This window comes from Streptomyces sp. NBC_00344, assembly GCF_036088315.1.
Lineage (GTDB): Bacteria > Actinomycetota > Actinomycetes > Streptomycetales > Streptomycetaceae > Streptomyces.
Genome location: NZ_CP107996.1, coordinates 3,393,133 through 3,623,818, shown reverse-complemented (window position 1 = coordinate 3,623,818; position 230,686 = coordinate 3,393,133). Strand labels below are relative to the sequence as shown.

The window sequence follows — 230,686 nt, the reverse complement described above, 5'->3', positions numbered from 1 at the left end:
GCCAGCGTCGGCCCGTCCGCTTCGCCGGCGCGGCGCACACCCAGCCGGTCGAGCACCCGGTGCAGCCGCGCCGCATCCGCTCGCCACTTACGGTCCACGACCTCTTCCGGGTACTGCTGCCAGTCCACCGGCGACCAGTCGGGACCGTTCTCCGCCGGGCCCCCGTGGAAGAGCCGGGCGGCCAGCAGCGAGGTGGCCTCGTCCACAGCTCCGGGCTCCTCCAGCAGATCGCAGGCGGGCCGCTCACCCAGCCGGGAGGTGAATCCCTCGGCCAGCCGGTCCCTGCGGGACAGCTCGGTAAGGGCGGAGACCACGCCCGCGTCGAGCCTCGCGGGCCAGCGGCCCATCCGCCAGGCGGGCAGCGCGACCCGGGTGAGCAGCCGGTCCCAGCCGGCATAGGCCAGGCCCACCTGCTCCTGGGCGACGATCCGCAGTCCGTAGTCCACAGTCTGTGCACGCTCCGACGCGGCAGCGGCGACCCCCCGCTCCATCTCCGCGGCATGACCGCGACAGCTGCGCAGCAGCAGCCGGGCGACCTGGCCGATGAAGCCGTACGCGACCCGCCCCAGCGGGCCGGTGCCCGGCCGGGACGCGACCGCGACCGCCGCGTCGAGGCCCCGGACGAACCGGCGGGATGCCGCGATGTCGGGATGCGCGGACGGCCCCGTACCCGCGACGACCGGCGCGAGCAGTGCCCGTAGCTCGGCGACCCTCATCCACCACAGAAAGGGGGCACCGATGACCAGCACCGGCGCGGTCGCCGTCCGGCGGGCGCCCAGGGAGCCCAGCCGGCCGCCGGATATGGACTGGGCCGGGTGCGAGCGGTCCTCGAGCCAGCTGTCACAGTCCGGGGTGAGCGCTATCGCCGAGGGTGCGGGCACTTCGAGCCGGCCGGCCAGATCACGCACCATCCGGTGCAGATCGGGCGCGGACGACTCGGTGAGTGCCACCGTCGGACTCACGGCCGGGCCGGCCCTGGCGATCACCGCGGCGACCGCACCCGCCAGCAGCAGCACCACCACCGCGAGGGCCGTCACCGCCCAGCGGGCCGAATCCCAGCCGCCTCCGGTGAGACGACCCATGGCTCCGCCCGCCAGCAGCACCACGGCGACCGCTGCGGGCAGCAGCGCGACGGCGAGTGCCCAGCCACGGATACGCAGAACCGCCAGCGCATGGGCCCGTGCGCCCTGCGCACCCCGCTTCTCACTCGTACCGCTGATGGACACGGCCGGACGTCACCCCCTCTGCCCCTGCGACGGCTTCGCTCACTCCCCCACTGTGGCACCCGTCACTGACATCGCAATGCCGGTGGGCCAAGTGCCGGAACGCTTGCGCCGCACACTAGTTGGGGCTCCGGCAGGCGTCATCCGGATGGGCCAGCCGTCACCCGATGGAATGGCTTTGGGCAAAGGTGCTGACGAAAGCTCTCCGATGACCGTCAGATACCGGCGGCCTTCGCCGCGATGTCCGTACGGTGCTGAGCCCCGTCGAGCCGCACCCTGGCCAGCGCGGTGTAGGCGCGCTCACGCGCCTCGGCCAGATCCGCGCCGGTCGCGGTCACCGACAGCACACGGCCTCCGGCACTCACCACCACGTCGCCGTCCTGCCTGGTCCCGGCATGCAGGACATACGCATGAGGCGCATCCTGTGCCGCGACATCGTCGAGACCCTCGATCGGATCGCCGGTGCGCGGGGCGTCCGGGTAGTTGTGCGAGGCGATGACGACCGTGACGGCGGCGGCGTCGAGCCAGTTCAGCGCCGGCTCACTGTCGAGGGTGCCGTTGGCCGCGTTGAGCAGGACACCGGACAGCGGGGTCTTCAGCCTGGCCAGCACCACCTGGGTCTCCGGGTCGCCGAACCTCGCGTTGAACTCGATGACCCGTACTCCGCGCGAGGTGATGGCGAGACCCGCGTAGAGCAGCCCGGAGAACGGCGTGCCGCGCCTGCGCAGCTCGTCAACGGTCGGCTGCAGCACGGTCTCGGTGACCTCGTCGACCAGCTTGGGATCGGCCCAGGGAAGCGGGGAGTAGGCACCCATTCCGCCGGTGTTGGGTCCCTCGTCGCCGTCGAGCGCCCGCTTGAAGTCCTGCGCGGGCTGGAGGGGGAGGACCGTCACACCGTCGGTGATCGCGAAGAGCGAGACCTCGGGCCCGTCCAGGAACTCCTCGATGACCACCCGTCCACAGGCCAGCGCATGCGCCCTGGCTGTCTCCACATCGTCGGTCACCACCACACCCTTGCCGGCGGCGAGACCATCGTCCTTGACCACATAGGGCGCGCCGAACGCGTCCAGTGCCGCGTCGATCTCGGCGGGGGTGGTGCAGACGTAGGCGCGGGCGGTGGGCACGTTGGCTGCCGCCATCACGTCCTTGGCGAAGGCCTTGGAACCTTCCAGCCTGGCCGCTTCACGGCTCGGCCCGAAGCAGGGAATGCCCGCTTCGCGCACCGCGTCGGCGACCCCGGCGACCAGCGGGGCCTCCGGACCGACGATCACGAGCCCGGCCTCCAGCTCGGTCGCGAGCCGGGCGACGGCAGCGCCGTCCAGCGCATCGACCTGATGCAGCTCGGCCACCTCGGCGATGCCCGCGTTGCCGGGGGCACAGTGCAGGGAGGTGACTGCGGAGTCGAGAGAAAGAGAGCGGCACAGGGCGTGTTCGCGGGCGCCGCCGCCGATGACAAGGACCTTCACGGTGCGAAGCCTAGCCCGCGCGGTGGGCCGGGGAGGGTGCGGGCTTGTCGGGACCGCCGGAACCGGTGCTGTTACTCGTTCGTATATTCCTCCACCACCGTCGCTCCCAGTTCGCGCACGATCAGATCGTGGCCGGAGAGCGCCGAGTCGACGAGGTCGGGGTCGTCGTCCTCGGGGGTGTCCTCCTCCAGCGAGACGCGTGGCGGCCCGTCCGCGGCAGGCGGCGGCTCGGCGTCCCGGTACGCCTGCGGCCGCTGCGGCGGCTCCGGAGCGGAGGGGGGCGACTGCGGTGCGGGACCCGGCGCGGGCGGTGCCGGGGTCTGGGGCGCCGGACGCTGCGGGGCCGGACTGGACCCGCCGGGACCACCGGGGCCGGGGCCGGGGCCGGGGCCGGGGCCGGGGCCCGGATGGTTGCTGCCACCGGGCGGTTGCGTACCACCCGAGGGGTCGACGATCGCGTCGACCTTCCACTGGACGTGGAACTGCTCGGCGAGCACCTGCTTGAGCACGTCCTCGCTGCCGCTGGAAGCGAAGTTGTCCCGGGCGCCCGCGTTCGGAAAGCCGAGCTGCAGGGTGGTCCCGTCGAATCCGGCGACCTGTGCGTTCTGGCTGAGCAGGATCCAGGTGAAGCGGCGACGGTTCTTGACCGCGTCCAGGATGCCGGGCCACATGCTCCGCACCTGGGCCGCGCCCTGGGCCATCCCCTGCGAGGGTGCGGCCGCGGCCGCACCGGCCGGCGCCGTGTCCGCCGGGGGAGCCGACGGCGCGGGCTGCCCCCGCCCGGGCGCGGCGGCCGACGGCCAGCTGCCGGCCGGGCGGGATGCCGGGGCGGACGCACCGGACGGTGCGGATCCGGCTGCCGGTCCGCCGGCACCCGGCCAGGCGCCGGGCTGCCGCACCGGGGGCCCACCGGGCTGCGGGGACTGCTCGGGGCCGCGCTGCGCGGCGGACGGGGGCTCCGTCACGGGTGGAGCCTGCGTCACGGGTGGAGCCTGCGATACGGGTGGGGCCTGAACGGCGGACGGGGGAGCCGGCGCCGCGGCGGCGCCTTCCGCCCCATCGGGAGCGTTGTACACACCACCCACGGCGGGCGCGTCCCCTCGCACCGCGGCACGCGCCGCCGCGGGCCCGCCGCCGGGCGGAACAGCCTGTGCGGCCCGGCCGGTCGGGGCAGGATGCGCCTCCGGTCCCGGCACGTAGCCCATCGCGGGCCCCTGCCCGCCGGACATCAGGCCGCCGCCCCGCTCCAGACGGTCCAGCCTCGCCTGCATCGAACGCTCGTCGTCGAAAGCGGCGGGGAGCAGCACCCGCGCACAGATCAGCTCGAGCTGGAGACGCGGCGATGTGGCGCCGCGCATCTCGGTGAGCCCGGTGTTGACCAGGTCAGCGGCGCGGCTGAGCTCGGCCGCGCCGAACACCGATGCCTGCGCCTGCATCCGCTCCACCACATCGGCCGGGGCGTCGATCAGCCCCTTCTCCCCCGCGTCGGGCACCGCGGCGAGGATCACCAGATCGCGCAGCCGCTCCAGCAGGTCGGCCACGAACCGGCGCGGGTCGTTGCCGCCTTCGATCACCCGGTCCACGACCTCGAAGGCGGCTGCGCCGTCCCCCGACGCGAAGGCGTCGATCACGGAGTCCAGCAGCGACCCGTCGGTGTATCCGAGGAGCGACGTCGCCATGGCATACGTCACACCTTCATCGCCCGCACCGGCCAGCAACTGGTCCATGACCGACATCGAGTCACGCACCGACCCCGCCCCGGCGCGCACCACCAGCGGCAGCACCCCGTCGGCGACCTGTGCGCCCTCCTGCCCGCACACCTCACCGAGGTAGTCGCGCAACGTCCCGGGCGGCACCAGACGGAAGGGGTAGTGATGGGTCCGCGACCTGATCGTCCCGATGACCTTCTCGGGTTCGGTGGTCGCGAAGATGAACTTGAGATGCTCCGGCGGCTCCTCGACCACCTTCAGCAGGGCGTTGAACCCCGCCGAAGTGACCATGTGCGCCTCGTCGATGATGTAGATCTTGTACCGGCTGCTCGCGGGCCCGAAGAAGGCCTTTTCGCGCAAGTCACGGGCGTCGTCCACGCCACCGTGCGAAGCCGCGTCGATCTCGATCACATCGATCGACCCCGGCCCGTTCCGCGCGAGGTCCTGGCAGGACTGGCACTCGCCGCACGGTGTGGGCGTGGGCCCCTGCGCGCAGTTCAGACACCGGGCGAGGATCCGCGCACTGGTGGTCTTGCCGCAGCCCCGCGGACCGCTGAACAGATACGCGTGATTGACCCGGTTGTTCCGCAGGGCCTGCTGCAACGGGGCAGTGACATGCTCCTGCCCGATGACCTCGGCGAACGACTCGGGACGGTAACGGCGGTACAGCGCAAGGGACGACACACCTACGAGGTTATCGGGGCCCACCGACAGCCGGCGCCGCCCGGCAACCACCGGGAGAACGCAAAGGGCCCCCCACGCACCCGCCAGAGCCAACCTACCCTTGCTGCCTTCCGGCCCTGGGGGAGTTCAGTCAGATAGCGCCACGTGAGGGGCTGGCCCCCACCCTAGCTGATCCACCGGGTAGGAATCGAGTTCGCTAGCACTGCTCAACGTCTTGTATTGTTTGCCCCGGAGGATTCGCCTAGTGGCCTAGGGCGCACGCTTGGAAAGCGTGTTGGGGGCAACCCCTCACGAGTTCGAATCTCGTATCCTCCGCAGCTAGAAGGCCCGGACCGGTCAAACGGTTCGGGCCTTCTGCTTTGGCCGTCTCATGCACAGTCTCAACGGGGCTCTTCGGAACCTCCCAGATGAGCCCCCTACCTGCTCGGCCCGTCCTTCAGGATGCCGCCGGTCTCGTGCTGGTACCGGGCTGCCATGGCCGTGGGACGACCAGCCCGTGATCTGCATCACCACTCGCTCCGGAACTGCGAGGATCAGCAGCACGTGGCGGCGGTGTGCCGGGCATCGCGCAGGCGCCCGTCACGAATCCTCGCGTCGCTGAGGAGCGTCTCCAAGCGTCGTAGTCGGTGCGGAGGCAAGACCCCGTGCCCCGCAGTGGCAGTCCTTGTATGGAGAGCCGCATGTGGCGGGTCCAGCGGTCGAAGGTGGCATCACGGCGGGCACGCCTGTCCGTGGCGAAGACTGCACGGCCGACTCGGTGCAGGTCGTCCGCCCGGGGAAGGGCAGAGGCCAGGATGCCTCCTTGTCTGCAGCGAGGGCTCTCGCCTACGGGTGGGGTGGAGGCGGGCGGCGGCACCCGACTGTGCCTGTCCGACGTACGGGGTTCTTCGCCACCGTGCCATCTGCGTCATTCATGCTTCTGACCTGTCCTGACAGCCTCTTCGCAGCAGCCATCCACACGTCTTGTAGCGTCGTGGTCTCTGTCCGTGATGCCATGGCCAAACGGGGGCTCGTGTGTCGATCATCATGGTTGCGGCAGCGATCTACGGAGTGCTTCAACTCGCCCTGATCGCATCGCCGGTGAGGTCGCTGCGGTTGTCGACCGTGATGCTGACGGTGGCCGTGGGCGTTTACGGCAGCGGAGTTGTGGCCGCACTCATCGAACTCGGCTACGCCCACGCCGTGGAATCAAGCGCCACGCAGCCACTGGTCGAAGCCATGGGGCGGGGCAGCTACACCGTCGTCCCTGTGGTGGAGGAGCTCGCCAAGCTCACGCCGCTGCTGCTCGCAGGTCTCAACATGAAGATCCGCTACCAACTCGGCCTTACCGACTACGTGGTCCTCGGCGCCGCCACGGGCGCGGGCCTCGGCCTCTACGAAGTACTCCTCAGCCACCTCCTCGACGCCCAGCGCGCCGCCCCGTACCCGCATGGCGGATGGATGCTGTCCGGGGGCCTGAGTTTCAGCTCCACGTACATACCCGACTTGCACACCGTGCTGACTACCTGGCTGCCGGCCTCGCTGGGCAGCCTGGACCTCAGCTTCACCCAACCCAGCCTGGACACCAACCTCCACCTCGCCTGGGGAGCCATCGGAGCACTCGGCGCCGGACTGCTCCTGCGCGGCCGCGGCTGGCGACGCCTGCTCGGACTGCTGCCCATCGCCTACGCGATGGGCCACCACACCCTGGTCAACTACACCGGCAGCCACGACGCCCACCCGCCCCGCTGGATAACCTCCCTGCTCGGCACAGCGGACGACCTCGTGACATACGCGCCGCTGATCTGCCTCGCCATCGCCATGGCCCTCGACTACGCCCAGCTGCAGCGCAGCAAGCAGGCCATGCCCGCCGTCCTCCTGAATACGGAACGCACCGGGAACGCCGCCATCGGCACCCTGACCACGTTCAGTTCACGGTGCCTGCCATGGACGGCGCTGATCGCGCTGCGCTTCGCCCGCATGCGCAGATCCCTCCTCTACGCCGCCGGACGCACCGACCCCGATCGGCTTGAACTGCTGCATGCCGCGGTCGCAGGCACGGTCGCACGGATCGACGCAGTCAACCAGGACAAGATGTGGGATTCGGGGCGAATACGGGCCTATCTCAAGGGGGCTCGCCCCAGCCGTCCGTGGCGACGGCGCTGGCCACTCCTGGCCGTGCCCGTCATCCTGATGCTGCCGTCTCTACTCTTCCTGGGCCTTGGCTCATTCACCTCCACCAAGGGCCTTCAGAAGCACTTCACCACCGGTGCCGGCCCAACGTTTCTGATGTGGTTCGGCATAGCGGGACTCGTGTGGGCCCTCATCCAGCTGGCTCTCTTGTTGTGGGCCTTGCGGACTACTTCGCGACAACCCCTTGCCGAGCCGCAAGCCGTCTTGCGACTGCGTGTGTTCACCGCCGTCGGTTCCATTCTCACCACGGGCCTGCTCCTCGCAGCTCGATATCGCGGCACCCCCCTGAACGGTGACGTCACCGATTCCCTCGCCATGCTGCTTGCGGCCCTGGAAAACCTCGAACTGTATGCGGGCATCGCCCTCACCATCCTCGCCCTCGCCGCCCTGATCATGCTCTTCCCACCCGGCGGCCTCGTGCTCGCGGGGGGCGGAATCCTCGCCGGTGCCGCATCAGTGGAAGCAGCGCAGGCCGCAGCCCTTGGTACAGCGGGGGTGCTAATGATGGCCCAAGGTGCCCACGGGGCCGATGATGGTGGCGAAGGCGGTCAGTCTTCGGGCTCGTCGGGCACAGCCGACGGTTCTGCGGGCTCCGGCCCCGGAAAGGGGCCCTGGCAGGCGACCGATGACATCAAAGGGCCGGCAGCCGGTAAGCAGCTGCGATTTCCGAATTCCCGGCACACCGTATCCGGCTCGAAAAGCGGTGAAGTCAAGGAGAGCAACAGCGTTATCCTGCGCGGGCAGGAGCGGGAGGTCGCACAAGATGTCAGCGATATAGCGCAAGGCAGAGCGAAGTACATCAAAGACACTGACCGCTACGAAGTCAACGGACGCACCTACGGCGTGGAGCCGAGTGGGACGGTCTACCCTGACAGCGGGCCAGGTATAGCCAAGCTGGACAGGAACGAATACGCGGCACTCCAACAGATAACCAAGGCAAAGGGAGACATTTCCGCCGCGCCTCAACTCACCCGGAATCCGCGTTTCACCAACAACCCAGAAGCCGTCCAAAAGGCGTTGAAGATCTACAACGGGATCTACCCATGACCTACAACTTGATTGCCACCGAAACGGCCACCCCTGATCGCCTGGCTCACGCCCTGTCCTCCGCCCTGGGCGTCACCGCCGGGGACGTCGATGTCGCGGAAGCCGACGGTGACGCGGACGTACGGAACTGGGAGGCGCTGGTCCTCTGCGACTACAAAGCCGTCCGGGGCGACCTCGCCTGGTCGCTGGACGTCTACGTTCGAGATCAGGTGGCGCAGCGGCCGTCCGAGGCGGAGATGGCGTTGCGGCTCGCCTCCGCAACGGGCGCCGCGGTGCTCTTCCCGGCCGAGTCGGATCCACCGAGCGCTTACTGGGCTGTCACTCCGGAGGGCCGCTTCACGCGGGCCCGTCTGCTCGTCTCGGATGAGGACCACAGCTACAGCGTCGACGCTGTCGAGGAATACGTCCCGCAACTGCCTTCGGCCGAGGTCTCACTCATCCCGGAAGTCGTCCCGGAGCTGCCCATCGCCACACCGCACACTGATGCCTTCGCGGCGCAACTGCGGGCTTCCGCAGTCACCGAAGCCCACTTGCAGGGTCAGGCATCGCCCGATGAGCCAGGCAGCGCTGCGTGGGAGGCATGGACAGGGCTGGGCGCCTGGGAGAAGCTCGTCAACCACATGGCAAGCGGATGGGCGGGCTCAGGATGGTGCCCTCCCGATCTGTACCGCCGACGCCTCGACGCCCGGGACGACCTCGAAAACCTCCCCCGGCAGCTACCACCGGCTACGGCAGCGAGCCTCCAGGCAACCTTGCAGCAAGTGGACGCCACCTTCGCCTCGCTCACCATCGAGGACAACCAGGGTTTGCTCATCCGGCAACTGCTCGGGGAGACGCGAACACACAACGGGAAGGGCTGGTGGTGGCACCGGCACCCCGAACCGCTGCCATGGCGTCGTCGGACGTAATCGCGCCCCGCCATCCAATCGCGTCAGCGCGGCGACACGGTCTACCTCTGGAACATGGAGGGATTCCCGGGCGTTGGTAGCACCACGGGGAGGGTCTTACACACCAACTGCCGTCGCCTCATGGAAGCCGCGCGCTCGGAGGCGGCATTCCCTGCCACCGCAAACATGCCGATACTCGCCGTCATGACCTCAACTTCGCAGGAAGAGATCGACACCGCGGCACAGGACATCACGGGCCTCCACATTGCGACGGTCCCTGATGAACATGCTCGCGCAGCCGGCCATGCTGCGGCCAACCTGTGCTCAGGCGCCGGCGCTGACCTCTTGTATGCCCCGTCCAGGCTGCAGCAGCTGATCACCGAGGCCATCGAGGTCGGATACGCGACGGCCCTACGTGATGTGCGCAACGGCAACTTCGACGAGAACATCCAGGAGTGGCGGCCCACCCTGTTCGAGGAGTGAGTCGAGGCGGGTAAGCAGACGCTGGATGAAGCTGCTCCGTGGTTGCAGTTCTGGTTGCGTTCATCGGTGTACAGCACCGTTCAGGAGGCCCACCCCGACGCGCTACACCGCAGGTCAGGACGCTGCCGTACGCCCCGGGACCCCCGGACGCCTGCCATGGACGGCGCTGATCGCGCTGCGCTTCGCCCGCATGCGCAGAGCCCTCTGCGGCAGAGTGGAGCGGGATCGTGAGGAATTATGCAGTACGAAACTCCCCGCAGGATTACAGCAGAAGAAGCAGCTCAGGCGTTTCAGGCTGGACAACCGTACGAAATTTCCAGGCCCTGGTCGCCGCAGCGTTGTACGTGCCCGACCGGGTGTGGGTCGAGCAGTGGCTCGTACACTTCGCCGTTCATCCGGATCCCGATGTCAGGAGGGCCGCAGCCCTCGCACTGGGACACCTTGCCAGACTCCACAAAGAGGTATCACCACAAGCAATCTCCGCTGTTCGGAAATTGCTTGAGGACAGGCAACTCGCCGGCGCTGCCACAGACGCCCTCGAAGACGTTGAGATTTTCACCAGGAGCCACTGACTCAACGGCGCCGATGTGAAAGATAGCTTGATGCCCCTGGATGGAAAATCAGTCCACGTCGGCGTCAGACATGCCCTTCCGTTCAGCCCATTCGCAAGGCTGCCCGCAGCCGCAGGCGATATCGGCCGCCGTGGTGTCGTGGCGTAGCCCGCGGGCGGTTCACTCGACCCGGAAGAACCCAAGGCGTCCGGGTCGAAAAGGCGGGGCTGGTGGTGGCACCGTCGCCACGAACCACTGCCATGGGGCCGGGCGTAATCGAGCTTCAAAGGGGCCTCACGAGCGGTGCGGCGAGCCGATCCCCGCGGAACGGCTTGAGGCCCGCCCGGCGGCGAGCACCTGCGTGCGCTGTGCGGCGGTCCGTCCCCGCTGACCTCGGCCCCCGGTGCCGGCCGAGATCCGCGCCCCGCGATGCGTTACGCCGGGAGGACAGCAGCGCCCGGACCCCCCAGCGCGTCGGGGGCGCGCGGTGCGTGGTGGCTCGTAGCGTTACGCCGTCATCGGCGATCGCCCGGGCTGCTGTCCCAGCGGCGTCCGGCACGCTTCCGCGGGACAGCAGGAAGTGACCAACCGTATGTCCGCTCGTACGCACTGGCTCTTCGGCGACCAGCTCGGTCCGCACTTCCTGGATCCGCGTCACCACGGCCCGGACGCACACGCTCCGGTTCTGATGATCGAGGCCAGGTCGGTTCTGAGCCGTCGCCGGTTCCACCGGGCCAAGGCGCATCTCGTCCTGTCCGCGATGCGGCACCGGGCCGCGGAACTCGGCGACCGGGTGCAGTACGTCAGGGCGCGTACATACCGCGAGGGTCTGGTGGAGGCTGCCGGGCAGGGCCCGCTGACCGTCTGCCATCCGACGTCCCGCAGCGCACTGGCTCTGGTCGAATCGCTGGACCGGGTCGAGGTGCTCCCCGCACGCGGATTCCTCGTACCGCACGCGGACTTCGGTGAATGGGCTTCGGCGCACACCGGACGCAGGGTCAGGCAGGAGGACTTCTACCGCTGGGCCCGGCGCGGGCACGACCTCCTCATGGACGGTGACGAGCCGGCCGGCGGCCGGTGGAACCTCGACCGGGAGAACCGCGAACCCCCGCCGCGCAGGGAGGAGAACCTCGGTCTCGCGGACCCCTGGTGTCCGGTCGAGGACGAGATCGACGAAGGGGTACGCCACGATCTGGACCGCTGGGAACGCGACGGAACGGTCTCCTTCGTGGGGCGCGACGGACCGCGCCGATTCCCCGCCACCCGGCGGGAGGCACTGGCCGCACTCCGGCACTTCCTCACCCACCGGCTGCCAGGCTTCGGACAGTACGAGGACGCGATGCTCGCAGGGGACCCCGTGATGAACCACAGTCGGCTCTCGGTCCCGCTCAACCTCGGGCTGCTGGATCCGGCCGAGTGCGCCGACCGCGCCGAGAAGGCGTGGCGGGACGGCGCGGCGCCGCTCAACAGCGTGGAGGGCTTCGTCCGCCAGATCGCCGGATGGCGGGAGTACGTCTGGCAGCTCTACTGGCACTTCGGCGAGGACTACCGGAGCCGTAACGCTCTGGGGCACAGGACCCCGTTGCCGGACTGGTTTCTCGAGCTGGACGCCGATGCGGTGACGGCCCGCTGTCTGTCCACGACGCTGGCCCAGGTCCGGGACACCGGCTGGACCCATCACATCCCGCGGCTGATGGTGCTCGGCAGCCGGGCCCTTCAGGACGGCTGGGACCCTGCGGCGGTCACCGACTGGTTCCACCGCTCCTTCGTCGACGGCTACGACTGGGTGATGCTTCCCAACGTCGTCGGGATGTCGCAGTACGCGGACGGCGGTCTGATGACGACCAAGCCGTACACGACGGCGGGCGCGTACATCAACAGGATGAGCGACTTCTGCGCTCCATGCGCCTACCGTCCGGCGCAGCGCGTCGGCGAACGGGCCTGCCCCTACACCGCCGGCTACTGGTCGTTCCTGCACCGGCACCGCGAGCGGCTCGCCGCCAACCACCGGATGGCCCAGGCGGTGCGGGGGCTCGACCGGCTGAAGGATCTGTCCGAACTTCTGGACGAGGCCGCCGAACGCCACGGCCCGCCGTGACACCCGGAGCCGGCCCGCCGCTCCGCAGCGGCATGGAGAGAATCCGCGGGCAGCGTCCTGGACTCTTCGCGGAAGAAGCGGAAGGAGGCCGCGGGCCCCCGTCCGCGGAGGAGGCAAGCGGTGTCGTAGCCGACGCACCCGCCGCCCACGGCTGCGGAGCACCGGGACACCGTCACACGGGCACGGCGGGCGCGATGTTCTGGTTGGCGTGGAAGAAGTTCTGCGGGTCGTACGTGCGCTTGATCTCGGCCAGCCGGTCGTAGTGCTCGCCGTAGGTGGCCCTGACCCGGTCCTGGCCCTCGCCCGCGCCGATGAAGTTCACGTAGGCACCGCCCATCGAGTGCGGGTGCAGCGCTTCCCAGTAGCCGGTGCTCCACTGCCTGATGGCCTCGGCGTTGGCCGGGTCGGGATCGATGCCGGCGACGATGCCCGACCAGACCGCGTCCCGGTGATTCCACGCGGTGCTGTCGCGGTCCATCCGGCCGGCGGCGGCGTCGACCGGGTACAGGTGCATGGTCGACAGGTCGGTGGGGAGCGCGTGGGCGTACTTCTCGTGGACTTCGATGGCCTCGTCCGGGATACGGTCGAAGAGATCCCCGCGCCAGTACCACTGCAGACCGGGTGGCAGCAGCTGATCGAACATCATCTGCATCATGGGGTAGGGCATCGGGGCGCTGAAGTGGAAGGCGGGCGGGGCCGGTTCGTTCACCGGGGAGAGGACCTGCTCCGCCCGGTCCGGGTCCCCCGTCCAGCACCAGATGACACCGCACATCTTCTGTCCGTGTATCTCCTCGGGGAACGGCGGCGCCGGCGGAACGGTGAGCTCCGCGAAGAAACCGTTCAGGTCGTCGGGCGCCTGCGGCAGGAACTCGCGGTACCACCGCAGCACTTCGCGGATGTGGTCGAGCGTCCAGAGGGAGATCCCGAGAGACACGGTGTGCACGGGATGCAACCGGAAGGTGAACGAGGTGACGATGCCGAAGTTGCCGCCACCGCCGCGCAGCGCCCAGAACAGGTCCTGGTGGTCGCTCTCGCTCGCCGTGACAAAGCTGCCGTCGGCCAGCACCACATCGGCGGAGAGCAGGTTGTCCGAGGTCAGACCGTACTTACGGGTGAGGTGGCCGTGCCCGCCACCGAGGGTGAGGCCGGCGACACCCGTCGTCGACATGATGCCCGAAGGGGTGGCCAGGCCAAAGGCGTGGGCGGCATGGTCGAGATCACCGAGCAGGCTGCCGCCGGCCACCTGAGCCGTCTCCGCGACCGGGTCCACCCGCACCCCGCGCATCGGGGACAGATCGATCGTGATGCCGTTGTCCACCAGGCACAGTCCCGGACCGCTGTGACCGCCACCGCGGACCGCCGGGTCCATACCTCGGTCCCTCATGAAGTCCACCGCGTCCATGACGTCCCCGGCGTCCGCGCACCGCACGAACGCGGCGGGGCGCCGGTCGATCATCGCGTTGTAGATGTTCCGGGACGAGTCGTACTCGCTTTCCCGCGGAGTGATGACGGGGCCACGCAGTGCGTCCCGCATCCCCTCCACCGTGGTGCCGTCCATGACGTGCCCCTCGTAGAGCCCGGTACGGCCGATAGCCGTCCGGACCATTCCCTGCCGGGCGCCGGTGGGCAGTTGCACGCCAGTGCTCAGACGACCGGTATCACGGCCGGGCGCCACAGGGCTGACATAACCAGCCTCTCTCCGCTGAGGACACGCCGCATCCCCGCACCCGCCGGACACCGCCGGACGGCTCCGGCTCAGACCGGGAAGGGCTCCTCGCACACCGGCTCGGCAGCGGCCCGGCAGCCGGCCGGCGCCTGCACCGTGGCGGCGGGCACCGTGGCGGCGGACACCGGAACCGTTGCATCCTCTTCGAGCGCCGGAACAGCGGCATGCGCCTCGGGCACCGGAGCCGCGGCACCCGCTTCGGGCGCCGGAACGGCGGCATGCGGTTTCCTCACCAGCAGCAGTGCCGCGTCGTCGTGGAGCCGCCCGCCCACATACGCCAGCAGCTCCTGGTGCAGGGGGTCGAGGGTGCCGTGCGGGTCGTCCGACAGATGCTCCGCCAGCCGCTCGGTGAGCGGATAGAACTCGCGCTTCTGGTCGCGGGCCTCGGTGACCCCGTCCGTGTAGAGGAGCAACTGGTCGCCGTCGGTGAACGGCAGCACCTGCACGCTCGGCGGCTCACCACCGATGGCGCCCAGCCCGAGAGGAGGAGCGGGGCGGGCCGTTTCCACTGCCGTGATGCCGCGAGCGCTCACCAGCAGCGGGGACACATGGCCGCAGTTGACCACTTCCATGGTCCCGTCGCCGGGGTACCCGACGACCACCGCGGTGACGAAGTCGTCCGCTCCGAGGTTGCGCGCGAGGCTCCGCTCGATCCTTGCCACGACATCCACCAGATCCGGCTCGTCATAGGCGGCCTCCCGGAAGACCCCCAGCACCAGGGCGGCCGTGCCCACGGCAGGCAGGCCCTTGCCGCGCACATCGCCGACGATCAGCCTGATCCCGTACTGGGTCGGCACCAGGGCGTACAGGTCACCGCCGATCCGGGCCTCGGCCGCCGCGGCGCTGTAGCGGACCGCGACCTGGAAGTCGCCGACGACCGATGGCACCGGCCTCAGCAGGGCGTGCTGGGCGGCCTCGGCCACCGACCTGACGTCCGCCAGAATCCGTTCACGACGGCACCGCAGCACGCTCTCCAGGCTGCTCGCCAGGATGACGGCGGCCAGAGCGGACAGCACGATCGCCTGTTCGGCACCCGGCGCACCGCTGCGGACACCCAGCACTGCGCCAAGCGCCACGGCCAGCAGCCCGATCGCGAGGACGACGTACGGCCGGTTGAGCGCGGCGGCCAGCGCCGGCCCGACCACGAGCAGCGGCAGGCAGATCATCCCGGCTCCGCCGACGAGCGCGAGGAGCGCCACCGCGGAGACGATCAGAGCGGGCAGGACGGTGAACAGGCGGCCGTCGATCCGGGGCCGGTTGCGTGCCGCCGCACGGTGCGCCCGCGCGGTGCCCATCCGGGCCGTCCGGTGATCGTGCTGGTGTGCCTGGGCCGCCCGACTCATGTCTCCCCTGCGGTTCGCTGCTTGGTTCACGCCTACCCGTTTCGTCCGTTTCGTATAGGAAACAGGGGTGGGCGGGGGTGCCACAAGAGCAAGGTTTTCAGATAGTGAACTAGGCCCCTTGACGCGGCGGATCGAGGACCCGGGTCACGCGGTGAACGAGAGCCCTCTGGTCACCCGTCCCGCTGTCGACAGCAGCCTCTCCCGCACCTCGTCGGCCCGGGAGAGCCGGTCGGCCCGGAAGGAGACACCGAGCGAACCGAGCTTGTCACCGCTGTACACGGGCACCGCGACACAGACCGTGCCGAGTGCGTACTCCTCCTGGTCCATCACGAGCGGAGCGGTCGGCGCCGTGTCGATCCGCCGGAGCAACTCGAAGGGGTGAGTGATGGTCCGGGGCGTGAGATCGCTGAGGGAGTGCCGGGAGAGGTAGTCGCTGCGCGCGTCGTCGTCCAGCTCACGCAGCACGGACTTGCCCAGCGCGGTGGCGTGTCCCGCGTCCTCGAAGCCCACCCAGAGATCGACCCGTGGAGCCAGCGGGCCGTCGACGATCTCGGCGACCCGGATCTCGCCGTCCTCGTAGAACGTCAGATAGGCCGCGGCCGACAGTTCGTCCCGCAGTGCGGTGAGCGTCGGACGGACCCGGGTGAGCAGTTCCTGTGCCCGGCTTCCGTCGTGCAGCAGACCCAGTTTGTCCCCGATGACGAACCCGCCGTCGTCGAGTTTGCGGACGTAGCCGTCGTGGGCCAGCGTCCTCAGCAGGTGGTAGGTGGTCGGCAGCGGCAGCCCCGCCTCGCGCGCCAGCTGTTTCGCCGGGGCGCCGCCCTCGTGTACCCCTACGGCCTCCATCAGACGGAAGGCCCGCTGCACGGACGTGATGAGCGTGGGGCCGTCCTGAGCACCCATATCTCCAGCTTGCCTCCGCGGTCTCCGGGCGGCAAGGGGCGCCGGGTGCCGGCCGGGCACGTCCGCCCACGGCAGCGGGGTTCAGCCGGTACGCAGCCGTGCGGTCAGCCCGCGGGCGCCGGCGGCCGCGAGCGCCATGACCACCAGAGCAATGGCCACGGCCTGCCCCGTCGCGCCGATGAGCAGGCCCCCCGGCGCCTGCGCGTCATTCAGCAGCGAGAGCACGCCGAGGCGCAGCGTCAGCACCACGAGGCCGAGGGCGGCCAGCGCGAGCGGCGTGGCGAAGTCCGCGGCATGGACGGCCGACCGGTGGCGCAGCACCAGCCATCCGACGGCGGCCACGGTGAACGCCGTCCCGGCCGCCCACTCCGAATCGGCGCCGGCGGGCCACAGCACGACCGACGCACCCATCAGCACACAGACAGTCATGAACGTGAGCCCGGGGGGAACGGCCGGCAGCCGGGCGGGCCGGGAATCGGCGTGGAATCCGCAGCACACCGCGAGAGCGGTCAGCCAGGCGAAAACCGCCGTCGGCATGGCGAGAGCGGCCGTCGCGGGACCCGGCTGCGTGAGGAGATCGGTGCCGAGGTGGAACGCGGCCGGCAGCGCGGCGAGTACGGCGCACAGCCGGGCGGCCCGCCGGTGGTCCCTGAACAGTGCCGCATACGCCGCGGTCCACAGCAGCGGCAGCAGCCACATCACCGCCGCGAGGGTCCCGCCGAACAGACCGTGGCCGGTGAAGGTACGGAAGAACATCGACCGGTCGGCGGCCGATCCACCGGCCCACGTCAGGTTCAGCACCGCCTCCGTCAGCACGTCGGTGGCCTGCAGCAGCACGCCGAAGAGGGCGAAGAGACGTACGGATTCACCGAGCGCGGCATAGCCCGGAGGTGCGCCGACGGCACCCAGCCGAGTGCGGACCGCGAGGGCGAGAACACTGGCCACCTCGCCCAGGTCGGGCCGCATCTCGTCCTGGTCGCCCTCGCCGATGCCGTGCAGATAGGTCTCCACCATCTCCTCCTCCCGTGCCTCGCGGTAGTAGGAGGGGAGCAGCCGCAGCACGCTGCGGTAGCGCTGTTCCAGAAGAGTGGTCACAGGGAGCCTCCAGCGATTCCGGGGCGAGGGGTCACGGGCGGTACGGGCTTTGGTCGGCGCCCCGCCGCTATCCGCTCGACAGCGGCGCGCGCGCCGGTGGCCATCCGCTCCGCCTCGGCACCCAGCGCCGTTTCCCCCGCATCGGTGAGGCGGTAGTAGCGCCGGAGCCGGCCGTTCTGCACCTCCTCGCGGTCCAGGACGATCAGCTCGTCGGCGGCCAGCCGGTCGAGAACGCCGTAGAGCGTGCCGACCCGCAGCTGCACCTCGCCCGCGGACAGCTCGTCGACCTCCTGAAGGATTCCGTACCCGTGCCGCGGCTCGTCGGCGAGCGCCGTGAGCACGAAGAACGCCGCCTGGGTCATGCCTCTGGAAGCCATGTCGCCAGTATATCCTGGAAGCCGATATATAGCGCGGGCCGAGCTACGGAATCGTCCGCCTCCCGCGCCGGGTCCGGCCGCCGGGGGAGAAACCTCAGGCGTTCTGCGGATACCAGCGGAGCTCGATGGTGTTGCCGTCCGGGTCCTGGACGTACACCGACTGGGCGGTGCCCTGGGCGCCGAAGCGCCTGCCGGGGCCGTCCACCACGGTCAGCTCGCCGGAATCGATGACCTGTTGCCAGTCGAGCGGTTCGACGACCAGGCACAGGTGGTCGACGTTCGCGCCCCGCGGCGTACCGGATCCCCGCGCGCCCCGCACGATGTCGATGATGGTGGCGGGACTCACCCGCACCGAGGGGAAGGGCGCCTTGCCGGACCGCCAGTCGTCGACACGGACCGGTTCGAGGCCGAGCGGCCCGCAATAGAAGGCAAGAGACCGTTCCACATCGGCGACATTGAGAACGAGGTGGTCGAATCCGATCACGCGCATGGCATTCCCCTTCACACAGCGACTTCACGCGACTGAACCAGCTTCTATATAGCGCTTTAACTATATAGTCAGATCTTGATACTCTGTCAACGTGATGACCCCCCGGACCGGAAAGCACCTCGAGGACACCGCCGAGACCCAGGCGCAGGTGGCGATGCTGAAGGCGCTCGCCCACCCCGTGCGCCTGGGCATGATGCGCGAACTGGCCGTCCGGCCGGACACCTGCGCATGCGATTTCACCGAGCTCTTCGCGGTGAGCCAGCCGACCATCAGCCAGCACCTCAAGGTGCTGCGCGAGGCCGACCTGGTCACCACGCTCCGCCGGGGCACCCAGATCTGCTACTCGGCCCGGCCCGAGGCCGTCGCCTCGCTCGGCCGGCTGTTCACCGGGCTCGCCCCGGTACGCCAGGACGGCGCGGGCTGAGGTCCGCGATTCCAGGAATGGACGGTAGCGACGGCTTCCGCCGGATCGCCTGCCACGAAGGGGAGTTGCCACTTCCCCACGACGGTCCCGCAGCGGTCGCGGAAAAGCGCCGGATTCAGCTCGTACTGCCGCCCTCGGTCCCCGAGGCCCACGCGGCCAGATTGATCCGCGCACTGTCCAGCACGTGTTCGCCGCTTCCCTGCCATCCGGTGACCTCGAGCATCGCGCGCCCCACATTCTCGGTCGTGGTCACGTGACCGGGAATCACCCGCCGCAGAACCGGATACAGCCAGGAACCCACCCGGTACAACCACCGGTAGAGCGGGGTCTTCGAGGTCGCTCCGTGCATCGCCTGGATATAACCGGGCCGGAACATGTAAGCGTGGAAGTCCATCGCCAGGAGTTCGTTCTCGGTACGGCCCTTCACCCGCGCCCACATCGAGCGGCCGCGCCCGGTGCTGTCGGTGCCTTCACCCGAGACATACACGAAGGTCAGCGCCGGGTCCGCGGGGAGCGCCCGGGCCGCGGCGAGGGTGTAGCCGCGGGTCACCCGCGTGTACTCCTCCTCCCCCCGGCCGACCGACGAGATGCCCAGGCAGAAGAAGCAGGCGTCGGCGCCCGCGAACTCCCGCGACAGCATGGAGAAATCAAGGAAGTCCCGGTGGATCACCTCGGCGAGTTTCGGGTGCCGCACACCGAGCGATTTCCGTACGACCACAAGGACACTCTCCACCCGCGGGTCGAGCAGACACTCGCGCAGCACACCCTGACCGACCATTCCGGATGCACCGAAGAGAATCACCTTCATGGCGGCAGAATAACAGAATGGTGTTGCGATAATAAGGAAATGCAGGCCTTCTGCTGCTCTCGTATGCTGACCGAGCCATGTCATCAGAGGGATTTGTCCGGGCCCGAAGGCCGGAACAGAAGCAGCAGCGGCGCGAGACGATTCTCGCGGCCGCCGGTGAGCTTGCCCTCGAGCACGGCGTGCGCGGGGTGACGCTGGGCAGCGTCGCCGAAGTGGTGGGACTCGCCAAGTCCAATGTCATCCGGTACTACGGCACCCGTGAAGAGATCTTCCTGGTGCTCACGGCCGAGGGCTGGCGGGAATGGCGGGAAGCGGTGAGCGCACGGCTCGGCGCGGGAGACGACGCGGTGACCGTGCTGGCCGGAACACTGGCCGAGCGACCGCTCTTCTGCGACCTGCTCAGCCACACCGCGACCACCCTGGAACACAACATCTCGCTGGATGCGGCACGCATCTTCAAGCACGCCGTGCTCGCAACCGTCCGCGCACTGGGCGCAGATGTCTCCCGGGCCCTCCCCGGCCTGACCGGGGGAGAGGCAACCGACCTCGTCACGGCGGCCGCCGCCCTCGCGGGCTCGCTCTACCCGGTGGCGACGCCGCCGCCGGTGCTGGCCGAGCTGTACGCCCTGGAGCCCGAACTCGCCGCGGCCTGCCCGCCGCTGCTTCCGACACTCCACCGAGCGCTGTCCGCGCTCGCCGCGGGCCTGCCCACTCTGCGCTGACGGACGGACGCCCTGACGACGGACGCCCGGCGCGGCGATCCCGTGCCCGGAGCAGCACTCCCCCTCCCCGGCCCGGGCCCGCCCGGGGGCGATCCCGGCCACCGCGTCACCGGAGGAGAAGTTCAGCCGGTGATTCGCCCCCGTAACGAGCGAAACACCGGCTTTGCACTGCTGCGGCGAGGCTGCGCCCGCCGCCGCATCCCCGGTAGGCTTTCCGTGTGATCTTCAAGCGCATCGGAAGCGGCCGGCCTTATCCCGACCACGGCCGGGAATCCACCCGGCAGTGGGCGGATGTCGCGCCGCGCCCGGTCCGGCTGGACCAGCTCGTGACCACCAAGGGCCAGCTGGACCTCGAGACCCTTCTCGCGGAGGACTCCACCTTCTACGGAGATCTCTTCGCGCACGTCGTGAAATGGCAGGGCGACCTCTATCTGGAGGACGGACTGCACCGGGCCGTGCGCGCCGCGCTGCAGCAACGACAGGTACTGCACGCCCGCGTGCTTGAAATGGGCTGATCACTGGGCCTTTCGGGGCCATTTTTGCCCATCCGGCGGTCATCGGATGATCAGATAGTTCGCATCGTCGCCAAGCCGCACTACGCTGCGCACATGAGCATGCTCACACCCCCCGGCATGGGCGGAAAGTACCGCATCACGGGCGACACCTACCCGAGAATGCAGCGCCCCCGGCGTCGCGGCCGGATCATCTTCGGCCTGCTGGCCACCGTGGTCGTCCTCGGCCTGATCGGCTGGGGATCGCTGCAGCTCATCGACGTCTTCACCGGCGGCTCCGACAAGGCGTCGGCCGCGGGCCAGAAGAAGTGCAAACACACGGTCTCCCGTGCCGCGGGCGCAACGGCACCGAAGGTGCTGCCCAAGCCGGCGAAGATCAAGGTCAACGTCTACAACGCGACCCCGCGCAGCGGTCTCGCCAAGACCACCGCCGACGAGCTGAAGAAGCGCGGCTTCGCCATCGGCAAGGTGGGGAACGCCCCGGCCGCCTACGACAAGAAGGTCAAGGGCGCCGGGCTGCTGCTCGGAGCGGGCAAGACGTCACCGGGCCCGTTCGCCGTACTCGGCACCCAGCTGAAGGGTGCCGAGCAGAAGACCGACACCCGCGCGACCCAGGACGTCGACCTGATCATCGGTACCGCGTTCAAGGACCTGGACACGCCGAAGGAGGCCGCCGAGGCGATGGCCGTACTGGCCCATCCCCGGCCGGCGCCCTCCGGAAAGTGCTGACGGTCCCCGAGGACAGGGCCCGGCTCCGCGCCCCGCACCGGCGTGCCGCGGAGCGGCGGCGCAACGGGCACACTGCCGGACGGGGGACTAGTCGACCGTGCCGTACATCCGGTCGCCCGCGTCGCCCAGCCCCGGCACGATGTAGCCCTGGTCGTTCAGCCGGTCGTCGACGGCGGCCGTGACCACCGTGACCGGGGTCCCCGCCAGATCACGTTCCATGACCTCGACACCCTCCGGCGCCGCGAGCAGCACCACGGCGGTGACGTCGTCGGCGCCACGCTTGATCAGCTCACGGATCGCGGCGACCAGCGTGCCACCCGTCGCCAGCATCGGGTCGAGCACGTACACCTGACGGCCCGAAAGGTCGTCGGGCATCCGCGTCGCGTAGGTGGAGGCCTCGAGGGTCTCCTCGTTGCGGACCATCCCGAGGAAGCCGACCTCGGCGGACGGCAGCAGCCGCACCATGCCTTCGAGCATGCCCAGGCCCGCCCGCAGGATCGGGACGACCAGAGGACGCGGGTAGGACAGCTTCACACCGGTGGTGGACGTCACCGGGGTCTCGATGTCGACCTGCTCGGTCCGCACATCGCGGGTGGCCTCGTAAGCGAGCAGAGTGACCAGCTCGTCGGCGAGCCGCCGGAAGGTGGCGGAATCGGTGCGCTTGTCGCGCAAGGTGGTGAGTTTGTGCGCCACCAGCGGGTGGTCGACGACATGGATACGCATAGGACAACGGTAACCGGGCCCAGGCCCGCCCTGCGCTGGCATCAACGTCCCGGCCGGGGGGAAGGTGGACACGTAAGAAGGTGGTGTCGCCCATGCCGGAGCCCGAGAACGAGAGCGCACGCGAACACGACCAGGGACACGACCTGGGACTCGCCCAGGAAAGTGCCGCCGACCGTCGGAGGCGCCGGGCACAGTTCCTCCGCGAACTGAACGAGGCCAAGGAGCTCCGCGACCGGGTACAGCCCAGGCGTGCCAAGGTCGCGCGGATGCGTCAGGCGATGCGCATGCGCACCTTCCGCTGGTAGCGGCAGCCCGAGAATTTTACCGAGTTCCGGAAGCAACACGGAAACCTGGGGCCGAAGACCTCTCGCGATGGCCTTGTTTCTGCCACGATTCCAAGTGGGCGAGGCACAGCGCGCCCATTCGGACATCACACCTATGACCAGTGGGAGAGTCACGGTGTACTTCGCCGCACTGCTCGCGCGCACCGAAGACGGGTGGGAAGCGAGCGACACGGAACTCGACGATGTGGAAACCCTCAGCGATCTGACCGACCTCGCCCGGGATGTTTCGCCGGACGAGGACACGGTCCTTGTCTTCATCGAGCAGGAAGGCGCCTGGTTCGGCGTCGTCCGGGTCGACGGTGAGGAGGATCCGCGGATCTACGTCTCGGACGCCGCAGCCGCAAGCCGTTCCTCGTACGGGGAGATCCTGCTCACCGACGAACTGCTCGGCCGGGACCCTCAGGACCCGGACGTCCTGGAAGAACTTGTCGACCTCGACGGTACGGAGGACGGTGAGCGCGAGGAGGACGAGGACGAGGCGGCCGACCCGGGCGACGCCGTACCTCCGGGCCCGCTCGGAGACATCACCATCCTCGCCGACCTCGGCGTGACGGAGAAGGAGCTGCTGACCCTGGGCACCGACGCTCTCTCGGACATCGCCGACGCACTCGGCGCCGCCGAAGTGCTGGAGACCGTGCGCTAGATGAATCCTCAGAAGTGATGCACGACCCTGTCCGAGACCCCTGGGCCGTGCCGATGCGGCGTGCCCTGGCGGAGGCCGGGCTCGCCGCACTCGGCGGCGATGTGCCGGTCGGTGCCGTCCTGCTGTCCGGGGACGGCACGCAGCTCGCCGCGGGCCACAACGAGCGCGAGATGACCGGCGATCCGACGGCGCACGCCGAGACCCTGGCGATCCGGCGTGCCGCCGATGCGCTCGGCTCCTGGCGGCTGACCGGATGCACTCTGGTGGTCACCCTGGAGCCCTGCACCATGTGCGCGGGCGCGATCGTGCAGTCCCGGGTGGACCGGGTGGTCTTCGGTGCCACCGACGCCAAGGCGGGCGCCGTGGGCTCGCTCTGGGACGTCGTACGGGACCGGCGGCTCAACCACCGGCCCGAAGTGATCGTCGGGGTGCTCGCGGACGAGTGCTCCGAGCAGCTGACTTCCTTCTTCAGAGACCGCTGAGCGGTCCTCGGAGAGCCGTCGCGCCGGGGTCCGGGGAGGCCGATTTCGGAGCACGGCCGACCTTGGGCTAAGCTCTCTCTCGGTAGCGTGTCCGAGCGGCCGAAGGAGCTCGCCTCGAAAGCGAGTGTGGGGAAACTCACCGAGGGTTCAAATCCCTCCGCTACCGCTCTTGACGAAGGGCCCCGGCAGTACGCCGGGGCCCTTCGAGCATCCATTCGGAGCCTCTTGATCCTTCGAAGCCCTGTGCGGTTAGACTCTCGCGACGCTCAGGACCACAGGGGAAGCAGGGCTGAATGGTGCAAGCGAAGAAGATCATTCTCTATATGGTCGTCGTCTTCGTGCTGTACACGATCATCACTTCCCCTGCCAGATCGGCCGACCTGGTCCAGGTCGGGTTCGAAGGGATCTCGAACGCCGCGAAGAGTGTCGGCCAGTTCATGACCGAACTGGTCAGCTGAGTCCGTTCGTCCCCGAGGAGTGTTCCTTGATCCGCCATCTGGTCCTCTTCAAGCTCAACGAGGGTGTCTCGCGCGACGAGCCCCGAGTCGTGGCCGGCGCGAAGGCGTTCGCGGAACTCGGGGACGTGATTCCCGAGGTGGAGTTCTGGGAGTGCGCCTGGAACATCACCGAGCGCCCGATCGCCTATGACTTCGCCATCAACTCGGCGGTCCGGGACACCGATGCGCTGAAGCGGTACATCGAGCACCCCGACCATCAGGCGGCCGCGGGGCAGTGGCGCGAGTTCGCCACCTGGGTGATCGCCGACTACCCCTTCTGAGACACCCTGCGCCCTCCGGGCGCGCGGCCCCACGCCTTCCCGGTGTGGGGTTTTTTTATGCATCCGAGACGGTTTGACAACCAACACGGCGTTATGCGGTGCTTGCGCAGGGTGCATCTTTCTTGTGATGCTATGACCGCTTTTGACGGAGGAATTGACTGAAAAAGGGGTGGCGTTGACCGTGCCGGCCAGTACTGCGCCTGGAGTGTCAGCGACCTCCTCATCCCCGTCACCTCACCTGCCACAGACACCTCAACCGCCCCAGACGTCCCCACTGCCGCAGATCGAGGAGACCCCGCCCGCCAAGAGCCGCGGCGCGGACACCCGGGCGCTGACCCAGGTGCTCTTCGCCCGGCTGAAGGACCTCGAGCGGGGCAGCCATGAACACACCAGGGTGCGGTCCGCGCTGATCGAGGCCAACCTGCCGCTGGTGCGCTACGCCGCCGCCAGGTTCCGCAGCCGCAACGAGCCGATGGAGGACGTCGTCCAGGTCGGCACCATCGGACTCATCAACGCGATCGACCGCTTCGACCCGGACCGCGGTGTGCAGTTCCCGACCTTCGCGATGCCCACCGTGGTCGGCGAGATCAAGCGGTACTTCCGCGACAACGTGCGGACCGTGCACGTGCCCCGCCGGCTGCACGAGCTGTGGGTCCAGGTCACCGGCGCCACCGAGGATCTGACCACCCTGCACGGCCGGTCCCCGACCACGGCCGAGATCGCCGAGCGGCTGCGCATCACCGAGGAGGAGGTCCTCTCCTGCATCGAGGCGGGCCGCTCGTACCACGCGCAGTCGCTCGAAGCGGCCCAGGAGGGCGACGGTCTTCCCGGGCTCCTCGACCGTCTCGGATACGAGGATCCGGCACTGGCCGGGGTCGAACACCGCGATCTGGTCCGCCATCTGCTGGTCCAGCTGCCCGAACGCGAGCAACGGATCCTGATGCTGCGCTACTACAGCAATCTGACCCAGTCACAGATCAGCCAGGAGCTGGGCGTTTCGCAGATGCATGTGTCACGGCTGCTAGCCAGAAGCTTCGCGCGGCTCCGATCCGCAAATCGGATCGAGGCGTAACCGGCAGGAGTGAACCCGCCCTTCCGGAACAAATGCGGCACACCCTCTCTTTCCGACGCAGATATGTCGACTTGGCGCTACAGCGTGTTGCCGACATGTGACATTCTGCTGGAAGCGCGTTTGCCGCAGTCCCCCCTCCGGTATTCAGGTGGAGGCTGCGTTCCTCCGACGGGAGCGTCCGCCGCGACCGTCCGCGACCTCAAGGGGGTGGCATGTCCGCAGAACAGGGCAGCTCGAAGGTGCTCACGAAAGACGCACCGGAGACACTCAGCTCCGAATTGCCGAGCTCTGGCGCCATCGACACCCGCACTCTGTCCCGCTCCCTTTTCCTGCGGCTCGCCGTGCTGGCCTCCCAGGAACCGGACAGCCCGGAGCGCACTTACGTACGGGACACGCTGATCGAGCTCAATCTTCCGCTGGTCCGGTACGCCGCGGCGCGGTTCCGCAGCCGGAACGAACCCATGGAGGACATCGTCCAGGTCGGCACGATCGGCCTGATCAAGGCGATCGACCGGTTCGACTGTGAACGCGGCGTCGAATTCCCGACGTTCGCGATGCCGACCGTGGTCGGCGAGATCAAGCGCTTCTTCCGCGACACCTCGTGGTCGGTGCGGGTCCCGCGCCGTCTCCAGGAGCTGCGGCTCGCGCTGACCAGGGCCAGTGACGAACTCGCCCAGAAGCTGGACCGCTCACCCACCGTCCCCGAACTCGCCGCTGTGCTCGGCGTATCGGAGGAGGACGTGGTCGACGGCCTCGCGGTGGGCAATGCGTACACGGCGTCCTCCCTGGACACCCCGTCCGCCGAGGACGACGGTGGCGAGGGATCCCTGGCGGACCGTCTGGGGTACGAGGACACGGCGCTGGAGGGCGTCGAGTACCGGGAGTCGCTCAAGCCACTGCTGGCCAAACTCCCGCCTCGGGAACGGCAGATCATCATGCTCCGCTTCTTCGCGAACATGACGCAGTCCCAGATCGGCGAAGAGGTCGGTATCTCGCAGATGCACGTCTCGCGGCTGCTCACGCGGACACTGGCCCAGCTGCGCGAGGGGCTGATCGCCGACTAGGGCGCGTCCGGGAAGTAGCGGCGTCCGCCCGGAGGGTGGCCGGCGGCTGCCCACGGGTGGCCACCGGCCCATAGGTGGCCACCCGGCCGCCCATGACGCCCGTGGCGCCCTGCGAGGCCGTCCCGCGTCCGCCGGGCCCCGAGGTACGCCATCCGCGCCCGGCCGTGAGTCCCGCTCGGGACCCGTCTTTGGCCGCGGCACGCAGCGCGACGGCGCGGACCGCCGCGGCACGCATCGGCCGAACCGGCCCGGCCGGACCGGTTCGGGCCCGGTGGACGAACCGGCCGCTGCCGGGGCGGATCGCCGCCGGCGCGGCCGGGTGCAGCACGTGCAGGGTGTGGGGATGACCGGCGGGTGCCGCTGGGAAGGCACGTAGAGACCGGGGTCTCCGCCGGCCGGTAGCCGGAGAGGGAGGACGGGGACGGGTTCTTTCCGGATCGCACCCGACATGCGGGGGCGATCCCGGACATGGTCCCTAGATCGCGAGTGCGGCCACGCCGATGAGAACCACGATCACCGCGACCACGGCGACGATCAGGCCGATTCTCGGACCCGCCTGCTGCTGGGGAGCCGCAGGCTGCGCACCCTGCGGTACACCGTCGTCGACAAAGGCGCGGAACATCTGGGTGCTGCCCGCCGGGTCGTAGTTGCCCTCGGGGCCTTGGGGCGCTTGGGGGTTGTGTGCCATGAGGCAGGACCCTAGCGAACCCGTGGGTTCCGCCCAACCCCCGGGCCGACCCGGTCCTGACCGCGCACACGAGACCCACCCTCATTGACCTCACATATGCAAATCCTTTCACCTTCCTTTACCCCGTGGTGCAGCATTTAATTTGCCTTCAGCAACCAACAGCTTCTATGGTTGCCTCAAGCAACAACATAGGATCCACACAGGGAGGGGCCGTGGCCGAGCAGAGCCAGTTCGAGGAACTGGCACGCCAGCTGAGTGCCATCGGCGCCGTCAAGCGCGGCCTGTCGCGCATCCTCCCGCCGGAGTGCCCCACCGGGTCGGCCGCCGTGCTGTCCCTGCTCGGGCAGCACGGCGAGATGAGGATGAGCCGGCTCGCCGAATTGCTCGCCGTGGACATGTCGGTGACCAGCCGGCATGTGACCCACGTCGCGGAGCGCGGCTGGATCGAGCGGTCTCCCGACCCCGTCGACAAGCGCTCCCGCATCCTGCGGCTCACCGCCGCCGGCTCGGACATGCTCGACGACCTCGCCGAGCGCCACATCGCAACCCTCGCTCGCACCCTCAGCGACTGGTCCGACGACGAGGTCGGGCAGCTCAACGTGCTGCTGGCCCGGCTGCGCAGCAGCTTCGGCGACTGCCGGGCCTGGGCCGGTCACCACGGGCACACCCGAACACCCGCTTAACACCCGAGTAAGTAGAGACAGAGGAATTTCATGGCTACGACCACACCGGCAGGTGTGCGGGGCGGCCACGCCAAGCACGGGGGGCATCCCACCCCCGACGACAGTGCGCCGATGACTCACCGGCAGATCATGGAGGCACTGTCCGGGCTGCTGCTCGGCATGTTCGTCGCGATCCTGTCGTCGACCATCGTCACCAACGCACTGCCCAAGATCGTCGCCGATCTGCACGGCAGCCAGTCCTCGTACACCTGGGTCGTCACCGCGTCCCTCCTGGCGATGACGGCGACCACCCCGCTGTGGGGCAAGCTGTCCGACCTGTTCAGCAAGAAGCTGCTGGTCCAGATAGCCCTGATCGTCTACGTCCTGGGCTCGGCAGCGGCCGGACTCTCGCAGAACGCCTCCACCCTGATCGTCTTCCGGGTCGTCCAGGGCATCGGCGTCGGCGGTCTCTCCGCCCTCGCCCAGATCGTGATGGCCGCGATGATCTCCCCGCGCGAGCGGGGTCGCTACAGCGGTTACCTCGGTGCCACATTCGCAGTCGCGACCGTCGGAGGCCCGCTGCTCGGCGGTGTCATCACCGACACCAGCTGGCTCGGCTGGCGCTGGTGCTTCTACGTCGGAGTGCCGTTCGCGATCATCGCGCTGATCGTGCTGCAGAAGACCCTGAAGCTCCCGGTCATCAAGCGGGACGTCAAGGTCGACTGGGGCGGCGCCTTCTTCGTGGCCGCGGCCGTCTCGCTGCTGATGATCTGGATCACCTTCGCCGGAAACAAGTACGACTGGATCTCCTGGCAGACCTACGCCATGGTCGGCGGTTCCATCGTCCTCGGCCTGCTCTTCGTGCTCGTCGAGTCCAAGGCGAGCGAGCCGATCATCCCGCTGAGGCTCTTCCGCAACCCCACGATCACTTTGGCGTCGATCGCCTCGCTGTTCGTCGGTGTCGCGATGTTCTCCGGCACCGTCTTCTTCAGCCAGTACTTCCAGCTGGCTCGCGGCAAGTCGCCGACGATGTCCGGTGTGATGACGATCCCGATGATCGGCGGTCTGTTCATCTCGTCGACCGTTTCGGGGCAGTTCATCACCAAGACGGGCCGCTGGAAGGCCTGGCTGGTCAGCGGCGGTGTGCTGGTGACCGCGGGGCTCGGCCTGCTCTCCACCATCCGGTACGACACCACGTACTGGCATGTGGCGATCTTCATGGCGCTGATGGGTCTCGGCATCGGCATGATGATGCAGAACCTGGTGCTCTGCACGCAGAACCAGGTGTCCCAGCAGGACCTCGGTTCGGCGTCCTCCACCGTCACCTTCTTCCGCTCCCTCGGCGGTGCGGTCGGCGTCTCGGCACTGGGTGCGGTGCTGGGCAACCGCGTCACCCACTTCGTCACCGAGGGCCTGACGGACCTCGGGCCCAAGGGGGCCGGGCTCGCCTCCAAGGCGATGGGTGACGGTTCGGTCCCCGACCTGGCCAGGCTGCCCGCCCCGCTCCGCACGATCATGGAGAGCGCCTACGGGCACGGTGTCGCCGACATCTTCCTGTTCGCGGCCCCGTGCGCGCTGGTCGCCCTCCTGGTGACGCTCTTCATCAAGGAGGTCCCGCTGCGGACCCGCGCCGCCGGCGCGCCCGAGCCGGAGCCCGCCGCTGCCCTGGCCGCTGAGGCGGCCCCCGCGGAGGTCGCCGCCCCGGCTCCCGACGCCGTGAGTGTCCCGAGTGTTCCGAGTCCCGAGGAGACGATGCCGATGCAGCCCGCCCCCACCTCCGGCATCGCCGTCCGCGGTGTGGTCCGAGGCGCCGAAGGCGCACCCGTCGGCCATGCGGCCGTCACGCTGATCTCGCTGGCCGGACGCCAGCTGGGCCGTGCGGTCTCCCAGCTGGACGGCGGTTACGCGGTGGACGCGCCGGGCTCCGGCTCGTACGTCCTGATCGCCTCGGCCGACGGCTTCCAGCCGCAGGCGTCCACCGTGGTGGTGTCCGACGAGGAACTCTCGTACGACATCCTGCTGTCCGGCACCAGCGGCCTGGCAGGTCTGGTGAAGGCCGTCGACGGCGGCGCCCCCATCGAGGGCGCCATGGTCGTCGTCACCGACGTCCGCGGCGATGTACTGGCCACCGGCAAGTCGGGTGCGCAGGGCGAGTTCACCTTCGCCGAGCTGATCCCCGGATCGGTGACCGTGGCGGTCAACGCGACCGGCTTCCGGCCGCTGGCCATGCCGGTGGAGGTCGGCGGCCAGGGTGTGACCCGTATCGAGGCCGCCCTGCAGTCCGGCGCCCTGGTCCAGGGCGTCGTACGCGGCGGGGCCGACCGGCGGCCACTGCCCGACGCCCGGGTGACCCTGGTCGACGCGGCAGGAAACGTGGTCGCCACCGCGACCACCGGGAACGACGGAGCGTATGGCTTCGCCGACCTCAACTCGGGCGAGTACACGGTCATCGCGACGGGTTACCCCCCGGTGGCGGGCTCGTTGACGGTCGCGGGAAGCGGCGTCGACGGACACGACATCGAGCTGGCCCACCCGGGCGAGTAGGACCGGCAGGTCCGCGTACAGGCTGCCCCAGCGGATGTGGGGCACGGGCCCCGGACACGGTGGTGTGGGCAGGGGACGGCCCGCACCACCGGCCGGGGCCCACTTCTTGGAGGAGAGAGAGAACGGGATGGGACTTCGCGCACAGGTACGGACGCGCGACGGCTGGGCCGTACAGCACGCCGTGGTGACCGTGACCGACATGACCGGCAGCCAGGTGCTGCGGGCGGCAGTCGACGAGAACGGAGCGGTGCACGCCGACGCCCCGCTGACCCCGGGCGCGCACACCGTCATCGTGACGGCCGTCGGCTACGCCCCCGCGGCTTCGACGGCGTTCGTCACCGCGAGCGGCCGGGCCGATGTGGGCACGGTGGTACTGGCCAGGCAGGGCGGAGTGGAACTCCCGCCGCCGGGGACCTGGACGCTCGACCCCGCGCACTCCTCGGTGGGCGCGGTCGCCCAGCACCTGGGTATCTCCAGCGTGCACGGCCGTTTCACCGATTTCGTGGGCCGCATCGAGATCGCCGACGACGTCGAGAAGTCGCGTGTCGAAGCGGTCATCTCGGCGGCCTCGATCGACACCGGCAACGCCATGCGGGACGGCCATCTGAAATCCGGGGACTTCCTGGATGTGGAGAACTTCCCGCAGATCACCTACAGCAGCACCGGGGTGGTACCGGCGGGACCTGACCGCTGGACGGTCCACGGCGAACTGGCCCTGCACGGTGTCGCACGGGACATCGATCTGGATCTGAGCTATCTGGGCACCGGGCCGGACCCGTGGGGCGGGGTCCGCGCGGCCTTCCACGCCACGGCGGAACTGCGTCGCGAGGACTTCGCGATGAACTACAACCAGGTGGTCCAGGCGGGGATCTCGGCGATCGGCACCACGCTGAAGGTCGAGCTGGACATCCAGGCGGTCCAGGGCGACTCCCTGCCCGCCGTCTGACAGCCGCCCGACCGGTCCTGGGCCGCCCCGCTCGGACCGCACGCACCCTCCTGCCGGTGCCACAGGTACGCAGCCGCGTGCCCGTGGTACCGGCAGCGGTGTCATGCGCCGGGCGTTCCGGCGGCCAGCGCGGGCCCGGGACGATGCCGATGGGCCCGCGCACGGCGGTACCCCTCGAAAAACGTGAACACACCGGGCTGGAATGTCCTCAGGCCGCTCACCTGAGCATCCTGAGGACAACAGGGACCAATGTGCTCACGTTTTTTCAGGGGGCCCCGGCCAGCAGCGGCTCTCCGGCGGCTTCCGCAGACTTCCCGGAGGGCGACGTATCGTGCGGTCATGGCACCCAACATCGCAAGCAACACCGCCGTCGAACTCGCGGAACTGCTGGAGTTCGTCCGCGAAAGGCACCGGGCCATCCTGCTGACCACCCGGTCCGACGGCCGGCCCCAGGGCTCACCGCTGACCTGTGGAGTGGACGACTCCGGCCGGCTCGTCATGTCCACCTATCCGGAGCGCGCGAAGACCCGTAACGCCAGGCGCGACACACGGGTGAGCGTGATCGTGCTGTCCGACGAGTGGAACGGACCGTGGGTCCAGGTCGACGGCAGCGCCGAGGTCATCGACTCGCCCGATTCCGTGGAGCCGCTGGTCGAGTACTTCCGGAACATCTCGGGAGAGCACCCGGACTGGGACGAGTACCGCGCCGCCATGGTCAAGCAGGGCAAGTCCATCATCCGGATCACCCCGGAGCGCTGGAGCCCCATCGCCACCGGCGGTTTCCCCGCGCGGCTCGCTGAGGGCGACTAGAACCTGTCCGGAGTTCCGCTCACCCTGCGTCAGCACCCCTACGAGAGCTCGCGCTTGGCCTCGATGCCGGCGATCAGCAGATCCAGGGCGAACCGGAAGTCCCGTTCACGCATCTCCTCGACCGTGTCGCCACCGCGTGCGTCCATCACATCCTGGGCCTCCTCGAACGTCTCGCGGAGGCCGGGCTGTTCGCTGATGGTGCCCATGGCCTGGCGGAAGTACTCGTCCTGGCTCATCCCGGCCCGCCGGCAGCGGTCCCTGAAGTGGCCCTCGACGGTGCCGAACCCGTACACGAACTGGAATACCGCCGAGAGGCCGCCCGTCTGTCCGCGCAGCGGCAGGCCGCTGCTGCGCATCACACGCTGGACCGCCGTCGAGAAGACCATCGAGTGCGGGCCGATATTGAGGAACTCGCCGATGAGCGGCGACACCCAGGGGTGCTGCACCAGCAGGCCGCGATAACCGGACGCGAGCTGACGGAGCTGCTCGCGCCACTGGCCGGTGTCCTCGAGCGCCGGGACGGACAGCTCGCCCATCACCGAGTCGAGGGCCAGTTCGAGGAGGTCGTCCTTGGTGTCCACGTACCAGTAGACCGACATGGCCGTCACCCCGAGACCGGCGGCGAGCCGGCGCATGGAGAACTTCGACAGGCCCTCCGAGTCGAGCAGCCGGACCGTCGCCGCGGTGATCTTCTCCAGATCCAGGCCGGCCGGCTGATCGGTTCTCCGGGGGCGAGCAGCCTTGCCCTCCAGCCAGACACTGGTCCGCGCGGGACCCTTCGCACGGTCGGCCGCAGTCGCCATGACGCGCCTCCTCCGGAATTCGTAGATCAGCCGGCTGCCACTGTCGATGGTATGGCGCTGCTGGTCATGCCGCTGTTGCCGCGGCCTCCGCCCGCTCGGCCCGCCGCAGCAGCACGGCGGCCAGCAGTCCGCCGACGAGCACGGCGAGCGCGCCGACCAGTTGACTGGTCTGCACCCCGGTGGCGAAGGCATCGGCGATACGGGCGCGTTCGCCGGGGCCGGTGGCGGCGGCCAGGGCGGCCGGCAGCGAGGCAGCGCCCACCGCCGTGGGAACGAGTGCGGAGAAGCGGGAGTTGAGCACCGCTCCCAGCACCGCGACGCCCAGGCCGTTGCCGAATTCGGCGAGGGTGCCGTTGACGCCCGCGCCGACACCCGCCTTCTCCGGGGGAATCGCGCTCATGATCGCGTTTGCCATCGCCGGCATGGCGAACGCGATACCCGCACCCATGATCACCAGCCCCAGCATCATGCCCGCGTAGCTGTCCCCGCCGAGCACGGCGATCGCTGCGAGCCCTGCGGCGAGCGCGGTCATCCCGGTGGCGATGGTCCCGGGGGTGCCGAGCCTGGGCAGCATCCTGGCCGATACACCGGTCAGATTCAGCGCCACGATGGTGAGAGCGAGCGGCGCGGTCCTCAGCCCGGCGTCCAACGGCCCGTAGCCGAGCACGAATTGCAGGTGCTGGGTGAGCAGGAAGAGCGAGCCGCCCATACCGAAGGCGACCAGGACCGCCCCGGCGACGGCTCCTACGAAGCGCCGGTTGCGGAAGAAGTGCATATCGAGCATCGGATGGGGGACGTGCAGTTCCCAGGCCACGAAGGCGGCCAGGAAGACGATGCCGGTCGCGGCCGACACGAGGACCCGTGCGGACGTCCAGCCGTCCCCCGGGCCGGAGATGATCGCGTAGACGACGGCGGTCATACCGACCGTGGAGAGCAGCGCACCCAGCAGATCGGGCCGGTCACCGGACGGATTCCTGGACTCCGGTACGAGGGCGATCACCGCGACCAGACCGACGGCCGCCACCGGGATGTTGACCAGGAAGATCGCACCCCACCAGAAGTGGTCGAGCAGCGTCCCTCCGATCAGCGGTCCGGCGGCGAAGCCGAGCGAGTTCACCGTGGACCAGAGGCCGATGGCCCTGACCCGCTCGGTGTCGTCGAAGATCTGCACCACCACGGCGAGCGTGGTGGTCATCAGCAGCGCGCCGCCGACTCCCATGCCGGCACGGGCCACGATCAGCTGGACGGTGGACTGGGCGAGCCCGGCGACCAGCGATCCGGCGCCGAAGAGCGCCAGGCCGGCGATCAGCATCTTCTTGCGGCCGTAGCGGTCGGCGGAACTGCCCGCGGTGAGCAGCAGACCCGACTGGACCAGCGAGTAGGCGTTGATCATCCACTGGATGTCTGCGGTCGACGCGTCGAGTTCACGGGTGAGCGAGGGGATCGCGACATTGAGGACCGTGTTGTCGAGGAGCACGGTGAGCTGGGCGAGGCAGATGACCCCGAGGATCAGCCAGCGCTGCGGGTGCCCGGTACGGGTGTTCTGCTGCTCGGCGGCGGTGGCCGTCATTCCGTCTCCTGCTGGTGTACGACTTCGGGCGGCTGGGTGCGGGCACAGGTGGGTGTGCCGTGGCGGTGCTGGGTGTACACCGTAAAGGCCGTCACTGTACGGTGTAAAGTCAATTACCGGCGGTACCGTCGCCAGATGAAGCTGACTCGTCGTGTCACTGAAGTGCTTCTGGCTGCCGCCGTCCTGGCGACGGCCGCGGCGGCCCCCGCGCGGGCTCGCGGTCACGATGTGCCACTGCGGGTCGCCTCGTACAACATCCACGCGGGGGCCGGCATGGACAACGTCTTCGATCTGGACCGGCAGGAGGCGGCTCTGCGCGGTCTGCACGCCGATGTCATCGGCCTGGAGGAGGTCGACGTCCACTGGGACGCCCGCAGCGAGTGGCGCGATCTGGCGGGTGAGCTCGCCGAGCGGCTCGGCATGCACGTCTCGTTCGCGCCGATCTACAGCATCGACGGCCGCGAGTACGGCGTCGCCGTACTGTCCAGGTACCGCATCATCGGCGCCACCAACCACGAGATCACCCGTCTCTCCACCCAGGACCCCGATCCGGTGCCCGCACCGGCTCCCGGATTCGGCGAGGTCGTCCTGCGGGTGAAGGGCGTACCGCTGCATGTGTACGTCACCCATCTGGACTACCGCGCCGACCCCTCGGTGCGGGTCGCGCAGGTCGCGGACACCCGCCGCATCATGGCCGAGGACCACGGCCGCAAGGTGCTGCTGGGGGACTTCAACGCGGAGCCGAACGCACCTGAGCTGGCGCCGTTGTGGCGCGAACTGCGGAATGCGGAGCCGGGACTGCCGACGTTTCCGGCCCTCGATCCGGTGAAACGGATCGACTACGTAGCGGTTTCTCCGGGGATCGCGGTGCGGGGGGCGACGGTGGCCGACACGCTCGCATCGGACCACCGGCCGATCGTGGCCGATCTTTCCCTGCGGTGACGGAGGCCGCGCGGCAGGGCCCCCGGCGGATGGCTCACGCCTTCCGCCGGGGGCCAGCCCCGGCTCAGCTCTTCGGCTGAGTGAGGTCGTACAGGGTCGTGCTTCCCACTGTCACCTTCGTGTAGTTCGCCTCCACCCAGGAGCTGATCTTCGAGGCGGATCCGCTGCCGGCCCCGCCTCCGCCCATGCCGCCGCCCGAGATGAAGTAGTGGATCCTGCCCTTCGAGACATCCGCCTTGAACTGGGCGAGCGTCGGCGAGGGATCACTGCCGTTGAAACCGCCGATCGCCATCACCGGCTTCTCGGTGGCGAGCTGGTAGCTCGCGGCGTTCTGGGAGCCGATCGCAGCCGCCATCCATGTATAGCTGTCCGCGTTCGCGCTGATCCTGGCCTTGACCGAGGCACTGACTGACGCCCCGTCGAGGAGACCGCCCATACCGCCTCCCCCGCCGCGCATCTCGCCCGCCACGCCACCCGGCATACCGCCACCCCGCATACCGCCGCCCTGCGGGGTGGCCCCACCCGGCTGTACCTGCCCGGCGGACGGCTGTCCCGGCTGACCGCCCTGTCCGGCCGGAGCCGTTCCGGGCCGCCCGCCCCCAGCCCGTCCGGCCTGTCCCGCTTGTCCGGCCTGTCCCGCCGGAGGCAGTCCCGTACCGCCGTCCCTGCCGCCGAAGCCACCGCGGGGGCCGCCGCCCCTGCCTCCCATCCGGCTCGCCCCCGCCGGGCCCGCCGTCACGATCGACCCGGTGTGCGCACTGTTCACCGTCGACATCGAGTAAGCGAACGGCCCCGCGAGCGACGCCACCAGTCCGATCCCGGCTGCCCCCAGCGCAGCACGCCGGTTCAGCCTCCGGGCCACGGCAAGGCCGACAGCAGCCGCGAGACCCGCGATCAGCACCGCCCAGCGCAGCCAGGGCAGATAGTCCGGTGTCCGGCCGAGCAGCACGTACGACCAGATCGCCGTCGCGGCGACCGCCGCACCGAGCACCGCGGACCACACCGGCTTGCCACGTTCCTCCCACAGCACGGTGACGCCCATGCCGACGAGCGCGGCGATGTACGGCGCGAGGGCCACCGTGTAGTACTGGTGGAAGATCCCCGCCATGAAGCTGAAGGTCCCCGCGGTCATCAGCAGCGCGCCGCCCCACACCAGGAAGCCGGCACGGACGGTGTCGGTGCGCCCGGCCCGCCGGGTGATCACCACACCCGCGACGAAGAGGATCAGCGCGGCCGGCAGCAGCCAGGAGATCTGGCTGCCGATCTCGGAGCTGAACATCCGGTCGATCCCGGTCTCCCCCCACTGCCCGCCCTGGCCCGCACCGCCGCCGCGACCGCCGCCGCCCACGCTGCCGGTCTCATCGCCGCTGATCCGGCCGAGCCCGTTGTAGCCGAAGGTCAGTTCAAGGAAGGAGTTGTTCTGCGAGCCTCCGACGTACGGGCGGGAGGAGGCGGGCCACAGCTCGACGATCGCGGTCCACCACCCGCCGGCGGCCACCAGAGCCAGCGCGGAGAGCCCCAGCTGGCCGAACCGCCTGCGCACGGTCGTGGGGGCGAACACCGCGTACACCACGGCGAGCGGCGGCAGGATCAGGAACGCCTGCAGTGTCTTCGCGAGGAAGGCCAGACCCACCGCGGCTCCGGCCCACACCAGCCACTTGGTCCGTGCGCCCTCCAGCGCGCGCAGCACGCAGTAGACCGTGACGGTCATCAGCAGCGCGAGCATGGCGTCGGGATTGTTGAAGCGGAACATCAGTGCGGCGACCGGGGTCAGCGCGAGGACCGTGCCCGCGATCAGTCCGGCGGCGGCGCTGAACCTGCGCCGTACCGCGGCGTACAGCACCGCGACCGTCCCGACGCCCATCAGCACTTCGGGGACGAGGATCGCCCAGGAACTCAGTCCGAAGAACTTCACCGAAAGGCCCATCGGCCAGAGCGCGGCCGGCGGTTTGTCGGCGGTGATCGCGTTCGCCGAGTCCAGCGAACCGAAGAACAGCGCCTTCCAGCTCGCGCCTCCGGCCTGCGCGGCCGCGGAGTAGAAGGAGTTGGCGTAGCCGGAAGCGCTGAGATTCCAGAGGTAGGTCACCAGGGTGAGCAGCAGCAGCGCCAGGAAGGCGGGCCGTACCCAGGGCCGGTCATCGTTTCTGCCGCGCCACAGACCACTGGCGCCGCGGTGCCGGGGCGGCTCCGCGGGGACCGGAACCGGCTGATGGTGAAGGGTGGTCATCGTGCAGTCCTTGCGTCGTCGGTGCGCCGCTCGGGAAAGACCCAGGCGCGGAAGAGCAGAAAGCGCAGCACCGTCGCTGCGAGGTTGGCGGCGATCAGCACGGCGAGTTCGGTGCCGTGCGAGGGGTTGCCGGATGCCACGCCGAGTGCGGCGAGGGAACCGCTGGTGAGCGCGAGTCCGATCGCGAAGACCCCCAGGCCCTGGGCCTGGTGACGGACGGCACTGTCCCGTCCGCGCACCCCGAAGGTGAGCCTGCGGTTGGCCGCGGTGTTCATCACCGCCGACACCAGCAGTGCCCCCGCGTTGGCGAGCTGCGGGTTCAGCCCCGTGCGGAAGAGGGAGTACAGCAGCAGATAGAGGAGCGTGGAGAGCGCGCCGACCACGCAGAAACCCACCAGCTGCCGGGCCAGACCTCCCGGTACACCCGGGAGTTCACGATCGCGCGGGTCGTCGCCGAAGGGACGGGCGAGCCGGTCGAGTGGAAGTGTTCCGCCTCCGAGCGCGCGGCCCACCCGCCAGACACCTCTGAGATCGTCCACAGCGGTCTGCACGATGTGCACGGTGGACTCGGGGTCGTCGACCCAGTCGACCGGCACCTCGTGGATCCTCAGTCCGGCGCGCTCGGCGACCACCAGCATCTCGGTGTCGAAGAACCATCCGGTGTCCTCGACCAGCGGCAGCAGCCGCTGGGCGACATCACCGCGAATGGCCTTGAAGCCGCACTGGGCATCGCTGAAGCCCGCGGAGAGCGAGGAGCGCAGGATCAGGTTGTACGCCCGCGAGATGAACTCCCGCTTGGGCCCGCGCACCACACGGGAGCTGCGGGACAGACGCGAACCGATGGCCAGGTCCGAATGACCCGATATGAGGGGTGCGACGAGCGGCAGCAGCGCGTTGAGATCGGTGGAGAGGTCGACATCCATATAGGCGAGGACCGGGGAGTCCGAAGCGGACCACACCCTCCGCAGCGCCCGGCCGCGCCCCTTCTGCTCCAGCCGGCAGACCCGAACCTCGTCGAGCATCGAGTCGAGTCCGGCCGCCACCACGGGCGTTCCGTCGGTGCTCGCGTTGTCGGCGATGGTGATGCGGAAGCTGTACGGGAAGGTGCGGGACAGATGGTCGTGCAGTCCGAGGACGCAGGATTCGAGGTCCTTCTCCTCGTTGTACACGGGGATCACCACATCTAGCACGGGGGCATCCGCAGTGGTCACGGGGAGATGCACCCGTGCCGGCAACGTGCCCGGAGAAGAGTCGGTTCGCATGAGGACGACATTCGCCGGACGCGCTGTCACCGCGGTGTGGTCAGCCTGTGCCGCGGCTGTGAGTACCCGGCATGCCCGCCGGGTACGGCCGGCCGGCCGGGGCAGGGGTGTCCCGCACGGCAGGCAGCCGTACCGCGAAAACGGTCCGTCCGGGAACGCTCTGCACGGTGACACCGCCGCCGTGCGCCGTGACCACGGCCTGCACGATGGCCAGCCCTAGCCCGGTGGAGCCGGCATGGCGGGACCTGGAGGCGTCCCCGCGCGCGAACCGCTCGAAGATGTGCGGCAGCAACCCGGCCTGGATACCGGGGCCGTCGTCCTCCACCTCCACGACCACCCAGTCACCTTCACGCCGCACCCCGGCTGTGACGGTGGTGCCCGGGCGGGTGTGCGTCCGGGCGTTGGCCAGCAGATTGACCAGGACCTGATGGATGCGTGCGCTGTCGGCCAGCACCAGGGCCGGCTCGTCGGGCAGCCGCAGACGCCACTTGTGGTCCTGCCCGGCGGCCCTGGCATCGCTCACGGCATCCACGGCCAGTGGGGACAGATCAGTGCTCCGGTACGAGAGCGGCCGTCCGGAGTCGAGTCTGGCCAGCAGGAGCAGATCCTCGACCAGACCGGTCATCCGGCTCGCCTCGGACTCGATTCGGGCCAGCGCATGCCGGGTGTCGGGCCCGGTCGTCTCCCGTCCGCGCCGGGTCAGTTCGGCGTACCCGCGGATCGAGGCCAGCGGGGTGCGCAGTTCGTGGCTGGCATCGGCGACGAACTGCCGCACACGGGTCTCGCTCTCCTGACGCACCGCGAGCGCCGAACCGACGTGCCCCAGCATCCGGTTGAGTGCCGCGCCGACCTGTCCGACCTCCGTCCGTGGATCCGCCTCGGCATCGGGAATCCGCTCCAGCGGGGCGACCTCACCACTGTGCAGGGGGAGTTCGGAGACCCGGGTGGCGGCCGCCGCGACCCGGCTGAGCGGCCGCAGCGCGATCCTGACCAGCGCGGTCCCGGCGATCCCGGCGGCGAGCAGACCCGATGCGGTGACCAGAACCTCCACCAGGACCAGGGTGTTGATGGCCTTCCGGACGTCGCCGGTAGGCAGCCCGACCAGGGTCGTACCGCCGTTCGGCTGGGGCACCGACCGCAGGTGATATCCGCCGAGGCCGGGCAGGTCCACCGTGTGGATCCGCCCGTCGAGCGCCACCGAGAGCAGCGCCTTGTCCTGCGCCGCGCTCAGCGGCTTGGCGTCGTCCTTGGGCGTGGGCGTGCTGTTCTGCTGGGTGTACAGCCCTTCGGTCACCCGGCCGTCGGTCACCACGGCGCCGACTGTGGCCCAGGGCTGACCACCGCCACCGAGGAACAGCAGCCGGTCGTCACCGTCGGCCCGGGCGCTGTCACCCCGTGGCCCCGCCGGCGCCTCGGCCATGGCTCGGGGGCCCGAGTGGCTGACGATGCGGGTGATGCCGGTCAGCTGGGCGTCCAGCTTGCCGTACATGTAGTCCTTGTAGGCGAGCGTGGTGACGGTGCCTATCACCGCTGCCACCACCGCGATCAGAGCAACCGCCGACACGACCAGACGCGTCCGCAGCGACCAGCGCCGACGCGCCGCCACCGCTACTCCCCTGGCTTGATCAGGTAGCCGGCCCCGCGCCGGGTGTGGATCATCGGCGGCCGTCCCGCGTCGATCTTGCGCCGCAGATACGAGATGTACAGCTCGACCACATTGGCCTGCCCGCCGAAGTCGTAGGACCACACACGGTCGAGGATCTGCGCCTTGGACAGCACCCGCCGGGGGTTGCGCATCAGAAAACGCAGCAGCTCGAACTCGGTGGCCGTGAGATGGATGTTCGTTCCGCCACGGGTGACGTCATGGCTGTCCTCGTCCAGGGTCAGATCGCCGACGGCGAGGACCGATTCGCTCCGGTGGGCAGCCGTCCCCGACCGGCGGATCAGCCCGCGAAGCCGGGCCACGACCTCCTCCAGGCTGAACGGCTTGGTGACGTAGTCGTCGCCGCCCGCCGTCAGACCCGCGATCCGGTCCTCCACCGCGTCCTTGGCGGTGAGGAAGAGCACCGGGACATCGGGCAGTTCGCGGCGCATCCGCCCGAGCACCGCGATGCCGTCCATGTCGGGCAGCATCACATCGAGCACCACCGCATCGGGCCTGAACTCCCGGGCGGTACGCACGGCTCCGGCGCCGTCACCGGCGCTGCGCACCTGCCACCCCTCGTAGCGCAGCGCCATGGAGAGCAGTTCGGCGAGCGAGGCCTCGTCGTCCACCACCAGTACCCGTACGGGACTGCCGTCGCGCCTGAGCAATTCGGTACGCCCCTGGGGCGAGGTCGTGGTCATGAAGACACCCTGTGAGCAAGCTCTGAGAGTCCCCTTGCTGCTACCTGTGAAATTCCTGAGAAAGGCCGTCCGTAGAGTCCTCGGATCCGAAAAGCCCCTCCTGCCGCACCTGAGGAGCTGTCACAACCGCCCGCACCGGAACGGTCACCCCCGTGTGCGGCTCCGCCCCCGTCACGTCCCATCCGGCCATCAGCCGGGTGTCGAAGACCGTCAGCTCACCGTCTTCTCCGGTCAGATGAAGATCGGGCCCGGCGGCAGCCACCAGCCGGCCGGCCACCGTCCCCCCGGCCACCAGCTCGGTCACCACGGCGGTGGCCTCCGGAAGCCCTTCGAGCCCGAACGCCCCGGTGTGATCGACCACATGGAGAGCCATCCGCTCCAGCGACCCCGGCCACCCCGGCAGCGCGAGAGCCCGCCCGTGCACCTCCCGCACCTCGGCCTCGCGCACCGCACGGGGCGGCAGCCCGGCCCGCACCGCACGCTTGCTCGCGTACGGAATGCGGTCGGGCACCCCCAGTGCCGTACGCAACAGCTCCTCGGTGCGGCGAGCCGCCATCAACGGCCCCCGCCCCAGCCAGCTGAAGGCCACCGCGCCCTGCTCCATCAACCGGGCGGGCCCCCGCGCCTCGGCGGTGATCCCCACCTTCACCATCCCGGCCCCGAACCAGGCCAGATACACCCGGTACACCTGTGGGTCGTCCGCCCGGGTGTCGGCGGCCACCGAATGCGCCCGGTCCAGTCGCGCACACTCCGCGCACCGTGCCTGCGCACTCCGCCCGGCCACCCGGGCCGTCACCGGACAGCGGTTTCCCCGCGCCCCCACGCAGGTCCGCTCCCCGCCGGCCGCCACCCGGAACCCGATCCCGCCCCCGTACACCAGCGCACTGGCCCGCCCGCGCCCTTCCCACAGCAGGCACGGTCCGCCGGTCCCCCACCGCAGCCCACCGGAACGCCACATCCGAGCCGCACTTCCTTCCCGGCCGGCAGAGCTGCCGGCTGTTCCCAGAGTGACAGCCACCACTGACAGCCGGCGGCGCGTGGTCACGCGGGCGCCACCGGCGCGCGGTCGGTGGCCAGCTTGACGGCCAGCGCCCCCAGGACCGTCCCCATCAGATAGCGCTGTACCCGCAGCCACACCGGACGCCTGGCCAGGAAGACCGCGATGCCCCCTGCCGCCAGCACGATCACCAGATTCACCACGAGACTGACGACTATCTGGACCCCGCCCAGCACGAACCCCTGGAACAGCACGCTTCCCGCGTGGACGTCGATGAACTGAGGGATGAGCGAGAGATACATGACGGCGATCTTCGGGTTCAGCAGATTGGTGAGCAGCCCCATCGAGAACAGCCTGCGGGGCGAGTCCGGGGACAGCTCCTGCGGGGCGAAGACCGACAGCCCACCCGGCTTGAGCGCCTTCCAGGCCAGCCAGCCGAGGTAGGCGGCGCCCGCGAGCTTCACGGTCAGGTACAGCTCGGGCACCGCCAGAAAGACAAGCGAAAGACCGAGGTTGGCGGCACTGAGGTAGACGAGAAACCCGACCGCGACCCCACCCAGCGACACCGCCCCGGCGCGCCGGCCCTGGGTGATGCTCCGGGAGACCAGATACATCATGTTGGGCCCGGGCGTGAGCACCATGCCGAGAGCCACCGCCGAGACACCGAGCACCGCGTGCGTTCCGATCATGTGACCACGATCGGAGAGAACCGGCCTGCGGCACAAGCGAGCAATTCTTCAGCCAACACTTCAGCGTTGCTACCCGGTCCGTGCGGGCCGCCCCCCGTGGAGTTCCGGACGGCGGCTTCGGGTGACCGGACCGAACCGTGGCAGGCGGCCGGCGAGGTCAGCCCTTCTGCAGAGCGGTCAAGCCCTTCTTCAGGTCTTCGCTGTTCATCACGGGCTGGATCTCGATCTCCGCGCCGAGCTCCCTGAAGAGCGGCTCCACGATGGTGGGCAGCAGTGAGCTGTCCTGCATGTCGAAGACGAAGGTGCAGGCTCGTCCGCCCCTGCTGGGGCCGAAGTAGGCCGCCTCCGGGTTGAGCCGTTCCGACGTCGCCTGCATGATCTTCTGCAGTGTGCCGTTCGTGATGGCTTCGTTCGAGATCTGTGTGTCCATGCGTGCTCTCAACATGACCCTCATGGCGCCGCTCCTTCCGCCCACCGTGACCGGCGCGGTCCGGCCCGCACTCCCTGAGACCCGGTGACATCCGGCTCAGCCTTTCTCCGGGTCATCAGGCCGGCAACATCTCGGCCTCCATCCGTGGATGCCTGTCATCAGGGCACCTTGCCGGCCTCGTCCGCGTCGGGCCTCCCCCCTCTCCCCGGCCCGCCACTCACCCGGGAACCCCACACAGCTCACGACGGCGCCCGTGCGGCCCCCTTACGGACAACGCAAGAGGCCCCCAGGATTTCTCCTGGGGGCCTCTTGCCTGCTGTGCACTCGGCAGGATTCGAACCTGCAACCTTCTGATCCGTAGTCAGATGCTCTATCCGTTAAGCTACGAGTGCTTGGCGTTTCGGGCTTTTCTGCCCCGTCGGCGTTGCGAGAACAACATTACATGACCTGCGGCGTCAGGTGAAATCCATTGTCCGCACCCCTGCTGAGCTGGGAAAACACCCCTCTGACACGACTGAAGCCCTGTCCGTCACGGACAGGGCTTCAGCGTTGCGACCGGCGGAGGCGGAGGGATTTGAACCCTCGATGGGCCGTAAAACCCAAACCGCATTAGCAGTGCGGCGCCATAGACCGGACTAGGCGACGCCTCCAGCACACCGGCACATCACGCAAGCGCGAAGTGGTGCGTGCAGATGATGACACAGCCTTGCGGGCTGTCACCAATCGCGGCCCACGGTACTAGGCAGGTGGGTGACAGAGCAAAGCCCTTCGTGTTGCGCAACGCCGTGGGCGCCCGAGCGTTAAGGATGGCAGGGGTCGTCCCGATCCGTCTCAGTCGAGGAGTTACGTCCATGCTTCGCCGCATCGCTCTCACCGCCCTCGTCTCCCTTGCCGCACTCGCCGCCCTGCCGGGCATCGCGTCCGCGGACGGGCCGCAGCCCGCCGGGCAGGCCACCGATCAGCTCACCGTCACCGTCCAGGACGCCGGCGATCGCGCGGCCGACGGAACGCGCCGGCTGGAGTGCGGCGCCTCCGGGGCGACCGGGACCCACCGCTCGCCCCAGGAGGCCTGCGACCGGCTGGCCGCACTCGCCGCCGACGGAAAGGAGCCCTTCGAGCCGGTGCCCTCGGGAATGATGTGCACCATGCAGTACGGCGGGTCGGCCACCGCGCACATCACCGGAACCTGGCAGGGCCGGCCCGTCGACGCGACGTTCCGCCGCACCAATGGGTGCGAGATCGCACGCTGGAACAATCTGGAGCCGCTGCTCCCGCACGCCGCCCTCTGAACGGCCACGGAGCCACCCGTCCACACAACCTTGGTGAGAGCTCCCCCTCATCCGCCGCCATGGGCGGTGAGCCCACCTTTAGACTCCATGCAGTGACACGCCATGGCCCGAGGGGCAAGATGGACCAGGTTGTCAGCAAGATGCAGTAGTTCAGGGAGGAAGCGTCATCGTGAGCAGCAGGCCATCCCGAGGCGCTGCTCGCCTCGCAGCCATACTTGATGCCCTCCCGGACGGGCTGTTGCTCGTCAATTGCAACGGCACGGTCGTCAATGCCAACACCATCGCCCTCGAATCCTTCGAAACGCCGGGTACGGCGCTCGTGGGCCGCGGGCTGCTCGATCTGCTGCCGGAGTTCGACTCCCGGCTGATCCCGGGCTCGATGCGGAGGCCGGAGGGCGCGGACGAGCAGGGCAGGACCAAACCGACGCGGATGCTCGCGCGGCGCACCGACGGGGCCGAGTTCCCCGTCGAGGTGACCAGCGCGAATCTGGAGGACGGCCGGGAGGCGTACGACTCGTACGCCGGCGGCTTCACCGGGGACGAGCTGCTGATGCTCGTCGTTCGCGATCTCTCGGGCACCGTCGACACCGAAGCCGAACTCGCCCGCTCGCAGCGGCAGACCGAGATGATTCTGCGGGCCGCGTCCGAAGGCGTGGTGGGGACCGACACCGAGGGGCGGGTCGTACTCGTCAATCCGTCGGTGGCGCAGATCCTCGGATTCCGGGCGAGCGATCTGGGCGGCAGGGAACTGCACCCGCTGGTGCAGCATTCGCGCGCAGACGGAGAGCCCTTCCCGTATGAGGAGAGTGCTCTCGCGGACACCCTGCGGTCCGGGCGCAAGCACCGGGTGCGCGGGCAGGTGCTCTGGGCGAAGGACGGCAGCGCGGTGCCGGTCGATCTGACGACCGCGCCGGTGAGGGACGGTGAGCAGCTGGTCGGCGCGGTGCTGACCTTCGCGGACCGCCGCCCCTACGAGAAGCAGGCCAAGCAGCACGCCGACGAGCTCCGGGCGAAGGACGAGCGCAATACCGCGGCCGAGGAGCGCCACACAGCGGAACTCCGCGCCCAGGAGGAGCGGCTCACCGCGGAACTGCGCGCCGCGGAGGAACAGCACGCGGCGGAGCTGCTGTCACTCCAGGAGCAGTACGACGCTGTCGCCGGACGTCATCAGCAGCTGACCGCGGTGCTGGGCGAAGCCCTGCGCGGGCCGCTGGAGGAACTGCGTACCGAGATCGGCACGCTGGCATCCGACCCGGCCGGTCAGCTGTGGCCCGAGGCCAACCAGATCCTGCACCACCTGGCCGCCGGATATGCGCGGATGACCACCCTCGTCGACAGTGTGCTCGGCTTCCAGCGGCTCGACGCGGGCACCGAGGAGCTGGCCAAGAGCACGGTGATGCTCGACGCCGTGGTGGCGGCCGGCGTGGAGGGCGCGGTCGAACTGATCGGTCCGGGCCGTGCCCAGTTCGCGGTGCACGCGCCGCCCATCGAGGCCGAGGTGGACGGGGTTCGGCTGGCGACTGCTCTCGCCCATCTGATCGCCGATGTGGCCGGGGTCGACGCCACGGGCAAGGCACGCGTGGTCCCGGGCGGTGCCTACCTGGACTCCACGATCGTGGTGGCCGCCGCGCAGCGCGGTGATGTCGTACGGATCGAGGTGCGGGGGCCGTTCAGCGGGGGAGACCCGGTGCACGAGCCGATCGTGCGCGGAATCGTCCGGGTGCACGGGGGAGTGCTGCAGACGCATGAGGTGCCGGGGATGGCCGGCAGTGCGTATGTCCTCGAAGTCCCGCTCGGCGCGGGCGCGGGGACGATCCCGCCGCCCGGCGAGACCGCGCCCGCGGTGCCGGCCCAGCAGAACGGTGCGGCAGGCGGCGGACGACGGCGCGGCAGACGCTCCTCCACCGACGCTTTCCTCGACGGCCCGGCAGCGGAAGGATCAGTTACGGAGCCCGGCACCGGGGATGGCATCGGCGATGGGCCGCCGACCGGCCGCCGCCGCGCGCGCCGCGAGGAGTCCGTCCCGGCCGGCCGGGGGACGGAAGGTACGGCGGCGCTGCCGCCCGGCGGCGCTCCGGCGCAGGATTCCGCAGCGGGCGGGACCGGGCGCCGGCGCGGACGTACCGAACCCTCCGAGGGGTCCGTGATGACCGCGGCCGAGAGCTCGCAGAACGCCGGGCGCCAACAGCGCGGGGCCACCGTGCCGCCGCAGGGCGTACCGGTGAACGAACCGGTGCCGACCGGTCGCCGCGCCCGGCGGCCGGACGGCGTGCGGGAGATCGAGAGCGCGCGGCCCGCGCTGCCCGCCGCGCCTGCGGGCGATGCGGTGCCGGCCGCACAGCACGATCCGCGGTCCCATCAGACGCAGGCCCAGCAGACGCAGCCGTCGGCGCAGCCTCCGCACACGCCGGCACAGCAGCCACGCCACCCGCAGCAGGCTCAGGGGCAGACGCCGCCCCCCGGTCGGCGCGCCCGGCGTGCGCTGGCGACGGCATCCGCTTCCGCGGCTGCCGAGGCCGAACGACCGCGTACCGCCTTCGCGCTCCCGCCCGCCGACGCGGACCGGGTGCAGCCGGCCCGGTCGCCGGTACCCCCGATGGCCGGTGCACCGGACGATTCGCTTCCGGGCCGCCACGACGCGCTTCGGACGGCCGGGCACCCCGACGTCGGTCCGGCGGTGCAGGCGGACCTGCCGCACAGTCAGCCCGCGCAGTCCGGCACGGGTGACCAACAGCCCAAGGACGGCACGCTGTACGCGTCGCCGGACGGCTGGCCTTCGGTCGAGCCTGCGGCCCGGCCGGAGCCGGCGGCCGCCCAGCCACTGCCCGCCGAGGAGCCACTGCCCGCGGAGGCATCGCAGGGGCGGGCCATAAGTGTGCGCACGCTCGGACAAGGTGTCCCCTTCGCCGAGCAGATCGCGGCGCAGCAGAACCAGTCGCAGTCGCTGGGCTCCGGTCGGCGCCGGAGGCTCGCCGCTCCGCAGGAGGCCGAGCGGCCCGAGGCTGCCCGACCACACCCGCAGGGCCTGGCCGGGCAGCCCGCCCAGGGTCCTCAGGTCACACGGAGCCCCGTGGAGGCGCAGGATCACGCGGCACCGCAGGGTTCCCCGGTGCAGCAGGAATCTCCGGCACAGGGCTCTCCCGGGCAGCAGGGGCAGCAGCCGGCGCAGGCTCAGTCGCAGTCGCCTCAGACGCAACAGCGCCTCTCCTCGCAGACCGCGGGCCGCTCGTATGCCATAGGGGCACCGGACGAGGGAGCGGAGGGACCTGAACCGCTGGACGGTCCGGGCGGCGCGGTGGAAGTGGCCCACCGGCCACAGCCCCAGCCGGTCGACGACGAGCTTCCCCCGGAGCCTCTCGACAACCCGCGCCGGCTGCTGGTCTGGCCCGCGCCCGACGTCTCCACCCAGCAGGCGCTCAGCGACCGCGGCTACCGGCCGGTGATCGTGCACTCCCGCGAAGAGGTCGACGCCCAGATCGCGGCGTTCCCCGCGGCGCTCTTCGTGGACCCGCTGACGGGTCCGATCACCCGCAAGGCGCTGCAGTCACTGCGCCAGGCAGCGGTGGCCGCCGAGGTGCCCGTGCTGGTGACGGCCGGACTCGGACAGGCGACGAGAGAGGCCGCATACGGTGCGGACCCCGCGGTGCTGCTGAAGGCGCTGGCCCCCCGGGACAGCGAGCAGCACCCGTCACGCGTGCTCCTGATCGAGGAGCAGGAGGAGATCGCTCTCGCGCTCACGGAGACGCTGGAGCGGCGCGGTATGCAGGTGGCGCGGGCATCGACGGACGCGGAGGCGGTCGCACTCGCCGCCCAGATGCGACCGAACCTGGTGGTGATGGATCTCCTGCAGGTGCGGCGCAGGCGCGCGGGGATCGTCGACTGGCTGCGCGCGAACGGGCAGCTGAACCGCACCCCGCTCGTCGTCTACACGTCTGCCGGTATGAACGAGGCCGAGCTGCCGCGGCTGGCCTCCGGCGAGACCGTGCTGTTCCTGGCGGAGCGCTCCACCAGCAGCGAGGTCCAGGGCCGGATCGTCGATCTCCTCGCGAAGATCGGCACCAACTGAGCGGTCCGGGGCAGGGCCCCGGCCGACATCCGAGAGGCCCGCGCGATGTCCGCGCGGGCCTCTCGGGCTGTCGCAGGGTCCGCAGTTCCGCTGGGCCTCAGAGCGTGGTGGTGTCCAGTTGCCCGTCCGCGTACTGCTTCCTGATGACCTTCTTGTCGAACTTGCCGACCGATGTCTTCGGCACGGACGGAACGATCGCCCACCGCTCCGGCAGCTGCCACTTGGCGACGGACCGGGCGAGGAAGTCCTTCAGCTCGTCGCACCCGACGCTCTGACCCTCCTTGAGTACCACGGTCGCCAGCGGCCGCTCCCCCCACTTCCGGTCCGGCACGGCCACCACGGCGGCCTCGGCCACTGCCGGGTGGGCCATGATCGCGTTCTCCAGATCGACGCTGGAAATCCATTCGCCGCCGGACTTGATGACGTCCTTGGCGCGATCGGTGAGGGTCAGATAGCCGTCGCGGCTGATGATGCCGACATCGCCGGTCTTCAGCCAGCCGTCATCACTGAACTTGTCGGAGGGCCTGAAGTCCTCACCGTTCGCACCGCCGAAGTAGGCGCCCGCGATCCAGGGACCTCGTACCTCCAGCTCACCGGCCGACTCGCCGTCCCAGGGGACGATCTCGCCCCCGGGGCCCGCCAGCCGGGCCTCGACGCCGACCGGGAAGCGGCCCTGGCTGACCCGGTAGGGCCACTCCTCCTCGGCGCTGAGACCGGCGGGCGGGTTGGAGTTCGTCCCCAGTGGGGAGGTCTCGGTCATCCCCCAGGCGTGGCAGAGCCGGACCCCCAGCTTGTCGTACGCCTCCATCAGAGCGGGCGGACAGGCCGCACCGCCGATGGTCACCCGCTTCATCGAACTCAGATCGCGTGGGTGGGCGGTCACTTCGGCGAGCAGGCCCTGCCAGATGGTGGGGACGGCCGCGGCGTGCGACGGCTTCTCCTGCTCGATCATCTCGGCCAGCGGAGCCGGCTGGAGGAAGCGGTCGGGCATCAGCATGTTGATGCCCGACATGAAGGTCGCGTGCGGGAGCCCCCAGGCGTTCACATGGAACTGGGGCACGACCACGAGCGAGGTGTCCGTATCCGTGAGCCCCATCGACTGGGCCGTGTTGACCTGCATGGAGTGCAGATAGATCGAGCGGTGGGAGTAGACCACGCCCTTGGGCTCGCCGGTGGTGCCCGAGGTGTAGCAGAGGGCGGCGGCCTGACGCTCGTCGATCTCCGGCCAGTCGTACGTGGTGGGGCGGCCGGCGATCAGGTCCTCGTACTCATGCACCCTGGGCGCGCAGCCGTCCAGCAGTGAACGGTCGCCCGGTCCACTCACCACCACGTGTTCGACGGTGGGCAGATCCGGCAGCAGCGGAGCGAGCAGCGGGAGCAGCGACCCGTTGACGATGATCGCCCGGTCCGCAGCGTGATTGACGATCCAGACCAGCTGCTCGGCGGGGAGACGGAGGTTGAGGGTGTGCAGGACCGCGCCCATGGAGGGCACCGCGAAGTACGCCTCGACGTGCTCGGCGTTGTTCCACATCAGGGTGGCGACCCGCTGGTCACCGTCGATCCCGATCTCGTCGCGCAGGGCATTGGCCAGCTGGACCGCGCGTGCGCCGGTCTCCGCGAATGAGCGGCGCTGCGGTTGCTGCGCATCTCCGGTCCAGGTGGTGATCTGAGAGGTCCCGTGCACCAGCGTTCCATGGACGAGGATGCGAGTGACTGTCAGTGGTACGTCCTGCATCGTGCTCAGCACGGCGTCCTCCCGGGGCAGCGTTGCCTACGCATGGGTAGTCTCGCAATTCTGCGCACATACCGCTCGGTATGTCACTACCCGCCGTCCGATTTCCACCCGTGCCCGTGCTGGTGGCCGTCGTGTCTCAGGAGTCGGCGAGCGCACCCGAGGACAGCGCCGGGTCCTCGCGGAGCTTGCCGAGCGCGCGGGACACCGCGCTCTTCACCGTGCCGACCGATACGCCGAGGACCTCTGCGGTCTGGGCCTCACTGAGATCCTCGTAGTAACGGAGAACCAGCATCGCGCGCTGGCGGTCCGGGAGTTTCATCACCGCACGCCACATCGCGTCACGCAGCGCCTGCTGCTCCGCCGCGTCGGGCGCGGGGGCGGCCACCGGTTCGGGGAGCTCCGCACAGACGTACTCGTCGACCTTGCGTTTGCGCCACTGCGAGGTACGGGTGTTCAGCAGGGCCCTGCGGACATAGCCGTCCAGCGCCCGGCGGTCCTCGATCCGCTCCCATGCGACATAGGTCTTGGTGAGTGCGGTCTGGAGCAGGTCCTCGGCGTCGCTCGGGTTGGCGGTGAGGGAACGGGCGGTGCGCAGCAGCACGGGCCCCCGGGCCCGCACATAGGTGGCGAACGACGTGTAGGGCACCGCCGCTTTCGCTGCGCTGGTACAGACTGGCGTGGTCATAGGTCCACGCTAGGAGCTGCACCCCGGTCAGCAGATCGGCCAGAGGTGCCGAAGCCGGGTCCACCTCAGGTTGTAGGGGTGGTGGTAACTCCACCTCCTGAGGGTGGAGGAGGGGCCCGCCACCGTCAGGGTTCCGCGAGGACCGGCCCCGCGGCCGGTCCCGCGTGAACAGTCAGGGCGGCGGCACACCGGCGCCGCCGCCCTGACTGTCATGCGCCCCGTGCTCCACGCGTGCGACCCCGGCACGCCCCCCGCCACCGGCCCGTCCGGCTCCGTCTCACCGCATGTTGGTGAAGTTCACCGTGTAGGTGACCTGGTCGACCCGGCCGCCCGAGCCGGTCACATTCGCGGTGGCGTTCTGGTTCGTTGCGCCGGCGCCCGTCGCCACCTGCTGCGTGGTCGTCGAGTTACCGCTGTTGTCGCGCCCGACGCCGCTGCCGGTCACCGTGGCCACACTCGCGTTGGATCCGTGGTGCGCGGCGGCTCCGTTGTCCGCGGTGGCCACACCCGAGAAGAGGGCGGCCGCCAGGGGCAGCGCGGCGACAGCGGCAAGGACGCGAGCGGTACGGATGTGTGCCATGTCATTTCCTCCAGGAACCAGAAGTACGGCGATGTACGGGGACGGTTGGCCGGCCGTCCCGGGGAAGCTTCACGACGTCGCAAGATCAGACTTGCCCAACGCGTCTCCGCCGAACAGCCCGTACGGCCTGGTTCCCCCGCAAGCGTGACGTCGGGCCGGTAAACCCCTGCGGTGATCCGACCTGCGGCTCAGCACCGCTCCCCGTCGCAGGATCCCGGGCGCCCCATGGGGTGAAGCGGTCCGCCACCCTTTCGGGAACGAGGCGATTCCGGCTGCTCGACCACTTCCCTCATTCGAACGTTCGTACGATACTGAAGGCATGGCTGCCATCGACAGGCACTCCGCCACCCTGGCCCTCGCCCATGCGCTGTCCGCCGCCGAGCGTGGGCTCCCCGTCATTCCGCTGTCCCGCGCCAAACTCCCCGCGCTTCCCTCACCCCACCGCGGGGAACCCGGTCCGGTCCGCTGCCGCGGCGAATGCGGCCGCGCCGGACACGGCGTGCATGACGCCGCCACCGATCCCGCCACTGTTCGCGCCCTGTTCGCAGCCGCCCCCTGGGCCACCGGCTACGGCATCGCCTGCGGCCGGGCGCCGCACCATCTGATCGGCATCGACCTGGACATCAAGGCGGAGAGCGACTCCACGGCCGCTCTGCAACGCCTCGCACTCAAGCATCTGTTCACGATCCCGGAGACCGTCGTCGTGCTCACTCCGAGCGGGGGGAGCCATCTCTGGCTGACCGGACCGCCCGACAGGGGGGTCCCCAACTCGGCGAGCCGGCTCGGACCCGGCATCGATGTTCGCGGCACCGGCGGTTACCTCGTGGGGCCCGGTTCACTCACGGCCCACGGTATCTACCGCCTCGCACCCGGCACGGCCCATCTCGCGCCCGCGCCCTGTCCTCGCGCTCTGCTCCGTCTGCTCACGCCTCCTGCGCGTTCCCGGCATTCCACCGGCCGGCCCTCACAAGGCCACGGCCTGGTCCAATTCGTCATCGCCGCCCATGAAGGACAGCGCAACACCCGTCTTTTCTGGGCTGCCTGCCGTGCCTACGAGAACGGTTTCGGCGAGGATCTCGCCGGCCCTCTCGTCGATGCGGCTGTGCACACCGGACTCACCGAGCGCGAAGCTCGTGCCACCATCGCCTCGGCAGCCCGCCTGGCGATTGCACCTGTGCGGTCTCCGCGGAGGGATCACCCGCCACCGGATCGAACCGATGACGCCGATCTCGCCGACCGCACGGATCAGGCGGGCTGAAGAACCGCCGTGCCGACAGCCGCTTCCGTGATCGCGTCGTCCGACGAGGCATCGAGGTCGAGCGGGAGGTGACGGGCACCGGGCGTCGAACCGTGCGCCTCGGCACGGATGCGCTGCTTGATCGTGGGCGGCAGCGACCGGTCCTTGGGCATTGCCCGCCAGGCCAGGGGCACCACCGGAGCCCGGCCCGCCGTTCCGGGAGCCGTTCGCGCCGCGGGGATCCGCGCCGCGGGCATCTGCGCCGCAGGGGCAGACGTGACGGGAAGGTCCGCGGGCTGCTCGGGCGACGCGGGGACAGCGGCAGCGGTCCTGGCCGGAGCGGCGAACCCGAGCATCGCGACAAGCGCGAAGAACGCGGTGGTGAAGGCGGCCCACACCTTCTTGGCCTGGCTGGTCATGGCGACTCCTCATTTCCGTGATGTACAGCGACTTTTCGAATGGAAGGTTCTGCGTACTTTTCACATGATGCGGATGAGGCAGGAAGGTATGTGGACCAACGCACACAAAGTGGCGCTCTTCGGATGAACACCACCCGGATGGCCCCTCCCGGATGTGGAAACCCGCTCCATGGGGTGCGATGGAGAGTCAGCTGATGGCTCGTCACCCCGAGGAGCGCCATGTCCCAGGCAACGGATCCCGAGCCCCGGAAGCGCCTGCGGCTCCCACGCCGCAAGGCCTCCAGGGCCGTTCTCGCAGTCGTCCTGGTCTGCGCCCTGGCCCTGAGCTGGTCCCTCAAGGACGCCCTGACCTACCCGGGCGACGACAGCACCGCGGCCCGGCTGGCGGGCTGGGCACGCGAGCACAGGCTGGGCACTGTGGTCGACAAGCTCGAGAACATCAGGTACGACCTGGATCCGCCCAAGGTGGGGGGTTCGCTTTCGGCCGCCGCCCTGGACCGTATGCGGAAGGCGGCCACGGCCCCCAGGACGGCTGCCGGCGCGTCGCTGCCCCTCCGCACACCGATGCGCCCCATGGTCTCGCCGGCCCTGGAAGGGGAGGGGGTCTACCGGGTGCTCGCGTCGGACAGGAAGGGCCTGCCGATCGTGCAGGGGACCTATGTGCGCCCTGACGCGGACCACACCTCCTACGAGGCCGCCGTCGCCTGGATCAGCACCCGGAACGCGCGATTCCAGTTGCATCCGGGGGTCCGTGAACCCGGCGGCAGCTTCTCCGTGCCACCGAACATCCCGAAGGGCAGCCGCACCGGGCTCGTCGCCACCTGGAACGGCGGGTTCAAGGTCAGCGACGGCGGCTCACGCGGCGGCTTCTACCTGGCCGGCCGTACCGTGGGCACGCTCAGGAACGGCGCCGCATCCGAGGTCTTCTACCGCGACGGTTCCATCAAGATCGGCGTCTGGGGGCGTGATGTGGGGATGACCCGCGATGTGGTCGGCGTGCGCCAGTGCCTCGAACTGATGGTGGACGGCGGACAGGTGGTCCCGGACATCGACAACGACTCCACCTGGGGCGCCACCGACCAGAGCCGGATGTTCGTGGAACGCTCCGGCGTGGGTGTCACCGCCAAGGGCGACATCATCATGGTGGTCGGCCAGGCCCTGACCGCCCGCACCCTCGCCGCCCTGATGCAGCGTGCGGGCGCCGTCCGGGCGATGTCGCTGGACATGAACCGCGCCTGGCCGTCGTTCATGAGCTACGACGGAAAGCTCGACCCGGCCGATCCGAAACCGTCCAACATCCTCGACTTCGAGAATCCCGCGGAGCGCTACTACAACACGGCGACCCGGGACTTCGTCGCGGTCTACGCCCGCTGAACGCGGGCAGCAGGAGAGGGGTGTCACCTGGCTGGACGACACCCCTCCCTCCGCTGCCGGTCTCCGCGCCTACGACGTGAAGACGAAGTACTTCCAGGAGCCGTCGGTGGTCGAGTTCACGGTGTCGCCGGACGAGCCGTTCACATAGGACGACCGCATCCGCATGCGGTAGCCGGTGTCATGGCTTCCGGTCAGCGTCACCGCGGACTTCCCGGTCGAGCCGAGCTTGAAGTACTGCGAGCCGCCGGAGCGCCACTTTCCCTGGTAGTAGACCTCCAGGGCGAACTTCTGGGAGCGGTTCTTGTACGCCGTCATGGTGGTGGTGAAGACCGGATTCGTCTTCTTGTGGAAGTAGGCGTACGACGTGGAGCCGATTTTGGCGGTCCGGTAGGGGTGCGAGACCGAGGTGGAGATCTTCACCTTGGCGTAGGCGGTGGCCTTGACCGACTTCGACGCGTAGCGGGCATCGCCGGGGAACACGGCGGTGACCGCGGTGTCGCGGGTCATGTCCACGGTGACCGACAGATCGCCCTTGGAGTTGACCTTGCCCGTCCTCACCAGCTTCTTCGGTTTGTCGGCGCCGAAGGGGTCGGACCAGAGTTCCACGGTGCGGTTCTTGTACGTGGTACCGAGGTGAGCGGTGAAGGAGACGTCCGCGCCGTAGGAGTAGAGGGTGCCGTTGTGGTTCAGGGTGAGCGTGGGAGTGGCCCGCGAGACATTCACCGAGGTGGACGAGGAGGCCGCGGTGTGGGTCGCATCGCCCGCGTAGGACACCTTGTAGGTGACCTTGCCACCCGCCGGAGGAGTGTCGGTGAAGGAGAACGCACCGTTCGCGCCCAGCGTCTTCGTACCCAGGGACTTGCCGGCGGGGGATTCCACGTCGGTGCGGGTCACGGTCAGCGCGGTGCCCGAGGGGAGCGGCACGGAAGCGGTGAGACTGCCCTTGACCGTGAGCGACTTGGCGCGGGCCGCCGAGGCCGGTGCGGAGACCGTGAGCTTCGGAGCGGACTTGGCGGGGCTGTCCAGTACACGAAGAGAGAACACCGAGGCGGAGTTGCTGGAGACCGCGAACAGCCGGCTCTCGTCCGGCGCCCACGCCAGGCCGGCGGCAGCCAGGGTGTCGGAGCCGGATGACGTACCGGTGTTGGGGAAGTCGTACTGCCGCAGCGGGTCCGTGGTCCCGGGTGTGAAGATGTGGACGTCCGGCTCGTACCAGGAGTCGGTGCCCGCCGCGACGGTGCCGTCGGGCGCGATGTCCACCGCGTTCGGATAGGTGTTGGTCTGGTAGCGGCCCACGGACGACAGGTCCTCGGTCGAGTACACCTGCTGGTAGTACGGCGAGCCGCTCGCCACCACGAGCTCCTTGCCGTCAGGGCTCACATCCAGATCCATCAGATTGCTCGCGCCCTCCCCCGGGTTCCACTTGCTCACCCTGAGCGAGGCGCTGCCCGAAGCGACGTCGTACACGGCCACGGTGGCGGGACTGCTGCCCACCTCACCTGCCGCCAGGACCCCCGGTGCGGCAGGGTCGGACGCCAGACGGGGAGCGGAGTACCAGGAGGCGTCGCCGTCCTGGCCGAGCGTCACCACCGGCTCGGTACCCGACAGGTCGAGCGAACCGATGCCCCCCTCGGCGGCATGCCCGTACCCGAACCAGATCTTGCCCCCGGCCCGCGCCACGAACGTGGGCGCGGTGCCGGCGCCGGTCCGGTAGGTCCCCGCCAATTGCAGCGCGGCCGTGTCGATGGCCACTACCTCATCGGCGCCCGGTACCGCGGCATAGAGCGAGGCGGAATCGGCGGACAGTTCAAGACCGACCACGCCGGGGAGCGAGGGAACCGTACCGAGCACCTTCCCGCTGTAATCGGTGGCGACGACCTTGTTGCCCAGCGGATCGCTGATGAACACTCGCTGATGGACGCCGTCCACGACGACATCGCCGCTCGACGCGATCGGAAGGACCGAACTGCTGTCGGCGGAAGCCGGAGACGCGCCGGCCAGGACGGCGGAGCTGAAAATGACCGCGAGCGCTGTCGCGGTCGAGAGTCTGCGTACACGCACAGTGAGTCGTACCCCCCACGGGTAAACACAAGCAATGACGATCGCTCAGCAGACGCCTCCGCGGCGGCGCGGCGACCAGTGAGCGCAGCGTATGGCATGCCACTGACAGCACGCCGAAAATATGAACGAAGACCACGTGGCTCGTTGTGAAAGTCCGGGTGTTCCGGACCACGGGAGGACGGCTTCCATGACGCCGGTTCTCACGACGCCCAACGGGTGATCAGTCGCGGCTCGGCCGGTCAACACCGCTCCTGCGGCGGGGCGTTGCGGCGTTCACGCACGGGCGGACCGGCCCGGAGAGCACCTCCGTGCCCCTGGCCCGGCCTCCGGCTGCGGGCACCCGGGCCGGTGGCGGGCTGCAGCGGGCGTGGAAAAGCTCCTGACCGTATTGCCAGGTCAGGAGCCATCCACGTGCGGTGGGTGGGATGGGGCGCCGTAGGCGTCCGCAGGCCCGCTGTGGCTTGGGTGAGGAGCTCCCATCCCGACCACCTTCGACCCAGGCAGAGCCGAGCAGTCGCGGCCCAGGGCGTCAAGGTCGTTCGTACAGTGGCGCGCTCCACCTTGACGCCCTGAACCACGCCCGCTCCACGGTGTGTGGGCCGAAGGCGGACGGGATGGGAGCTTGGGGAGGCTGATGCGGTGAATGAACGTGCAGGTAGGCAGTCCAAGTGGGGGAAACGATGATTGATGCGTGGCGACTCATGCAAGGAGAACTTCTGGTAGGAGTACTCGCCGTCGAGTCGGTAGATCAGCCGGTGTTCCTTTGCCGGTTCGAGCCCGGGCCCGGATGGGAGTCAGTCAGGCCATTGTTCGAGGCGTTCGCCGCGCTGCGGGGACCTGATCCAGATGGACTGAAGACGGTCCGGGTACTCAAACCGATCATGGGCCTCGGCTTGACTATTGTGCCCTCAGACGGGGGCAACGTTGTGGATCAGTTCTTTCTCCGGATCGAGGGAGACAGAGCGCGGCTGAGATATTGAGCGGCTAAGGATCAAATCGTGACCGTGCCCCTTCCGTGCCCGATCGGCCGGTAAATAGCGGGGAGTAACGGGGGGCAACGGACACCGAACGCACGAACGACCCCCGACCGATTTACCTGGTCAGGGGCCGTTCACCTGCGCGGTGGGTGTGGGATTTGAACCCACGGTGACTCTCGCCACGACGGTTTTCAAGACCGTTCCCTTAGGCCGCTCGGGCAACCCACCTTGCCCCGCCTACCTGCGGCGGAGCGGATACAGCCTAGCGGGTGCGGCGGCCGCCGCGCAGACCCGGCCATCGGACGGCCGGGCCCCGGTCGCGGCGGCGCACGCGTGGCGCCGGTGCCGGAGTCGTCAGCTGTCGCCCTTGCGCTGGCCCAGGGTGACCTCGACCGTGTGCTCCTTGCCGTCCCGCTTATAGGTGAGCTGGACCTTGTCACCCGGCTTGTGGGTCCAGATCGCGCCGATCAGAGTCGGGCCGCTGTCGACCACGGTGTCGTCGAGCTTGGTGATCACGTCGCCGGCCTTCAGACCCGCCTTGGCCGCCGGGCCGTTGGGGGTGACCGGGTCCGAGCCGCCGCCGGAGGCCTGGTCGGAGATCTTGGCGCCGGTGCCCTGCTCGTCCATGGAGACGGTGGCGCCGATCACCGGGTAGACCGGCTGGCCGGTCTTGATCAGCTGCTGGGCGACCGCCTTGGCCTGGTTGATCGGGATGGCGAAGCCCAGACCGATCGAGCCGGCCTGTCCCTCACCGCTGAGGCCGCCACTGCTCGCCGACTGGATGGCGGAGTTGATGCCGATGACCGCGCCGCGCTCGTCGAGCAGCGGGCCGCCGGAGTTGCCCGGGTTGATCGAGGCGTCGGTCTGCAGGGCGCTCATGTACGAGGCCTTGCTGCCGGATCCGTCGCCCGATGCGACCGGACGGTTCTTCGCGCTGATGATGCCGGTGGTCACCGTGTTGGAGAGGCCGAAGGGCGCACCGATCGCGATGGTCGAGTCGCCGACGGCCACCTGGTCGGAGTTGCCGAGGGAGAGCGGGTTCAGCCCGGACGGCGCGTTCTTCAGCTTCACCACGGCCACGTCGTAGCCCTGTGCCCGGCCGACCACCTCGGCGTCGTACTTCTTGCCGTTGGAGAAGGTCGCCGTGAGACTGCCGCCGCCGGCTGCCTCTGCCACCACATGGTTGTTCGTGAGGATGTGACCCTGGGTGTCGTAGATGAAGCCGGTGCCTGTGCCGCCTTCGCCGTTGCCGCTCTTCGCCTCGATGGTGACGACGCTGGGCAGCGCCTTGGCGGCCACCCCGGCGACCGTGTTCGGGGAGCGCTTGACGTCCTGGCCGTTGCCCGGCGCGGAAACCGTCGTCGATCCGGTCGCGTTGTCACTGTTCTTCTCGGCCACATATCCGATGCCGCCACCGATGCCGCCCGCGACCAGCGCGGCCACGATCACCGCGGCGACCAGGCCGCCGGTCCGCCTGCGCCCCGGACCGGGCGGCGGAGGCACGGGCGCGCCCCAGACAGGACCGCCGCCGCCCCCGTAGGCGGGAAGCGGCGGGGGCGGCGGGGGCCAGCCGGCCCCCGCCGCATGAGCCGCTGCGGGGTCACCTGCGGGCACATGCCCAGGGAGCTGTGCGGTGTCCCCTGAGGCGGAAGCAGACATGCCCTCCGGAGCGGCAACCGGCGCAGGAGGTGCGGACGGGGCGGGTGGTGCGGACTCCGCCGCGGTGCCCTCGGTGCCCTCGTTCTCGGTGCTCACAGCTCTTTCTCCTCGGTTCCACGTCGTCTTCGGTAAGAGTCCCGCAGTGCAAGTGTCTGCGGACAGCTTTTCTCACAGCACGTCGGGGCACGGTAAGCGGGAGCTGTGCGTCCGTTCCCATCCTTCAGTCAGGACGAAAAGTACGCACCTTCAGACACCCGCCTGCACGCGCCTACCCATTCCCGATGGCACCATGACGCGGTGACCCATGTACGGCAGCAGAGCATTCAGGTCGTAGCCCACCGAGGCGCATCCGAGGATGCCCCCGAGCACACTCTGGCCGCGTACATGCGAGCCATCGAGGACGGTGCGGACGGACTGGAGTGCGACGTCCGGCTCACCGCCGATGGCCATCTTGTCTGTGTACATGACCGCCGTGTCAACCGCACGTCGGACGGTCGCGGCGCGGTGTCCGCCCTGGAGCTGGCCGATCTCGCCGCGCTGGACTTCGGATCCTGGCGGGAATGGAAGGACAGCGAGGAGTCCCCGGACTGGGACCGGGAGAGCACATCCGTGCTCACCCTGGACCGCCTGCTCGAGCTGGTCGCCGATTCCGGCCGGCGCGTGGAGCTGGCGATCGAGACCAAGCATCCGACGCGCTGGGCGGGTCAGGTGGAGGAGAGGCTGCTCGCCGCACTGGCCCGTTTCGGTCTGGCCGCGCCGTCACCCGGGGATCCCTCACCCGTACGGATCATGAGCTTCTCGGCGCGGTCGCTGCACCGGATCGCGGCCGCCGCGCCCGGCCTTCCCACCGTCTATCTGATGCAGTTCCTCTCCCCACGGCTGCGCGACGGGCGGCTGCCGGCGGGGGCCGGGATCGCGGGGCCGGGGATGCGGATCGTCCGCAGCCATCCCGGCTATGTCGAGCGGCTGCACCGGGCAGGGCACCAGGTGCATGTGTGGACGGTCAACGAACCGGCGGACGTCGAGCTCTGCGCCGAGCTGGGCGTAGAGGCAATCATCACCAATCGCCCGAAACAGGTCCTGTCCCAGCTGGGCCGCCTGTAGAACGGCCACCCCTCACCCGGCGTCACAGGGAGTGCACCGGCGCATTCGGCCCGTGTTCGATCGTTACGAGTGCGTCACCGGTGCTCCTTTGGCCGGTTTCCGGCCCAGTCCAATGGGGCATCCACTCGATGGCGTGGGGCAAAGGAGGTCTCGGGGGTGGCGTTGGTGGTGGCACAGGAAGTGCCCACGTCGTCGAGCATGGCCGTACCCCATGGCCCTGCGGGCGTGGGTGAAGCGAGACACCGTATGCGTGATCAGTTGCGCAGGAACGGGGTGTCCGACGCGATGGTCGACGACGCTGTTCTGATCCTTTCCGAACTGCTCAGCAACGCCTGCCGGCACGGCAGGCCGCTGGGCCAGGCGGAGATCGGGGACGGCGATGTACGCGCCGCCTGGCGCGTGGACAGAGCAGGACAACTGACCGTGGAAGTGACAGATGGTGGCGGTCCCACCCGGCCGATTCCGGCCACCCCATCGGTCACCGCGAAAGGCGGCCGGGGGCTGAACATCATCAGCGCCCTGGCCCAGGAGTGGGGCGTACGGGACAACGCGTCGGGCGAGGTGACGGTCTGGGTGCTGGTGACCCGGGGCCGGCGTGAGGACTTCGCCGCCCACCTCGCGGGACACGGGCCGGAGTTCGGAGACTTCACGGATGTCTTCGACGAGCTCGACCAGGGGATGTGACGGACACCTTTCCCCGGCGCCCGGACGCGGCGCGCCATGAGCCCGCACGACCGGCGGACATCCCATAGGCTCGCGCCCGACACAGCACCAGCGCAGTCGGGAGAGAGCCGCACCATGGCGAAGAAGCGTCCCCAGACGAAGGCCCCTCAGGTCACCGGAGAGATCCCGGTGGTCGGGGCGCGTGAGCCCTGTCCCTGCGGCTCGGGCCGCCGCTACAAGGCCTGCCACGGACGAGCCGCGGCACATGCCGTGACGGAGCTGATCCAGCGGCCCTTCGAGGGCCTCACCGGCGAGGGGGACTGGGTCGCGCTGCGCGAGCTGGTACCCGCGGCGACCGTCGAACTGACCCTGAAGGGCGGGCTGCCCGACGGCGTGCCGGCCGTGACCCTCGCGACCGTGCTGCCCATGGCGTGGCCCGCGCTGCGCCGGGACGACGGCTCCGTACTGCTGGGACTGCAGAACGACACACCTTCGGGGGACCTGAGCCGCGACCTGGCCGACACCCTGCAGCGCGCGCTGACCGCCGATCCCGGCACCCCGGTCACCGCGCAGAAGGCAGCCGCCGACGGGCCCAGGCTGCAGGACCTGCTGGACCCGGGCGCCGCGTTCGAACCGGTCGTACACACCGGATTCGAGTTCTGGGTACCGGATTCGGAGAATGCCACCCCGGAGGTCTCCGCTTCGCTCGAGCGGGCGAACGAGGCGGCCATCCCGACCGTGAAGCTCACATCGGCGGACTCCGCCTACTGGTGCGAGACCCCGGAGAAGAATCATCTGCGCTGGGTGATGCCGCACCCGGAGGAGCGACTCCTCGACGCGCTCGCCCGGCTGCACGCGGCCGGCACCTCATCGCTCGGCGTCGGCACCCGCCTGGTCGGTTCCTTCCGGGCGCACGGACTGACCGTCCCGGTGTGGGATCTGCCGACCGCGATGGGGGCGGAGGAGTGCGAGAAGCCTGCGGCCGAGTTCGCCGAACGGCTGACCGCGGCGCTCGCCGTGGACAGCCCGCTGACCCCCGAGGAGCGCAGGGCGCGCGGTGGCCTCACCAATCGCCAGGTGACCCTGAGCTGAGAGTGACGGCCCTGGTGGGGCGGCGGGTGACTCCGGTCACAACTGGTCTGCACCACAGGTGAATAGCTGTCCGAATACATGAGATCGAATTTGCGAACCGCCGATCTCTTGTTACCGTTCTAGAAGCCCGGTCGTTGGTGCATCCCCCGTCGCCAACGGCCGGGCCCTTTCATTGCCGGACACCTCAATGCCCGGCGGACACCGGCGAGTTGCTGCCGGAGCGCAGCAGCATCCGGGTGTCGCCGCCATCCCCCGCTCGCGCGAACTCCGCCACCGCCGCGTACCCGGCGGGCCGCCCGCGCACCGGTTCACGGGGTGTCTCGCACAGTGCGGGCTCGTCCTCCGTACCCAGCCCGCAATGCATCTCCACCGTCCGGCCGCCGGGTGCGAGCATGACCACCACCGCGTCGAGTTGTACGCCGGTGGCATTGCGGTAGTAGGTGCGCGCCCAGGTGACACTCCGCGCGCCCCGGACTCCTCGCCGGGTCATGACGCAGGTCTGCGCCTCGACCCCGTCGGGGGACGACCCTTCCGGACCGCATCGGGCGGAGGCACGCGGGGGCGCCACCGCAGTCACAGTGGAGGCGCGAGTTCCGGACAGAACCGCCGCGCCGCCCGACGGTGCGCTCGGCGCCATGGGTGAGCCCGCCGCCTCACGGCCCGGGCCCGTCGCAGGTCCCGCGACCGCGGTCACCGGGAGCAGCACGGCGAGGAGCACTGCGGCTCCGAGGCCGGTGGTGCGGAAGTTCATGGCACGGGTCCCACCTGCCGGCTGCTGCGGCCATCGACTCGGGCCGGCAGCTCCGCCGGCCGCAATGAAGGTGGGGCGACGATATCCATGAAAAACGGGCGTACGGCCGGCCGTACGCCCGTTTCCCGCGGAAGACCCGCAAGGCTCAACCCGTACGAGTGAGCGGGCCGGGCCGCGGACCCTCAGTAGGCGAGTCTGCTGCCACCGCCGGGGGCACCACTGCTCGCCTCGACCAGCGCGTCCACCACCGCCTCGACGTCCGGCAGCCAGGGCGCGGCAGCGGCGGGGCCTGCCGCGCCGGTGCGGATCCGGGGCGCAGGGGAGGGAGCCCGCTCCCACCAGACGGGGCCGGCCCCCGTCTCGGACGGCGGCAGCACCAGATAGCCGCCTTCACCGTGGAAACGCAGCGAGCTCGGCACCCAGTCCTTGGCGTGCAGCAGCTCACCGAGCCGCTCCAGGGAATACGGAGCCACCAGCAGCGACCAGCGGGTGGGTGTCGCCACGACCGGGCCGAGCCGGACACCCATTCCATCGAGGGCCACCAGGGCGCGGGCGCCCGCGACGGCGGGAAGGCTGAGCGCGCAGGGCGCACGGCCACCGGTCGCCAGGATCAGAGGTGCCGCCGGACGGTTGCCCCACCACCAGCGCACCATGCGCTCATCCGTGGTCGCCGCCAGAAGTCCGGGTTCGAAGGGGTGTGCGCCGGGAACGGCGCAGTCGGGGTCGGGACAGGCACAGGCGCGGTCCCGGCCGCCGGGCGCTGCGCGCCCCACACCGGGGAGTACGGGCCATTGCCGGACCGTGGCGCAGGTGAGCGCCGCTTCGAGCTGTGCATGCCTCCCGCTGCGCCGGAACCGGAGCCCGCGACGCTTTCCGAGGATCTCGCGCATGAGCGCTCGTTCCTTTCCGTTGAGGCCCAGGTCCACGTCGCGCCATGCGTGCATCACGTCACTGTGCGTACGCGAACTCTGGGCCTGCGGTGTGGATTACCAGCAGGGCGGAGCCTGTTTCGAGTTCTTTTCTCAGGCATGGCGGGGGGTGACGCGTGCGTGGCGCGTAGTTCGTCCCGTGCTTCCGTGCTGTTCCGCTGTACGAACCCCGCCATCCGGGGATGTGACACGACCTGCAGCGGTAAGGACGCTCAGGTCGGCCGCCAGGTTCCGGGGCGGCACCAACTGCCCCTGACCATCATCGACTACGTACCCGCCGCACTCGATATGACGCTCTGCCGAACGACTTCAGTCGACAGCAAATCGCTGCACGGGGGGACATTTTCCAGCCAAGTTGGTTGTCTAATAGGGACAGCACCAACTATCGCACGGACACCAGGAATCCCGCGAGGACAATGCTGGACATGCCCTCACTTCTGCGTGTACATGTGGATCCCTGGTTAGCTGCGCAGAACGGCATAGGGGTTTGCCATGCTATGGAGCGAGACGTACCAGTCAGAAGGTCGGCTGCCATGAGCGCACCTCACCTGCCGAAAGTGGCTGGAATCGATTCCACCGTTCCGGCGCCCGCTCACAATGCCGCACCGTCTCCAGCCGAGCCCGGGCCGGTCACCCCACCGGGCGCGCTGATCCAGGACCGGCTCGCCGGGTGGGTCTTCGACCTCACGACGCTGCACGAACTCACAGAACGGCTGGCGGCCACCGGGACCCTGGACGACGCCCTCCAGGAACTCCTCCAGGCCGGCGCCGCGCTGGTCGGCGCCCGCCGCGGTCTTGTCGTACTGGAACCGGCCGACGCCGCCGGCTCCGGGGCCTCCGGTGACCACCGCGACCCCACGGCCACCGTCGGACTCGGGCTGGCGCACGCCGAACTCGGCCACCTCGACACCGTGCCGCGCAGCGCCACCGCACACGGACGGATCCTGGACGCCGGCCTCGGAGACGCCAGTGCCACGGAGGGCGCCACCGTGGGCATCGCCACGCCCGACCTGCTCGCCGACAAGAACACCGACCCCCGCTTCCGTGAGGTCGCTGTCCGCCTCGGCTTCGCGGCCAGTTACGCAGTCCCGCTGGCCACCAGGACAGCCGGTCTGCTCGGCGCCGCCGTCTGGCTCTACGACGAACCGGCGGAACCGGCGGACCGTCAGCGCCGTCTCGCCGGTCTCTACGCGCGTTACGCCAGTGAGCATCTGGCCCGGCTGGTCGAGCTGCACCGGGCCCGCGCCCGGATGGCGGCGATCGCCGAGGAAATGCTGCCCAGCAGACTGCCGCGGGTGCCCGGGGTCCGGCTCGCGGCCTCTCACCGCGCCGGTTCCTCCGGAGGCGGTGACTGGTACGACGCCCTGCCGCTCCCCGACGGAGCGCTGGGCCTGTCCGTCGGGTCGGTCTCCGGATCCGGCCCCGGTGCGGTGGCCGCGATGGGGCGGCTGCGGGCCGGTCTGCGTGCTTATGCCGTGATGGAGGGCGAGGACCCCGTCGCCGTACTCTCCGATCTCGAGCTGCTGCTGCGGCTGACCGAACCCGGCAGCTCGGCGACCGCTCTCTTCGCCTACTGCGAGCCCGCGGCACGCAGGATCGTGCTGGCCGGGGCAGGGCACATCCCCCCGCTGGTCGTCGGCGAGCGGCGCACCGAATTCATCGAGACCTCGCTCTCGGCGCCGCTGACCATGCTGGCCTGCTGGGAAGCACCGAGTGTGGAGTTCTGCGCCGCACCGGGAGAAACGGTGCTGCTGTGCACGGACGGCCTGCTGCGCCGCACGGGCGACTCCATGGACCGCGCGTTCGCCCGGCTGCACTCTGCGGCTGCGCACGTGCCCGGTCCGCTGCGCGGCAACCCGGCGGACATCGCGGACCATGTGCTGCGGGCCATGCTGCCCGACGGTCCGGACGGGCAGCAGAACACCGAGGACGTGGTGATCCTGGCGGCGCGCTTCGACTGACTCGGGCCGGACAGGTAACAGGCCTTTCGGCTCTGGGCCCCCTTCCGTACAGCCGTACGATGAAGGAGGCCCAGTGTCGTATCAAGGAGAAGACGTGTCAGAGGAGCTCACCCCGGAACACCCGGAGACCCCGGAAAGCCCGGAAGAGACAGAGCCCATCAAGCAGCGGAAGAACGGCCTGTACCCGGGCGTCTCCGACGAGCTCGCCGAGAACATGAAGTCGGGCTGGGCCGACACCGAGCTGCACAACCTGCAGCCGATCCCCCAGGCCGGCCGCACGGCAGAGCGCCGTGCCGCACTCTCCGCACGCTTTCCGGGCGAACGTCTGGTGATCCCGGCAGGCAATCTGAAGACCCGCTCCAACGACACGGAGTACGCGTTCCGCCCCTCCACCGAGTACGCCTATCTCACCGGCGACGGGACTCAGGACGGCGTACTCGTCCTGGAACCGGCGGATGAAGGACACCGGGCGACGATCTACCTGCTGCCGCGCTCCGACCGGGAGAACGGCGAGTTCTGGCTGGACGGGCAGGGCGAGCTGTGGGTCGGCCGCAGGCACTCCCTCACCGAGGCCGAACAGCTCCTGGGCATCCCCGCCGAGGACGTCCGTGAACTGCCCGCCACGCTCACCGGGGCCACCGGCCCGGTCCGTAACGTGCGGGGCCACGACGCCGGCATCGAAGCCGCGCTGGCCGACAAGGTCACCGCGGAGCGCGACGAGGAACTGCGGGTGTACCTCTCCGAGGCCCGCGCCGTGAAGGACGAATTCGAGATCGGCGAACTGCAGAAGGCCGTCGACTCGACCGTCCGCGGCTTCGAGGATGTCGTGAGGATCCTCGACAAGGCCGAGGCCACATCGGAGCGCTACATCGAGGGCACCTTCTTCCTGCGCGCCCGTGTCGAGGGCAACGACATCGGCTACGGCTCGATCTGCGCCGCCGGCCCGCACGCCACCACCCTGCACTGGGTGCGCAACGACGGCGACGTCCGGTCGGGCGAACTGCTGCTGCTCGACGCCGGCGTGGAGACCCACTCGCTCTACACCGCCGACGTCACCCGCACCCTGCCCATCGACGGACGCTTCAACGAGCTCCAGCGCAAGATCTACGATGCCGTCTACGAAGCCCAGGAAGCCGGCATCGCGGCGGTCAAGCCCGGCGCCGCCTACCGTGACTTCCACGATGCGTCGCAGCGCGTGCTCGCCGAGAAGCTCGTCGAGTGGGGACTGGTCGAAGGCTCCGTCGAGCGGGTGCTCGAACTCGGTCTGCAGCGCCGCTGGACCCTGCACGGCACCGGTCACATGCTCGGCCTCGATGTCCATGACTGCGCCGCGGCCCGCACCGAGGCATACGTCAACGGCACCCTCGAGCCCGGGATGTGCCTGACTGTCGAGCCCGGTCTCTACTTCCAGGCCGACGACCTCACCGTGCCCGCGGAGTACCGCGGCATCGGCGTCCGCATCGAGGACGACATCATCGTCACCGCGGACGGCAACCGGAACCTCTCCGCGGCGCTGCCGCGCAGTTCCGACGAGGTCGAGGCCTGGATGGCCTCGCTCAAGCAGGCCTGACCGCCCGTTCCACGCGCCACGGGGACGTGCTGCTCAGCCCAAGCTGAGCAGCGCGTCCTCGCGCCATTTCAGGACCTTGTCGAAGCGCACCATCGCGCCCCGGCCCGGCCGGTTGCAGAAATCCACGTGGTCGGCGAGCTCCTCGATCAGACAGAGCCCCCGGCCGCTCTCCGCCGAGGGCGAGGCCTGTCTGCGGACCTGATGCGCCGCCGCGCGGCGCCCCCGCCGGGAGGGAAAGCCCGGCCCCGAGTCGGTGACCTCGATACGGCACCGCTCGCCGTCGAGGAACGCGGTCACCCGGAACCCCATGGCAGCCGACTCCGATGCGGCGCCCGGCTCCCCGTATCCGCCGTGCTCCACCGCGTTCGCACAGGCCTCGCTCAGCGCGACCGACAGGTCGAAGGAGATGTCGGGGTCGACGCCCGCGGTCTCCATGGCACCGAGCAGAAGTCGACGGGCGAGCGGAACGCTCGCGGCTTCGCGCCGCAAATGGAGAGACCACCAGATGCTCATGCTCCAGCCTCCTGGCTGCGGCTCGACATACGGTTACCTATTGCCGCGAGACCGCCGTTGTAAGCACCCAGTTGATGTGATAACGCTCATTCGGCGGACGGGTGCGGCTCGTACGCCGGTACAGCGCAGGCACAAGTGCGTGCTATCCGGGCCACCTGGGCGGATGGTGATCTTCCGGACCTGCCGTATGGAGACCACCCGCCCAGTGCGATGATGGCCCGGCCATGTCTACCTCAGCCGTACGCGCCGCAGCCGGTCCACGGCTGTTGAGGACCGCGGTGTTCACCGCGGTCTGCGTCGTGCTGGCCGGGGTGGGGCACGCCCTCGCGTCCGGCGCACCGGTCCCGTGGCGGCCGCTCGTCCTGGGCTTCCTGGGCCTCTTCGCGCTGGCCACGCCGCTGGCCGGCCGGGCCAGGTCGCTGCCGTGCATCGCCACCGCGCTGACCGTCGGGCAGCTCGGGCTGCACACGCTGTTCGGTCTCGGCCAGCAGGGCTCCATGACGGCGGGCTCCCTGCGCGGCATGGGTGCCATGGCGTCCATGGGCCCGATGGACATGATGAACCCGATGGGCCGGTCCATGCCCATGGGTCGCCCGGCCACCGACCCGGCCGGCGTGGTGGCGCTCGCCGGGAAGCTCGTCTGCGGCGAGGGCGCCGCTGGGCTGAGCCTGTCGCGGGCGCACAGCATCGTCGCCGCGGCCGGGCTCGACCCGGCAGCGGGTGCCGTCCCGGCGCCGCGGCCGACGGCCGCCTCCACGATGATGCTGCCCTCGCTGCCGATGGCGCTCGGGCATCTGCTCGCCGCCCTCGTCACGGGCTGGCTGCTGCGCCGCGGAGAGATCGCACTGCTCCGGCTGACCCGGATGTCGCACGGAGTGGCCGAGGGGGCGCTGGTGCGGAACCTGCGCGCCGCGCTCGCCCTGGTACGCGCCCTGCGCTCGGGTCTTGTCGGCGCACCCGCACAGCCTCCGCGCGCCGGATGCGCACCACTCCCCACGCCCCACTGGAGAGCCGGGGAAGCACTTCAGCACATGGTGATCAGGCGCGGGCCACCGCTCGTATACGTACACACAGCCTGACGCGGCACCCCTCACGCGATCCCGGGAGCGGTGCCGTGCTGCCCGTGCGCACCCGTGTGCGGGCTGTCACTCTTCCTCATCGCACCGTGGAGTGTGTTCCGTATGAGCATCACCCGTCGTTTCGCTGTTGTCGGCGGCGTCGCAGCGACCACCGTCCTGCTGGTCTCCGGCACCGCGTTCGCGCATGTCGTCGTCCAGCCGGACGGCGCGGCCGCCAAGGGGGGCTACGCCACCATCGCCTTCAAGGTCCCCAATGAGCGCGACAACGCGTCGACCACGAAGCTCGAAGTCAGCATGCCGACCGACCACCCGCTCGCGTCGGTGTCGGCGGAGCCCGTGCCCGGCTGGCACATCAAGATCACAAAGACCAAGCTCGCCAAGCCGCTGACCGTCCACGGCAAGCAGATCGACGAGGCGGTCTCCAAGGTCACGTGGACCGGCGGCACGATCGAGCCCGGCCAGTTCCAGCGGTTCCCGCTCTCCGTCGGCCAACTGCCCACCGATGCCGACCAGCTGACCTTCAAGGCACTGCAGACCTACTCCAACAAGGAGGTAGTGCGCTGGATCGAGGAGCAGAAGCCGGGCGCCGACGAGCCGGAGAACCCGGCGCCGGTTCTCAAGCTCAGCGCCGCGCAGGACGAGGAGGGCGACGCGAGCGCCGCATCGGACACCGCCGCGTCGGGCAAGGACGCCGCCACCGCGAGCAGCGCGGACAAGAAGGACACCGCCTCCTCGTCCGACAGCGACAGCACCGCCCGGATCCTCGGCATCGCGGGCATCGTCATCGGCATCGCGGGCGTGGCCTTCGGCCTCCTCGCCGGACGGCGCCGCGCGGCCTGACGGCGCGCACCACCGACCCCATCACAGCAACCGGGACACTCCTCCATGCACAGCACGTACCAGAAGTCCCTGACGGCCGCCGCCCTCGCGGTGGCGGCCGCCTTCTCCCTCGCGGCCTGCGGCACCGACGGCGGCAGTTCGGACAAGAGCCCGGTCGCCGACGTCTCGGCCCCGGCCAAGACACGGGCCGCGACTGTACTCGACACCCCCTTCATCAAGCCTGACTTCGTCCTCACCGACACCCACGGGAAGAAGTTCGACTTCCGCGAGCGGACCAAGGGCAAGCCCACCCTGATCTATTTCGGGTACACCCACTGCCCCGATGTCTGCCCGCTGACCATGGGCAATATCGCCGTCGCCAAGAAGGCGCTGCCCAAGGCCGAACAGGACAAGCTGCAGGTCGTCTTCGTCACCACCGACCCCGCCCGTGACACCCCGTCCGAACTCGGCACATGGCTGAAGTCCCAGGACCCGTCCTTCATCGGTCTCACCGGCCGCTTCCCGGCGATCCAGGCCGGTGCCCGCTCGATCGGCATCGGCATCTCCCCGACCGAGAAGGAGAAGGACGGCTCGATCGTCTCGATGCACGGGGCGCAGGTCATCGCCTTCTCACCGAAGACCGACAAGGGCTATCTGCTCTACGGCGAGGACGCCACGGCACAGGACTACACCAAGGACCTCCCCAAGATCATCAAGGGGGAGAATCCGTGAGGCGCCGCATCGCCACGGTCACCTCCGCGATAGCCGCCGCCACGGCCCTGGCTCTGGCCGGGTGCTCGTCGGACGGCGGCTCCACATCCGCCGGCAACGGGTCCGAGCTGAAGGTCACCGAGTCCTTCATGCCCGAACCCGTCGGCGGCAGCGGCATGGCGGCCGGCTTCGTCACCGTGGCCAACACCGGCTCCACGGCGGACAGGCTCACCTCCGTCACCAGCGGGCTCTCCGACGACATCACCCTCCACACCACCCGGAACCAGCGGATGCGGGAGGTCACGTCCCTGCCGGTCCCCGCCCACGGCGAACTGGACCTGGAACGCGGTGGAAACCACCTCATGTTCATGAACCTCAAGAAGCAGCCCGAGCGCGGCGAGCAGGTAGCCGTGCAACTGCACTTCGAGAAGGGCGGCACGATCAAGGCGGAACTTCCCGTCAAGGAGCCCACCTACAACCCGAAGCAGCGATGAGGGACTGACACACCATGACGGCGACCACCGCTCCGCCCCGCTCCGGTCTTCCACTCGCGCGCCTGCTCCTCGTGGCGGCGGCGCTCCTCGGCGTGCTGTTCGCCGCGGCCGCCCCCGCTTCCGCGCACGCAGCGCTGCTCGGAAGCAACCCGAGTGACGGGGCGGTGGTCGCCCAGGCCCCCGACGACGTCTCCCTCACCTTCTCCGAACAGGTCGCCATGGACGACCAGTCCATCCGCGTACTGGACCCCAACGGAAAACGGGCGGACACCGCCCGGCTGCGCGATCTGTCCAAGGGAAAGACCGTCACCTACGGCGTCGATCTGCGCTCCGGCCTCGCCAACGGCACCTACACCGTCGCCTGGCAGGCCATCTCGGCCGACAGCCACCCGGTGTCCGGTGCCTTCACCTTCTCCATCGGCGCCCCCTCCAAGACCTCCGTCTCACCCACCGGGGAGAACGTCGGGGGCGGCCTCGTCGGGGTTCTCTACGGCACCGCGCGCTACGCCGCCTACGCCGGATTCATCGTGCTGGTCGGCGGTGCCGCGTTCATCCTGGCCTGCTGGCAGCGCGGTGCGAGCGCGCAGCCCCTGCAGAAACTCGTCGTACGCGGCTGGCTCACGCTGACCGCGGCCACCCTGGCGCTGCTTCTGCTCAGGGCCCCCTACACCGGAACGGGGCACGTCGCCGACGTCTTCGACCTCGGCGCGCTCCGAACGGTCCTGCAGACGAAACCCGGTGCCTCCCTCATCTCCCGGCTGCTGCTGCTCGGCGCGTCCGCGCTCTTCGTCGCCGTTCTCTTCGGGGCGTACGCCAAGCGGGAAGACCCCAAGGAGAAGAAGGACCTCACCTTCGGCCTGGCCGTGGGCGGCGCGGTGGTCGCCGCGGGCATCGCAGCCACCTGGGCACTCACCGAGCATGCTTCGGTCGGCGTCCAGCCCGGCATCGCCATGCCCGTCGACGTCGTTCATCTGCTCGCCGTCGCCGTCTGGCTCGGCGGACTCACCGCACTGCTGGTTGCCCTCTTCCGCGTACCGGCCATCGAAACCGCCGCTGTACAGCGCTTCTCGCGGATCGCCTTCGGAGCGGTCTGCACGCTCGTGGCCACCGGCGTCTATCAGTCCTGGCGGCAGGTTGGATCCTGGTCGGCACTCTTCGGTACCGGCTACGGACAGCTGCTCATGGTGAAGGTCGGGCTGGTCGCCGTGGTGATCTGCATCGCGTTCTTCTCCCGGCGCTGGACGGCTCGGCTGTCCCGGACCCCGGCGACGGAGAACACCGTGAGCGCCGTGGAGGATGCGGCGGAGCAGGCCGCACGCCACGAGCCGGTGACCGTGCCCGCGGACGCGGACCCCCGGCGCGCCGCACAGCTGGCCCGCCAGCAGGCCGCCAGGTCCGTGGTCCGCGAGAAGCGGATCCGCGACGCCGATCCGCAGCGCACCGGACTACGCAAGTCGGTGCTCGCAGAGGCCGGGGTGGCCGTGGTGCTGCTCGCCGTGACGACCGTCCTCACCACGACGGAACCGGGCAGAACGGAAGAGGAAGCAGGCCGGGCCACCTCGGCCGCGGCCACGGCGCAGTCCGGCCCGGTGAACATCTCTCTCCCCTTCAACACCGGCGGCCCCAAGGGCAAGGGAACCATCGGGCTCCAGCTCACCCCGGGCCGCAGCGGCAGCAACGACCTGCACCTCTTTGTGAACGACCCGGCAGGCAAGCCGTACGACGTCCCCGAGGTCAAGCTCGCCCTCACCCTCAAGGCCAGGAAGATCGGGCCGCTGCCCGTCGTCCCCGACCACCTCTTCACCGGACACTGGGGAGCGACCGGCGTCCAGATCCCGATGGCGGGCAGCTGGGACGTCGCAGTGACCGTCCGGACCTCCGACATCGACGAGACCACGGTGAACAAGACCGTGAAGATCGGCTGAGCAGCAATGAACGACATCTCCAGGAGGCGTCTGATCGCCACCGCCGGCGCCGTCGGAGCCGGCGGTCTCGTCGCGGGAGCCGCGGGCGGCGCCGCCGCGCACGCAGCCACCGAGGCGGACCCGGCCACCGCCCTCACGACCGTCGGCGCGACCGAAGTGCCCTTCCGCAGCGCCGGGGGCGCCACCGCCACCCCTCAGGCGGGCATCACCACACCGGCACAGTCCACCGGTCATCTCGTCGCCTTCGATCTGACGGCCGGCGCTGGCCGTACCGGAGCCGCCGCGCTCCTGCGGCGCTGGTCGGCGAGCGCACACCTGCTGATGGCAGGAGAGCCGGGCGTGGACGACACCGGCATCGCACTCGACGCGGGCCCCTCGTCCCTCACCATCACCATCGGCTTCGGACACTCCTTCTTCGGCCGGACAGGCCTGGCCGACCGGCGCCCGACCCAGCTCGATCCGCTGCCCGACTTCTCCTCCGATCATCTGGACCCCGGGCGCAGCAACGGCGACCTGTGGATCCAGATCGGGGCGAACGACCCGCTGGTCGCCTTTCACGCGCTGCGCACCCTTCAGAACGACGCGGGCCCGGCGGCGCGGATGCGCTGGCAGATGACCGGCTTCAACCGTTCACCGGGAGCGACCTCGTCCCCCAGGACCGTCCGCAATCTGATGGGACAGATCGACGGCACGGGCAACCCCAAGCCGTCCGATGACGACTTCGGACAGCGGATCTTCGTCCCGCCGGGCGCCGGCAGGGGCGCCGCAGCCCAGCCGCACTGGATGGCCGGCGGCTCCTACGCGGTCGTGCGCCGCATCCGGATGCTCCTCGACGACTGGGAGAAGATCCCGGTCGCCGAGCAGGAGAAGGTCATCGGGCGGCGCAAGAAGGACGGCGCGCCGCTCACCGGGGGCACCGAGACCACCCCGATGGACCTCGACAAGGCCGGCCCCGGCGGAAGGTTCGTGATCCCCGACAACGCCCATGCCCGGATCTCGGCCCCCGAACAGAACGGCGGCGCAGCGATGCTGCGGCGTGGATTCTCGTACCACGACGGCATGGATGCCGACGGCGCACCGAACGCCGGACTGCTCTTCGTCTGCTGGCAGGCGGACCCGCTCCGCGGCTTCGTACCGGTGCAGCGGAAGCTGGACCGGGGCGACGCGCTCTCCCCGTTCCTGCGCCACGAGGGCAGCGGCCTCTTCGCCGTACCCGGGGCGCCGGGACCCGGGGAGTACGTGGGACAGCACCTGCTGGAGGGCTCCTGAGCCGTGCGGGCCCACGCCGTCCCCCGCCGGCCCTTCCCGGGACGCCCGGGACCGGGGCATGCCGCGCATTAGGGTGACCGTATGTCAGCCACGCGCTTCACCTACCTGGGTCCCGAAGGCACATTCACCGAGGCCGCCCTGCGCACCCTGCCCGAGGCCGCCACCCGGGAGCTCGTCCCGATGGTGTCCGTACCGGCCGCGCTGGACGCGGTGAGGAACGGGGAGGCCGCCGCCGCGCTGGTGCCGATCGAGAACTCCGTGGAGGGCGGCGTCACCGCGACCCTCGACGAACTCGCGGGCGGCGAGCCCCTGACGATCTACCGCGAGGTGCTGCTGCCCATCACCTTCGCGCTTCTGGTGCGGCCCGGAACCCAGCTCTCCGATGTGAAGACGGTGACCGGCCATCCGGTGGCCCAGCCGCAGGTACGGAACTGGCTGCGGTCCCACCTCCCCGAAGCTCTCTGGGAGTCCGCTGCCTCCAATGCCGACGGGGCGCGGCTGGTCCAGGAGGGCCGGTTCGACGCGGCCTTCGCCGGCGAGTTCGCCGCCGCCACCTACGGCCTCGAACCGCTGATCACCGAGATCCACGACGCGCAGAACGCCGAGACCCGCTTCGTCCTGGTGGGAAGGCCCGCGCGGCCCGCGGCCCCGACCGGCGCGGACAAGACGTCCGTGGTGGTCTGGCAGCGCGACGACCATCCGGGCGCGCTGCTGGAGATCCTCCAGGAGTTCGCGGTGCGCGGGGTGAACCTGATGCTGCTGCAGTCCCGGCCGACGGGTCAGGGCATCGGCAACTACTGCTTCGCCATCGACGCCGAAGGTCATATCGCCGACCGACGGGTGGGCGAGGCGCTGATGGGACTGAAGCGGAGCTGCCCCCAGGTGCGGTTCCTGGGCTCCTACCCGCGGGCCGGGGGCACGGCGCAGGGTGGACGGGCCCAGCGGCCCGGGACATCGGACGGCGAGTTCGCGGATGCCGCGGACTGGCTGACCCGCAGCCAGGACGGCCGGGTCTGAGCGGTGCCGCCGACCGGCGTACCGATCGCCGCCGGTGCCAGGGGTTCAGTTATCCACAGGCCACTTCCCGGCCTGGGGACAAGTCGACAGCATAAGGCCGCATGGTCGACAAATCGCCCTAGCGGCGACACTTCCGTCCACAGACCATCAGGTAGCTCCGTGTCACCTCAATTCCATTGATCAATCCCTTAGAGCGAGTAATTCGCACCCGAACGAGTGCGTGAACGCGGTTTAAAAGGGGGACCCCGCGCCTCCGGTGAGGCTTTCGGAACGATCCCCCCACCCATCCACAGATCTCCCACACAGCCTGTGGATAACTAATCCCGCCTGTGGATTCCTGTGGATAACAAAACCCAAGTGCCCTGCGCCGCCCGGGATGTGAGTCAATCCGAACACTCGGAATGCCCCGTTCCGGCGGAGGTGGGTGCTTTATTGACTGTGGTCGGCAGAGAATTCACCATTCTGTATATAGCGGCTCAATACGGACAAAATGACACGCAGGCGTATATCGGGTCGAGGCGCCGAACCAGGCACCGGTAGCCTGGTGGGGTGATTGACCTTCGCCTGCTTCGTGAGGACCCCGACCGTGTTCGCGCCTCCCAGCGCGCCCGTGGAGAGGACGTCGCCCTCGTCGACGCCCTGCTCTCCGCCGACGAGCGGCGCAGGTCCTCCGGCCTCCGCTTCGACGAACTCCGCTCCGAGCAGAAGACGCTCGGAAAGCTGATCCCCAAGGCAACCGGCGACGAGAAGGCCGAGCTGCTGAAGAAGACCGGACAGCTCTCGGCAGCCGTCAAGGCCGCCGACGCCGAGCAGAACGAGGCCGATGAGGAGACCAAGCGCCTGCTGCTCCAGCTGGGCAATCTGGTCCACCCCGATGTCCCGGTCGGTGGCGAGGAGGACTTCACGGTCCTGGAGACGCACGGCACCATCCGCGACTTCGCGGCCGAGGGCTTCGAGCCCAAGGACCATCTGGAGCTCGGCGAGGCACTGCGCGCCATCGACATGGAGCGCGGCGCGAAGGTATCGGGCTCCCGCTTCTACTACCTGACGGGGATCGGCGCGCTGCTCGAGCTCGCGCTGGTCAACGCGGCGATCGCGCAGGCGACGGAGGCCGGGTTCATCCCGATGCTGACACCTGCGCTGGTCCGCCCGCGCGCCATGGAGGGCACCGGCTTCCTGGGCCAGGCGGCCGAGAACGTGTACCACCTGGAGAAGGACGACTACTACCTGGTCGGCACGTCCGAGGTCCCGCTCGCGGCGTACCACATGGACGAGATCATCGACGCCGAGCAGCTGCCGCTGCGGTACGCGGGCTTCTCGCCCTGCTTCCGCCGCGAGGCCGGTACGTACGGCAAGGACACCCGCGGGATCTTCCGGGTGCACCAGTTCGACAAGGTCGAGATGTTCTCGTACGTGCACCCCGACGAGGCGGCGGCCGAGCACCAGCGGCTCCTCGACTGGGAGAAGCAGTGGCTCACCTCCCTCGGACTCCCCTTCCAGGTGATCGATGTGGCCACCGGGGACCTGGGGGCTTCGGCCTCCCGGAAGTTCGACTGTGAGGCGTGGATTCCCACGCAGGGCAAGTACCGCGAGCTGACCTCCGCGTCGAACTGCGACGGGTTCCAGGCACGCCGTCTGTCGGTGCGGATGCGGGAGGGCAAGAAGGTGCAGCCGCTGTCGACGCTGAACGGCACGCTCTGCGCCGTACCGCGCACCATCGTGGCGATCCTGGAGAACCACCAGCTCGCCGACGGATCGGTCCGGGTGCCGCCGGTGCTGCGTCCGTACCTCGGGGGACGCGAAACCCTCGAACCGAAGTAAGCAGCACCACGCACGAACCGTCTGGAGTCTGTTTCCCAGTGCCCCGCCCCACCCTGCCCTATCGGCTCATCGCCACCGATCTCGACGGAACACTGCTGCGCGAGGACGATTCGGTATCCGGGCGCACCCGTGACGCGCTCGCCGCCGCCACCGCGGCGGGCGCCGCGCACATCGTCGTGACCGGGCGGGCCGTTCCGTGGACCCGGCACATCCTCGACGATCTCGGGTACGAGGGACTGGCGGTCTGCGGGCAGGGTGCGCAGCTCTACCACGCGGGTGAACACCGGCTGCTCACCTCGGTCACCCTGGACCGGCAGCTGGCCGGTATCGCGCTCGCCAAGATCGAGGCCGAGGCCGGTCCGCTGGCCCTTGCCGCGAGCCGGGACGGTCTGGACGGCGAGGTGCTGGTGGGCGCCGGCTACCAGGTGCAGGGGGGCCCGCTTCCGGTGGTGTCCCTCGACGATCCCGCCCAGATGTGGTCGGCGCCGCTGAACAAGGTGTACATACAGCACCCCGAACTCAGCGATGACGCACTCGCCCGGATCGCACGGCAGTCCGCGGGCAGTCTGGTGAACGTGGTGATGGCCGGCCCTGGCGTGGTCGAGATCCTGCCCCTGGGGCTGAGCAAGGCGACCGGTCTCTCGCTGGCCGCGCGCCGGCTGAAGCTCACCGCCGCGGACACCATCGCTTTCGGGGACATGCCGAACGACATACCGATGTTCGGCTGGGCGGCACACGGGGTGGCGATGGCCAACGCGCACACCGAGCTCAAGGCTGTCGCGGACGAGGTGACCGCGTCGAACGACGACGACGGCATCGCGGTGGTACTGGAGCGGCTGTTCGAGGTCTGAGCCCCACGGCCGGACCCATGGGCGGAAGAGGTGGGGGTCGAACCCACACGGGTGCTCACGCACCCCAACAGTTTTCGGGACTGCGGCCGGCGCCTGCTGTCGGCTGGCTCTTCCTGGGAGGGCGGCCCCCGCGCGACCCGCGCAGGAGAAAGCCGCCCGGGCGGTCTGCGCGGACGGCACATCGGCGTGCGAGGTGATCGCTACTCCGGTGCCTGCCCCGTGCCGCCCTGCTGGGAGCTCGACGGACTCGAACTCTCGGTCATCGTCTCGCCCCTCTCCCGGTCCCGTGGCTGTCGGTACGTCAGCCACAGTGCCCGGCGGGCACGGTTCGGCGCCACTCATTTTCCCGGCGCACGCAGGCCGCACCGGGGCCCCGGTGCGGCCTGCGTGCGGACAACGGCCGGGTGCCGGGAGACCGCGGTCTCCCGGCACCCGGGATCTCACTCCTCGCCGGCGAGGGTCAGCCGGCGCAGTTTCTGGCCCGCGTACCAGGTCGCCACCACCGTGACACCGGCGAGCAGTACCACGGCCAGTGGCAGTCCGACGTCGGAGCTGATCGCACCCGGGTTTCCGATCTTCTCGGCCAGGGAGAGCGACCACTGCTGGATGCTGAGCGTGCGCGCCCCCGGCACCAGACTGCCGAAGAGGGTCTCCCAGACCAGCGCGTAGACGAGTCCGGCGACGACCGCGTGCCGGGTGACCGTGCCGAGCAGCAGGAAGACCGCTGCGTACGCGATCGACGCGACCAGTGCGGCGACCGTGTAGGCCACCGCGATCTGCTGGCCGTTGCCGTTGAGGATCATGCCGGCGACGAACGTCGGGATCGCGGAGAACGCCATGGTCACAGCGATCGCCACGATGAGCTTGGTGACGATGATCGTGGGGCGTTTCACCGGCTTGGCAAGCAGATAGATGATCGAGCCGTCGTCGATCTCGGGGCCGATCGCGCCGGTGCCCGCGATGACACCGATCAGCGGCACCATCGTGGCCATGGCGAAGCCGCCGAGCACATTGGTGGCGACCTGGTCGTCCGCGCCGCTGAACGCGCGCACCGCTGCGGCGATCACGATCAGCAGGGCGGGCAGCACGAACAGGATCGCGGCCCGGCGCCGGCCGAGCAGGGCCCGGTAGGTGAGCCGGGCGACTGTGGGGTTGTACATGGACGTCACAGCTCCTTTCAGGCCGCTACGAGGTACGAGAAGACCGACTCGAGCGACTCGTCCGAGGGCGAGACGGTGAGGAGACGGATGCCGTGCTCACGGGCGACGCGCGGCAGCAGCGCCGTGAACCGGCCGAAGTCGACCGCCTGGATGCGCAGCGCGCCCTCGGTCACGTCGACCTCGATGCCCGCGGTCGACGGATCGGCGATCAGCGCCGCGGCGAGTGCGCGGTCGTCGCTGGACCGTACGAGATAACGGTGCGGGCGGTCCGTCATCAGCCGGCGGATCTTGCGGAAATCACCGGACGCGGCATGGCGCCCTGCCACGATCACCTCGATGTGCGAGGCGAGTTGCTCGACCTCCTCCAGGATGTGCGAGGAGAACAGCACGGTGCGGCCCTCGGCTCCCATCCGGCGCAACAGCTCCATCAGCTGCATCCGCTGCCGGGGGTCCATGCCGTTGAAAGGCTCGTCGAGCAGCAGCACGCTGGGGTTGTGGACCAGGGCGGACGCCATCTTCACGCGCTGGCGCATGCCCTTGCTGTACGTCGAGATCTTGCGGTCCTGCGCGTACTCCATCTCGACCGTGGCGAGGGCCTGCTGGGCCGCACGTGCGTCCAGCTCGTGCAGTTCGGCGTTGGCCACGACGAACTCGCGCCCGGTCAGGAAGTCGTACATCCCTTCCCGCTCGGGCACGATGCCGATCTCCCGGTAGACGGATTCATTGCGCCAGATCGGCTTTCCGTCGATGGTGACGGTGCCGGTGGAGGGGGCGAGGAAGCCGCCCATCATGTTGATGAGAGTCGACTTGCCCGCTCCGTTGGGGCCCAGGAGTCCGGTGACGCCGGGGCCGATGGTCATGGTGATGTCGTTGACGGCGACCACGTTCCCGAACCAGCGCGAGGTGTGGTCGATGTTGATCGTGGTCACAGCCCGACCTTCCGGTAGCGGCGCATCAGGACGGCGTACGCGCCGGCGATCAGCGCGAGGATGACGAGCAGATAGACCACACCGGTACCCGCGCCGGGTCCTTCTCCGCCGGGAAAGGAGGAGGTGGCGCCGAGGAACGCGGTCTGCAGACCGTCGATCAGGGTGATCGGGGAGAACAGTCCGAGCCAGGTGACGGCGCCGGACGAGCCCTGTTCGAAGGCGATGGCCTGGACCGTGGAGACCGCACCGTAGGTGATGGTCAGCACCGCGATGACGGCGGCGACCCCGAATCCGCGGCGCGGGGTGAGGGCGGCCACCACCAGAGCGATTCCGGAGAAGAGCACGGAGAGCAGCGCCACCGAGACCAGGCCCTGGCCGAACCCCTTGGTCTGATCGGCGAAGTCGAGTTTGGCGAGCAGGGCTCCGACGTAGAGGATCACCAGCGGGGCCGCGGTGAGGACGAAGAGCGCCGAGGCCAGCGCGGCGAACTTGGCGACCACGTAGTCGACCCGCTCGATGGGCCGTGAGAAGTACAGCGGGATGGACTTGAAGCGCAGGTCACGGGAGACGGACTGGGGCGCCTGCGCGGCGAGGAACAGACCGATGAGGGCCTGGGTGACGATGGCGTAGCGCGTGTAGTCGAGCGGCAGGTCCTTCGCCTTGGTCGCGACGGCGACCGCCACGAGGATCGCCGCGGGCACGCACATCACCGCGAAGAGGATCATCGGGAGCACTTTGGACTTGGCCGAGCGGCCGAGTCCGTACGCCCCCCGGAGGGACTGCGAGAACAGCGATCGGCGGGCGTACGCGCGGCCGAGGCGCGGGCCGTCGTACTTCCGGTATCCGATGTTGTGGATCTGAGTGGTCTCGGTACTCATCGCGCCTGCACCTCCTGCGGGTTCTGGGCTTCCTGCCGGGTCTGGCTGCCGGGACCGAAGACCTCGGCGATGTGGTGACGGCGCTGTTCCATCCGGACCAGGCCGAGGCCGAGGTCCGCGACGGTGTCGCGGACCAGGTCGTAGGTCTCCTCCCCCTTGGCCTCGACCAGCAGGATGTGGCCGGCGCCCGGCAGGCCGTCCTCCGAGCTCTCCTGCAGGGACACTCCAGCGGCCGTCAGCGTCTCGCGCAGCACGAGCGTGCCGTCCGGATGCGCGTCGGTGTCGGTGACCTCGACGGCCAGCGTGGTGGTGGTCTGGGTGAAGTCGCTGGTGGAGCTGGACCGCAGCAGTGCGCCGCCGTCGATGACGACGACGTGGTCGCAGGTGCGTTCCAGCTCACCGAGAAGGTGCGAGGTGACCAGGACCGAGATCCCGAAGTCGGTGTGGATGCGGCGGATCAGACCCAGCATGTCGTCACGGCCTGCCGGGTCGAGGCCGTTGGTCGGCTCGTCGAGGAGCACCAGCTGCGGGTCGTGAACCAGCGCCTGGGCCAGCTTCACCCGCTGTTTCATACCGGTCGAGTAGCCGCCGATGGGCCGGTAGCGCTCCTCGTACAGGCCGACATGGCGCAGCGTGTCCGCGGTACGCTCGCGCGCCGCGGTGGGCGGCAGCCCGGACATCCGCGCCATGTGGACGACGAACTCGGTGGCCGAGACGTCCGGCGGGAGGCAGTCGTGCTCGGGCATGTATCCGACGCGTTCACGGATTTCGCCGCCACTGGTGGCGACATCGAGCCCGAGCACTGCGGCCCGGCCCTCCGTTGCGGGGGACAGACCCAGCAGAATCTTGATCAACGTGGACTTGCCGGCTCCGTTGGCGCCCACCAGTCCGGTCACGCCGGGTCCGATGTCCAGGGAGAGCCGGTCAAGAGCGGTCACCCTCGGGAACCGCTTGCTCAGGCTTTCGGTCGCGATCACAGTCACATGCTCGAAGGTAGTGGCGCGCCCGCACCGGGGCGTCAGCCCAGGCGGCTGGATCCCTGTCCGACTCCAGGCGTACGGACCCGTAGGGGCCCGGTACGGCAGAGGGACTCCCCCTCGGGGGCCGCCGTGGGAGGCCGGTGGCCAAGAAGTTGTCCACAGGGTGCCGCAGGCCCCTTGACGTAGCCGCCGGACATTGTCACATTCATCAGTGTCAAGGTAACCGGCGTGATGTTACGAGCACGTACCGCACTCGGGACGGGACGGATGGCTGGCATGGCCTCAGCGGCGAAGAGCGGACACCCGGCAGAGCTGCGGGGGTTCAGAGAGGTGCAGAGTCTCGCCTACGCCTGCGCGGAGGCGGTCGCCGCGCAGCTCGCACCGGGTGTGACCGAGCGGGAAGCGGCCCGGATGCAGCGCGAATGGCTGTATAGGCGGGGCGTGCGGGACTGGTTCCATCTGCCTTTCGCCTGGTTCGGCGACCGTACGGCGTTCGAGGGCTTCAAGGTGCCGCTGCAGTTCTTCCCGACCGGTCGCCGGCTGGAGCCGGGGATGCCGTTCATCCTCGACATGGCCCCGGTCTTCAAGGGGTGCACGGCGGACATCGGGTACTCGGGCGTTCTGGGCCTCGATCCGGTGCACGACAGGCTGCTCGACGACCTCGAGGCGCACCGCGACCTGCTTCTGCGCGAGGTGCGCGAGCGGCGGCCGCTGCGCGAGATCTACCAGGACGTCGACGCGCTGATGACCAGACAGGGCTACGCCAACCGGCACCGCGCGTACCCCTTCGGCGTGATCGCCCACAAGGTCGACCGGGTCAGGGAACGCCGCTGGTCACCGCATCTGTTCGGCTTCGGCACCCAGGCGCTGAAAGGCCTGGCGAGCGACGCCCTGCACGGCCACAGGGACGGCTGGTCCCCGCTGTGGAGCCCGTACAGATTCTCCGACCATCCGCCCAGAGCCGGCCTCTGGGCGGTGGAGCCCCACATCGGATTCCGGGGCACCGGTGCGAAGTTCGAGGAGATCCTGGTGGTCACCGACTCCCGGGACCCCGAGCAGAGCGCCTTCTGGCTGGACGACGATCTGCCGCATGTGCGGCGCTGGGCAGAGGAGAGAGCAGCGTGAGCACCGTCATCGAGGGAGCACGCGAGCGCCGGGTTCTTACCGGCGGCATCGAGCTGTGCGTCGCCGAGCTGGGGGACCCCGGCCGTCCGACCGTACTGCTGGTGCACGGATACCCGGACAGCAAGGAGGTGTGGGCCGATGTGGCGACACGGCTGGCTGCCCGCTTCCATGTGGTGCTGTACGACGTCCGGGGTCACGGCAGGTCGACGGCACCGGCCCCGCTGCGCGGTGGGTTCACGCTGGAGAAGCTGACCGACGACTTTCTGGCCGTGGCGGATGCGGTCAGCCCCGGCAAACCGGTGCATCTGGTGGGCCACGACTGGGGATCCGTGCAGTCCTGGGAGTTCGTCACCGTCCCGCGTACCGAGGGCCGGATCGCTTCCTTCACTTCGATCTCGGGCCCCTCGCTCGACCACTTCGGACACTGGATCAAGAAGCGGATGTCGCGGCCCACTCCGCGCAGGGCAGCCCAGTTGCTCGGTCAGGGCGCCAAGTCCTGGTATGTGTACCTGCTGCACACTCCGGTACTGCCCGAGCTCGCCTGGCGCGGCCCCCTGGGCAGCCGGTGGCCGAAGATCCTGCAGCGTATGGAGAAGGTGCCTGCGGGGGACTATCCGACGTCCTCGCTGCGCTCGGATGCCGCGCACGGTGCCTGGCTCTACCGCGACAACGTCCGCTCCCGGCTGCGCAGACCACGAGCCGACGCCTACGCGCATGCGCCGGTGCAGCTGATCACGCCGACCGGCGACGCCTTCCTCTCGGAACATCTCTACGACGACCTCGAGCAGTGGGCACCGCAGCTGACACGTCGTACGCTGCCGGCGAAGCACTGGGTACCACGCACCCGGCCCGATCAACTGGCCTCCTGGATCGGCGAGTTCGTGACCGCCCAGGAGGACCCCGGCCCCGTACCCCGGACCCGGGCCACCGGGAAGCACGCCGCGCGCTTCGGCGGCCAGCTCGTCCTGGTGACCGGTGCGGCCGGCGGCATCGGACGGGCCACCGCCTTTGCCTTCGCCGAGTCGGGAGCCCGGATCGTGGCCGTGGACCGGGACGCCGAAGGGGCGGCGCGCACCGCGGAGATGGCCCGGTTGATCGGCTCCCCCGACGCCTGGGCCGAGGTGGTGGACGTCAGCGACGAGCAGGCGATGGAGAAGCTCGCCGAGCGGGTCGCGGCCGATTACGGCACCGTCGACGTCCTGGTCAACAACGCGGGGGTCGGCCTCTCCGGATCATTCTTCGACACCACCGTCGAGGACTGGAAGAAGGTCCTCGACGTCAATCTCTGGGGCGTCATCCATGGCTGCCGGCTGTTCGGCAGGCAGATGGCGGACCGCGGCCAGGGCGGCCATATCGTCAACATCGCCTCTGCTGCCGCCTACCAGCCGTCGAAGGCGCTGCCCGCCTACTCCACGTCCAAGGCCGGGGTGCTGATGCTGAGCGAGTGCCTGCGTGCGGAGCTGGCCGGGCAGGGGATCGGGGTCAGTGCGATCTGCCCCGGCTTCGTCAACACCAACATCACCTCCACCGCACGCTTCGCCGGGGTCTCGGCGGACGAGGAGAAACGCCGTCAGAAGAAGACTGCGCGGCTCTACGGACTGCGTAACTACCCGCCGGAGAAGGTCGCCGAGGCGATTCTGTCCGCCGTGGTGGACAACCGCGCGATCGCGGCGGTCACGCCTGAAGCGCGCACCGCCCTGCTGCTCTCCCGGTTCGCACCGAAGTCGTTGCGTGCCATCGCCCGATTGGAGCCACCGCTGTGAGTGCCGAGAAGAACGCTGCGTCCCTCGGAAAGGCCGACGGCAGGTCCGACGGGTCCGAGGGGAAGTCAGAGACATCGGACGAGAATTATGTGATCGCGCCGCGCCGGGTCTCCTTCGACTGGGAACGCACCCCATTGCACTGGATACCTGACGAGCCGACCGCCACCCATGTGATCAATGTGCTGCATCTGCTGCTTCCGGCGGGTGAGCGATGGTTCGTGAAGGTCTTCAAGGAGGCCCTCCCGCTGGTCGCGGAGCCGGGCCTGCTCAAGGACGTCAAGGGGTTCATGGGCCAGGAGGCGACGCACAGCGTGCAGCACTCCCATGTCCTGGACCACCTCGCCGCCCAGCGTCTCGAGACCGAGCCCTACACCCGGCACGTCGACTACCTCTTCGAGAAGCTGCTCGGCGAACGGCCGCCCTTCGGCATACGGCTGTCCGCCCGGGAGTGGCTGCGCTTCCGGCTTGCCATCGTTGCCGCGATCGAACAGTTCACCGCGGTCCTCGGGGACTGGGTGCTGCACGCCGAGGGCCTGGATCGCGCGGAGGCCGACGAGGTGATGCTCGATCTGCTGCGCTGGCACGGCGCCGAGGAGGTCGAGCACCGGGCCGTCGCCTTCGACATGTACCAGCACTGCGGTGGCACCGGGCTGCCCCGGTACGCCCGGCGGATCGAAGGCATGGTGGTGGTCACTCCGGTACTGCTGTGGCTGTGGATCTGGGGCACCTCCTACCTGATACGCCACGACCCCGAGCTCGGCGGCCGGCTCCGCTACGCACTGCGGGAGCACAACAAGGCCGTGGCCAAGGGCCTGCTGCCGACCTGGGGTCAGCTGGGATCGGCGATTCCCCGGTACCTCCGGCGGTCGTACCATCCCTCGCAGGAGGGTTCACTGCGCAGGGCGGTGGAGTACCTGGCGACCTCGCCCGCCGCACGTTCGGCGGCCGGTGCGATCGGACGCGCGGCTCTGTCCTGAGGGGCGTCCCGTCCTCGGTGGTGGATCAAGCGCGGCATCGGATGCGGTGCGTCGCACGGCTGAGGAGCGTCCGCATACTGAGCGCATGCGGGCGATCCGACAACGCGGCGAGGCGCCGCAGCTGTCGTCGCGCGCCCGCCAGAAATGACGGGACAGCCCTTGGGCGGTGGCACAAGCTCAGGCGAAGCAGCGTAGGGAGAGAAGAGTGTCCGGCGACACAGCGGGACGGACAGCGGCCTCGGAGCCGGCCGCGGCGCGGGCAGCAGCCGCGCAGGCGACGGCTGCGCCGACGACGGCGGGCCGGGCCACCGGACCACGTTCCACCCGCCCGCGGACGGCGGAGCCGCCCGGTCCCGAGTACCGGATCGAGGATCTTGCTCACCACAGTGGTGCCACCGTCCGTACGATCCGCGCCTATCAGGACCGCGGTCTGCTGCCCAAGCCGCAGCGGCGCGGCAGGTCGAACGTGTACGGGGACGGCCATCTGGCCCGGCTGCACCAGATCGCTGATCTGCTGGACCGGGGATACACGCTGGCGTCGATCAAGGAGCTGCTGGAGGCCTGGGACTCGGGACGGGGACTCGGCGGAGTGCTGGGACTGGTCGCCGAGGTCGGCGGCCCCTGGACTGACGAGGAAGCGGCCAGGATCTCCCGTGCGGAGCTGGACGAGAAGTTCGGCGGGGTCCCGGACGACGAGGCTGTGGCGGATGCGCTGGCGCTGGGCGTGCTCGAGCCGATCACCGGCCGTGACGACCAGTTTCTGGTGCCGAGCCCCCAGGAGCTGGCGGTGGCGGTGGAGCTGCATGCCGCGGGAGTGCCACTGAAGGCGATCTCCGGTCATCTCCGGGAGCTGAGAGGGCAGGTGGAGCACATCGCCGCCCGGTTCCTGGAGTTCACCACGGAGCACGTCTTCGCCCGCTACCTCGGACACACTCCGCCCACCGACATCCAGGCGGCCGAGGCAGCCTCGCTGGTACGGCGGCTGCGCCCGCTCGCCCAGCAGAGTGTGGACGCCGAACTGGCGCGGGCCATGCGGCTGTTCGCCACGCGTCATCTTCAGCAGCACCTCGCCGCCGGCACCCCGCCGGTGCGTCCCGCGGTGCGCCCCGAGGAGCCGTCGGGCGTACCGGTGGCGGCGGCCACACTGCGTGCGGTGGAGGAGCTGGTCGGCCGGGACAACGCCGCCGCATTCATCACCGCGGCCGCCGAACGGGAGCTTCAGGCGCGGACGTTGGACGCGCTGACGCTGCCGCATCAGGAAGTACGACCTATCCGGCAGATGCCGTAAATCGGTATAACTTTATCCACAGATTGGACGCTTGAGGCTGTGGATAACCACACCTGCCTGTGGATCATGCCTAACTCAGCCGGTCCACACCGTAATTGGGATGCGACCGTGCACCGCACGCCGCCACTCTTGACCGATGAACGAACAGACAGCGGACTGGACAGCCGGGGAAGCGGCTGACAGGCCGGCGGCGGAACCGGACGGGCAGCGCACCGTGCGGGTGTCGAAGTACCTCTCGAGACATCTGCGCCACCAGCCCGGGCGCATCGGGATCGCCCTTGACGAGAACGGCTGGGTGCCGGTCGATGTACTGATCCGGGCTGCCGCCTCGCACGGCTTGGTCTTCACCCGGGACGAGCTCGCCCATGTCGTGGCAGTCAATGACAAGCAGCGTTTCACGATCGACGGCAGCCGGATCCGTGCCAACCAGGGCCACACGGTCGACGTCGATCTCGGTCTGGCCCCGGCCGAGCCGCCCGCGTACCTCTACCACGGGACGGTCGCCCGCAGTCTCGCTGCCATCCGCGCCCAGGGCCTGCGCCCGATGTACCGCCACCATGTCCATCTCTCGCCGGACCGTGAGACAGCGACCCGGGTGGGCGCCAGGCGGGGCCGTCCCGTGGTGATCAGCGTGGACGCAGGAGCCATGCACCACTCCGGTCATGTCTTCCGGGTCAGCGCCAACGGGGTGTGGCTCGCCGATGCGGTGCCGCCGGAGTTTCTGCGCTTTCCCGGCGGGCCGCCCGGTCACCCGGACGGGTCGGCCCGGGACAGTCATCGGCCCCTCAGCCCTTAGCCCCTAGCCCCTCAGCTGCGCCAGTGCCTCCGTCGCGATCTGCTCGAAGACCTTCTCGTCGGCAGCGAAGTCCGATGCGGGAATGGGGGCGTGGATCGCGATCTCGGTGATGCCGAGCGCGAAGTGCCTGCCCGCGAAGTCCACAAAGGCGTCAAGGGATTCCATCGGCCCGTTCCGGTCCGGAGTGAAACCGGTGAGCAGGATCTTGTCCAGTTCGGCCGCGTCCCGGCCGAACTCCGTACAGGCGGCGCCGAGCCTGCCGATCTGTCCGCGGATCGCCTCCACCGACTGCTCCGGCGTCCCCGTTTCGAAGAGCTTCGGGTCGCCGGTCGTCACCCATGCCTGGCCGTGCTTCGCGGCGAGCTTCAACCCGCGCGGGCCGGTGGCAGCCACCGCGAAGGGCAGCCGGGGCCGCTGCACGCAGCCAGGAATGTTGCGCGCCTCGTCAGCCGAGTAGTGGGCGGAGCGATGGGAGACGGAGTCCTCGGTCAGCAGCCGGTCGAGCAGCGGTACGAACTCGGCGAAACGGTCCGCCCGCTCCTTCGGGGTCCACGGCTCCTGCCCGAGCGCCGTGGCGTCGAAGCCGTTGCCCCCTGCGCCGATGCCCAGCGTGATCCGGCCGCCGGAGACATCGTCGAGCGTGATGAGTTCCTTGGCGAGGGTCACCGGATGGCGGAAGTTCGGAGAGGTGACGAGGGTGCCGAGGCGCAGCCGTGATGTCGCTGCCGCAGCAGCGGTCAGCGTGGGCACGGCACCGAACCACGGCCCGTCACGGAAGGTGCGCCATGACAGATGGTCGTAGGTGTACGCGGCGTGGAAGCCGAGGTCCTCGGCTCGCACCCACTGGTCGCGGCCGCCTTCGGCCCAGCGGCGGACGGGAAGAATCACAGTGCTCAGACGCATGTACCGAGCTTATGCGGCCCCGCCGGCGCCGCGGGGCCGCCTACCGGCAGCGGCCGGAACACCGGACGCCTCCCGCCCCCTCACTCCAGCTGCTTCAGCTGCGCCTCCACCCAGCGCAGCAGCTGGGAAGTCTCCTCGCCGGACGCAGCCGTCAGCTCCCGGTGGATCACGCGCAGCCTCCGCCCGGCGTCCTGGCGGCGCCCCAACTCCTTCTCGGTCCAGGCGAGTCTGATGACGCACTGCACACGGTCCCTCAGCAGCTCGGGGCCGAGCACGGTGTAGGCCTGGGCCGCCTTCTCCCAGAGAACCACCGCCGCCTCACGCACCCGGCGCATGTGCTCGGCCGCAGCGGCGGGGTGCCCGTACACCGGCTCCGCACCAGCCGGGTCCTGGTTCCCATCATCGTCCGCCCCGTATGCGTCGTCCTCCTCGTCCAGCTGGTTGAGCGTCGCCTCCGCCAGCTGGGACCAGGTGCGGGCCCGTTCGAGAAGCAGCCCGGGCTCATCACCTGCCAGCGCCTCGAGTGCCTCACCCATCAGTGTCTCCGCCTCGGCCAGCGCCTTGGAGTCACTCGGGTCGTCCCGCAGTTTCAGCCAGGCCAGAGAGCGCAGCGCCCGGGCGAGCGGAACGACCTCCCCTGCCTCGCGCCACAGATCCAGCGCCCGCCCGTAGGCTCGCTCGGCCTCTTCGGCCAGGCCGGCGCCCGCCAGGCACTCGGCCGCGAGGGTGGCCAGCCGCGCGTGCGGCTGCACGTGCTCCCAGCTCTTCGCCACATCGGCCGCCAGCAGATACTGCTCGGCTGCCGCCCGCTGGTCACCGAGCTGCCGCAGTTGGTGGCCGAGCGTCTCGCGGGCCCTCACCGCCTGCTCCTCACCGTGCTCCACCAGGTCGGGCAACGCGGATTCCAGGATTTCGGCGGCCTCGGCGGGCCGCCCCGTTTCGCCGTACGACTGGGCCAGGATCAACCTCGCGTAGGCGCCCGCACCAGCCGATTCGTCTGCCGCGTCGAACCAGTGCGCCGCCTGCAGTGCGTAGGCAGCCGCCTCGTCCTCCTTGCCGTGCTGCTCATAGAGCGCCTCGGCCAGCAGCAACCGCGTGGAGCCGAGCTCTGCCGGGTCCAGGACCTCCGCGCTGTGCACGAGCGCGACGCGCGCCAGCCGCTCGGCCTCCGCGGGAGCGCCCAGCATCAGCTGCAGTCTGGCTCTCCTGACCAGCGGATCGACGGCGTTCCAGGGCTGCCCTGCCGCGAGACTGCGCTCTCCGGCGGCAGCGAGCAGGTCATCCGCGCGCTGCCAGTCCCTGCTCGCCCAGGCGCGCTGAGCGAGCAGGGTCTCCGCATCGGCGACGAGGTCCGCCACGTCGTCGCCCGCGATGCCCTCGTCGTCCAGGTGTGCGGCGACGAAGCTCTCGAGCGCGGGGCCGATATCGCTGTCCTCGACCGGTGACAGGGCTCCGTCGAGTCTGATCCGGGCCAGGCCCACGGCGGCGATTCTGCGCACCCGTCGCGGTTCCTGCGCGTTCAATGCCTCGGCGGATGCGGCCGCGGTTTCCAGCAGGGCCGCCGTCACCGCCGCTCCGGCGCCCTCCTGCGCCGAAGCCACGGCGGCCCACAGCTCGTTGATCGCGGCCCGGCCCGGCTCGCCGGCCGCCCGATAGGCGGCGGCGACCCGCTCGAAGGCCTCCGGCGCGGGCTCGAGCAGCGCGCGGTGCTCCAGCAGTTCGGCGGCGAGCAGCGGATCCGGCCGCTGCCCCTGCTCGTCGGCCAGGGCCCCGATCCGTCCCCACACGGCCTGCGAGCCCGGGTGCCCCAGACCCCGCAAGCGCCGGGCCTCGGTGATCAGTTCGGCCAGGGACGCATCGTCGCCCGCCGTTCCCGGCGTGGCCGCGACTCCGGCACCCCGCGCCGCGGGGTGAGGCGCTGCCGGCCCGGCAGGCCGTACGCCCAGTGGCAGAGCATCCAGCAGCGGCCGCCGGGAGAGCCGGTCGGCGAACCGCCGCGAGGTGACCGTGTTCCCGTTGCGCTCATCGAAGCGGCGGGCTATCCCGGTGGCGTCCGCGTACAACTGGTCGTACAGCTGACGCACGCTGTGCCGGGTGCCCTGGTAGGTCGCGGCCGGCCGGTCGCCGTGACCGAGCTCGTCCAGGCGCCCGAGCAGCACCAGTGCCCCGCCGGCAAGCCCCAGCTGGGCGTCCACATCGGCGAGCGGACCCAGTTGCCCGGCATGCTCGGTGAGGATCTCCAGACCTCGGCCCTCGTTCCCGGTGAGCGCACAGAACTCGATGTGCTGGCCGATCGTCCGCAGCAGGCTCTCGTCGCCACGGGCCATGCGGTAGCCCCGCAGATGGTGGGCGCGTGCCTCGTCCGTCCGGCCGAGACCGACGAGCGGGAGAAGGGATTTCGCGAGGACCCGGTGCGGCTCCTCCTTGCAGGTCAGATTTCCGGCCAGGACGGGGGCCCACACCTGAAGTGCCTTCTCGTGACTGCCCTTGCGTGCCCAGTGCCCGCCCTGGGCGTTCAGCTCGCAGGCGTGGCAGTCGCTCATCCGGTCTCGCTCGGCGGCGCACCAGGCCTCGAAGGCCCTGTCCGCGCGCTCGGTGTCACCCGTTTCATCGGCGAAGAAGTACTCGGACTGACGGACCGCCCGCTCGGTGTATCCGGCGACCCGGTACCGGCGCTCCATCTCCTCACGCCACTTCTCGATCGACCCCAGGGGAATGTCGGGGAGGTCGAGCATGCCCGTGCTGACCCATTTGAAGCGCCAGTGGAAGCGATGGGTGTCCGATGCGTCGAAGGCCGACGGATCGCGGTCCCACTCCTGCAGCAACCGGGCGAAGGGCACGAGCATCTTGCCGCTCTCGGTGCTGTATTCGTAGGAGTCGATGAGCGCGAAGAGCGCGGTGCGCACCACCTCGGGGTCGGCTGTCTGTTCGGCTGCCGCGACGAGTTCCTCGGCGCGGGCGTTGCGCAGCTGGCCGTTGGGCGCGCTGTCGTTCTCCCAGATCGCCTGATAGACGTCGGCAGAGGTGGGTGTGCTCACTGCTGGTCCTCCGGGGCGGCGCCGGCGGCCGGACGGCCGGTGGAGTGGGTCGCCCATTCAAGGAGGCCAAGGAAGGCCCGGTTGAGCAGCGCCGTGTCGGCGGGGCGCAGTGGGCGCTGCGCCATCAGCAACGCCTGTCCGTAGAGAGATTCGACTGCGGTGCCGGCGAGTTCCGGGTCGGGGATCGAGGCGATCCGCCGCACCAGCGGGTTGTTGTGGTTGAGCACCAGCCTGGCGCGGGGCGCGGCCCCCCGCAGCGCGCCGAGGATGTCCGTCCACAGCGCGTCGGCTTCCGCCTCGGCACTCGCACGGTCCCGCTCGTGCCGGGCCTGGCGGTCGTCGAGGAACAGCGCGGGCACGGTGATGGGCTGGTAGCAGCGCAGCGCCACGTCGCAGCCGAGCGGGTCGAGCTTGCCGCGGGCGGTGGCCAGGAACGAGGCAAGCGCCAGCTCCTGGTGGGGCGGTACGGAATCGAGTTGTGCTGTGACGGCGCCCGCGTCGAGTTCCGAGACGCTGACACCACCACGGATGAGCGGGAGCATGGCGACCAGGTCGGCGTCATAGGTGTATCCGCCGTTGACGATGCCGAGGCCGTGGGCAGCGGCGATGGGGGAGACCTGGCGGAACTCCTCGACGGTGCGGGTGAAGTGCACCTCCGGATGGGCGGCCACGAATTCGTCGAGGGTCATCCGGCCGTCGCTGGTCTCGAACGGCAGCCACGGCAGCATCAGTTCGAGGAGCGCGGGGTCGTGGCGGGCCAGCGACTTCACTCCCAGGTGATGGACGGTGAGGAAGGCAGCGAGGCGTTCGGGGTCACCTGCGGCGAGTTCGGTGAGCCACTCCCTGATCCGGGCGCCGAGTGCCTCGCGGACAGCTGCCAGGGTTTCGTCGTCGTAGAGGTTCTCCCGGGATGCCGTCGGCCGAAGGGTGTCGGTGTCGAGGACGACGCGTACGAAGAAGGCCCAGTCGGGCAGCAGATTGTCCGCCCGGTCGGTGAGCAGCATGCCCTTGAGATGGACCCGGTGGGCGGCACGGTGGGCCGGGCTGGTGGCGGAGGGCAGGACATACGCGACGCCCCGCACCCCGGCGACCGGCAGATCCAGGTCGATGGAGTCGAGCGGGGTGAAACCGAAGACCCTGGCGCAGTGTCCGGCGAGGGCCACTCTGCGGGCGGCGGGCGTCGGGTGGGCGCGCTCCCAGACGGCGGGACGGTCGGTGACCGGGCGGGCGGCGCCGTCGGGACCGGCGAAGGTCACCTCGTGGGCCAGCAGCGACCCGAAGTCGCGGGCCAGTTCCTCCACCCGCTGCGGGGCGGTCCACTCCTCGGCACCGGGCCGCGGTTCCAGATGGACGGTGGTGCCCGGTTCGGGCCTGGCCTCGTCGGGGAGCGTACGCACGGTGTACGAGCCGTCGTCCGTGGCCAGCCACTCGACGGGCGGTCGGCCGGGGGTGCGCGCGGAGCGCGAGACGACACGGATCTGCCGGGCCACGACGAAACAGGCCAGCAGCCCGATGCCGAACTGGCCGAGGAATTCCTGGCGGGCGCTCTCCAGACCGTCGCGCTTCGAGCTGCGCCCGATGGTGGCCAGGAGCGTGTGCACCTCGTCGTCGGTCAGTCCGATACCGGTGTCCTCGATGGTGACAGCTCCGCCGGTGGCGGTGAGCCGGATACGGACCGGGGCGTCCGGCTCAAGTGCACGGCGAGCGGTCATGGCGTCGACCGCGTTCTGCAGGAGCTCGCGCACATAGACCCGGGGGCTGGAGTACAGATGGTGGGACAGCAGATCGACGAGACCACGCAGATCCACTTGGAAGGTGTTGGCGGCGAGTCCGCTCGGGGCAGAGGTTTCGTGCATACGGGAATTCACAGGGAGTCACCTCGCGTGCTCATGCGCGGGGTCGGGCGCTCGCAGGGTCCCCCCCTCACGATGCGCGATCGGCGCCAGGTCCTGCGCGAGAGCAGGACGCGGAAGATGGAACCATCGTAGAACCGGGCACTGACAAAGCACACAGGGATTCGGCATCCGGGATCTTGGACGGGCCCCTGCACGGCGCCGTGCACGGCACCCGGACGACCGGCTCGGCGGACCGTCGTGGGCCAGCAGACCTCCCGCAGGAACTCCGCCGCACCCGCGCGCGCTCTCAAATGTGCGCCCCTCCGCCCGCCCGTGCACTCCGTGCGGGAGAATGCGTCGGTGACCTCAGCTATCGGCCCTGCCTCCGCCTCCCCCCTTCCGCCCCGGCTGATCGCCACCGACCTGGACGGCACTCTGCTGCGCGACGACAAAACCGTCTCGGACCGCACGATCGCGGCGCTCGCCGCCGCCGAGGAGGCGGGGATCGACGTCTTCTTCGTCACCGGCCGGCCGGCCCGGTGGATGGACGTCGTCAGTGACCATGTACACGGCCATGGCCTGGCCATCTGCGGCAACGGCGCCGCTGTGGTCGACCTGCACGGCGACGAGGGCGGACACATCTTCGTCAAGGTCCTCCCCCTGGAGCGCACCGGCGCCCTCGACGTCATCTCCATCCTGCGTGCCGCCGCACCCGGCACCTCCTTCGCCGTCGAGCGGACCGGCGGCATCCACCACGAGCCGGGCTATCCGCCCCTGCACTTCGATCCGGCGTCGAGCGTGGCACCTGCCGAGAAGTTGCTCGCCGAGGACTCGGACACCGCGGACCAGCCCGTGCTGAAGGTGCTGGCCCATCACCCCGAACTGTCCCCCGACGACTTCCTCGCGCTGGCCCGGGCATCGGTCGGTGACCGCGCTTCCATCACCCGGTCCAGTCCGACCGCACTGCTGGAGATCAGCGGCCCCGGCGTCTCCAAGGCCGGCACCCTCGCACTGTGCTGCGCCGAACGCGGTATCGCCGCATCCGAGGTGGTGGCCTTCGGCGATATGCCGAACGACGTCGAGATGCTGAGCTGGGCCGGCACGTCGTACGCCATGGGCAATGCCCATCCGCAGGCCGTGGCAGCCGCGTCGCGCCGCACGGTCGCCAACAACGAGGACGGGGTCGCTGTCGTCATCGAGCAGATCCTGAAGGCACTCTGAATCCGTGGTCCGCAGCTGCGGGCTCCCGTGCGACGCACCCGGGCCTACAGCGGGACCTCCCACACCACGGCCGTGCCGCCGGCCACGCCACCGAGGCCGGACCCGTACCGGCTCGATCCGCCCAGCGACTCGGCACGCCGGTTGAGGTTGCGCAGGCCGCTGCGCCGGCCTCCTTCCGGGATGCCCACCCCGTCGTCGGACACGGTGAGCCGCACCGCCGGACTCCCGTCGGTCAGCGTTGCCGCGGCGTCGACCTCGACCTCGATCCGGGAGGCCCCGGCATGCCGGAAGGCGTTGGAGAGCGCCTCGCGCAGTGCGGCGATCAGATTCTTCCCGGTGAGTTCACCGACCGCGGTGTCGACATCGCCGAGGAACCGGTGCCCGGGCTTGAATCCCAGCGGCACGGCCGCCATGTTGATCTCCCGCAGGACCCTGGTCCGCAACCCGGACGGCGCTTCGGCAGGTCCCTGCTGCAGGGCGAAGATCGCGGTGCGGATCTCCTGGATCGTCACGTCCAGTTCGTCCACCGCCCGGGCGACGCCGCTTCGCACCTCCGGAACGACGGACTGGCGCTGTGCGCCCTCCAGCATCATTCCGGTGGCGAACAGCCGCTGGACGACGAGGTCGTGCAGATCCCGGGCGATCCGGTCCCGGTCCCCGAAGACCGCGAGACGTTCCCGGTCACGCTGAGCGTCCGCCATCATCAGGGCCAGCGCGGCCTGTGAGGCGAACTGCGTCGCCAGGGCCCTCTCCGCTTCGGTGAAGGGGCGTGCACCCCGCGCGCGAGGTGTCGCCAGGGCGCCCAGCACCCGGCCCCCGCTGTGCAGCGGCAGCATCATGCTCGGACCGAACTGCCGGGTCAGACCGGTGACAAGCCGTGGATCGGTGTCCGAGTCGTCCACGAACACCGGGTTGCCGGAGAGCAGTGTCCGCACCACTCCGCTGTCCGCAGGGATGATCATGCCGAGAACCTGGGTGGGTTGTCCGGCGGAGACCGCGACGATCTCCAGACCGCCGCCGACTGCGGGCAGCATCACCACACCCGCCGCCGAGTCCGCCAAGTTCCTTGCCTGTTCGGCGACCACGGTGAGTGCCTCATCGGCATCACCACCCGAGAGCAGTGCCGTGGTGACTGCCACCGAGCCGTCGATCCATCGCTCACGCCGGCGGGCGGCCTCGTACAGCCGGGCGTTGCCGATCGCGATCCCGGCCTCTGTCGAGAACACCCGCAGCATCGTCAGATCACCTGCGCCGAACTCGCCCCCGCCTCTCTTCTCGGCGAGATAGAGGTTGCCGAAGGTCTCCCCGTGCACCTGAAGGGGGACTCCCAGAAAGGTCCGCATCGGCGGATGGTGCGGCGGGAATCCCGCGTAGCGCGGATCGGTGGTCAGATCGGCGAGCCGCAGCGCGTCCGGCTCCTGGATCAGCGCACCGAGGAGCCCTCTGCGCCCGTCGGGGAGTCTGCCGATCTTCGCGGCCTGCTCCGGCGTGACGCCAAAGGTGACGAAGTCGCTGAGCCCGGTCCTTTCCTGGTTCACGACACCGATCGCGGCGTAGCGGGCGTCCGCCAGTTCGGCGGCGGTCTCGCAGATCCTGTCCAGGGTGGAGTTCAGCTCGAGGCCGGTGCCCAGTGAGCGCATGGCCGCCAGCAGCTGCGGCACCCTCGCCGTGAGTTCGGTGGAGAGGCCCGGCAGAGCCGAGGCAGCGCTGGAGGCGGCGTCGGGAGGATCAGCGGAATCCGGGACTGACATACCCAGAGCCTAGTAAGTCCTATTTCGAGACGAAAGTCAGACTTTGTCGGCTGCCTGCGAGATCGCTCTCCTGTTCACGCTCCAGCATCCGCCGCAGAGGTCCGTCCGAAACGGTCAGCTCCCCGTAAGGGCCGCGTTGTACGACCCTGCCGCCGTCCAGAACGATCACCTCGTCGACGGCCTCGAGGCCCCGGAGCCGATGCGTGATGAGCAGCGTCGTACGGCCTTCGGTGGCCGCCAGCAGATCCCCGGTCAGCGCGTCGGCGGTCGCCAGATCGAGATGTTCGGCCGGCTCGTCCAGGACAAGCACCGGGAAGTCGGCAAGCAGCGCACGGGCCAGTGCCAGGCGCTGACGTTGCCCGCCGGAGAGTCTGGCGCCGTGCTCGCCCACCAGGGTGTCCAGGCCGTCAGGGAGGCTTTCCGCCCAGTCGAGCAGTCTCGCTCCGGCGAGCGCCCGGCGAAGTTCTTCGTGGGTGGCACCGGTGCGGGCGAGCCGCAAATTCTCCCGGAGCGAGCTGTCGAAGGTGTGCGCGTCCTGGGCGCACAGCCCCACATAGCGGCGGACCGTATCGCTCTCCAGCACACGGCTCTGCACCCCACCGAGCGTGTACGAGCCGTCCTCGGGGTCAAGGAAGCGCAGCAGCACCTGGGCGAGGGTCGTCTTGCCCGACCCCGACGCGCCGACCACGGCAACCCGACGACCGGCCTCGAGACACAGATCGATCCCTTCGAGCGCAGGGCGCCGCTGTCCGGCATGGCGCGCGGTCAGCCCGCGCAGCTCCAGCGGAAAGGGCGACTGCGGGGCCGGAGCAGTCTGTCGTGGCTCGTCCACGGGGAGCGGCGCGTCCAGTACCTCGTACACCCGCTCGGCGCTCCTACGGACCCGCTGCCGGTACTGCACAGCGAGCGGGAGCCCGGTGACCGCCTCGAAGGCGGCCAACGGAGTCAGAATCACCACGGCAAGCTCCACACCGGCCAGCCGTCCGTCGTGTACAGCCGCTGCACCGACCAGGGCCGCGGCGGCGACCGTCAGCCCGCACACCAGGGACGTCAGACCGCCGCCGAGAGCGGTGGCAGCAGCCCCGCGTGAGGCAATCCCGGTCAGCTCCCGGTCGGCGTCCCGGGCGTTCCGCAACCGCCGGCCCACCGCACCGGCGACCGTGAGTTCCGCCGTGCCGGCAAGCAGATCGGTGACCCGGGTGGCCAGCGCCCCTCGCGCCGGTGCGAGTTGCCGCTCGGCCCGCCGGGCGCAGGCGCCGCTGAGTGCGGGCACCCCGATTCCGGCAACGATCAGACCGAAGGCGAGCACCACACCCGCGGCGGGCAGCAGAAAGGCGGTGATCCCGACGGCTGCCGCCCCCACCACCGCTGCCACGCCTGCCGGCAGCAGCCATCGCAGCCAGTAGTCCTGCAACGCATCCACATCAGCGACGAGCCGGGACAGCAGATCCCCGCGACGCACCCGTCCCAGCCCGGCCGGCGCGATCCGCTCCAGCCTGCGGTAGACGGCCACCCGCATATCGGCGAGCATCCGCAGCACGGCATCGTGCGACACCAGCCGTTCCGCGTAGCGGAAGACGGCCCGCCCGGTCCCGAAAGCCCGGGTGGCGGTGACCGCGAGCATCAGATAGAGCACCGGCGGCTGTTGCGCCGCACGCGAGATCAGCCAGCCCGAGGTCGCCATCAGCCCTACGGCCGATCCCAGAGCAAGACTTCCGAGCAACAGGGCCAGCACCAGCCGCCCGCGCAGCGAACCTGCCAGCTCCCTCATCCGGGCCAGCGGGTGCCCGGGCCGGCCGGAGACCGGCCGGGGGCCGCCTGCGGTATGCGCCGCCGCTTCCGCCGGCCGCGCGACCGGCGGGGCAGTCGCAGACGCCGGCTCAGCGGAAGAAGAACGGCCCGCTGGCGCGGCAAGGGTCACGACCCGGTCGGCCACGGCCAGCAGCGCGGGGCGATGTACCACCAGAAGCACAGTGCGCCCCACCACAAGCCGCCGTACCGCTTCGACGATCCCGCTCTCCGTCTCTCCGTCCAGCGCGGCCGTCGGTTCATCGAGCAGCAGCAGCGGCCGGTCGGCGAGGAACGCGCGGGCCAGCGCGATCCGTTGACGCTGACCGGCCGAGAGTCCAGTTCCGCCCTCGCCTAGCACTGTGTCCACCCCGTTCGGCAGCCCGGCGACGAAGTCGTACGCTCCGGCATCACACAGCGCTCGGTCGACTGCGTCAGAATCGGCGTCGGGCCGTGCCAGTCTCACGTTCTCGGCGATCGTCCCGGCGAAGAGGTACGGCTGCTGCGGCACCCACGCGATCTGTTCGCGCCACCGCTCCGGCGAGATCGACGCCAGTTCCATCGGGCCGACCCGCACCCGGCCCGTGTCCGGGGCCACAAAGCCCAGCAGTACATGGAGCAGGGTGGACTTCCCGGCGCCGCTCGGTCCGGTGACCGCAACCGTCTCGCCGGCATCGACGACCAGGGACACGGCGTCCAGCGAAGGCTCGGTACGCCCGGGGTGGCGCACCGTCACGTCGGTCAGCTCCAGTCGCAGTGAATCCGGCACTTCTCCGGCACCGCCGCCAGGCAGCGGAGTCTCCAGCACCTCGAAGATCTCTTCCGCCGCCGACAGTCCCTCCGCCGCCGCGTGGTACTGCGCCCCCACCTGCCGCAGTGGCAGATATGCCTCGGGTGCCAGCATCAGGATCACCAGGCCGCTGTACAGATCCAGGTCGCCATGGACGAGGCGGAGCCCGATGGAGACCGCGACCAGCGCAACCGACAGGGTCGCCAGTAGCTCAAGGGCGAGTGACGACAGGAAGGCGATGCGCAGGGTTCGCAGGGTGGCCTTGCGGTACTGGCCGGTGATCTTGCTGATCGACTCGGCCTGCGCCTTGGCCCGTCCGAACACCTTGAGCGTCGGCAATCCCGCGACCACATCCAGAAAATGTCCGGACAGCCGGGACAGCAGTCGCCACTGCCGGTCCATTTTCGACTGCGTGGCCCAGCCGATCAACATCATGAAGACCGGAATCAGCGGGAGGGTGCCGCAGATGATCGCCGCCGACACCCAGTCCTCGGTCACGATCCGCGCCAGCACCGCCACCGGTACCACCAACGCGAGCCCCAACTGCGGCAGATAGCGCGAGAAGTAGTCGTCGAGCGCATCGACACCGCGGGTGGCGAGGGCCACCAGCGATCCGGTGCGCCGACCGCTCAGCCACTCGGGCCCCAGGGCTGCGGCACGCTCCAGCAGCCGGCTGCGCAGCTCTGCCTTGACCGCTGCGCTCGCCCGGTGCGCGGCCAGTTCGGTCAGCCATGCCACCAGTCCCCGCCCGAGAGCCACAGCACAGAGCAGCAGCAGAGGGACCCGCAATCCAGCCGCGTCCAGACCGTGCTGGAACGCCCCCACCACCACATCGGCGACAAGCATGGCCTGTGCAACGACGAGGCCCGCGCCGGCCAGCCCGAGGACCACCACCCACCCCAGAAAGAGGCGAGTAGTGCCGGCATACCGGAGCAGACGCGGGTCTATCGGTTTCACGTGAAACAACTCCCTCGGTCGTGTCTGAGAGGTAGCGGCGTCCGCCCGGAGGGCGTACCCCGCGGCGGCCGGTTGCGTGCTATCGCACGGCGGAGGATCGCCCGCACACGGGACGTACTCGGGCGACCCCGGCAACGCGGCGAGTGGGCGTGCCAGGCACCGCGGGGCAGCCGGGACTTCTCACGCACGAACTAGTGGGCGTCCGCGATGTGCTGGGTGCCGAGACGCTTGCGGAACACCCAGTACGTCCAGCCCTGATAGAGCAGAACAAGCGGCGTCATGATGCCTGCCACCCAGGTCATCACCTTGAGCGTGTAGGGGCCGGACGCCGCGTTGTCGACCGTCAGATTCCAGGCGGAATTCAGCGAGGACGGCATCACATCGGGCGCCAGCGCGAGGAACATCGCCGCCACCGTGGCGGCGATGGCGATCCCGGTGAAGGCGAAGGCCCAGCCCTCCCGCCCCCGGACGTTCATCACAAGCGACGCCACCAGCGCCGCCAGGGCAACGCAGAACGCGACCCATGTGGCACCGTTACCGCGGTCCGTCTGCATCCAGATCAGGAAAGCGGCGGCGAGCAGGGCAGTCACGACGGCAGCCCGGTTCGCAAAGGCCCTGGCCCGCACCCGGATGTCGCCCACCGTCTTGAGGGCGGTGAAGACAGCTCCATGCAGAGTGCACAGCGCCGTGAAGGCGAGGCCTCCGAGGATCGCGTACCCGTTCAGCAGGTCGGCGAAGGAACCGGCGTAGTCCTGACGGCTGTTGACGGGTACTCCGTGGACAAGATTGGCGAAGATCATCCCCCAGAGAAAGGGAAGCAGCAGCGAGCTGACGAAGAGCACCCACTCCCAGTTGCGCTGCCAGTTCTCCTCAGGCCGCTTGTGGCGGTACTCGAAGGAGAGAACCCGCACGATCAGCAGCAGCAGAATCAGCACCAGCAGCAGATAGAAGCCGCTGAAGAAGGTGGCGTACCAGACCGGGAAGGCAGCGAACATCGCTCCGGCCGCAGTGATCAGCCACACCTCGTTGCCGTCCCAGACCGGGCCGATGATGTTGATCAGGACGCGGCGCTCCCGCCGGTCCCTGGCCAGCAGCCTGGTGAGGATACCGACCCCGAAGTCGAAACCCTCGAGGAAGAAGTAGCCGGTCCACAGCACGGCGATCAGCAGAAACCAGAAGTCGTTGAGGCCCATGACGTCTCTCCTCTCAGTACGCGAAGGTCAGGGGTTTGTCGTCGTCCTCCGGGACTCCGCCGGACGGACCGGATCCGGCCGAGGGGCCCCGCAGCCGTGGGTCCTTGGCCGGCGGCTTCTCCTCCGTGTCGGGACCCAGCACCGCGTACTTCTTCATCAGCCGGACATTGATCCAGCCGAGCACGGCGTACAGCGACATCAGGACGATCAGCGAGATCAGCATCTCCGCCTGGGAGACACCGGGGGAGACCGAGTCGGCCGTCTTGAAGAGCCCGAAGACGGCCCAGGGCTGACGGCCCATTTCGGTGAAGACCCATCCGATGGAGTTGGCGATCAGCGGGAAGATCAGCGAGGCCATGCCTACGCGCCAGCCCCATGTGGTGAAGAAGGGGCCCAGTTCCCGGCTCGGGGTCAGCATGAGCTTGGGGGCCTCGTCCTCGCCGGTGCGGTGTTCGGGCAGCAGCCACTTCTTCTTCCGGGTGAGCCAGAGCCCGGCCGCCGCGGCGACCGAGGCTGTGAGCCCGATGCCGATCATGAGACGGAAGCCCCAGAAGGTCACGAAGATGTTGGGAACGTAGTCGTCGGGCTTGCCGCCGTATTTCGCCGCCTCGGCCTTCGCGGTCTCATGGATACCGGGTACGGCGGTGTGGAAGTCGTCATGGGCGAGGAAGGACAGTATTCCGGGGACCGACAGCTCCACGGAGTTGTGGCCCTCGCTCACATCACCCACGGCGAAGACGGAGAACGGTGCGGGAGCCTGCGTCTCCCAGAGAGCCTCGGCGGCAGCCATCTTCATGGGCTGCTGCTCGAACATCACTTTGCCGAGCTGATCTCCGGAGAGCGCGGTGAGAACACCGGCGGTCACCGTCATGACCAGGCCCATCCGCAACGAGGTACGCATGGTGGTGGTCCGCTTGGTGTCGGTCTTCTCGCCCGCCGCCCCGGCCTGCCTGATCTTCCACAGGTGGTAGCTGGCGATGCCGACCACAAAGGCACCGCCGGTGAGAAATGCCGAGGTCATGGTATGCGTGAAGACCACCAGCGCGGTCTTCTGGGTCAGCACATGCCAGATGTCGTTGAGGTGGGCGACCCCGGTGACGGGATCGATGGTGTACCCGACGGGGTGCTGCATCCAGGAGTTGGCCGCCAGGATGAAGTACGCAGAGAAGGTCGTCCCGATCGCCACCATCCAGATACAGGCGCAGTGGAGTCGCTTCGGCAGCTTGTCCCAGCCGAAGATCCACAGCCCGATGAAGGTGGACTCGAAGAAGAAGGCGATGAGCGCTTCCATCGCCAGCGGAGCACCGAAGACATCCCCGACGAACTTCGAGTAGTCGGACCAGTTCATGCCGAACTGGAACTCCTGGACCAGGCCGGTGGCGACCCCGATCGCCAGGTTGATCAGCAGGAGCTTTCCCCAGAACTTCGTGGCGTGGAAGTACTTCTCCCGGTCCGTCCGCACCCAGGCGGTTTCGAACCCCGCGGTGATCGCGGCAAGGGAGATCGTGAGGGGAACGAACAGATAGTGGTAGACGGTGGTCAGACCGAACTGCCATCGCGCCAGGGTTTCCGGCGCCAGAGCCAGCTCCACGTCATCACTCTCCTTACGTGACTGTGGTCACAGCGACACACTTGCCCCTTTGGTCCCACGCAGCACGGGGCGAAACGGCACGCTTGTGAAAGCGTTCACATTCACAAGCAATATTACGTAAGGACTTTCGAGACAACGAAGGCGGGGTGCCCTTTTGGCACCCCGCCTTCGTCAGCCGTGTCGCAGGAAGGAGCTACAGCTCCTTGCGGAAGGTCTCGGCAGCCTTCAGGAAGAGATCGTTCGCTTCGGTCTCGCCGACCGTGACACGGACGCCCTCACCTGCGAACGGCCGCACCACCACGCCGGTCTTCTCGCAGAACGCGGCGAATTCGCCGGTGCGCTCCCCCAGCCGCAGCCACACGAAGTTCGCCTGGCTCTCGGGGACGGTCCAGCCCTGCTCCACCAGCGCTCGGTGCACCCGGGTCCGCTCGGCGACCAGCGAACCGACCCGGCCCAGCAGTTCGTCCTCCGCGCGCAGCGACGCGACCGCCGCGTCCTGCCCGAGCTGGCTCACACCGAAGGGCACTGCCGTCTTGCGCAGGGCCGCGGCGACCGGTTCATGAGCGACGGCGAAACCGACACGCAGTCCGGCCAGCCCGTACGCCTTGGAGAAGGTACGCAGAACCGCGACATTGGGCCGGTCCCGGTAGAGCTCGATGCCGTCGGGAACTCCGGGGTCCCGGTTGAACTCGCGGTACGCCTCGTCCAGGACCACCAGAACATCGGAGGGCACCCGGTCGAGGAAGCGTTCGAGCTCAGCCCTGCGCACCACGGTGCCGGTCGGGTTGTTGGGATTGCAGACGAAGATCAGCCGGGTCCGCTCGGTGACCGCGTCGGCCATCGCATCCAGGTCGTGGACATCGCCGGAGTCCAGCGGAACCTGCACCGCTTTCGCCCCGCTGATCCTGGTGATGATCGGGTAGGCCTCGAACGACCGCCAGGCGTAGATGACCTCGTCACCCGGCCCCGATGTCACCTGGAGCAGCGACTGGGCGACGCCGACCGACCCGGTGCCGGCGGCCAGGTGCGAGACCGGCACCCCGAAGCGCCCGGCCAGCTCGTTCATCAGTCCGGTGCAGGCCATGTCCGGGTAACGGTTGAAGGACCCGGCCGCTGCGATGACACCCTCCATCACACCGGGCAACGGCGGATAGGGGTTCTCGTTGGAGGACAGCTTGAAAGCGACCGGACCGCCGGCAGCTGCCGGCTTGCCCGGCACGTAGGCGGGGATGCCGTCCAGCACGGCGCGCAGCTTGGGGCTCTTCTCGCTCACAGCGGGTCCTCCTCGGCTCGAATACTGCACACCCTATGAGGATTCGCATCCGGCGCGAATGGCGGGCACGGGAAAGGGGGAGCGCCCGCGAATCCGGTGAGCGCCGGTGGCTCACTCCGTAGCGCGCATCCCCCGTAGAGGTGAGTTGAGACCTCATCGCAACATCAGTCATGGGATAGGCCTACGCCTGTCCATACCCGAGACTCCATCGAAGGACTGATCAACTGCCATGGGTTCCAAGGCCATCACCCTTAAATGATCATGCAGAAACGTGCCTGTCAACGAGTGAATATGCGCTCCGCCCCACCGGTCGACATCGCCCTACTATCGGCTCGCCATGACAGCAGCAGGGAAGCACCAGGTGAGCCGGACGGAAACTCCCCGCAGGACCAACCGGCAGGGGCGGGCGGGTATCCGGGACGTAGCCGCCGCGGCCGGCGTCTCCATCACGACCGTCTCCGACGCGCTCAACGGCAAGGGCAGGCTTCCGGACGCCACCCGCCGCCATGTCCGCGAGGTCGCAGACCGGTTGGGCTATCGCCCGTCCGCCGCGGCCCGCACGCTCCGCACCGGGAAGTCGGGCCTCATCGGCCTGACCGTGACCACGTACGGGGATGAGCCTTTCACCTTCACCGAATTCGCGTACTTCGCCGAGATGGCCAGAGCGGCCACCTCAGCCGCGCTCGCCCGCGGCTACGCCCTCGTCATCCTCCCCGCGACCTCGCGTCACAGCGCGGTGGACGTATGGTCGAACGTCGCCCTCGACGGCACCGTGGTCATCGACCCGTCCGACCACGACCCGGTCGTCACCGAGCTCGTCCGCCAGGGGCTCCCCGTCGTGTCCGACGGCCGCCCGGCTGGCACCGTGCCCGTCACTGCCTGGGTCGACAACGACCACGAGGCCGCGGTGCTCGATCTGCTCGACCACCTCGCCGCCGCCGGAGCCCGCCGCATCGGACTGCTCACCGGGACCACCACCGACACCTACACCCGGCTCTCCACCACCGCGTATCTGCGCTGGTGCGAGCGGGTCGGGCAGGATCCGGTGTACGAGTCCTACCCCGCCCACGACCCCTGCGCGGGCGCCATCGCCGCCGACCGGCTGCTGGCCCGGCCCGATCGCCCCGACGCCGTCTACGGGCTCTTCGACCCCAACGGCACCGACCTGCTAGCCGCCGCCCGGCGGTACGGCTTACGCGTCCCCGACGATCTGCTGCTCGTCTGCTGCAGCGAATCCACCGTGTACGCGAGCACCGAACCGCCCATCACGACCCTCTCGCTCAAGCCCCGCCGGATCGGTACCGCCGTCATCCAACTGCTCATCGACGCCATCGAGGGAATCAGCAACGACCTCCCCGTCGAGCAGGTGATACCGACCGAGCTCATCGTCCGGACGTCATCGCAGCGCCGTCCGCCGCGCACCACCGTCAGCCCGCCGCGCTCCCCTTCCCAGGATTGATCATCCCATTAGGTATAAAAAGGTCGGCGAAACGCAGGAGCACCCGGATTCAGCACCCCTGGTGCGTCACACAGGGCGAGTCGCATTCCTATGATGGGCGGACGACACCGCGGACCCCCCGACCAGGCAGGTCCGACCGGTGCACGGCGCGCGACGGTGGTGGAGGGGTCGATGACTCAGGGGGCCGGTCTGGAACCCGCGATGCGGACGGCGACAGTGCGGGAATTCCGCGTACCGCCGCTGCCCGCGCCCGAGCGCGCGCACGACACCGAGCAGGGGTCCCCGTATTCCTCCGGTGAAGAGCCGGACGGCTACACGCCGACCCAGCGGGATCTTCCCGTCATCGGTCACGGCGGGCCCGGCGACACGGTGGTCGTCAGGACGGGACCCGAAGCCGCCGCCGAGAGCGAGGGCGGCCTCGGCCCGCTCTTCGTCGTCGGTGACGTCCATGGTTACCTCGACGAACTGTTGGCCGCTTTGCGCGCCCAGGGACTCATCGACGACGACGCCAGTTGGACAGCGGGCAACGCCCGCCTCTGGTTCCTCGGCGACTTCACCGACCGCGGCCCGGACGGCATCGGGGTCATCGACCTCGTCATGCGGCTCTCCGCGGAGGCCGCTGCCGCCGGCGGCTACTGCAAGGCCCTGATGGGCAATCACGAACTGCTGCTGCTCGGCGCCAAACGCTTCGGTGACACCCCGGTCAACTCCGGTGCGGGTACCGCGACCTTCCAGGCGGCGTGGCTGCTCAACGGTGGCCAGAAGGCCGACATGGACCGGCTGCAGGACGTGCATCTGCAGTGGATGTCCCGGCTCGACGCCATCGAGCTGGAGGACGACCACCTCCTGATGCACTCCGACACCACCGCGTACCTCGACTACGGCGACTCGCTCGAAGCCGTCAACGACACCGTCCGCGAGACGCTCACCCGTAACGACGCCGACGAGTGCTGGGACCTCTTCCGGAAATTCACCAAGCGCTTCGCCTTCAGGGACGAGAGCGGGCCGCAAGCCGTGCAGGAGCTCCTCGGAGTCTTCGGCGGCCGTCATGTCGTGCACGGGCACAGCCCCATTCCCTACCTGCTGGGCGAGGTCGGCACCGAGGACGGCGCGGACGGACCGCGCACCGTCATCGAAGGACCTCATGTGTACGCGGACGGCCTGGCCATCGCCATGGACGGCGGCGTGACCATGGACGGAAAGCTGCTTGTTGTGCGGCTTCCGCTGCGCGGCTGACTGCCAGGTGGATATGCGATTTACGGAAACCCTCTGTCACCGCGTGCCGTAACCGCTCTACCATCGGGATATCCGTAGCAGGCTCTCCTCCGTTTCCGCCCCATCGCCCGCGACAAGGCGGGTGTGCCGGCCTTACGGAGCATCGGGGGATGCACATGAACAGCGCTTCGCACCTGCTGATCGAGGACCGCCCGGAATTCGAGCGCCTTCTCGACGACGCACTGCGCACCGCGCACGACCGCCCGGAGCTGGCCGACGTCGGCCGACGGCTCAACACCGAACAGCTGCGCACCATGGTGCTGAACGCGGACGTCCTGGTCACCGCGGCGGCGACGACCGAGTACGAGCACTTCGTGAAAGTCCGCGAGGAACTGCGGGCGCCCGCTGCCGCTTCGGCACGTGCTTCCGTCCTCGCTCCGGCAGCCGAAGAGCCCGTCGACACCACGGGCGCCGGTCTCGCGGCGGTCGTCGCCGTCCTGGCACCCGTCCTCGCGGCCACCGCGGCCGCGATCTTCCTGCTGGTCGGCTACATACTCAAGGCCCTGAGCCCACCTCCCGCATTCGCCGACACCATGCTCACCGCAGGCTGGTTCTTCGGCGCGCTGACCGCGGCGGCCATTCTGGTCGCTGCGATCGGTCTGCTCCTCGCGGCTCTTCGCAACGGTTCGACCGAGGTACACGCCGTGCAGGCAGAGGGAGGTGGCGAACTCTCCGACGAAGTCGCCCGTGCCCGGGACGCCTGGCGGCACGCTTTGCTGGAACGCGGCATCGTTCCGTTCCTGTGCGATGCGCTGGCCGATCCGAGCACGGATCCCGCCGCCCCCGTTCCCTACCGTTCCGCTGGCCGTATCCCCCACCTGGGCTACAGCAGACCCGACTACGCCAGTCCGGACGACGGTGACGATCTCCAGCGCCCCAGCTTCACCAGCCCCGACTTCACCAGCCCCGACTTCGGCGGCCCCGACCACCAGCCGGACTGAGTCGTCCGGCCGGCGCCGGGTTCCGCCGTCGGGCGTGGTACGCCCGGTGGGCTCTCCTAGTCGGCGATGGGCAGGTAGACGCGGTTGCCGCTCGCCGCGAACTCCCGGGACTTCTCCGCCATTCCCGACTCGATCGCCTCCTGGCTTCCGCCGTGTTCACGGCGAATGTCCTGGGAGATCTTCATCGAGCAGAACTTCGGACCGCACATGGAGCAGAAATGTGCGGTCTTAGCCGGTTCGGCAGGCAGCGTCTCGTCGTGGAACTCCCTTGCAGTGTCCGGGTCGAGGGCCAGATTGAACTGATCCTCCCAGCGGAACTCAAAACGCGCGTCCGACAGCGCGTCGTCCCACTCCTGCGCACCGGGGTGCCCCTTGGCCAGATCCGCCGCATGGGCAGCGATCTTGTAGGTGATGACACCGGTCTTCACATCGTCACGGTTGGGCAGGCCGAGGTGCTCCTTGGGGGTGACGTAGCAGAGCATTGCCGTGCCCCACCAGGCGATCATCGCCGCCCCGATGCCGGAGGTGATGTGGTCGTAGGCCGGCGCCACATCGGTGGTGAGCGGACCCAGTGTGTAGAACGGGGCCTCTTCGCAGATCTCCTGCTGGAGGTCGATGTTCTCCTTGATCTTGTGCATCGGGACGTGGCCGGGGCCCTCGATCATGGTCTGTACATCATGCCGCTTGGCGATCGTGTTGAGCTCCCCGAGCGTGCGCAGCTCCGCGAACTGGGCCTCGTCGTTGGCATCCGCGATCGACCCGGGCCGCAGTCCGTCACCGAGGGAGTACGTCACGTCGTAGGAGGCGAGGATGTCGGAGAGCTCCTCGAAGTTCTCGTAGAGGAACGACTCCCTGTGGTGCGCCAGACACCAGGCGGCCATGATCGATCCGCCGCGCGAGACGATGCCGGTCTTGCGGCGGGCGGTCATCGGGACGTACGCCAGCCGCACCCCGGCATGCACCGTCATGTAGTCGACACCCTGCTCGGCCTGCTCGATCACGGTGTCCTTGTAGATCTCCCAGGTCAGCTCCTCGGCCCGGCCGTCGACCTTTTCCAGCGCCTGGTAGAGCGGAACAGTGCCGATCGGAACGGGGGAGTTGCGCAGTACCCACTCGCGGGTGGTGTGGATATTGCGTCCGGTGGACAGGTCCATGACCGTGTCGGCGCCCCATTTGGTCGCCCAGGTCATTTTGTCCACCTCCTCCTCGATCGACGAAGTGACCGCAGAGTTTCCGATGTTGGCGTTGACCTTCACCAGGAACCGCTTGCCGATGATCATGGGTTCGATCTCGGGATGGTTCACGTTGGCCGGAAGAACGGCCCGGCCCGCGGCGATCTCCTCCCGGACGACCTCGGGAGAGACGTTCTCGCGGATCGCGACGTACTCCATCTCCGGGGTCGTCTCCCCGCGCTTGGCGTATGCGAGCTGGCTCACCGCCCGCCCTTCGCGTCCGCGCCGGGGCTGGCGCGGGCGACCGGGGAAAACGGCATCCAGATTGCGCAGCCCCCCGCGCGGCGAGGTGTGCTTGAGCCCGTCGTCCTCGGGGCGGACGGGACGGCCCGCATACTCCTCGGTGTCGCCGCGGCCGACGATCCAGCTCTCGCGCAGCGGGGCGAGACCGCGCCGTACATCGGTCTCGACGGTGGGGTCGGTGTACGGGCCTGACGTGTCGTACAGCGTCACGTCCTGCCCGTTGGTGAGGTGCACTTGCCGAACCGGAACTCTGAGGTCGGCGCGCGAGCCCGCCGGGCCCGCGACATACCCCTTGTGCCAGCCGGGCTTGCGTTCGGTGCTGTCGATGGCAGACGTGTGTGCATCCACTGTGGTCATAAGACCTACTCCCTACGCCGGCATTACCCGGTAACAGGTTCGGCGGTCGGCGCAGCTACAGCGTGTGCTGGTCAGCGCCCTCTCAGCCCGGTGCTCCGAGCTCCCGCGTGTGCAAAGGTGCCCCCACGCTAGCGCCCATCCGGGCGCGCTGAACAGAGGGCCCCACCGTTCTTGCCATGATCTGGCGGTGACCTCGTCCCGTACTGAGCAGCCTCACGCACCCGGCCATGCCCATGGCCATTCCCACAGCCATGGGCCGGCGGCACCGGTGTCGAGGCATCTGCACAAGATCATCGCGGCCGTGCTGATTCCCTTCTCCGCAGCGGTGATCGCCGGTCTCGTGGTGCTCTGGCCCGGCGGGGCACCCCCGCACGCACGCACCGGTGTGGGCTTCGACCGGCAGACGCAGCAGGGCACGGTGGTGGACGTCACCGCGGTGGACTGCAAGGACGTGCACGGCAGCCAGTCCCAGGCGGCCGGCGGTTCCACCACCGCCGGAAGGCCGGGCAAGGAGTCGGGCGAGTGCAGAAGGGCAAGGGTCGAGGTGCAGAGCGGCAAGGACAGGGGCCGTGTCTTCACCGAGCTCGTCCAGCCCGACGCACCACGGCAGTTGCACCGGGGACAGGGTGTGGTGGTGGCCTACGCCCCCGACGCACCGCGCGATCTGCAGTACTCGGTCTCCGATGTGGACCGGACGTTCCCGATGGCCCTGCTGGCCGGGATCTTCGCCCTGGTGGTGGTCGTCGTGGGCAGGATGCGCGGAGTGATGGCGCTGATCGCGCTGGTTGTCAGTTTCGCCGTACTGACACTGTTCATCCTCCCCGCCATCCTGCACGGTTCGAATCCGCTGATCGTGGCGGTGGTGGGAGCCGGCGCGATCATGCTGATCGCGCTCTACACCTGCCATGGGCTGACCGCCCGAACCTCGGTCGCCGTCATCGGAACGCTGATCTCACTGCTGTTGATCGGGCTGCTCGGTTCACTGTTCATCGGCTGGGCGAGCCTTTCCGGCAACACCGACGACAGCACCGGCCTCATCCACGGTCTGTATCCGCACCTGGATATGAGCGGGCTGCTGCTGGCCAGCGTCATCATCGGTTCGCTCGGCGTGCTCGACGATGTGACGGTCACCCAGACCTCGGCCGTCTGGGAGTTGCACCAGGCGGATCCCGGCATGAAGGCACGAGAGCTCTACCGGGCGGCCATCCGGATCGGCCGTGACCACATCGCGTCCGTGGTGAACACGCTCGTCCTGGCATACGCGGGTGCCGCGCTTCCCCTGCTGCTCTTGTTCTCCATCGCGCAGAGCGGTGTGGGTGCGGTGGCCAACGCCGAGCTGGTGGCACAGGAGATCGTACGGACCCTGGTCGGCTCGATCGGCCTGGTCGCGTCGGTGCCGGTGACCACGGCGCTCGCCGCACTGGTGGTGGCAGCCGACCGACCGGGCGCGGGCGAACCGTTGCCCGCCCGCCGCGGCAGGACCGGCAGCGGCCGTCGCCGAAAGCGGTGACTCCCCGGGACTCCTCCTACCCGGCGTTCTCCTCGGCCAGGATCCGGCCGAGCGCGTCATCGAGGCTTCCGTCGAAGTCGCCCAGGCTGCACTCCTCTCCCAGGGGGACGAGCTTGTCGGTGCGGTCGAGGAAGGCGATCAACGGAGCGCTGCCGGCCCGGAACAGCGCGCAGTCGACGCCGACCTGAAGCCGGATGTGGGTGTCGCAGAGACCGGACGGCTCGCTGGGTGAGATGTGCACATCGCCTTCACCGGTCGGGGCGTTGATGCCGTCGAGAAGCAACTCACGACTGAACGTCCAGGTCACCGGGGCGTCTCCGGGCAGATGGAAAGTCATCCGGATCGCAAAGGGATCCGTCACGTCGTAGCGGAGTTCCACCGGGATACGGAAGGACAGCTCCTCGGAGACGAGAAAGCTCATCATGACCTCTGCCTGGACCAATTCGCGCATGTCCCTACCCCGCAGTAGACGCCGTGTTGGATCACGAGATGGCCGGGACTGCTCCCCCGAACCCTCTTGACGCAATCGTGCTGTAAGCGGTAGCGGATAACAAGGAGTGAGATTTCAGTTACTGATAGAGAACACTAAGGAATGAAGCAAGGCTGCGACCTCGGACCGTAACTGTTCGACTACCGTCCGCAACTGTTCTTTCCGGTCCACCAGTCTGGAAATGGCCACGCGGGCAGCGCCCGGACCGACCGCGGTCGCGATGGTGGCGCAGTACCGGGGAGGTACTCCTGGTGTTCCGGAGGGGTTCCAGCATCGGTTGCCCACACTCCGCCGCGGCAGGACGCCGCAGCAGGACGCCCCGGTCACACACCGGATAAAGGGTCGGCGGGCGGGCCGGACGGCGGTCCGGATGATCTTTACGGGAAGCCTCGTCGAGTCCACCCGACAGCACGGCCGGCGCATGAGCATGACCGTTTCCCGGAAGTCCGCCGGCTCCTCGGCGGCGGTCGCCGCCCGGGTGCCGGCAGCCGCTATGCGTTCGATCTCACCCCCGCGACAGAACGCGAAACCAGACCGCGGCGCCGACCCGGTCCGGCCGGCAAATCAATGATTCCGCCAGCGTGGCGCGATGGCCGGGGACGGATCCGCCGGAGGCCGGCCGCTCAGCAGCGGAGCCGACCAGGAGCACGCCCGCCTCTCTGCGCGGGCACGGGGCAGCGGGCACCCACGGCGGCAGCGCGTGCTCAGCTGACGCAGCCAGAGGGAAGCGGATGTCCTCTTGCTCGCGCCGGGTGACCGGCCGGCGTTACGCCGGGATGGGCGCTCGCTGCGTGCAGCAGACCGAGCGCCCTCTGCACCGAGCCGGTCAGCGCCGGAACAGTGGACCGAGGCTTCGCGGGCCGGCCCGGTACGTCCCCTCAGCCGGGCAGGCGGCCGCCGGGAAGTACGATCACCAGTCGCTCCGCGAGGACGACGAAGAAGTGAACTTCCGCACGACGTAGATGAGTCCGCCCACGATGGCGACAAAGACCAGCAGCTTGAAGAGCAGACCGATCACGAATCCGACCACCGTCGCAATGAGCCCGCCGAACACCACCAGCGCGACAACGGGCACCGCGACCCACTTCACCCACCACGGCATTCCCGCGAAGATCTCCCGCACCGCCATCGCCGTTACCTCTTCCTGGATCCGTATGGTCCTGCTTCGGCCCCTCCGGCTGCTCCGGATGTCCTGCTCCCGATGCTACGGGCGCGGAGAGCGCCGGTGGGGGCCCGCATCCCTTGAACTCCCCTGACCCGTCCCCTACGGGACCAGGGAGCCGCAGTCGGGGATCCGGGGCATCACGGACGTCAGCTCTCGGGCGGAGAGAAGACCACGAGCACGCGCAGATCCTCCGAGATGTGGTGGAACTTATGGGGCACTCCGGCCGGCACGTACACCACGCCACCTCGTGCGACCTCGGTCGTCTCGGTCCCTACGGTGATCGAAGCGCGGCCGCTGACGACGAAATAGACCTCGTCCTGACCGTGCGGCTGCTGGCGGTCGCTCTCCCCGGCGTCCAGCGCGTAGAGACCGACCGACATGTTCCGTTCGCGCAGGAACTGCAGATACGCGCCGTCGTTGGCAGCGCGCTCCGCCTCCAGTTCATCCAGCCGGAATGATTTCATCGCCTGTCAGCCCCTGCACTCGTCCCGATCACGTCTGCCACGATCAGACACATGAAGAATTTCGTAGTCAAGACGGTCGCCAACGCGGCGGCCCTGTTCGTGGCCATCTGGCTGCTCCAGGACATCACCCTGGGTGGCGACTCCACTGCTCGCAAGACCATTACCCTGATCATTGTCGCGATCGTCTTCGGCCTGGTGAACTTCGTCGTCAAGCCGATCGTGAAGGTGATCTCCTTCCCGCTGTTCATTCTCACTTTGGGCCTGATCACCCTGGTGATCAACGCCTTGATGCTGCTGCTCACCTCCTGGCTGGCAGGCAAGCTCGATCTCTCCTTCCATGTCGACGGCTTCTGGACCGCGGTACTCGGCGGCCTGATCATCTCGATCGTCTCGTGGGCGCTGAATGTCGTCCTGCCCGAAGATGACTGAGGGCCGCATGAGCACCGATCGTTCCCCGGGGCCCGGAGACGGCACACGGGCAGTGCGCGCCGGGCTGCCGGAACCGGTGAAGTACGAACCGACCCTGCCAGGACCGGTCTTCGCGGCCCACTACCACCTGCCGGGCGAGCCCACGGGGCCGTACACCTACGGCCGTGACACCAACCCCACCTGGACACTTCTCGAGGACGCTGTCAGCGAACTGGAGTCTCCCCGAGCGCCGGCCGACACGGTCACGTTCGCCTCGGGAATGGCCGCCGTCTCAGCGGTGCTGCTCTCCCAGACCCGGGCAGGTGACGCGGTTGTCCTCCCCGACGACGGCTACCAGGCTCTTCCGCTGGTCCGTGAACAACTGGAGGCGTACGGCGTCGAGGTGCGCACCGCGCCGACCCGCGGCGACGCACAGCTCGATGTGCTCAAGGGCGCTCGGCTGCTGTGGCTCGAAACCCCGTCCAACCCGGGGCTCGATGTCTGCGATGTGCGCCGGCTGGTGGCGGCCGCACACGCCGACGGCGCACTGGTCGCCGTCGACAACACCCTGGCGACGCCGCTCGGACAGCGGCCTCTGGAACTCGGAGCCGACTTCGCGGTGGCCAGCGGAACCAAGGGGCTCACCGGCCACGGCGACATTCTGCTCGGCTATGTGACCTGCCGGAATGCGGAACTCGCCGCGCGGGTGAGGACGTGGCGCAAGGTCGTCGGAGCGATCCCAGGGCCGATGGAGGCCTGGCTGGCACACCGTTCGCTCGCCACCATCCAGTTGCGGGGCGACCGGCAGTCCGCGAATGCCCTCGCAGTCGCCGGGGCTTTGAGCGGCAGGCCGGGGATCTCCGGTCTGCGCCATCCCGGGCTGCCGGGCGACCCCGCACACCGGATCGCGGCGAGCCAGATGCGCCGCTTCGGCTGCGTGGTCTCCTTCACTCTGCCCGACCGTGACGCCGCCGAGCGCTTCCTCGATACGCTCCGACTGGTTGACGACGCGACCAGCTTCGGCGGCGTACGCTCCACTGCGGAACGGCGCGGACGCTGGGGCGGGGACAACGTACCGGAGGGCTTCATCCGATTCTCGGCCGGCTGCGAGGACACCGAGGACCTGGTGCGCGATGTGCTGAGAGCGCTGGAAGTGGCCGTACCGCAGTAAACCCACTACGCACAACGGACGGTCCGAGCCTCCCCCCTCATGGCTCGGACCGTCTCGGTTCCACGCGCGGAGAACCGACAAAACAAGGCTAGTTGACTCTGCGTCAGTGTCCAATCACAGTAGCGACAGAGACCTATCGACATATTTATAGTTGGGCACAGCCGAAGGCGTCTTCGCATCAGTCAGGACGGGAGGGCACGGCATGGATCTCGCCCTGCTGCGTACCTTCGTGGCGGTACACCGGGCCGGGTCGTTCACCCGTGCCGCCGCACTTCTCGGGCTGTCCCAGCCTGCGGTGACCAGCCAGATACGCACGTTGGAACGGCAGTTGGGCCGTCCTCTCTTTCTGCGCCAGGCCCGCGGTGTCACCCCGACCACCATCGGGGACGAACTCGCCCATCGCGCGGCACCACACCTGGACGCCCTGGTGGAGATCACCGAGAGCGGTCTCGATGAGGAGGCCGGCGCCCGCACTCTGCATCTGGCGGGGCCTCCGGAATTCACCGCTGTACGTGCGCTGCCCGCACTCACCGCCCTCCTCCCCCAGGGGGTTTCGCTGCGGGTCTCCTTCGGTACCGCGGAGGAGACTCTGGACGGCCTGGCAGCCGGGCACCACGATCTGGCCATCACCACGGCCCGGCCACGTGGTGGACTGCTCACCGCGACCGCACTCTGCGACGAGGAGCACGTCCTGGTCGCATCCCCGCGCTGGGCCGCCCGGATAGCGCCTGGGCTGCTGCGCCGGAAGGGCCCTGCCGTACTGCAGGAGCTGCCGGTGGTCGAGGTCCATGAGTCGCTCCCCCTGGTCTCGCGGTACTGGGCGGCCGTCTTCGACGCCCGTCCTGCCGCCATGGGTACCGTCGTCGCCCCCGATCTGCGGGCGGTGCAGCAGGCCGTGGTGGCAGGTGCAGGTCTCGCGGTACTGCCCCGGTATCTGTGCGAGGACGCGCTGGAACGGGGCGAGGTGGTGGCCCTGCTGGACCCTCCGGTCCCGCCGCTGCGTACCTATTTTCTGGCTGTGCGGAGCGGCACCCTCGCGCTCGCGCACATAGCCCGGGCGCAGGAGTGGCTGCTGCGAGCTGCGGCCGACTGGTCCTGAGCACGGGTCCGGCAGCGGACAGGGAGTTTCAGAGCGGGTTTTACGGGCCAATCTCCTTCCATGACCGAACGTCCAGTGGTCAAGCGCACCGCACGCGCCGTCCTGCTCGACGGCGACCATCTGATCCTCATCAAGCGGACCAAACCCGGCGTGGATCCCTACTGGCTCACTCCAGGCGGCGGCGTCGAGGACTACGACACCAGCGTCGTCGAGGCGCTTCACCGTGAGGTGGACGAGGAACTGGGCGCCAAGATCACCGATGTGGTCCCCTGCTTCGTGGACACCGTCGAGCACATCCCCGACAACGGCAGCGTGGCCGGCGTGAAGGTGCAGCACTTCTTCGTCTGCCGACTGGAGTCCATGGATCCTTCGCTGCGGCATGGGCCCGAGATCGATGAGCCCTGCGGGGAGTACGAGATCGTCCGGGTGCCCTTCAGCAGGGTCGGGATCGCAGCCGTTCACCTGGTGCCCCTGTCGTTGCGGCACTATCTCGACGGCAATATCGAGGGTGTACGCGCCCTGCACGCCCCCGACCTGGGGTGAGACCGGCAGCAGTCGCAGGCACCCCGGCGCGAACGGTGCCACTGCTCAGACTCCGTCGTCGCACACCAACCCGTAGGCCTCGCGCAGGTCCCCTCCCGTATACACGCGGGTGGCGAGACCGGCCAGAAGGTGGTCCGCGTTCACTGCCACCGAGAGAGGGACCGCCCCGAAGAGGTCTACGTCCGACATCGAATCACCGTAGGCAACGCAGTCGTCCCGCCCGACGCCGAACTCCGTACAGAGCTGATCCGCGACCCTCACCTTCGAAGCCGCGCTGAGGATGCCCGCCGGATCCACCGGCTTCGTGAACGGCACCTCAGGAAATCGTGACCCGTGGGCAGCGTGAGCACCCCAGCCGAGCAACCGCTCCACGAAGAACGACGGAGACAGGGAGATGACCGCGCAGTACTCACCGCGCTCACGGATGTCCCGCCAGACCTCCTGGATGCCGGTCAGCCACGGTGACGCCGCGAAGGCGGCCACGACGTGCTCCAGGGTGAGTCCCGACCACAGCGCATGCACCCGCACCGCGTACTGCGGCGGACCGATCACACCCGAGATGAGGTCGCGTTCCAGTAGGCCGATCTCCTCCAGCAGCCCCAACTGCCGTGAAATCTCCACCGTCGCGGCAGATCCGCGGATGAGCGTGCCGTCGAGGTCGAAGAGATGCAGCCGCGCCATGTACACCGAGGCTAGTACAGCCACTTGCTCCCGCTGCCAGACGCCCCCTCAAGGAGCCCGGCACCGCGTTTCACGTGAAACGTCCGGTGACCTCGTGCGCCGTTGTGACAGCCTGCGCCCTGACCGGGCATGACCGAAGGCGCTCCGACGCACGGCGAAGCAGTGCGAACCGGCAGCGGCATCCCGGAAAGCGGTGGACGGGACACAGGGACATCAGCAAGCCTGACGGCATGCCCTCACCGCTCGATGAGTTCCCCATTCGCCGGCTCACCATCGGCGATCTCCGTTTCTGCGCAGATCTCTCGGAGAACCGCGGCTGGCCGCGCGAGGAACACAAGTGGGGCCTGCTTCTCACAGCGGGAACGGGCTACGGAATCGATGATCCTGAGGGCAAGGGGCTGGCGACTGCCTGTGTGGTGACCTCCTATGGCGATACCCCCTCGGGCAGCCCGGGGCTCGCCGCCGTCGGTATGGTCCTGGTCGCCGAAAAATACGCACGCCAAGGCGTGGGCAGACGACTGATGCAGCACGTTCTCGCCGCGTTCGCGGGCACTCCGCTCACCCTGCATGCCACCCCGTGCGGGCAGCCGCTCTACGAACAACTCGGCTTTATCGCCAGCGGCAGGGCAGAGATGGTCAGTGGCCGGTTCCGGCCGCACGGCCAGGCGCCGAAAATCGCCACCCGGCCGGCCACCGCCTCGGACCTTCAGGAAATTCTGCGGCTGGACGGTGATGTGTTCGGCGAGGACCGCACTCGAATGATCACGCGCCTCCCCGCCTTCGCCGACCGATTCCGGGTCACGGAGGACGCGACGGGCATCACCGGGTACGCGGCGGCCTGGCCCAATATGGCCACCGATGTGGTGGGCCCGCTCATCGCCCGCGACACCGAGACCGCAAAGGCTCTGATCGCCTCGTTGGCAGCGGGCAGCGATCGGCCGCTGCGCACCGATATCGACGTGCGTCACCAGGAACTCCTCGAGTGGATCAAGGCCGCCGGGGCGGAAACGGTCGCTTTCAACACCGTGATGACCTACGGGATCCCCGCGTTGCCGGGCGACTGGACCCGCCGTTTCGCCCCGCTGACGGTTGCCGCTGGCTGATGAAGCAGGCCGCTGCTCCTGCCGGGGCGGGAGCAGCGCACCCCTTGGCTCGAGGACCGCGGACTACTCACCCGCCACCTCTGCAAGACCGAGCGGCGCGGCATCTGCACCGATGTCACCGAACCGGTTCCGCCCTTTCTGCGAGGCCGCCCCCGCAAAGACCGGCGTCCTGCGGGGAGCCACCGGCGAAGCCGCCCGGATTCCGGAACCGGCTCCCCTGGTACGAGCGGTCGGCGAACTCAAGGCCTCCGCCCGATCCCGCGGGGGTCCCGGGTGGAGACGTAATCTGCGGAACATGAGCGATCTGAAGATCCGTCCCGCGGCCGAGAGCGACATCCCAGCGATCGTGGCGCTGCTCGCCGACGACCCGCTCGGGGCCCGGCGCGAGAGCCCGGACGATCTGACCCCGTACACAGCGGCCCACCGGCGGATTGCCGCCGACCCTCAGCAGCACTTGGTCGTCGCCGACCGCGACGGGCAGATCGTCGGCACGCTTCAGCTCACCGTGATACCCGGACTCTCCCGCCGTGGCGCCACCAGGTCCATCATCGAGGGTGTACGTATCCACGCCGATGAGCGCGGCGGCGGCCTCGGAACACAGCTCATCGAATGGGCCGTCGCGGAATCCCGCAGTCAGGACTGCCAGTTGGTCCAGCTGACCTCCGACACGACTCGCACCGACGCCCATCGCTTCTACGAACGTCTCGGTTTCACCGCCACCCACCTGGGCTTCAAGCTCCAACTCTGACCTTCGCCCCGCCGGCGGATGACGGATTCAACCGAACGGATGGCCAGACCCATGCACCGAATCAGCAACGAGCAGCGCCGCATCCGCCTCGGCCGTCGCCACCGCCTGGCCCCTTCCGTGCGGGCCGCCACCCCTGTCGAGGCCGCCGACTCCGTGATCGCACTTCATGCCACGGACGCCGCAACGGTCTACCTCTCCGCCTGCGCACGGCTGGCCGACGCGAGCGTCGCCACCGTCGAACAAGCGCTGTACGAGGACATCGCCCTCGTCCGGCTGCTCTCCCTGCGCAACACTCTCTTCGCCGTGTCCGAAGGAATGGCCCCCTACGTCGACGCCTCCACAGCACGGGCCATCGCCGCCAAGGAACGCCGGACCTTCCTCAAACATCTGGCGGACGACGGCGGGAGTCTCGACGAGCGCTGGCTCGCAGAGACGGAAGCCGCTGTCCTCGAGGCGCTCACCACCCGGGGCGCTGCCACCGGCAGCGAACTCTCCGCCGCCGTGCCGGCACTGCGCAAAAAGATCACCGCCTTTCCCGGCAAGAAGTGGGAGGCGGAACAAGGAGTCACCAGCCGGGTCATCCGGCTGCTCGCCGCCGACGGTCTCATCCGTCGTGATCGCCCCCGCGGCTCCTGGACGTCGAGCCAGTTCCGTTGGACTGCCGCCAGCCCCTGGCCTGACATGCCGGTACCCGAGGCCAAGGCGGAACTGACACGTCGCTGGCTCCGCGCCTACGGCCCCGCCGCCGAGGCGGACCTCAAATGGTGGACGGGCTGGACCATCACGGACACGCGCAGAGCGCTGGCAACGGTCGGTGCGGAAGAGGTCCAGCTCGAGGACGGAGTGCGCGGGTTCGTCGCTCCCGGAGATACCGACCCCGAACCGCCCACCGAACCCTGGGCAGCCCTGCTGCCCGGGCTCGACCCCAGTGCCATGGGCTGGGCCGACCGCACCTTCCACCTGGACGCGAAGCACCGGTCAGCCCTCTTCGACCGGGCCGGCAACATCGGCCCCACGGTGTGGTGGAACGGCAAGATCGTCGGAGGCTGGGCACAACGCTCGAACGGAGAGGTCGTACGACGCCTGCTGACCGATCCAGGCCAGGAGGCGGTGGCGGCCATCGAGACCGAGGCCGCACGACTCTCAGGCTGGGTGGGGGAGGCACGCATCACCCCGCGGTTCCGGACGCCACTGGAACGCGAACTGACCGGCGGGTGACCCCCGGGAGAGTCAGACCATGCCCTCCCGGGCCACGCACAGCCTCATCGGCTCAGACCGCGCCAGCCGCCCTCGTCCACACCTCCTGGCACCGCCGCCGTCGGCTCGTACGGCTGACGGGTGAAGACGAACGAGCCCAGGTCAAGGTGACTCACCACCCCTTCCCGGCGCACCACCCGCAACTTCTCCCCTGCGTAGTAGCCGTCGAGCCCTGTCCACGTGCCGTCCGGCTCCGCCCGGAACCGGGACCTCCGGCCGCCTCCGGCCAGCGGCCCGAACTCCAGCCCGCCGTCGGACGCGAGCCGCAGACCCACCACCGTGGCGCCCCAGTACCAAGGCCCCGCCAGTTCCAGCAGCGCATGATCGGCCGCGGGCAGCGGGCGCCACGGCCGCGGCATCCGCGGCTCCGCTTCTGCCACGATCCGCACCAGATCCGCCGCCACGGTGCCGACCGCCGGTCCCGATGTGGCGTTCGCGAGTACCACCCCGGCCAGCCCGTCCTCCACGCTCACCCACAGGGCGGCGAGAAACCCGGGCAGCGACCCCGTATGCCCGGTCAGTGTCCGGCCGTCCCGGAGCGCGAGTTGCATGCCGAGCCCATAACCGCCGTCCCACTCACCGGCCTCAGGGGGAGCCGCCGGAGCGCGCATCTCACGCACGGATTCGGCGCTCAGCACCCGCCCGTCGCCCTCCGCGAGAAAGGCGGCAAACCTGCACAGATCTCCGGCCGTCGACCAGAGCTGTCCTGCCGCCGCCATCAGGCCCAGGTCCTCCGCCGGCTCGGGCAGCATCGCGTCCGCCCAGGGATGCACCGCCCACCCCCCGGCACTGGGCGCCTGCGGCTGAGCACTCGTGCGGTCCATTCCCAGCGGCAGGCAGATCTCATGCCGCACCACATCGGCCCACGACTCGCCCCGCAGCCTCTCCACCACCGCACCCAGCAGCGTGTATCCGGGGTTGGAGTAATGGTGGCGCCGGCCGGCCGGATGCAGCGATGGCTGCTCACCCAGCACCTCCGCGAATCCGGGGCGCAGTGCGCTCGGCGACCGCTCCCACCAGGCGCCCGGAGTCTCCGCCGCGAGGCCCGCGGTGTGGCTGAGCAGCTGAGCGATAGTGACTTCGCCGACGCCAGTGCCCGGAAGGTGCTCGTCCAGCGGATCCGAGAGATCGAGCAGCCCCTCATCCCTCAGGCGCATCACCGCAACCGCGGTGAACGGTTTGGTGATCGACCCGATCCGGTACTGCGTGTTCATGTCCGGCTCATGGTCGTCGACGCAACTGCGCGCACCGGACCACACCGGCTGTCCGTCCCGCATCACCGCACCCACCAGCGACGGTGAGCGGCCCTGCGACTGTGCGGTGGCCACACGGTGCAGCAGTGCACGCCGGGTGCCCGGAAGAAGATCATCAAGAAACTCTGAAGATGCCATGCTCGAGATCTACCCGAAGGGCTATCGGTCGTCGACCGGATATCGGAGCCCCCGGGGCCCCGTCTCTTACCGTTCGATGGGGCGCGAGGCCTTCATCCGCCGGGCCGTCGAACCTTACGGCCCGGCAGGGCAGAGAGATCCTCCGCACGGTGCCCGAAGAGATCCGGAGTCTTCCACGCCTGCTCTGCGAACCCGGCATCCACACCGGATTCTCAGGTGTGCATCCGACCGCGGATCATCGACATCAGCAGCCCGTGGGTATCGGCGTCGGCGGCCGCGACAACTCCGCGGCTCGCCTGCCCGATCGGGGCCCCGTCGATCCCGGTTACCAGGCAGCCGGCAGCCCTGCACAGAGCGATACCGGCGGCGAAATGCAGATTCCCGGACAGGTCGTGGCCGTCGGTGACGTATCCGGCGCGCTTTCCCGCGGCGACCCAGGCCAACGCCAGCGTCGTGGAGACGACTCGCGGCCGGAACTGCTCAACGAAGGCAGGGTGAGCCAGCAGGGTCACGGCCCGGAAGCCCGGCGCGCTCAGGAATGGCGGGTCCAGGTTGACGTCCACCAAGCGGGTGGCGGGCGTGGGCGCCAACTGCTCCTCCGCCCCGTCGTGCCGCACCCGGGCAGTCGCACCGTCGGTGAAGAAGACTTCCCCGCTGAAAGGATCGGCCACGGCTGCCGCTCCGCCGCGCAGCGCCACGTTGACGGCCACCAGCGTGCTGCCGACGGCATAGTTCAGCGTGCCGCACAGAGGGTCCACCAGCCACTGACGCACGGCATCGGAGGCCCCTTGATGACCGCTCTCCTCGCCAAGTACTGCGTCATCGGGCCGGGCGGCACGAATGACGTCGAGGATCGCCTTCTCGGCCGCGATATCGGCTGCGGTGGCGAAGTCTCCCGCACCCTTGTCGATGCGGGCGAGCCGCCGGCCGTACATCGTGTGCACCACGTCAGCGCCGGCGCGTGCCGCAGCTATCGCGACCCCGGCATCGTCGAGGCTCGCGTATGAGTCGATCATGACGTGCAGAGTATCGACGCCGAAGCCCATGCCCAAGGGCCGGACCCTATGGGCCGGAAGAGACGGAACGACGTTTCTGCCCACGGCTTCGCCCGCGTCACCCGGGCCGAACACCGCTTCCTCACCGGCTGCTTGGCAGTGCTGTCATCCAAGGGCACCACTTCGACCCACCCGCCTGTAGGCCCGCATTTGGAGTGTCCCGACACACCCTGATGACCGGGCCCCTTTCCTGACCGTCTCATTCGAGGGACACGGCATTTCTGTCTCACGATCTTGGCCCTTCGGCGCCACCTCCGGACGCCTCGGAGGGTTCGGTTCCGCTCTCTGTCGCCAGGCTTGACAGGGCGGACCCGGCGTTGCGGAAGCGCAGCTGCTGGCAGTCGGCATCCCGTCGGCGGAAGGGCTACTCGGGCAGCGGGCGTTCGTGGACCGGGATCAGCACTACTACGGGCGAACGGTCAGACAGAAGTTCGCCTCACTGTCCTGTCCCTTGGGCCAGAAAAGGGCCACCGTCAACGAGAAAGCGACATCGTAAATGCGGGCCTACAACCGCCGGATCAGGTCTGCGCCATATCAACGAACCGGGAGTAGTGGCCCTGGAAGGCCACCGTGATGGTCGCCGTCGGACCGTTACGGTGCTTGGCCACGATCAGATCCGCCTCGCCGGCACGGGGTGACTCCTTCTCGTACGCGTCCTCGCGGTGCAGCAGAATCACCATGTCGGCGTCCTGTTCGATCGAACCGGACTCACGCAGGTCGGAGACCATCGGCTTCTTGTCCGTCCGCTGCTCGGGGCCACGGTTCAGCTGCGAGAGCGCAATGACCGGCACTTCGAGCTCCTTGGCCAGCAGCTTCAGGTTTCGCGACATGTCCGAGACTTCCTGCTGCCGGCTCTCCGGACGGCGCGAACCTCCGGACTGCATCAGCTGCAGATAGTCGATCACAACCAGCTTCAGGTCCTGCCGCTGCTTCAGCCGCCGGCACTTCGCTCTGATCTCCATCATCGACAGGTTGGGCGAATCGTCGATGAAGAGCGGAGCCGCGGTGACGTCCGGCATCCGCCGTGCCAGCCGCGTCCAGTCCTCGTCCGTCATCGAACCCGATCGCATATGGTGCAGCGCCACCCGGGCCTCGGCCGAGAGGAGACGCATCGCGATCTCGTTGCGGCCCATCTCCAGGGAGAAGATCACACTCGGCAGGCCGGCCTTGATCGAACAGGCCCTCGCGAAATCCAGTGCCAGCGTCGACTTACCCATGGCAGGCCGGGCCGCGATCACAATCATCTGCCCCGGATGCAGGCCATTGGTCAGCGAATCCAGATCGGTGAAGCCGGTCGGCACGCCCGACATCTGGCCGCTGCGCGAGCCGATCGCCTCGATCTCGTCGAGCGCCCCCTCCATGATGTCGCCGAGCGGGAGATAGTCCTCCGATGTGCGCTGCTCGGTGACGGCATAGATCTCGGCCTGGGCCGAGTTGACAATCTCGTCGACATCGCCGTCGGCCGCGTACCCCATCTGAGTGATCTTCGTGCCCGCCTCGACAAGTCGGCGCAGCACGGCCCGCTCATGGACGATCTCCGCGTAGAACTCGGCGTTGGCGGCCGTCGGGACCGACTGGACAAGAGTATGCAGATACGGCGCGCCACCGACCTTCTTGATCTCGCCGCGCTTGACCAGTTCGGCAGCGACGGTGATGGGGTCTGCCGGTTCACCCTTCGCATACAGGTCGAGAATCGCCTGATAGACGGTCTCGTGGGCGGGCCGGTAGAAGTCCTGGCCCTTGATGACCTCGACGACATCGGCAATGGCGTCCTTGGAGAGCAGCATTCCGCCGAGCACGGACTGCTCTGCGTCGATGTCCTGAGGGGGCACCCGCTCGAAGGCCGGAGAGCCACCGTCCCAGGAAGCACTCTCCCGGCCTCGGTCATGCTGCTCACGGCCCCCACTGCCATCGCCGCGGCGCTGGCGGACGGGCAGACGGTCACCCGGAATGCTCTCGGTCCAGGGGTCGTCCAAGGGCTCGGGAATGCTCACCGGGCCACCTCCTCCCGTCCGCTCCGCGGACCTAGCCCTGCCAGTCCTTCTTACGGCACGGCACCGACAAACAAGAGGCCCGACTCCGCGAACGGCGCGTCGGGCGCCGGTCCACGGTAGGCCCGCAGACACCGTCCGCCAATCTGGTTATCCACAGGGCCTGTGGACGAAGGACCGCAGGCTGTGGAGAAGTCGCCGAATCCTGTGCACGGGTCGGGGGACAGCGCTGTGGACAAACTCATAACCTCGCCCCGGCTGCCCACCTGACCTGCCCTTTCATCATCCACCGGCTGTGGGGGAGAAAAACTTTCCCGGCTGGACCAAGATCACGACAAACAGCACACAGGTACGGCCGCACAGACAAGCCAAGTAAGGATCACCATCGCATTGCATCTCTTACCTGTGGAAGATTAGATTGAGCCCATGACACAGGCCCCCGAGGCATCGAAGCCAATTCGCGGACGACACGACCGGGAGATCATCTCGCTGGCCGTGCCCGCCTTCGGCGCTCTCGTCGCCGAGCCTCTCTTTGTGATGGTCGACAGTGCCATCGTCGGCCACCTCGGGACCCCGCAACTGGCGGGTCTGGGTATCGCGGCAGCCCTGCTGACCACCGCCGTGAGCATCTTCATCTTCCTCGCCTACGCCACTACCGCGGCCGTAGCGCGCCGTGTCGGAGCCGGTGACCTCCAAGCAGCCATCAGGCAGGGAATGGACGGTATCTGGCTGGCCCTGCTGCTCGGCGCTGCTGTCATCGCCGTGGTCCTGCCCGCCGCACCCTGGCTGGTCGGTCTTTTCGGGGCGTCAGGCGACGCCTCCCCGTATGCAGTCACCTATCTGCGAATCTCCAGCCTGGGGATTCCCGCCATGCTGGTCGTCATGGCAGCCACCGGCATCCTTCGAGGCCTCCAGGACACCAGGACACCGCTGTATGTTGCCGTCGCGGGTTTCGCCACCAACGCGGCTCTGAACGCAGCGCTCGTCTACGGCGCCGGCCTGGGCATCGCCGGTTCGGCCTGGGGCACCGTTATCGCCCAGTTTTCGATGGTCGCCGCGTATCTGGTGGTGGTCGTACGGGGAGCCCGGAAGCACAACGCCTCGCTACGTCCTGACGCCGCAGGCATACGAACCTGCGCTCAAGCTGGGGTTCCGCTCCTAGTACGTACGCTCTCGCTGCGCGCGGTCCTGCTGATAGCCACGGCCGTCGCGGCCCATATGGGCGATACCGATGTGGCCGCCCACCAGATCGTTCTCTCCCTGTGGAGCCTGCTTGCCTTTGCCCTTGACGCGATTGCCATCGCCGGCCAAGCCATCATCGGGCGCTACCTGGGGGCCGCCGACGCGAAGGGCGCGCGCGATGCATGCCGCCGCATGATCCAGTGGGGGATCGCGGTGGGAGTGGCATTGGGCGTCCTGGTCGTGGTTTCCCGGCCGCTGTTCGTGCCGCTGTTCACCGGGGATCGGGCAGTGCAGGAAGCTCTGCTGCCCGCCCTGATGGTGGTGGCATTGGCCCAGCCACTTGCAGGAGTGGTTTTCGTTCTGGACGGTGTGCTGATGGGCGCGGGTGACGGCCGATACCTGGCCCGGGCGATGCTGGTAACCCTGGCGGTCTTCACCCCGGCAGCGATGCTGGTGCCCACACTGGGCGGTGGCTTGACCACGCTGTGGTGGGCCATGGCACTCATGATGGCAGTCCGGCTGATAACTCTCTGGCTCCGCGCCCGTTCCGGTCGCTGGATCGTCACGGGTGCCACCCGCTGAACGTCGTTTCACGTGAAACCGGCACGCGCGGCAGCTAGCAGCTCCGGCCGGTGGACAAATATCCACCCGCAGAGCGGTCCAGGCTGCCCTAGGACAACCGCCGAAGCGCACAAACGGGCCATGAACGGAAATGGGCCGCACTCCGAAGAGTGCGGCCCATTCCATGCTCTGCACAGCGTTACGCGGCAACGACCTCGATGCCGAGCTTCGCGGCAACGTCGGCGTGAAGACGCACGGACACCTGGTGGGCACCCAGGGTCTTGATCGGCGAACCGAGCTCAACACGACGCTTGTCGACTACGGGTCCGCCGGCAGCCTTGATCGCCGCGGCGATGTCGGCCGGAGTGACGGAACCGAAGAGGCGGCCGGCGTCGCCGGAGCGAACAGCCAGACGGACCTTCACGCCCTCAAGCTTGGCCTTGACCTCATTGGCCTGCTCGATGGTCGCGATCTCGTGGATCTTACGGGCGCGGCGAATCTGCGCCACGTCCTGCTCGCCACCCTTGGTCCAGCGGATCGCGAAACCACGCGGGACCAGGTAGTTGCGGGCGTAACCGTCCTTGACGTCAACGACGTCGCCGGCGGAACCGAGGCCAGCGACCTCGTGGGTGAGGATGATCTTCATTTTTCGGTCACCCTTCCCTTATCGCGCGGTGGACGTGTAGGGCAGCAGCGCCATCTCACGGCTGTTCTTGACAGCCGTGGCGACGTCACGCTGGTGCTGCGTGCAGTTGCCGGTGACGCGGCGGGCACGGATCTTGCCACGGTCGGAAATGAACTTCCGCAGCATGTTCGTGTCCTTGTAGTCCACGTACTGGGTCTTGTCCTTGCAGAAAGCGCAGACCTTCTTCTTAGGCTTGCGCACAGGCGGCTTCGCCATGGTGTTTCTCCTGTGTGATCAAGAAGTGGGATACGGGCTGCCCTAGAAGGGCGGCTCGTCCGAGTAGCCGCCGCCGGAGCCGGAACCGCCGGAGCTTCCGCCCCAGCCGCCCCCGCCCTGCTGCTGACCGCCGCCGGCCGGCGCATTGGAAGCCCACGGGTCGTCGGCGGGAGCACCGCCACCGCCCTGCTGGCCTCCACTGGGGGCTCCGCCCCAGTTGCCACCGCCCTGCTGCTGACCGCCGCCGTAGCCACCCTGACCACCCTGACCGCCTCGACCTGTGGTCTTGGTGACCTTGGCCGTGGCTGTCTTGAGGCTGGGGCCGACTTCCTCGACGTCCAGCTCGTAGACCGTGCGCTTGACGCCCTCACGGTCCTCGTAGGACCGCTGCTTCAGCCGGCCCTGCACGACGACGCGCATGCCTCGCTGAAGCGACTCCGCGACGTTCTCCGCCGCCTGACGCCAGACCGAGCAGGTGAGGAACAGGCCTTCGCCGTCCTTCCACTCATTGGTCTGCTTGTCGAAGATGCGGGGTGTGGACGCGACACGGAACTTCGCGACCGCCGCACCGGACGGGGTGAAGCGCAGCTCGGGGTCGTCGACGAGATTGCCGACGACCGTGATGACGGTCTCGCCTGCCATGGGTGAACCTCTCGGCGGGGATTGCTGCTGGCTGCTTGTTGCTACTCGGACCCTGAGACTGCTGAGCTAGAAGCTCAGTGGGTCTCGGGGCGGAGGACCTTGGTCCGGAGGACCGACTCGTTCAGGTTCATCTGTCGGTCGAGCTCCTTGACGACCGCAGGCTCAGCCTGGAGGTCGATGACCGAGTAGATGCCCTCGGGCTTCTTCTTGATCTCGTAAGCGAGACGACGACGGCCCCAGGTGTCGACCTTCTCAACCTTTCCGTTGCCCTCACGGACGACGGAGAGGAAGTTCTCGATCAGCGGGGAGACAGCGCGCTCCTCGAGTTCGGGGTCGAGGATGACCATCACTTCGTAGTGACGCATGTGGAACCCACCTCCTTTGGACTCAGCGGCCACGGTCGTTCCGTGGCAGGAGGGTCGTGATGCGTAAGCAACGGTATCGGCGGGCACTGACAATCCACTTCCACGAGGAGAGGGGACTGCTTCCTGGCCTGGACAGACACCGGTGCAGACCGTACAGACTACCTGCACACACGCTTCCGGTTGAAATCCGGCGTCCAAGGGGCAGAATCACTACACGTGGGGTGTGTGCGGCGCTACTCTGTGCCGCCTTATGCCAGGAGGTGCCTCATGGCACAGGCAATGCGACCCAACTCTTCCCGCCATCTCTTCGCGTCGGACGGCAAGCCGCATCCGTTGCAGGACAGCCTCGCCGCCGTGACGCTGGTTCTCGGCCTGCTGGCCTTCGTCACAGGGGTCGCGTTCCACAGCCTCCATCTGCTCAGTTCCTGGACAGGGCTGGTGGGGATCCTCACCGGTGCGTACGGGATGTTCATCTCGATCACCACCCGGGAACGGTTTGTCGTGATCATCGGGCTCGGCGCCGCTGCGGTGGGCTTCTTCCTCGGCATGGCCCATGGCGGTCTCTTCGGCGGTGTGCTGGGCGACTGACGGCGGCTGCATGGTTCTCGCCGACGGCTTGCCCCATGCAGCCAGCCGGGGCGAACCCCGGCCGCAGTAGGCTTCGGCGCGAGAGCCGACGCCCCTGTACCCATGGGGACACGCCTGCCGAGGAGCGCCCCGCATGAGCCTGACCCTGAGGACCATCAGCCGAGAGCAGCATCTGGCGTACATCCAGAGTCTGCCCGCGGCGAGCCATTGCCAGGTTCCGGCGTGGGCGGATGTGAAGACAGAATGGCGCTCGGAGAGCCTCGGCTGGTTCGACAGGAACGGCCAGATTGTCGGGGCCGGGCTGGTGCTCTATCGCCAGCTGCCGAAGATCAAGCGCTACCTGGCATACCTCCCCGAGGGCCCGGTGCTCAACTGGTATGCGCCCAATCTCAACGAGTGGCTGGAGCCGATGCTCGCCCATCTCAAGGAACAGGGCGCGTTCTCGGTGAAGATGGGTCCTCCGGTGGTCATCCGCCGGTGGAACGCCGCTGCTATCAAGTCGGGAATTCAGGACCCGGACGTCAAGCGACTGCGCGACGTCGAGGCAACGCACATCGAGCCGCGGGCCTTCGAAGTGTCCGACCGGCTGCGGAAGATGGGATGGCAGCAGGGCGAGGACGGCGGGGCCGGCTTCGGCGACGTCCAGCCGCGCTACGTCTTCCAGGTGCCGCTGGCGAATCGCTCGCTCGATGATGTCCTCAAGGGCTTCAACCAGCTCTGGCGGCGCAATATCAAGAAGGCCGAGAAAGCCGGCGTCGAGGTCGTCCAGGGCAGTTACGACGACCTGGCGGAGTGGCAGCGGCTCTACGAGGTCACGGCCGAGCGCGATCACTTCCGGCCGCGCCCGCTCTCGTACTTCCAGCGCATGTGGTCGGTGCTGAACACCGAGGACCCGAACCGGATGCGGCTGTACTTCGCCCGCCACGAGGGTGAGAACGTAGCTGCGGCGACGATGCTGATCGTGGGCGGCCATGTCTGGTACTCCTACGGCGCGTCGGCCAATCACAAGCGCGAGGTCCGGCCGTCCAACGCGATGCAGTGGCGGATGCTCCGTGACGCCTACGCCATGGGCGCGACCGTCTATGACCTCAGAGGTATCTCCGATTCGCTGGATGAGACCGACCATCTCTTCGGTCTCATCCAGTTCAAGGTCGGCACCGGCGGCGAAGCCGTGGAGTACATCGGCGAGTGGGACTTCCCGCTCAACAAACTGCTGCACAAGGCACTCGATATCTACATGTCGCGCCGTTGAGAGCGATGATGGTTGCGTCGTCTCGTTCGTCCCGTTCATACCTCAGATACACCGCAGCTCCGAGAAAGGTTCCGGTCCGGCCATGGCGCTGACCCTCTATGTCGACACAGCACGCTGGCGGGCGCACCAGAAGTCCGTCCTCGATCAGTTCCCGGGGATCGTGCCGGTCTGCAAGGGCAATGGATACGGCTTCGGCCACGAGCGCCTCGCGGACGAGGTGACGCGCTTCGGTTCCGAGATCATCGCGGTCGGCACCACCTACGAAGCTGCCCGGATGAAGGACTGGTTCGGCGGTGATCTGCTCGTTCTCACGCCTTTCAGGCGGGGAGAGGAACCGGTGCCACTGCCGGATCGGGTAATCCGCTCGGTCTCGTCAGTGGATGGGGTACACGCGCTGGTGGGCGCACGCGTGGTCATCGAGTGCATGAGCTCGATGAAGCGGCACGGCGTTGCCGAGGAAGACCTGGGCCGGCTGCACGCGGCGATCGAGGACGTACGTCTCGAGGGATTCGCACTGCACCTGCCACTGGACCGCACCGACGGGTCCGACGCGGTCGAGGAGGTCATCGCCTGGATGGACCGGCTTCGCAACGCCCGGCTGCCACTGCACACCATGTTCGTGAGCCATCTCCGGGGTGAGGAACTGGCCCGGCTGCAACAGCAGTTCCCGCAGACCAGGTTCCGAGCGCGGATCGGTACCCGGCTCTGGCTGGGTGATCACGAGGCAACCCAGTACCGGGGTGCCGTCCTCGATGTCACGCGGGTGTCGAAGGGCGACCGGTTCGGCTATCGGCAGCAGCGGACGGCGTCCGACGGCTGGCTGGTGGTCGTCGCAGGCGGGACGTCGCACGGCGTGGGACTGGAAGCGCCGAAGGCGCTGCACGGCATGATGCCCCGCGCCAAGGGCGTCGCGCGCGCGGGCCTGGCGACGGTGAACCGGAATCTGTCGCCGTTCGTATGGGCCGGCAAGCAGCGCTGGTTCGCCGAGCCGCCCCATATGCAGGTGTCGATCCTTTTCGTCCCCTCGGACGCACAGGAACCACGAGTGGGCGACGAGCTGGTGGCGCACCTGCGCCACACGACAACACAGTTCGACCGGCTCCTGGACCACTGAAGAAGCCGCTGGCGGAGGGGCCCCGGTCAGCGCCGGGCCCCTCCGTGTCTAATCGCGTGCCGTACTTCCCCACTCGACCTGCTGACCTTCGAAGTGTTGCGCGGCATGCCGGGCCGGATGGGCAGCTGCGCCGAGCACGAAGACATCCTTCGCGCCGTCCAGGACACCCCCCGACGGATCGTCCGAGCCGTCCTTGCGCACGACGTCCCGTTCCGGCAGCAGAATGTCCCGGACGATCACCGCGCACAGGTACAGAGTGCCGATCAGATGAAGGGCGATGGCGAACTGATAGCCCTCCGGAGGCAGCCCCTTCGGCTTGTCACCGCCCATCGTGTAGGCGAGGTACATCCAGATACCCAGGAAGTACATGACCTCGCAGGCCTGCCAGAGCAGGAAGTCGCGCCAGCGCGGACGGGCGAGTGCCGCGAGGGGGACAAGCCACAGGACGTACTGCGGTGAGTAGACCTTGTTGGTGAGAATGAACGCAGCGATCACCAGGAAGGCGAGCTGGCTGAAGCGCGGACGGCGCGGGGCGGTCAGGGTGACGGCGGCGATCCCCCCGCACATCACGATCATCAGCAGCATCGCCCACATGTTGACGTTGCCCACGTCGAGCGGCTTTCCGGTGCGCTGAGTGATGATGAGCCAGAAAGAGCCGAAATCGACGCTGCGCTCCTGGCTGAAGGTGTAGAACTTCTTCCAGCCCTCGGGCGCGAGCAGCATGACCGGCAGGTTCACGACGAGCCAGGCCGCCGCTGCGCCGTAGACCGCCTTCCCGTACTCACGCCATGCCCCGGCGCGCCAGCAGAGGACCAGGAGGGGCCCCAGGATGAGCACCGGATAGAGCTTGGCGGCAGTTGCCAGACCGATCAGGATGCCGAAGGCGATGGGCCTGGACCGCGACCACATCAGCATCGCCGCGGCGGTAAGGGCCACTGCGAGCAGATCCCAGTTGATGGTGGCGGTAAGGGCGAAGGCCGGTGCGAGGGCTACCAGCAAGCCGTCCCAGGGGCGCCGCCGGTGGGTGCGGGTCACACAGACCGCGATGACGGCCGTGCAGATCAGCAGCATCCCCGCATTGACCATCCAGTAGATCTGCTCACGGTGCTGCATGGCGCCGCCGTGCGGGGTCAGCCAGGAGGCGACCTCCATGAAGACGCCGGTCAGCACGGGATACTCGAGGTATGACATATCGCCGTTGATGCGGTCGAAGTACGGCACGAGGTCGTCGGCGAATCCGCGCCCGACATAGAGGTGCGGGATGTCGGAGTAGCAGGCGTGGGAGTACTGGGAAGTGGCGCCCTGGAACCACGCCCAGTCGTAGCAGGGCATCTTCTGCACCATGCCGAGGGCGAACATCCCGATGGCGACCAGCGCGATGATGCGCACCGGCGTCAGCGGGCCGGCTCCGGTACGCGCCCATCGCCCGATGGGCCCGCCGAACAGCTCGCTGCCCGCCGCCGCGACATCGTCCTGCCGCGTGGGCCGCACCACGGGCTCTGTGGGCTTCTCTGCGGGCCGGTCCTCGTGCACGCTCGTCATGTCGCACATCCTGCCGTACCCGGCTGTGCAAACGTCGAGGGCCGTCACAGCCAGGTGCTGTGACGGCCCTCATGACGGGGACAGGCGCGGCGTCAACCGGTGCGGCTCATCCTCCGGGCCCGCCGAAGATGCCGCCGTTGTTCCCTCCGTTACCGCCGGTCTGGCCACCTGTCGGTGTGCTCGGCGTGGGGGTGGGACTGGTGCCTCCGGTCCCGGCGTCGGTCCCCCCGTCGGTCGTGCCCGCGTCGGCACCTCCGGTGTTGCCGCAGTTCCAGTCCCACCTGCTGCAGGTCTCGCTCGGCGACGGTGAGACCGACGGCGTCTCGGACGGGCTCGGCGTCGGAGCGGACGGTGAGGGGCTGTCCGAGGGGGTCACCACAGGGGTCGGCTTGGGGCTGGACACTCCGCCGCCGTAGACGACCTTGCCGAGGCTCTCCGGCGGCGGGAACGACTTGACCCGGGCGCCTGCCAGCGCCTTCGACATGTAGTCCTGCCAGATCTGGGCCGGGAACGAGGCACCGTGGATCTTCTCCTCACCGCCGGTGCCGTACATCTCCTCGAAGTGGCCCTTGCCCTTCGCGTTGTCATCGAAGCGGTACATGTCGATGGCGGTGGAGAGCTGCGGCGTGTAGCCGATGAACCAGGCCGACTTGTTGCCGTCGGTGGTTCCGGTCTTACCCGCCACGTCGCGGCCGGGGATACGGGCGGCGGTTCCGGTGCCCTTGTCGACCACGGTCTTCAGTACATCGGTGACATTGCTGGCGATAGCGGTGGAGAACGCGGCCTTCTCCACCTTCTTGTGCCTGTAGACCGTCAGACCGTCCTTCGTCACCTCGGTGACGGAGTAGGGGTCGTTCTGACGACCGTTGTTGGCGAAGGTGGCGTACGCGCCGGCCATCCGGATCGCACTCGGGCTGGAGGTGCCGATGGAGAAGGACGGCACGTCGGAGCTGGCCATGCTCTGCTTGTCGTCCCGCAGGCCGGCCGAGACGGCCGCCTGGCGCACCTTGTCGGTACCGACGTCCATACCCAGCTGCACATACGCCGAGTTGACCGACTGCCGCATGGCTTCACGCAGATCAATCGGGTAGTCAGGGGCAACGCCGACCGACTCGTGGCCGTCGTTCTCCTGACGCCACTGCTTGCCTTCCTTGTTCTCCCAGACCGTACCGTTGTAGTTCTTGATCTTTAGATCGTTCTTGCCGCTGTAGAGACTCTTCGGCGAGACGATCGTCCGGTCGGAGTCCGGCTGATCCGCCCCGAGGGAGGGGTCGCGCTTTCCGTACTGCAGCGCAGCCGCCAGCACGAACGGCTTGAAGGTCGATCCGACCTGGGCCCCGGTGTAGTCGGAGTTGTTGGTGAAGTGCTTGGTCGCGTCCTCACCGCCGTAGATGGCTGCGATGGCGCCGGATTCCGCGTCCACCGAAGCGCCGCCGAACTGCACATGAGTGTCCAGTTTCGGGCGCTTCTTCGGATCGATCTTGGCCTTGCGGACCTTCTGTACGGCCTTCTCCAGCTTGTTGACCTTGCCCTTGTCGAAGGTCGTGTGGATCTGGTAGCCGCCCTTGGCCAGGATCTCGGTCGTCATACCCGGTGTGTTGTTGACGAAGTACGACTTGGCAAGGTCGACGAGATAGCCGATCTGCCCGCCGAGCTGCGCGTTCTTCTTCAGCGGGTCCACCTTGGGAAACGTCTCGTACTTCGCCCGCTCCGCGGCGGGGAGACGGTGGTCCTTGACCATCTCGTCGAGGATCCAGTGCCAGCGCTGGGTGGCGCGCGCAGTGTTGGCCTTCGCTGTGGCGGTCGGATCGATCTCCGAGGCCCCGGCCGGGTCGAAGTAGGTGGCGCCCTTGAGCAGCGTGGCGAGGAAGGCGCACTGGCTCGGGTTCAGCTTGTCGGAGTCCACACCGAAATACGTACGGGCCGCAGCCTGGATGCCGTAAGCGCCACGTCCGTAGTAGGAGGTGTTCAGGTAGTCCTTCATGATGTCGTTCTTGTTCATCTTGGCGCCCACCTTGATGGAGATGAACAACTCCTTGAACTTACGGCTGAGAGTCTGTTCCTGCCCCAGCCGGGAGTTCTTGACGTACTGCTGGGTGATGGTCGAGCCGCCCTGGGTCTGCCCTCCCTTCGCCATGTTGACCACGGCACGGGCGATGCCCGTCGGATCGATACCGTTGTCCTTGTAGAAGGTCTTGTTCTCGGCAGACACCACCGCGTTGCGCATGGCCAGGGGGATCTGATCGAGCGGCACGATCTGCCGGTTGATCTCACCACCGGTGGCGGCCATCTGGCTTCCGTCGGCCCAGTAGTAGACGTTGTTCTGCGCCGTCGATGTCTTCGAGGCGTCCGGGACGCCCACCATGGCGTAGGCGATGGTGCCCGCAGCCAGGATGCTGCCGACGAAGCCGACGAAAAGCCCGGTGACGAGACGCCATGACGGCATCCAGCGCTGCCACCCGTACCGGTTGGCGCGCGGGTAGTCGATGAACCTCTTCTTCGCGGGTCGTCGGTTGCGACCGGCGCCGCCGTCGAAACCGCCGTCCCCCCGACCGCCGCCCGCTCCGCGGCGCCCACCACGACCGCCGCCCGCTTCAGGGGCGCGTCGGCGCCCGCCCCCGTTCCGCTGGGAGGCACGTCTTGCTGCGGCGCGTCCGCCGTACGGACGCCCTTCGTCATCATCCGAACCGATAGGTGACTCGGTCGTGGTTCGCGGGGCCGCTGCCCGACGGCCCGAAGGCTGCTGGGCGTCTCGCCTGGCCGCGGCACGTCCGCCATTCTGCGGCTGTGGCGGTTTGCGACGGTGCTCGCTCATCGAACGACTACTCCTCGGGCAGGCGTCAAAGCCTGGAAACGGCAGTTGAGTTCCTGTCCCCCCGATATACGGATGCGCCCCGGAACGGGCTCATCCGCAGTGCATTCCGCGGTCCGAGACGGCTGACGTCCCCAGGTGTCACTCGGCCCCCGGCGGTGTGCATGCCGCACAGACTACGCACGCTCAAAACCCTGTCAGTGCCGAGCTTCCACGCAAATCAGACAAGTCACTGCCTCTGAATTCTCTATGTGACGCCGCTCACGAACTCTCCACTTGTCGCGAACGCAAGGTCGTTCTATCGTGCTGATGTATCGACTCGATACATCAGCACGACATAAGTGGCCCAGCAGCGGAGGAGGCGAAGGTTGAGCAGGCGCTCCGGCATCCTCGAATTCGCCGTTCTCGGTCTGCTCCGTGAGTCACCGATGCACGGCTATGAGCTGCGCAAACGCCTGAACACGTCGCTGGGGGTCTTTCGCGCCTTCAGTTACGGGACTCTCTACCCCTGCCTCAAGACGCTGGTCGCCAACGGCTGGTTGATTGAGGAACCGGGGAGCGCCCCTGAGGATGCCCTCGCGGCTTCACTCGCAGGGCGCCGAGCCAAGATCGTCTACAGGTTGACTGCGGACGGCAAGGAGCACTTCGAGGAGCTGCTTTCGCACACCGGCCCGGACAGCTGGGAGGACGAGCATTTCGCCGCTCGTTTCGCCTTCTTCGGGCAGACGGAGCGCGAAGTGCGGATGCGGGTGCTGGAAGGGCGACGCAGCCGGCTCGAGGAGCGTCTCGAAAAAATGCGTGCCTCACTGGTCCGGACCCGCGAGCGGCTGGACGACTACACACTTGAGCTCCAGCGGCACGGCATGGAGTCCGTGGAGCGCGAAGTGCGCTGGCTGAACGAGCTCATCGAGAGCGAGCGGGCGGGCCGGGATCGGCGACGATCCCCCGACGCCGACGCTGCTCAGCAGGACACACAAGGAGAGACGGGCGGCCTGCCCCGGCATCGGGATAGCACCCCGCCGGATCCGTCCGATGACACCGCTAAGTGAAGCTCTGCGTCCGCAGAGCTTCGTCGAGAACACACAGGGAGCAACCGGAATGGGTTCGGTTCGCGTAGCCATCGTCGGCGTGGGCAACTGCGCCGCCTCGCTGGTGCAGGGCGTCGAGTACTACAAGGACGCCGATCCGGCCGGCAAGGTGCCCGGTCTGATGCACGTCCAGTTCGGCGACTACCACGTAGGTGACGTCGAGTTCGTCGCTGCCTTCGATGTCGACGCGAAGAAGGTCGGCCTCGACCTCGCGGACGCCATCGGCGCCAGCGAGAACAACACCATCAAGTTCGCCGATGTCCCGCACACCGGCGTGACGGTCGAGCGTGGCCACACCCACGACGGCCTGGGCAAGTACTACCGCCAGACCATCGAGGAGTCCGCCGAGGCTCCGGTCGACATCGTCCAGACCCTCAAGGACAAGCAGGTGGACGTTCTCGTCTGCTACCTGCCTGTGGGCTCCGAGGTCGCTGCGAAGTTCTACGCGCAGTGCGCCATCGACGCCAAGGTCGCGTTCGTCAACGCTCTCCCGGTCTTCATCGCCGGGACCAAGGAGTGGGCTGACAAGTTCACCGAGGCGGGCGTCCCGATCGTCGGCGACGACATCAAGTCGCAGGTCGGTGCCACCATCACGCACCGCGTCATGGCCAAGCTCTTCGAAGACCGTGGTGTGCGCCTCGAGCGCACCATGCAGCTGAACGTCGGCGGCAACATGGACTTCAAGAACATGCTTGAGCGCGACCGCCTGGAGTCCAAGAAGATCTCCAAGACGCAGGCCGTCACCTCGCAGATCCGTGACCGGGAGCTGGGCGCCGACAACGTCCACATCGGTCCCTCGGACTACGTCGCGTGGCTGGACGACCGCAAGTGGGCGTATGTGCGCCTCGAGGGCCGTGCCTTCGGTGATGTCCCGCTGAACCTCGAGTACAAGCTCGAGGTGTGGGACTCCCCGAACTCCGCGGGAGTCATCATCGACGCGGTGCGTGCTGCGAAGATCGCCAAGGACCGCGGCGTCGGTGGCCCGATCCTCTCCGCCTCCTCGTACTTCATGAAGTCCCCGCCGGTGCAGTACTTCGACGACGAGGCCTACGAGAACGTCGAGAAGTTCATCAAGGGCGAGGTCGAACGCTGAAAGTCCTGCTGACCACGTCGGCATGACCGTTGAGGGCTCCCGGGCACATCGCCCGGGAGCCCTCAACTTTGTCGCCTTGCCTTACGCTGCTGTCCTCTGCTTCTGCTGCGTGACGCTTGCCCACGGTCCTCGGCTCGCTACTCCACGGACAGCGTGGTGCAGTCGGCGGTGGACGCCCTCTGCGAGGGCGGCCTCCTCAAGGTGCCATGTGCTGTTCAACGGCACATTTGCCGGGGCCACCGCTGCGGCTGCTCTGATACGGCCGTCTGGGGAAGGTCGATTTTTCTGCTCGTGACAGTTGCCGCCACCTGTAGGGCAGTTGCCCTGCTTATGGCCTGTTTTCGACGAGTGTAAGTGTCACATCAGAGCCACAGAGTCCCCCTCGACGACAGCAATGTCGGCGGAGCCCGCTAGCTTACGGGCGTCAACAACGCGTATACGCGTACCGCATCAAGGGGGATCCCGAACATGTCCACTCCGCCGCCCCAAGGTGAGAACCCGTACGGCCAGCAGCCCAATGCTCCCTACGGGCACCCTCAGGGTGGTAACCCATACGGTCAACAGCAGCCCGGACCGTACGCGCAGCAGCAGGCCCAGCCCGGCGTTCCGCAACAGCCGTCGCCGTACTTCAACCAGGGCGGTCCGGTTCCGCCGGCCCCAGTTGCTCCCGCGGCGGGCAAGGGCAAGAAGATATTCAGGATCGTCGCGGTGATCGCCGTCGCCGTCATTGCCGTCGGCGCTTATCTGGCTACCCGGAACGACGCCGACACCGCCAAGGTCGGCGACTGCATGAGCATCGGGAACCCGCAGAGCACAACCGATCCCGACCTCGAGGTTGTGGACTGCAGCAACGCGAAGGCCAAATACAAGGTCGCACAGAAGAAGGACACCGAAGGAGCCACCTGCGACCTGACCAAGTACTCGCAGTACAACGAGAGTCGCGGCAGTGATCACTTCACCCTCTGCCTGAGCAACTACACGAAGTAGGCTCCGGCAAGTACGGAGAGGGGCGATGTTTCACGTGGAACATCGCCCCCGGCGTCTCGTCATGTTTCACGTGAAACATGACCTCAGCTTTGCGTCGACCACCACTCCTTGAGCGCTGCGCCAGCAGCGTCTTGCCCCATTGGGCCGTTCTCCAGACGGAGCTCAAGCAGGAACTTGTAGGCGTTGCCGATCACCGGGCCTGGACCGATGCCGAGCAACTCCATGATCTGGTTGCCGTCCAGATCCGGCCTGATCGAGTCCAGTTCCTCCTGTTCCTGAAGCTGCCCAATCCGCTCCTCAAGACCGTCATACGCCCGTGAGAGCGCGTTGGCCTTGCGCTTGTTGCGGGTAGTGCAATCCGAGCGGGTCAGTTTGTGCAGCCGGTCCAGCAGCGGCCCTGCATCGCGGACATAGCGTCGCACCGCCGAATCGGTCCACTCGCCAGCCCCATAGCCGTGGAAACGCAGATGCAGCTCGATGAGCTTCGTGACGTCCTTGACCATGTCGTTTGAGTACTTGAGCGCGGTCATACGCCTCTTCGCCAGCTTGGCGCCCACGATCTCGTGGTGGTGGAAGGAGACCCCACCGTCCTTCTCGAAGCGTCGCGTCCTTGGCTTGCCGATGTCATGAAGCAAGGCCGCAAGCCGCAGAACCAGATCGGGGCCATCCTGCTCCAGATCAATAGCCTGCTCGAGCACAGTCAGTGAGTGCTCGTACACATCTTTGTGCCGATGATGCTCATCGCTTTCCAGACGCAACGCGGGAAGCTCGGGCAGGACTCGCTCCGCAAGGCCGGTGTCAACCAGCAGAGCCAGACCCTTGCGGGGGTTGGTGGACAGCATCAGCTTGTTGAACTCATCACGTACCCGCTCGGCAGAGACGATCTCGATACGTTCCGACATCGCCTTCATCGCTCTGACGACTTCGGGGTCAACATCGAAGTCCAGTTGTGCGGCAAACCGCGCAGCCCGCATCATGCGCAGCGGGTCATCGGAGAACGATTCCTCCGGAGTGCCCGGAGTGCGCAGCACACGGGCGGCAAGGTCAGCCACACCCCCGTGCGGGTCGATGAACACCTTCTCAGGCAGGGCGACGGCCATGGCGTTCACGGTGAAGTCACGACGCACGAGGTCTTCCTCAATGAAGTCGCCGTAGGACACCTCCGGCTTGCGTGACGTCCGGTCGTACGCCTCCGATCGATACGTCGTGACCTCGACCAGGTAGCCGTCCTTCTGACAGCCGACCGTGCCAAAGGCGATCCCGACCTCCCACACCGCGTCGGCCCACGGCCGGACAAGCTTCAGTACGGCCTCAGGGCGGGCATCGGTGGTGAAGTCCAGGTCGTTGCCGAGCCGGCCAAGCAACGCATCCCTGACCGATCCTCCGACCAGCGCAAGTCGGAACCCGGCCTCCTCAAAGCGACGGGCAAGGTCATCGGCGACCGGGGACACCCGCAGCAGCTCGGCGACCGCGCGGTTCTGCACCTGACTCAGTGCACTGGGGTTGTCATCATTGGCGTTCGGCACAACAGAAAAGGGTACGTGCCCGAGCCGACCCAGACGTCCCTATTTCCTGGCCGGTGCACCCACCCTTCCGATCATGTGGAGCAGTCCGCGGCACTCAGGCCCAGGGCACATCGTTACCATGCGTGGACGCACTAACCGACAATCACCGATGCAGCTGACGAAAACGAGGGACGGGCGAGCGCGTGGCCGAGGCGGCACACTTCCGGGAGAAGGCTCTCTCTCCTGCCCGCCGGCGGTTTCGGCGTGCAGCGTCGCTACTGGCCGGTCTTCCGCTCATGGCGGCCTTCTTCTACGGTCCGGCGGCCACGCCCGCGCAGGCTGCTGTCAGTGGAAAAAGTCTCAGCGGTGTGGCCGTCAACCTCGACGAGCTCACGCCCAGCGCCCCGGTGAAGGGCGACACGGTAACCGTGTCGGGAACAGTCACCAACAAGGGCAAAGAGGCTGTCACCGGTGCTCATGTCGGAGTACGGGTGGGGCCACGACTGCTGGGCCGTTCCTACATCGACGACGCGGCGAAGCACTCCTCGGATGTGACGGGGAACGACCCGTTGGAGATCGGCGGCAAATACACCGCCTCCTTCGCGAAGCTCCCTCCAGGGATCAGTGAGAACTTCTCGATCTCTGTCCCCGTGAGCAAGCTGGGCCTCGGCGAGGACGGCGTGTACCAGCTCGCCGTCTCCGTGTCGGGCCAGACGCCCACCGCCCCCTACGAACAAATGCTGGGGATCCAGCGGACCTTCCTGCCCTGGCAGCCCACGGATGTAAGCGAAAAGTCGCGCCTGACGACGCTCTGGCCGCTGATTTCCGGCGCGCACCTCACGGCCGAGACGGGTTCCGACGCCCAGCAGACCCCGGTCTTCGAGAACGACGACCTGGCACAGGAGCTCGCTCCCGGCGGGCGGCTGGAGCAGATGGTCTCGCTGGGCAGCTCGCTGCCCGTCACCTGGGTCGTCGACCCTGATCTGCTGGCCAGTGTCGATGCAATGACACGGAACTACCGGATCAAGGTCGGGGACACCGAGATCGCGGGCAAGAATCAGGCCGTCGCCAAGAAATGGCTGAGTGAGCTTGAGAACACCGTGCAGGGAAAGAAGATTGTCGCGCTGCCGTTCGCCGATCCCGATCTGGCTTCCCTGGCACACCGCGGCAAGAACGTCCCCGGGGCCCTGAGCCACCTCCAGCCGGCCACCGAGATTGCGGCGACGACCGTACAGACCATCCTTCATGTGAGGCCCACCACTGATTTCGCCTGGCCTGCGGACGGTGCGATCGACCCCTCCATCGTCGATGTGGCCACGTCGGCCGGCGCACACAACGTGATCGCCCGCAGCGACAGCCTGCAGGAGGCCACAGGGCTGCCCTACACGCCCACGGCCGCACGGCCGATCGGCGGAGGGACCACAGCGGTGGTCGCCGACGCGCGGCTCTCCACCGCCTTCCAGGGCAATATGACGAAGGCGGGCACCTCTACGCTCGCCGTGCAGAACTTCCTCGCGCAGTCTCTGGCTCTAACCCTCCAGGACCCGGCCAAACAGCGCAGCATCGTGATCGCCCCGCAGCGGATGCCATCCGCCAGCCAGGCACAGTCCATGGCCACAGCTCTGCGCACATTGGACGCACAGCGCTGGACGCAGCCACTGGGCCTGGGCGCCGCATCGAAGACGAAAGCGGACAACAACGCCACGACGAAGGTTCCCAGCGGCTCGGCGTATCCCAGGTCCTTGCGTCGGCAGGAATTGCCGACACAAGCGTTCCAGGACGTCAGAAGCATGCAGACCACGCTGGACAACTTCAAAAACGTCCTGACCCAGCCGGACCGAGTGGTCACCCCGTTCGGCAACGCGATGAACCGCGCGCTGTCCACGTCGTGGCGGGGAGATGCCAAGGGCGCCAAGAGCTACCGCTCCGGAGTCCAGAAGTATCTGCTGAGTCTCACCAATCGAGTACAGCTGGTCCAGAAATCGGACGTGACTCTGTCCGGACGCAGCGCGACGATCCCAGTGACCGTGCAGAACAAACTCGTCCAGCCGGTCGAGCACCTGGTGCTGCGGCTTCGCTCGGCCCAGCCGAACCGCCTCCAGCTGGGCGACCACGAGGCCGCGATCGCCGAACAGCCGCTGAAGATCGCGGGTGGTCACAGCCAGACCGTGAAATTCACGACATCGATCAGCGCCAATGGGCCGGTCCAGGTGTTCGCACAGCTCTACACGGAGGACGGCACTCCGTACGGCACCGCGAAGGCTATGCCGTTCAGGGTGACGGTGTCCGAAATGACGCCCACCGTGATGCTCGTCATCGCCGGCGGGGTGCTGCTGCTGGTGCTTGCCGGGATCAGGATGTACACACATCGCAAGCGCACCGTGGCCCGCGCATCCGCCTCTGGGGACGAACCGCCCGAGCAGCCGAGTGACCCGGACGGGGATACCGGAGCGGGAGGCGGCAACCCGCCGGGCTCGGGTGAGAAAGTGGACCGTTGAGCGATGCTGTGGCTGGCCGGCCGGGGACGACGAGGTGGGGTAACCAATGAATGCGCCGTACGACAGTGACCGCGAACAGGGTGCTGGAAGCGGCGCTGCGTATCCCGGTGGGATGCCCCCCGAACCTGACGTGCCGGATCAGGTGCCGCCACCGCCCCGTGCCGCGGATCCCTATGTCCAGGACGCGTACGACTACGACCCGTACCGTGCTCAGGACCTCACGGCTCAGGACCCGGTGGCCGAGGCACTCTACGACCGCTCCTCCCACCCTCCGCCTCCCCCTGGCACCTATGCCGAGCCCCAGCCCCTGTACCAGCAGCCGGCCGCCTCTCAGTACGCCCCGGACCCCAGGGTGTGGGCGCAGACACCACCACCCGAGCCGGAAGGGCCGTCGCGCTATCTCCCGTACGGGGACGACGCGACAACCCAGTTCGTGGGCGTGGACGATCTGGTCGGCCAAGCCGGCGCACATCCGGAGCAGCCGGATGCCTTTGCCCACCTCTTCCGTGATCAACAGGGCTCCGGGCCCGTCCCTCCGTCCGAACCGGAACCCGAGGCTGTCCCCGCCCCGGCGCCCAGCAAATCGGCTGGACGAGCCTCTGGCCTGCTGAAGTCGAGCGCCGTCATGGCGGCGGGCACGTTGGTCTCCCGCCTCACCGGTTTTGTTCGCACCATGGTGATCACCGCGGCTCTGGGCGCTGCCACCCTCGGTGATGCCTTCACCGTGGCCTACACCCTGCCGACAATGATCTACATCCTGACCGTCGGCGGCGGCCTCAATTCCGTCTTCGTGCCGCAGTTGGTGCGCTCGATGAAGGAGGACGAGGACGGCGGCGAGGCATATGCCAACCGACTTCTGACGGTCGTCATGGTTGCGCTCGGCGTCATCGTCGCTATTGCGGTCTTTGCCGCCCCAGTGCTCATCCGCCTGATGTCGTCGACGATCGCCGGCGAGCCCGCGGCCAACAACGTCGCCGTCACCTTTGCCCGCTACTGCTTGCCCACCATCTTTTTCATGGGCGTGCATGTAGTGATGGGACAGGTACTGAACGCCCGCGGAAAGTTCGGGGCGATGATGTGGACCCCGGTCCTCAACAACATCGTCATGATCTTCACCTTCGGCCTGTTCATCTGGGTCTACGGCACCTCTGCCGATTCACACATGCAGGTCAGCACCATCCCCGCGGACGGGGTACGGCTGCTGGGTATCGGCACCCTGCTTGGGCTGACCGTCCAGGCCCTGGCCATGATCCCCTACCTCCGGGAAGCCGGATTCCGTTTCCGCCCGCGCTTCGACTGGCGCGGCCACGGGCTGGGCAAGGCGGTAAAGCTCGCCAAGTGGACCGTGCTCTTCGTCCTGGCCAACCAGGCGGGTGTCCTCGTGGTCACCCAGCTCGCCACCGCCGCCGGCCACGATTCCCACCGGGACGGGGCGGGCATCATGGCCTACTCCAACGCTCAGCTCATCTGGGGCATGCCGCAGGCCATCATCACCGTCTCGGTCATGGCCGCACTATTGCCCAGGATCTCCCGCGCCGCCGCCGACGGCGATGTTGGCGCGGTGCGCGACGACATCTCCCAGGGCCTGCGCAATTCCGCCGTAGCGATCGTCCCGGTTTCCTTCGCCTTCCTTTCGCTGGGTGTGCCCATCTGCACTCTGCTGTTCGCCTCAAGCGGCGCACAGGCCTCCCAGTCCATGGGGTACGTACTGATGGCCTTCGCTCTGGGCCTTATCCCGTACTCGGTGCAGTACGTCGTCCTGCGAGGCTTCTATGCCTACGAAGACACCCGCACCCCCTTCTACAACACAGTCATCGTCGCGGCCGTCAACGCTGCGGCGTCGGCGATCTGCTACGTCCTCCTCCCTCCCCAATGGGCAGTGGTCGGCATGGCCGCCTCCTACGGCCTGGCCTACGCGGTCGGGGTGGGAGTGGCCTGGAGGAGGCTCAGCAACCGGCTGGGCGGCGATCTGGACGGCACGAACATCCTGCGCACGTATGCCCGACTTGCCCTCGCTTCCGTGCCGGGGGCCATCGCCGGCGGTGCGGTCGGCCTCGGCATCACCCGGGTGCTGGGCGACAGCACGTTCGCCTCATTGGCGGCACTGATGGTCGGCGGGATCGTACTTCTGGGTGTGTTCTTCATCGCCGCGAAGCGCATGCGGATCGCGGAGCTCAACTCAATGGTCGCTATGGTGCGCGGGCGCCTGGGCCGCTAGATGGCGGCCGGATCGCACAACCATCGTCCGTCGCCGCGTGTCGTGCATAGCGCCGGACTGTGGGCACAATTGGCATGGCTTTGCAGACTGGCCGACAGCGCGTAACGGATGGGGAGGCAGGAACGACGGTGGCGGAACGTAGCACGGCTGCCGTCGACGTGGCCGACAACGGCGGCGATGAATCTTCGGCCGCCAAAACGGACAAGGCCACGGTCGACGGCACGGCAGAACCTCAGGACACGGCTGACACCATGGCCAATGAGAGCACCCAGGGCGAAAAGACAGAAACGAAGAGCTCGGAGCCCCTCGCTACACCCGAGCTGCACAGCGGGCACAAGCTGGCCAGGCGCTACCGGCTCGAGGAATGCGTCACCCGTTTGGACGGCTTCAGCAGCTGGCGTGCAGTCGACGAGAAGCTACGCCGCGCGGTCGGCGTGCACCTGCTGCCCGCAGACCATCCGAGAGCACGCTCCGTGCTTGCCGCTGCCCGCTCCTCAGCGCTGCTCGGGGACCCGCGCTTTGTGCAGGTCCTGGATGCTGTGGAGGAGAATGAACTGGTCTACGTCGTCCACGAATGGCTGCCCGACGCGGTGGAGATCACCGCGCTCCTCGCCTCGGGACCGATGGAGGCACACGACGCCTACCAGCTCGTCAGCCAGGTCGCGCAGGCGATGACCGCCGCGCACAGGGAAGGGTTGGCCCATCTCAGGCTCACCCCGAGCGCTGTTTTGCGTACCTCGTCCGGCCAGTACCGCATCCGCGGCCTTGCGGTGAATGCCGCTCTTCGCGGCATCACTTCCGAGACACCACAGCGCACCGACACCGAGGCCATCGGCGCCTTGCTGTATGCGTCACTGACGCAGCGCTGGCCCTACGAAACCGATGCCTATGGCCTCGCCGGCCTACCCAAGGGCGTTGGACTGATCCCTCCGGACCAGGTGCGCGCCGGAGTCAACCGCGGCCTCGCTGAGCTCGCCATGCGTGCCCTGGCCAATGATGGAGCCACGGCCTCCCGCCAGGAGCCACCCTGCACAACCCCTGACGAGCTCGCCAAGGCCGTGGCTTCCATGCCACGCATCCGTCAGCCTGAGCCTGCATACACCCCACCGCCGGAGTACCAGCGCACCTCCTATCAACAGGGCAGTTACGGGCGCCCGCCGGCCGGCCCCGGCGCGGCTGCCACCAAGCCGATTGCCTCTCCGCCACCCCCGCTCCAGGGACGCACGGGGAAAGCCTTGAAGTGGACCGTCTCCGCACTGTTGATTGCCGCACTGGGTCTGGGCAGCTGGCAGCTCGCCGACGCGCTCCTGGACCGGGGTAAGACCAAAGACCCAGGCACTCACCAGACGAACAACGGCAACAGCGACGGCAACAGCGAGCAGAAGGCCACGCAGACCCTCTCGATCAAGGATGCCGAGGAGTACTACCCGGACGGCAGTCCCCAGCACGTTGCGGACGTCGGAAACACCTACGATGACGACAGCTCGACGTACTGGCGAACCCACTCCTTCACAGGCGGACCCAAGCTGGCACCCTTCAAACAAGGCGTCGGCATTGTCTATGACCTGGGCTCCCAGCGGACTCTCTCGGCTGTCTCCATAGGACTGCACTACCCGGGTAAGGAAACAGCGATCTCGCTCTACGCTGCAGACTCCCTCTCATCGTCCGCTCCATTGAGCTCCATGAAACAGATCGCCTCTGTGAGCACGGACGGCACCACAGCACACCTCAAGACGATCAAGTCAGCCTCTACTCGCTATGTGCTTGTCTGGTTGACAGCGATGCCGTATTCGCCCGGGGACGAATACAGCCGCGTTGGGTACAAGCAGGCCATCACGGATGTGAAGTTCACCGGCTGATCGGAATCGACAGGGGAGGGGCTCACCGTTGGACGCCGCCGCAGTCAGCGACATGAACGACCAGGATCTTCTGGCCGCGCATGTCGCAGGCGACCCCGACGCCTTCGGTGAGCTGGTACGTCGGCACCGCGACCGTCTCTGGGCGGTCGCCCTGCGCACGCTGGGCGACCGTGAAGAGGCCGCCGACGCCGTCCAGGACGCTCTGGTATCCGCCTACCGCGCCGCCCACACGTTCCGCGGCCAGTCGGCTGTCACCACATGGCTCCACCGCATCACCGTCAACGCCTGTCTCGACCGGGTACGCAAGGCAGCCTCACGGAAAACGTCGCCGGTTGACGACACGGAGCGCCTCGATCAGCTCCTCGAACCTCATGAGTCTGCCGAGGCACCCGCGGAACGGCACGACCTCCACCGCGAGCTCATCGACGCCCTGGGCAGGCTGCCAGCGGAACAGCGAGCCGTGCTGGTTCTCGTCGATATGCAGGGCTACCCCGTCGCAGAGGCCGCTCAAATCCTCGATGTTCCCACGGGAACGGTGAAGAGCCGCTGTGCACGCGGCAGAGCGAAACTGCTACCCCTTCTCGCCCATCTACGCCCGGGGGGTGCGGACAGCCTTGATTCGAGAGAGCAAAGGAACCGGACGCCAGGGACATCCGTCCCACCTACATCGAGACTCGAGGACACAGGACCGAGCGATTCTGCGGCAGTGAAGGGCGGAGGTGGACACGCATGACATCTACAGCCGACACGCCTCAGCACCCCGATGTCGCTGAGATCGCCGACTTCACCGAAGGCCTTCTCTCATCGTCTCGAACAGCGGATATTCAGCACCACCTCAACAGCTGCGCTCCATGTGCCGGCATCCGGGACTCCCTGGAAGAGATTCGGGAACTGCTCGGCACACTGCCGGAACCTGAGCGCATGCCCGCCGACATCGTCGACCGGATAGACGCCGCTCTCGTCTCTGTTCGGCTTGACCCGTCGCCACCCGAAGACAGTGCTGATGTTTCACGTGAAACACCGCCCGCCTCCCATGTCAGAGGATCCACGCCCGGAGGCCGCCCAGCAGGTCGTCCTCAGGGGAACACCGGCCCGGGACGGGAGCACGGCGTGCGGCGTCGGCGGCGGGCCGTGGCGTTTGGTGCAGCATTCGGCGCAGCCGTGATTGGCATAGGGGTGTTCTTCCTGCAGGCCTCTCAGCCCGGAAGCGACCCCAGCTCCGCAGAGAGCTCAGCCGACAACGGAGCATCTGTTTTTGCGGAGCCCGGCCTTCAGAGTCAGGTCGATTCTCTGTTGGCTACAAGCAGCGCCACGGCCACCGGCAGTTCCCCGCAGGAGAAGAAGGCGCCCTCCGCCCAGCTGGACTCCAGCCCGAACACCCTCAAACGCGGAACCGACGTTGTGGTGCCTTCCTGTATTGAGAAGGGCATAGGCCGCCAGGAGAGTCCACTCGGCGCCCAGAAGGGCACGTACAACGGTGCGGCTGCCTTCCTCGTCGTACTGCCCTATCCCTCGGACAGCCGACGTGTACAGGCGTACGTCGTAGATGCGAGCTGCGTTGACGCTGCTCCTCCAGCTCGCGGACGCGTTCTGCTCACGCATACCTACCCCCGCCACTGACCTATTCGGGAATGCATCCCCCGTAGGATCCGTTGGGTGGGGTGTAAGTGCAGTGGCCCTGGCCCCCGACAGGCAGCAAGCAGTCCGTAGAGACGAGGAAGAAACCCGTGAGCGACGTCCGTAACGTGATCATCATCGGCTCCGGGCCGGCCGGTTACACCGCCGCGCTCTACACCGCGCGCGCGTCGCTGCAGCCGCTGGTTTTCGAAGGCGCTGTCACAGCAGGCGGCGCGCTCATGAACACCACTGAGGTGGAAAATTTCCCCGGCTTCCGCGACGGCATCATGGGACCAGATCTCATGGACAGCATGCGAGCCCAGGCGGAGCGCTTCGGCGCCGAGCTGGTTCCCGACGACATCGTGACAGTCGACTTGACCGGCGAGATCAAGACGGTCACCGACACCGCCGGCACGGTGCACCGCGCCAAGGCCGTCATCGTCACCACCGGCTCGCAGCACCGCAAGCTCGGCCTGCCGAATGAGGACGCCCTCTCAGGGCGCGGAGTCTCCTGGTGCGCCACCTGTGACGGTTTCTTCTTCAGGGACCAGGACATCGCCGTTGTTGGTGGCGGCGACACCGCGATGGAGGAAGCAACTTTCCTCTCCCGGTTCGCCAAGTCCGTCACGATCGTCCACCGCCGCGATACCTTGCGCGCGTCCAAGGCGATGCAGGAGCGAGCCATCGCCGACCCGAAGATCAAGTTCGCGTGGGACAGCGAAGTTGCTACCGTCCATGGCGAGCAGAAGCTCTCGGGTCTCACCCTGCGCAACACCAGGACTGGCACCACCAGTGAGCTGCCAGTCACCGGTCTGTTCATCGCTGTCGGCCACGATCCGCGCACTGAACTCTTCAAGGGCCAGCTGGATCTCGATGACGAGGGCTACCTCAAGGTGGACGCGCCGTCCACCCGCACCAACCTCACGGGCGTTTTCGGGGCTGGCGACGTCGTTGACCACACCTATCGGCAGGCCATTACTGCAGCCGGCACCGGCTGCTCTGCAGCTCTTGACGCAGAGCGCTTCTTGGCGGCTCTGGCCGACAGCCAGAAGTCAGCGGAGCCCGAGAAGACTGCCAGCGTCTGAATCCGCTCTTCCTTCACTCCACCACATACCAGCAAAAGAAAGAGGAGGCCGCCGTGGCCGGCACCTTGAAGAACGTGACTGACGACTCCTTCGAGCAGGATGTCCTCAAGAGCGACAAGCCCGTACTCGTTGATTTCTGGGCCGCTTGGTGTGGTCCGTGCCGCCAGATCGCTCCGTCCCTGGAGGCTATTGCGGCCGAGTACGGCGACCAGATTGAGGTCGTCAAGCTCAACATCGACGAGAACCCCGCGGTCGCCGCCAAGTACGGCGTCATGTCCATCCCCACGCTCAACGTGTACCAGGGGGGCGAGGTCGCCAAGACCATCGTCGGCGCGAAGCCCAAGGCTGCGATCGTCCGCGATCTTGAGGACTTCATCGGCAACGAGGCCGCCAAGGCCTGACTACTGCTCGTGTTTCACGTGAAACAGGGGCCGCCCCCTTGGGCGGCCCCTGTTTTTGCGTTTCACGGTTGCTGTGGAAGCGATTCTCACAAGGGGCGCAGTACCGGCTCCTTCTGGACCGCGCCAAGGAGGCGATCCAGAGCAAGCTCCACATCTTCCTTCCAGGACAGTGTGGTGCGCAGTTCAAGCCTCAGTCGAGGGTAGCGGTGGTGTGCTCGTACGGTCTTGAAGCCCACGGCAAGCAGATGCTCGGCGGGAAGAACACAAGCCGGCTCCTTCCATCGAGCGTCACCGAACGCCTCGATGGCCTTGAAGTTCCGCCGCAGCAAATCCTTGGCAACTGTCTGCACCATCACCCTGCCCAGTCCCTGCCCTTGATAGCCAGGCATGATCCAGGCTGTCATCAGCTGGACGGCGTCAGGAGAGACCGGACTTGTAGGGAACGCCATAGAACGAGGCACATAGGCCGGAGGGGCGTACAGGACGAAGCCGACCGGCACATCATCGACGTAAACGACCCGACCACAAGACCCCCACTCCAGCAGGACCGCTGAAAGCCAGGCTTCCTTTTCCAGCTCGGATCTACCGGCTTCTATCGCGGCTTCGCCACTGACCGGGTCGAGTTCCCAGAAGACGCACGATCGACAGCGCTTGGGAAGATCGGGAAGGTTGTCCAGCGTGAGCGGTACAAGCCGACGCCCCATGAACGGTGCTCCTCGCTTCCCTCATCTGCTGCATCGCGCGCGGCAGTCAGCACGCTCCGCTCTCTGAGCAGACTGCCGACGAAACCGCCGAACGCTCCCAAGCTCAGACCGACGGTTACCAGTTGGCTGCGGCTCACCGTTCGCACGGGCCGCCCTCCCTCCGAGGTGGACCAAGATGGATGCGTCATACCAGAACGCATCGTATCCACCTAGACGATCGGACGGATACCGTCAGAAAGCAAAGGGTGGGGCGTGTTCCGGCTTGCCAGACACGCCCCACCCTCCGCGAGGACTCACGTCCCGTCTAGCCCTCGCTGTCCTCAGTCGCGGTCTCCTCAGCGGCCTCATCAGTGAGCATCTTCTCCAGCACCCGCCCCTCGCCAGGGGCGAGTGATCCGAGGATCCGGTCAAGGTCATCCATCGAAGCAAATTCGACGACGATCTTTCCCTTCTTCTGGCCCAGATCGACCTTTACGCGTGTCTCGAAGCGATCCGAGAGGCGAGATGCAAGGTCAGAGAGAGCAGGAGAGAGACGAGCTCCGGCCCGCGGGCCCTTGCTCTTGGAGGCGCTCTCCGGACGGGACTGCATCAACGTCACGATCTCTTCGACCGCGCGTACCGAGAGCCCCTCAGCCACAATGCGATGCGCCAGTCGATCCTGCTCCTCGGAGTCGTCCACCGAGAGCAGTGCTCGAGCATGTCCCGCGGAGAGAACCCCCGCAGCAACCCTGCGCTGTACCGGAGGGGAGAGCCTCAGCAGTCGCAACGTATTGGAGACCTGGGGCCGCGAGCGGCCAATCCGATCCGCCAACTGGTCGTGTGTGCAGTTGAAGTCTTTGAGCAGCTGGTCATAGGCCGCTGCTTCTTCCAGCGGATTGAGCTGAGAACGATGCAGGTTCTCCAGCAGCGCATCCAGAAGCAGCTTCTCGTCGTCCGTGGCCCGAACAATCGCGGGAATCCGCTCCAGACCGGCTTCCCGGCAAGCCCGCCAGCGCCGCTCACCCATGATGAGTTCGAAGCGCTCTGCGGCCACTTGACGCACGACAACAGGCTGAAGCAGCCCAACTTCCTTGATGGAGGAGACCAGTTCGGCAAGTGCGTCTTCGTCGAAGACCTCACGAGGCTGGCGCGGGTTGGGTGTGATCGCATCCAACGGCAGCTCGGCAAAATACGCTCCCGCCGACTCCGTCGTCTCCCCGGCGGTTTCTGTAGCGGGCGCAGTCTCCTGCGCAGGCACGGTCGCTTCACGTGAAACGGCAGTCGCGGGGCGGGTAGCCAACTTCGCAGCGGCAACACCGCGCTCCGCAGTGAGTACCGGAACGGCCCCACCAGAGGACGGAGACTCTCCGCCGGCCAGGCCAGGCTTCTCCTGCGGTGCAGCAGGGATCAGCGCACCGAGCCCACGTCCCAATCCTCTACGTCGCTCACTCACTGGATCCCCTCCGACAAACTCTGTTGGCTGTTCTGATAACCGCTATGCGCATCCCGGGCGTCGTATTGCACGCCTACGCCACGCAAGGCGATCTCACGAGCCGCCTCAAGATACGACAACGATCCGCTGGAGCCTGGATCATAGGTGAGTACCGTCTGACCGTAGCTAGGGGCCTCGGAGATACGCACTGACCGGGGAATGCTGGTCTTGAGTACCTCGCGAGCGAAGTGGCTGCGCACTTCGTCCGCCACCTGCGACGCGAGTCGAGTCCTGCCGTCATACATGGTGAGCAGAATGGTCGACACGTGAAGGTCCGGATTGAGATGACCTCTGACCAGATCGACGTTCCGGAGAAGCTGTCCCAGTCCCTCCAGCGCGTAGTACTCGCACTGGATAGGGATCAGTACCTCTGCACCGGCCACCATCGCATTGACGGTCAACAAGCCCAAAGACGGTGGGCAGTCGATGAGGATGTAGTCCAGCGGCTGCTCATATGCCTGGAGCGCTCGCTGTAGTCGGCTCTCCCGTGCCACGAGAGACACCAGCTCGATCTCAGCGCCGGCGAGATCGATGGTGGCCGGAGCGCAGAAGAGACCCTCGACGTCCTTGACTGGCTGGACGACCTCCGAGAGGGGCCGGCTTTCTACCAGGACGTCGTAGATCGATGGAACTTCGGAGTGGTGATCGATCCCCAGCGCTGTCGAAGCGTTTCCCTGCGGGTCGAGGTCAACCACGAGAACCCGCGCACCATGCAAGGCGAGCGAGGCAGCGAGGTTGACCGTCGTAGTGGTCTTGCCGACGCCGCCCTTCTGGTTGGCGACCACCATGACACGCGTCCGTTCAGGCCGTGGCAGGCCCTCCCCGGCACGGCCGAGGGCTTCCACTGCAAGTTGGGCAGCACGACCAATGGGGGTGTCGTCCATCGGGGGTGGTGTTTCACGTGAAACAACTTCTCCCACCGATTCGGTACGGGGGCCGGGGACCGGATCGGTCATCGGTCCCGCGATGTTGGCGTCGGACCGCAAGGATTCACTCTCCTCGACTTCAGGCTCGCAATACACAGAGCCTGCCATGCTTTGGGGGGTGCGAACCAGCGGGGCATGTTCTTCTGTGGATGAATCCACCTGTGTGGACAACTTCGTGACCCCGAAGGGCTTACGATCGCGCGGCGCGGATGCCGCACGACTGCGATTGATGATGCCATGCAGCAGAGAGCGACGTTTCACGTGAAACACGATGCCCGCGCTGCCACGTCAACCCGTCGCGACACTCCGAAATCTGCACATTTGGCAACTTTTGGTATCCCGTGGGATCCGAAACGGCACTCACCGGCGTCGGCGAGTCCGGCTCACCCGAGCGGCTTTGGCTCGCTTCGCCGCGAAGCGCACACCGCCAGGGCTTTCACCGACTTCAACGCGCACGACCGTGGACAAGGGGTCGACCACACCCTCGCCAACCTGCAGCACCGAGGTTTCCACCACTCCGAGCTTACTCAGGGCCGCCCTCGCACCTTGGATCTCTTCCTCGGCAGTATCACCCTTGAGCGCCAGCATCTCTCCGTAGGGTCGCAACAGCGGCACCCCCCACCCAGCCAACCGGTCCAAGGGGGCAACTGCCCGCGCCGTAACCACGTGCACCGGCGGAAGGGTGCCCAGGACCTCCTCGGCTCTGCCGCGTACGACCGTTACGTGATCCAGCCCCAGTAGCTCTACCACTTCCTGGAGGAAGTTCGTCCTTCGCAGTAGTGGCTCCAGCAGCGTGATCTTCAGGTCCCGGCGGACCAGAGCCAGCGGAATGCCCGGAAGGCCGGCGCCGGAGCCCACATCGCAGACCGTGACTCCCTCGGGGACCACCTCCGACAGCACCGCACAGTTCAGCAGATGCCGTTCCCAGAGCCTCGGCACCTCGCGCGGACCGATCAATCCTCGGGTGACTCCGGCGTCTGCCAGAAGCTCCGCGTATCGGACGACTTCCGGGAAGAACTCACCGAAAACCGCACGCGCCACTTCCGGCGCCTGGGGGAGCTCCGCTGACTCCGTCACGGGAACCGTCCTTCCGTAACCGCAATACCGCATGGGTGGCTGACTATCAGGGTGACAAAGATCGGCCCCGCCTGGGAAACAGACGGGGCCGACAGAACGACGTACTGGTCAAGCCGGAAGAACGACGACGAAGCGCTGCGGCTCCTCGCCCTCCGACTCACTGCGCAGGCCCGCGGCGGCGACCGCATCGTGCACAACCTTGCGCTCGAAGGGAGTCATCGGATCGAGCTTCACAGGCTCGCCGGAGCTCCTCACCCTATCGGCAGCCTTGGCTCCCAGTGTGGCAAGTTCCTCGCGCTTCTTCGCCCGGAACCCAGCGATGTCCAGCATCAGACGGCTGCGGTCCCCGGTCTCACGGTGCACCGCAAGCCGGGTGAGCTCCTGGAGAGCCTCGAGCACCTCGCCCTCCCTGCCCACAAGCTTCTGGATGTCGTGGCTGCCGGTATCGCTGATGATCGATACCGCCGCCCTGTCGGCCTCTACATCCATGTCGATATCGCCGTCGAGGTCAGCGATATCGAGCAGTCCCTCGAGGTAGTCCGCGGCGATCTCGCCCTCCTGCTCGAGGTGGCTCAGTGTGTCGCCCTCAGCGGCGGCGGAGGTGGTGGTGGTGCCTTCCGTCACGGGATGGACTCCTCTTACTTCTTGGACGGGTGCTTGGGACGCTGCTGGCCCTTGCGCTGACCTGATTTGGCTTGGCGTGCAGTACTACCGGAGGCAGATTTGGCGTTCTGCTTGGGCTTGGCATCCTGCGGCTCGTCCTGCTTCTCCAACGAGGTCCTCTCGGCGGTTTCAGCGACCTCGCCCTCTGCATCCGCCTCCGCAGACTTCGCTCCCCCTGGGTGCGCGGCACTCGTCTGGCGCTTTGCTTTGGTCTGGCGCTTGGGCTGCTGGCGCTTGGGAACAGCATCTGCAAGGCTCACGCCCTCCGCCTCGGCAGCGACAGCGGCATCGCTCTTCTCCACCGTGCCATCGACGTTGGCGACCAGGCCGGCCTTGCTCAAGGTGGTGATGAACTTGCGCTCGGCATCGTTGCGGTCCTTCGTCTCCTTGGCCGCGATGCCCTTGACGATGGTGCGCTGATGACGTGTACGCGTGGAGCCGTGCGTGACGAGGTGCTTCTGGACCCGCTCCAGCAACCCCGCCTGGGCCTGACTGCCCGGGGTCGGATTGCGGTGGATCACGAACATCTGCTGGCCCATGGTCCACACGTTGGTGGTCAGCCAGTAGACGAGCACACCGACCGGGAAGTTGATACCCATCACGGCGAACATGAGCGGGAACACGTACATCAGCATCTTCTGCTGCTGCATGAACGGCGTCTTGACGGACATGTCGACGTTCTTCGTCATCAGCTGGCGCTGTGTGTAGAACTGCGACGCCGACATCAGGACGATCATGACCGCGGTGACGATGCGAACGTCGGTCAGTGTGGCGCCGAGCGATGCGACCTTCTCGGAACTCTCCAAGAACTTCGCCGCAAGCGGGGCGCCGAAGATGTGGGCCTTACGTGCGCTCTCGAGCAACGGCTGATCGATGACGCCAATCGTCTTGCCATTGGCGATGCCTGCCAGCACGTGGTAAAGCGCGAAGAAGAACGGCGACTGCGCGAGGATCGGAAGACACGAGGAGAGCGGGTTGGTGCCCGTCTCCTTGTACAGCTTCATCATCTCTTCGGACTGTCGCTGCTTGTCGTTCTTGTAGCGCTCCTGGATCGCCTTCATCTTCGGCTGGAGCGCCTGCATGCCACGGGTCGACTTGATCTGCTTCACGAAGAGCGGGATCAGACAGATCCGGATCAGGACCACCAGCGACACGATGGACAGGCCCCAGGCCCAGCCGGTGTCCGGGCCAAAGATCGCGCCGTACAGGGAGTGGAACTGGACGATGACCCAGGACACTGGGGTGGTGATAAAGCTGAACAGACTGGCAAGCGTGTCCACTAATCAGGCTCCTTGAGCATTGGGCGAGGTCTCTGCGGCCGGGCCGGTCTCCTGACCGGAGTGCCCGCCCTTGCTTGTCCGCCACGCATGACGCAACAGTTCGTGCCAACGCGGACGTTTGCGCGGCGGAACGTGATCCACGCCACCTGGCGACCACGGATTGCACCGCAGAATGCGCCAGGCCGTCAGCGCCGTGCCCTTCACCGCGCCATGCCGGTCGATAGCCGTATATCCATAGTGGGAACACGACGGGTAGTACCTGCAGACAGGGCCCAGGAGCGGGCTGATTGTCCACTGGTACAGCTTGATGAGAGCCAGCAGCGGGTACTTCATCGCGCGCCCCCTCCCAGTAGCCGCTCCAGTGCGGCGTCCAGGTCTCGGGCCAGCTGTGCATGGTCGGCGACACCCGCTCCGGGCAGCGCCCGTACGACAACCAGGCTACCGGGGGGCAGCTGAAGCAGGCGATCGCGGACCAGATGCCGAAGCTTCCGCTTCACAGCCGTGCGTACGACCGCTCCGCCCACTGCTTTGCTCACGACGAAACCCGCACGTGTCGGGGGAGTGCTCTCCCCAGGCACATGCGGGTCCGTTGTACCGCTGCGTAGATGGACGACGAGTAGCGGACGCCCGGCCCGGCGTCCTCGTCGAACTGCGGCCGCGAAGTCCTCGCGCCGCCTCAGCCGATTCTCGGTAGGCAGCACGTCATGACCTGTACGAGATCAGGCGGACAGACGGGAGCGACCCTTGCCACGGCGGGTCGCCAGGATTGCGCGGCCGGCACGCGTACGCATACGCAGACGGAAGCCGTGGGTCTTGGCACGACGACGGTTGTTCGGCTGGAAGGTGCGCTTGCTCACTCGGGGGCTCCAGAAATGAATCGGGTGATGGCGGGACATCGCCTGGCTGTCACCGTGCGCCCACGAGAAGCTCGCGAATACGCCCGTGTGCACCGCTTCACGACCACAAGATCGTGATCTTTGCCCATCGGAGGCAGGCGGCAGCAGCCATCGACAACTCGACCTGGTTACGGTACGCGCGGCTACGCCATCCGGTCAAACCAACCCTTTCACAGCGGTCCGCTGTACACAGGCTGTGGACAACAACTTGAACCACGCGGGTCGCCCTGACTACCGTGGCTCAATTCCCAAGTCTTTTCCTGCCTGTCTTCACACCCCGTCCCGAGAAGCACACATTCGTGGGACCTGCGAGAGAGCGTGCCCCGTGGCTGACGTACCTGCCGATCTTGCCGCAGTGTGGCCGCGAGTCCTCGAACGTCTCCTCGGGGAAGGCCAGCAAAACATCGAGCCCAAGGACAAGCAGTGGATCGAACGCTGTCAGCCCCTGGCGCTCGTGGCGGACACCGCACTGCTCGCCGTCCCCAACGAATGGGGGAAGCGTGTTCTTGAAGGAAGGCTCGCCCCTCTCATCAGTGAGACGCTGAGCCATGAGTGCGGCCGCCCGATCCGTATCGCGATCACTGTCGACGACACGGTGGGGGACCCCTCCCAGCCGGCTCCGCCCGCCCAGACGCAACAGCAGCACCAGTCGCACCAGCAGCCGCGCTACCAGCACCCTCAGCATGACGAGCCGCGGCACGCCGACACCTATGACGGGTATGGCCACCGTCCCTCCGACGACGGCATGCCGACTGCCCGGCCGGCCTACCCGGACTATCAGCAGCAGCGCCCCGATCCCGGAGCCTGGCCCCGTCCGCACGAGGATCTCTCCTGGCAGCAGCCACGACTCGGCGGCTTCCAGGAGCGCGAGCCGTACACCGGTCCCCGGACGCAGCAACCCCAGCACGATTACCGGCAGCAGCCGGACCGCCAGAACTACGAGCAGCAGCGGCCCGAGCGGCATGACCTCCGGGATCCTCAGTCCTCGCAGCGGCACCTGCCCACCCCCAGCGGCGCCCCCGGTCCGCTAGCCGCCCAACCCGCTCCCGCGGCTGGGCCCGGTGAGCCGCAGGCTCGGCTGAACCCGAAGTACCTCTTCGACACCTTCGTGATCGGCGCTTCGAACCGGTTTGCACACGCAGCCGCGGTCGCAGTCGCCGAAGCCCCGGCGAAGGCGTACAACCCCTTGTTCATCTACGGGGAGTCCGGACTCGGCAAGACTCATCTGCTGCACGCCATCGGGCACTACGCGCGCAGCCTCTACCCAGGCACCCGCGTGCGCTATGTGAGCTCCGAGGAGTTCACCAATGAGTTCATCAACTCGATCCGCGACGGCAAGGGCGACACCTTCCGCAAGCGCTACCGCGACGTCGACATCCTCCTCGTTGACGACATCCAGTTCCTTGCCAGCAAGGAGTCGACACAGGAGGAGTTCTTCCACACCTTCAACACGCTGCACAACGCAAACAAGCAGATCGTGCTGTCGTCCGACCGGCCCCCCAAGCAACTGGTCACCCTGGAGGACCGCCTGCGGAACCGGTTCGAGTGGGGCCTGACCACCGACGTACAGCCGCCGGAGCTCGAGACGCGTATCGCGATCCTCCGCAAGAAGGCCGTGCAGGAGCAGCTCAATGCCCCGCCGGAGGTGCTCGAGTTCATCGCATCCCGGATCTCCCGCAACATCCGCGAACTGGAGGGAGCGCTGATCCGGGTCACGGCGTTCGCCTCGCTGAACAGGCAGCCGGTGGACCTCGGGCTCACCGAGATCGTGCTGAAGGACCTGATCCCGGGCGGCGAGGACGCGGCACCCGAGATCACGGCGAGCGCCATCATGGCGGCGACCGCGGACTACTTCGGTCTGACCATCGAAGACCTCTGCGGGTCGTCACGCAGCCGGGTGCTGGTGACCGCACGGCAGATCGCGATGTACCTGTGCCGTGAACTCACGGACCTCTCCCTGCCCAAGATCGGTGCGCAGTTCGGCGGCCGGGACCATACGACTGTGATGCACGCGGATCGCAAGATCCGCGCTCTGATGGCCGAGCGGCGGTCCATTTACAACCAGGTCACCGAGCTCACCAACCGCATCAAGAACGGCTGAGTCAGCAGCTTCCAGTACCTGCGAAGGGCGCCCCGGGACAGAACCCCGGGGCGCCCTTCGCCGTTCCGGGCGCCGCCGGTGTTCGAATACAAGACGTCGTGGTCGTGTTCTCCACAGCGTCGGCACCGTTCGCCCGTCCACACCCTGGGGACTCAGGAGTTGTCCAGTTTGTGTCCACAGGGATGGTTGTTGAGACTTCGTCTCCCCAGGTCAGCCGGGTGTGGATTTGTGGCCAACGGAAGTCCACAGTCTGTGGACGGAAAGTTCATCCACAGGAGCATGGATCACTTGTCCACCGGCAGCCCACAGGCTTGGTGATGTTGTCCCCAGCTTCTCCACACCCTTGTCCACTGTTCGGCAACGAAACGCCCGGGATCACTGGGTCGAGTGAAAGCCGTCACACCAAGGAGCTCGATTGCCCTGTGGGGAAACGGGGAAAAGCTGGGGACAGTCCTGGGGAGAAGTAGCCCTCCCCTGTGCACCGGGTGTGCAGAACTTTTCGGCGTCCACAGAAACGGTCGGTTGTCCACCGGCTCCGCCCACAGGCTCGGTGGACAAAAAAGTGCGCCTGAGCTGCGAAAACACGGTTATCCACGGTTTCCACAGCCCCTACTACTACTGCCTCCTATAGTTACCGGGGAATTGGCTTCGAAGTGGGCGCTGTGCACAACTTGCCGTCCGAGCCACCGCCACCGGCCGCAGCGACTTGACCCCGACCCGCACCGACTGTCGGCGGCGTAGGTCAGACTGGTCCCCGGCAACAAGCCGACGACGAAGGCCAGCAGGGCGAGTCAGCTACAGCAGGAGGCGGTTCCGGTGAAGATCCGGGTGGAGCGCGATGTACTCGCGGAGGCGGTGGCCTGGACGGCCCGTAGCCTTCCGGCCCGTCCGCCGGTGCCCGTTCTCGCGGGCCTTCTGATGAAGGCCGAGGAGGGCGCATTGAGCCTCTCCGGCTTCGACTACGAGGTCTCGGCTCGGGTGTCCGTCGATGCCGAGGTCGAGGAGGACGGCACCGTCTTGGTCTCCGGCCGGCTGCTCGCCGATATCTGCCGGGCACTGCCCAACCGTCCTGTGGAGATCTCCACAGACGGTGTACGGGCGACGGTGGCCTGCGGTTCCTCACGGTTCACACTCCACACGCTGCCTGTGGAGGAGTACCCGGCTCTGCCTCAGATGCCCACAGCGACCGGTACCGTGCCCGGCGAGGTCTTCGCGTCTGCTGCGGCCCAGGTGGCCATTGCCGCGGGCCGTGACGACACCCTGCCCGTCCTCACCGGTGTGCGTATCGAGATCGAGGGCGACCGGGTCACGCTGGCCTCCACCGACCGCTACCGCTTCGCCGTCCGCGAGTTCCTTTGGAAGCCGGAGGACCCCGAGGCCTCCGCGGTGGCCTTGGTGCCCGCCAAAACACTCCTGGACACTGCCAAGTCGTTGACCAGTGGCGACACGGTCACCCTGGCACTGTCAGGGTCCGGCTCCGGTGAAGGGCTGATCGGCTTTGAAGGTGCGGGGCGGCGTACGACCACGCGGCTGCTGGAGGGGGACCTCCCGAAATACCGCACACTCTTCCCGACCGAGTTCAACTCGATCGCTGTGATCGAGACTGCTCCGTTCGTCGAGGCTGTGAAGCGTGTGTCGCTGGTAGCCGAGCGGAACACTCCGGTGCGGCTCAGTTTCGAGCAGGGCGTGCTGATCCTTGAGGCCGGGTCCAGCGACGATGCACAGGCTGTGGAACGGGTCGACGCGAAGCTCGAAGGGGACGACATCTCGATCGCCTTCAACCCGACCTTCCTGTTGGACGGGCTCAGCGCGATCGACTCCCCGGCCGCTCAGCTCTCCTTCACGACGTCCACAAAGCCGGCCCTGCTCAGCGGCCGCCCCGCCATGGATGCTGAGGCCGATGACGCGTACAAGTACCTGATCATGCCGGTGCGCCTGTCGGGCTGAGAAAGCCGGGCGACGGGGACTGCGGCCGCGAGTTGACACAGTACGTCTGAGCGGCTGACCCCGCAGGTGTGCCCGGACGTCCCGGCGTACGCTCGGACCCGGGTACGAATCGCCACCACCTCACTAAGGATCTTCTGATGGAGCTCGGTCTCGTCGGCCTCGGCAAAATGGGCGGGAACATGCGCGAGCGCATCCGCCGCGCTGGTCACACCGTCATCGGTTACGACCGGAATCCGGACGTCGCCGATGTCCACAGCTTGGAAGAGCTTGTGGGCAAGCTCAAGGGCCCCCGTGTTGTGTGGGTCATGGTCCCGGCAGGTGCCGCGACCCAGTCCACGGTCGATGAGCTCGCCGAGCTGCTTTCCCCCGGCGACATCGTGGTGGACGGCGGTAACTCCCGTTGGACCGAAGACGAGAAGCACGCCGTCGAGCTGGGCCTCAAGGGCATCGGCTTCGTCGACTGCGGTGTCTCCGGCGGCGTCTGGGGCCTCGAAAACGGCTATGCGCTGATGTACGGCGGTGACTCGGAGAACGTTGCCAAGGTGCAGCCGATCTTTGACGCGCTCAAGCCTGAGGGCGAGTTCGGCTCGGTCCACGCAGGCAAGGTCGGCGCCGGCCACTTCGCGAAGATGGTCCACAACGGCATCGAGTACGCCATGATGCAGGCCTATGCCGAGGGCTGGGAGCTGCTGGAGAAGGTCAGCTCGGTCACCGATGTGCGCGAGGTGTTCCGGTCCTGGCAGGAGGGGACGGTCATCCGTTCCTGGCTGCTCGATCTGGCCGTCAACGCGTTGGACGACGATGAGCACTTGGACCAGCTCCGTGGGTTCGCCGCCGACTCCGGTGAGGGCCGCTGGACCGTCGAGGCCGCGATCGACAACGCGGTGCCGTTGCCCGCTATCACCGCGTCCCTCTTCGCGCGTTTCGCTTCGCGGCAGGACGACTCCCCGCAGATGAAGATGATTGCTGCGCTGCGCAACCAGTTCGGCGGCCACGCGGTCGAGAACAAGAAGTAATCCAGCAGCGGGGAAGGTCGGCGCACGGTCATGCACGTCACGCATCTGTCGCTGGCTGACTTCCGCTCGTACGCCCGGGTCGAGGTGCCTCTCGACCCGGGCGTCACTGCGTTCTTGGGCGCCAATGGCCAGGGGAAGACGAATCTCGTCGAAGCCGTCGGCTACTTGGCGACGCTTGGCAGCCACCGAGTCTCATCCGATGCGCCTTTGGTACGGATGGGAGCCGAGCGGGCGGTCATCCGTGCTGCTGTCACCCAGGGCCAGCGTTCACAACTGGTGGAACTCGAACTCAATCCGGGTCGCGCCAACCGCGCCCGGATCAACAGGTCTTCGCAGGTCAAGCCGCGTGATGTCCTGGGGATCGTCAGGACGGTGCTGTTCGCCCCGGAGGATCTTGCTCTGGTCAAGGGTGATCCTGGTGAGCGGCGACGTTTTCTTGATGAGCTGGTCACCGCGCGATCACCTCGGATGGCTGGGGTGCGCTCCGACTACGAGCGGGTTCTGAAGCAGCGCAACACCCTGCTGAAGTCCGCGGCAATGGCACGCCGGCACGGCGGCCGATCGATGGATATGTCCACGTTGGATGTGTGGGATCAGCATCTCGGGCGAGTCGGAGCAGAGCTGCTGGCTCAGCGCCTGGACCTGGTCGGGACTCTGCAGCCGCTTGCGGACAAGGCGTATGAACAGGTGGCGCCCGGTGGTGGTCCGGTCGTACTGGAGTACCGCAGCTCCCTGGGCGAGGAAATCGAGGCAGCTCGGTCGCGCGATGAGCTGTATGAACAGCTGCTTGTGGCGTTGGCCGGGGTCCGTAAGCAGGAGGTCGAGCGGGGTGTGACGTTGGTAGGCCCGCACCGTGATGATCTCGTACTGAAGCTGGGTCGGCTGCCCGCCAAGGGCTATGCAAGCCATGGGGAGTCCTGGTCGTATGCGCTGGCGCTGCGACTGGCCTCCTACGACCTGCTGAGGGCCGAAGGCAATGAGCCGGTGCTGGTGCTCGACGATGTATTCGCTGAGCTGGATGTGCGGCGCCGTGAGCGGCTCGCCGAGCTGGTCGCTCCTGGTGAGCAGGTTCTGGTGACCGCGGCCGTCAGTGATGATGTGCCAGGGGTACTCGCGGGGACTCGGTACGCCGTCTCCGAGGGCGTGGTGGAGCGCGTATGAGCGGGTCGGCGGGGGATTCCGGCGCTGCCCGTGGTTCTGTGGGCGGCTCTGCAGACTCGCGTGGTGCCGGGGAAGGCCGAGAGTTCGAAGGTCCGGAAGCCCCCAAGGTTCCGGAGTCGTCGGGGATCGATCTTGCACGGGTCGCCTTGCGCGCAGCGAAGGAGCAGGCAAAGGCGCGCGGCGCGGCGGCGCAACAGAAGAAGCAGGCCAAGCGGGGCGGCCTGCGGTCCGGTGCGCGTGCCGACGGGCGTGATCCGCTTCCGCTGGGTGCCGCGATCAATCGGTTGATCACCGAGCGCGGCTGGGAGGCACCCGCGGCGGTGGGCGGAGTGATGGGGCGCTGGCCGCAGATCGTGGGCGAGGACCTGGCCAAGCACTGCGTTCCTCAGCGTTATGACGAAGACGCGTGTGTGCTGACGGTTCAATGCGATTCGACGGCCTGGGCGACTCAGCTGCGGCTGCTGGCGGCTCAGCTGGTGGCCCGGCTCAACGCGGACCTGGGGCAGGGCACAGTCAAATTGATCAAGGTTTTGGGGCCTGGAGGTCCGCCGCGGAGATACGGGCCGTTGCGAGCGCCAGGCAGCAAGGGTCCGGGTGACACATACGGCTGATGCGTGTTTCACGTGAAACACGTCACCGGGAAGCCGCGCGGGAGACGGCCGTGACCCTTGGGTGTCCCTCACCGTAGCGAGAGGTTGACAGGTCGAAGCGCTGAAAGCCCGTGTGAGCCTCTTGGAGCCCCTCTCTCCATATGGGGAGTCGGGTGAGGCCGGTTCAGGGCGGCACATGTGGACTCAGGTACCGGCAAACCCCCATTCATGTCTGCGCTACCGGTAGACTGGGGGCTAATTCCGCCCACTCGCGGAACAAGTCGAACGACGCAGCCGCTCCTGCCTGCCCTGGAGAGGCCTGTGCTGTGCCAGAAAGGGCGCTTCGTGGCCGATTCCGGCAACCCCAACCAGATCACTCCGTCCACAGTCGGCGAGAACGGCGAGGTCACCAACTCGTACGACGCCAGCGCGATCACCGTCCTCGAGGGTCTGGACGCGGTCCGCAAGCGACCCGGCATGTACATCGGCTCGACCGGTGAGCGTGGACTCCACCACTTGGTGCAAGAGGTCGTCGACAACTCCGTCGACGAGGCTTTGGCCGGGCACGCTGACACGATCGACGTCACGATCCTGGCCGACGGCGGCGTGCGCGTGATCGACAACGGCCGCGGTATCCCGGTCGACATCGTTCCGTCGGAGAACAAGCCGGCCGTCGAGGTCGTACTGACCGTGCTGCACGCCGGCGGTAAATTCGGCGGCGGTGGCTACGCAGTCTCCGGTGGTCTGCACGGCGTGGGTGTCTCCGTGGTCAACGCCCTGTCGGCGAAGGTCGCGGTCGAGGTCAAGCGTGACGGCTACCGCTGGACACAGGACTACAAGCTCGGAGTGCCGACGGCGCCGCTGGCTCGCGGTGAGGCCACGGACGACAGCGGCACCACCGTCACCTTCTGGGCCGACGGTGACATCTTCGAGACGACCGAGTACTCCTTCGAGACGCTGGCGCGGCGCTTCCAGGAGATGGCCTTCCTGAACAAGGGCCTCACCCTGACGCTGACGGATGAGCGGGAGTCCGCCAAGGCGACCGCGGGTGCGGACACGGCCGAGGAGGCTGCTGAAGAAGAGCAGGTCCGCTCGGTCACGTACCACTACGAGGGCGGCATCGTCGACTTCGTGAAGTACCTGAACTCACGCAAGGGTGAGCTGATTCACCCGACAGTGATCGATGTCGAGGCCGAGGACAAGGAGCGACTCCTCTCGGCCGAGATCGCGATGCAGTGGAACTCGCAGTACAGCGAGGGTGTGTACTCCTTCGCGAACACGATCCACACGCATGAGGGCGGCACGCACGAGGAGGGCTTCAGGGCCGCGCTGACGGGCCTGGTCAACCGCTACGCGCGCGACAAGAAGCTGCTGCGGGAGAAGGACGACAACCTCTCTGGCGAGGACATCCGCGAGGGTCTGACGGCGATCATCTCGGTGAAGCTGGGCGACCCGCAGTTCGAGGGACAGACGAAGACCAAGCTGGGCAACACGGAGGCGAAGACCTTCGTGCAGAAGGTCGTCTACGAGCACCTCACGGACTGGTTCGACCGGAACCCGAACGAGGCCGTGGACATCATCCGCAAGGCCATTCAGGCACAGACGGCGCGAGTCGCCGCCCGTAAGGCGCGTGACCTCACCCGGCGCAAGGGTCTGCTGGAGAGCGCCTCGCTGCCGGGCAAGCTGTCCGACTGCCAGTCGAACGACCCGACGAAGTGCGAGATCTTCATCGTCGAGGGTGACTCCGCCGGCGGTTCGGCGAAGTCCGGGCGTAACCCGATGTACCAGGCCATCCTGCCTATCCGCGGCAAGATCCTCAACGTCGAGAAGGCGCGGATCGACAAGATCCTCCAGAACACCGAGGTGCAGGCACTGATCTCGGCGTTCGGTACCGGGGTCCATGAGGACTTCGACATCGAGAAGCTCCGCTATCACAAGATCATCCTGATGGCGGACGCCGACGTCGACGGTCAGCACATCAATACTCTGCTGCTGACCTTCCTCTTCCGCTTCATGCGGCCACTGGTCGAGGCCGGGCACGTGTATCTGTCGCGTCCTCCCCTGTTCAAGATCAAGTGGGGACGTGACGACTTCGAGTACGCGTACTCGGATCGCGAGCGGGATGCCCTGGTCGAGCTGGGCAAGCAGAACGGCAAGCGCGTCAGGGACGACTCGATCCAGCGCTTCAAGGGCCTCGGTGAGATGAACGCCGAGGAACTGCGCATCACGACGATGGACACGGACCACCGCGTGCTCGGACAGGTGACCCTGGACGACGCGGCGCAGGCCGACGATCTGTTCTCGGTGCTGATGGGTGAGGACGTCGAGGCGCGGCGCTCGTTCATCCAGCGCAACGCCAAGGACGTTCGGTTCCTCGACATCTGAGCCGGTCTCTGCTGACCGCACTGAAAGGACTTTGACCAGCAATGGCCGACGAAAATTCCCCTGTGATGCCCGAAGAGGTGCCGGCTGTCCCGGGCGTGGGCATGCGTGTCGAGCCTGTGGGGCTCGAGACCGAGATGCAGCGCTCGTATCTCGACTATGCGATGTCCGTCATCGTGTCGCGTGCCCTGCCGGATGTGCGGGACGGCCTCAAGCCGGTGCACCGCCGTGTGCTGTACGCGATGTACGACGGCGGGTACCGGCCTGAGAAGGGCTTCTACAAGTGCGCCCGCGTCGTCGGCGACGTCATGGGTACGTACCACCCGCACGGTGACTCGTCGATCTACGACGCTCTGGTCCGACTGGCGCAGCACTGGTCGATGCGTATGCCGCTGGTGGACTCGAACGGAAACTTCGGCTCTCCCGGTAACGACCCGGCCGCCGCCATGCGGTACACCGAGTGCAAGATGATGCCGCTGTCCATGGAGATGGTCAGGGACATCGACGAGGAGACCGTCGATCTCCAGGACAACTACGACGGCCGCAACCAGGAGCCGGTCGTTCTGCCGGCGCGGTTCCCGAACCTGCTGGTCAACGGCTCTGCGGGCATCGCGGTCGGCATGGCCACCAACATTCCGCCGCACAATCTGCGCGAGGTCGCGGCCGGCGCCCAGTGGTACCTGGAGAATCCGGAGGCTTCGCACGAGGAGCTCCTGGACGCCCTGATGGAACGGATCAAGGGCCCGGACTTCCCGACGGGTGCCCTGGTCGTCGGACGCAAGGGCATCGAGGAGGCGTACCGGACCGGTCGTGGCTCCATCACGATGCGCGCGGTCGTGGCGGTCGAGGAGATCCAGAACCGTCAGTGCCTGGTTGTGACGGAACTTCCGTACCAGACCAACCCGGACAACCTCGCGCAGAAGATTGCCGATCTGGTGAAGGACGGCAAGGTCGGCGGTATCGCGGATGTCCGCGACGAGACCTCTTCGCGTACCGGTCAGCGCCTTGTCGTGGTGCTGAAGCGGGACGCGGTTGCCAAGGTCGTACTGAACAACCTCTACAAGCACACAGATCTGCAGTCCAACTTCGGTGCCAACATGCTCGCCCTGGTCGACGGGGTGCCGCGCACCCTGTCGATCGACGCGTTCATCCGGCACTGGGTGACGCATCAGATCGAGGTCATCGTCCGGCGTACGAAGTTCCGGCTGCGCAAGGCCGAGGAGCGGGCGCATATTCTGCGTGGTCTGCTCAAGGCGCTTGACGCGATCGACGAGGTCATCGCGTTGATCAGGCGCAGCCAGACGGTCGAGGTCGCGCGTGAGGGCCTGATGGGCCTGCTGGAGATCGACGAGATCCAGGCGAACGCGATCCTGGAGATGCAGCTGCGCCGACTGGCCGCTCTGGAACACCAGAAGATCACGGCTGAACACGACGAGCTGCAGGCCAAGATCAACGAGTACAAGCTGATTCTTGCCTCACCCGAGCGGCAGCGTCAGATCGTCAGCGAGGAGCTGGCCGCGATCGTCGACAAGTTCGGTGACGACCGACGCTCCAAGCTGGTGCCCTTCGACGGCGACATGTCCATTGAGGACCTGATCGCCGAGGAGGACATTGTCGTCACCATCACGAACGGTGGTTACGTCAAGCGCACCAAGACCGAGGACTACCGTTCGCAGAAGCGTGGCGGTAAGGGGGTCAGGGGCACGAAGCTGAAGCAGGACGACATCGTCGCCCACTTCTTCGTCTCGACGACCCACCACTGGCTGTTGTTCTTCACCAACAAGGGCCGGGTCTACCGCGCGAAGGCGTACGAACTGCCGGATGCGGGCCGTGAGGCGCGCGGGCAGCATGTGGCGAACCTCCTGGCCTTCCAGCCGGACGAACAGATCGCTCAGATTCTGGCGATCCGTGACTACGACGCGGCACCGTATCTGATCCTGGCCACCAAGGCCGGTCTGGTGAAGAAGACTCCGCTCAAGGACTACGACTCGCCTCGTTCCGGAGGTGTCATCGCCATCAACCTGCGGGAGACCCCGGACGGCAGCGACGATGAGCTGATCGGCGCAGAGCTGGTTTCGGCCGAGGACGATCTGCTGCTGGTCAGCAGGAAGGCGCAGTCGATCCGCTTCACCGCGTCGGACGACGCGCTGCGTCCGATGGGGCGGGCGACATCAGGCGTGAAGGGCATGAGTTTCCGTGAGGGGGACGAACTGCTCTCGATGAATGTCGTGCGGGCGGGTACTTTCGTCTTCACTGCCACCGACGGCGGATACGCGAAGCGGACCAATGTCGACGAGTACCGCGTCCAGGGTCGCGGTGGCCTGGGTATCAAGGCCGCCAAGATCGTGGAGGACAGGGGCTCACTGGTCGGTGCGCTGGTGGTCGAGGAGACGGATGAGATCCTCGCCATCACGCTCGGCGGCGGTGTGATTCGTACGCGAGTCAATGAGGTCAGGGAGACAGGCCGTGACACCATGGGCGTCCAACTGATCAACCTGGGCAAGCGCGATGCCGTGGTCGGTATCGCTCGTAACGCCGAGGCCGGCCGCGAGGCCGAAGAAATCGACGCGGTTGTCGGCGATGCTGCTGACAGCGAAGTGATCGACGGTGAAACCGTTGAGGCGGAAGCCGAGGGCACCGAGCCTTCGGCAGGGGAGCACGAGGAGTAGAGCGTGAGTGGAGCCACGGGCGCCGGAGCGGCCGCTTCCGGAGCTGGAGCACATGGTGCCCGTGGCCCTGCCGCGGATTCCCAAGGGGGAACGGTGACGGACTCTCTGGGGGCTCAGCCCCCGTACGGGGCGCAGCCGTATCAGCCGCCCCAGGCATACCCGTCCCCGCAGACTGCGGGCGGTTCGCCGGGTGGGCAGCCGGGAGCGGGAGCGCAGGCCGTGCGGCGGGCGCGTACCGGGGCCCGTACAACACCGCGAACCCGCAAGGCGCGGCTGAGGGTTGCCAAGGCGGACCCGTGGTCGGTGATGAAGGTCAGCTTCCTGCTTTCCATCGCGCTGGGTATCTGCACGGTCGTGGCTGCCGCCGTGCTGTGGATGGTCATGGACGCGATGGGCGTCTTCTCGACGGTGGGCGGAACGATCAGCGAGGCCACCGGGTCGAGTGACGGCAGCGGCTTCGATCTCCAGTCCTTCCTGTCGCTGCCACGCGTCCTGCTGTTCACGGCTGTCATCGCGGTGATCGACGTGGTGCTGGCCACGGCTCTGGCCACGCTCGGTGCCTTCATCTACAACCTGTCGGCCGGGTTCGTCGGGGGCGTCGAGGTGACCCTCGCCGAGGATGAGTAGCGGCTCGGCTATCGATTTTGGGACTGGCCCTGGAGTGCGCTAATCTTCAGGGGCAGCGCGGGGCTATAGCTCAGTTGGTTAGAGCGCATCCCTGATAAGGATGAGGCCACAGGTTCAAATCCTGTTAGCCCCACCGCGAACATCGGCCCGGACGGATTCCCGTCCGGGCCGGTTGCATTCCCCGGGGCAATAGCGTGGAACTAGGTCACCGATCGGTATCGGCCGGTGTGTATAGTCGGGCGGCAGAGGTCCCTTACGTCAAGGAAAGACGAGGTCGCGCGGTGAAGAAGCTTCTCCTGGTCGCACTGGCTGCCATCGGCGGGCTCCTTGTGTACCGCCAGATCCAGGCGGATCGCGCCGAGCAGGACCTGTGGACGGAGGCGACTGACTCCGTGCCCGCAGGTTCGGGTGTGTGAGACACAGCGTCGTGATGACTGAGCCCCAGCCGCACAGCGGCTGGGGCTCAGTCATGTGCAACACCTGACAGGAGTGCACCGATCTTAGTTTCCCTTTCGCAAAGAGACGATTTGCGAGAGAAAAACCTCGCCTCCCCTCTGGCTGAGGACCCTGGGACTGATGGGTACCAGGGCTGCCACCGACTGGGCGGACAAGAGCTCCCTGCTGCTGGGCCGTGGTGGCACTGAAGTGCTCCGGAGGCTGGTCAGGCCGTGACGTCAGCGACGGGCGGCTGGGTAACAAAACCGCGAGGCCGCCCGGGGTACTGCGCCGGGCCCGGGCGAGGATCGAAGCCGGCGCTGCGGCAGTGTCCGCTCTCATTGGCCGGGAGCCCAGCGCCAGGAGCGTTTACGGGTACGCGTGTCGGGGCTCCGGCCGGGCCGGCTGTGCGCCCGATTCAGCAGCGTGCGCTGACAGCGATGTGTCGTGAGAGGCAGGATGGGACGGCGCCGCGGCCCCAGGAGGCGCGGTGGGGTCGTCGTGATCCCTCCGGTCGCGATGCTGACGCCGGCAACACGGCGCAGCACAGCTGCCGTGCGGACAACAGGGGGTACCTGGTGAAGAGGCAGCGCAGCGGCGGCTCGATCGCGCTGGCCGCGGCGGCGGCGATCTTGGTGATGGGTGCGCTGCCGGTGCAGGCACTCGCGGTGGGCGATGCCGATCCGTACGTCTTCGACCCGCATGCGAAGACGGTCGCAGGCGCGGCTGTCAGCACGGAAGCGAAGCAGCTCGCGGCCGGCTCGGTCTATCGCTCCTCGATCAGGCCCGGCCAACAGCTGTACTACCAGGTGAACCTGGACGCGACGTCTAATGCCTATGTCTCCGCGGTCGCTGTGCCCCGGCTGGGGCCGGAGACAAAGGTCGCATACGGCGACGGGATCAAAGTGACGCTCCAGGACCCCAGGGGCGGCACGTGCGGCTATGACGAGGACGCTGTGTTCGGTGCCGCCGAGTACCCCCGCCCCGTCGCGGCCTACGCCTCTCGCACCGTCGGCACGGCCGGTGTGTTCTGCCGGGCGGCGGGTCCTTACTACGTTCTGATCGAGCGGGAGACCAAGTCCGCTTCCACGCAGGAGAACTGGGACCTGGAGATCCGCTTCGACACGGAACCCGGTCTGAAGTCCGGTGTGAACACTCCGACGGCAGCCCCCACCAGCTGGCCGTCGGCCTCACCGGTTCCACCTGCCGGGGCATCGGAGCGAACGCGGGGCGGAACCGGGTTCAACGATGCGGCCGGGCTGGACACAGGGGTCTGGGAAGACCGGATCACACCGGGGCAGACGCTCTTCTACCGGGTCCCGGTCGGCTGGGGGCAACAGCTCTTCGCCACCACCGACCTCGGCAGCTCCTCGGGTGACGGCTTCGTCGCGAGCGCCCTCACGGTACGTCTCTACAACCCGGTCAGAGGGGGCGTGGCCACGGGGGGTACGGCCTACGACGGGAAGCCGAAGTCGGCGGCGCTGGAGCCCATCGCGCCCGTGGCGTACGAGAACCGGTTCAGTACGAGCGAGGACGTCAGAGGGGCGCGGATGGCCGGGGACTACTACCTGGCGGTCTCCCTGAGCCCCGACGTCGCCAAGGAATTCGGTCAGAAGAAGTACGGCGTCACGCTGCGGATGAGGGTCAAGGGAGCGAAGAGGTCCGCGCCTGTCTATGAGGGTGCGGTGCCCGACTTCGGCGCGTCAGACGACCCGGAATCCCGGAGTGGCGCCATGACAGTGGTTGGCGCTGCCGGTATCGGTACCGGAACGGCCCTCGTGCTGGGCCTGGGCGCCTGGACACTGATCGCCCGGCGCCGCGCTGGCTCAGGCCCGCGGTCACCGGCTCAGCAGCAGTACGGGCCGCCTTCCGCCTGGTAGTTCATCCGCCCGCCCTCGGGGCGGCCTCGGCCCGGTTCACCTCTGGGCCAGCGCCCAGATGCCCACGGCGAAGCAGATCACCGCGAGAACCAGCACAAGAACCGCCACCTTCGGGGGCGGCCCCGCCCGCTTCTGCCGGACCGGCACCGACTGGGTGGGAACCTGCGCGGACTGGGCGGTGTACAGATAAGTGCCGGGCTGTTCGTAGGGGGGCCGGGCAGGGAGGGGGGACACGCCATGCGGAGCGGCGTAGGCGGTGGCGGAGATAGGCGCGGATGTGGGGTGCAGCTGTGGTGGCGGAGCCAGATAGAAGCTGCCCGTGTCGGACATCGCGACCGATTGCCCCTGTGGTGGCTGCTGTTGAGGGTCGGAGTGAGGACGCTCTGGTTGCTGTGGCAGAGCAGGCTGGCGTGGGGGCTGCTGTGCGGAGGTCCTGTGCGTGGAGGGCGCGGTGGCCCGGCGCGGGGCCGGTCCGTCCGGCCCGAATCCGGCTGGAAGTGGGCCGATCTGGTCGAAGATCTCTACAGGTTCATCGCTGGTACCGCTCTCGGGAAGCAGCTCCACGGCTGCAGTCAGCGCCTTGCGGGCGCCCGTTGCTGTACGGAATCTGGCCCCAGGGTCCGGCTGAAGCAGCCCGGCGATGACCTGCCACAGCGGCTCAGGGACACCTTGCGGCGCACCAGGGGTGCCGTGGGCCGCGAAGTGCTCCATCAGGGCCCGGGAATCGGGCCTGGCCCCCTCGAGCAGATAGAGAGCCACCAGACCGAGTGCGAAGAGATCAGCCGTGAAGTCGGGCTCGGCGCCGAGCATCTGTTCCGGTGCGAAGTAACCGGGGGTTCCCACTACATAGTTGGTGTCGGTGAGGCGGGGCTCACCCTTGCGCATCGAGATTCCGAAGTCGGACAGTCGCAGATGCGGTCGTCCTGTTCCAGTGGCCTCCATGAGGATGTTGGCCGGCTTGATGTCTCGGTGCACTACGCCCTCGGCATGCACCGCGGCGAGCCCGGCCAGCAGCTGGTCGAGGAGGGTACAGACGAATCGAGGTGGCAACGGCCCGTAGTCCCCGATGACATGCGCGAGCGAACCCCCACTCACCAGATCCATGGTGAACAGCACCTTGTCGTCGTCCGCCGCCCAGCTGGCGGGGGCGAGCACATGCGGGTGATCGATCCGCAGCGCCTGCTCGCGCACAAAGCGGAGCAGAGTGTGCGCGTCGCTCTGCTGCAGCACCTTCGCCGCCACATAGCGGCGGCGACGATGATCCCAGGCGCGCCAGACCGCCCCGACGCCCCCGCGCCCGATCGGGTCGACCAGTTCGTACCGTCCGGCGAAGACCTCACCCATGCACTGTGCCCGCCCCCCGTCTCAACTCAGCCGCGACGCCGACTCAGTTCTGGTGTGCCTCATAGTGCGAGACCGCATCCGAGGTACGCCCGGCGCCGTACACCTTGAGGAACTCTGCCAGTTCGGGGTGGGTGGGGGCGAGTGTGTTCGCGGCATCGATGATGTCTCCGGCGGCGGACACCGACCGGAGCAGCGACTGGATCTCCCGCACCACCCGGCGCACGGTCGGCGCACCCGAGCCGGAAGTGGTCTGACCGGTGTTGGAGAGGACCGATCCGCCCTGCGACTTCTTGATCTCTTCCATCCGGTCGGTCGCCTCTCCCGCGCTGACGCTGCCGTCTGCGACCAGGCCGGACAGTTCCTGGAGAGCCTGCACACGCTGGACAACGGCCGGATTGCCGATCTTGGCGCGCTGGCCGCTCATCAGCTGGGAGAGCATGGGCGCGGACAGCCCGAGCACCGCGGCGAGACGGGCCTGATTCAGTCCCAGATCATCGATGAGGCGACGGAAGAGCGCCCCCAGCGGCTCCCCGTACCAACTGCGCTGAAGGTCCCTCGCTCTCGCGGTGGCTTCCTGCTGTGCTGCGTCCATTGCGTCTCCCCATCGCTTCCCCAGTGCGGCGACTTCGCTGCCGCGAACCTCGTCGAGCATCTTACGGAGCGTGGTCGCGGACCGGGAGTCCCAATCGTTTTGCGAGATACCCCCAGTCACCCGGTAGTCTTGTCTCGCACCAACCCGTTCCGGGGGCCTTAGCTCAGTTGGTAGAGCGCTGTCTTTGCATGGCAGATGTCAGGGGTTCGACTCCCCTAGGCTCCACAGAACCCGCTCAGCAGAGCGAAAACGAGGGGCGCCCGAAGACATTGAGTCTTCGGGCGCCCCTCGTTCGTATCCCGCTGTCCAGTGCGTCTCCGGCGTCGCGGCCTCGGGGGGTGGGTCTCACCTGGAGGTCCTGTGACGGACCCCTCAGTGCCTGATCCTCAGAGCCGTGTTCCTATGGCCGGACTCTTACGGACGGTCATCGCGGTCTGTGTCGTCTGCCTCGGCTTCGGCCTGCTTGGCCTGTACCTCAGGGTCGAGAGCGGCGGCGCTGCCGTCGACCGCATTCAGGTTCGGCCGGTCGGACACTTCGGTGGGGGCCGGCGGCTCGACCAGCCAGTCGGGGTTGGCCTGCTTGTCCCACCACTTCCAAGCGGCGAAGGCACCGCCGGTCAGCACGCTGATGACGAGAAGCCCCTTGGCCAGCCGGCCCGCCCTCGCCCGTCGCTCGTGCTTTCTGACCAGCTTCTGGATCTCCTTCGGTGAGACCTGCCCACGCAGCGCTGCCAGTGCGGCCGTACTGCGGGCCATCGCTTCCTCACGTACCGGCCCGGCTGCTGCCAAGGCCTGCTCGACGTGGGGTGCGAGCTGGCTCTGCGCCTGCCTGGCCGCCTTACCGGCCCGGTGGGCCGCCGCGTCGACCTTCGGCGGGACATGGGTGAGGGCCTGTTCGACATGCGGTGCGAGGCGCTCGTCGTACTGATTCCTGGCCTGCTGTGCTGCGAGCGAGACCTTGGGAGCCAGCCGTACGCGTGCTTCGGTGGCGTAATGCGTGGCCTGTTCCTTGGCCGTTCCGGCGTAGGGTGCCACCACTTCCGCGGCGTGCAGCACGCTTTCCTTCGCCGTACCGGTCGCGGCGCGCACGCTGTCCATGCGGGTCACGGGATCCTCCTCGTCGGTGGCGTTGTGTAATTCGCCTTTCCACCCTTTTCGAAATCATGCCTGCCCCGGGCCATCGCGGCACGTGTGGGCGGGCATCCGGGTCAGATAGGCAAGATCGGTCATTGTGGTGCAAGGGGGTCTCGGCGTCGAGAATGCCACGGTTCGGTCGTGGGCGCGCCGATTCAGCGACGACTCGGCCGCTTTTCTCCGTACCACGGTGGTCCGTGCGAGGATCGGTGAACGTCAGAGAAGACTTACGGAAGGCACATCGTGGCCGAGCAGCTTTACGCCACCCTCAAGACCAACCACGGCGACATCGAGGTGCGGTTGCTGCCGAACCACGCGCCCAAGACGGTCAAGAACTTTGTGGAGCTCGCGCAGGGCGAGCGCGAGTGGACTCACCCGGCGACCGGTAAGAAGTCCACGGACAGGCTGTACGACGGCACGGTCTTCCACCGGGTGATCGGTGGCTTCATGATCCAGGGCGGCGATCCGCTGGGTAACGGCACCGGTGGCCCGGGCTATGAGTTCGGCGACGAGTTCCACCCCGACCTGGCCTTCGACAAGCCGTATCTGCTCGCCATGGCCAATGCCGGGCCGGGCACCAATGGCTCGCAGTTCTTCATCACCGTCGCGCCGACGGCGTGGCTGACCCGTAAGCACACCATCTTCGGCGAGGTCGCCGACCCGGCCAGCCAGAAGGTTGTGGACGAGATCATCGCCACCCCGACCAACGCGCGGACCGACCGCCCGCTCCAGGACATTGTCATCGAGACCGTGATCGTCGAGAACCGCGCGAGCTGAGTACGCCTCTTCCCGTACGCGATACGGGAACCACCCGCCCCGTTCGTCCGTATGACGAGCGGGGCGGTGCATTGCGTACGCGGCCCGTACGAGACGAGGGAGCGAGCCCCGATGGAACAGGTGCCAGGAGGCCCGGAGCAGCAGAAGTCACCGAGCGGTCTGCCCAGCTGCTACCGGCATCCCGGTGTGGAGACGGGAATCAGCTGCACACGCTGCGAGCGCCCCATCTGCCCGCAGTGCATGGTGAGTGCTTCGGTCGGATTCCACTGCCCGGAATGCGTGCGGAGCGGATCGGGAACAGGGCATTCCGCTTCGGCGAGCCGGCCGCGCACTCTGGTGGGCGGTGGGGTGACATCCGATCCCCGGCTGATCACCAAGATCCTCATCGGGATCAATGTGGCGGTGTTCATCGCGGTGCAGGCCGTCGGTAATCGGCTGATCGATGATCTGGTTCTGGTGGGACGCTGGCCTCCGGCCCCTTTCCCTGCGAGCCAGGGCGTCGCGGACGGTGAGTGGTACCGGCTGCTGACTTCTGTCTTCCTGCATCAGCAGGTCTGGCACATCGGGTTCAACATGCTCAGCCTGTGGTGGATCGGCGCTCCGCTGGAAGCGGCGCTCGGACGGGTGCGCTACATCACCCTTTATCTGCTTTCCGGGCTGGCAGGCAGCGCCCTGACCTATCTCGTGGCCTCTCCGAGCCAGCCGTCGCTCGGCGCCTCGGGCGCCGTCTTCGGTCTGCTGGGCGCGACCGCGGTGCTGATGCGGCGCCTGAACTACGACATGCGTCCGATCATCGTGCTGCTGGTGATCAACCTGGTCATCACGTTCTACTTCAGCGGTATCGCCTGGCAGGCACACATCGGCGGGCTGGTCGCCGGTGTGATCGTCGCGATCGGCATGATCCACGCCCCGCGCGAGCGCCGGGCGCTGGTGCAGTACGGGACCTGCGCGCTGGTCTTCGTGGTGACCTTGGGGATGGTGCTGGCCAGGTCCGCCATGCTCACCTGAGACGGTTCAGGAGCCGAGCCGGTCTCACCGGGGCCGGAGTTGTCCACAGCGCGTGGCGAATCCTGTGCATCCCGTGGGGAACAGATGTGCCCCTTGTCCCTGACCTGGGTCTTCCCAGTAAGGGCAAGGGGCGAGCCGCTGCTGTGGTATGGCGCCAGCTAGTCACACCGGCGTCAACACTCGTCAAGTTATCCACAGATCTTCTGAGTTTTCCCCGGCTGTGGATAGCGCTGTGGATAACTAAGGGCAAGGCTTGACGTGCTCGGAGGGTCCGCGGGCTCCCTCGGGGACGTGTGAAAGCGGACGGCTACTTCCACTGGGTGGAGACGCCGAAGCCAGCGGCGATGAAGCCGAAGCCGGCCACGATGTTCCAGTTCCCGAACGGCTTGATGGGCATATCACCCTCCGTCACATAAAAGACAACGATCCAGGCGAGACCGATCAAGAAGAACGCGAGCATCACCGGGGCCACCCAGCTGCGATTGCTCAGCCTTATGGCAGTCGCCTGCTTGTTGACGGGCGGCGGTGTGAAATCGGCCTTCTTGCGGATACGTGACTTCGGCACGAGGGACTCTCCTGTCGATGCGCTGCGTGACCGCGCAGAGGGAACTGTGTAGGGAAGTGCCCGGACCAGGAAGCGACAGGGCGCATTGCCTCCCCCGGGCGTCCGTTAGCGTAGTGCTTCCGGGGCGTGGAAGGAGATAAGGGTACGTTGAGCAATTCTGGCGACTCTCCCGCAGGTGCTGACCGCCGCTGGTTCCGGCGTCCGGTCCGGGTGCTCACCGCCGCCGTTTTCGCGCTGGCCGGCCTCATCTTCGTCACGAGTTTCAATACTGCCAAAGGCACGGATATCCGTACCGATGCGTCCATGCTGAAACTTTCGGACCTCATCCAGGAGCGCAGCGACAAGAACAAAGCGCTCGATGAATCCACCGCTACCGTGCGCGATGACGTGGACGCACTCGCTCAGCGTGACGACAGGAGCACAAAAGCGGAGGACGTCCAACTCAGGGCCCTGGAGAAGTCTGCGGGCACCCAGAAGGTCAGCGGACCGGCACTGACCGTCACACTCGACGACGCTCCGCCCAACGCCACCGCCAATCCGGGCTATCCAGCTCCGCAGCCCAATGACCTGGTGATCCACCAGCAGGATCTGCAGGCGGTCGTCAACGCCCTCTGGCAGGGCGGCGCCCAGGGCATCAAGGTCATGGACCAGCGACTGATCACAACCAGTGCGGTGCGGTGCGTCGGGAACACACTCATCCTGCAGGGACGCGTCTACTCGCCGCCGTACAAGGTGACGGCCGTCGGCAATACGGACAGGCTCAGGGCGGCGCTCAACGCTTCCACGGCGATCAGGAACTACCAGCAGTATGTGAAGGCCTACGGGCTGGGCTGGAAGGTCGATGAGCACCGGGTGACGACCCTCCCCGGTTACTCGGGCACGGTGGATCTTCACTACGCGAAGCCTGTGGGCTGAGGGCTCTGTCCCGCACTCCATGGCGGGCGCGACGGCAGCCACGGCAGCTGGCCGCGTTGCCCGAACGCTTGAAGACGTCCGGCATGCGGACGCGCCTCCGCCCGCTTCGCACCGCATCCGACGCCCCGCGCGCTGATCCAGCAGGGGGTCACGGGATGCCCTGACCCGGCAGAGTCCTGCCGATCCTCGTGCCCGGGTCGGCTTGTCGGTCGCAGGCCGCGTGGACCGTCGCACCGGTCCGGCGGCATCGTGCTTTCGCCCGGCCTGTGACGAAGCCAGGCCGATGGCTTTGCGCGGGTGACCACAAGTGCCTGCCGCAGCCCTTTAGTCTGGTCCCGTACCACGAACGGAAGGGACAGCATGTACGGCTGGATCTGGCGGCATCTGCCGGGCAACGTGTGGCTTCGGGCAGTCGTCGCGCTCGCGCTCGCGCTCGCGGTCGTCTACCTGCTCTTCCAGTACGTCTTTCCGTGGGCGGAGCCGCTGCTTCCGTTCAACGACGTGACGGTCGACGAGAGTCTGGGGGCGCTGCGATGAGCGCCCGCATCCTGGTCGTCGACAACTACGACAGCTTTGTGTTCAACCTGGTCCAGTACCTGTACCAGCTGGGCGCCGAGTGCGAGGTGGTACGCAACGACGAGGTGTCCCTCGCTCATGCGCAGGACGGCTTCGACGGTGTGCTGCTCTCCCCCGGCCCCGGAACGCCCGAACAGGCCGGTGTATGCGTGGAGATGGTGCGCCACTGCGCCGCCTCCGGAGTCCCCGTCTTCGGTGTCTGCCTGGGCATGCAGTCGATGGCGGTGGCGTACGGCGGAGTGGTGGGCCGGGCGCCGGAGCTGCTGCACGGCAAGACATCGGCGGTGTCCCACGCGGGAACCGGGGTGTTCGCCGGGCTGCCTTCGCCGTTCACCGCGACCCGCTATCACTCGCTCGCCGCCGAGCCACACACGATGCCTGACGAACTCGAGGTCACAGCCAGGACCGCCGACGGCATCATCATGGGAGTGCGGCACCGGGATCTGCCGGTCGAGGGTGTTCAGTTCCATCCGGAGTCGGTGCTCACCGAACACGGTCATCTGATGCTCGCCAACTGGCTTGCCGTGTGCGGGGACACGGAGGCTGTGGGCCGGTCCGCGGGGCTCGCTCCGGTGGTGGGCAAGGCTGCGGCGTGACCGCGTTGCGTCCCGAACAGGAAGGCCCTCGGCCGCCGGGACGCCCCGGGGCCGGGCCGGGCGGCTCTGCCGGCTTCTCCGGGCGGGCGTACGATCCCCTGACGGACCCACTGCCGAACGGCGACCACGGTTCACCGTGGTCGCGGACCGAAGGTGCGGGGCCGGAGCGTCCCGCGACGCAGGAACCCCCGCAGGACTGGTACGGGCGTGAGGCGGTCTACGAGCCGGTACCGGAACAGGCGGTGAATCCGGCGCCGCAGCCGTCCGCGCGGCACGGCGGTGCCCCGGATCCCGGCGTACAGCACGGTATGGACCCGGCCACTCAGGCCGTGCCACCGGTTCCCGATCCGGCTCCGGACCCGGCACGAAGGCCCGGAGCCGAGCGGATGCCCGGGCCACGGAGGAGGGGCGCCCCTCTGAAGGACGACGAGACAGTCGCCCTGCGGATGCCCGATCCGCCCCCCGGCACTCTCCCCGGGACGCCCTCGCCGACCGGGGGACGCGCCGAGCGCCGTAAGGCAGCCAAGGGGCGGGGCCGCAAGGGCGCCGCCGCACCGTCCGAACCCGTGATCCCCGCCATCCCGCGGACCCGCGTCGAAGCGCGCCGCGCGGCCCGAGCGCTCAAGGACAGTCCCGCGGTCATCGCCAGCCGGGCCATCGGCGAGATCTTCATCAGCCTGGGCGTGCTGATGCTGCTCTTCGTCACCTACCAGCTGTGGTGGACGAACGTACGTGCCCATCAGGAGGCGAACGGCACCGCCCACAGCCTTCAGGAGGACTGGGCGAAGAGCGGCGGCAAGTCGAATCAGCCCGGTGCGTTCGAGCCCGGGCAGGGTTTCGCCATCATCCACATCCCGAAGCTGGACGTGGTCGTCCCGATCGCGGAGGGCGTCAGCAAGCACAAGGTCCTCGACCGAGGGATGGTCGGTCACTACGGCGAAGGGAAGCTGAAGACGGCGATGCCGTCGGCCAGGACGGGCAACTTCGCGCTGGCGGGACACCGCAACACGCATGGTGAGCCGTTCCGGTACATCAACAAGCTCAAGAACGGCGACAAGGTCGTCGTAGAGACCCGGGACGACTACTACACCTACGAGGTGACGAGCCATCTGGCGCAGACGTCTCCTTCCAACGTCTCGGTCATCACCCCGGTCCCGCCGGGTTCCGGCTTCACCAGGCCCGGCCGCTACATCACACTGACGACCTGCACTCCAGAGTTCACGAGTACGTACCGAATGGTCGTGTGGGGCAAGATGGTTGATGAACGGCCACGCAGCAAGGGGATGCCCGACGCCCTGACGGCAGGCTGAAGGTACGGACGACAGGAACGGGTGCGGTGGCATCGACGACCGAGCAGGACGAGCAGACGGCCACGCGACCCGCGCGGCAGGGCGGCCGCGGCAGTATCGCGAGCGCGATCAGTGTTTTCGGTGAACTGCTCATCACGGCCGGGCTGATACTCGGCCTCTTCGTCGTCTACTCCCTCTGGTGGACAAACGTCGTCGCCGACCGACAGGCGTCGAAGCAGGGCGACAAGATCCGCGACAACTGGTCGCACAGCGGAAGCCCCGGGGCTCTGAACACCAAGGACGGCATCGGCTTCCTGCATGTGCCGTCGATGAAGAACGGCGAGGTGCTGGTCAAGAGGGGCACCAGCACCAGTGTGCTGAACGGCGGCGTGGCGGGTTACTACGTGAAGCCGTTCAAGTCCGGCATGCCGGCCGACAGGACCGGCAACTTCACGCTGGCAGCGCACCGCGACGGGCACGGCGCCAAGTTCCACAACATCGACAAGGTGAAGACCGGTGACCCGGTCGTCTTCGAGACGAAGGACACCTGGTACGTCTACAAGGTGTTCAAGGAACTGCGGCAGACCTCGAAGTACGACGTGAAGGTGCTGCAGCCGGTACCGAAGGAGTCGGGGAAGACGAAGCCCGGCCGGTACATCACGCTGACGACCTGCACGCCGGTGTACACATCGCGATACCGGTACATCGTCTGGGGCGAGCTGGTGCGTTCGGAGAAGGTGAACGCGAAGCGGACCCCGCCGGCGGAGCTGCGCTGACCGCGGAGTGTAAAAGGCCCGAAGCCGCAATCGGAGGTTGCGGCTTCGGGCCTTTCCGCTTGCCAGGCTCCGTCCGGTCCCCGCGCAGGAGTCCGTCCTCATGTCCTTCGGGCTCCCACCGGCTCATGGCGTCAATCAATGCCATGACACCGGCGGGTGAACGCTGCTTTGCCCCGCGGCGCCATGAGCAGGGGTACGTCGTGCTGGACGAGTACCTGCCCGGCCCGGGTGATGTTCTCGAAACTGTCCGGACATGAGGAAGCCCCGCACCCCGGTGATGGGCGCGGGGCTGTCCCCGTGGGCGAAGCCGTCAGCCGCTACCTGCCGTTCGGCCCGCCGAAGATCCCGCCGCCGTTGTTGCCGTTGTTGCCGCCCGCAGTGGTGAGCGTGATGGGGGTGTTCCCCGGGTCAGCTTCCTGGGTGCCGGGCTGCGGATCGAGACCGGTGACGATGGCGTTGTCGTCGCCGTTGCTGCCATTCGCGATCTGGACGTTGGTGAAGCCCGCCTGAGCCAGGATCTGCTTGGCCTGGGCCACTGTCTTCGTCCTGACCTCGGGAACCGGCGTCTGGGTGGGCGCCTTGGCCTTGGCGACTGTCAGGGTCACCGTGGAGCCCTTCTTCGCCTCGCCGCCGTCGGGAGACTGGGCGATCACGGTGCCCGGTGCCTGGTCGGACTCCTGCTCGGTGGGCGTGGGCACCACGAAGCCGTTGTCCTGGAGCTGCTTGGTGGCGTCGGCTACGGCGTGGCCCTTGACGTCGGGTACCGGAATCTTGGTCGACTTTGCGATCTTGATGGTGACTTCGCTGCCCTTCTGGGCCTTGGTGTTGCCCTTCGGGGACTGGTCGAAGACCTTGCCCTCGGGCTGGTCGGACTCGACCTCCTGCGGAGTCACCTTGAAGCCCTTGTCCTCAAGATCCTGGGTAGCGTCGTCCGCGGACTCCCCATTGACATTGGGGACCTCGACCTTGGGCGCGCCCGTGGACACGACAACGTTGATCGTCGTGCCCTGATCGATCTTGGCGCCGCCGAACTTCGGGTCCTGGCTGCAGACGTTTCCCTTGGGCGCGTTGTCACACGGCTGGCGCTCCGAGACGCTCAGCTTCAGCTTGGAGTTGGTGGCCGAGCTCCTCGCCTCGCTCAGGGGCTTGCCGACGAGCTGCGGCACATCGACCTTGCTGGAATCGCCACCACTTCCGCTGAAGAGCGATTTGCCGATGAGGATCGCGCCGACCAGCACCAGGATCCCCGCGATGATCAGCAGGATCGTGGACGTGTTGGACTTCTTCTGGCGGCGGCGGTCGGGGCGGTCGTCGTAGCCGTAACCGCCGTCTTCCGGGTTGACCGGGGGCAGCATTGAGGTGGCGCCGCCGGCCTGATCAGCCGGCCGCATGGCGGTGGTGGGCTGGTCCTGGTCGTAGTTGCCGTAGCCGGCCGCTCCCATGGCCGAGGTCGCGGCGACGGGCTGGCCGTCGAGGCATGCCTCGATGTCGGCGCGCATTTCGTCTGCCGACTGGTAGCGGTAGTCGGGGTCCTTGACCAGCGCCTTGAGGACGATGGCGTCCATTTCGGGCGTGATCTCGGGATCGAAGTTACTCGGAGCCTGCGGCTCCTCCCGCACATGCTGGTAGGCGACCGCGACCGGGGAGTCGCCGATGAACGGCGGACGCACGGTGAGCAGCTCGTAGAGCAGACAGCCGGTGGAGTAGAGGTCGGAGCGGGCGTCGACCTGCTCGCCCTTGGCCTGCTCCGGGGACAGGTACTGGGCTGTGCCTATCACGGCGGCCGTCTGTGTCATGGTCATACCGGAGTCGCCCATGGCTCGGGCGATGCCGAAGTCCATGACCTTGACCTGGCCGGTGCGCGTCAGCATGACGTTCGCCGGCTTGATGTCGCGGTGGACGATGCCGTTGCGGTGCGAGTACTCCAGCGCCTGGAGGATCCCGATGGTCATCTCCAGGGTGCGCTCGGGCAGCAGCTTGCGGCCGGAGTGCAGGAGTTCCCTCAGGGTGGAGCCGTCGACGTACTCCATCACGATGTACGGAATGGAGATCCCGTCGACGTAGTCCTCGCCGGTGTCGTAGACGGCGACGATCGCCGGGTGGTTGAGCGAGGCGGCAGACTGGGCCTCGCGGCGGAACCGGGCCTGGAAGGACGGATCACGGGCGAGGTCCGCCCGGAGCGTCTTCACGGCGACGGTGCGGCCGAGCCGGGTGTCGTGCGCGATGTGGACCTCGGCCATGCCACCACGGCCGAGCACCGAGCCCAGCTCGTACCGGCCGCCGAGGCGACGCGGCTCTTCCATAGCTAATCCAGCCCTCTCCGTATGTCCCGACCGCACCCTGGGGTGGTCCGGCGGTGTGCTGTTCGCGCATACGCTACCGGGCACGGGCAGATGATCAGTGCGCGACCGTCAGCTGATATCGGACCGGTATCGCGCAGAAATCGTGCCAGCCGTGTCACGGCTGTCACTTCTCGCTGTCGATGACGGCCTTCATGACGTTCTTGGCGATCGGGGCGGCGAGGCCACCACCCGAGATGTCGTCGCGGGACGCGGCCGAGTCCTCCACGACCACGGCCACCGCGACCGGTGAGCCCTGGTCGGTCTTGGCGTACGAGATGAACCAGGCGTAGGGGTTGCCGCTGTTGTTGATGCCGTTCTGGGCGGTACCGGTCTTGCCGCCGACCGTGACGTTCGGGATCTGGGCCTTCAGGCCGGTGCCCTTGGTGACGACGGTCTCCATCATCTGCTGGAGCATCTGGGCGTGCTCCTTGGTCAGGGGATCGCTCAGCTTTTCCGGATCCGTCTTGGAGACGGTGTCCAGGTTCGGCGCGGTGAGCCGATCGACCATGTAGGGCTTCATCAGCTTCCCGTCGTTGGCGACCGCCGATGCGACCATGGCCATCTGCAGCGGGGTGGCCGCCGTGTTGAACTGGCCGATGGAGGAGAGCGCGGTCTGCGCCTTGTCCATGTTCTTGGAGAAGACGCTGGCGTCGGCGCGGACCGGGGTGAACTGCTCGCTGTTGAAGCCGAACTTCTCCGCTTCCTCACGCATCTTGTCATTGCCGAGGTCGGCGCCGATCTTGCCGAAGACCGTGTTGCAGGAGACGCGCAGGGCCTCACGAAGGGTGGCGTTCTTGCAGGGGATGTTCCCCTCGTTGTTCAGGTTCTGGGTGGAGAGCGGCAGTCGCCACGGCAGCGGCGAGCGAGTCGGTGAGTCGATCCCGTCGTACAAGCCGTTCTCAAGAGCCGCTGACGCGGTGACCACCTTGAAGGCGGAGCCCGGGGGGTAGGTCTGACGAAGGGCCCGGTTGAGCATGGGCTGGTCCTTGGCATCCTTGAGCCTGTTGTAGTTCTTCGAGTCCGTGTTGGTGTTCCCGGCGAACTGGGAGGGGTCGTACGAGGGTGTGGAAGCCAGGGCGAGAATCGCGCCGGTCTTCGGGTCGAGCGCTGCCACCGCGCCCTTCTTGCTGCCGAGCCCGTTGAAAGCCGCCTTCTGGGCCGCGGCGTTCAGGGTGGTGACGACGTTGCCGCCCTGCTTCTTCTCCCCGGTGAACATGGAGAGCGTGCGGTCGAAGAAAAGCCGGTCGTCGTTGCCGGTGAGGATCGAGTCGTTGATCTTTTCCAGCTGGGTGGCGTCGAAGACCTGGGAGGAGTATCCGGTGACGGGCGCCCACATGGGCCCGTCCTTCCAGGTGCGCTTGTACTTGTAGTACGTGCTCTTGCTGACCGCTGAGCCGGTGATGGGGTTGCCGTCGACGATGATGTTGCCGCGCTCGTGAGCGTAGCGTTCGATCCCGACGCGGAGGTTCTGCTTCTTCGAGTTGAGCGCGTCGGCCTCGCCGAACTGCAGCCAGTTGGTGCGTACGAGCAGGGCGAGGACGAGAAGACCGCAGAAGATCGCGATGCGGCGCAGGGGCTTGTTCACGGTCGGACCACCTGGGTCATTTCGGCATCGGGGGACGGGGCGGGGGCCGGCGCAGGGCGGCGTGCGGTGTCGCTGATGCGGATCAGGATTCCGATCAGAGCCCAGTTGGCGAGCACCGAGGAACCGCCGTACGCCATGAAGGGCATGGTCATGCCGGTCAGAGGAATAAGGCCCATCACTCCGCCGGCGACGACGAAGACCTGAATGGCGAAGGCGCCGGAGAGTCCGATCGCGAGGAGCTTGCCGAAGGGGTCACGGGCGGCGAGTGAGGTGCGGACGCCGCGTTCCACGATCAGGCCGTAGATCAGGAAGATCGCCATGACGCCGGCGAGGCCGAGCTCCTCACCTGCGGTGGAGAGGATGAAGTCGGCATTCGCCGCGAAACCGATCAGGTCCGAATTGCCCTGACCGAGTCCGGTGCCGAGGGTTCCGCCGGCGCCGAAAGACATCAGCGCTTCGGAGATCTGCCTGCAGGCGCCACTGGGGTCCGTCGCATAGCAGCTGAACGGGTCAAGCCAGGCGGTCACACGGGACTGGACGTGGGGTTCGAAGGATGCTGCGCCGACCGCGCCGACGGCAGACATCAGAAGGCCGAAAACGATCCAGCTGGTGCGCTCCGTGGCGACGTACAGCATGACGATGAACAGGCCGAAGAAGAGCAGCGATGTACCGAGGTCCGTCTCGAAGACGAGGATGAGGATCGATACGGCCCAGACGGCGAGGATGGGGCCGAGGTCACGACCACGCGGCAGGTAGAGCCCCATGAACCGCCGGCTGGCGAGGGCCAGGGCGTCACGCTTCACCATGAGGTAGCCGGAGAAGAAGACGGCGATGATGATCTTGGCGAACTCGCCGGGCTGGATGGTGAAACTGCCGACCCTGATCCAGATCTTCGCGCCGTACACGGCGGGGAAGAAGACCGGCATGATCAGCAGGACAAGCGCGACCACCATGGAGATGTAGGTGTAGCGCTGGAGGACGCGATGATCCTTGAGCATGATCAGCACGCCGACGAACAGGGCCACGCCCAGAGCCGAGTAGAGCAGTTGCTTGGGCGCCGCGGCACCGAAGCTGTGCAGCCGCGGTGACTGGTCCAGGCGCCAGATGAGAGCCAGGCCGATGCCGTTGAGCAGCGTCGCCAGCGGCAGCAGCAGCGGGTCGGCGTAGGGGGCGAACTTCCGGACCACGAGGTGGCCGACGGCTGCCAGCAGGGTGAGTCCGGTGCCGTAGCCCAGGATGCCCGACGGCAGTGAGTCATTGATCGCGAGACCCACGTTGGCGTAAGCGAACACCGAGATGGCGACGGCGAAGATCAGGAGCATCAGCTCGGTGTTACGGCGGCTCGGTGCTTCGATCGCGCCGATCGTGGTCGTGTTGGTGACAACGCTCATGTGGTGAAAGGCCCCCTACGGCTCTACTGCTTGCCGCACAACGGGACCAGCTTCTTTTCATCCTCGGAGAGGCTGGGGCCTGGCGTGGGCGTCGTGCTGGGCTTGGGTGTCGCACTGGGCTTCGGTGTTGCGGTCGTCGTGTTCCCGGCGGACTGCAGCGTGCTTGCGCCGCCGGTGGTGCCACCGGTCTTGCCCGGTCCGGTCGTCGCGCTGTTCTGTTCCTCCGCCTTACGGCGCTCGGCGTCCTTCTTGCAGGCGCTGGCCTGCTGGGCAAGCTCGTTGATCTTGCTTTCGGCCTGGCCGCGGTTGCCTTCGGTGATGGTCGAGTCGACCTGCTTGCGCTGGTACGGCGGGAGGTACTTGAGTTCGATCTCGGGGTGGTCCTTGTCGACCTTCGAGAGCGAGACCCACGCGAGATCCTGGCTGATGCCCCGGTACAGGGCGACGTGCTTCTCGTTCGAACCGACGAAGTACTGCGTCTGCGTCCAGCGGTAGCCGCCGTAGAGCCCGCCGCCGATCACCGCGAGCGCCAGGACCACGTAAAGCGTCCGCTTGATCCATTTCCGGCCGCGGGAGGGCTTGATGAAGTCATCGTCGGTGTACGAGCCGAAGCTCCCGTCGGGCGCCGCGCCGTAGCCTCCGCCGCTGCCGGGAGGGCCGAAGCCGCCGGGAGCGGGCGGCGGGGGCACGGGCCGGCCGAGTCCGGACGCTCGTCCTGCGGGGGTCTGCATCGATCCGTCGTCGTGCTGCTGTGCCTGGTTCTCGGCGACTGCACCGACGATGACCGGGGTGTCGTTGAGCTGTCCGGCCAGGGTGTCGTTGGAATCGACATCGAGGACATCGGCGACGATGCAGGTGATGTTGTCGGGGCCGCCGCCGCGCAGAGCGAGCTGGATGAGGTCCTGGATGGTCTCCTGGGGGCCCTGGTAGCTGGCGAGCGTGTCTTCCATCGTCTGGTGGGACACGACGCCGGAGAGGCCGTCCGAGCAGATCAGATAGCGGTCGCCCGCCCTGACCTCACGGATGGAGAGATCAGGTTCGACATGCTCGCCGCTGCCCAGCGCGCGCATCAGCAGGGACCGCTGCGGGTGGGTGGTGGCCTCTTCCTCGGTGATCCGGCCCTCGTCGACGAGGCGCTGTACCCAGGTGTGGTCCTGGGTGATCTGCGTCAGAACGCCGTCGCGCAGCAGATAGGCGCGGGAGTCGCCGACGTGCACCAGACCGAGGCGCTGGCCGGTCCACAGCAGCGCGGTGAGCGTGGTGCCCATGCCCTCGAGCTGGGGATCCTCCTCGACCATCATGCGGAGCTGGTCGTTGGCCCGCTGTACGGCGGTGCCGAGCGAAGTGAGGATGTCGGAGCCGGGGACGTCGTCGTCGAGGGTCACGAGGGTGGAGATGACCTCGGAGCTCGCGACCTCGCCTGCGGCCTGGCCGCCCATTCCGTCGGCGATGGCGAGGAGCCGGGGGCCGGCGTAGCCGGAGTCCTCGTTCCCCTCGCGGATCATGCCCTTGTGCGATCCGGCGGCGAAGCGCAGGGAAAGACTCATGCGCACCTCGCCTGTCGGCTCCGGGTACAACCGGTCTCGAGCCACACTGCCCACCCTCCGGTCGGGAGCGCGCTGAGGTCCGTTGCCGGGACCGCTGCGGCTCGCTCGCTCCGCTCGCTCATTGTCGTACTACTTCCGCAGCTCGATGACGGTCTTGCCGATGCGGATCGGTGCGCCCAGCGGGATCGGTGTCGGGGTGGTCAGCCGGGTCCGGTCGAGATACGTGCCGTTGGTGGACCCGAGATCCTCGACGATCCACTGGCCGTCTCGGTCGGGGTAGATCCTGGCATGCCTGCTGGACGCATAGTCGTCGTCCAGGACGATTGTTGAATCGTGTGCCCGGCCCAGCGTGACGGTCTGCCCCTGCAGGGCAACCGTCGTGCCGGTCAGCGTGCCCTCGGAGACGACGAGTTTGCTGGGTGCACCGCGGCGCTGGCGGCCGGCGGCCGTCTGCTGGCGTTGCTGCGGCGGCGTTGAGGCCTGCCGTGCGGCCTGTTGCGGACGGGCGTCGGCGTTGCGGCGTGAGCCGCGCTGCGTGACGCGCGTTCCGAACAGATCGCTGCGGATGACCTGGACGGCCACGATCACGAACAGCCACAGAACAGCTAGGAAACCTAGCCGCATGACCGTCAGGGTCAGCTCTGACATTGCCCCCGCTTCACCCTTCGGCTTGCCGGTAAACGATGGTGGAATTGCCCACGACGATCCGCGAGCCGTCGCGGAGCGTAGCGCGGGTGGTGTGCTGTCCGTCTACCACGATGCCGTTGGTGGAACCGAGATCCTGGATTGTCGATGGCGAACCGGCGCGGATCTCGCAGTGCCGGCGCGATACGCCGGGGTCGTCGATCCGTACGTCCGCTTCGGTGCTGCGGCCGAGAACCAGGGTGGCGCGGGAGATCTGGTGGCGGGTGCCGTTGATCTCGATCCAGCGCCGTGTCCGGGTGCTCGGCATGGGGCCCGGCGCCGGTGTCCGGTGATCTCCGCGATTGGCTCCGGGCGGGGGTGCGGCGGGCATGGGCGGGGGCGACGAGGGCGGATAGCCGTAGCTGCCCTGGTTTCCGCGCTGGGGCGCCGCAGGTGCCGTCGGGCCGCGCTCGGGGCTCTGCTGGTTCGTGCTCGAGGCCAGCGTGCGGCTGCGGACCCGGTAGAGCCCGGTGTCGAGGTCTTCGGCCTTCTCCAGATGGACCTTGATGGGGCCCATGAAGGCGTACCGCTGCTGCTTGGCGTAGTCGCGGACAAGCCCGGAGAGTTCGTCGCCGAGCTGGCCGGAGTACGGGCTGAGCCGCTCGTAGTCGGGTGTGCTCAGTTCGACGATGAAGTCGTTGGGCACGACAGTCCGCTCGCGGTTCCAGATCGTTGCGTTGTTGTCGCACTCGCGCTGGAGCGCGCCGGCGATCTCGACCGGCTGGACTTCGGACTTGAACACCTTCGCGAAGGTGCCGTTGACCAGACCTTCGAGACGTTGCTCGAACTTCTTCATGACTCCCATGAGGCACCTCCTCCGTCGCTGTCGTCCTGGTACTGCTTACTGATCGTATCCACGCGTGGGGAAAACGGCTGGTTCCCCTTGTCTGCCTGCTCGATGAGTGTCACCTCTCACACGGATCGTAGAGGCGCCCTACAGACAGTGTCCCGCACACCGCGTGCACCCATGAGGAGTGGGGGCGAGCGGCCGCCGTTCCACGGGGTGAGGCACGGGTCGCCGCCGGGCGCGGAGCGCGGCCCCGGGCGGTCGAACAACGGATGTGAATCCACCCTGTCCAGCGTGCTAATCTTCCGGATGTCGCCAGGCGATCGCACAAACCAGTGAGAGAGCTTCGGAAACACCACTTGCGCGAGTGGCGGAACGGCAGACGCGCTGGCTTCAGGTGCCAGTGTCCTTAGGGACGTGGGGGTTCAAATCCCCCCTCGCGCACAACAGGACGCCGATGAAAAGTGTCCAGTATCACCGATGGAACGGCCCGCATCATGATGATGCGGGCCGTTCTGCTTTCTCCGGGCCTTGGTGGCCTGATTTCGGGCCGGGACGTGTGACTGTCGCGGGCGTGGCCGTCGGCAGTGGGGCTTCGTGCTTCTGGCCTGCTGTCGGTAAGGGTTCAGGTCGGTTGCGGTGAGGCGGCCCTTGTTGCGGTGAGGCGGCCCTTGAGGACCGTTTTCCGACGGAGGAAACGCAGAGCAGCTCGGGGTCCGCGGAACTCGGGGAGCGGCGCTCCGGGCTGGTCGGGGTTGCGGACGGCGATCAGGATGGCGCTGAAGCCGTAGGGACCGTTCCAGGTGTCCCGGGCAGGGGGTGGGCGTGCCGGTGGCGACAGGCTGAGGACCTTGCTGGGTGCAGAGCAGCCGAAATCCTTTGCCGCCGAGAACGTCCCCGGGGCCCCCGACCCGCCGCCGTCGGCGATCCAGAGGGTGGTGGGAGCTGCGGTGGTGATCTCGGCGAGGCCGTCTTCGCCGCGCACGACCAGGGCGCTGGTGCCTCGTGCGGCGAGCACGCTCGCCAGTACCGGGGCGAGGGCGGTGTTGGAACAGCCGACGACGGCCGCGCGGGGACTGGCGGTGTTTGTCAGCATCGCGGCAGACGAGTTCTCGGTTTCTGGGCGGCGAGAGCCACCGCCGTAAGGCCTGGGATCCCATCCCGGTCGTACGAGCCGACTCGAGAGAAGACGTCTATGTCGAGGTTCACCCGAAGCGCGGTCGACCAGACCGTGTCCGCCAGGGCGAAGCGGATCCCCAACAGGGGCGATCACGACCGAGGCTGCACGGGCACGTCCATTTCACGATCAGGATGGACAGCGAGCCCCTCGTGAGCCGCCGTGCTCGCGAGGTGACAGGGCATCAGGTTGGGGCGCCACGGCCACCGTTCCGCCAACGGCGGCCGAGGAAGCCCCAAGCAGACCCGCGGCTTCCTCGCACCGCATACCCGGCAACGCTGACGACGGCCAGTTCCATGCCTGTCGGGGCTGACGCGCGGTTCGCGATCTCGCCTTCTTGCGGGTGCCAGTGCGCAAGGGCAGCGGCGCAAGTTGTTTCACGTGAAACCCCCATGTGACCGTCGGCCTCCCGACCCGGTCTCCACGACCCGGCCTTTTCCGACTGCCGGCCTCCACGGGGGTTCCCTGCGTGGTACCCGTCAGGCGGCAAGACGCGCGGCGAGGGCCTTGGCCTTCGTGGTGGCGTCGTCGAGGGCCTTGGCGCGGGAGGCCTCAGCGAGCGGGATGAGCTGAGCCATCGAGGGCTGTGACGCGGCCAGGGTCAGCTCCGGGACGATGAAGTCGACTTCCGCGGCGAACATGCTCGTGAGCAGCTTCTCCAGGTAGTTCTGTACGAACTCGGAGTCCTCGCGGGGGGTGCCGGGGGCGTAGGAGCCGCCGCGGCTTGCGACGACGGTGAACGGAGTTCCCGCCAAGGGGCTCGCTTCGGTGGCGGCGTTGTGGCCGACGATGATCACGTGATCGAGCCACGCCTTGAGGGTGGACGGGATCGAGAAGTTGTACATCGGAGCGCCGATGAGCACGGCGTCGGCGTCGGCCAGTTCAGCGGCGAGTTCCGCCCGCAGCGGGGACTCGATACCTGATGCGGCGGTGGCGGCGTCCAGGTGCGGCAGGGGGCTGGCGGCCAGATCCCGGTAGATGACCTTGCCATCGGGGTGCTGTTCGCGCCAAGCGCTCACAAAGGCGGCAGTTACCTCCCGGGATGCGGAGCCCTGGGGGAAGACGGCTGAGTCGATGTGCAGAAGGGTGGCCATGGTGTGCTCCTGGGGATGCGGTGGTGCGCTGTCTAATTTCTGTTCGTACCTATAGATAACATAGTCCCTTACTTTTTTGCAGTCCATCCGCAATGAGGGCGGCAATCAGTACTCTGAGGGCATGGCGGAACACAGCGAGCAGGCGTGTCAGCAGGTCGGCGGGGCGATCACGCGCGTCTTCGAGCTGTTGGGCAAGCGCTGGACCGGGCTGATCGTGGCCGTCCTGATGCAGCAGCCGGTGTACTTTGCGGATCTGCGGAGGGCGATCCCGGGGATCAGTGAGCGGATGCTGTCCGACAGGCTGACCGAACTCGCTATGGCGGGGCTGCTGGTGCGCGAAGTCGACGAGGGGCCGCCCCTTCGTGTCTCGTACCGGTTGACCGAGGCGGGTCGAGGCCTCGAGCCTGCTCTCAATGAACTCGGATTGTGGGCTGACGCCTATCTGCCCGCGGAGAATCGCCCCTGCTAGGACGGCTCAGCGGTGTTGTAGCGCAGCAGGTAGGCGGCGAATCGCTCAAGGTCTTCCTCGCTCCAGTCGGCGAGGCGCTCGCGAACGGCGGCGCGCCGGCTTCCCTGAGTTGAGGCCAGGGTCCTGGTGCCGGCTTCGGTGGGGTGCAGAACCTGGACGCGCTGATCGTCCGGGGCGAGTCGGCGTTCGACGAGCCCCAGTTTCTCCAGACCTGCCAGCTGCCGGCTGACTGTGGACTTGTCGAGCATGTAGTGAGCCGCGAGATCGGTTGCCCGGCATCCCTGCCGTTCATCGATATGGGCCAGCAAGGTGTACGAGACCAGCGGCAGCTCGGGGTGGAGCAGTGCTGCGGTCGCGCGGGCGCGCCTGGCGAAAGCGGTCAGCTCTCTCTGAATCGTGTCGACGGATGTGTCGTGCCGCTGTGTGTCGTCGCTGGTCATTTTTTGCCCTCCTCGTGGATAGTTGTATAGTACAACTCAATTAGAGTTGCAAAAGCCAACTAACTGGAGGGTGTCGATGTCCGCAGATCCACGTAGCGGTGCGGTGGGGACAGGGGCTGATCTGCGCCATGTTCTCGGCCATCTCGTGACACCACTGCTGATGTGCATCGGTATGGGACTTGCCTACCTGGGTGCGTTCCACGCACCGGAACCCCATGAACTGCATGTCTCGGTCGTGGGCTCGGCGCCCAGTTCCCAGGTGCTGGCGCAGACGCTGCAGGACAAGGGGCACGGCGCGCTGGCGGTCAGCACCGTCGCCGACCGCGGCACCGCCGTACAGCAGCTGAAGGACCAGGACATCTACGGCGCCTTCGTTCCCAACGGGAAGACGCCCGAACTGATCGTGGCCTCCGCATCGTCCGACACCACGGCCACGGCGGTGGAGAAGGTGTTCACGCAGGTCGCAGCCGGACAGGGTGAGCCTCTCAAGGTCACCGATGTGGTGCCGCCCGCGAGCGGTGATCCGACCGGGCAGGGCATCTTCTTCCTGCTGGTCGCGCTGAGCATCGGTTCCTACGCATCGGTGGCCGTGATCGGCGGAGCGGGCGGTGCGCTGCCGCTGCGGATCAGGGCGCTGCTCGCTCTGGGCATGTCGCTGGTGGTGAGTGTCATCGGTGCCGCCTTCGCCGGGCCGATGTTCCACCTGGTCGACCATGGACTCGGCGGGATCTGGGCCATGGCTTGGCTCTACTCGGCCGGCATCCTGGCGATCGGGGTGGGGCTGCACACCTTCCTGAAGCGGTGGACGACGCTCGGTGTGATGGTGCTGTTCGTCATGCTCAACTTCACCAGTTCCGGCGGGATCTTCCGGCCCGAGCTCCAGCCCGGCTTCTTCGGGGCGCTGCACTCCTTCTGGAACGGCGCGGGCTTCGTCGAGGGCGTCCGGAGCCATGTGTACTTCGCCGGCCGTGCGCTGGACAGCGAACTGGTGGTGCTGGCCCTCTGGTTCGTGGCAGGTCTGGCCCTGCTGGGCGTGGCGGCGCTGGCCGAGGCAGGCCGTCGCAGGTCTGCCGAGCAGCCATGGAACGGTGCGGTGGCAAGGGGACGTCATGCGGGCCCGGCGACAGGGGAGAACGCATCAAGCCCTGCGGCGGGAAGGGCACAGCAGACGGAACTGGAGGAGGAGGAAGAGCTGGAGGAAGCGGTCGCCGTGTGATCGACTTTTCCACAACCGGCCCGTTGTCCACGGGGGCGAAGCCATCCGCGGTCGGCAACTGTACGGTCATGGGCAGTTGGTGTTGTTCGAGGGCGGGGGACTCCATGAGCCAGATCGCACGTGTTCCAGCGGTGGCCGGTTTTGCACGACGGGCGCTCGCCCCTTCGACAGCCGCATCCGCGTCGGGATCCGTGGCCTCGCCGAAGCGTGAGGGTAAGGAGCTCAGGAAGCGGGTTCCCCGCTCCTCGCACAACTCGCTGGTACTTCCCGACGGCAGGCCGGACGCCGTGCAGGCAGTCGAGGAGTCGAACCGGGGCAGGGTGACCGCACTCACCCCGATAAGGGTCGGCCGGATGTCGGCCACTCCCTTCGCCTTCCTGCGCGGCGCAGCCGGGCTGATGGCGCACGATCTGGTGGGCACGCCCCTCACGGGGGTGAGCGCCCAGATATGCGGTGATGCACACGCGGCGAACTTCGGCCTGTACGGCGATGCACGGGGGCGGCTGGTCATCGATCTGAACGACTTCGACGAGACCGAGATCGGCCCGTGGGAGTGGGACCTGAAGCGGCTCGCGGCCTCTCTGGTCCTGGCCGGGCGGGAAGCGGGGGCCGACGAGGACACCTGCCGGGCAGGGGCTTTCGACATGGTGGGGGCCTACCGGCGCACCATGCGGTTGCTGGCGAAGCTGCCCGTGCTGGATGCCTGGAACGCGATAGCCGATGAGGAACTGGTCTCGCACGCGGATGCACGGGATCTGCTGGGCACGCTGGAGCGGGTATCGGAGAAGGCTCGCAGCAATACCAGTGCGCGCTTCGCCGCCAAGGCGACCACCAAGGGCGGCGACGGAAGCCGGACCTTTGTCGACGCACCGCCGGTGCTGCGCCGGGTCCCGGACGAGGAGGCGGCCAGGGTGGCCGGGGCCCTGGAGGAGTATCTGGCATCTCTTCCGCACGACCGGCTTCCGTTGCTCGCGCGGTATGCGATCCACGATGTGGCGTTCCGGGTGGTCGGGACCGGCAGTGTGGGCACCCGGTCGTACGTCGTGCTGCTGCTCGACCACCGTGGCGAGCCACTGGTGCTCCAGGTGAAGGAGGCGCGGGCCTCGGCCCTGCTGCCGTATCTCCCGGCGGCCGGCTTTGAGCCGGTGCAGACCGAGCACCACGGGCGGCGCGTAGTGCTGGGGCAGAAGCGGATGCAGGTGGTCAGTGACAGTCTGCTGGGCTGGACGACCGTTGACGAGAAGCCCTACCAGGTGCGCCAGTTCCGGAATCGCAAGGGGAGCGTGGATCCTGCGGCGCTCGCAGCAGACCAGATCGATGACTATGGGCGGATGACAGGCGCTCTGCTGGCGCGGGCGCACGCACACAGTGCCGACCCGAGGCTGATAGCCGGGTACTGCGGCAAGAATGAGGAGCTGGACGAGGCGGTGGCCGGGTTCGCGGTGGCCTACGCGGATCGTACGGAGGCCGATCATGCGGACCTGGTTGCGGCGGTGCGGCAGGGCAGGATAGCGGCTGAACAGGGAGTGTGACCGTCGAGCCCGGGGCGCCCGTAGGCTGGTCGGGTGACCGAGGATGCCACCGGGGTAGCGACGACCCGGAACGACGACGAGCGGAGCGGGCAGCCCATGGGCGAGCAGCGGCCTGAGGCACGGCTGGAGAAGGCCGTGCGCGCCGCAGAGCAGGCGCTGATCGAGTTCGAGATCGCGGTGGAGACCTTCCGGGTGGAGGTGGAGAACTTCTCCCGGCTGCATCATCAAAGACTCGGTCCGATGTATGCGCGCCTGGACGAGCTCGACGCACAGCTGGCCGAGGCGAAGGCCGCGCTCAGCAGTGATCCGGAGGATCTGCGGAAGGCCCAGGAAGCACGGGCGATGGTGATGCCCATGCCCGGCGTTGATGAGCTGTTCCACGACTGGATCGACTCCGACGGGCTGTCGCCCGAGGCCCAGGCCATGCTGAACGGACAGCCGGTGCAGCCGCCGAAGCGGGTGCGGCCGAGTGAAGAGGCGCGCAAGCTCTATCGTGAGCTGGTCCGCAAGGCGCATCCCGATCTGGCGCAGGATGACGCGGATCGCGATCGGCGGGACGAGTTCATCACCCGCGTCAACGCGGCTTACGCGCTCGGCGACGAGGTTCAGCTCGGGGAGCTGATCGTGGAATGGGATGCCGGGCCTGTCCCGGAGGTCAAGCCCAGCGAGAGCGAGGAGCTCTACGCCAGGCTCGAGTGGCTGTCCCGGCGCAAGGAGCTGCTGTCCGCGGTCGCCCGTGAGCTGGAGGAGAGTGCGATCGGCGCCATGCTGCGGATGGCACCCGATGATCCGGACCGATTGCTCGAAGAGATTGCCGAGCAGTTGCTCGCGCAGGTCTCGGAGCGCGAGGCCGAGCTGGCCGAGATGGTGCAGTAGCGTTCCCGGTGACCCTCGCCACGTACGTACGAGAGAAGGCTTGACCCATGAATTTCGCCTCGCTGCCCCAGGTGGACGTTGCGAAGGTGCCCGCCGACGGTCTGTTGCTGGACGTCCGCGAGGACAACGAGTGGGCTGCCGGGCACGCCGAAGGTGCGCTGCATATCCCGATGAGTGACTTCGTGGCCCGCTTCGGAGAGGTGACGGAAGCCGTGGCGGACGGACGGCAGGCGTATGTGCTCTGCCGGGTCGGCGGTCGCTCCGCCCAGGTGACCCAGTATCTGGTGCAGCAGGGCATCGACGCGGTGAACGTCGACGGCGGCATGCTCGCATGGGAAGGCGCTGGGCGTCCGATCGTCACGGAAAGCGGCAACCCGGCCTTCGTGCTCTGATGCTGTCTTCAGCTGTGGTGGGCCGGCAGCGAGGGCGCCGTTCGCCGGTCCTCCCCCGTGAGCTGTTCTCGGCCGCGTGAGGAACCGGTACGCCGATACTGTCCTTCCGCATCGGATCCGCCGCCGCTCCTGACTGTGTCAGGCCAGGTGTTCAGGCCGGGGTGTCAGGCGGGGCGGCGGGTCGCGATGGGAACGGCGTCAGCGGTCGAAGTCCAACTCCACTTCAGGGGTCAGCGGATGGGACTGGCAGGCCAGCACATAGCCGCCCTCGGTTTCCTCGGGCTCGAGGGCGAAGTTGCGGTCCATATGCACCTCTCCCCTCACCAGGAAGGCCCGGCAGGTCCCGCAGACCCCGCCCTTGCAGGCGTACGGGGCGTCGGGACGGGCTCGCAACACCGTATCGAGCAGTGAATCCGCCTCCCGCACCGGCCAGTTGCCCGACCGCCCGTGGAGCGTAGCGGTCAGAGTGCTGTGCGCCGGGGACACGTTCGCGGACGGCATCGGGGCAGGTGCCGTTCCGTCATCCACATGGAAGATCTCCTGGTGGATACGGGTCCGGTCTACCCCGAGATTGCGCAGTGCCTGTTCGGCGCCCTGCACCAGACCGAAGGGGCCGCACAGAAACCAGCCGTCCACTTCCGGGACCGGCAGCAATGCAGGAAGCAGACTCGACAGGCGCTCCTGGTCGAGCCTGCCGGACGGCAATCCGGACTGCTGCTCCTCCCGGGAGAGCGTGGTCACCAACTGGAAGCGGTCGGGCCAGCGGTCCTTGAGATCAGCGACCTCGTCGAGGAACATCGTCGAGGCCGCGGTGCGATCACTGCGGATGAGACAGAACCGGGCATTCGGCTCCTGGGCGAGCAGAGTCGCGGCGATGGAGAGCACCGGGGTGATGCCACTGCCGCCGACGATCGCCGCGAACCTGCCGGGACGTGGCTCGAAGGCGAAGCGGCCCATCGGCTCCATCACTTCGAGGGTGTCCCCGACGGCGAGTTCCTTGAGCGCATAGGTGGAGAACTCACCACCCTCCACCAGGCGCACTCCCACCCGTATCAGCGGCTCGCCGACTGCTCCGGCGGCCGGGGTGCAGATCGAGTACGTACGCCGGATCTCCTCGCCGCGCACTGTGCGGCGCAGAGCGATGTGCTGGCCTGGTGTGTGGCGGAAGATCTCGCGCAGTTCGGGTGGCACGGTGAAGGTGATGGCCACCGAATCGTCCGTGAGCCGCTCGACTGCGCCGACCCGGAGCGGATGGAACATCTACAACTCCTTGAAATGGTCGAAGGGTTCACCGCAGGAGGCGCAGCGGCGCAGCGCCTTGCAGGCCGTGGAGGAGAAGCGGCTCAGCAGTTCGGTGTCGGTCGATCCGCAGTTCGGGCAGCGGATGGAAAGTGCCAGCGCGACAGGACCCGTTGGCCGTGGGGGCGCTATGCCGAACTCCGTCAGCTTGCGCCTGCCCTCGGCACTGATGTCATCCGTCGACCAGGCGGGGGCGAGGACCGTGCGCACGGAGACTTCCGGTATGCCGTGTTCGTTCAGCAACCGCTCTATGTCCGCGGACATCGCCTCGATCGCGGGACAGCCCGTATAGGTGGGGGTGAGCTCGACCAGGACCCGGCCGGGGCCGAGAACCTCCACGCCGCGCAGCACACCCAGCTCCTCCAGTGTCAGCACCGGAAGTTCTGGGTCGGGTACTGATCCGGCCAGCCTGCGAAGTTCTTCCTCAAGGGGCGTGGTGGTCACCATGTCGCCCCCGGATGGCTGCGATGCAGATGTTGCATCTCGGCGAGCATGCGCCCGAACGGCTCGGTGTGCAGTCCCTGCCTCCCGGCCCCCGCGGACCATGCACCGGTCCGCGCTCCGGAGGGCACGGACAGCGTCGCGCGCTCCAGCACGGAGGTCACGGACCGGAGCCAGCTGCTCTCCAGCCCCGGCCAGTCCAGGTCCAGCCCTTCGAGTGGCTGGAACATCTCGCCGGTGAAGCGCCAGAGCGAATCGATTCCGCGCTGCATTCGCTCATGGCTCTCGGATGTCCCGTCACCGAGCCGCAGTGTCCACTGCTCGGCGTGGTCCTGGTGGTAGGCGACCTCTTTGACTGCCTTCGCCGCCAGTGGAGCGAGGGAACTGTCCCCGGCTTCCTCCAGCTCTCCGTACAGCAGTCGCTGGAAGGTGGAGAAGTACAGCTGCCGGGCGATGGTGTGCGCGAAGTCGCCGTTTTCCTGCTCGACGAGCTGAAGGTTGCGGAAGGCACGCTCCTCGCGCAGGTAGGCGAGCTCATCCTCGTCGCCCATCTGAGAAAGCAGCACTCGTGCCTGGCCCAGCAGATCGAGCGCGATGTTGGCGAGCGCCACCTCCTCCTCCAGCACCGGCGCATGTCCGGCCCACTCTCCCAGCCGGTGAGAGAGCACCAGTGCGTCGTCGCCCAGGGCGAGAGCCGCGCTCACAGGTGCTGCACCCCTTCCGGGATCTCGTAGAACGTCGGGTGACGGTAGGGCTTGTCACCGGCCGGTTCGAAGAAGGAATCCTTCTCGTCGGGTGAGGACGCGGTCACGGCAGCGGAGGGGACCACCCAGATCGAGACGCCTTCGTTCCTGCGGGTGTACAGGTCGCGGGCGTTGTGCAGGGCCATTTCCGCGTCCGGGGCGTGCAGGCTTCCCGCATGGGTGTGGGACAAGCCCCGCCGGGAGCGCACGAACACCTCCCACAGCGGCCATTCCGCCGCCCCTGTGCTGCTGGATCCGGCGGTCATGAGTGCGCCTCCTCTTGTCTCGCGGCTTGCTTGACGGCGTACGCGGTCGCCGCTTCGCGCACCCAGGCGCCTTCTTCGTGTGCCTGGCGGCGCTGGGTAATCCGCTGGTCGTTGCAGGGCCCGTTGCCCTTGAGGATTTCCTTGAACTCGGTCCAGTCGATGGCGCCGAAGTCGTGCTGACCGCGCTCCTCGTTCCACCGCAGATCCGGGTCGGGAAGAGTGAGCCCGAGGGTTTCGGCCTGGGGGACACATATGTCCACGAAGCGCTGACGGAGCTCATCGTTCGAGTGGCGCTTGATCTTCCAGGCCATGGACTGCGCGGAGTGCGCCGACTCGTCGTCGGGCGGACCGAACATCATCAGCGACGGCCACCACCAGCGGTCCACCGCGTCCTGCGCCATGGCGTGCTGAGCTTCCGTGCCCCGGCTGAGGGTCAGCAGCAGCTCGAAACCCTGACGCTGGTGGAACGACTCCTCCTTGCAGACACGCACCATGGCGCGGGCGTACGGCCCGTACGAGCAACGGCAGAGCGGTACCTGGTTCGTGATCGCGGCGCCGTCCACGAGCCAGCCCACTGCTCCGACATCGGCCCAGGTCAACGTGGGGTAGTTGAAGATCGACGAGTATTTCTGGCGGCCCGAGTGGAGCTTGTCGAGCAGCTCGTCCCGTCCCGTGCCCAGAGTCTCGGCCGCGCTGTAGAGGTAGAGGCCGTGGCCCGCCTCGTCCTGCACCTTCGCCATCAGGATCGCCTTGCGCCGCAGCGAGGGGGCGCGGGTGATCCAGTTTGCCTCGGGCTGCATTCCGATGATTTCGGAGTGCGCATGCTGGGCCATCTGGCGGACGAGTGAGGCCCGGTAGGCGTCCGGCATCCAGTCCCGCGGCTCGATGCGCTCATCCGCGGCCACCGCAGCATCGAACGCTGCCTGGGCTGCCGCCTCGGCCGATGCGGGGTCATGTGAGGCAGGTGCTGCCCCGGCTGTCCCGTATGCCACTGTCGCCATTGCGATCCCCCTACCGACCGATCGTTCGGTTCATGGACTTCAATGGTGAGGCGCGGGCCCTTAGGGTGTCAAGCCTGTGGATAACTGACCTGGGGACCGGCGGGCACCAAAGGGATCGGGGCGGGATGGATTCGTACGACAGCGGCAGGCCGGGGGCGGGCGGGCCGCCCGAGCCGCACGAGCAGCACGACCGGCCCTCGCTCCCCCTCCCGCCACCGCCCTCCTCGCAGCACCCGAACGAGGTCCGGCACGCGGCTGGGACAGGGCACGCGACCGAGACAGGGCGTGCGGCTGAGGTCCGGCACCCCTCCGAGGTCAGGCACCCGTCCGAGATCCAGCACCCGGCGGAGCTACCGCCTGCGCAGGGGATTCTTGCGCTGTCGCTTCCGTACAGGGTTGCCGCGGCCCTCGCGCTCGGGTTCGTCCTCGTGCTGACAGCTGTCCATCTCTCGATGGTCTTTCTGCATGTCGCACCGTCGAACACGGTGAGCAAGAAGTACGGGAAAGAGGTCGACGACTGGGTGTATCCGGAGTTCGAACAGAACTGGAAGCTCTTCGCCCCCAATCCGCTGCAGCAGAACATCGACGTCCAGGCGCGCGCCGAGGTCCGGAGCGCGGACGGCGGGCTCACCACCACCGGCTGGACCGATCTGTCGGCCGAGGACGGAGCCGCCTTGCACGGCAGCCTGCTCCCCAGTCATGTCGACCAGAACGAGCTGCGCCGGGGCTGGGACTTCTTCACGGGGTCACACACGGACGACAACAAGCCGATCGGGCAGCGGGGCGAGCTCTCGGAGCGCTACATCCGCCGCATTGTCGTCATGCGGTTGAGTGACGATGTGCGGAAGGCCGGGTCCACGGTCGAGCGGATACAGGTCCGCTCGGCGACATCCGCGGTGAAGGCTCCGCCGTGGAGCACCGAGAAGATCGACACAAGGACCTCTTATCGCGTCTTCGGCTGGTGGACCGTCACCCCTGAGGACCGGACGGAGGCCGGCCGGTGAACTCAGTCGTCAGCGAGACGGCCGCGAGGGCCGTCCAGCGCATCACAGCAGCCGCACTCGGGCGGTATCAGACCGCTGTTGTGCGGATCGGATTCTCCGTGACCTGGCTGCTCTTCCTGCTGCGCGAGCTGCCCCACCGCCGCGAGCTGTACGGTCCGCACTCCCCGTGGAGCTGGGACATGGCGCAGCAGCTCATTGACGGCAACCACGCCTTCACCCTGCTGATGTGGACGGACTCCACCGCGTGGTTCGAGCTGGTGTATGCGATAGCCGTGCTGTCCAGTCTGCTGCTGCTGCTCGGCTGGCACACCAGGGTGGCCTCGGTGCTGTTCATGATCGGCGTGCTCTCGCTGCAGAACCGGTCCATCTTCCTCGGGGACGGCGGGGACAACGTCGTCCATCTGATGTCGACGTATCTGGTGATGACGCGCTGCTCACAGGTGTGGTCCCTGGACGCGCGGCGCGCGGCGCGAGCTGCCGAAGCGGCCGAAGCCGCAGGCGTCGGGAGCACTTCACCAGCCGTCGTCAGAGACCGCGTCGGCCCGTCGCTGTGGGCCGTGCTCGGCCTCGCCCTCGTCGTTGTCACACTGCTCGGGAAGATGAGCGGTGGCTGGGAGCTGTTTTTCTGGGCGATGTGGCTGCTGCAGGGAGCGTGGTGGATGGTCTGCCGCTACGCCCCGGGCCAGCCCCGCGTTTTTCTCGATGTCGTGGCGAATCTGGCGCACAACGCCACCCTGGTCGTCATCATGGTCGAGGTCTGCCTGATCTATTCGACCGCCGGCTGGTACAAGATCCAGGGCTCCCGCTGGCAGGACGGCACCGCCCTCTACTATCCGCTCAACCTGGACTACTTCACTCCCTGGCCCGCGCTCTCCTCCCTGCTCGCGAGCAGCGGTGTGATGGTGATGGTGCTGACATACGGCACCGTCATCGTTCAGGTCGCTTTCCCGTTCACGCTTTTCAACCGGCGGGTCAAGAACGTCCTGCTGGCCGCGATGATGCTGGAGCACGCCGCCATCGCGGTTCTGCTGGGGCTGCCGTTCTTCTCGCTGGCGATGATCGCGGCGGACGCCGTGTTCCTGCCGACCGGGTTCCTGAGGTGGCTGGGTGCACTGGCGGCCAGGCTGGCCTCTCGCGCCGGGATGAGGCCGGGGGCGGGAGTGGTCGGGCAGAGGCGTGCGACCGAGGACGAACAGCCCCGTACGCTCGTGGGGTGAGCAGCGAGATCTCCCCCGAAGAACCGGTGACGCCCGAAGCGGCTGAGCAGCCGGTGCAGTACGACGACGGCTTCGCGCCCGAGATCGGTGTCGGCCCGCATCCGCTGCCGTGGCCCGAGGACGACCGGTACGACAGGGAGCTGCTGGCCGGCGGGGACAGGCGCAATGTGGTCGACGGATACCGGTACTGGACGCATGAGGCGATCGTCGCGGACCTGGACGTCCGGCGGCACGACTTCCATGTGGCGGTCGAGAACTGGGGCCACGATTTCAATATCGGCTCGGTGGTGCGTACCGCCAACGCGTTTCTCGCCAAGGAGATCCACATTGTGGGGCGGCGGCGCTGGAACCGGCGCGGGGCGATGGTCACCGACCGCTACCAGCACGTGCGGCACCATCCGGACACGGAGTCGCTGACCGGTTGGGCGGAGTCCGAGGGCCTGCCGATCATCGGGATCGACAATCTTCCGGGTGCGGTACCGCTGGAGCGGACCGACCTGCCGCGGCGCTGCGTGCTGCTGTTCGGGCAGGAGGGGCCGGGACTGACGGAGGAGGCCAGGAAGCACGCATCGATGGTGTGCTCGATCGCGCAGTTCGGCTCGACACGCTCGATCAATGCGGGTGCCGCCGCGGCGATCGCGATGCACGCCTGGATCCAGCGGTACGCGGAAATCGGCTGAGCGTCCTGCCCGCCGGACAGTGACAGGACGCTCAGCCGAGGGTCTGCGTCAGGCCTGCCTGCGTACCTCGACGACCCGGAACCTGTTGGCCACGAACGCCCCGTCACAGAGCGCGGCGTTCGCCGCGGGGTTGCCGCCGGAGCCGTGGAAGTCCGAGAAGGCCGCTGTCTGGTTGACGTACACCCCGCCCGTCAGGTTCAGCGAGAGCTGAGCGCACTCCTCCAGGCAGACCTCCTCGACCGCTCGCTCCACCTCGGGTGACGTGGTGTACGCGCCGACCGTCATTGCTCCCTTGTTGCGGACCGTGTGGCGGAGCAGATCGAGGGCGGATCGTGTCGAGTCCACCGATACGGCAAAGGAGACCGGACCGAAGCACTCGGAGAGATAGGCCGCGTCGGCGTCCTCGGTGTCCCAGTGCTTGCGGGCGCCGTCCAGCTTGACGATCGCGGGCGAGCGGACCACTGCTCCCGGGAAGTCGGGATGACTGATCTCTCGCGAGGGCAGTGCCACTTCGCCCAGTCCGGTCGCGGCGTCCAGACGCGCCTTCACATCCGGATTGACGAGCGCGCCCAGCAGGGCGTTCGCGCGGGCGTCGTCGCCGAGCAGGCCGCCGACTGCCGCTGCGAGGTCGGTGACGACTTCGTCGTAGGTCCTGGGCCCCGAGTCCGTGGTGATGCCGGCCGCCGGGATCAGCAGGTTCTGCGGGGTGGTGCACATCTGGCCGCTGTAGAGGGAGAGCGAGAAGGCCAGATTGGAGAGCATGCCCTGGTAGTCGTCCGTCGAGTCGATGACGACGGTGTTGACCCCGGCCTTCTCGGTGTAGACCTGGGCCTGGCGGGCGTTGGCCTCCAGCCAATCCCCGAAAGCGGTCGACCCGGTGTAGTCGATGATCCTGATCTCCGGGCGTACGGCAAGGGTCTTGGCGATTCCCTCGCCGGGCCGCTCGGCGGCGAGTGCGACCAGGTTCGGGTCGAAGCCGGTCTCGGAGAGCACTTCGCGGGCCACCTGGACGGTGAGCGCGAGCGGCAGGACCGCACGTGGGTGCGGCTTCACCAGGACCGGATTTCCGGTGGCCAGTGAGGCGAACAGGCCGGGGTAGCCGTTCCACGTCGGGAAGGTGTTGCAGCCGATCAGCAGGGAGATGCCGCGTCCTACCGCCGTGAAGTTCTTCCGCAGCTCCTGTGGCTCACGCCTGCCCTGCGGTTTGGACCATTCGGCTGCCGCGGGCGTGCGGGCCTGTTCGGCGTATGCATAGGCGACTGCTTCGAGGCCGCGGTCCTGTGCGTGCGGGCCGCCCGCCTGGAACGCCATCATGAACGCCTGACCACTGGTGTGCATGACCGCGTGGGCGAATTCGGGCGTGCGGGCGCTGATGCGCGCCAGGATCTCCAGGCAGACGAGCGCCCTGGTTTCCGGGCCTGCTTCCCGCCATGCGCCCGTCGCCGCGCTCATGGCGGGCAGCAGGACGTCAAGGTCCGGATGCGGGTAGGTGACGCCCAACTCGATTCCGTACGGCGAGACTTCTCCGCCGGTCCAGTCGTCCGTACCCGGCTGGCCCAGATCCAGGCGGCTGCCGAGCAGGGCGTCGAAGGCGGCTTTGCCGTCCCCTTCGTACGCCTTGGGGTGCTCGGGATGCGGCGACCAGTACGCACGCGTACGGATCGCCTCGAGGGCCTGGTCGAGTGTGGGCCGGTGGGTTTCGGACAGCTCGGTCAGCTGCATCGCGGAACAACCCCTCTTCGAGTCATCGAGCTGCGCAGAACAGGTGGACAGAGTTAGAGTAACCGAACGATCGGTCGGGACAAGGGGGTCCGCCGGGACTGTGGATAACTCCGTACGGGAAGATCGCACCCATGACCGCCACCGCACACACGACCGCCATTGCGTCGCATCGCACCGTCGCCGTGGTCGGCACCGGCACGATGGGCCAGGGCATCGCCCAGGTCGCGCTGGTCGCCGGGCATCCTGTGCTCCTGCACGACACCGCACCGGGCCGCGCCGAGGCAGCCGCAGCGACCATCACCGGCCGACTGGACCGGCTGGTCGTCAAGGGGCGGATGACCGCGGCGGAGCGGGACGCCGCGCGGGACCGGCTGCACCCGGCGGCAGATCTGGCGGAGCTCGCCGGCGCGGCCCTCGTCATCGAGGCGATCCTCGAAGAACTCCCCGTGAAGCAGGAGCTCTTCGCCGCACTTGAACACCTGGTGGCCGACGACTGTCTGCTGGCGACCAATACCTCCTCCCTCTCCGTCACAGCCATCGCGGGCGCGCTGAAGCACCCGGGCCGTTTCGTGGGTCTGCACTTCTTCAATCCGGCTCCGCTGCTGCCTCTGGTCGAGGTGGTGAGCGCCTTCGCGACCGAGGAGTCGAGCGCCGTACGCGCCTGGGCGACGGCGAAGGCCTGGGGCAAGACCCCGGTCCGCTGTACCGACACTCCCGGTTTCATCGTCAACCGCATCGCACGCCCCTTCTACGCCGAGGCCTTCGCGGTGTACGAGGAGCGGGGCGCCGATCCCGCCACCATCGACGCGGTGCTGCGGGAGTCGGGGGGCTTCCGGATGGGGCCCTTCGAGCTCACCGACCTGATCGGCCAGGACGTCAACGAGGCGGTCACCCGCTCGGTCTGGGAGTCCTTCTACCAGGACCCCAAGTTCCGCCCGTCCCTCGCGCAGCGGCGCCTTGTCGAGTCCGGACTGCACGGCCGCAAGAGCGGCCGCGGCTGGTACCCGTACAGCGAAGACGCCGCACGGCCCGAGCCGCACACCGCACCGGCCACCGAACCGCCCTCCACGATCACCGTGGAAGGCGACCTCGGCCCCGCCGGGGAGCTGGTCGCGATGTTCCGGGAGGCCGGGATCACGGTGCGCGAGGACGACGAGGACAGCGGCTGCAGGATCGTGCTGCCCAGCGGTGGCCAGCTGGTGCTCGCCGACGGTCAGACCTCTGCCGAATTCCGCGATGTGGTCTATTTCGATCTGGCGCTCGACTACCGGGCGGCGACCAGGGTCGCGCTCTCCGCGTCCGAGGTCACGGGATGGGAGACCCTCCGGCAGTCGATCGGTCTCTTCCAGGCGGTCGGCAAGAAGGTCAGCGTCATCGGTGATGTGCCGGGCATGATCGTCGCTCGCACGGTGGCGATGCTGGTGGATCTGGCCGCCGATGCCGTGGCCAAGGGTGTCGCATCCGCCGAGGACATCGACACGGCGATGCGACTGGGTGTCAACTACCCGCTGGGGCCGGTCGAGTGGGGTCACAGACTCGGCCGTGCCTGGGCACACGAACTGCTGGATGAGCTGCACGCCCGTGTCCCGGGCGGCCGCTATGCACCGTCGCTGGCCCTTTACCGGCAGTCGTACGTCCCTCAGGAGAAGGGCGAGACAGCATCATGACCACGCCCAGGAGAGACACCTACACGCCTGACTCACTGCTGACCGTAGCCGTCCGCATCTTCAACGAGCGTGGTTACGACGGCACGTCCATGGAGCACCTCTCCAAGGCCGCCGGAATTTCCAAGTCCTCGATCTATCACCATGTCACCGGCAAGGAGGAGCTGTTGAGGCGCGCGGTCAGCCGCGCGATAGACGGCCTCTTCGGAGTGCTGGACGAGCCGGCGGCGGCCCGGGGAAGCGCGATCGAGCAGGTGGAATACGTCACGCGCCGCACCGTCGAGGTGCTGATGGCGGAGCTCCCGTACGTCACTCTGCTGCTGCGGGTACGCGGCAATACGTCGACCGAGCGGTGGGCGATGGAGCGGCGCCGGGATTTCGACCAGCGGGTGGCGGGTCTGCTGAAGGCCGCGGTCTCCGAGGGCGATCTCCGCTCCGACGTGGACATCCGGCTGGCCACCCGGCTGCTCTTCGGGATGATCAACTCACTCGTCGAATGGTGGCGCCCGCAGCCGGGATCCGCCCCTGATACGGACCAGTTGGCCGAGACGGTCGTTCAGCTGGCCTTCGAGGGGCTGCGCTCCACTCCGGCCCGGTGAGGGCGCGGGGGCACGGACCGCGTTATTCATGGCATCTGTCCCGCGTGACAGATGTCCGGCTTCTTCCTCCGCCCGGCCGGGGCGGCGTCGCCGACCGAGTGCGGTGGGCCGGAATGGGGCGCTGAGCCCGAGGCCCGCACGGTCGCGCTGCGGAGATGTTCGGCTGTCCTACGCCCGCCCGGGCCGGATTCCGCGCCATCGCCTTCAAGGGCGCGCTCGGGTTCGGCGCCCACGGCCCTGTGACCGGCCGCTGCACCACCGGGATCGCTTTCGCCCACCGAATGCGGGGCATGTCCACCCGTGGCGGCAGAAGGCCGTCACCGCCGGAGGGGGAGGCCGACGGCGCGCCGTCAGCCCCCGCAGGGGTGCAACGGAGCCGGCACGCCCGTCCCGGCTCGGTCTCGACATGATCAGCGGCTCTTCGCAGCGGGGTCGCGCCTCTCGGCGTCGAGAGGAATCCCGCCAGAGTGAAGGCCCTGGCTCAAGACGTACGGTTCGCGGGCCCGGGGGGCTGTCCCTGCGGCGCCCCGGGGGGCGGTCCCATGGTGGCGCCGGAGGGTTTCGCCGGATCCAGGTCGGTCTCCTCGAAGACCAGCAGGGTGCGCGTCGAGAGCACTTCGGGAATGGCCTGGATCCTGGTGAGCACCAGCTCGCGCAGAGCCCTGTTGTCCGCGCTGTGGACCAGCAGGAGCACATCGAAATCACCGCTGACCAGCGCGATGTGGGCGGTGCCCGGCAGTTCGGTGAGCTGCTTGCGCACGGTGCGCCAGGAGTTCTGGACGATTTTGAGGGTGACGTAGGCGGAGGAGCCCTGGCCTGCCCTTTCATGGTTCACCCGAGCGCTGAAGCCGCGGATCACGCCGTCGTCGATGAGCCGGTTGATCCGGGCGTACGCATTGGCACGGGACACATGGACGCGGTCGGCCACGGAGCGTATCGAAGCGCGTCCGTCCTGTTGCAGGATGCGCAGGATGTCCCGGTCGATGGCGTCCAGCGGCCGCGCGGGGCGAGGCTCGCCCTCGTCGGCCATTTGTTCAGCTGCCATCGGCCCCCGCCTCTCCATCATGGACGACCTGCCTCTATCCCAAGCTGTGGAGAACCGTTTGTCCACAGGCTGAAGGTGTCAGTAGCCAAAATGCGCTTTCGACCGAACAATCGGTAGGTGAGGCGCATCACACATCGGTGCGCCCTCCCACTCCCACGAGGAGGTGTTTGGCATGACGGTCCAAGAGCTGCCCGGTGCTACTGCCCACCCGGCATGGAAACTTCGTACCGACCCAGCGCCGCTGCTCCCGGACCCCGAGCCGTACCGGGTACTCGGTACGGACGCCGTGGACGGGCTCGACAGCGAGCTGCTGCTGCGGCTCTATGACGCCCTGGTGCACGGCCGGCGATACAACGCCCAGGCCACCGCGCTCACCAAGCAGGGCAGACTGGCCGTCTACCCCTCCTCCACCGGGCAGGAGGCGTGCGAGATCGCCGCTGCGCTCGCCCTCCAAGAGCAGGACTGGCTCTTCCCCAGCTACCGCGACACCCTGGCGGCCGTGGCGCGCGGTCTCGATCCCGTCGAGGCGCTGACATTGCTCCGCGGCGACTGGCACACCGGCTACGACCCGCGCGAGCACCGGATCGCGCCGCTGTCCACTCCGCTCGCCACGCAGCTTCCGCATGCCGTGGGGCTGGCCCACGCCGCACGGCTGGCCGGGGACGACGTGGTGTCTCTCGCCATGGTCGGAGACGGCGGGACCAGCGAGGGCGACTTCCACGAAGCGCTTAATTTCGCCGCGGTCTGGAAGGCTCCGGTGGTCTTCCTCGTGCAGAACAACGGCTTCGCTATCTCTGTGCCGCTCGCCAAGCAGACAGCGGCCCCCTCACTGGCCCACAAGGCCGTGGGATACGGCATGCCAGGTCGGCTGGTCGACGGGAACGACGTCGCGGCGATGCATGTGGTGCTGGCCGACGCGGTCTCAAGGGCGCGCTCCGGGGGCGGTCCGACTCTGGTCGAGGCGGTGACCTACCGCATGGAGGCCCATACCAACGCGGATGACGCATCCCGCTACCGCGGCGATGCCGAGGTCGAGTCCTGGCGCAGGCATGATCCGATCCTCCTGCTCGAGCGTGAGCTGACGGGTCGGGGGCTGCTCGGTGAAGAGCGCATACAGTCCGCGAGCAAGGCGGCCGACACCATGGCCGCGGCTCTGCGTGAACAGATGAACGCAGAGCCGCTCCTCGCTCCCATGGATCTCTTCGCGCAGGTCTATGCGACGCCGACGCCGCAGCTGCGTTCCGAGGCCGAGCAGCTCCGCGCCGAGCTCGACGCGGAGGACGGTCGATGACCACAGTGGCAGCGAAACCGGCCACGATGGCACAGGCGCTGCAACGGGCGATGCGCGATGCGATGGCGGCCGATCCCACCGTGCACGTGATGGGAGAGGACGTCGGGACGCTGGGCGGGGTCTTCCGGGTCACCGACGGGCTGGCGAAGGAGTTCGGCGACGACCGGTGTACGGACACGCCCCTCGCGGAGGCCGGGATCCTCGGGGCGGCCGTCGGGATGGCGATGTACGGGCTGCGGCCGGTCGTCGAGATGCAGTTCGACGCCTTCGCCTATCCGGCTTTCGAGCAGCTCATCAGCCATGTGTCCCGGATGCGCAACCGCACCCGGGGTGCGCTGCCGATGCCGATCGTGGTGCGGGTTCCCTACGGGGGCGGCATCGGCGGAGTGGAGCACCACAGCGACTCGTCCGAGGCGTACTACATGGCGACTCCGGGGCTCCATGTCGTCACGCCTTCGACGGTTGCCGACGCATACGGACTGCTCAGGGAGGCGATCGCCTCCGACGACCCGGTGATCTTCCTCGAGCCCAAGCGGCTGTACTGGTCGAAGGCCGAGTGGTCACCGGACGCGCCGGCCGAGGTGGAGCCGATAGGCCGGGCGGTGGTGCGGCGCGCGGGAAGCAGCGCCACGCTGCTGACGTACGGACCGTCTGTTCCGGTCTGTCTGGAGGCAGCCGATGCCGCGCGTGACGAGGGCTGGGACCTGGAGGTCGTGGATATCCGCTCGCTGGTCCCGTTCGACGACGAGACGGTCTGCGCCTCGGTACGGCGCACCGGACGGGCTGTCGTCGTCCATGAGTCGTCCGGGTTCGGCGGGCCGGGCGGGGAGATAGCCGCCCGGGTGACTGAGCGCTGTTTCCACCACCTCGAGGCGCCGGTGCTGCGGGTCGCCGGATTCGACATCCCGTATCCGCCGCCGATGCTGGAGCGTCACCATCTGCCGGGGGTCGACCGGGTGCTGGACGCGGTCGCACGGCTGCAGTGGGAGGCAACGAGCTGATGCCCCAGGTCCTGGAATTCAAGCTGCCCGACCTCGGGGAAGGGCTCACCGAGGCGGAGATCGTGCGATGGCTGGTGGCGGTCGGCGACGTCGTCGCGGTCGATCAGCCGGTCGTCGAGGTCGAGACTGCGAAGGCGATGGTGGAGGTGCCATGCCCCTACGGCGGCGTGGTGACGGCCCGATTCGGTGAGGAGGGCAAGGAGCTCCCGGTCGGGGCGCCGCTTCTGACGGTGGCCGTGGGGTCCACGGAGCCGCTCGGTGACGCCGGCGGCGACGCATCCGGAAACGTTCTGGTCGGGTACGGGACAGGCGGGGCGGTGGCCCCCCGGAGGCGGCGGGTACGGGTGGCAGCTGAGCCCGCCGCAGTCGTTGCCGCTGCGGCTCCGGCCGCTGTTCAGGCCCCGGCCCTGGCCCCTGCGCCTGCTCGTGCCCCCCGATCTGCCCAGGTGCCGGCTGCGGATTCACTTTCCGCCGGGCTCGGACCCATTCCTGTGATCTCGCCGCTGGTGCGACGGCTGGCGCGTGAACACGCCGTCGATCTGAGGGCGCTGACCGGCAGTGGTCCGGACGGGCTGATCCTGCGGTCCGATGTGGAGCACGCGATACGCGCCCCGGAAGCTGCCTCGGCAGGGGAAGCGGTGCCGACGGGTGCGCAGCAGGTGGGTGACGGGCAGGCGGTTCGGGTTCCGCTGCGCGGAGTCCGTGGCGCTGTAGCGGAGAAGCTTTCGCGCAGCCGGCGTGAGATACCGGACGCGACATGCTGGGTCGACGCGGATGCGACCGAGCTCATGGCCACGCGGGCGGCCATGAATGCGGTGGGCGGTCCGAAAATCTCGGTGCTGGCACTGCTGGCCCGTATCTGCACGGCGGCCCTGGCCCGCTTCCCGGAGCTGAACTCCACGGTGGACCTGGCAGCCCGGGAGATCGTGCGTCTGCCCTCGGTCCATCTGGGCTTCGCCGCTCAGACGGAGCGCGGGCTGGTGGTGCCGGTGGTGCGGGATGCGCACGGGCGGTCGACGGAGTCCCTCAGCGAGGAGTTCGGTCGGCTGACCGAAGCGGCCAGGACAGGGGCGCTGACTCCGGCGGAGCTGACAGGAGGCACATTCACTCTGAACAACTACGGAGTGTTTGGTGTCGACGGATCCACGCCGATCATCAACCATCCCGAGGCGGCGATGCTGGGGGTGGGACGGATCATGGAGAAGCCATGGGTGCGAAGCGGCGAACTGGCGGTCCGACAGGTCGTGCAACTGTCCCTGACCTTCGATCACCGAGTGTGTGACGGGGGAACGGCCGGAGGCTTTCTGCGGTATGTGGCCGACTGCGTCGAGCAGCCGGCGGTACTCATGCGGGGCGTGTAGTCGCCCCTGGGCGTGTGTGAAAGTCCCGGCTGCCCCGCGGCTTCCGGCACGCGAACTCGCTGCGTTGTCGGAGCCGCCCGGGTACGTCCCGCGGCCCGTTCCTCCGCCCTGCGATGGCACGCTCCGGACGCCGCGGGGCCCGCCCTCCGGGCGGACGCCGCTACTTCCCCCACACGACCCAGACGTGATCTGTGCCCTTCGGTGTGACGTGTGCAGGGCTCGTTCCAGCCCGGGGCCGGTGGCGAGGACCAACGGCCCGGGAGAGGGACCCGCCATCCCGTGAGCTGCTGTATGTCACTGGCCCGTTCCGTAGGGGCCGCCCACAGCCCATACTCGCGGGATGACCTTGTATGACGCCGTCGTGCTCGCCGGAGGTTCTGCCAAGAGGCTCGGCGGGGCGGACAAACCCGGCCTGACCGTGGGCGGGCTTGCGCTGCTCGACCGGGTGCTCGGGGCCTGCCGAGGGGCCGGGGCCACCGTGGTGGTCGGTGGGCGGCGAGGGACGGTGCGACCCGTTCTCTGGGCGCGTGAGGAGCCGCCCGGCGGAGGACCGCTGGCAGCGCTCGACGCCGGGCTGCGCATGGTGTCCGCCGAGACGGTGCTGGTGCTCTCGGCGGACCTGCCGTTTCTCGGGGAGTCGACGGTGCCGGCACTGCTGAGTGCCCTCGCGGCCGGGCCGCACGAAGGGGTGCTGCTCACCGACTCCGGGGGCAGGGACCAGCCACTGGTTGCCGCCTACCGCACAGAACCGCTGCGCCGGGAGCTGGCACTGCTTTCCACCGAGCACGGTTCGACGGCCGGGCTTCCGGTGCGTCTGCTCGTCGCTGCACTCGACCTCGCCCGGATCGCCGCTGAGCCCCTCGCCTCGTTCGACTGCGACACCTGGCAGGACATTGCGTCGGCCCGGTCCCGTATCAGGGAGCATGGACACGTGCTGGATGAATGGATCACCACAGTCAAGGCCGAACTCGGAATCGAGCTCGACGTCGACACCGGCGTCCTTCTCGACCTCGCCCGCGATGCCGCACACGGTGTCGCCAGACCGGCCGCGCCGCTGACCACCTTTCTGGTGGGGTACGCGGCGGCGAAGGCGGAGAAGGACGGACCGGAAGCAGCCGCCGAGGCGGCGCACAAGGCTGCCGCTCTCGCGAACCGTTGGGCGAGCGAGGCCGAAGAGGCCGAGGGAACCGACGCCGGATGACCGAGCAGGAGGACCGCGACGTCGACGAAGCCCTGGCGCTGGTCGGCAGGGAGACACCCGCTGCGCCGCAGCCCTCTCCACCGGAAGGCCACCGCACGGTTTCCTGGGCAGATGCCCGGGCGCGGGCCGCTCTGACCGGCCACACCGCCCCGGTCGTCACCCGGCGTACACCGCTCGACCGTGCGCTCGGCCGGACCCTTGCCGAGCCGCTTGCCGCCCTCACCGATCTTCCGTCGTTCGACACCTCGGCCATGGATGGCTGGGCGGTCGCCGGTCCCGGACCCTGGCAGCTCACAAGCGGTTCTGGCATCCTCGCCGGTCATTCCGCCCCTGAGCCGCTGGCCGACGGTGAGGCCGTACGGATCGCGACCGGTGCTCGGATCCCCTCCGATGCCACCGCTGTCGTCCGTTCCGAACACTCGCGCGCGGAAGAGGGCACTGGGCTGTTGTACGCCCGGCACCCGGTTGTGCAGGGGCAGGACATCCGACCGCGGGGACAGGAGTGCCGATCAGGCGATCAACTGCTGCCCGTCGGAGCTCTGGTGACCCCGGCGGTGTTGGGGCTCGCAGCCGCTGCCGGATACGACGAACTGCTCACCATCTCCAGACCGCGCGTCGAAGTCCTGATACTCGGCGATGAGTTGCTGGTGGAGGGGCTTCCCCGGGACGGGCTGATCCGGGACGCCCTGGGACCGATGATCGGGCCATGGATCCGATCGCTGGGCGCGGATGTGCTGAGCACGCGTCGGCTCGGCGACGACGCGGACGCTCTGCATCACGCCATCACGACCTCTGAGGCCGATCTGATCGTCACCACCGGCGGAACGGCAGCGGGCCCGGTGGATCATGTCCATCCGACGCTGCGCAAGGCCGGTGCTGAGCTTTTGGTCGACGGGGTCGCGGTCCGGCCAGGACATCCGATGCTGCTGGCCCGCCTCGCGGAGGGCCGACATTTGGTGGGACTGCCCGGGAACCCGCTCGCCGCCGTATCGGGCCTGCTCACGCTCGCTGAACCGCTGCTGCGCACGCGTTCCGGACGAACGGACACCGAGGGCTATTCCGCGCCGGTACGCGCGCATGTTCAAGGCCACCCTTCCGATACCCGGCTCGTCCCGGTGGTGCATCGAGCTGAGGAAATCGACCCGCTGCACTTCAATGGGCCCGCGATGCTCCGGGGGATGGCAGCCGCCGACGGACTCGCCGTGGTGCCGCCCGGCGGTGCGCGGGCCGGGCAACGTCTTGAGGTCCTCGATCTGCCGGCGGCGGGGGAGTGTTTCACGTGAAACTTCCAGGACATGACGCCCTTGACCGACAGGTCGGCGAGACGCTCGTGACCCGGCGGGTCAAGCTGCCGCGCAGGGTGGTCGAGAGGCCGCTCCGCCAGGTCGCCAAGCGGGTCCTGATCGCTCTGCTGGTGCTGGCGGTGACCGCCTTGATCGTCTGGTTCGATCGCGACGGTTATCACGACAACGCCGATGGCACAGTCGACCTGCTCGATTCCTTCTATTACGCCACCGTCACCCTTTCCACGACCGGGTACGGAGACATCGTTCCGTACGGAGCCGGTGCCAGGCTCACGAACATCCTGGTGGTCACGCCACTGCGCGTGCTGTTCCTGATCATCCTGGTCGGTACCACTCTCGAAGTGCTCACGGAGCGCACCCGGGAGGAGTGGCGGCTGAATCGCTGGAGGCTCCGCTTGCGTGACCACACTGTTGTCATCGGATTCGGTACGAAGGGCCGCTCCGCCATGCAGACGCTGTGCGCCACTGGCCTGAAGCGGGAACAGATCGTTGTCGTCGACCCCGACAGCAAAGTCATCGAAGCCGCCAACGCCGATGGATTCGCCGGGGTCATCGGAGACGCGACCCGCAGCGATGTGCTGAACCGCGCCGAACTGCAGCGTGCCAAGCAGATCGTGATCGCGACCCAGCGTGACGACACCGCAGTACTGGTGACGCTCACCGCGCGACAGCTCAACCGCGGGGCGAAGATCGTTGCCGCGGTGCGCGAGGAAGAGAACGCGCAACTGCTGCGGCAGTCCGGTGCGGATGCGGTGATCACCAGCGCCAGCGCAGCGGGACGACTGCTCGGGCTGTCCGTGCTCAGCCCCAGCGCCGGAACGGTGATGGAGGATCTGATCCAGCAGGGAAGCGGACTGGATCTGGTCGAGCGCCCGGTCATAAAGAACGAGGTGGGGCGAAGCGTGCGCGACGTGCACGATCTGGTGGTCACGGTGAAGCGCGGACACCGACTGCTCGGGTACGACGATCCGGAGGCCAGCCCTTTGCAGCTCACCGACCGGGTGATCGCGATCGTGCGGGTTTCTGCAGCGTCGGCGGGTGCGGAGTAGCCTCGCGCTCATGCATGCGATCACGATCACCGAACCTGGCGGTCCCGAGGCGCTTGTCTGGGCCGAGGTGCCTGATCCCGTACCCGGCGAGGGCGAAGTCCTTGTCGAGGTCGTGGCGGCCGCCGTCAACCGTGCCGATGTACTGCAACGGCAGGGCTTTTACGATCCACCGCCCGGTGCGTCGCGCTATCCCGGGCTTGAATGCTCAGGACGCATCACAGAGCTGGGCCCCGGAGTCTCGGGATGGGCTGTCGGCGACGAAGTGTGCGCGCTGCTGACGGGCGGCGGATACGCGGAGAAGGTCGCCGTACCGGCCGGGCAACTGCTGCCGGTGCCGGACGGGGTCGACCTCGTCACGGCGGCCGGGCTGCCCGAAGTGGCGTGCACGGTCTGGTCGAACGTCTTCATGGTGGCCCATCTGCGGCCTGGCGAGACGCTGTTGGTGCACGGTGGAGCGAGCGGGATCGGCACGATGGCGATTCAGCTGGGTAAGGCGGTGGGGGCACGGGTCGCCGTCACTGCGGGCAGTGCGGGGAAGTTGGCCCGCTGTGCCGAGCTGGGCGCCGACATTCTGATCGACTACCGCGAGCAGGACTTCGCCGAGGAAATCCACAAGGCGACGGATGGAACCGGGGCGGATGTCATCCTCGACATCGTCGGCGCCAAGTACCTGGACCGGAATGTGAAGTCGCTGGCGGTCAATGGGCGCCTCGCGGTGATCGGCATGCAGGGCGGGGTGAAGGGCGAGCTGAATCTCGCGACGCTGCTCGGTAAGCGGGCCGCGGTGACGGCCACGTCCTTGCGGGCCCGGCCGCTCGGTGAGAAGGCGGCGATCGTCGCTGCGGTACGCGAGCATGTCTGGCCGCTGATCGCCGCAGGGCGGGTACGCGCTGTGGTGGATCAGCAGTTCCCGCTCTCGGAGGCAGCGGATGCGCATCGGGCGCTGGACAGCGGCACGCATGTGGGCAAGATCTTGCTGCGGGGGGCTTCGGCGGGCTGATTCCGCCGGAGGGAAGACTGCCTCCGGCCGCCCCCCCCCCCCCGCGGCCGGCCTCCCCCGGCAGCCGGGGCACCGACCCGGGCCGGAGGCCAGTCCAGGCGAGAAGCGGGCACCTCGGTGGAGAGCGTCGCCTCGGCCCAGGGCGTCGTCTCGACGGAAACCCTCTCCGGCCCGGAAGCAGTTCTCGGTGGACAGCACCTCATCGGCCCGGGGCGGGACCTCCGCCGAGCGCTGATCCAACGTCCGAGGCCCGGCCCGGTGAGTTCGTGCGGGGTATGGGCGCATTTCCCGAAGGGACGTCCGGCGCTCTCCCCCGGCTGCCGGTCGCATCGGCATCCACCCGCTGACACGACGTCGGCCTCCAAGACCACCAACAGGTCTTGAAGGCCGACGCGTCACACACAGGCCCGAATCAACCAGCAGCATCCGATGCGGGGGCCGGGCCCGGGCCCGGCCCCCGCATCGAGTGCTCCGGATACGCCGGATGCTCCGGGGCGACGCTTACAGATGGCGCGCTTACAGATAGGGGCCGGAGCGGATCGCCCCGTGGCCTCCGGTTTCGTCCTCGTCGTCCTGACCCCCGGAACCCGGAGGAAGGGCACGGCGCATGCTCTCCAACTGAGCCCTCGCGGCCATCTGCTGGGCGAAGAGGGCTGTCTGGATGCCATGGAAGAGGCCTTCCAGCCAGCCCACCAACTGAGCCTGCGCAATGCGCAGTTCCGCCTCCGACGGGATGGCCTCGTCGGTGAAGGGGAGCGAGAGGCGTTCCAGCTCCTCGACCAGTTCGGGGGCCAGTCCATCCTCCAGTTCCTTCACCGAGGACGCGTGAATGTCCTTGAGGCGTACCCGGCTCGCCTCGTCGAGAGGCGCAGCGCGGACCTCCTCCAGAAGCTGCTTGATCATGCTGCCGATGCGCATGACCTTCGCCGGCTGCTCCACCATCTCTGTCACTGGAACCTCGCGCGACTCGTCGTCACCGCCGGCCCCGCCGCCGAGTGCCATCCCGTCCTGTCCCACGACAAGAACCTGGGGGTGCTCCCGCGACTGTTCCGACCGTTCACTCCTCGGCATATCCATACCGCCATTGTCTCGCACACGTACTCCACGAGAGTGTGGTGCCCCCGTTCGCGGATGATCCACCCTGTGACGGCCTACCCGGCGCGCCGGGCCAGCACCAGCCGGGACCGTGTGAAGGCGCCGGCCAGCAGGCCGGCCAGGACCGGAACGGCCAGAGCGAGAATTCCGATGGTCTCCCAGGGCAGCACGATCGGGGTGTACGCGGACCGCAGCGGGTCATCCCGCATGTCCGCCAGCGCAGTCTGCAGATCGGTCAGCCTGACGGCGACCGCGGGCACCACTCCGGCCGCGGTCCCCAGCAGTACACCTGTTCCGGCGACCACCGCGCACTGGAAACCGCTGAGCATCCGCCGCACTCCTGGCGGGGCGCCGATCGCGCTGAGGGTGGTCAGATCGGCCTCGGCGTCGGCCTTGGCGAGACCTGTGGTGATGGCGGCCGCGCCCAGAGTCACCACGCCCGCGAAGAGGGCGAGGGTCAGCATGGTGGTGTCGGAGTCATTTCCCGACGGCCTGTCGTACGAGAGATAGGCTCCGTTGCCCGCCTGCGATATCCCGTCGTTGAAGTGCTGTTCCTCGGCGTCGGTCGGCGCATGCCTCACCGAGTAGACCGTGGCGACCGGGCCGGTGTGCAGACCCAGCCGGTCCGCGGTGGACTGCGGCATGATCATGCGGATGCCGGGAGTCGCCGCGAAACGGTCGGCGGCTCTGTAGACCGCGAGCCGGGTGACGGTCTCCGCCGGCTCGCCCGGGTGCAGCTTCCGGTTCTTCCTGTCCTGTTCGACGTACCGCTGCACGGCCTTGACGGTGACCCTGCCGTCCGGGTCGGCGTATGCGTTGTTGAGCAGTACCGGAGTGCCGGCGGCCAGTGCCTTCGCCGCGGCCGGGTCCTTGAGGCCGACGTAGGTGCGCAGCAGTGCGGCATCTCCGATGACGATGTTGTCCGCGTTGCCGAAGCTGCTCATGGTTCCGGCGGTGTCCTTGCACCGCGGGGAGTTCATCAGCTTCTTGTGCTCGTCGGCGGAGATTCTGGCCGCGAGTTCCTTGCCGCCCTTGGCCTGCAGCGGGCAGATGTTGGCTTTGGGCTTGGACATGGTGAGGGTGCCGCAGTCATCGGGGCCCGCGTCGGGGAACCGGTCGCAGTCGCTGCCCGCCCACACCCGGCTGATGCCGGCGTGCGAGCCGCTGGTCGACAGGTCGTGTTCGGCGATGCCACCCGCTGCCGCCAGGGCCTTCGCCGGGTTGGCATGTTCGTCGTAGGTGTCGGCGACAAGCGCGACGACGCCCGACGGCATCGACCGTTCGTTGTTGTACCGCTGCTCCGCGTCGGAGCTCGCCGTGTAGGTCGCGATGGCCACCGTGCCGGCGACCGCCGCCATCACCGCGGCGACCGCGGGCGCGGTGCGGCCCCGGTTGCGGGCCGCGTCACGCAGGGCGAGGCGCGGCGAAAGGGGGAAGAAGCGGCCCAGCCGCCCGAGGAAGCCGACGATCACCGGGATGCAGAGCAGAACACCGAGTTCGGCGATGACCGAGCCGGCGACGACCCCCGTGGTGTGGCCGGTCAGACCGCCCATGAGGGCGAGCGCGACGCCCAGCACCAGGGCGATCACGCCGAGGACCGGCATGACGCGCGAGGACCGTCGCACCCCGCGCCGCCCGGTGAGGGATTCCAGCACCGACTGCCTGGCCGCCACGACGGCGGGTGCGAATGCTGCGAGCAGGCCGGTGACCAGGCCGATCAGGGCGATGCCGAGCAGTTCCAGCGGGTGCAGGGCGAGGGAGCCGAAGCGGTGACCGGCCCAGCCCTCGATCAGCGGGCGCAGCGCCGCGGTGAGACCGAGGCCGGCGACCGTCCCGATCACGGCGCCCGCGCCACCCAGCACCACACCGCCCGCGAGAACCACTGCGCGGACGTGGCTGCGGTCCCCGCCGCAGGTGCCGAGCAGCCCGAGCTGGCGGCGTGAGCGGCGCGCGCCGACCGCGAAGGCCGGACCTGCGAGCAGCACGATCTCCAGCATCGCCATCACGACGACGGTGGCGAGCGCAGCGGTGACCTCCAGGGAGGCGTGGGACGAGCCGCTGCTGGTCTCCGCGGCCATCGGGACCTCGGAACGTGGCGGCGGGTCCAGGACGACCTGGCGGGATTCCACCACGACGCCCTTCTTGTTGGCTTCGAGAACGTTCTTCCAGCTCACGCCCGGTGCGCCGGCGGCCTTGACGAGCCAGTCGGCGCTTTGCGGCCGCGGTGGGATCATCCTGCTGTCCGCAGCGGCGGCCCGCTTCCACGGCGCGATCAGGGCACCCGGGTTGACGTACAGGTGGAAGCCCTTCAGATCGGACGGGCGCTCGACGGCGCCGGTGATCGTGAAGGTCTTGCCGAAGCCGCGGACCGTGGTGTGCGAACCGACGTGAAGCCCGGTGGAGTCCAGGAAGGCCTGATTGACGATCATGTCGCTGTCGGTCTTCGGGTAGCTGCCACGCACCAGGTCGGCCATGCCGCGCACCATCGGGTCGGCGGTGTTCAGCTCGGTGACCTCGACCGTCTTGACGCCGTATGCGGTCGTCACGGTGGACATCACGTCCTGCCGGGTGATGCCGTGCGCGCCCGGGGGCAGCGCGGCCGCCACATTCACTGCGGTGGGGTGCCGGCTGCCGGTGGAGCCGTCGCCGACCGGGCCGTACGAATCGCCTTCCGGCATCTGTTCGATGGGGCCGCCGCCCATGTCGGGATCGCGGAAGAGTGCGTCGGCCGCGCCCATCTCGGAAGTCAGCTTCTCGCCCTGCGTCGGGGCCGCGCTGTGATAGGTGATGTCCGCGGCGGTGACGCCGAGGACCGGCAGGGCGATCATCGCGACGACCAGGGCGCTGCGGCCCTTGGCGCGAAGGGCGTCCCTGCGGGCTATGCGGATGGCTGCGCGCCAGCCGGTCATGACGCTCACTTGGCACCCTCGGCGGATGAGGCCAGCAGGGACTCGGGCGCGGTGGTCAGGGTCTGGTCGACCACCGAGCCGTCCCGGAGGAAGACCACCCGGTCCGCCCAGGCGGCGTAGCGGGGTTCATGGGTGACCATGACGCCGGCCGCGCCCGCGTCGCAACGGGTGCGCAGCAGGGCGAGGACGGCCTCACCGGTCTCGGAGTCCAGTGCGCCGGTCGGCTCGTCGGCCAGGACGAGACGGCGGTCGCCCACGAGGGCGCGGGCGATGGCCACACGTTGCTGCTGGCCGCCGGACATCTCGTCCGGGAAGCGGTCCGCCACGTCGGTGAGTTGCATCTCGGCGAGGGCTTCCCTCGCTTCCCGGCGGGCCTTGCGGACGGATATGCCGTCGAGTTCGCGGGGCAGCGCGATGTTCTCCGCCGCGGTGAGGGCCGGGATCAGGTTGTAGTCCTGGAAGACATAGCCGACGCTCCGGCGGCGCAGGGCGGAGAGTGCCTTGCGGGTGAGGGTGCCGATGTCCTGGCCCTCGATGATCACCTGGCCGGACGAGGCGGTGTCCAGGCCGCCGGCCAGGGTGAGCAGGGTGGATTTCCCGGAGCCCGACGGGCCCATCACGGCGACCAGTTCGCCCGGGCGCACGGCGAGGTCGACTCCGCGCAGGGCGTGCACTTCGGCGATACCCGAGCCGTGGGTGCGGGTGAGGTTGCGGAGTTCCAGAACGGGTTGTGCTGGGTGGGGTGTTGCGGTGGGTGTGGTCATGTGGGGTCCCCCTGGTTGCGGATGTCGGGAAGGTCAGTGGCGGAGCTTGGGACGGGACGACCGGGCCGGGGCCGGCGCGGGCTCCGTGAGGGCCGCTTCCGCCAGGCGGACCAGACGGGACTCGCAGTGGTCCAGCCAGCGGGCCTCCGCTTCGGCCTGGAAGATCAGCTGTTCCAGGACCAGCAGCCAGGCCACCTCGTCGCGGTTGGCGGGAGCGGCCGTCAAGGCCTGCGCCTTGAGGCGCGTGTAGTCCTGCATCGCCTTCACCGTGTGATGGCGCTGCGCCTGAATCACCGCCCGGATGTCGACGCCCGGGGCGCCGACCGCCATCGCGAGCTTGATGGCCAGTTCGTCCCGGGCCGGGCTGGTGCGGTCGACCGGCGCCCCGTACCAGTTCCTGAGCTCGCCGCGCCCTTCGTCGGTGATGACGTACAGCGCGTGGCCCGCATCGTCCTCGCCGTCCTGGACGACCATGCCGTCGCGCTCCAGCCGGCTGAGCGTCGTATAGACCTGGCCGACGTTGAGCGGCCAGGTGGCGCCGGTGCGCGATTCGAATTCGGTGCGGAGCTGAGAGCCGTAGCGCGGGCCCTGCTCAAGGAGGGCCAGAAGCCCGTGACGGATCGACATACTCAGTATGTATACCGAGTATGCTCTCAGGTGCAAGTCACGGTGAGCGCCGCAGTCTCAGGGCCAGGAACCCCAGACCCGCTCCGACCAGGGTGAGTCCGAACCCGAGCGCCCCGACCCGCACCGGAAGCGGATCGGACTGCGGGAGGGCCTGCGTTCCCGGCTTGCGTCCGGCTGCCTCGGTGCCCGTCGTGCGCACCGGACTCGCCGCGGGCTGCGGGGTCCAGGTCCGCACGAGCGCGGGCGCCGGAGGCTGCTGCTCGGCCGGCGGTGCGGCCGGTTCCGACGCGGGGGGTGAGTGCTTCCGGCCGGTGGCTGTGCTGCTGGCGGTCGGGGCTGGGCTCCCGGCGTGCGACGCGGAGGGTGCGGGTTTCACGGTCCGGCCCGGCCTGACCCGCCCCTGGCCCGCTACGCCGCCGGCCAGCGAGGTGCTCGGCACAGGGCTGGGGATCGCGCCGGGGCCGTGGCCGTGGCCGTGATGGTGGCCGTGGCGGCCCGGGGCGTCCGGCGCTGTGCCGTCGTGGCCGGCGATGTCCGCTGTGATGTCGCCGGGTTCCGGGGCCGGGTCGGTGGCTGCCGGATCCGCCTGCTCCGTCGGGCCGCCCTGATGCGCTTGGCCCCCCTGGTCCAATGGATCGCCCTGGTCCGTCGGGTCCGACTGGTCCCCGGTTCCGCTGGTGCTGGAGGCCGCGCTCGAAGGCTGCGCGCTGGCGGCCAGTGGTGGCGGTGTATCGGTGTTGACCACCGCTGCCGGGGACATCAGCACCGCAAGCACCACCAGCTCGATCACGGAGTGCCCCTCTCTTCCCGGGATCCCGGAAGAAGCGGAAGTGACAACAGACCAAGCGTCACATTCCCAGGCATATCCGGCATCTCAGGCATGGCAAAAAGCCCGGCGAGCGGTGTGAACCGCCTGCCGGACCCCGGGCGCCGACTGCTGTTACGGGGCGTCCCCCGTCGAGACCCCCAGGGTGATGGTGAGGTTCTTGGGGTCGACGTTCGTGCCCTTCAAGGGGTACTGATCGAGGACGATGTCCTGACCCCACTGGCCGCTTGGCTCCTCGCGAATGGTGACGTGCCAATTCGCTGCCCTGGCGCAGGCCTTCGCCGACAGGATGTCCTTGATGACGAAGTCGGGCACCTGGATCTTGTCCGGATCGGTCGTTCCGGGCTGGGCGCCCGAGCATTCCGTCGTTTCCATCGTCCGGTTCCGCTCGGGCCCCTTGTGGCCCGGCTTCGCCGACGAGCTGGACGTGCCGCCCGTGGTCCCGCCGGCCTCGTCGTCGCCCTTGCCGCCCATCTGCAGGGCCGCGATCACACCGCCGACCGCCAGCAGTGCCACCACGATCGCGCCCACGATCACGGGGGTGTTCCGCTCGCCACCGCCGGATCCGCCCTGCGCGGGCGTCGGGGACTGCGGGACGGTGTACGGCGGCGGTGTGTGCACGCCGTACTGCTGCTGCGCCGCATACGGCTGCGGGGTGGGCGCGGGTGTCTGGTAGCCGCCCTGCTGCGGGTAACCGTACGAAGGCGCGGGGGCAGGTGCCGGCGCGCCGTAGGGGCCCGGCTGGTACGGCGTCTGGACCTGGCCGCTCTGCGGCAGCGAGGAGTCCACCGGCGGGAAGACCGCGGAACCGACGCCCGAGCCGCTGCTCGCCGGCGCGCCCCCGACGACCATCGGGGCGGCGCCGGTCTGTCCCGACGACATCACCCGCAGGCACTCGTCGCGCATCGCGTCCGCGGTCGGGAACCGCTCGTTCGGGTTCTTCTTCAGGGCGCGGGCGACCAGCGCGTCGACCGCCGGGGGGATCGAGCGGTTGATCGAGGAAGGAGCGACCGGCTCCTCCTGCACATGCGCGTAGGCGATCGCGAGGGGTGAGTCCGCGTCGAACGGCAGCCGCCCGGTGAGCAGCTGGAAGAGCATGATGCCGACCGAATACAGGTCCGACCGCGCGTCCACCCCGCGGCCCAGTGCCTGTTCGGGGGAGAGGTACTGCGGCGTGCCGACCACCATGCCGGTCTGTGTCATCGAGGTGACGCCGGACTGCATGGCGCGGGCGATGCCGAAGTCCATGACCTTGACGACGTTGCGCTTGGTCATCATGACGTTGCCGGGCTTGATGTCCCGGTGGACCAGGCCCATTTCGTGGCTGGCCTCCAGCGCGGCCAGTACGTCGGCGGTGATCTTCAGCGCCTTGTCGGCCGGCATCGCGCCGTACTGCGTGATGTCCGACTGCAGTACGGATCCGAGGGGTTGCCCCTCCACGTACTCCATGACGATGTACGGCATGAGGGCTTCGCCGAGGGTGTCCTCGCCGGTGTCGAACACCGAGACGATGTTGGTGTGCGAGAGCTTGGCGACGGCCTGCGCCTCGCGCCGGAAGCGTTCGCGGAAGGACTGCTCGCGGCCCAGCTCCGTATGGAGGGTCTTGATGGCGACCTGGCGGTCGAGAGCCGAGTCGTATGCCAGGTACACGGACGCCATACCGCCCTCACCGAGCAGGTCACGGAGCTGGTAGCGCCCCCCGGCGACCGAATCTCCCGCGTACCGGCCCTGCGCGCCGTCCTGGCTCATGAGTCTGGCTCCCCCTCGGCACCCGGAAACGATGCGCGATGTTGCGTGTTGCGTGATCAATTGTGATCAGCTGTGCGATCACACGGGCTGATCGCACGTAATGATCTGACGTACGAGGAAAGTCTGCCCGAGGGCACTGTTACGTCAAGCCGGGTGCCCGTTCCGTGACCGTACGCGCATCAAGCGTCTCGCAAGCGTTACAGGAAGCGCATGGAATTTGCATGGGCGGCTCGGTTGCGGGTTGGATAGCCGGTCATTGCCGGACCGGGCCTGCACACAGAGCCTGTAGCGTGACGTCGCGATGTACCGCGGCATGACAGTGCTGTGACGGCAGAGCACCGACTGGCGCTGTACCAAAAGGATCACCGCGCACCATCCGCGTACCACCGCTGATGCGGACCGACACGACGGCGAGGACAGATGGCACCCGATTCCGAGGCAGGCGGAGGCGTGTCGGACGTGCCGGAGTCGTGGGGCGTCGGCGGCCTGGTCGGTGACGGCCGCTACCGGCTGACGCACCGTCTCGGCCGTGGCGGCATGGCTGAGGTGTTCGCGGCGGAGGACGTACGGCTCGGCCGGACCGTCGCCGTCAAACTGCTCCGCTCAGACCTGGCGGAAGACCCGGTCTCCAAGGCCCGCTTCACCCGCGAGGCACAGTCGGTCGCCGGCCTCAACCACCATGCGGTGGTCGCGGTGTACGACTCGGGCGAGGACTACTGGGGCGGCAACACCGTCCCCTACATCGTGATGGAGCTGGTCGAGGGCCGCACCATCCGCGATCTGCTGATCAACGCGGAGGCACCGCCGCCCGAGCAGGCGCTGATCATCGTCTCCGGGGTGCTCGAGGCACTCGCCTACTCCCACCAGCACGGCATCGTCCACCGGGACATCAAGCCCGCCAACGTGATCATCACGGACGCCGGCGCGGTCAAGGTGATGGACTTCGGCATCGCGCGTGCTCTGCACGGCGCGGCATCCACGATGACCCAGACCGGGATGGTCATGGGGACCCCTCAGTACCTCTCCCCGGAGCAGGCCCTCGGCAAGGCCGTCGACCACCGCTCCGACCTGTACGCCACGGGCTGTCTCCTCTACGAACTGCTGGCGCTGCGGCCCCCCTTCACGGGTGAGACCCCGCTCTCGGTGGTCTACCAGCATGTCCAGGACATGCCCCTCCCGCCGTCCCAGGCGGCGTCGTCGGTGCCGCCCGAGCTCGACGGTCTGGTGATGCGTTCCCTCGCCAAGGACCCGGACGACCGGTTCCAGAGTGCGGAGGAGATGCGGGCGCTGGTCGCCTACTCGCTCCAGATGCTCCAGCAGCAGGGCGGCCACACGGGAACCTGGAACACCGGTCCTGTGGCGATGAACGAGGGCGGCGCCACCGCGGCCACCGCAGCGACCGCGGCGTACCCGAGCCACGGCGGCGGCGACACGTCGCAGGGCCCGATCCTGCCCCCGATGAACCCGGACGACGGTGGGTACCGGGGCGGCGGGGAGCACCGCGGCGGACGCGGCTGGATGTGGGTGGTCGCCGCGCTCGCGGTGGTCGCCATCGCGGCCGGCATCGTGTTCGCGCTGGACGGTTTCGGCGGCAGGAGCGGCGGCGGTACACCCGCCACCAAGTCGCCGGCGCCCAGCCATTCGGCCCCCGACAAACAGACCGACGCCCCTTCGGACGAGGCCACCGACGACACCACCCAGCCCGGCACCTCCACCGGCGGCGAGCAGAGCGACACGCCCTCCTCCAGCCCGTCGGACTCCCCCAGCGAGTCGAAGTCCTCGCCTCCGCCGTCCAAGCCGTCCAGCAGCGGTACGACGACCGACGGCGGCACTCAGAACGGCGGCACCGCCGCGGGCAGCGACGACGGTGGTACGGCGGCGGGCACGGATGACGGCGGCACCGCGGCGGGCACGGATGACGGTGGTACGGCGGCGGGCACGGATGACGGTGGTACGGCGGCGGGCACGGATGACGGCGGCACCGCGGCGGGCACCGACGCGGGCAGCACGGCGGGCACCGACACCGGCGGCAAGACCGCCGGGGGAGTGACCGGCGACTGACCGCCGCCCACCCGGGGGAGAGACCGGACTCTCCCCCACCCGTCACCCCGCGAACGCCTCGCACACCGCGTCGTAGTGGCGCGTCCACCACACCACGAGGGCCGATGCCGCGGGGAACAGCGCGTCGGCCCTGCGGTCGCCCAGCTGGTAGCGCCAGCGCAGCACCCAGAAGTCGTTGAGCCGCTCCCACCACACCCGGTGCACCGCTGCGGCGAGTTCGGCGGAGCCCGCCGCTGCCGCCCGCCGGTAGGCACGCGCGTAGGCACGCACCTTCACCAGTTCCAGTTCCCCGGTGGGCTGGACGAAGAAGATGACCGCGGCCCTGACGGCCTCCTCGGCCCGTGGTTTCACGCCGAGCCGGTCCCAGTCGATGATCGCCGCGGGCTCCGCTCCGCGGTAGAGCAGATTCAGCGGATGGAAGTCCCCGTGCACCCACCCCCCTGTCGCGCCCGGCGGTGGGCGCCGGTGAGCGTGCCGCTCGAGCAGCCGGCGGCGCTCCCGCAGCCGGTGCTCGGCCAGCTCGTCGAAGGCGTCCCTCGGCCGTTCTCCGGCCGCCAGGCAACCGAGCAGTTCCTCGATGACGGCGAAGGTGTCCGCCGGATCGGCGCTCCGGTACGGGGGCGGCGCGGCCGCTGCCTCCATCACCCTCTCCAGGCCGGTGTGCACCAGGCCGAGCAACGCTCCGAGCCGCCGGGAGCCGGCGGTGCTGAGCTGGGCTCCGTCGCGGTGCTTTCCGTCGATCCAGGGGTGAAGGGCGTAGCACCGGCCACCGATCACCGTGACGGTGGCGCCGTCCGTACCCGCCAGCGGCGGGGCGACGGGCACCCCGAGTGCCTCCAGGCGGCGGGTCGCGCGGTGCTGGCGGCTGATCGCCGCAGGATCACCGTCGAGATGGTGCTTGAGGAAGAAGTCCCCGTGCGTGGTGGCGAGCCGGTAGCCGCGGTTCAGCAGCCCCTGGGCGACCGGTTCGCAGGACAGTACGGTGCCCTCGGAACCGTAGCGGTGCAGCAGATCCGCCACAGGTGGGGTTGCATATGAGCGCGGCACCCGCCAGATGTTAGATCACTGGGCGGCGTCCGCCGTCTGCGGTGCCGTGTACTCCATCCGGTCCACCGTGCTGAACCGCGGCCTGATGCGCAGATAGACCGGCTCGTACGGTTCGCCGTTCATCTCGGCCGGGGCGCCGGTGAAGTGCCGGAGCTCGTCGGGTGTCGGGGTGATGGCCTCGGCGGTGCCGGTGAACTGCACGGACCAGACGTCGGTCTCTCCCGAGCACATGTTGTCGGCAGCGTAGGCGACCACGCTGCCTTTGCAGGCCTCGTGATGTCCGCGGCCCACATGCATCCGCAGAATGACGGAGCCCTCCGAGACGATGTGCCGGGCGATGGCCAGGAAGGGCAGTGCGCCCAAGCTGGTCGCAACTCTGCCGTACGGCACAAGGCCGAGCAGTTCGATGGCACGCAGTTCCTCGGTGGGCATGGGTTCCACTCTCCGCCACCCGGCAGGACGCGGAGAAGGGCCGGCTGTCCCTTGATTGAGGACGTAGGTCCCGAATAAGGCATTCAGGACTACGGAGAGTCAGTGCCGCTCGGAGTCAGCGCCGCTCGGCCTGGAGCCGCGCAACGTACGCGGCGGCCTGGGAGCGCCGTTCCATGCCGAGCTTGGAGAGCAGGCTGGAGACGTAGTTCTTGATCGTCTTCTCGGCGAGGTGCAGCCGTTCGCCGATGATCCGGTTGGTCAGCCCCTCGCCGATCAGGTCCAGGATTCTGCGCTCCTGGTCGGTGAGGGCAGCCAGCCGGTCGTCGCCCTTCTCCTTTCCGCCGTCGCGCAGCCGTTCCAGGACACGCGCGGTGGCCGCCGGGTCGAGCAGCGATTTTCCGGCCGCCACGTCCCGTACCGCCGAGAGCAGTTCATCGCCGCGGATCGCCTTCAGCACATAGCCCGACGCCCCCGCCATGATCGCGTCGAAGAGTGCCTCGTCGTCGGAGTAGGACGTGAGCATCAGGCATCTGATGCGCTCGTCCGCCGAGCGGATCTCCCGGCAGACCTCCACCCCGCTGCCGTCCGGAAGCCTGACGTCGAGGACCGCGACGTCCGGTCGGGTGGCCGGGATTCGCGCCAGGGCGTCCGCCGCGGTACCGGCCTCACCGACGATTTCGATGTCCTCCTCGAGCGACAGAAGCTCATGAACACCCCGACGTACCACTTCATGGTCGTCGAGGAGAAATACACTGATTTTTGCGGATCCGGACACGGAATCAGTCTCACATACCAGCTCTTCCCGTGCCCGGGGTGGCCGGTATAACGTGCCCCTGTTCCGGCGGCCTGCAAGGCTGTGACCAGTGATTGTTCGCCCATTCTTCGATTTACTTGGAAATCCAAGCAAAATCGCAGGTCAAATGGGGTTTCGCAGTTCTGCGACGCACTGGGTAACGTGCCTTTGACAGGGTGCTCGCCGGGGCACCTGTCACGCCTGTTCCCGGCCACATCGCACCCACCCCGTGCGGGGGTACGGATTTCAGGCGAGCCGCACTGGCCTTACCGGCAACCCCGGGGGCCGGACCGACGGAGGAGCACGCACGTGACCGTGGAGAGCAGTGCCGCGCGCAAGCCGCGACGCAGCAGCAAGCGAGCCGGCGCCGCAAGGACGCCTGAGCGCTCCGAGCCTCAGCTCGTACAGCTGCTGACGCCCGATGGCGAGCGCATCGAGCACCCCGACTATCAGGTGGATCTCACCCCCGAAGAGCTGCGTGGTCTGTACCGGGACATGGTCCTGACGCGTCGCTTCGACGCCGAGGCCACCGCCCTGCAGCGCCAGGGCGAACTCGGGCTGTGGGCTTCGCTGCTCGGTCAGGAGGCCGCTCAGATCGGCTCCGGCCGGGCGCTGAGGGACGACGACTACGTCTTCCCGACCTACCGTGAACACGGTGTCGCCTGGTGCCGGGGGGTCGATCCCACCAATCTGCTGGGCATGTTCCGCGGCGTGAACCACGGTGGCTGGGACCCCAGCACCAACAATTTCCATCTGTACACGATCGTGATCGGCTCGCAGACGCTGCACGCGACCGGCTATGCGATGGGCGTCGCCAAGGACGGCGCGGACTCCGCCGTTGTCGCCTACTTCGGTGACGGTGCGTCCAGCCAGGGCGATGTGGCGGAGGCGTTCACCTTCTCCGCGGTCTACAACGCCCCGGTGGTGTTCTTCTGCCAGAACAACCAGTGGGCGATCTCCGAGCCGACCGAGAAGCAGATGCGGGTGCCGCTCTACCAGCGCGCGCAGGGCTTCGGATTCCCCGGCGTCCGGGTCGACGGCAACGACGTACTCGCCTGCCTGGCCGTCACCCGGTCGGCGCTCGAGCGGGCCCGCAGGGGTGAGGGGCCCACGCTCGTCGAGGCGTACACGTATCGGATGGGTGCCCACACCACGTCCGACGACCCGACGAAGTACCGCACGGACGACGAGCGCCAGGCCTGGGAGGCCAAGGACCCGATCCAGCGGCTCAGGACGTATCTGGAGAAGGAGAAGATCGCCGACGAGGCGTTCTTCACCGGGCTCGAGGGTGAGAGCGAGACCCTCGGCAAGCGGG

At 68.2% G+C, this 230,686-nt stretch carries 202 protein-coding genes, 8 tRNA genes, 1 other RNA gene and 1 pseudogene (2 of these 212 running past the window's edge); 113 read left to right on the top strand and 99 right to left on the bottom strand.

What is annotated here, in order from left to right; genetic code table 11:
- From OHS16_RS16310 to ffs, 4 genes are all read right to left on the bottom strand, one after another.
- Positions 1–1,226 carry the 5' portion of a hypothetical protein gene (locus OHS16_RS16310; protein ID WP_328537937.1) on the bottom strand. It extends 430 nt beyond the left edge of the window, so the window shows 1,226 of its 1,656 coding nt (coding positions 1–1,226); its start codon is at positions 1,224–1,226; its stop codon lies beyond the left edge, outside the window.
- Between the two features lie 212 nt (positions 1,227–1,438).
- Positions 1,439–2,689, bottom strand: coding sequence for a phosphoribosylamine--glycine ligase (gene purD / locus OHS16_RS16305; protein WP_328537936.1), 1,251 nt, complete (start codon positions 2,687–2,689; stop codon positions 1,439–1,441).
- Between the two features lie 71 nt (positions 2,690–2,760).
- On the bottom strand, positions 2,761–5,082 hold the full coding sequence (locus tag OHS16_RS16300; RefSeq protein WP_328537935.1) for a DNA polymerase III subunit gamma and tau: 2,322 nt from the start codon (positions 5,080–5,082) through the stop codon (positions 2,761–2,763).
- A 60-nt stretch (positions 5,083–5,142) separates the two neighbouring features.
- An RNA gene (gene ffs / locus OHS16_RS16295) (signal recognition particle sRNA small type) lies at positions 5,143–5,239 on the bottom strand.
- A gap of 73 nt (positions 5,240–5,312) precedes the next feature.
- Here ffs and OHS16_RS16290 point away from each other — a divergent pair.
- The 7 genes from OHS16_RS16290 (at position 5,313) to OHS16_RS16260 (ending at position 12,320) form a co-directional block, all read left to right on the top strand.
- Positions 5,313–5,397 (top strand) — tRNA-Ser (locus OHS16_RS16290).
- 699 nt (positions 5,398–6,096) lie between these two features.
- Positions 6,097–8,301, top strand: a complete 2,205-nt coding sequence (locus OHS16_RS16285; RefSeq protein WP_328537934.1) for a hypothetical protein — start codon at positions 6,097–6,099, stop codon at positions 8,299–8,301.
- Entirely contained in the window at positions 8,298–9,209 is a 912-nt protein-coding gene (locus OHS16_RS16280; RefSeq protein ID WP_328537933.1) for a hypothetical protein, read from the top strand. The genes OHS16_RS16285 and OHS16_RS16280 overlap by 4 nt, the downstream gene beginning before the upstream one ends.
- 183 nt (positions 9,210–9,392) lie before the next feature.
- On the top strand, positions 9,393–9,671 hold the full coding sequence (locus OHS16_RS16275) for a hypothetical protein (RefSeq protein ID WP_328537932.1): 279 nt from the start codon (positions 9,393–9,395) through the stop codon (positions 9,669–9,671).
- A 227-nt stretch (positions 9,672–9,898) separates the two neighbouring features.
- Positions 9,899–10,243 (top strand): HEAT repeat domain-containing protein, encoded by a 345-nt coding sequence (locus OHS16_RS16270; RefSeq protein ID WP_328537931.1) that lies wholly within the window; start codon positions 9,899–9,901, stop codon positions 10,241–10,243.
- Between the two features lie 40 nt (positions 10,244–10,283).
- Positions 10,284–10,613, top strand: a complete 330-nt coding sequence (locus OHS16_RS32120; protein WP_443042627.1) for a TraR/DksA family transcriptional regulator — start codon at positions 10,284–10,286, stop codon at positions 10,611–10,613.
- Positions 10,614–10,814: 201 nt separating this feature from the next.
- Positions 10,815–12,320 carry a cryptochrome/photolyase family protein gene (locus OHS16_RS16260; RefSeq protein WP_328537930.1) on the top strand — a complete coding sequence of 502 codons (1,506 nt, stop codon included), beginning with the start codon at positions 10,815–10,817 and terminating at the stop codon, positions 12,318–12,320.
- 172 nt (positions 12,321–12,492) lie between these two features.
- Here OHS16_RS16260 and OHS16_RS16255 read toward each other — a convergent pair whose 3' ends face one another.
- The 6 genes from OHS16_RS16255 to OHS16_RS16230 all read right to left on the bottom strand — a co-directional run bounded on the left by OHS16_RS16255 (position 12,493) and on the right by OHS16_RS16230 (position 18,254).
- Entirely contained in the window at positions 12,493–13,878 is a 1,386-nt protein-coding gene (locus tag OHS16_RS16255; protein ID WP_328540867.1) for an FAD-binding oxidoreductase, read from the bottom strand.
- Positions 13,879–14,075: 197 nt separating this feature from the next.
- Positions 14,076–15,389, bottom strand: a complete 1,314-nt coding sequence (locus OHS16_RS16250; protein ID WP_328537929.1) for a PP2C family protein-serine/threonine phosphatase — start codon at positions 15,387–15,389, stop codon at positions 14,076–14,078.
- Between the two features lie 144 nt (positions 15,390–15,533).
- Complete coding sequence (locus OHS16_RS16245) at positions 15,534–16,292, bottom strand: IclR family transcriptional regulator (protein WP_328537928.1); 759 nt, start codon at positions 16,290–16,292, stop codon at positions 15,534–15,536.
- An 81-nt stretch (positions 16,293–16,373) separates the two neighbouring features.
- Positions 16,374–17,387, bottom strand: a complete 1,014-nt coding sequence (locus tag OHS16_RS16240) for a hypothetical protein (protein ID WP_328537927.1) — start codon at positions 17,385–17,387, stop codon at positions 16,374–16,376.
- Positions 17,384–17,749, bottom strand: a complete 366-nt coding sequence (locus OHS16_RS16235) for a PadR family transcriptional regulator (RefSeq protein WP_328540866.1) — start codon at positions 17,747–17,749, stop codon at positions 17,384–17,386. The genes OHS16_RS16240 and OHS16_RS16235 overlap by 4 nt, the downstream gene beginning before the upstream one ends.
- Before the next feature lie 109 nt (positions 17,750–17,858).
- Positions 17,859–18,254 (bottom strand): VOC family protein, encoded by a 396-nt coding sequence (locus OHS16_RS16230; protein ID WP_328537926.1) that lies wholly within the window; start codon positions 18,252–18,254, stop codon positions 17,859–17,861.
- 94 nt (positions 18,255–18,348) lie between these two features.
- Between OHS16_RS16230 and OHS16_RS16225 the strand changes: the two genes are divergently transcribed.
- Positions 18,349–18,678: an ArsR/SmtB family transcription factor gene (locus tag OHS16_RS16225; RefSeq protein ID WP_328540865.1), complete on the top strand. Its 330-nt coding sequence runs from the start codon at positions 18,349–18,351 to the stop codon at positions 18,676–18,678.
- Positions 18,679–18,793: 115 nt separating this feature from the next.
- Here OHS16_RS16225 and OHS16_RS16220 read toward each other — a convergent pair whose 3' ends face one another.
- The gene (locus OHS16_RS16220) at positions 18,794–19,486 is read right to left on the bottom strand and encodes an epimerase (protein ID WP_328537925.1); all 693 of its coding nucleotides are present in this window, start codon (positions 19,484–19,486) and stop codon (positions 18,794–18,796) included.
- 77 nt (positions 19,487–19,563) lie between these two features.
- Here OHS16_RS16220 and OHS16_RS16215 point away from each other — a divergent pair, with 77 nt between their 5' ends.
- From OHS16_RS16215 to OHS16_RS16205, 3 genes are all read left to right on the top strand, one after another.
- Positions 19,564–20,208 (top strand): TetR/AcrR family transcriptional regulator, encoded by a 645-nt coding sequence (locus OHS16_RS16215; RefSeq protein WP_328537924.1) that lies wholly within the window; start codon positions 19,564–19,566, stop codon positions 20,206–20,208.
- A 218-nt stretch (positions 20,209–20,426) separates the two neighbouring features.
- Positions 20,427–20,723, top strand: coding sequence for a type II toxin-antitoxin system VapB family antitoxin (locus tag OHS16_RS16210; RefSeq protein ID WP_328537923.1), 297 nt, complete (start codon positions 20,427–20,429; stop codon positions 20,721–20,723).
- A 93-nt stretch (positions 20,724–20,816) separates the two neighbouring features.
- A complete protein-coding gene (locus OHS16_RS16205) occupies positions 20,817–21,449 on the top strand; it encodes a LytR C-terminal domain-containing protein (RefSeq protein ID WP_328537922.1) in 633 nt (210 codons plus the stop codon).
- A gap of 87 nt (positions 21,450–21,536) precedes the next feature.
- Here the strand turns inward: OHS16_RS16205 and upp are convergent, their stop codons facing one another.
- Positions 21,537–22,172, bottom strand: a complete 636-nt coding sequence (gene upp / locus OHS16_RS16200; protein WP_328537921.1) for a uracil phosphoribosyltransferase — start codon at positions 22,170–22,172, stop codon at positions 21,537–21,539.
- 92 nt (positions 22,173–22,264) lie between these two features.
- On the opposite strand from upp, the gene OHS16_RS16195 reads away from it, so the two are divergent.
- The 8 genes from OHS16_RS16195 (at position 22,265) to OHS16_RS16160 (ending at position 26,555) form a co-directional block, all read left to right on the top strand.
- The gene (locus OHS16_RS16195) at positions 22,265–22,477 is read left to right on the top strand and encodes a hypothetical protein (RefSeq protein ID WP_328537920.1); all 213 of its coding nucleotides are present in this window, start codon (positions 22,265–22,267) and stop codon (positions 22,475–22,477) included.
- Between the two features lie 154 nt (positions 22,478–22,631).
- On the top strand, positions 22,632–23,159 hold the full coding sequence (locus OHS16_RS16190) for a tRNA adenosine deaminase-associated protein (RefSeq protein ID WP_328540864.1): 528 nt from the start codon (positions 22,632–22,634) through the stop codon (positions 23,157–23,159).
- 17 nt (positions 23,160–23,176) lie between these two features.
- Positions 23,177–23,641 (top strand): tRNA adenosine(34) deaminase TadA, encoded by a 465-nt coding sequence (gene tadA, locus OHS16_RS16185; RefSeq protein ID WP_328537919.1) that lies wholly within the window; start codon positions 23,177–23,179, stop codon positions 23,639–23,641.
- Between the two features lie 81 nt (positions 23,642–23,722).
- Positions 23,723–23,807 (top strand) — tRNA-Ser (locus OHS16_RS16180).
- A gap of 127 nt (positions 23,808–23,934) precedes the next feature.
- Positions 23,935–24,099, top strand: coding sequence for a hypothetical protein (locus tag OHS16_RS16175; protein WP_328537918.1), 165 nt, complete (start codon positions 23,935–23,937; stop codon positions 24,097–24,099).
- 26 nt (positions 24,100–24,125) lie between these two features.
- Positions 24,126–24,419: a Dabb family protein gene (locus tag OHS16_RS16170; RefSeq protein ID WP_328537917.1), complete on the top strand. Its 294-nt coding sequence runs from the start codon at positions 24,126–24,128 to the stop codon at positions 24,417–24,419.
- Between the two features lie 181 nt (positions 24,420–24,600).
- Positions 24,601–25,491, top strand: a complete 891-nt coding sequence (locus OHS16_RS16165) for an RNA polymerase sigma factor SigF (RefSeq protein WP_443042626.1) — start codon at positions 24,601–24,603, stop codon at positions 25,489–25,491.
- 212 nt (positions 25,492–25,703) lie between these two features.
- Positions 25,704–26,555, top strand: coding sequence for an RNA polymerase sigma factor SigF (locus tag OHS16_RS16160; protein WP_328537916.1), 852 nt, complete (start codon positions 25,704–25,706; stop codon positions 26,553–26,555).
- A gap of 475 nt (positions 26,556–27,030) precedes the next feature.
- Here OHS16_RS16160 and OHS16_RS16155 read toward each other — a convergent pair whose 3' ends face one another.
- Positions 27,031–27,243, bottom strand: a complete 213-nt coding sequence (locus OHS16_RS16155; protein ID WP_328537915.1) for a hypothetical protein — start codon at positions 27,241–27,243, stop codon at positions 27,031–27,033.
- Positions 27,244–27,455: 212 nt separating this feature from the next.
- Here OHS16_RS16155 and OHS16_RS16150 point away from each other — a divergent pair, with 212 nt between their 5' ends.
- The 4 genes from OHS16_RS16150 (at position 27,456) to OHS16_RS16135 (ending at position 32,205) form a co-directional block, all read left to right on the top strand.
- Positions 27,456–27,926, top strand: a complete 471-nt coding sequence (locus tag OHS16_RS16150) for a MarR family winged helix-turn-helix transcriptional regulator (protein WP_328537914.1) — start codon at positions 27,456–27,458, stop codon at positions 27,924–27,926.
- 30 nt (positions 27,927–27,956) lie between these two features.
- Positions 27,957–30,449, top strand: a complete 2,493-nt coding sequence (locus OHS16_RS16145; protein ID WP_328537913.1) for an MFS transporter — start codon at positions 27,957–27,959, stop codon at positions 30,447–30,449.
- A gap of 127 nt (positions 30,450–30,576) precedes the next feature.
- Complete coding sequence (locus tag OHS16_RS16140; protein WP_328537912.1) at positions 30,577–31,395, top strand: YceI family protein; 819 nt, start codon at positions 30,577–30,579, stop codon at positions 31,393–31,395.
- Positions 31,396–31,734: 339 nt separating this feature from the next.
- On the top strand, positions 31,735–32,205 hold the full coding sequence (locus OHS16_RS16135) for a PPOX class F420-dependent oxidoreductase (RefSeq protein ID WP_328537911.1): 471 nt from the start codon (positions 31,735–31,737) through the stop codon (positions 32,203–32,205).
- 38 nt (positions 32,206–32,243) lie between these two features.
- On the opposite strand, the gene OHS16_RS16130 is transcribed toward OHS16_RS16135, so the two are convergent.
- The gene (locus OHS16_RS16130) at positions 32,244–33,008 is read right to left on the bottom strand and encodes a TetR/AcrR family transcriptional regulator (RefSeq protein ID WP_328537910.1); all 765 of its coding nucleotides are present in this window, start codon (positions 33,006–33,008) and stop codon (positions 32,244–32,246) included.
- A gap of 64 nt (positions 33,009–33,072) precedes the next feature.
- Positions 33,073–34,578, bottom strand: coding sequence for an MFS transporter (locus OHS16_RS16125; protein ID WP_328537909.1), 1,506 nt, complete (start codon positions 34,576–34,578; stop codon positions 33,073–33,075).
- A gap of 135 nt (positions 34,579–34,713) precedes the next feature.
- Between OHS16_RS16125 and OHS16_RS16120 the strand changes: the two genes are divergently transcribed.
- Entirely contained in the window at positions 34,714–35,520 is an 807-nt protein-coding gene (locus OHS16_RS16120) for an endonuclease/exonuclease/phosphatase family protein (protein ID WP_328537908.1), read from the top strand.
- A gap of 64 nt (positions 35,521–35,584) precedes the next feature.
- Here OHS16_RS16120 and OHS16_RS16115 read toward each other — a convergent pair whose 3' ends face one another.
- The 9 genes from OHS16_RS16115 to OHS16_RS16075 form a co-directional block, all read right to left on the bottom strand.
- The gene (locus OHS16_RS16115; protein ID WP_328537907.1) at positions 35,585–37,747 is read right to left on the bottom strand and encodes a glycosyltransferase family 39 protein; all 2,163 of its coding nucleotides are present in this window, start codon (positions 37,745–37,747) and stop codon (positions 35,585–35,587) included.
- Entirely contained in the window at positions 37,744–39,009 is a 1,266-nt protein-coding gene (locus tag OHS16_RS16110) for a bifunctional glycosyltransferase family 2/GtrA family protein (protein WP_328537906.1), read from the bottom strand. The genes OHS16_RS16115 and OHS16_RS16110 overlap by 4 nt, the downstream gene beginning before the upstream one ends.
- A gap of 40 nt (positions 39,010–39,049) precedes the next feature.
- Positions 39,050–40,615, bottom strand: a complete 1,566-nt coding sequence (locus tag OHS16_RS16105) for a sensor histidine kinase (protein ID WP_328537905.1) — start codon at positions 40,613–40,615, stop codon at positions 39,050–39,052.
- A gap of 2 nt (positions 40,616–40,617) precedes the next feature.
- A complete protein-coding gene (locus tag OHS16_RS16100; protein ID WP_328537904.1) occupies positions 40,618–41,355 on the bottom strand; it encodes a response regulator transcription factor in 738 nt (245 codons plus the stop codon).
- 40 nt (positions 41,356–41,395) lie between these two features.
- Positions 41,396–42,313, bottom strand: a complete 918-nt coding sequence (locus OHS16_RS16095; protein ID WP_328537903.1) for a DUF2797 domain-containing protein — start codon at positions 42,311–42,313, stop codon at positions 41,396–41,398.
- A gap of 83 nt (positions 42,314–42,396) precedes the next feature.
- Positions 42,397–43,041: a LysE family translocator gene (locus OHS16_RS16090; RefSeq protein ID WP_328537902.1), complete on the bottom strand. Its 645-nt coding sequence runs from the start codon at positions 43,039–43,041 to the stop codon at positions 42,397–42,399.
- 157 nt (positions 43,042–43,198) lie between these two features.
- The gene (locus tag OHS16_RS16085; protein ID WP_328537901.1) at positions 43,199–43,471 is read right to left on the bottom strand and encodes a DUF3303 family protein; all 273 of its coding nucleotides are present in this window, start codon (positions 43,469–43,471) and stop codon (positions 43,199–43,201) included.
- Positions 43,472–43,790: 319 nt separating this feature from the next.
- Positions 43,791–43,863 (bottom strand) — tRNA-Arg (locus tag OHS16_RS16080).
- A gap of 167 nt (positions 43,864–44,030) precedes the next feature.
- A tRNA-Ser gene (locus OHS16_RS16075) sits at positions 44,031–44,121 on the bottom strand.
- A gap of 201 nt (positions 44,122–44,322) precedes the next feature.
- Here OHS16_RS16075 and OHS16_RS16070 point away from each other — a divergent pair.
- Together OHS16_RS16070 and OHS16_RS16065 are read left to right on the top strand one after the other, a co-directional pair.
- Positions 44,323–44,760 carry an SSI family serine proteinase inhibitor gene (locus OHS16_RS16070; RefSeq protein WP_328537900.1) on the top strand — a complete coding sequence of 146 codons (438 nt, stop codon included), beginning with the start codon at positions 44,323–44,325 and terminating at the stop codon, positions 44,758–44,760.
- A gap of 169 nt (positions 44,761–44,929) precedes the next feature.
- Entirely contained in the window at positions 44,930–48,826 is a 3,897-nt protein-coding gene (locus OHS16_RS16065) for a PAS domain-containing protein (protein WP_328537899.1), read from the top strand.
- 97 nt (positions 48,827–48,923) lie between these two features.
- Here OHS16_RS16065 and OHS16_RS16060 read toward each other — a convergent pair whose 3' ends face one another.
- From OHS16_RS16060 to OHS16_RS16050, 3 genes are all read right to left on the bottom strand, one after another.
- On the bottom strand, positions 48,924–50,573 hold the full coding sequence (locus tag OHS16_RS16060; protein WP_328537898.1) for a long-chain fatty acid--CoA ligase: 1,650 nt from the start codon (positions 50,571–50,573) through the stop codon (positions 48,924–48,926).
- Between the two features lie 124 nt (positions 50,574–50,697).
- Positions 50,698–51,246, bottom strand: coding sequence for a SigE family RNA polymerase sigma factor (locus tag OHS16_RS16055; RefSeq protein ID WP_328537897.1), 549 nt, complete (start codon positions 51,244–51,246; stop codon positions 50,698–50,700).
- A 277-nt stretch (positions 51,247–51,523) separates the two neighbouring features.
- Complete coding sequence (locus OHS16_RS16050) at positions 51,524–51,826, bottom strand: hypothetical protein (protein ID WP_328537896.1); 303 nt, start codon at positions 51,824–51,826, stop codon at positions 51,524–51,526.
- A gap of 319 nt (positions 51,827–52,145) precedes the next feature.
- On the opposite strand from OHS16_RS16050, the gene OHS16_RS16045 reads away from it, so the two are divergent.
- Complete coding sequence (locus OHS16_RS16045) at positions 52,146–53,084, top strand: bifunctional DNA primase/polymerase (RefSeq protein ID WP_328537895.1); 939 nt, start codon at positions 52,146–52,148, stop codon at positions 53,082–53,084.
- On the opposite strand, the gene OHS16_RS16040 is transcribed toward OHS16_RS16045, so the two are convergent.
- Positions 53,072–53,482: a DUF6344 domain-containing protein gene (locus OHS16_RS16040; RefSeq protein WP_328537894.1), complete on the bottom strand. Its 411-nt coding sequence runs from the start codon at positions 53,480–53,482 to the stop codon at positions 53,072–53,074. The two genes, OHS16_RS16045 and OHS16_RS16040, sit on opposite strands and share 13 nt — an antisense overlap.
- A gap of 219 nt (positions 53,483–53,701) precedes the next feature.
- On the opposite strand from OHS16_RS16040, the gene OHS16_RS16035 reads away from it, so the two are divergent.
- Positions 53,702–54,856 carry a phosphodiester glycosidase family protein gene (locus tag OHS16_RS16035; protein WP_328537893.1) on the top strand — a complete coding sequence of 385 codons (1,155 nt, stop codon included), beginning with the start codon at positions 53,702–53,704 and terminating at the stop codon, positions 54,854–54,856.
- 69 nt (positions 54,857–54,925) lie between these two features.
- Here the strand turns inward: OHS16_RS16035 and OHS16_RS16030 are convergent, their stop codons facing one another.
- The 3 genes from OHS16_RS16030 to OHS16_RS16020 all read right to left on the bottom strand — a co-directional run bounded on the left by OHS16_RS16030 (position 54,926) and on the right by OHS16_RS16020 (position 59,649).
- Positions 54,926–56,917: a WD40 repeat domain-containing protein gene (locus OHS16_RS16030; protein WP_328537892.1), complete on the bottom strand. Its 1,992-nt coding sequence runs from the start codon at positions 56,915–56,917 to the stop codon at positions 54,926–54,928.
- Between the two features lie 1,120 nt (positions 56,918–58,037).
- Positions 58,038–58,122: transfer RNA gene (locus OHS16_RS16025), tRNA-Ser, on the bottom strand.
- A 126-nt stretch (positions 58,123–58,248) separates the two neighbouring features.
- Entirely contained in the window at positions 58,249–59,649 is a 1,401-nt protein-coding gene (locus OHS16_RS16020; RefSeq protein WP_328537891.1) for a S1C family serine protease, read from the bottom strand.
- Positions 59,650–59,850: 201 nt separating this feature from the next.
- On the opposite strand from OHS16_RS16020, the gene OHS16_RS16015 reads away from it, so the two are divergent.
- From OHS16_RS16015 to OHS16_RS16005, 3 genes are all read left to right on the top strand, one after another.
- The gene (locus OHS16_RS16015) at positions 59,851–60,657 is read left to right on the top strand and encodes a glycerophosphodiester phosphodiesterase (protein ID WP_328537890.1); all 807 of its coding nucleotides are present in this window, start codon (positions 59,851–59,853) and stop codon (positions 60,655–60,657) included.
- A 69-nt stretch (positions 60,658–60,726) separates the two neighbouring features.
- Positions 60,727–61,341 carry an ATP-binding protein gene (locus tag OHS16_RS16010; protein WP_328537889.1) on the top strand — a complete coding sequence of 205 codons (615 nt, stop codon included), beginning with the start codon at positions 60,727–60,729 and terminating at the stop codon, positions 61,339–61,341.
- A 114-nt stretch (positions 61,342–61,455) separates the two neighbouring features.
- Positions 61,456–62,412, top strand: a complete 957-nt coding sequence (locus OHS16_RS16005) for a DUF5926 family protein (protein WP_328537888.1) — start codon at positions 61,456–61,458, stop codon at positions 62,410–62,412.
- 184 nt (positions 62,413–62,596) lie between these two features.
- Here OHS16_RS16005 and OHS16_RS16000 read toward each other — a convergent pair whose 3' ends face one another.
- Positions 62,597–63,163, bottom strand: coding sequence for a hypothetical protein (locus tag OHS16_RS16000; protein ID WP_328537887.1), 567 nt, complete (start codon positions 63,161–63,163; stop codon positions 62,597–62,599).
- A gap of 182 nt (positions 63,164–63,345) precedes the next feature.
- On the bottom strand, positions 63,346–64,053 hold the full coding sequence (locus OHS16_RS15995; protein WP_328540862.1) for a bifunctional DNA primase/polymerase: 708 nt from the start codon (positions 64,051–64,053) through the stop codon (positions 63,346–63,348).
- A 455-nt stretch (positions 64,054–64,508) separates the two neighbouring features.
- On the opposite strand from OHS16_RS15995, the gene OHS16_RS15990 reads away from it, so the two are divergent.
- Together OHS16_RS15990 and OHS16_RS15985 are read left to right on the top strand one after the other, a co-directional pair.
- Complete coding sequence (locus OHS16_RS15990; protein ID WP_328537886.1) at positions 64,509–66,053, top strand: PP2C family protein-serine/threonine phosphatase; 1,545 nt, start codon at positions 64,509–64,511, stop codon at positions 66,051–66,053.
- Positions 66,054–66,147: 94 nt separating this feature from the next.
- A complete protein-coding gene (locus tag OHS16_RS15985; protein WP_328537885.1) occupies positions 66,148–67,623 on the top strand; it encodes an aminopeptidase P family protein in 1,476 nt (491 codons plus the stop codon).
- 33 nt (positions 67,624–67,656) lie between these two features.
- Here the strand turns inward: OHS16_RS15985 and OHS16_RS15980 are convergent, their stop codons facing one another.
- Positions 67,657–68,136: an ATP-binding protein gene (locus OHS16_RS15980; protein ID WP_328537884.1), complete on the bottom strand. Its 480-nt coding sequence runs from the start codon at positions 68,134–68,136 to the stop codon at positions 67,657–67,659.
- A gap of 224 nt (positions 68,137–68,360) precedes the next feature.
- Between OHS16_RS15980 and OHS16_RS15975 the strand changes: the two genes are divergently transcribed.
- The 9 genes from OHS16_RS15975 (at position 68,361) to OHS16_RS15935 (ending at position 78,122) form a co-directional block, all read left to right on the top strand.
- Complete coding sequence (locus OHS16_RS15975) at positions 68,361–69,215, top strand: hypothetical protein (RefSeq protein WP_328537883.1); 855 nt, start codon at positions 68,361–68,363, stop codon at positions 69,213–69,215.
- A 102-nt stretch (positions 69,216–69,317) separates the two neighbouring features.
- Positions 69,318–70,055, top strand: a complete 738-nt coding sequence (locus OHS16_RS15970) for a YcnI family copper-binding membrane protein (protein ID WP_328537882.1) — start codon at positions 69,318–69,320, stop codon at positions 70,053–70,055.
- A gap of 45 nt (positions 70,056–70,100) precedes the next feature.
- Positions 70,101–70,766: an SCO family protein gene (locus tag OHS16_RS15965; protein ID WP_328537881.1), complete on the top strand. Its 666-nt coding sequence runs from the start codon at positions 70,101–70,103 to the stop codon at positions 70,764–70,766.
- A complete protein-coding gene (locus OHS16_RS15960) occupies positions 70,763–71,239 on the top strand; it encodes a copper chaperone PCu(A)C (RefSeq protein WP_443042625.1) in 477 nt (158 codons plus the stop codon). Before OHS16_RS15965 ends, OHS16_RS15960 begins: the two co-directional genes overlap by 4 nt.
- 14 nt (positions 71,240–71,253) lie before the next feature.
- Positions 71,254–73,164: a copper resistance CopC/CopD family protein gene (locus OHS16_RS15955; RefSeq protein WP_328537880.1), complete on the top strand. Its 1,911-nt coding sequence runs from the start codon at positions 71,254–71,256 to the stop codon at positions 73,162–73,164.
- A gap of 6 nt (positions 73,165–73,170) precedes the next feature.
- The gene (gene efeB / locus OHS16_RS15950) at positions 73,171–74,433 is read left to right on the top strand and encodes an iron uptake transporter deferrochelatase/peroxidase subunit (protein WP_328537879.1); all 1,263 of its coding nucleotides are present in this window, start codon (positions 73,171–73,173) and stop codon (positions 74,431–74,433) included.
- Positions 74,434–74,514: 81 nt separating this feature from the next.
- Positions 74,515–75,450 carry a prephenate dehydratase gene (gene pheA, locus OHS16_RS15945; RefSeq protein WP_328537878.1) on the top strand — a complete coding sequence of 312 codons (936 nt, stop codon included), beginning with the start codon at positions 74,515–74,517 and terminating at the stop codon, positions 75,448–75,450.
- 549 nt (positions 75,451–75,999) lie between these two features.
- Positions 76,000–77,271: a serine--tRNA ligase gene (serS, locus tag OHS16_RS15940; protein ID WP_328537877.1), complete on the top strand. Its 1,272-nt coding sequence runs from the start codon at positions 76,000–76,002 to the stop codon at positions 77,269–77,271.
- Between the two features lie 38 nt (positions 77,272–77,309).
- Entirely contained in the window at positions 77,310–78,122 is an 813-nt protein-coding gene (locus OHS16_RS15935; protein ID WP_328537876.1) for an HAD family hydrolase, read from the top strand.
- A gap of 440 nt (positions 78,123–78,562) precedes the next feature.
- On the opposite strand, the gene OHS16_RS15930 is transcribed toward OHS16_RS15935, so the two are convergent.
- Genes OHS16_RS15930 through OHS16_RS15915 form a run of 4 tightly spaced genes read right to left on the bottom strand, consistent with a single transcriptional unit; the run spans position 78,563 to position 82,066 of the window.
- On the bottom strand, positions 78,563–79,282 hold the full coding sequence (locus OHS16_RS15930; RefSeq protein WP_328537875.1) for an ABC transporter permease: 720 nt from the start codon (positions 79,280–79,282) through the stop codon (positions 78,563–78,565).
- Between the two features lie 17 nt (positions 79,283–79,299).
- Positions 79,300–80,211, bottom strand: a complete 912-nt coding sequence (locus tag OHS16_RS15925; RefSeq protein ID WP_328537874.1) for an ABC transporter ATP-binding protein — start codon at positions 80,209–80,211, stop codon at positions 79,300–79,302.
- Complete coding sequence (locus tag OHS16_RS15920; protein ID WP_328537873.1) at positions 80,208–81,089, bottom strand: ABC transporter permease; 882 nt, start codon at positions 81,087–81,089, stop codon at positions 80,208–80,210. The genes OHS16_RS15925 and OHS16_RS15920 overlap by 4 nt, the downstream gene beginning before the upstream one ends.
- Positions 81,086–82,066, bottom strand: coding sequence for an ABC transporter ATP-binding protein (locus OHS16_RS15915; RefSeq protein ID WP_328540860.1), 981 nt, complete (start codon positions 82,064–82,066; stop codon positions 81,086–81,088). The genes OHS16_RS15920 and OHS16_RS15915 overlap by 4 nt, the downstream gene beginning before the upstream one ends.
- 279 nt (positions 82,067–82,345) lie before the next feature.
- Here OHS16_RS15915 and OHS16_RS15910 point away from each other — a divergent pair, with 279 nt between their 5' ends.
- The 5 genes from OHS16_RS15910 (at position 82,346) to OHS16_RS15890 (ending at position 88,018) form a co-directional block, all read left to right on the top strand.
- Positions 82,346–83,194: a M24 family metallopeptidase gene (locus OHS16_RS15910; RefSeq protein ID WP_443042624.1), complete on the top strand. Its 849-nt coding sequence runs from the start codon at positions 82,346–82,348 to the stop codon at positions 83,192–83,194.
- Positions 83,191–84,957, top strand: coding sequence for an SDR family oxidoreductase (locus OHS16_RS15905; protein WP_328537871.1), 1,767 nt, complete (start codon positions 83,191–83,193; stop codon positions 84,955–84,957). The genes OHS16_RS15910 and OHS16_RS15905 overlap by 4 nt, the downstream gene beginning before the upstream one ends.
- Positions 84,958–85,046: 89 nt before the next feature.
- Positions 85,047–85,934: a metal-dependent hydrolase gene (locus OHS16_RS15900; RefSeq protein ID WP_328540859.1), complete on the top strand. Its 888-nt coding sequence runs from the start codon at positions 85,047–85,049 to the stop codon at positions 85,932–85,934.
- A gap of 364 nt (positions 85,935–86,298) precedes the next feature.
- Positions 86,299–87,222 carry a MerR family transcriptional regulator gene (locus OHS16_RS15895; protein WP_328540858.1) on the top strand — a complete coding sequence of 308 codons (924 nt, stop codon included), beginning with the start codon at positions 86,299–86,301 and terminating at the stop codon, positions 87,220–87,222.
- Between the two features lie 136 nt (positions 87,223–87,358).
- Entirely contained in the window at positions 87,359–88,018 is a 660-nt protein-coding gene (locus OHS16_RS15890) for an RNA 2'-phosphotransferase (RefSeq protein WP_328537870.1), read from the top strand.
- Between the two features lie 3 nt (positions 88,019–88,021).
- Here OHS16_RS15890 and OHS16_RS15885 read toward each other — a convergent pair whose 3' ends face one another.
- The 3 genes from OHS16_RS15885 to OHS16_RS15875 all read right to left on the bottom strand — a co-directional run bounded on the left by OHS16_RS15885 (position 88,022) and on the right by OHS16_RS15875 (position 93,815).
- Positions 88,022–88,921 (bottom strand): LLM class flavin-dependent oxidoreductase, encoded by a 900-nt coding sequence (locus OHS16_RS15885; RefSeq protein ID WP_328537869.1) that lies wholly within the window; start codon positions 88,919–88,921, stop codon positions 88,022–88,024.
- Positions 88,922–89,001: 80 nt separating this feature from the next.
- Positions 89,002–91,959: a tetratricopeptide repeat protein gene (locus tag OHS16_RS15880; protein WP_328537868.1), complete on the bottom strand. Its 2,958-nt coding sequence runs from the start codon at positions 91,957–91,959 to the stop codon at positions 89,002–89,004.
- Positions 91,956–93,815: an HSP90 family protein gene (locus OHS16_RS15875; protein WP_328537867.1), complete on the bottom strand. Its 1,860-nt coding sequence runs from the start codon at positions 93,813–93,815 to the stop codon at positions 91,956–91,958. The genes OHS16_RS15880 and OHS16_RS15875 overlap by 4 nt, the downstream gene beginning before the upstream one ends.
- Positions 93,816–94,154: 339 nt before the next feature.
- On the opposite strand from OHS16_RS15875, the gene OHS16_RS15870 reads away from it, so the two are divergent.
- Complete coding sequence (locus OHS16_RS15870; protein ID WP_328537866.1) at positions 94,155–95,015, top strand: HAD-IIB family hydrolase; 861 nt, start codon at positions 94,155–94,157, stop codon at positions 95,013–95,015.
- Between the two features lie 44 nt (positions 95,016–95,059).
- Here the strand turns inward: OHS16_RS15870 and OHS16_RS15865 are convergent, their stop codons facing one another.
- From OHS16_RS15865 to hisC, 5 genes are all read right to left on the bottom strand, one after another.
- Entirely contained in the window at positions 95,060–96,766 is a 1,707-nt protein-coding gene (locus OHS16_RS15865; RefSeq protein WP_328537865.1) for a GAF domain-containing sensor histidine kinase, read from the bottom strand.
- A gap of 19 nt (positions 96,767–96,785) precedes the next feature.
- Complete coding sequence (gene cydD / locus OHS16_RS15860; RefSeq protein ID WP_328537864.1) at positions 96,786–100,301, bottom strand: thiol reductant ABC exporter subunit CydD; 3,516 nt, start codon at positions 100,299–100,301, stop codon at positions 96,786–96,788.
- Positions 100,302–100,492: 191 nt separating this feature from the next.
- A complete protein-coding gene (gene cydB / locus OHS16_RS15855) occupies positions 100,493–101,494 on the bottom strand; it encodes a cytochrome d ubiquinol oxidase subunit II (protein WP_328537863.1) in 1,002 nt (333 codons plus the stop codon).
- Between the two features lie 13 nt (positions 101,495–101,507).
- Positions 101,508–103,085 carry a cytochrome ubiquinol oxidase subunit I gene (locus OHS16_RS15850; protein WP_328537862.1) on the bottom strand — a complete coding sequence of 526 codons (1,578 nt, stop codon included), beginning with the start codon at positions 103,083–103,085 and terminating at the stop codon, positions 101,508–101,510.
- Positions 103,086–103,278: 193 nt separating this feature from the next.
- On the bottom strand, positions 103,279–104,358 hold the full coding sequence (gene hisC, locus OHS16_RS15845) for a histidinol-phosphate transaminase (protein WP_328537861.1): 1,080 nt from the start codon (positions 104,356–104,358) through the stop codon (positions 103,279–103,281).
- A gap of 337 nt (positions 104,359–104,695) precedes the next feature.
- On the opposite strand from hisC, the gene OHS16_RS15840 reads away from it, so the two are divergent.
- From OHS16_RS15840 to OHS16_RS15830, 3 genes are all read left to right on the top strand, one after another.
- Positions 104,696–105,817, top strand: a complete 1,122-nt coding sequence (locus tag OHS16_RS15840) for a LacI family DNA-binding transcriptional regulator (RefSeq protein ID WP_328537860.1) — start codon at positions 104,696–104,698, stop codon at positions 105,815–105,817.
- Positions 105,818–105,988: 171 nt separating this feature from the next.
- Complete coding sequence (locus tag OHS16_RS15835; protein WP_328537859.1) at positions 105,989–107,053, top strand: metallophosphoesterase; 1,065 nt, start codon at positions 105,989–105,991, stop codon at positions 107,051–107,053.
- Between the two features lie 149 nt (positions 107,054–107,202).
- Positions 107,203–108,033 (top strand): hypothetical protein, encoded by an 831-nt coding sequence (locus tag OHS16_RS15830; protein ID WP_328537858.1) that lies wholly within the window; start codon positions 107,203–107,205, stop codon positions 108,031–108,033.
- 56 nt (positions 108,034–108,089) lie between these two features.
- Here OHS16_RS15830 and thiC read toward each other — a convergent pair whose 3' ends face one another.
- Positions 108,090–109,865 carry a phosphomethylpyrimidine synthase ThiC gene (gene thiC, locus OHS16_RS15825; protein WP_328537857.1) on the bottom strand — a complete coding sequence of 592 codons (1,776 nt, stop codon included), beginning with the start codon at positions 109,863–109,865 and terminating at the stop codon, positions 108,090–108,092.
- A gap of 181 nt (positions 109,866–110,046) precedes the next feature.
- Here thiC and OHS16_RS15820 point away from each other — a divergent pair, with 181 nt between their 5' ends.
- Complete coding sequence (locus tag OHS16_RS15820) at positions 110,047–111,375, top strand: YibE/F family protein (RefSeq protein WP_443042767.1); 1,329 nt, start codon at positions 110,047–110,049, stop codon at positions 111,373–111,375.
- A gap of 16 nt (positions 111,376–111,391) precedes the next feature.
- Here the strand turns inward: OHS16_RS15820 and OHS16_RS15815 are convergent, their stop codons facing one another.
- The 3 genes from OHS16_RS15815 to OHS16_RS15805 form a co-directional block, all read right to left on the bottom strand.
- Entirely contained in the window at positions 111,392–111,826 is a 435-nt protein-coding gene (locus OHS16_RS15815; protein WP_328537855.1) for an SsgA family sporulation/cell division regulator, read from the bottom strand.
- Positions 111,827–112,775: 949 nt separating this feature from the next.
- Positions 112,776–112,988: a DUF5326 family protein gene (locus OHS16_RS15810; protein ID WP_328540857.1), complete on the bottom strand. Its 213-nt coding sequence runs from the start codon at positions 112,986–112,988 to the stop codon at positions 112,776–112,778.
- 188 nt (positions 112,989–113,176) lie between these two features.
- A complete protein-coding gene (locus tag OHS16_RS15805; protein WP_328537854.1) occupies positions 113,177–113,494 on the bottom strand; it encodes a cupin domain-containing protein in 318 nt (105 codons plus the stop codon).
- Between the two features lie 51 nt (positions 113,495–113,545).
- Here OHS16_RS15805 and OHS16_RS15800 point away from each other — a divergent pair, with 51 nt between their 5' ends.
- The 4 genes from OHS16_RS15800 (at position 113,546) to OHS16_RS15785 (ending at position 116,715) form a co-directional block, all read left to right on the top strand.
- The gene (locus tag OHS16_RS15800; RefSeq protein ID WP_328537853.1) at positions 113,546–113,923 is read left to right on the top strand and encodes a phage holin family protein; all 378 of its coding nucleotides are present in this window, start codon (positions 113,546–113,548) and stop codon (positions 113,921–113,923) included.
- A gap of 7 nt (positions 113,924–113,930) precedes the next feature.
- Positions 113,931–115,073 (top strand): cystathionine gamma-lyase, encoded by a 1,143-nt coding sequence (locus OHS16_RS15795; RefSeq protein ID WP_328537852.1) that lies wholly within the window; start codon positions 113,931–113,933, stop codon positions 115,071–115,073.
- A gap of 202 nt (positions 115,074–115,275) precedes the next feature.
- Positions 115,276–116,172 carry a LysR family transcriptional regulator gene (locus OHS16_RS15790; RefSeq protein WP_328537851.1) on the top strand — a complete coding sequence of 299 codons (897 nt, stop codon included), beginning with the start codon at positions 115,276–115,278 and terminating at the stop codon, positions 116,170–116,172.
- A 60-nt stretch (positions 116,173–116,232) separates the two neighbouring features.
- The gene (locus OHS16_RS15785; protein ID WP_328537850.1) at positions 116,233–116,715 is read left to right on the top strand and encodes an NUDIX hydrolase; all 483 of its coding nucleotides are present in this window, start codon (positions 116,233–116,235) and stop codon (positions 116,713–116,715) included.
- Between the two features lie 45 nt (positions 116,716–116,760).
- Here the strand turns inward: OHS16_RS15785 and OHS16_RS15780 are convergent, their stop codons facing one another.
- Complete coding sequence (locus tag OHS16_RS15780; RefSeq protein ID WP_328537849.1) at positions 116,761–117,396, bottom strand: HAD family hydrolase; 636 nt, start codon at positions 117,394–117,396, stop codon at positions 116,761–116,763.
- 230 nt (positions 117,397–117,626) lie between these two features.
- Here OHS16_RS15780 and OHS16_RS15775 point away from each other — a divergent pair, with 230 nt between their 5' ends.
- The 4 genes and pseudogenes from OHS16_RS15775 to OHS16_RS15760 all read left to right on the top strand — a co-directional run bounded on the left by OHS16_RS15775 (position 117,627) and on the right by OHS16_RS15760 (position 120,465).
- Entirely contained in the window at positions 117,627–118,499 is an 873-nt protein-coding gene (locus OHS16_RS15775) for a GNAT family N-acetyltransferase (RefSeq protein WP_328537848.1), read from the top strand.
- Positions 118,500–118,547: 48 nt separating this feature from the next.
- A pseudogene (locus OHS16_RS15770) lies at positions 118,548–118,746 on the top strand (MarR family transcriptional regulator); the annotation flags it as partial.
- Between the two features lie 48 nt (positions 118,747–118,794).
- On the top strand, positions 118,795–119,247 hold the full coding sequence (locus tag OHS16_RS15765) for a GNAT family N-acetyltransferase (RefSeq protein WP_328537847.1): 453 nt from the start codon (positions 118,795–118,797) through the stop codon (positions 119,245–119,247).
- A gap of 51 nt (positions 119,248–119,298) precedes the next feature.
- On the top strand, positions 119,299–120,465 hold the full coding sequence (locus OHS16_RS15760; RefSeq protein WP_328537846.1) for a winged helix DNA-binding domain-containing protein: 1,167 nt from the start codon (positions 119,299–119,301) through the stop codon (positions 120,463–120,465).
- A 44-nt stretch (positions 120,466–120,509) separates the two neighbouring features.
- Here the strand turns inward: OHS16_RS15760 and OHS16_RS15755 are convergent, their stop codons facing one another.
- The 3 genes from OHS16_RS15755 to dnaB form a co-directional block, all read right to left on the bottom strand.
- A complete protein-coding gene (locus tag OHS16_RS15755; RefSeq protein WP_328537845.1) occupies positions 120,510–121,895 on the bottom strand; it encodes a serine hydrolase domain-containing protein in 1,386 nt (461 codons plus the stop codon).
- A 212-nt stretch (positions 121,896–122,107) separates the two neighbouring features.
- Positions 122,108–122,911 (bottom strand): inositol monophosphatase family protein, encoded by an 804-nt coding sequence (locus OHS16_RS15750; protein WP_328537844.1) that lies wholly within the window; start codon positions 122,909–122,911, stop codon positions 122,108–122,110.
- 557 nt (positions 122,912–123,468) lie between these two features.
- Positions 123,469–124,944, bottom strand: coding sequence for a replicative DNA helicase (dnaB, locus tag OHS16_RS15745; protein WP_328537843.1), 1,476 nt, complete (start codon positions 124,942–124,944; stop codon positions 123,469–123,471).
- A 423-nt stretch (positions 124,945–125,367) separates the two neighbouring features.
- On the opposite strand from dnaB, the gene OHS16_RS15740 reads away from it, so the two are divergent.
- Complete coding sequence (locus OHS16_RS15740) at positions 125,368–126,705, top strand: MATE family efflux transporter (RefSeq protein ID WP_328537842.1); 1,338 nt, start codon at positions 125,368–125,370, stop codon at positions 126,703–126,705.
- Positions 126,706–126,883: 178 nt separating this feature from the next.
- Here the strand turns inward: OHS16_RS15740 and rplI are convergent, their stop codons facing one another.
- The 4 genes from rplI to rpsF all read right to left on the bottom strand — a co-directional run bounded on the left by rplI (position 126,884) and on the right by rpsF (position 128,592).
- Complete coding sequence (rplI, locus tag OHS16_RS15735) at positions 126,884–127,330, bottom strand: 50S ribosomal protein L9 (RefSeq protein ID WP_328537841.1); 447 nt, start codon at positions 127,328–127,330, stop codon at positions 126,884–126,886.
- 18 nt (positions 127,331–127,348) lie between these two features.
- Positions 127,349–127,585 (bottom strand): 30S ribosomal protein S18, encoded by a 237-nt coding sequence (gene rpsR / locus OHS16_RS15730; protein WP_003967857.1) that lies wholly within the window; start codon positions 127,583–127,585, stop codon positions 127,349–127,351.
- A gap of 42 nt (positions 127,586–127,627) precedes the next feature.
- A complete protein-coding gene (locus OHS16_RS15725; protein WP_328537840.1) occupies positions 127,628–128,227 on the bottom strand; it encodes a single-stranded DNA-binding protein in 600 nt (199 codons plus the stop codon).
- Between the two features lie 74 nt (positions 128,228–128,301).
- Positions 128,302–128,592: a 30S ribosomal protein S6 gene (gene rpsF / locus OHS16_RS15720; RefSeq protein ID WP_215093090.1), complete on the bottom strand. Its 291-nt coding sequence runs from the start codon at positions 128,590–128,592 to the stop codon at positions 128,302–128,304.
- Between the two features lie 267 nt (positions 128,593–128,859).
- On the opposite strand from rpsF, the gene OHS16_RS15715 reads away from it, so the two are divergent.
- The 3 genes from OHS16_RS15715 (at position 128,860) to OHS16_RS15705 (ending at position 131,546) form a co-directional block, all read left to right on the top strand.
- Positions 128,860–129,180 (top strand): hypothetical protein, encoded by a 321-nt coding sequence (locus OHS16_RS15715; RefSeq protein WP_328537839.1) that lies wholly within the window; start codon positions 128,860–128,862, stop codon positions 129,178–129,180.
- Positions 129,181–129,313: 133 nt separating this feature from the next.
- Positions 129,314–130,432, top strand: coding sequence for a lipid II:glycine glycyltransferase FemX (locus OHS16_RS15710; protein ID WP_328537838.1), 1,119 nt, complete (start codon positions 129,314–129,316; stop codon positions 130,430–130,432).
- 82 nt (positions 130,433–130,514) lie between these two features.
- Positions 130,515–131,546 carry an alanine racemase gene (locus OHS16_RS15705; protein WP_328537837.1) on the top strand — a complete coding sequence of 344 codons (1,032 nt, stop codon included), beginning with the start codon at positions 130,515–130,517 and terminating at the stop codon, positions 131,544–131,546.
- A 48-nt stretch (positions 131,547–131,594) separates the two neighbouring features.
- Here OHS16_RS15705 and OHS16_RS15700 read toward each other — a convergent pair whose 3' ends face one another.
- Together OHS16_RS15700 and OHS16_RS15695 are read right to left on the bottom strand one after the other, a co-directional pair.
- Positions 131,595–133,097 carry a glycosyltransferase family 87 protein gene (locus tag OHS16_RS15700; protein WP_443042623.1) on the bottom strand — a complete coding sequence of 501 codons (1,503 nt, stop codon included), beginning with the start codon at positions 133,095–133,097 and terminating at the stop codon, positions 131,595–131,597.
- A gap of 97 nt (positions 133,098–133,194) precedes the next feature.
- Positions 133,195–135,903: a transglycosylase domain-containing protein gene (locus OHS16_RS15695; RefSeq protein ID WP_328537835.1), complete on the bottom strand. Its 2,709-nt coding sequence runs from the start codon at positions 135,901–135,903 to the stop codon at positions 133,195–133,197.
- Between the two features lie 365 nt (positions 135,904–136,268).
- Here OHS16_RS15695 and OHS16_RS15690 point away from each other — a divergent pair, with 365 nt between their 5' ends.
- The 3 genes from OHS16_RS15690 to OHS16_RS32115 all read left to right on the top strand — a co-directional run bounded on the left by OHS16_RS15690 (position 136,269) and on the right by OHS16_RS32115 (position 139,068).
- On the top strand, positions 136,269–136,949 hold the full coding sequence (locus OHS16_RS15690) for a PadR family transcriptional regulator (RefSeq protein WP_328537834.1): 681 nt from the start codon (positions 136,269–136,271) through the stop codon (positions 136,947–136,949).
- A 49-nt stretch (positions 136,950–136,998) separates the two neighbouring features.
- Positions 136,999–138,081 carry an inositol-3-phosphate synthase gene (locus tag OHS16_RS15685; RefSeq protein ID WP_328537833.1) on the top strand — a complete coding sequence of 361 codons (1,083 nt, stop codon included), beginning with the start codon at positions 136,999–137,001 and terminating at the stop codon, positions 138,079–138,081.
- A gap of 789 nt (positions 138,082–138,870) precedes the next feature.
- Positions 138,871–139,068: an LppU/SCO3897 family protein gene (locus OHS16_RS32115; protein ID WP_443042766.1), complete on the top strand. Its 198-nt coding sequence runs from the start codon at positions 138,871–138,873 to the stop codon at positions 139,066–139,068.
- Between the two features lie 83 nt (positions 139,069–139,151).
- On the opposite strand, the gene OHS16_RS15675 is transcribed toward OHS16_RS32115, so the two are convergent.
- Positions 139,152–140,594: a CCA tRNA nucleotidyltransferase gene (locus OHS16_RS15675; protein WP_328537831.1), complete on the bottom strand. Its 1,443-nt coding sequence runs from the start codon at positions 140,592–140,594 to the stop codon at positions 139,152–139,154.
- A gap of 182 nt (positions 140,595–140,776) precedes the next feature.
- On the opposite strand from OHS16_RS15675, the gene OHS16_RS15670 reads away from it, so the two are divergent.
- The 7 genes from OHS16_RS15670 to trxA all read left to right on the top strand — a co-directional run bounded on the left by OHS16_RS15670 (position 140,777) and on the right by trxA (position 150,251).
- A complete protein-coding gene (locus OHS16_RS15670; RefSeq protein ID WP_328537830.1) occupies positions 140,777–143,071 on the top strand; it encodes a DUF6049 family protein in 2,295 nt (764 codons plus the stop codon).
- A 46-nt stretch (positions 143,072–143,117) separates the two neighbouring features.
- Positions 143,118–145,289: a murein biosynthesis integral membrane protein MurJ gene (gene murJ / locus OHS16_RS15665; protein ID WP_328537829.1), complete on the top strand. Its 2,172-nt coding sequence runs from the start codon at positions 143,118–143,120 to the stop codon at positions 145,287–145,289.
- Between the two features lie 128 nt (positions 145,290–145,417).
- Positions 145,418–147,148: a protein kinase family protein gene (locus OHS16_RS15660; protein ID WP_328537828.1), complete on the top strand. Its 1,731-nt coding sequence runs from the start codon at positions 145,418–145,420 to the stop codon at positions 147,146–147,148.
- Between the two features lie 52 nt (positions 147,149–147,200).
- The gene (gene sigM / locus OHS16_RS15655) at positions 147,201–147,881 is read left to right on the top strand and encodes an RNA polymerase sigma factor SigM (protein ID WP_328540856.1); all 681 of its coding nucleotides are present in this window, start codon (positions 147,201–147,203) and stop codon (positions 147,879–147,881) included.
- A 560-nt stretch (positions 147,882–148,441) separates the two neighbouring features.
- Positions 148,442–148,768, top strand: a complete 327-nt coding sequence (locus OHS16_RS15650; RefSeq protein ID WP_328537827.1) for a hypothetical protein — start codon at positions 148,442–148,444, stop codon at positions 148,766–148,768.
- Positions 148,769–148,875: 107 nt separating this feature from the next.
- Positions 148,876–149,850 (top strand): thioredoxin-disulfide reductase, encoded by a 975-nt coding sequence (trxB, locus tag OHS16_RS15645; protein ID WP_328537826.1) that lies wholly within the window; start codon positions 148,876–148,878, stop codon positions 149,848–149,850.
- A gap of 53 nt (positions 149,851–149,903) precedes the next feature.
- Positions 149,904–150,251: a thioredoxin gene (gene trxA / locus OHS16_RS15640; protein ID WP_328537825.1), complete on the top strand. Its 348-nt coding sequence runs from the start codon at positions 149,904–149,906 to the stop codon at positions 150,249–150,251.
- 86 nt (positions 150,252–150,337) lie between these two features.
- On the opposite strand, the gene OHS16_RS15635 is transcribed toward trxA, so the two are convergent.
- From OHS16_RS15635 to rpmH, 9 genes are all read right to left on the bottom strand, one after another.
- Complete coding sequence (locus tag OHS16_RS15635) at positions 150,338–150,955, bottom strand: GNAT family N-acetyltransferase (protein ID WP_328537824.1); 618 nt, start codon at positions 150,953–150,955, stop codon at positions 150,338–150,340.
- Between the two features lie 304 nt (positions 150,956–151,259).
- A complete protein-coding gene (locus tag OHS16_RS15630) occupies positions 151,260–152,387 on the bottom strand; it encodes a ParB/RepB/Spo0J family partition protein (protein WP_328537823.1) in 1,128 nt (375 codons plus the stop codon).
- Positions 152,384–153,460, bottom strand: a complete 1,077-nt coding sequence (locus tag OHS16_RS15625; protein WP_328540855.1) for a ParA family protein — start codon at positions 153,458–153,460, stop codon at positions 152,384–152,386. The genes OHS16_RS15630 and OHS16_RS15625 overlap by 4 nt, the downstream gene beginning before the upstream one ends.
- A gap of 252 nt (positions 153,461–153,712) precedes the next feature.
- Positions 153,713–154,429 carry a 16S rRNA (guanine(527)-N(7))-methyltransferase RsmG gene (gene rsmG / locus OHS16_RS15620; protein WP_328537822.1) on the bottom strand — a complete coding sequence of 239 codons (717 nt, stop codon included), beginning with the start codon at positions 154,427–154,429 and terminating at the stop codon, positions 153,713–153,715.
- 108 nt (positions 154,430–154,537) lie between these two features.
- Positions 154,538–155,053, bottom strand: coding sequence for a Jag family protein (locus OHS16_RS15615; protein WP_328537821.1), 516 nt, complete (start codon positions 155,051–155,053; stop codon positions 154,538–154,540).
- Between the two features lie 14 nt (positions 155,054–155,067).
- Positions 155,068–156,372, bottom strand: a complete 1,305-nt coding sequence (gene yidC / locus OHS16_RS15610; RefSeq protein ID WP_328537820.1) for a membrane protein insertase YidC — start codon at positions 156,370–156,372, stop codon at positions 155,068–155,070.
- 3 nt (positions 156,373–156,375) lie between these two features.
- A complete protein-coding gene (yidD, locus tag OHS16_RS15605) occupies positions 156,376–156,705 on the bottom strand; it encodes a membrane protein insertion efficiency factor YidD (protein WP_328537819.1) in 330 nt (109 codons plus the stop codon).
- Entirely contained in the window at positions 156,702–157,073 is a 372-nt protein-coding gene (gene rnpA, locus OHS16_RS15600) for a ribonuclease P protein component (RefSeq protein WP_328537818.1), read from the bottom strand. The genes yidD and rnpA overlap by 4 nt, the downstream gene beginning before the upstream one ends.
- An 18-nt stretch (positions 157,074–157,091) precedes the next feature.
- Positions 157,092–157,229 (bottom strand): 50S ribosomal protein L34, encoded by a 138-nt coding sequence (gene rpmH / locus OHS16_RS15595; protein ID WP_030990579.1) that lies wholly within the window; start codon positions 157,227–157,229, stop codon positions 157,092–157,094.
- Between the two features lie 364 nt (positions 157,230–157,593).
- Between rpmH and dnaA the strand changes: the two genes are divergently transcribed.
- The 11 genes from dnaA to OHS16_RS15540 all read left to right on the top strand — a co-directional run bounded on the left by dnaA (position 157,594) and on the right by OHS16_RS15540 (position 172,076).
- The gene (dnaA, locus tag OHS16_RS15590; RefSeq protein ID WP_328537817.1) at positions 157,594–159,369 is read left to right on the top strand and encodes a chromosomal replication initiator protein DnaA; all 1,776 of its coding nucleotides are present in this window, start codon (positions 157,594–157,596) and stop codon (positions 159,367–159,369) included.
- 816 nt (positions 159,370–160,185) lie between these two features.
- Entirely contained in the window at positions 160,186–161,316 is a 1,131-nt protein-coding gene (dnaN, locus tag OHS16_RS15585) for a DNA polymerase III subunit beta (protein WP_328537816.1), read from the top strand.
- 137 nt (positions 161,317–161,453) lie between these two features.
- Positions 161,454–162,332 (top strand): phosphogluconate dehydrogenase (NAD(+)-dependent, decarboxylating), encoded by an 879-nt coding sequence (gene gnd / locus OHS16_RS15580; RefSeq protein WP_328537815.1) that lies wholly within the window; start codon positions 161,454–161,456, stop codon positions 162,330–162,332.
- A 30-nt stretch (positions 162,333–162,362) separates the two neighbouring features.
- Complete coding sequence (gene recF / locus OHS16_RS15575) at positions 162,363–163,493, top strand: DNA replication/repair protein RecF (RefSeq protein WP_328537814.1); 1,131 nt, start codon at positions 162,363–162,365, stop codon at positions 163,491–163,493.
- Positions 163,490–164,104 carry a DUF721 domain-containing protein gene (locus OHS16_RS15570; protein ID WP_328537813.1) on the top strand — a complete coding sequence of 205 codons (615 nt, stop codon included), beginning with the start codon at positions 163,490–163,492 and terminating at the stop codon, positions 164,102–164,104. The genes recF and OHS16_RS15570 overlap by 4 nt, the downstream gene beginning before the upstream one ends.
- Before the next feature lie 300 nt (positions 164,105–164,404).
- Positions 164,405–166,468 (top strand): DNA topoisomerase (ATP-hydrolyzing) subunit B, encoded by a 2,064-nt coding sequence (gyrB, locus tag OHS16_RS15565; RefSeq protein ID WP_328537812.1) that lies wholly within the window; start codon positions 164,405–164,407, stop codon positions 166,466–166,468.
- Between the two features lie 41 nt (positions 166,469–166,509).
- Positions 166,510–169,134, top strand: a complete 2,625-nt coding sequence (gene gyrA, locus OHS16_RS15560; RefSeq protein ID WP_328537811.1) for a DNA gyrase subunit A — start codon at positions 166,510–166,512, stop codon at positions 169,132–169,134.
- 3 nt (positions 169,135–169,137) lie between these two features.
- Entirely contained in the window at positions 169,138–169,761 is a 624-nt protein-coding gene (locus OHS16_RS15555) for a DUF3566 domain-containing protein (protein WP_328537810.1), read from the top strand.
- Between the two features lie 59 nt (positions 169,762–169,820).
- Positions 169,821–169,894 (top strand) — tRNA-Ile (locus OHS16_RS15550).
- 148 nt (positions 169,895–170,042) lie between these two features.
- Positions 170,043–170,177, top strand: coding sequence for a DLW-39 family protein (locus OHS16_RS15545; RefSeq protein ID WP_003958712.1), 135 nt, complete (start codon positions 170,043–170,045; stop codon positions 170,175–170,177).
- A gap of 597 nt (positions 170,178–170,774) precedes the next feature.
- Positions 170,775–172,076 (top strand): hypothetical protein, encoded by a 1,302-nt coding sequence (locus tag OHS16_RS15540; RefSeq protein WP_328537809.1) that lies wholly within the window; start codon positions 170,775–170,777, stop codon positions 172,074–172,076.
- Positions 172,077–172,112: 36 nt separating this feature from the next.
- Here OHS16_RS15540 and OHS16_RS15535 read toward each other — a convergent pair whose 3' ends face one another.
- Together OHS16_RS15535 and OHS16_RS15530 are read right to left on the bottom strand one after the other, a co-directional pair.
- A complete protein-coding gene (locus OHS16_RS15535; protein ID WP_328537808.1) occupies positions 172,113–173,420 on the bottom strand; it encodes a serine/threonine-protein kinase in 1,308 nt (435 codons plus the stop codon).
- 43 nt (positions 173,421–173,463) lie between these two features.
- Positions 173,464–174,012 (bottom strand): helix-turn-helix domain-containing protein, encoded by a 549-nt coding sequence (locus OHS16_RS15530; RefSeq protein ID WP_328540854.1) that lies wholly within the window; start codon positions 174,010–174,012, stop codon positions 173,464–173,466.
- A gap of 152 nt (positions 174,013–174,164) precedes the next feature.
- Here OHS16_RS15530 and OHS16_RS15525 point away from each other — a divergent pair.
- Positions 174,165–174,237, top strand: a tRNA-Ala gene (locus tag OHS16_RS15525).
- Between the two features lie 189 nt (positions 174,238–174,426).
- Here OHS16_RS15525 and OHS16_RS15520 read toward each other — a convergent pair.
- Positions 174,427–175,119, bottom strand: coding sequence for a DUF5324 family protein (locus OHS16_RS15520; protein ID WP_328537807.1), 693 nt, complete (start codon positions 175,117–175,119; stop codon positions 174,427–174,429).
- Positions 175,120–175,389: 270 nt separating this feature from the next.
- Between OHS16_RS15520 and OHS16_RS15515 the strand changes: the two genes are divergently transcribed.
- Entirely contained in the window at positions 175,390–175,923 is a 534-nt protein-coding gene (locus tag OHS16_RS15515) for a peptidylprolyl isomerase (protein WP_328537806.1), read from the top strand.
- A gap of 111 nt (positions 175,924–176,034) precedes the next feature.
- Entirely contained in the window at positions 176,035–176,931 is an 897-nt protein-coding gene (locus OHS16_RS15510) for a rhomboid family intramembrane serine protease (protein ID WP_328537805.1), read from the top strand.
- A 307-nt stretch (positions 176,932–177,238) separates the two neighbouring features.
- Here the strand turns inward: OHS16_RS15510 and crgA are convergent, their stop codons facing one another.
- Positions 177,239–177,496: a cell division protein CrgA gene (gene crgA / locus OHS16_RS15505; RefSeq protein WP_328537804.1), complete on the bottom strand. Its 258-nt coding sequence runs from the start codon at positions 177,494–177,496 to the stop codon at positions 177,239–177,241.
- Positions 177,497–177,643: 147 nt separating this feature from the next.
- Here crgA and OHS16_RS15500 point away from each other — a divergent pair, with 147 nt between their 5' ends.
- The 5 genes from OHS16_RS15500 to OHS16_RS15480 all read left to right on the top strand — a co-directional run bounded on the left by OHS16_RS15500 (position 177,644) and on the right by OHS16_RS15480 (position 181,648).
- Entirely contained in the window at positions 177,644–178,411 is a 768-nt protein-coding gene (locus OHS16_RS15500) for a DUF881 domain-containing protein (RefSeq protein WP_328537803.1), read from the top strand.
- 360 nt (positions 178,412–178,771) lie between these two features.
- A complete protein-coding gene (locus tag OHS16_RS15495; RefSeq protein ID WP_328537802.1) occupies positions 178,772–178,948 on the top strand; it encodes a hypothetical protein in 177 nt (58 codons plus the stop codon).
- Positions 178,945–179,583, top strand: a complete 639-nt coding sequence (locus OHS16_RS15490; protein ID WP_328537801.1) for an aminodeoxychorismate/anthranilate synthase component II — start codon at positions 178,945–178,947, stop codon at positions 179,581–179,583. Before OHS16_RS15495 ends, OHS16_RS15490 begins: the two co-directional genes overlap by 4 nt.
- A complete protein-coding gene (locus tag OHS16_RS15485) occupies positions 179,580–180,893 on the top strand; it encodes a class E sortase (RefSeq protein WP_443042622.1) in 1,314 nt (437 codons plus the stop codon). Before OHS16_RS15490 ends, OHS16_RS15485 begins: the two co-directional genes overlap by 4 nt.
- 26 nt (positions 180,894–180,919) lie before the next feature.
- The gene (locus tag OHS16_RS15480; RefSeq protein WP_328537800.1) at positions 180,920–181,648 is read left to right on the top strand and encodes a class E sortase; all 729 of its coding nucleotides are present in this window, start codon (positions 180,920–180,922) and stop codon (positions 181,646–181,648) included.
- A 317-nt stretch (positions 181,649–181,965) separates the two neighbouring features.
- On the opposite strand, the gene pknB is transcribed toward OHS16_RS15480, so the two are convergent.
- From pknB to OHS16_RS15450, 6 genes are all read right to left on the bottom strand, one after another.
- Positions 181,966–183,951 carry a Stk1 family PASTA domain-containing Ser/Thr kinase gene (gene pknB / locus OHS16_RS15475; protein ID WP_328537799.1) on the bottom strand — a complete coding sequence of 662 codons (1,986 nt, stop codon included), beginning with the start codon at positions 183,949–183,951 and terminating at the stop codon, positions 181,966–181,968.
- A 163-nt stretch (positions 183,952–184,114) separates the two neighbouring features.
- A complete protein-coding gene (locus OHS16_RS15470) occupies positions 184,115–185,575 on the bottom strand; it encodes a peptidoglycan D,D-transpeptidase FtsI family protein (RefSeq protein WP_328537798.1) in 1,461 nt (486 codons plus the stop codon).
- A complete protein-coding gene (locus OHS16_RS15465) occupies positions 185,572–186,966 on the bottom strand; it encodes an FtsW/RodA/SpoVE family cell cycle protein (protein ID WP_328537797.1) in 1,395 nt (464 codons plus the stop codon). Before OHS16_RS15465 ends, OHS16_RS15470 begins: the two co-directional genes overlap by 4 nt.
- A 23-nt stretch (positions 186,967–186,989) precedes the next feature.
- The gene (locus tag OHS16_RS15460) at positions 186,990–188,513 is read right to left on the bottom strand and encodes a Stp1/IreP family PP2C-type Ser/Thr phosphatase (protein WP_328537796.1); all 1,524 of its coding nucleotides are present in this window, start codon (positions 188,511–188,513) and stop codon (positions 186,990–186,992) included.
- Positions 188,514–188,642: 129 nt separating this feature from the next.
- Complete coding sequence (locus OHS16_RS15455) at positions 188,643–189,161, bottom strand: FHA domain-containing protein FhaB/FipA (RefSeq protein WP_328537795.1); 519 nt, start codon at positions 189,159–189,161, stop codon at positions 188,643–188,645.
- A 10-nt stretch (positions 189,162–189,171) separates the two neighbouring features.
- Positions 189,172–190,002, bottom strand: coding sequence for a DUF3662 and FHA domain-containing protein (locus OHS16_RS15450; protein WP_328537794.1), 831 nt, complete (start codon positions 190,000–190,002; stop codon positions 189,172–189,174).
- 343 nt (positions 190,003–190,345) lie between these two features.
- Here OHS16_RS15450 and OHS16_RS15445 point away from each other — a divergent pair.
- Positions 190,346–190,428, top strand: a tRNA-Leu gene (locus tag OHS16_RS15445).
- A 181-nt stretch (positions 190,429–190,609) separates the two neighbouring features.
- Here OHS16_RS15445 and OHS16_RS15440 read toward each other — a convergent pair.
- Positions 190,610–191,080 (bottom strand): hypothetical protein, encoded by a 471-nt coding sequence (locus tag OHS16_RS15440; RefSeq protein ID WP_328537793.1) that lies wholly within the window; start codon positions 191,078–191,080, stop codon positions 190,610–190,612.
- A gap of 560 nt (positions 191,081–191,640) precedes the next feature.
- A complete protein-coding gene (locus OHS16_RS15435) occupies positions 191,641–192,255 on the bottom strand; it encodes an FMN-dependent NADH-azoreductase (protein ID WP_328537792.1) in 615 nt (204 codons plus the stop codon).
- 121 nt (positions 192,256–192,376) lie between these two features.
- On the opposite strand from OHS16_RS15435, the gene OHS16_RS15430 reads away from it, so the two are divergent.
- The gene (locus OHS16_RS15430) at positions 192,377–192,724 is read left to right on the top strand and encodes a winged helix-turn-helix transcriptional regulator (RefSeq protein ID WP_328537791.1); all 348 of its coding nucleotides are present in this window, start codon (positions 192,377–192,379) and stop codon (positions 192,722–192,724) included.
- On the opposite strand, the gene OHS16_RS15425 is transcribed toward OHS16_RS15430, so the two are convergent.
- A complete protein-coding gene (locus tag OHS16_RS15425; RefSeq protein WP_328537790.1) occupies positions 192,721–193,164 on the bottom strand; it encodes a MarR family winged helix-turn-helix transcriptional regulator in 444 nt (147 codons plus the stop codon). The two genes, OHS16_RS15430 and OHS16_RS15425, sit on opposite strands and share 4 nt — an antisense overlap.
- A 76-nt stretch (positions 193,165–193,240) precedes the next feature.
- Between OHS16_RS15425 and OHS16_RS15420 the strand changes: the two genes are divergently transcribed.
- The 4 genes from OHS16_RS15420 to OHS16_RS15405 all read left to right on the top strand — a co-directional run bounded on the left by OHS16_RS15420 (position 193,241) and on the right by OHS16_RS15405 (position 197,180).
- Entirely contained in the window at positions 193,241–194,380 is a 1,140-nt protein-coding gene (locus tag OHS16_RS15420) for a hypothetical protein (protein WP_328537789.1), read from the top strand.
- Between the two features lie 104 nt (positions 194,381–194,484).
- Entirely contained in the window at positions 194,485–195,912 is a 1,428-nt protein-coding gene (locus tag OHS16_RS15415) for a DUF2252 domain-containing protein (RefSeq protein ID WP_328537788.1), read from the top strand.
- A 96-nt stretch (positions 195,913–196,008) separates the two neighbouring features.
- Positions 196,009–196,788, top strand: coding sequence for a hypothetical protein (locus OHS16_RS15410; RefSeq protein ID WP_443042765.1), 780 nt, complete (start codon positions 196,009–196,011; stop codon positions 196,786–196,788).
- A 47-nt stretch (positions 196,789–196,835) separates the two neighbouring features.
- A complete protein-coding gene (locus OHS16_RS15405; protein ID WP_328537786.1) occupies positions 196,836–197,180 on the top strand; it encodes a rhodanese-like domain-containing protein in 345 nt (114 codons plus the stop codon).
- A 198-nt stretch (positions 197,181–197,378) separates the two neighbouring features.
- On the opposite strand, the gene OHS16_RS15400 is transcribed toward OHS16_RS15405, so the two are convergent.
- Genes OHS16_RS15400 through paaA form a run of 5 tightly spaced genes read right to left on the bottom strand, consistent with a single transcriptional unit; the run spans position 197,379 to position 200,930 of the window.
- The gene (locus OHS16_RS15400) at positions 197,379–198,440 is read right to left on the bottom strand and encodes a 2Fe-2S iron-sulfur cluster-binding protein (RefSeq protein WP_328537785.1); all 1,062 of its coding nucleotides are present in this window, start codon (positions 198,438–198,440) and stop codon (positions 197,379–197,381) included.
- Positions 198,441–198,926, bottom strand: coding sequence for a 1,2-phenylacetyl-CoA epoxidase subunit PaaD (paaD, locus tag OHS16_RS15395; RefSeq protein WP_328537784.1), 486 nt, complete (start codon positions 198,924–198,926; stop codon positions 198,441–198,443).
- A complete protein-coding gene (paaC, locus tag OHS16_RS15390; protein WP_328537783.1) occupies positions 198,920–199,624 on the bottom strand; it encodes a 1,2-phenylacetyl-CoA epoxidase subunit PaaC in 705 nt (234 codons plus the stop codon). The genes paaD and paaC overlap by 7 nt, the downstream gene beginning before the upstream one ends.
- Positions 199,621–199,929, bottom strand: a complete 309-nt coding sequence (paaB, locus tag OHS16_RS15385) for a 1,2-phenylacetyl-CoA epoxidase subunit PaaB (RefSeq protein ID WP_328537782.1) — start codon at positions 199,927–199,929, stop codon at positions 199,621–199,623. Before paaB ends, paaC begins: the two co-directional genes overlap by 4 nt.
- The gene (gene paaA, locus OHS16_RS15380) at positions 199,926–200,930 is read right to left on the bottom strand and encodes a 1,2-phenylacetyl-CoA epoxidase subunit PaaA (protein ID WP_328537781.1); all 1,005 of its coding nucleotides are present in this window, start codon (positions 200,928–200,930) and stop codon (positions 199,926–199,928) included. The genes paaB and paaA overlap by 4 nt, the downstream gene beginning before the upstream one ends.
- Positions 200,931–201,055: 125 nt before the next feature.
- Here paaA and OHS16_RS15375 point away from each other — a divergent pair, with 125 nt between their 5' ends.
- From OHS16_RS15375 to OHS16_RS15365, 3 genes are read left to right on the top strand one after another with little or no spacing between them, the layout of a single operon-like run.
- A complete protein-coding gene (locus OHS16_RS15375) occupies positions 201,056–201,934 on the top strand; it encodes a DUF5819 family protein (RefSeq protein WP_328537780.1) in 879 nt (292 codons plus the stop codon).
- Positions 201,931–203,151, top strand: coding sequence for an HTTM domain-containing protein (locus tag OHS16_RS15370; RefSeq protein ID WP_328537779.1), 1,221 nt, complete (start codon positions 201,931–201,933; stop codon positions 203,149–203,151). The genes OHS16_RS15375 and OHS16_RS15370 overlap by 4 nt, the downstream gene beginning before the upstream one ends.
- Positions 203,148–203,831, top strand: coding sequence for a TrmH family RNA methyltransferase (locus tag OHS16_RS15365; protein WP_328537778.1), 684 nt, complete (start codon positions 203,148–203,150; stop codon positions 203,829–203,831). The genes OHS16_RS15370 and OHS16_RS15365 overlap by 4 nt, the downstream gene beginning before the upstream one ends.
- A 48-nt stretch (positions 203,832–203,879) precedes the next feature.
- On the opposite strand, the gene paaN is transcribed toward OHS16_RS15365, so the two are convergent.
- A complete protein-coding gene (gene paaN, locus OHS16_RS15360) occupies positions 203,880–205,553 on the bottom strand; it encodes a phenylacetic acid degradation protein PaaN (protein WP_328537777.1) in 1,674 nt (557 codons plus the stop codon).
- 131 nt (positions 205,554–205,684) lie between these two features.
- Here paaN and OHS16_RS15355 point away from each other — a divergent pair, with 131 nt between their 5' ends.
- Both OHS16_RS15355 and OHS16_RS15350 read left to right on the top strand, forming a co-directional pair.
- A complete protein-coding gene (locus tag OHS16_RS15355) occupies positions 205,685–207,220 on the top strand; it encodes a 3-hydroxyacyl-CoA dehydrogenase (protein ID WP_328537776.1) in 1,536 nt (511 codons plus the stop codon).
- Entirely contained in the window at positions 207,217–207,816 is a 600-nt protein-coding gene (locus tag OHS16_RS15350) for a TetR/AcrR family transcriptional regulator (RefSeq protein WP_328537775.1), read from the top strand. The genes OHS16_RS15355 and OHS16_RS15350 overlap by 4 nt, the downstream gene beginning before the upstream one ends.
- A gap of 481 nt (positions 207,817–208,297) precedes the next feature.
- Here OHS16_RS15350 and OHS16_RS15345 read toward each other — a convergent pair whose 3' ends face one another.
- Complete coding sequence (locus OHS16_RS15345; RefSeq protein ID WP_328537774.1) at positions 208,298–208,861, bottom strand: Lrp/AsnC family transcriptional regulator; 564 nt, start codon at positions 208,859–208,861, stop codon at positions 208,298–208,300.
- 172 nt (positions 208,862–209,033) lie between these two features.
- Here OHS16_RS15345 and pdhA (OHS16_RS15340) point away from each other — a divergent pair, with 172 nt between their 5' ends.
- The 7 genes from pdhA (OHS16_RS15340) to OHS16_RS15310 all read left to right on the top strand — a co-directional run bounded on the left by pdhA (OHS16_RS15340) (position 209,034) and on the right by OHS16_RS15310 (position 217,068).
- Positions 209,034–210,152: a pyruvate dehydrogenase (acetyl-transferring) E1 component subunit alpha gene (gene pdhA / locus OHS16_RS15340; RefSeq protein WP_328537773.1), complete on the top strand. Its 1,119-nt coding sequence runs from the start codon at positions 209,034–209,036 to the stop codon at positions 210,150–210,152.
- Positions 210,149–211,153 carry an alpha-ketoacid dehydrogenase subunit beta gene (locus OHS16_RS15335; RefSeq protein ID WP_328537772.1) on the top strand — a complete coding sequence of 335 codons (1,005 nt, stop codon included), beginning with the start codon at positions 210,149–210,151 and terminating at the stop codon, positions 211,151–211,153. Before pdhA (OHS16_RS15340) ends, OHS16_RS15335 begins: the two co-directional genes overlap by 4 nt.
- Positions 211,153–212,514, top strand: coding sequence for a dihydrolipoamide acetyltransferase family protein (locus OHS16_RS15330; protein ID WP_328537771.1), 1,362 nt, complete (start codon positions 211,153–211,155; stop codon positions 212,512–212,514). Before OHS16_RS15335 ends, OHS16_RS15330 begins: the two co-directional genes overlap by 1 nt.
- 340 nt (positions 212,515–212,854) lie before the next feature.
- Positions 212,855–213,715 (top strand): NTP transferase domain-containing protein, encoded by an 861-nt coding sequence (locus OHS16_RS15325; RefSeq protein WP_328537770.1) that lies wholly within the window; start codon positions 212,855–212,857, stop codon positions 213,713–213,715.
- Positions 213,712–214,998, top strand: coding sequence for a molybdopterin molybdotransferase MoeA (locus OHS16_RS15320; protein ID WP_328537769.1), 1,287 nt, complete (start codon positions 213,712–213,714; stop codon positions 214,996–214,998). The genes OHS16_RS15325 and OHS16_RS15320 overlap by 4 nt, the downstream gene beginning before the upstream one ends.
- Positions 214,995–216,068, top strand: a complete 1,074-nt coding sequence (locus OHS16_RS15315) for a potassium channel family protein (protein WP_328537768.1) — start codon at positions 214,995–214,997, stop codon at positions 216,066–216,068. Before OHS16_RS15320 ends, OHS16_RS15315 begins: the two co-directional genes overlap by 4 nt.
- Before the next feature lie 10 nt (positions 216,069–216,078).
- A complete protein-coding gene (locus tag OHS16_RS15310) occupies positions 216,079–217,068 on the top strand; it encodes an NAD(P)H-quinone oxidoreductase (RefSeq protein WP_328537767.1) in 990 nt (329 codons plus the stop codon).
- Positions 217,069–217,584: 516 nt separating this feature from the next.
- Here the strand turns inward: OHS16_RS15310 and OHS16_RS15305 are convergent.
- From OHS16_RS15305 to OHS16_RS15280, 6 genes are all read right to left on the bottom strand, one after another.
- The gene (locus tag OHS16_RS15305) at positions 217,585–218,145 is read right to left on the bottom strand and encodes a bacterial proteasome activator family protein (RefSeq protein ID WP_328537766.1); all 561 of its coding nucleotides are present in this window, start codon (positions 218,143–218,145) and stop codon (positions 217,585–217,587) included.
- 74 nt (positions 218,146–218,219) lie between these two features.
- Positions 218,220–221,081 carry an FtsX-like permease family protein gene (locus OHS16_RS15300; protein WP_328537765.1) on the bottom strand — a complete coding sequence of 954 codons (2,862 nt, stop codon included), beginning with the start codon at positions 221,079–221,081 and terminating at the stop codon, positions 218,220–218,222.
- Positions 221,078–221,836 carry an ABC transporter ATP-binding protein gene (locus OHS16_RS15295; RefSeq protein WP_328537764.1) on the bottom strand — a complete coding sequence of 253 codons (759 nt, stop codon included), beginning with the start codon at positions 221,834–221,836 and terminating at the stop codon, positions 221,078–221,080. The genes OHS16_RS15300 and OHS16_RS15295 overlap by 4 nt, the downstream gene beginning before the upstream one ends.
- Before the next feature lie 33 nt (positions 221,837–221,869).
- On the bottom strand, positions 221,870–222,463 hold the full coding sequence (locus OHS16_RS15290) for a PadR family transcriptional regulator (protein WP_328537763.1): 594 nt from the start codon (positions 222,461–222,463) through the stop codon (positions 221,870–221,872).
- A 37-nt stretch (positions 222,464–222,500) separates the two neighbouring features.
- Positions 222,501–223,253: a hypothetical protein gene (locus tag OHS16_RS15285; protein WP_328537762.1), complete on the bottom strand. Its 753-nt coding sequence runs from the start codon at positions 223,251–223,253 to the stop codon at positions 222,501–222,503.
- A gap of 150 nt (positions 223,254–223,403) precedes the next feature.
- Positions 223,404–225,038: a protein kinase domain-containing protein gene (locus OHS16_RS15280; RefSeq protein WP_328537761.1), complete on the bottom strand. Its 1,635-nt coding sequence runs from the start codon at positions 225,036–225,038 to the stop codon at positions 223,404–223,406.
- A 420-nt stretch (positions 225,039–225,458) separates the two neighbouring features.
- Here OHS16_RS15280 and OHS16_RS15275 point away from each other — a divergent pair, with 420 nt between their 5' ends.
- Positions 225,459–227,099, top strand: a complete 1,641-nt coding sequence (locus tag OHS16_RS15275; protein ID WP_328537760.1) for a protein kinase domain-containing protein — start codon at positions 225,459–225,461, stop codon at positions 227,097–227,099.
- Between the two features lie 42 nt (positions 227,100–227,141).
- Here the strand turns inward: OHS16_RS15275 and OHS16_RS15270 are convergent, their stop codons facing one another.
- From OHS16_RS15270 to OHS16_RS15260, 3 genes are all read right to left on the bottom strand, one after another.
- Positions 227,142–228,146 (bottom strand): phosphotransferase, encoded by a 1,005-nt coding sequence (locus tag OHS16_RS15270; RefSeq protein ID WP_328537759.1) that lies wholly within the window; start codon positions 228,144–228,146, stop codon positions 227,142–227,144.
- Positions 228,147–228,161: 15 nt separating this feature from the next.
- Positions 228,162–228,578, bottom strand: a complete 417-nt coding sequence (locus OHS16_RS15265; RefSeq protein WP_328537758.1) for a pyridoxamine 5'-phosphate oxidase family protein — start codon at positions 228,576–228,578, stop codon at positions 228,162–228,164.
- A 115-nt stretch (positions 228,579–228,693) separates the two neighbouring features.
- Complete coding sequence (locus OHS16_RS15260) at positions 228,694–229,353, bottom strand: response regulator transcription factor (protein WP_328537757.1); 660 nt, start codon at positions 229,351–229,353, stop codon at positions 228,694–228,696.
- 327 nt (positions 229,354–229,680) lie between these two features.
- Here OHS16_RS15260 and pdhA (OHS16_RS15255) point away from each other — a divergent pair, with 327 nt between their 5' ends.
- Positions 229,681–230,686: the 5' portion of a pyruvate dehydrogenase (acetyl-transferring) E1 component subunit alpha gene (pdhA, locus tag OHS16_RS15255; RefSeq protein ID WP_328537756.1), read on the top strand. 143 nt of this gene lie beyond the right edge of the window; the window shows 1,006 of its 1,149 coding nt (coding positions 1–1,006); the start codon lies at positions 229,681–229,683; the stop codon falls past the right edge of the window.

Bases quoted from the DNA above. Each gene is read 5' to 3' on its own strand.
- OHS16_RS15805 (WP_328537854.1), bottom strand. From the start codon at position 113,494: ATGAAATCATTCCGGCTGGATGAACTGGAGGCGGAGCGCGCTGCCAAC.
- OHS16_RS15435 (WP_328537792.1), bottom strand. From the start codon at position 192,255: ATGGCCACCCTTCTGCACATCGACTCAGCCGTCTTCCCCCAGGGCTCC.
- OHS16_RS16085 (WP_328537901.1), bottom strand. From the start codon at position 43,471: ATGGACACACAGATCTCGAACGAAGCCATCACGAACGGCACACTGCAG.
- OHS16_RS16095 (WP_328537903.1), bottom strand. From the start codon at position 42,313: ATGTGGCGTTCCGGTGGGCTGCGGTGGGGGACCGGCGGACCGTGCCTG.
- OHS16_RS15780 (WP_328537849.1), bottom strand. From the start codon at position 117,396: ATGGCGCGGCTGCATCTCTTCGACCTCGACGGCACGCTCATCCGCGGA.
- OHS16_RS15725 (WP_328537840.1), bottom strand. From the start codon at position 128,227: ATGGCAGGCGAGACCGTCATCACGGTCGTCGGCAATCTCGTCGACGAC.
- OHS16_RS16115 (WP_328537907.1), bottom strand. From the start codon at position 37,747: ATGACCACCCTTCACCATCAGCCGGTTCCGGTCCCCGCGGAGCCGCCC.
- OHS16_RS15635 (WP_328537824.1), bottom strand. From the start codon at position 150,955: ATGGGGCGTCGGCTTGTACCGCTCACGCTGGACAACCTTCCCGATCTT.
- OHS16_RS15510 (WP_328537805.1), top strand. From the start codon at position 176,035: ATGGAACAGGTGCCAGGAGGCCCGGAGCAGCAGAAGTCACCGAGCGGT.
- murJ (WP_328537829.1), top strand. From the start codon at position 143,118: ATGAATGCGCCGTACGACAGTGACCGCGAACAGGGTGCTGGAAGCGGC.
- OHS16_RS16035 (WP_328537893.1), top strand. From the start codon at position 53,702: ATGTCCCAGGCAACGGATCCCGAGCCCCGGAAGCGCCTGCGGCTCCCA.
- OHS16_RS15760 (WP_328537846.1), top strand. From the start codon at position 119,299: ATGCACCGAATCAGCAACGAGCAGCGCCGCATCCGCCTCGGCCGTCGC.
- OHS16_RS15830 (WP_328537858.1), top strand. From the start codon at position 107,203: ATGCACATGAACAGCGCTTCGCACCTGCTGATCGAGGACCGCCCGGAA.
- gyrA (WP_328537811.1), top strand. From the start codon at position 166,510: ATGGCCGACGAAAATTCCCCTGTGATGCCCGAAGAGGTGCCGGCTGTC.
- OHS16_RS32120 (WP_443042627.1), top strand. From the start codon at position 10,284: ATGGAAAATCAGTCCACGTCGGCGTCAGACATGCCCTTCCGTTCAGCC.
- paaN (WP_328537777.1), bottom strand. From the start codon at position 205,553: ATGCAGCTGACCGAGCTGTCCGAAACCCACCGGCCCACACTCGACCAG.
- OHS16_RS15800 (WP_328537853.1), top strand. From the start codon at position 113,546: ATGAAGAATTTCGTAGTCAAGACGGTCGCCAACGCGGCGGCCCTGTTC.
- OHS16_RS15430 (WP_328537791.1), top strand. From the start codon at position 192,377: ATGGCGGAACACAGCGAGCAGGCGTGTCAGCAGGTCGGCGGGGCGATC.
- OHS16_RS16230 (WP_328537926.1), bottom strand. From the start codon at position 18,254: ATGCGCGTGATCGGATTCGACCACCTCGTTCTCAATGTCGCCGATGTG.
- OHS16_RS16205 (WP_328537922.1), top strand. From the start codon at position 20,817: ATGAGCATGCTCACACCCCCCGGCATGGGCGGAAAGTACCGCATCACG.
- OHS16_RS16140 (WP_328537912.1), top strand. From the start codon at position 30,577: ATGGGACTTCGCGCACAGGTACGGACGCGCGACGGCTGGGCCGTACAG.
- OHS16_RS16090 (WP_328537902.1), bottom strand. From the start codon at position 43,041: ATGATCGGAACGCACGCGGTGCTCGGTGTCTCGGCGGTGGCTCTCGGC.
- recF (WP_328537814.1), top strand. From the start codon at position 162,363: ATGCACGTCACGCATCTGTCGCTGGCTGACTTCCGCTCGTACGCCCGG.
- upp (WP_328537921.1), bottom strand. From the start codon at position 22,172: ATGCGTATCCATGTCGTCGACCACCCGCTGGTGGCGCACAAACTCACC.
- OHS16_RS15835 (WP_328537859.1), top strand. From the start codon at position 105,989: ATGACTCAGGGGGCCGGTCTGGAACCCGCGATGCGGACGGCGACAGTG.
- OHS16_RS15290 (WP_328537763.1), bottom strand. From the start codon at position 222,463: ATGTCGATCCGTCACGGGCTTCTGGCCCTCCTTGAGCAGGGCCCGCGC.
- OHS16_RS15535 (WP_328537808.1), bottom strand. From the start codon at position 173,420: ATGGGTGAGGTCTTCGCCGGACGGTACGAACTGGTCGACCCGATCGGG.
- OHS16_RS15685 (WP_328537833.1), top strand. From the start codon at position 136,999: ATGGGTTCGGTTCGCGTAGCCATCGTCGGCGTGGGCAACTGCGCCGCC.
- OHS16_RS16175 (WP_328537918.1), top strand. From the start codon at position 23,935: ATGGTGCAAGCGAAGAAGATCATTCTCTATATGGTCGTCGTCTTCGTG.
- paaA (WP_328537781.1), bottom strand. From the start codon at position 200,930: ATGGCGACAGTGGCATACGGGACAGCCGGGGCAGCACCTGCCTCACAT.
- OHS16_RS15335 (WP_328537772.1), top strand. From the start codon at position 210,149: ATGACCACAGTGGCAGCGAAACCGGCCACGATGGCACAGGCGCTGCAA.
- OHS16_RS15350 (WP_328537775.1), top strand. From the start codon at position 207,217: ATGACCACGCCCAGGAGAGACACCTACACGCCTGACTCACTGCTGACC.
- OHS16_RS15490 (WP_328537801.1), top strand. From the start codon at position 178,945: ATGAGCGCCCGCATCCTGGTCGTCGACAACTACGACAGCTTTGTGTTC.
- gnd (WP_328537815.1), top strand. From the start codon at position 161,454: ATGGAGCTCGGTCTCGTCGGCCTCGGCAAAATGGGCGGGAACATGCGC.
- OHS16_RS15785 (WP_328537850.1), top strand. From the start codon at position 116,233: ATGACCGAACGTCCAGTGGTCAAGCGCACCGCACGCGCCGTCCTGCTC.
- OHS16_RS15400 (WP_328537785.1), bottom strand. From the start codon at position 198,440: ATGTTCCATCCGCTCCGGGTCGGCGCAGTCGAGCGGCTCACGGACGAT.
- OHS16_RS15965 (WP_328537881.1), top strand. From the start codon at position 70,101: ATGCACAGCACGTACCAGAAGTCCCTGACGGCCGCCGCCCTCGCGGTG.
- OHS16_RS15990 (WP_328537886.1), top strand. From the start codon at position 64,509: ATGCTGGACATGCCCTCACTTCTGCGTGTACATGTGGATCCCTGGTTA.
- OHS16_RS15920 (WP_328537873.1), bottom strand. From the start codon at position 81,089: ATGAGTACCGAGACCACTCAGATCCACAACATCGGATACCGGAAGTAC.
- OHS16_RS15460 (WP_328537796.1), bottom strand. From the start codon at position 188,513: ATGAGTCTTTCCCTGCGCTTCGCCGCCGGATCGCACAAGGGCATGATC.
- OHS16_RS16250 (WP_328537929.1), bottom strand. From the start codon at position 15,389: ATGAGTCGGGCGGCCCAGGCACACCAGCACGATCACCGGACGGCCCGG.
- OHS16_RS16070 (WP_328537900.1), top strand. From the start codon at position 44,323: ATGCTTCGCCGCATCGCTCTCACCGCCCTCGTCTCCCTTGCCGCACTC.
- OHS16_RS16245 (WP_328537928.1), bottom strand. From the start codon at position 16,292: ATGGGTGCTCAGGACGGCCCCACGCTCATCACGTCCGTGCAGCGGGCC.
- OHS16_RS15410 (WP_443042765.1), top strand. From the start codon at position 196,009: ATGGGCGAGCAGCGGCCTGAGGCACGGCTGGAGAAGGCCGTGCGCGCC.
- OHS16_RS16055 (WP_328537897.1), bottom strand. From the start codon at position 51,246: ATGACCACGCCAGTCTGTACCAGCGCAGCGAAAGCGGCGGTGCCCTAC.
- OHS16_RS15775 (WP_328537848.1), top strand. From the start codon at position 117,627: ATGCCCTCACCGCTCGATGAGTTCCCCATTCGCCGGCTCACCATCGGC.
- thiC (WP_328537857.1), bottom strand. From the start codon at position 109,865: ATGACCACAGTGGATGCACACACGTCTGCCATCGACAGCACCGAACGC.
- OHS16_RS15625 (WP_328540855.1), bottom strand. From the start codon at position 153,460: ATGGCAGGCTCTGTGTATTGCGAGCCTGAAGTCGAGGAGAGTGAATCC.
- paaB (WP_328537782.1), bottom strand. From the start codon at position 199,929: ATGACCGCCGGATCCAGCAGCACAGGGGCGGCGGAATGGCCGCTGTGG.
- OHS16_RS16155 (WP_328537915.1), bottom strand. From the start codon at position 27,243: ATGGCACACAACCCCCAAGCGCCCCAAGGCCCCGAGGGCAACTACGAC.
- pknB (WP_328537799.1), bottom strand. From the start codon at position 183,951: ATGGAAGAGCCGCGTCGCCTCGGCGGCCGGTACGAGCTGGGCTCGGTG.
- OHS16_RS15450 (WP_328537794.1), bottom strand. From the start codon at position 190,002: ATGGGAGTCATGAAGAAGTTCGAGCAACGTCTCGAAGGTCTGGTCAAC.
- OHS16_RS16040 (WP_328537894.1), bottom strand. From the start codon at position 53,482: ATGACCAGCCAGGCCAAGAAGGTGTGGGCCGCCTTCACCACCGCGTTC.
- OHS16_RS16260 (WP_328537930.1), top strand. From the start codon at position 10,815: ATGTCCGCTCGTACGCACTGGCTCTTCGGCGACCAGCTCGGTCCGCAC.
- OHS16_RS15310 (WP_328537767.1), top strand. From the start codon at position 216,079: ATGCATGCGATCACGATCACCGAACCTGGCGGTCCCGAGGCGCTTGTC.
- OHS16_RS16100 (WP_328537904.1), bottom strand. From the start codon at position 41,355: ATGACCACGACCTCGCCCCAGGGGCGTACCGAATTGCTCAGGCGCGAC.
- OHS16_RS15695 (WP_328537835.1), bottom strand. From the start codon at position 135,903: ATGAGCGAGCACCGTCGCAAACCGCCACAGCCGCAGAATGGCGGACGT.
- OHS16_RS15910 (WP_443042624.1), top strand. From the start codon at position 82,346: ATGGCCTCAGCGGCGAAGAGCGGACACCCGGCAGAGCTGCGGGGGTTC.
- OHS16_RS16255 (WP_328540867.1), bottom strand. From the start codon at position 13,878: ATGGACGGCACCACGGTGGAGGGGATGCGGGACGCACTGCGTGGCCCC.
- OHS16_RS15405 (WP_328537786.1), top strand. From the start codon at position 196,836: ATGAATTTCGCCTCGCTGCCCCAGGTGGACGTTGCGAAGGTGCCCGCC.
- OHS16_RS15280 (WP_328537761.1), bottom strand. From the start codon at position 225,038: ATGAGCCAGGACGGCGCGCAGGGCCGGTACGCGGGAGATTCGGTCGCC.
- OHS16_RS16160 (WP_328537916.1), top strand. From the start codon at position 25,704: ATGTCCGCAGAACAGGGCAGCTCGAAGGTGCTCACGAAAGACGCACCG.
- rplI (WP_328537841.1), bottom strand. From the start codon at position 127,330: ATGAAGATCATCCTCACCCACGAGGTCGCTGGCCTCGGTTCCGCCGGC.
- OHS16_RS15700 (WP_443042623.1), bottom strand. From the start codon at position 133,097: ATGTGCGACATGACGAGCGTGCACGAGGACCGGCCCGCAGAGAAGCCC.
- OHS16_RS15330 (WP_328537771.1), top strand. From the start codon at position 211,153: ATGCCCCAGGTCCTGGAATTCAAGCTGCCCGACCTCGGGGAAGGGCTC.
- OHS16_RS15265 (WP_328537758.1), bottom strand. From the start codon at position 228,578: ATGCCCACCGAGGAACTGCGTGCCATCGAACTGCTCGGCCTTGTGCCG.
- cydB (WP_328537863.1), bottom strand. From the start codon at position 101,494: ATGGGCCTCAACGACTTCTGGTTTCTGCTGATCGCCGTGCTGTGGACC.
- OHS16_RS15980 (WP_328537884.1), bottom strand. From the start codon at position 68,136: ATGAGCATCTGGTGGTCTCTCCATTTGCGGCGCGAAGCCGCGAGCGTT.
- OHS16_RS15455 (WP_328537795.1), bottom strand. From the start codon at position 189,161: ATGTCAGAGCTGACCCTGACGGTCATGCGGCTAGGTTTCCTAGCTGTT.
- OHS16_RS15865 (WP_328537865.1), bottom strand. From the start codon at position 96,766: ATGTCAGTCCCGGATTCCGCTGATCCTCCCGACGCCGCCTCCAGCGCT.
- pdhA (WP_328537773.1), top strand. From the start codon at position 209,034: ATGACGGTCCAAGAGCTGCCCGGTGCTACTGCCCACCCGGCATGGAAA.
- OHS16_RS15275 (WP_328537760.1), top strand. From the start codon at position 225,459: ATGGCACCCGATTCCGAGGCAGGCGGAGGCGTGTCGGACGTGCCGGAG.
- sigM (WP_328540856.1), top strand. From the start codon at position 147,201: ATGAACGACCAGGATCTTCTGGCCGCGCATGTCGCAGGCGACCCCGAC.
- OHS16_RS15530 (WP_328540854.1), bottom strand. From the start codon at position 174,012: ATGGACGCAGCACAGCAGGAAGCCACCGCGAGAGCGAGGGACCTTCAG.
- OHS16_RS15765 (WP_328537847.1), top strand. From the start codon at position 118,795: ATGAGCGATCTGAAGATCCGTCCCGCGGCCGAGAGCGACATCCCAGCG.
- OHS16_RS16045 (WP_328537895.1), top strand. From the start codon at position 52,146: ATGGCTGCCATCGACAGGCACTCCGCCACCCTGGCCCTCGCCCATGCG.
- OHS16_RS16130 (WP_328537910.1), bottom strand. From the start codon at position 33,008: ATGGCGACTGCGGCCGACCGTGCGAAGGGTCCCGCGCGGACCAGTGTC.
- OHS16_RS16275 (WP_328537932.1), top strand. From the start codon at position 9,393: ATGACCTCAACTTCGCAGGAAGAGATCGACACCGCGGCACAGGACATC.
- paaD (WP_328537784.1), bottom strand. From the start codon at position 198,926: ATGGTGACCACCACGCCCCTTGAGGAAGAACTTCGCAGGCTGGCCGGA.
- OHS16_RS16235 (WP_328540866.1), bottom strand. From the start codon at position 17,749: ATGACCCAGGCGGCGTTCTTCGTGCTCACGGCGCTCGCCGACGAGCCG.
- OHS16_RS16220 (WP_328537925.1), bottom strand. From the start codon at position 19,486: ATGAAGGTGATTCTCTTCGGTGCATCCGGAATGGTCGGTCAGGGTGTG.
- OHS16_RS15755 (WP_328537845.1), bottom strand. From the start codon at position 121,895: ATGGCATCTTCAGAGTTTCTTGATGATCTTCTTCCGGGCACCCGGCGT.
- OHS16_RS15355 (WP_328537776.1), top strand. From the start codon at position 205,685: ATGACCGCCACCGCACACACGACCGCCATTGCGTCGCATCGCACCGTC.
- OHS16_RS15790 (WP_328537851.1), top strand. From the start codon at position 115,276: ATGGATCTCGCCCTGCTGCGTACCTTCGTGGCGGTACACCGGGCCGGG.
- OHS16_RS15710 (WP_328537838.1), top strand. From the start codon at position 129,314: ATGAGCCTGACCCTGAGGACCATCAGCCGAGAGCAGCATCTGGCGTAC.
- OHS16_RS15295 (WP_328537764.1), bottom strand. From the start codon at position 221,836: ATGACCACACCCACCGCAACACCCCACCCAGCACAACCCGTTCTGGAA.
- OHS16_RS15795 (WP_328537852.1), top strand. From the start codon at position 113,931: ATGAGCACCGATCGTTCCCCGGGGCCCGGAGACGGCACACGGGCAGTG.
- OHS16_RS15875 (WP_328537867.1), bottom strand. From the start codon at position 93,815: ATGCACGAAACCTCTGCCCCGAGCGGACTCGCCGCCAACACCTTCCAA.
- OHS16_RS32115 (WP_443042766.1), top strand. From the start codon at position 138,871: ATGAGCATCGGGAACCCGCAGAGCACAACCGATCCCGACCTCGAGGTT.
- OHS16_RS16145 (WP_328537913.1), top strand. From the start codon at position 27,957: ATGGCTACGACCACACCGGCAGGTGTGCGGGGCGGCCACGCCAAGCAC.
- OHS16_RS15930 (WP_328537875.1), bottom strand. From the start codon at position 79,282: ATGTACAACCCCACAGTCGCCCGGCTCACCTACCGGGCCCTGCTCGGC.
- OHS16_RS16215 (WP_328537924.1), top strand. From the start codon at position 19,564: ATGTCATCAGAGGGATTTGTCCGGGCCCGAAGGCCGGAACAGAAGCAG.
- tadA (WP_328537919.1), top strand. From the start codon at position 23,177: ATGCACGACCCTGTCCGAGACCCCTGGGCCGTGCCGATGCGGCGTGCC.
- OHS16_RS16110 (WP_328537906.1), bottom strand. From the start codon at position 39,009: ATGCGAACCGACTCTTCTCCGGGCACGTTGCCGGCACGGGTGCATCTC.
- OHS16_RS15815 (WP_328537855.1), bottom strand. From the start codon at position 111,826: ATGCGCGAATTGGTCCAGGCAGAGGTCATGATGAGCTTTCTCGTCTCC.
- OHS16_RS16125 (WP_328537909.1), bottom strand. From the start codon at position 34,578: ATGACGGCCACCGCCGCCGAGCAGCAGAACACCCGTACCGGGCACCCG.
- OHS16_RS15375 (WP_328537780.1), top strand. From the start codon at position 201,056: ATGGATTCGTACGACAGCGGCAGGCCGGGGGCGGGCGGGCCGCCCGAG.
- OHS16_RS15840 (WP_328537860.1), top strand. From the start codon at position 104,696: ATGACAGCAGCAGGGAAGCACCAGGTGAGCCGGACGGAAACTCCCCGC.
- OHS16_RS15440 (WP_328537793.1), bottom strand. From the start codon at position 191,080: ATGCTGACAAACACCGCCAGTCCCCGCGCGGCCGTCGTCGGCTGTTCC.
- OHS16_RS15890 (WP_328537870.1), top strand. From the start codon at position 87,359: ATGAACGAACAGACAGCGGACTGGACAGCCGGGGAAGCGGCTGACAGG.
- OHS16_RS15570 (WP_328537813.1), top strand. From the start codon at position 163,490: ATGAGCGGGTCGGCGGGGGATTCCGGCGCTGCCCGTGGTTCTGTGGGC.
- OHS16_RS15740 (WP_328537842.1), top strand. From the start codon at position 125,368: ATGACACAGGCCCCCGAGGCATCGAAGCCAATTCGCGGACGACACGAC.
- OHS16_RS16225 (WP_328540865.1), top strand. From the start codon at position 18,349: ATGACCCCCCGGACCGGAAAGCACCTCGAGGACACCGCCGAGACCCAG.
- OHS16_RS15465 (WP_328537797.1), bottom strand. From the start codon at position 186,966: ATGAGCGTTGTCACCAACACGACCACGATCGGCGCGATCGAAGCACCG.
- OHS16_RS15975 (WP_328537883.1), top strand. From the start codon at position 68,361: ATGTCTACCTCAGCCGTACGCGCCGCAGCCGGTCCACGGCTGTTGAGG.
- efeB (WP_328537879.1), top strand. From the start codon at position 73,171: ATGAACGACATCTCCAGGAGGCGTCTGATCGCCACCGCCGGCGCCGTC.
- OHS16_RS15750 (WP_328537844.1), bottom strand. From the start codon at position 122,911: ATGATCGACTCATACGCGAGCCTCGACGATGCCGGGGTCGCGATAGCT.
- OHS16_RS15715 (WP_328537839.1), top strand. From the start codon at position 128,860: ATGGCACAGGCAATGCGACCCAACTCTTCCCGCCATCTCTTCGCGTCG.
- OHS16_RS16280 (WP_328537933.1), top strand. From the start codon at position 8,298: ATGACCTACAACTTGATTGCCACCGAAACGGCCACCCCTGATCGCCTG.
- OHS16_RS15305 (WP_328537766.1), bottom strand. From the start codon at position 218,145: ATGGATATGCCGAGGAGTGAACGGTCGGAACAGTCGCGGGAGCACCCC.
- OHS16_RS15425 (WP_328537790.1), bottom strand. From the start codon at position 193,164: ATGACCAGCGACGACACACAGCGGCACGACACATCCGTCGACACGATT.
- OHS16_RS16195 (WP_328537920.1), top strand. From the start codon at position 22,265: ATGCCGGAGCCCGAGAACGAGAGCGCACGCGAACACGACCAGGGACAC.
- OHS16_RS15320 (WP_328537769.1), top strand. From the start codon at position 213,712: ATGACCGAGCAGGAGGACCGCGACGTCGACGAAGCCCTGGCGCTGGTC.
- OHS16_RS15970 (WP_328537882.1), top strand. From the start codon at position 69,318: ATGAGCATCACCCGTCGTTTCGCTGTTGTCGGCGGCGTCGCAGCGACC.
- OHS16_RS15345 (WP_328537774.1), bottom strand. From the start codon at position 208,861: ATGGCAGCTGAACAAATGGCCGACGAGGGCGAGCCTCGCCCCGCGCGG.
- OHS16_RS15420 (WP_328537789.1), top strand. From the start codon at position 193,241: ATGTCCGCAGATCCACGTAGCGGTGCGGTGGGGACAGGGGCTGATCTG.
- OHS16_RS16120 (WP_328537908.1), top strand. From the start codon at position 34,714: ATGAAGCTGACTCGTCGTGTCACTGAAGTGCTTCTGGCTGCCGCCGTC.
- rpsF (WP_215093090.1), bottom strand. From the start codon at position 128,592: ATGCGTCACTACGAAGTGATGGTCATCCTCGACCCCGAACTCGAGGAG.
- OHS16_RS15885 (WP_328537869.1), bottom strand. From the start codon at position 88,921: ATGCGTCTGAGCACTGTGATTCTTCCCGTCCGCCGCTGGGCCGAAGGC.
- OHS16_RS15995 (WP_328540862.1), bottom strand. From the start codon at position 64,053: ATGCGCGAGATCCTCGGAAAGCGTCGCGGGCTCCGGTTCCGGCGCAGC.
- OHS16_RS16000 (WP_328537887.1), bottom strand. From the start codon at position 63,163: ATGAACTTCCGCACCACCGGCCTCGGAGCCGCAGTGCTCCTCGCCGTG.
- OHS16_RS16135 (WP_328537911.1), top strand. From the start codon at position 31,735: ATGGCACCCAACATCGCAAGCAACACCGCCGTCGAACTCGCGGAACTG.
- OHS16_RS15705 (WP_328537837.1), top strand. From the start codon at position 130,515: ATGGCGCTGACCCTCTATGTCGACACAGCACGCTGGCGGGCGCACCAG.
- OHS16_RS16050 (WP_328537896.1), bottom strand. From the start codon at position 51,826: ATGGCACACATCCGTACCGCTCGCGTCCTTGCCGCTGTCGCCGCGCTG.
- OHS16_RS15325 (WP_328537770.1), top strand. From the start codon at position 212,855: ATGACCTTGTATGACGCCGTCGTGCTCGCCGGAGGTTCTGCCAAGAGG.
- rpsR (WP_003967857.1), bottom strand. From the start codon at position 127,585: ATGGCGAAGCCGCCTGTGCGCAAGCCTAAGAAGAAGGTCTGCGCTTTC.
- OHS16_RS15415 (WP_328537788.1), top strand. From the start codon at position 194,485: ATGAGCCAGATCGCACGTGTTCCAGCGGTGGCCGGTTTTGCACGACGG.
- OHS16_RS16005 (WP_328537888.1), top strand. From the start codon at position 61,456: ATGGCGAAGAAGCGTCCCCAGACGAAGGCCCCTCAGGTCACCGGAGAG.
- yidD (WP_328537819.1), bottom strand. From the start codon at position 156,705: ATGAAGTACCCGCTGCTGGCTCTCATCAAGCTGTACCAGTGGACAATC.
- OHS16_RS15955 (WP_328537880.1), top strand. From the start codon at position 71,254: ATGACGGCGACCACCGCTCCGCCCCGCTCCGGTCTTCCACTCGCGCGC.
- pheA (WP_328537878.1), top strand. From the start codon at position 74,515: ATGTCAGCCACGCGCTTCACCTACCTGGGTCCCGAAGGCACATTCACC.
- OHS16_RS15495 (WP_328537802.1), top strand. From the start codon at position 178,772: ATGTACGGCTGGATCTGGCGGCATCTGCCGGGCAACGTGTGGCTTCGG.